The following is a 204,145-nucleotide window of genomic DNA, read 5'->3' as shown; positions in this document are numbered from 1 at the left end:
TTAAAAGGTTACAATATCTTTTATTCGTTTGATAACACCATCATCATCTATTATTTCTGATAATTTTTCGATATTCAAAACAGGTCTCGACATAAAAATTTTTGTCGCTCTTTTTCTTCCGCACCCTGGGAGAGCTTCCAATGCCTTTATGGAACATTCATTTACATTCAAAGGAAATTCAACTGCAGTTATACTTCTATATCCCCAATCTACAATTGACACATCAACAAATCTGTTAAGCTCTGTTTTATATGGAATACAAATCAAGATGGGATATGATCCTATCTGTCTGCCAAATGTGAAATTTCCATCATGTATTTCCATATAGACATCTTTCAAAATGCGCCCTTCAGGAAACATTTTTTTCAACATAGGCTGATCTATGTTTTCTCTCACTGTTTCTTTAAATTTAACGAATGAATGTTTATCTGATTTTTTATACTCTTTTCTAAGCGGTATAACCTGACGTAAATTAATTCTTCTTAATAATAAATCATCGTTCAATATCTTATTTAATAAATTGATATTTAATTCATTAGTATTTTTATTCTCACCGTCCAGACCGCTTATAAAATTAAGGCCAGGAAGAATTTTTGAAACCCCATTATTTCCTATTTTAGATCCTTCTTCGTTTATAATTTTTACAGCTTCTAATGTCTGTTCTGCTGAAGAATTGAGATTATTGGCAGTCTTTACCTGCGGATCTGAACTTTCTAAACCAAGCGCTAAAACATTTCCTGGTGTGCAATAAGCTGCTAAAGTTCTGATGATTTTTCTCGATTCTTCAGGATATGTTGATATGACAGCTGGATTAGCATTGTCAACATGCAGCACTTTTGGATTCAATTTACTAAGTCCAGAAAATAGTTCTTCTACAGCATCTGGATTCGGCCGCGGAGGATCACCGCTGCTGATATCAGCCATGTATGAAATTATACAACTCTGACCGCCTATCCTGAAATTATGAACTCCGTATTCTGTTAATTTAGCACATTCTTCTATTATATCAGACGGCTGTCTGAATAACGGTTCTCCTTTCAGCGGTTCAATGCAAAATGAGCAGCCACCTGACTTGTATCTGATGCATCCTCTGTAAGATTCTACTTCAGCTATCAGAGGATCAGGAAAATCAGGATGATCTTTTACAATATGCGCTCCTTTGATCTGCCACTCATTCCACTCTTCTAAATTTCTTAATCTCTGAGAAACTTCCTTTCCCTTCAAAATTTCATATAGTGAAACTGCAGGATCATTTTTTGATGAGTAGTCAAAAGAAGAACACATTTCTGAATCCAATGCTGCAGGTCCTCCGATTATTGATACTCCAGGAATATGACAGCTTATTTCCAGCACCTCTTTTTTTGAAGCGGGCATAGCTCTCAGGTATTTTCCTGGAACAGCATTTCCAGACATGAATAATGTAACATCTGAATTTAATTCAGCATTATTTTTCCTGATTTTATCTATTGTAATATATTCGACTTCAGCACCCGCAGATATAGCGGCGCCTGCGGCTGCTCTGACTTGAGGTGAAATAAATGGTGGAACTCCGAGACATGCAGGTTCATCAATGTATCCGTCTAATATAGTTACTTTCATGAAGGTCCTCACTATTATTGTCTACGAGATTCGTAGCATCAGCTACGAAGCTCTTATATAATGTTTTGTGGTCTTAGGCCTAAATTTAAACCCGGTGACAGGGTTTGCCTAACTAAATTAACATTTTAGGAGACTGTTGTTATGGTCGATAAAAAGGATCAAGAAGAAATGCTGAAAAAAGCATATGAACCGGCAAAACTTGCCATGAAGTATCATCCGTATTATGAAGGTAAGATTGAGGTAACTGCAAAGTGCCCTGTTCACAGTTTTAGCGATTTTGCAGTTTGGTATACTCCTGGTGTTGCAGAGCCTTGTAAAGATATCCATGCAAATCCTGATAAGGTCTATGAACACACTTCAAAAGGCAATATGATTGCCATCGTGTCTGATGGTACAAGAGTTTTAGGATTAGGAAACATCGGACCTAAAGCAGCTCTTCCAGTTATGGAAGGCAAGGCATTATTGTTTAAATATCTGGGAGGAGTCGATGCTGTTCCTATCTGCTTAGATACAACAGATACTGAAGAGATAATCAGGACCGTAAAGGCTCTGGGGCCTTCATTCGGTGGAATTAACTTAGAGGATATTGAAAATCCTAAGTGCTTCGAGATCCTTGACAGATTAAGAAATGAAATGGATATTCCTGTATGGCATGATGATCAGCAGGGAACAGCTACCATTGTTACAGCAGGCGCTATTAATGCTCACAAAGTAGTTGGAAAAAAGATTTCTGAATCAAAAGTTGCAATGGTCGGTGCAGGAGCTGCCAACATCGCAATTGCCCGTATAATGGTTAAAGCAGGATTCAACATCAAAAATATTGTAATGGTAGACAGCAAGGGAACTCTCCACAAAGGTAGGGAAGATATCAAAAACTCTCATGCAGAAAAATGGTTTATGTGTGAAAACTCCAACGCTGAAAATGTTGTTGGAGATATAGAAGCTGCAATGAAGGGCGCAGATATCGTAGTAGCTGCTTCTAAACCTGGACCAGGTGTCATTAAGAAAGAGTGGGTCCAGAACATGGCAGATGATGCTATCGTATTCGCTACAGCAAACCCTATTCCAGAAATATGGCCTTGGGAAGCTGAGGAAGGCGGAGCAAGAGTAATAGCAACAGGACGTTCTGACTTCCCTAACCAGGTTAACAACTCTCTTGGATTCCCAGGTATTTTCAGAGGAGCTCTTGATGTCAGGGCTAAGACAATCACAGACGATATGTGCATTGCTGCAGCTCTGGAGATTGCCAAGACTGCCGAAGACAAAGGCCTCAGTGAATCATACATCGTTCCGTCAATGGATGATTGGGAAGTATTCACCAGGGAAGCAGTTGCTGTCGGTATGAAAGCAATTGAAACGGGAATCGCAAGAATCAACATCAGCAAAGATGAGCTCACTCACCGTGCGGAAGAACTCATTTCCAGAGCCAGAAATGAAACAAAGCTGCTGATGGACAAAGAATTCATCAAGCCTTTCCCACAGTAAGCATAAACAATCTTTTCAATGCGGGACACCCCGCATAATCATAATTTTTTTAAGGAGGGATCATTCTGAAGTATTCAGAAGCTGGTATCGGCAGAGTTTTCGTTGTAAAATTAGAAGACGGCGAGATCGTTCATAAATATCTGGAAGAGTTTGCTGTTCAACATAATATAAAATCCGCAGCAGTTCTGGCAGTAGGAGCTCTAAATGAAAACAGCAGAATGACTGTAGGACCTGAAGATGGAGATGCCAGGCCTGTAACTCCTCTATATCATACGCTTCATGCGCCTCATGAAACTGCTGGGGTCGGAACAATTTTCGAGGGTGAAGACGGGCTTCCAAGACTTCATATGCATGTTTCATGCGGCAGAGATGGAGAAGGCCTTACAGGATGCATCAGAGTAGGCTCAGTTGTGTGGCAGATTCTGGAAGTAATCATAATCGAGCTTACAGACTGCAGCGCTAAAAAAATAAAAGATGAATCTACTGGATTCGAAATATTAGAACCTTAAAATTATTTGATCTCTGCAGAAATCTGCAGAGTAAGTATTTCTTATTCACACAAGAGTGATTGTGTCTGCTTCTACGCCCTGTATATTTGGTACGGTTCTTAGAGCGTCTTCAAATTTTTCAATGAGACCTTCAGCATCATTCATCATGGATGTAACTTCAATGATGTTGAGACCAAAAGCGAATGGTTTTACAACCATGCTGCTGATGACAACTCCTTCAGGAACATATTTTGGAATATCTGCTATGATCTGATCGGTTGATACTTCTGGACTCTCTGGAATAAGCTTGTGAACTGCTGCTACTTTTCCCATGAGATCCACCTTAAGGTCCTGTGAACCCGCATTTGGGGCAAGTGTATGTAACACTCTGGTCTCTGCACTGTGGGCAGCGTCCAATTTCGGCTTCGCCACATTCTGGACACTGGAAGAACGTCATTCCATCGTTCTTTCCGAGTCTGAGTCCACATGAACTGCAAATCTTTTCGTTTTCCATGTTAAATCACCGGAATTGAGCGATACAGTCAAATTTAGATATTTAAGATTATTCGCTTTTATTTTTTGTGAAAATCCTCTGAGTTGGCTCTGAAAATTATGAGTATTCTCAAAGACAGTGCACAATCAGAAAACTTAAAATGTCAAAAACATGGTGATATGTCTACCTTGCTTGAGAGCTTTTATGATTCTTTTGTAGATTTTCAAGGCTCTATGCTCTCTTCGGCATGATAATCTGATATTTTGATGAAAAATATTATATAGGGGCAGTCTTTACCTAACCCTCTGCATGCTAAACAAGCTTGCATTGGGCTCGTAGCTCAGCTAGGTAGGACTGTGGAGTAAAATCCTCAGTACCCTAGAAAGAGCATCTGACTTTTAATCAGGTGGTCCGGGGTTCGAAAAGTATGCGGCCTTCCCGTATACTCCGAAAATCCCCGCGAGCCCGCTCTTAGCGAGGTAGAAGAACGATGGAAGGGGTAACGTTCGGTCCGCATTCGAAGGGATATTTTCTAACTGTAATTTATGGCGGAACCCCATGCCCGATTTTAACGTCTAGCAGGTGAATTAGGTGGTCGAATCCAATTTTAACGTTTTAGAGCATAATCTCGTACCGGAGCACTATTTGTTGTCTCCAGAGGATGCTGAAAAAGTACTGGCAGAGTTGAATATCACAAAAGACCAGCTTCCTAAAATTCGACGAGGAGATGCATGTGTGAAGCTTCTGGAAAATATATATGGTCCAATTCCAGAAGGAAGTATTATTAAGATCATTCGTAAGAGTGCAACTGCAGAGGCTTTCGTCACTTATCGCCTAGTGATTAAGGAAGTAAAGGGGTGAAGAGAAGTGCGTGATTTAGTAGAACTCTATTTTAAAGACAGAAGTATTGTTAACCACCATATATCGAGCTTTAATGATTTTCTCTCCACTCTTGACAACCCGAACAGCAGAATGCAGAAGATTGTGGATAATCTGAGAGTATCCGCGGATGATATGGACCGCGGACTGATACGTCTTGATCCTGAGAGAACTGAAGGACGTATCATCGAAATAAGAGTAGGACGCAAGAGGGATGAAAAAACCGGTCTCATCGACTCTCAGTCAAGACCTACAATGCATGTGCAGCTGCCGATTGTAAGAGAAGCGAACGGTGCCACACATCCTTTGACTCCTATGGAATCCAGACTCAGAAACCTCAACTACCTTGCTCCGATTTATCTTGATTTTACAATTATTGAAGACGGTATTGAAAAAGAACCGGAGACCGTCCACATCGGCGATCTGCCTGTAATGCTCCGCTCAAAGCGCTGCAATCTCTATAAAGAGAACATCGAAGTCGACAAAGAGCTTACAGACGAAGAATACAAACTAAAGCTCATGGAGGCTGGTGAAGATCCATCAGATCCAGGCGGATATTTCCTTATCGGCGGAACAGAGAGAGTTCTGATTTCGTTGGAAGACTTAGCTCCTAACCGTGTAATGGTGGAGTATAATGAAAGATACGGAACCCAGCTGGAAGTTGCTAAAGTATTCTCGCAGAGGGAAGGATACCGTGCTCTTACTCTTGTTGAAAAGAAGAAAGACGGAATTCTGACAGTCACAGTTCCGGCAGCTACAGGACAGATACCGCTGGTAGCTTTGATGAAAGCTTTGGGAATGGAGAATGATAAGGATATCTACGATGCAATAGTCTCTGTTCCAGAGATGGCAAATATTGTTTATGCAAACATTGAAGAATGCCATGACAAAAAACTCTACCCTCCAAACGGTATCTACACCACCGAAGATGCCATCACCTACTTGGAACGTAAATTTGCTACAGGACAGGCAAAAGAATACAGAGAAAAGAAAGTAGAATCAATTATCGATCGTTCACTGCTTCCTCATCTCGGAGATACCAAAGAAGACAGACTTAAGAAAGCTCACTTCCTTGGCAGAATTGCTCGTTCAGTTCTTGAATTAAGCATCGGCATGAGAAAGGAAGACGACAAAGACCACTATGCCAACAAGCGTCTGAAGCTTTCCGGAGATCTTATGGAAGATCTGTTCAGAGTTGCATTTACAAACTTGATGAAGGATCTTAAGTATCAGATGGAACGCAATTTCTCACGTAAAAAAGAGAATCTGCGCATTGGTTCATCAATCCGTCCGGATCTTATGACTCATCGTCTCCTGCATGCTTTAGCCACAGGAAACTGGGTAGGCGGAAGAGCTGGTGTATCTCAGCTTTTAGACCGTACTTCTAACATGAGTACTTTGTCTCACCTCAGAAGAGTCACATCTTCACTTACACGTTCACAGCCTCACTTCGAAGCCCGTGATCTTCACCCTACTCAATGGGGAAGACTATGCCCCAATGAAACTCCTGAAGGTCAGAACTGCGGTCTGGTGAAGAACGCATCATTGATCATTGATGTATCAGAAGGATTCAGAGAAGAAGACGTACATTGGCTTCTGCGCGACCGCGGAGTTACTGAAGTCAGAAGCGGCGAACTTCGTACTGGTGCAAAAGTATACGTCAACGGGGATCTGGTAGGAAATACAGAGAACCCCAAGGGACTGGTTGCAGACATAAGAGCTGGAAGACGCCAGGGTCTGTTATCCAGTGATATCAACATCCGTTTCGATGAAGAAATGGGTGAAGTAATCATCAACTGTGATGAAGGACGTCTCAGACGTCCGCTGCTGGTAGTAAGTGATGGCAAACTGTCTCTTACCCGCAGGCATATTGAAGAGATCAGGGACGACCACCTGAAATGGACAGACCTTATCAGAGAAGGAGTAATCGAATGGATCGATGCAGAAGAGGAAGAGGACGCTTACATCGCTGTAGTTCCTTACAATCCTCCAGAACGCTGCAGTGAGTGCGGCAGAGCTCTTTCACCAACTGATCTGGACTGGATGAATCCCGGCACAAATGATTCTCATGCCATTCTCAAATGCAAATACTGCCACGGTGACAATTCTGCTCCGATACTGCTCAACAGTGAACATACCCATATGGAAATAGATCCAATGATCATCCTTGGTGTAGCCGCAAGCGTTGTTCCCTATCCTGAACACGACTCTTCTCCAAGAGTTACTATGGGATCCGGTATGGCAAAGCAGTCTCTTGGTTTGAGCTGTACCAACTATCGTAAGCGTCCAGATACCCGCGGGCATCTTCTGCACTATCCGCAGAAGCCGATGGTCCAGACAAAACCGATGGATTTCATCGCATTCAATGACCGTCCGGCTGGACAAAACTTCGTTGTGGCAATTTTGTCTTACAACGGTTACAATATTCAGGATGCTTTAATCCTAAACAAGGCGTCTGTCGACAGAGGTCTGGGACGTTCAACCTTTATGAGGACATACCGTGCAGAAGAGCGCAGATATCCTGGAGGACAGGAAGATCACTTTGAGATTCCTGATCCAGACGTGCGCGGTGCCCGTGCAGATCTGGCATATGCAACTCTCGGTGAAGATGGTCTTATCTGCCCTGAGACAGAAGTCAGCGGCGGTGATGTATTAGTTGGAAAAACTTCTCCTCCGCGTTTCCTTGAAGAGGAAACAGACTTCCTGACTCCTCAGAAAAGGAGAGAAACATCAGTCACTATCCGTTCAGGAGAGAGGGGCTGGGTCGACTCTGTAATGCTTACTGAGTCTGAGAATGGTTCCAGGCTTGTAAAAGTGAAAGTGAGGGATGAAAGAATTCCTGAACTGGGAGATAAATTCGCTTCCAGACATGGACAGAAAGGAGTTGTAGGACTTCTTGTTCCTCAGGAAGACATGCCTTTCACATGCGATGGTGTGACGCCTGATTTAGTCATCAACCCGCACGCTATTCCATCTCGTATGACTATCGCCCACGTTCTGGAAATGATCGGAGGCAAGGTCGGTTCAATGGAAGCAAGAGCTATTGACGCAACAGCGTTCTCTGGAGAAAAGGAACAGGCTCTCAGAGAAGAACTAGTGCGCAATGGATTCAAGCACACTGGTAAAGAAGTGATGTATGACGGTGTTACCGGAAAAATGTTTGAAGCTAACATGTTCACAGGTGTGATTTACTATCAGAAACTGCACCACATGGTGTCTGGAAAAATGCATGTCCGTTCCCGCGGACCTGTGCAGATACTTACAAGGCAGCCTACTGAAGGAAGATCACGTCAGGGCGGTCTGAGATTCGGTGAAATGGAAAGAGACTGTCTTATCGGACACGGTGCAGCAATGGTTATCAAAGATCGTCTTCTGGATGAATCCGATGGTACTGCTTTGTATATCTGCGGAAATCCTAACTGCGGACACATCTCTATGATGGACCGCAGAGGTGTAGTACGCTGCCCTGTGTGCAACAATAATACCAACGTACATCTTGTTCAGACGAGCTATGCTTTCAAACTCCTGTTGGATGAGCTGCTGTCGCTTGGTGTCGTCATGAGACTTCAACTGGAGGATTTAAGATGATGCGTGGTGTCTCGAAAAGGATAGGATCAATTAAATTCTCAATCTTATCCCCGGAAGAGATTAGAAAGATGTCAGCTACCAAAGTTATCACTGCTGACACATATGATGATGACGGTTTCCCGATTGACATGGGTCTTATGGACCCCCATCTGGGTGTCATTGAACCAGGTCTTAGATGTAAGACCTGCGGCAACAAGGTAGACGAATGTCCAGGACACTTTGGACACATTGATCTGGCAATGCCGGTAATCCATGTAGGACTTGTAAAAGAAATCAAGAAGCTTTTACAGTCTACCTGCAAGTCCTGCGGTCATCTCCTTATGACTCAGGAAGAAGCTGCTGAGAAGACAAAACAGATGGAAATGGTAGAAGAGCTTGGCGGAGATGCTATCGATTATCGTATCCTCGCTAAAGATCTAGCCAAGGATGCATCAAAAAATGCAGTCTGTCCTCACTGCGGTGAAATACAGGGAAAAATAACTCTTGACAAACCTACCACATTCCGCGAAGACGGTCATAAGCTCACTCCTAAGGAGGTAAGAGAGCGTCTGGAGAGAATACCTGATGATGATCTCCTTCCGCTCGGTATTGATCCCGCTTCATGCCGTCCAGAATGGATGGTTTTGACTGCTCTGGCCGTTCCTCCTGTAACTGTCAGGCCTTCAATTACTCTGGAATCTGGAGACAGATCCGAAGATGATCTGACCCATAAACTGGTGGATGTTCTGAGGATCAATCAGAGACTCAGGGAAAACCGTGACGCAGGAGCTCCGCAGCTTATCGTTGAAGATTTGTGGGAGCTTTTACAATACCACGTTACCACATATTATGACAATCAGACTTCCGGTATCCCGCCTGCAAGGCACAGATCCGGAAGGCCTCTAAAGACTCTCGTACAGAGATTGAAAGGTAAGGAAGGCAGATTTAGATCAAACTTGTCTGGTAAGCGTGTCAACTTCTCAGCTCGTACTGTCATTTCTCCTGATCCAGCTTTGTCAATTAACGAAGTTGGTGTGCCTTACTCTGCAGCCAGAGAGCTTACTGTACCGGTTCGTGCAACCAGATCAAATATAGAAGCCCTCAGAGAAATGGTCAAGAGGGGAAACAATCCCGCTATTGAAAATGGAAAGTATCTGCCAGGTGTAAACTATGTCATTCGTCCAGATGGACGAAGGATGAAAGTCACAGAGCGCAACGCCGAAACAATCGCCGAGGGACTTGAATTAGAATATGTCATTGAAAGACATCTGATGGACAAGGACGTTGTGCTTTTCAACAGGCAGCCGTCCCTGCACAGGATGTCGATGATGGCTCACACTGTGCGTGTAATGCCTTGGAAGACATTCAGATTCAACCTCTGTGTCTGTCCTCCGTATAACGCCGACTTTGACGGAGATGAAATGAATCTGCATGTTCTGCAGAGCGATGAAGCTCGTGCAGAAGCTCTTATTCTCATGAGAGTGCAGGAACACATTCTTTCTCCGAGATTCGGCGGACCAATCATCGGAGCTATCCACGACCACATTACTGGAGCTTTCCTGCTGACTCATAAGAATCCTCATTTTGATGTTCAGGATACAATCAACATCCTCAGCAAAGTTAAATTTGACGAGATGCCCGAGCCAAACTTTGACGAAAACGGGAACAAGTATTGGACCGGCTATCAGATGTTCAGCATGATTCTTCCGGACGATTTCAGAATTACATTCAAATCATCCATCTGCCGTCACTGCCAGACTTGTCTGAAAGAGAACTGTGATATGGATGCTTATGTAAAAATCAGAGATGGACAGCACCTGTGCGGAACTATTGATGAAAATGCAATCGGTGCATTCAAAGGAAAAATACTCAATAAAATCGCACATGATTATGGTTCCACTGCCGCCAAGGATTTCCTAAATAATGTTACCAAACTGGCTATCGGAGCTATCATGGCAAGAGGTTTCACAACTGGTATCGATGATGAAGATATCCCTGCTGAAGCTACCCGCCAGATAGAAGAAATGCTTGCTGATTCAGTAACTAAAGTCTCAGAACTGGTCGAAGCATACCGTGAAGGTATCTTAGAACAGCTTCCAGGACGTTCTCTCGATGAAACTTTGGAAGTAGAAGTAATGAAACTTCTGGGACGTGCCAGAGATGAAGCAGGTCAGATTGCAGGACGCCATCTGGGTATGGAAAACCCTGCAGTTATTATGGCCCGTTCCGGTGCAAGAGCGTCTATGCTTAACCTGTCACAGATGGCAGGTTGTATCGGGCAGCAGGCTGTGAGAGGAGAACGTTTATCCAGAGGTTACTGGAACAGAACACTTCCTCACTTCAAGAAAGGAGATCTTGGTGCAGAAGCGAAAGGATTCGTACAGAATTCATACAAGAGCGGTCTCACCCCTACAGAATTCTTCTTCCACTCCATGGGAGGCAGGGAAGGTCTTGTGGATACTGCGGTCAGAACATCTCGTTCTGGTTACATGCAGCGCCGTTTGATCAACGCTCTGGAAGATCTCAAATTAAAGCAGGACGGTACTGTCCGTAACACTGCAGATATGGTCATTCAGCTGAAATACGGTGAAGACGGAGTAGATCCTACCCGTTCTGCCAGCGGTGAGGCTGTAGATATTGACGATATTCTTACAGAAGTTCTCGGTGATGAGGCTGAAATAATCTCTCAGATCGAGGAGAAGAAACAGACAGGTTATGCGACCATGGAACAGGATCTTATGGAAGCTGTTGCTGAAGATGATCTTGAAATGGAAGAGCCTGAATATGATCTCGGTGGCGGAGGTGAGGACTGATGGCACGTAAAGATACACAAAATGCACTCCGCAGGAGAGGCGTTAGCGATGCAGTAATCGAAAAACTTCTCTCCAGCTATTCAACTATTGGAGATGTTTCAGCTGCTTCAGTTGAAGAACTGATAAATGCTGGACTTACAAGCGAAGAGGCCGCAGATGTTTCTGCTAAGGTAGGAAAAACCACTACCAAGCGTGAAACAAAAAAATCCTCAAGCAAAAAACAGCAGGAAGCTCCAGCAGAAAAGATTCACTACAATCTTGTAGATAAATCAAGAGCACACACCGAACTGGAAGAAAAGCTGCTCACAATGCTGGAGGAAAACGACATGACTCTTCCGATGCGTGTGATTTCAAACATCGCTTCCCGCATTGAAGGAATCATCATCCCAGAAGAAAAAATCCTTGAGGTTCTGAAAAAGTCATATGACCGTTATCGTGAACATCAGATGGATGCAAATGAGTCGGCAGGTATTCTGGCAGCTCAGTCAATCGGTGAACCTGGTACTCAGATGACCATGCGTACTTTCCACTACGCTGGTGTAGCTGAAATCAACGTTACATTAGGTCTGCCTCGTCTCATTGAAATTGTGGATGCAAGGCGTGTTCCGTCAACTCCAATGATGGAAGTACATATCGAACCAGCTTACATGGGAGATGTCGACATTGTGCGTAAGGTAGCCTCAAAGATCGAAAAGACTACCTTGCTGGACATAGCAGACATCGAAACAGATATCGCCAACATGAAAGTAGTCGTACATCTGGATCCTGTAAAGCTTGAACAAAAAGACATAACTATTCAACAAATCCAGGAGAAGCTGTCCAAGGACCGCCGTCTCCGCGGATTGGTAACTGTTGAAGACGGTCAGGTTGTAATATCTTCAGACGAACCTTCATTTAAGAAGCTTCAGGCAATTGTCCAGGCAAGCCGCGATGCGGTTATCCAAGGTCTTGACGGTATTGAAAGAGCCATTCTGCGTAAGCAGGGCAATGAATACGTCATATATACTGCAGGATCCAACCTGCGTGAAGTCCTCAATGAAGATAAAGTCGATAAGACACGTACAACCACAAACTCTATTCAGGAAATCTATGATGTCCTGGGAGTTGAAGCCGCTCGTAACTCGATCATAAATGAAGCTTCCAGAACACTGGAAGAACAGGGTTTGAGCGTTGACATAAGACATATTATGCTGGTCGCAGACCTTATGACTAATGATGGAGACGTCAAAGCCATAGGAAGACACGGCATATCAGGTAGGAAATCTAGTGTACTAGCTAGAGCAGCATTTGAAATAACAGCCACCCATCTTCTGCATGCTGCCCTTACTGGTGAAGTAGACTACCTGGACGGGGTGGCTGAGAACATTATAGTGGGACAACCAGTGACGCTCGGAACAGGAGCTGTGAATCTGATATACTCCCCGAAACGGCCTAAGGAGGCACAAGAATGATAGATTTAGGAAGAGCAATTAAGGCCGCTGCTACCACCGGTAAAGTGGTCTACGGCGTGCAGCAGGCAGAGAAGGCAATTAACAGTGGAGATGCAAAAATTGTAATCATCTCGGCTAATTGCCCGAGTGAGTTCCTCCAATCTGGAAACCACAACACAAAGGTTTACAAGTATGAGGGAACCAACATGGATCTAGGCGCATTATGCGGAAAACCATTCTCGGTATCTGCCCTAGCTGTCATAGACAAGGGTACCTCAAATATTCTCTCGCTGTGATGAAATATGCCAACGGAAATAACATTTACCGAGGATACTCTTCGTTACATAAACCTCTTTGAACAGGTAACAAAAACGAGAGTGAAAGACTGCATGGAAGCAGAGGACAAGCTGGTGTTCGTTGTTGAACCCGGCCAGGCCAACCGTGCTGTGGGAAAAGGCGGGGAAAACGTCATTCGTCTGAAAAATCAGACTGGAAGAAACATTCAGGTTGTTGAGTACTCTGATGATCCAGAAACATTCATCAAGAATGTATTTTACAACTACAATGTCCAGAAAGTAGAGATCGAGTCCCGTGGTAATGTTCTGCATGCCACAGTGACTGTCGATCCTAAAGTGAAAGGACGCGCCATCGGTAAAAATGGACGCAATCTTAAACTCGCCAGAGATATCGTTAATAGACACCACAATGTTCAGAGCATCAGTGTCGCTTAAGCGGTTCTCTTTCAACCTCTAATCGGTCCGCTGTAGGATATTCTTCTACGATGAAGGAATCATATGGGAGATCCTCAAAGATCTCTTCCAGAATCCACGGCGCGACTTCGATTCTTTCTTTTTCTTTATCAAAATGCATCAGTTCTTCAGGTACCTCGAATTCATTTTTCAGAGTTTCAATAATTTTATCAGGGTCGCCTTCAACAACTCCTTTCAGCAGCGTTCCGTCTTCAGTTATTATGTCTGAAGGTAGAGAAGTCTTCAATGCTCTTCTTTTAAGTCTCTGTCTCAGCTGCACGGCGTCTTTGAAACTTGATGAGCAGTAGTGAACCGGCATCTTTGCAGTTTTTATTATTTCATAAGCAAGCTCTTCGCTTCCCCCTACTGCACTAGATATCTCATCTTTGGCAGAGAATCCTCTTTTTTCCAGTTCATCCCAGTTGCCTTCAGAGAATTCCAGCTCATTTAAATTGATAAAGTCAAGTCCTGCCTTTTCTCCAAATTTGACAAGATCCCGAATTTCTTTTTCTTTTCCAGGAATGGCAGGAATTTCAAAACCGATGCTCATCTTTGTATTTTTTATGAAATCTTCCAGTTCCGGCAGTTCTCCCCATCTTTCAACAGGCGGGTGTATCCTGAGTTCATCCAGACCAGCTTTTTCTAATCTGCTGTAAGCATCTGTATCAAGTGATGCTGTATAGAGATGAATATGATGTTTTTTTCCGAAATGATTTTTTAATAATTCTATGTAATAAATTGTCCTATCCAGTGATTTAACAGGATCTCCGCCGGTGATGCCAGTACCCTCAGCATCGATTGATTCCGCTTCGAAAATTATATCTTCATCGGATGATGCTAGTTTTTCATCTGCATAAATGACATCTTTTCCTTTCTTCTTGGAGGAAAGAGGACAGTAAAAACATCCAGAATCGCAGCGTCCTGATACCAGCAGCACTAGCTTAGCGCCCTTTCTGCACATTACACAGCCTTTTGGAAGATGGCCTGTATAGATGGAATCGGCCTCCATCTTCTCAGTTTTCATGCTCCCGAAGTTACCTATTATGTATATATCATCACACGTCCGGCAGGGATCAGGTCAAATATACTAACTGTAATTACATCCTGATCAAATGAAAATGGATTCCCGTCTTATCTTAGCTTTGGATGAAACTGATGTGCCCAAAGCGCTGCACGTTCTGGATGAAGTGTGCGGCATTATTGATGCGGTTAAAATAAACTGGCCGCTGATCCTCTCAGCCGGCCCTGAGATAATTACTACACTTTCTCAAAAGGCTGATGTAATCTGTGATTTCAAGATCGCAGACATTCCTAATACTGACAGGCTGATTATCGAGCAGTCAGTAAAACGCGGAGCATCAGGCGTAATAGTCCATGCCTTTACCGGCACAGACTCACTGAAAGAATGTGTGAGCGCAGCAGGCGGCAGGGATGTATTCGTTGTTACTGAAATGTCTCATCCTGGAGGACAGGAGTTCACTGCCAAACACGCAGAAGAATTTGCGGCTATGGCCGCTGAATGCGGAGCATCTGGATTGATCGCCCCGGCTACCAGGCCTGAAAGAATAAAGAAGATTAAAGAATCAGCTCCAGGTCTTTTGATTCTCTCGCCGGGAGTAGGTGCCCAGGGAGGTTCAGCATCCAATGCTGTCTTAAACGGTGCAGACTATGTAATCGTGGGCCGTTCAATCTATGGAAGCAGTGATCCAAAGGATGCCGCTCAGAAGCTGGCTGATGAGATTAAGGCTCTGCGTTTCTAAGATTACTCGGGAGAAACCATTTTCTATTTACTTTTCTAGCTGTAGCGAGAGCATAGATTATAAATAGCTCTCCAAGGATGAGTGGAAGATTCTACCTAGGAGACCTTATAAATGGAATCAGACGAAGGTAAGCCGGCAGAGCGGCTTAGATGGGATTTGAAGAGGCCTAATCGAGGCAATACTTCCAGTTCACACGGCTTTAAAGATTGGTTGCGTGGACGCTGGAGTGCTGTTTTGATCTTAGTTGCTATCATTTTTTTAGCACTGTTTGTGCGTAGCTACTTTGGCTATTCCACTTCTGTGGATGGAGGCTTTTTGATTGCTGGTGGTTATGACGCTTATTTACATCAACACATTATTGAATATATCAACAGCCAACATTCTCATCTTCTCTGGGACGGGGCCTTCAATTATCCAATCGGAATGGACAACCCGATACCACCATTGTATGACTGGTCAGTGGCCATAACCGGACAGGTTATTTCAGCTATTACCGGCATGGCCGTAAATGATGCATCAGCATATGCTCTGCTATTTTCCTCTGCAATCTGGGGAGCATTAGCCTGTATTCCAATATACCTTATCGGAAAAACATTATTGGACAGGAAAGTCGGTCTGATGGCTGCTTTCCTTTACGCTATAATGTCTGGAAGCATCATTAAAACAGTATTCTCTGAAGCTGACTATTTCGGTATGGCTCTATTCTTTGCAACATTCGCGCTTTACTTTATGATCCGTTCGTTGCAGAGCTCAAAGGCCTCAAATGTGGTAGGTTCCTGGAAATCCGGATTTAAAGAACATCTGAACAATAAGAGATCACTTATCTTTGCAGTCATGGCCGGTACATGTTTAGCGGCTGTTGCCTTCATGTGGACTGGATATACGTATCTAGTATCCATCATCCTGATCTACTTCCTTGTTCAGGCATTTATTAACAGATTCAAAAATACCGACCTTACTGGAGAGTTTATCTCCATGGTGGTTATGCTTGGAGTTACATTCCTGTTTATTGCTCCTCTATACTACCAGCTCGGCTTTATGAGCACATTTACACCTGCTTTCTTACTGTTCTTAGGAACAATCGTAATCGGATTAATTGCAATATTCTCCAAGGAGCTGCCTTGGATTCTTTCAATACCGGTTATGCTCGTTGTCCTTGTAGTCGGACTTGTAGCAGTACACTTTGTCTGGCCTGGACTGCTGAGTTCAGTACTGTTCGGTGTAGATTATTCAATATTCAATACAATCTCATTATCAAATGAATCCTTCTCGAAGTACGTATTGTCCTTCGGTGCAGTTACCTTCTGGCTTGCCTTGATCGGAGCTGCCTGGGCAATACTGAAGATCCGCAAGAGCGCTTCATCTGTTCTGGTGTTCTCTGCAGTTGCAGCCGTGTTAAGCATGTACCTTGCAACAGTATCTTCAGGATTCATCTACCTTGCAACACCAGTCTTTGCTATCGCATCAGCCTGGGTGCTTGGATACATAATTAATAAATTACATTTCGAGGAAATCTCCAGAAACATCGTAGGCTTCTGGTCAAATCCTCTTCACAACCTCAGAAAAGTTTTCAACTTGAAGCATGTCGTAGGAGTGCTTTTCATAGTTGTAATGATCCTCGTGCCGAACGCATGGGGCGCAGTCGATGCAGCCATACCATATTCTGACAAAGCAGAATATGACGAAGGCGTGTTCGATGCTATGCCTGACTTCCTGCATCCAAGCGGCATAGATTCCTATGACGATCTCAGCAGCCTGTGGTACTTAGGTGCATTCTCCTATTACCTGACGCTTTCAGATTCATATCTGGCACAAGCGCTTGACTGGCTGGCGGGACAAGATATAGAAATTGTGAATATAGGCGATAAACCGGCTGTAATGGTATGGAATGGATACGGACCGCAGGTTGTACAGAATGGTTCACATCCAGTCTTATCTTCACAGATGTACACTGATGCAGAGTTTACAAGCGCTTTCCTCACTGCAAAGAGCGAAGATGAGGGAATTGCACTTCTGGTAATTCGTGCCTTAGAGTATGATTACTCAGAACACAATGGATTCTCCAGCGAGATCAGAAACATCTTGGGCGAGGATCTTGCCAATAAACTCACAGACATCTTTGAGCACCCCTCCAACTACATTCAGACAGTTCTCGATGACCCTGACACATACGGACACCGCACAAACGATCTGTCTGCCATCAATGCAAAATATGCAGTAGCCGCTCACGAACTGGCTTCATCTGACGATCTGATTCAGATCTACAGCGATATCAAAAACGCTACCAATCTGGACTTTGGATACTTCATGTTTGATTCCAGCATATTCCCGCTTGGCTATCAGTCTCAGGGTGTCCTTTACGTAGCAGCTTCACTGTCTGATTATGTGCTTGACTCCTATACCGGAGCTCCAACAGACTTCTATACAATCTCTGCCTACGTTTACAATCCAAGCACATCATCAATCTCAATTGTAGATGTAAATGACATACCATCAGGATACACTGTACTTTCATACGTCCTGTCTTACACAGACACATTCTACAACTCAATACTTTACAAATCATACATGGGATCTTCAGGTGCAAGTGGAAACCCAGGAATGGGTCTGGCACACTTCAAACAGGTCTATCACACAGCCTATTACAACCCGTACGTCTTAGCTGACGATGCTGACGATGCTGCCGAGGCTGAGTTCAACAAACACTGGAAAGTGATCTCTCTTGAAGAAGCTAAGAACATTCAGGAGAAGATCGATGCCGGTGAATGGAAAGATCCTGAAACAGGAGAAACCGGAACCGTGGATCTCACCAGGTATACAAACTCCGGCGGAGCTGTAATCCTGGATTACTATAACGGCGCAGTTCTGAAAGGCACAGTAACATCTGAAATCGATGGCCTGCCTCTTGAGGGCGTGCATGTTTCTGCAGTCGATGATATGGGCATAGTCCATCAGACTGTAGAGACCGATGAAAACGGTGAATACACCCTGTATCTCCCGTACGGTGACTCAGATGACGACTGGAACGGTGTAGAAGTTGTTTACTCCATCGGTTCAATCGATTCTAAGACCGGGCTTGGTTCACAAGAACTCGACCGCATTGCATACAGAGTCACATACAAACAGGCAATGTGGGAAGAAGAATTCGAAGCAGACGGTGACAATCAGGTTTACGCTTCTCCAGTAACTGGAAAGCTGTTCTGGGATCTGGACGGCAACGGACGCTTTGACGGAAACGATGAAGTCATAGCCGATCATGATGTAACACTCTCACAGTCTGACTCTTCTGACAGCTCAAAGACTGTTTTCACTTCAACTGTTAAAACAGATGAAAATGGAAACTACTCATTCGTAGCTGCTCCAGGAAGCGATTATGCGCTCATATCAACAGTCGACGGCCATGAATATTCATACAGCTCTAGTTTCAATGTTAAACTGGGAGCAAACTATGATCTGGACATTGCTGTAAAAGCTCTAAGCGTATCTGGTACAGTCAAACTGGACAATGGTTCATCAGCTCAGAATCTGGAGCTGGCACTGCTCAACACCTCAACTGGTAAGATCTACAGTGCCCACACAGACAACAACGGTGTCTTCACCTTCGAGAAAGTGCCTGTCGGTACTTACAAGCTGATTGCTGAAGGAATGGATATCGGAACACAGGTGGTCGAAGTTAATTCACAGCCGGTATCTGGTCTGGAACTAACTGTCAAAGATTACACAACAGTCTCCGGCAGCATCACCGGTGGAGAATCCGAGAAGACACTCTGGATCGAATCAAAAGACGGAGTTTACTCTGCTGAAATCCAGACAACCGGATCATTCACCCTGACCCTGCCTAAGGATACAGAATACAGCGTCTACGCATACTCTGGAGACAAAGCATACTTCGGTACACTCTCCACCAAAGACTTCTCCGGCAGCTACAACATTGATCTGAGAGATGCCACGGTCCATGAGGGAGTTGTAAAGAACAACGGCTCAATCCAGGAAGATGCAACCCTCTTGGTGATGGGTTCCAACGGCGCATATCACAAACTGACGACTGATAAAGACGGCAAGTTCAGTGTACTGCTTCCAAACGGCAGCTACAAGGTCTATGCATCATCTGGCTCAAGCTTCTACTGGGGCAGTCTGAATGATGAGATTAACCTCAAAGCCGACGGAATCAGCCTGACCGGAACCGTAAAGGACGGAAGCACAGCAATTCCTGGTGCAACAGTCAGCGTTTCCAAAGACGGTCATACACTCTTTACCACCACTGACGGAGACGGCAAGTTTACACTTCCAGTTCCATCTGGTGATTATAAAGTTACAATCAAAGCATACGGTTACTCCGATTACACCAAAGATGTGAAATCAAGCAGCCCTTCAATGAGCACAATCTCGATGACATCTGAGAAAGTGACAGTAACCGGACATGTCACAGGAGTTCCAGCTGATACATCAATCAACTTCAAACCTTCATCTGGAAGTTCTGAAACTGTTAAAGTCCAGACTGGTGGAAGCTACTCTGTAGACCTCAGTCCAGGAACTTACACAGTCACAATTGAAAGCAACATCACTGAAAACGAATCAAAGTACTATTACTCTGATTCACTGACAGTAGGCGCAGGTGCGTATACTGTTTACGACATTGATGTGCCAATCGTTTACAACACAACTGTAGAACTTACTGGTGTAGGAGAAATCAAATCCGGATCTATCAAGTTCTTTGGAACTGAAAACAAATCCGTAAGCACCGGGTCTTCACTGACCTCCTCTGTCTACCTTGCACCTGGAAGCTACACAGTATATGCCTCTGTAAAAGATGATGACAACAAACAGTATGCAGCAATTGCAACAATGAATGTCAGCAGCTCAGGCAGGCAGACACTGGCACTATCAGAAGCAACTGAGATCACTGGATCTCTGAAAGACAGCTCACAGACTGTAACTGCTTACATAACAGACAGCGCAGGACACAGGATTGAAACTTCAATCGAGAAAGGAAGCCTGACTACGCTTTACCTTCCAACAGGCAATTACAGACTCTCGCTTGAGTACCACAGCTTAGACAGCGACTCTGGAAAGTACATTTCATACTCTGCAGACCAGAACTTTACTGTGGGAACATCAAAAGTCACTCTAGAGATCAACCTCTCCAAGTCTGACTACCTTGCACACGTCTCAGGTACCACAAACCTCAACTGGACAAACTACCAGATCATCGCTTTGTCCGACTCAGCTACTGAGAGGGACAGCTACAATGTGGAGTTCAGCAACGGCAGGTACTCTGTAGATCTTGCTCCTGGTCTTTACAGCCTCTATGCTGTAAACAACGGCTCTGTCTACATGGGAACTTTCGAAGTTTCCGCCGATGGCGACACAACAATGAATGTTGTGCTCGAAACAGGCAAGACCGTAACACTCAGGCTGAACAACGCTCCAAGCGGTGTTACTCTGACAGTGTCTGATGGTGCAAAATACATCTTCAGAAATGCATCTGCATCAAACACCCTGGTTCTTCCAAACGGTGAATATCTTGTAGAAGCCACAGCTCAGACGACCAGCGGAGGAATAACCAATGTTTACTCTGCATACACCGGCTTTAGTGTAGGCGATGACGGATCAAGCACTGTTGATGTCAACATGCAGCTTCAGAAACGCGGCAGTTACACTGTCAACACTGGAGCTTCACAGACCATATCTGCAGGCAGCACTGCAACATTCAATGTATCAATCACAAACACCGGCAACGTTGATGATGAGTACAAACTCACTTCTACAGCAGGTGAAGACTGGAAAGTAACAATCGACAGAGAAACAATCTCCATTGCAGCCGGTCAGACTGGTACATTCAGAGTAACAGTTGAGACGCCTGAAGGCGCTCTGGTCGATCATGACCCGGTAATGTTAAACATAAAATCACTGGGTAAAGTCGGTGCCGGAGAGTCCAGCGTTGAACTCGAAGTAAAGATCAACCCGACCTACAATGCACCTAAGATTACCGTGGAACAGGTAACATCTGACGGTTCAACCGTGAAGTTCAACTTCAAAGTTGAAAACGCTGGCAACACCACTGACAGCTACAAAGTCGAGCTCTTGAACAAGAGTGAGATCGAGAGCGCAGGATGGACTGTAAAGCTCGGTTCAGAAACAATATCTGATCTCGAAGCCGGCAAAGTCAAGACTGTCGAAGTTACTCTGGAGCGCGGAGAAAATGCAAGAAATGATGTATCTGTCAATCTGAGGGTTACATCTGAAAACGATAGTTCAAAGGTTGCAAACGAATCAGCTAAGATGTCTACCGCGGACCTTACAGTTGATGGAGACACCATAAACGAAGGTTCAGGAGCTTCTGATTCCGCACCTGCTATGCCGAACTCAATGTGGATCGTTATAGCGCTTATAGTGCTGCTTCTGGTGGCTATTGTAATCGTTAACGTAAACAAGGGGGTGTTTGGACGCAGAAGAAAGAGGTAATCGCATCCGCAGCAGTGTTCGCACTGCTGCTAACTTTTTGTCTTATAGCGCTGCCGGTGACAAATGCTGCACTGGGAGCCGAAGACAAAGACTACAAGGTAACATTTGATGGAATGGATTTCGTAGCCCCCGAAGGAGACGAAACAATCAAAGTGACAGTAGACAACCTTCAGAGCTACAGTTACGATGTAAAAGCCAGCAGCGGTAAAATAAATGGGAGTTCCTCCAATGCTACAGGAAGCACCACAGACGGAACATTCTCATTCAAATATACCGCATCAAAAAATCTTGGAAACGATACGATAACTGTCAAGATAACTTCCTCTGAAATCACTGGCGGAGAACTTACAAGGACCTACACAATGAACGTAATCAATGTCTACCAGGTCTCTGTAAATGTCAAGAATACAGGAGGAATGAGTGTAGAAGTGCCTGTCAATCTCTACATTGACGGCAAACTGTATCGTACCGACATGCTTGAGATAAAAGCATCTGATGAAGCAACTAAGCTGACATTGGATGTAAATGCAGGAGCACTCAAAGGAGGTCAGCACAACTATGAAATCGTCATTGACGAGAAATACAGCGGACTTATCAGCTTTGGTGATTCTGAACAGCTGTCTGCCAAGGGCACATTCTATACTGGTGACGGTGGCTGGGGAATAATTTCCATAGTGCTGTCTATTCTGGTCGTTGTACTGGTGATACTCTTTATCTACCTGTATTTCAACCGCGGAAAGAAGAAAAAGCACAAAAAGTAACCTTAAACCCTTTCCTTTTTCCCTTTTATTTATTGTCCGCTAGACTCAGGGACTAACGGTATATACTGTTTGATCTTTATTGTAGATCAATGTCTGAAAATGCAATTGAAATTTCACAAGATAACTTTGAAAAGATCACCAAAGAAAATTCTAAATTAATTGTCGACTGCTGGGCACCATGGTGCGGACCCTGCAGAATGATGGGACCGATAATCGACAACCTTGCAGTTAAACATGCAGGAAATGTGGTCTTTGGGAAATTAAATGTTGATGACAACCCCGTCATTTCAGCAAAATACGGCATCTCTGCCATCCCTACCTTACTGTTATTTAAAGACGGGGAGTTTGTAACCCAGAGTGTAGGACTCATGCCTGAAAATGAGATTGAGTCCTGGATGAAAAATTATTTCTAATGCAGATTCTGGGACAGGCTGTCAATCTTTTTCTGCAGTCTTGCAGAATTGATTGCAACAGCAACATCCCCTCTTGTTTTTTCCAGCAGCGACCTTGCTATGTCCTGTTTGCGTCTTATTGAGATCAAAGCGTCAGGATAATCGAACATCATTATCATCTGGAAAATTTCTTCCATGATGTCTAGATATTTAGCCGATTCTTCAGGTCTGCCTTCTCTTAATTTTTCCAGAGCGAAGCGTCTCAACTCTCCGACAGTGTCTGCCAAACCAAGAAGGTAAGCGTTTACTGGAATTCCCATATCATCAGGATCCGGGATGTCTCTGTCATCGAGGAGTGCGATCAGAATCACAGCCTCAGCGAGTTCCTGCAGTGCACCTTCTACCAATCCTGAATGCCAAAGTTCAGGGTAGGCATCCAAAAGAGATCTGAGGCGGTGAGTTTCATCAATAGCCTCATGCATCATCAGCGAAGTTTCGCCGCCGCTGTGAATGGCATGCACAATGCTTCCTGAAAGACGTGTAATTACTCTAGCAGATTTGATTGCTACCTCTCTAACTTGATATTTTTCTTCAAGTCTAGCTTCAATGGTATTTGCCACGTCATCCAAGTTTTTCATATGCTGATATAGAGAGATATGAGAGTATTAATTCATTTGTATAATTTTTCAATCCATGATTTGTAAAAAGAGAGGCTGACACACCAATTGCGGTGTGTTCAGCAGTTCTAAGCTTATCCTCTGACTTGTTTCATATGGTCTATTCTTTTCTGCACCAATTCTGCTTTGCCGATGTCATGACGTACGAACAGGGCGCTTCCCTTAACGTGTGTGAGAGCCTTTTCGCAGACCTTCTCAGCTTCTTCCAGAGTATCAGCGATTCCCACTACTCCGGCAGAACGGGATGTGGTGGTGTACACTTTGTCTCCTTTCTTGTCCACCATTGCATAGTATACCATCGCTCCTTCGTTTTCTATTGATTTTTCATCAATGGTAATCTCTTTTCCTGCCTTTGGTTCAGTTCCGTATCCCTCTGGGACTACGTATTTGCATACTGTAGCTTTATTGTAGAATGAAACGCGGTCGGCATTCAGCCTTCCAGATGCTATTCCTGAGCATATATCTGTGAAGGATGAAGACAAGATTGACAGTACATTCATTGCCTCCGGGTCTCCGAATCTTGCATTGAACTCAATGACACGCGGACCGTCTCTGGTCAGCATGAACTGGCCGTAAAGTATTCCTTTATACGGGCAGCCTTCATCTTTCATTGCCGCAACAGTCTTTTTCATGATGTCTAAAGCTGCTTCGTAGTCCTGAGGCCTCACGAACGGCATGCCGTGGTCTTCCAGAGTGTAGGATCCCATGCCGCCGGTGTTGGGGCCGATGTCGCCATCGTAAGCACGCTTGTGATCCTGAACCAGCGGAGTGGGGACTACATTTCTGCCGTCACAAAATGCCTGGAGGGTAAACTCCTCGCCTACGGCCTTTTCTTCCAGAATTACTCCGGCTCCGCCTATGTTGTTTTTGAAAATTTCCTCAATGTAGCCGAGAGCTTCCTTCTTTGTTTTAAGATGCTCTCCCATTACTTTGACGCCTTTGCCGCCGGTGAGTCCTATTGGCTTGATGACAAGCTCCTTGTTTGTTTCTTTAATATATGCTTTAGCTCTGCTGAATTCATCAAATGCAGCGAAATCGAGATTGCCTGGAATCTTGTGCCGGCGCATTATTGTTCTTGCAAATGATTTGGAGGTCTCAAGACGGGCGGCAGCCTTGGTAGGACCGACGCAGCCTATGCCCTCATCTTCCAAAACGTCCACTAATCCAGCTTCCAGTGGGGATTCCGGCCCGATTACTGCGAGGTCGATGGAGTGCTTTAATGCAAACTGCGCAACTTTGTCTATGTCTGTTTCAGGAATTATCTCATACTCTACAGACATTTTTGCTATTCCTGGATTGTTGTTTTTCATAACAGAATAGACTTCTGTTCCGCTTCTGTTCAGAGCCGCAGCGATAGCATTTTCACGCCCGCCGCCACCTACTACTAAAGCTTTCATGGTGAATCCTATCAGCCACAATAGTAACTAAGTAAAAAAAGATGCTCAAGGGGGAAGTTCAAAAAGGATGAGAGACATGCGCCGTAATGGTCTAATGAGTTACTCACCTTTCATTTCCGAACTTATCAAAAAGTTAGATGCCAAAGAAGGAGACACTCTGTCCGTCAGAAACGGCGAACGCGAGTATGTCGGTACGTTAATGCCTCATCATGAATTTAGTCTGGAGGACATTATTATTCTTAAACTATCAAATGGCTATAACATAGGAATCAGGATTTCTGAATCATCCTCTGTAACATTGATCTCCAAGGGAGCAGCCAAAGAGAAAAAGCCCAGGCCGGAACAGCACTCCAGCGGGAAGACTGTATCCGTTCTGGGGACTGGCGGAACTATCGCCAGCTATGTGGATTACCGCACAGGTGCGGTACATCCCGCTCTGTCTGCAGGCGATTTGGTGGCCGCTGTTCCGGAAATCAAGGATATCTGTGATGTAAAGGCAGAGGTGCTGTTCTCTATCTTTTCTGAAAATATGAACGTAGAGAACTGGCAGACCATCGCAGAGGAAGCTGCAGACCGCATCAATGCCGGTGCGGAGGGCTGCATAATTCCTCATGGAACCGACACAATGGGATACACATCCGCAGCTCTGGCATTTATGCTCGGTGATCTGCCGAAACCAGTTGTTCTCGTAGGAGCCCAGAGATCTTCAGACAGGCCGTCTTCCGATGCATATACGAATCTGGTGTCGGCAGCTAGGTTTATTGTGAATACAGATGCTTCTGAAGTCTTCGTTCTTATGCATGCTTCATCTTCTGACTCCTCTGCTGCAGTTCACAGGGGAACAAAAGTCAGGAAGATGCATACCTCCAGGAGAGACGCATTCAAAAGCGTAAATTCTCCAGTCGTTGCTACTGTAGACTTTGAGGGCGGCATTGATTTTCATGCAGATTATAGAAAGAAAAGCAGCAGCAAAGTCTGTGCGCAGACTGAGATGGAGACAAACGTTGCCTTGCTGCAGTATTTCCCAGGCATGAGCCCTTCAGTTTTCAGCAGGATTCTTCATGAAAGTTCCGGAGTCGTAATCTCCGGAACCGGTCTGGGGCACGTATCTTCAGATATGGCAGAGGAAATAAAATCGGCAGTACAAGGCGGTACATCGGTAGTTATGACCTCTCAGTGTCTTTACGGCCGCACCAATCTTAATGTATACAATACCGGAAGAGATCTGATCTCTGCGGGAGTAATTCCCGGAGAAGATATGCTTCCAGAAACTGCATATGTCAAGCTGATGTGGGTTTTGGCTCAGACTTCAGATGCAGATAAGATTTCCGAGATGATGAGAACAAACCTTCGCGGTGAAATCTCAGACAGGAGGGATATTAGTGAGTGATGAGATAGTATGCGGAATTGAAATCCATCAGCAGCTTGACACCAAAAAGCTGTTCTGTGACTGCTCCACAGCGCTTGTAGATGAGGAGGGACAGAAATTCTTCCGCAGGCTCAGGCCTACCCAGTCTGAACTGGGTGAGATCGACCGTGCTGCACTTATGCAGGCAGAAAAGAAGCTCAGGTTTGTATATCAGGCTCCTGAAGGAGTGTCATGTCTGGTAGATGCGGACGAGGAACCTCCCCACAGTGCTAACAAAGATGCTCTCGGTATTGTTCTCACAGTCGCTGCACTTCTCAATGCCCAGCCTGTTGACGAAGTTCACTTTATGCGTAAGATTGTGGTGGACGGAAGCAACACTTCCGGGTTCCAGCGTACTGCCATGATTGCAATGAATGGATATATTGAGATAAATGGTAAAAAAATCTCAATACCCACATTCTGTCTTGAAGAGGATGCTGCCAGGAAGGTAGAGACGAAAGCCGGGGAAATCACATACAGACTCGACCGTCTCGGAATTCCTCTGATTGAGATAGCCACCGGTCCTGATATGCGCTCTGCAGAGGAAGTCAAGGAAGTTGCATTTGCGTTAGGCTCGATCATGCGCGCCACCCGCAGGGTAAAGCGCGGCATTGGAACCATACGCGAGGATCTCAACATCTCTATTCCTGGAGGAGCCAGGGTAGAAATAAAAGGTGTTCAGGAACTCCGCATGCTTCCCATTTATGTGCAAAACGAAGCAAACAGACAAAAGTCTTTATTGAGAATTAAAGAAATACTTTTGGAAAGGGGAACAAAACCAGCATCAGAGGAATACATGGATCTCACCGAAGACTTCAAGTCCTGTGAGTCTAAAATAATCGCTTCTGCAATCAAGAAGAAAGGCAAAGTCTTCGCTGTTGCTCTGCCTGGCTTTGCAGGTGTCATGAAATCCGCTGATTCAACTTTGAGGCTTGGTGCAGAGATGGCTGGCTATGCAAAAACCAAGGGTGTAGCCGGGATCTTCCATTCTGATGAGCTTCCAAACTATGGGATCACACAGGAATACATCGACCTCGTGAGAAAGAAACTCAGTCTTTCTGATGAAGATGCATTTGCACTCTGTGCCGATGATGAGAAAAAAGCTTCTGCAGCCATCGTTGCTGCCGTCAGGCGTGCCAACGTGGCATTGGAAGGTGTGCCGGAGGAGACAAGGGATCCCAAACCCGATGGAACGAGTGTCTATTCCAGGCCTCTGCCCGGTGCAGCCAGAATGTATCCGGAGACTGATGTTCCGCCGATTGCGATCAAAGACTCCATGATGTCTGAAATCTTCGCCAATCTTCCCGAGCTGCCGAAAGAGAAAGCTGAGCGCATTGCTGCACAGTATGCTATCCATATTCAGCAGTCTACCCAGCTGGTAAGGGACGGAAAGGATGAGATCTTTGAGAAAGTATCAGTGACTTCTGAAATTGCATCTGTTGCTGCCAGAACACTGCTTTCCACTCTTCCGGAGCTTGAAAGGGACGGCAGCGACATATCCTGCATAACCGACGATGTGATCCATACAGTCTTTGAGGGCTTGAGCGGCAGCATGTTTGCCAAGGATGCAGTTCCAGATATCCTGAAGGCCGTAATTGCCGGAAAGACAGTGGAATGCGCCGTTGAAGAAGCAGGCAGATCTCTTATGAATGCGGATGATGCCGCAGAGATTGTTTCAAGACTTGTGCAGGAACGCGCTGATTTCGTGAAATCTAAAGGTCTTGGAGCCGTCGGCCCGCTGATGGGCCCGCTGATGGCAGAAATGAGAGGAAAAATTGATGGTAAACAGGCCAGCGAGCTTCTTAAGAAGGAAATTGAAAAATTCTTAAGATAACCGTTTAAACATCACCTAATTCTTTTCTCCATCGTCCTTGCTTCATTAATCAGGTGGATAGAGAAAAGAATACACTTCCCGCAGCCGCCGCTTTTTCAGGCGGTCTGCTGATCCTGTTTCAGGGATTGATTATGACTTTAATCCCGTTGCTGTCAGACTTCAGTTCTCAAGCTACATTCTTTTATGGTCTTTTTGTGACTGCTCTAGGCATCATTTCAATATGCCTCAGCTATTTTATTTACAAATCCTACAGTTTTCCCAAATCAGCTCTGCTGCTGTCTGTTGCAGTGGTTTCGATGATCTTTGCCGGAGGAGGATTCCTGATCGGGGCAATCCTTACTTCCATAGGAGGAAGCCTGTCTATGCTTTCATCATAAACTCAATTCTTCAACCCACAGCTCTTCAAAGAAGCATCTGCGTGTTTTTAATTTATTACGTTTAAAATTAGAAAGAAGATTATTTAGTGCATCTGAATTCATTTCTGATGAGAGCAGCACAATTATCCGGCCGTTTGGCAGCAGATGGTCCCCGCTCTGTTTAAGGAACTCTGCCAGAATTTCAGTTCCGCTGGGGCCTCCCGCCCATGCCTTTTCAATTATTCCGCAGCCTTCTTCCTCCGCAGACAAATATGGAGGATTAAAAACAATCAAATCAAACATTTCATTTATATTTTGGAATAAATCACTAACAATCGTACTGCCTTTAAGTTTGTTGTTTCTTAAGTTGCTGCCTGTGCAGCATACTGCTTTGGGATTAATGTCTGCAGCTGTAAGATCTGCGCCGCTGTATGCAAGGTGGCAGCTTATAAGTCCGGTTCCGCAGCCCATCTCCAGAACCTTGAGTCCTGCTGGCTCTTCAAGGCTGTCCAGCAGCAGGAAAGTGTCCTCTGCCGGAGGGTATACTTCTGCGCATTCCGTGATGTCTATCTCTCGATTATATTCCATGCGGTCTTTGTTATCGCCATCCCTGTATTTTTCAGCATCCCTATCGCAACACATTCATACTTCGTTTGATATCGATGCAGCATGTATGTGGCTGTCGATGATACCGATTCCTCCACTTGGATGTGCACCACTTTCCTGGCAACGGAACTGATACGCACTCTGGATGATCTGGATCTCATCGGGTTTCCAAGACTTGTACGTTTGAATCCTGCCGTGCCGTGGAAGACTAGAGGCAACGGTGCCCTCTGCATCAGGGTGGGAAAGGGCTGCGGAGACCGCCAGTATATTGGAAGCATCGCCGGCCGTAAAATTTTCTGTTATAGTGATCTTGAAAGCGAACCGGATATTGATGATGTATTCAGCCGCTGTATCGATCTGGTTAAAGAATGGTCGCAGACCGATCATGCTGATCCTGGGCTTGTGGTGTGCAGAGATGATGTAGATGCTTCGCTTTATGACAAGGCAGTCCACAGAATAATCTCCAAGGAGGAGGCGCTCTCCTATCTGGAAGGAAAGGACCACAGAGTCTTTCAGATAAACAAAGGGCGGGGTGTCATCGGGGCTTCTGCATCGATTTCCTGGAAACCCGGCGATTACACTTACGAAGTGCTTGCATACAGAGAACGCAGCAAATGGGGAACCCCCAGACATGTTAATGCTGAAGACGTCAGACAGCTGGATGAGTTATTTCCTTCCACCTTTAACAACTATGACGAGGGGCTGTCTAAACCGGCCATCGTGCCAAACACCTCCTGCCCTATCTTATACGGTGTGAGAGGCGACTCCTTTGAAGATCTTTTGAAGGCAAGGGAATTCATAAGATCTGAAGAAGTTGAACGCTGGCTCATCTACCTGAGCAACCAGGGTACGGATGACCACATCATTGAAGACTATCATTCTCTGGAGCCTAATTCATCGTATGCGGTTGAAGGAACAGTAGCTTCCATCCCGGTTACAGTTGCAGGCGGCCATGTAATTCTCACAATCGATGCTGGAGAGAAGCTTGAATGTGCAGCGTACGAGCCTTCCAAGGGCTTCCGCAATGTCATCCGTGCTCTGAGACCCGGAGACCTTGTAAAAGTCTTTGGAGAACTGAGAGAAGAGCCCAGGACACTCAATATCGAAAAGCTGCAGGTGGTCTCTCTTTCGTCATTTAAAATCAAAGTTGCAAACCCGAAATGCAGCGTATGCGGCAGGATAATGAAATCTGTCGGGGCAGGGCAGGGATACAGGTGCAGAGACTGCGGTACTAAGTCAAATGACGTATTAATGGCTGAAGAACCTAGAACAATCTCTATAGGATGGTATGAACCGCCCGTCTGCTCCCGGAGACATCTTTCAAAACCATTGAAGCGGTGCAATTTTGAAGATTGAGATGTCTGGTATCTCCGTCTCAACCGCTTTATAATTTCAAATATTGCATAAAGTTAATTTTGTAAACTCATATCTTCGTTTATTGACGAACGGCATCACCGACAGTTATTTAAGATATTATTGCGTGAAGCATTTGGAACCGTTAATCAAACTTTGAAAGGGATCTAATGAACGAAGCAGTAATCGTTGGTGCAACTCGAACCGCAGTGGGAAAGTTAGGCGGGGCTTTGAAAAGTTTCACAGCTCCCCAGCTTGGAGCTAAAGTAATAAGCGAAGCTGTACAGAGATCCAAATTAGAACCGGCCGACATTCAGGAATGCATTATGGGAATAGTATTGTCTGCAGGAACCGGACAGAATCCAGCCAGACAGGCCGCTTTGAATGCGGGGCTGCCGGTTGAAATCGGTTCTCTGAATGTTAATAAGATCTGCGGTTCAGGTCTAAAATCTGTTATGCTGGCTGCAAACTCTGTCCGTGTGGGAGAGCACGAAGCAATCGTGGCCGGCGGAATGGAAAGCATGAGTTCTGCTCCCTATCTTCTCATGGATGGAAGGTTCGGATACAGGCTCGGCGACAACAAGATTGTCGATCATCTCGTTCATGATGGACTGTGGGATGCTCCGACTGATGCCCATATGGGTATGACTGCTGAGATCGTAGCAGAACGTTTTAATGTTACCAGGGAACAGGCGGATGAGCTTTCATTCCAGAGTCATGTAAAATCAAACAATGCTACTAAAAACGGATATTTCTCAAAAGAGATACTCCCTCTAACCGTAAAATCTAAGAAAACAGAGTTTGAGTTCAAGGAAGATGAAGGCATAAGACCTGATATCTCCATGGAAGCACTTTCCAAACTCAGGCCTGCATTTAAAAAAGATGGAATCGTCACAGCCGGGAATTCTTCGCAGATCAGCGATGGTGCGGCTGCTCTTGTAATTACTTCTAGAAAATATGCGGAAGAGAAGAGTCTTAATATCTTAGCATCTATACGGGATTATAATACTGGTGGAACTAAGCCCGAGTGGATAATGGAGGCTCCGATTTCTACAACTCAGACGCTGCTGAAAAGGAACGATATGACTATAGACGATATCGATCTTTTCGAGCACAACGAAGCCTTCGCAACCGCTTCTGTGGCAGTTAAGAAAACGCTTGAAGTTCCCGATGAAAAGTTCAATGTTAATGGAGGCGCAGTAGCCATAGGACATCCGATAGGATGTTCTGGTGCTAGGGTGCTAGTTTCATTAATCTACGAATTACAGAGAGCCCAGAAGCACAGAGGTTTGCTCACCCTGTGTCTCGGCGGCGGTAACGCAGTCTCAATGATAATTGAGAGAGAATAAGGCTTTTCTGTACAATCACCATCCGGCAAACGCTAGGCGGCCGTGAAAACACGGCCGCAAATTAAACCTCTTTATGAAAGTTTTATCATTAACATCTCTATTGTGAAAATCCCCGATGACGAATTTTCCGCGCTGATCAGTGATGAGTGATGGGCGAGCCGAGGGGGCATTTATTCTTTATTATTTATTATTTTCAATCCACCAGACCCATCCGCCGCGTTCTGTTGAGACTTCGCCGCAGATCATTCCTTTTCTTTTTAAAACATTCAGGGTCCTGGCCAGATCATCAGGGCATTGAGTGCCTTGATCTGCCATAGCAGCCTCTAGTTCGAGAGTCGTGTATCGGTTTTCACCCAACACGCCCGATACAATTTTGTATTTTTCTTCGAGACTGATATTCATTGCAGCCTTCATCGATACTCTGGTTAAAAACTTTCCACATCGGGTGCTGATGTCAGCTTACCAGAATTTTCTTGATTGTGTATGTTTAGGGCTGCTTTCTAAAATTAGATATGTGTGGATATAAAAAATGCCTAATATGCCGAGTGCATAACCTCTGGTATGGAACCTGTCCTACAAGTGGCTCTTGATTTTATGCATAAAAAAAGAGCCCTTGAAATTGCTGCGGAGGCGGTGAAAGGCGGTGCAGACTGGATTGAAGCCGGTACGCCTTTAATTAAGTCCGAGGGATCAGACGTCATACGGGAACTGAAGAAAAATTTCCCTGGACACACGATAATTGCTGACATGAAGACTATGGATGTAGGTGCTACAGAAGTTGAGATAGCTTCTAAAGCCGGTGCAGACATTGTTTCAATTCTCGGTTTAGCTGACGACAGCACTATTGAAGAGGCAGTTACTTCCGCAATGCAGTACGGGTCCAAGATCATGATCGACCTCATAGGGGTCAGTGACAGAGTGGAACGCTCTAAAACTGCAGAGAAACTTGGAGTTTCATACATCTGCCTTCATATAGGCATAGATCAGCAGATGAAAGGGGAGAGTTCTCCAATTGACATTTTAAAACAAATAGTCTCAGAAGTATCGATACCTGTCGCTGTAGCAGGGGGAATCACACAGATTACCGCACCTGAACTTCTAGACGCCGGTGCTTCCATTATCATTGCCGGCGGCAGTATCATCAAAGCCAAGGATGTGTGCAGTGCCACAGAGAATATGAAAACTGCAATGGCTACACATAAGGCTGTGGCATCCAACGTTGCGAAAAAGTACGGTTCTGATGAATTGTATGAGGCTTTTTCTCTTGCATCAACAGCGAATATTTCTGATGCCATGCATAGAACCGGAGTTCTTTCCGGTATCATCCCGAGAAATAAACCCGGCACCAAAATGATCGGCCGCGCGCTTACAGTACAGACAGTCAATGGAGACTGGGCAAAACCTGTAGAGGCTATTGATCAGGCCGAGAAAGGAGATGTACTGGTCATTGATGTCGGAGGCGGAGATATCGCAGTATTCGGTGCTCTGGCTGCCTGGAGCTGCATTTCTAAGGGTATAAAAGGAGTAGTAATCGATGGAGCCATCAGGGATATGGATGAAATTTATGAAATGGGATTTCCTGCATTCTCAAGGTATTCAGTTCCAAATGCCAGTGAGCCCAAGGGATACGGCGGCATCGGCCACAATATTCTCTGCGGAGGGCTGACAATAAAGCCCGGTGACTGGATAATCGGCGATGACTGCGGCGTGGTAGTAGTTCCTCAGGAGAAAGCCACTGAAATTGCCAACCGCTCAGTCGATGTGGCTGAAAGGGAAAACAGGATCCGCGAAGAGATAAAAAAGGGCAGCACATTATCAAAAGTTCTTGAATTAGAAAAGTGGGAACAGGTTCATTAAAAATTATTTTCACCTCACCTCAACGGTGAGGCTTTTTTTGATATTTTCAGTAGCGCATTCCGCCGGCCAGATTCTCAAGCCTTTTGATCCTCTCATCCATGGGAGGATGTGTTGAGAATAGTGATGCCAGTCCCTTTCCGGAAAATGGATTCACTATGAACAGTGATGAAGACGAGGGATTGCCGAAATCCATTGGCTTAGCTTTGTTTCCAGCTTCCAGTTTTCTGAGAGCGTTTGCAAGCGCCATCGGACGGCCTATCATCATTGCGCCTTCATAGTCTGCTTTATATTCCCTGCTTCTTGAAACAGCCAGCTGAAGCAGCATTGCTGCAATTGGGGCTGTAATTGCCACTATCAATGCAATTATGATATTGCCTTCTCTGTTGTTTCCACCGCTGAACAGTGTTCCCCAGTAGAATGTTCTGGATGCAAATGATATTGCTCCGGCCAGTGTAGATGCGACAGACATGACCATGATATCCTTATCTTTCACGTGTGCCATTTCATGGGCTAGAACTCCTGTAAGTTCATCATCTGTCAGATAGTCCAATATGCCCTGTGTTGCTGCTACTACCGCATGTTTCTTATTGCGGCCTGTAGCAAATGCATTAGGCGTGTTTGACGGTACAATTGCGATTTTAGGCATTGGAAGTCCAGACAGCTGTGAAAGATTGCGGACTATACGGTGGAGTCTCGGCGCTTCTTCTTCAGTGACAATCTTTGCTCTGTATGTGGCGAGCACAATCTTGTCTGAGAAGAAATATGACACCAAATTCATGATAATTGCTAACGCTAAGAAAATGGATACACCGAGTACCCAGTTCCCTCCCATTGCGAATTCTCCAAGCAGCCAGCCTATGGCTGCAAATATCAAGGACATCACTATGAACAATAATAGGGTCCTTAAGGTAGCAGAAGCTCCCATTTGTTTATTCACCTATAATCTCAACCTACGATGTCTGTATATTTAAGCATTAAGTATGCAAAAATGAAAAGATATTTTGTTACAAAAATCCAGAATTTATGTATTTGATTTTTTCCTAAATTAGAGAGAAAATAATTAAGTACCCTTTGAGTTAAGGACTGTATGGCAAGCAGTAAAAAAAAGTGGTTTGGCTACCTCGTCACGGCAGCTCTGTCTCTAATCCTCATACTTGCACTGCTTGTTTCAGCCGATGTTAATGAAGTTTCTGAAGAACTGGCTCATTCCAGCCTCTTGCTTATTGTCATCGCGGCCCTGCTTTATCTGGCAATGGTATTTGTCAGGACTGTAAGATGGTATATTCTGCTGAAAGGCGCCGGTCAGACACTTCCCTTCAAATCATGTCTTCCTCATTATGCAGTAGGACAGGCGCTTAATGATGTTACACCAGGAAGGGTTCTGGGAGATGCCGTAAGGGCCGCAGGAATAAGTGAAGAAGAAGAGGGAGTCGCCATTGGAGCTTCTCTTTCAACCCTTGTCTATGAGAGAGTCATGGACATGCTTTTTACGACAATTGCTTTAGTAGCTTCCTTTGCATCAGTGTATATCTTTGGGATCTATGAGGGAGCCTGGGATGCACTGGCTTTTTTAATGGTTATAATAGTTTTAGGGAATCTACTGGTAATTGGAATAATCTCTCATCCGGCAATAGCTGCTAAGTTAGGCGCCTTCGGCATATGGGTATCCAAGGCTCTGAAAAATGAAAAAGACCGGGAGAGGTTTGCCAACTGGGTCAACAAGACTGTGGCATCGTTCAACGAAGGCCGGTCAATGTCTTGGAAGAAGAATAAAAAACACATCATTACTTCGATGTTCCTCACAATACTGATCTGGTGTATGGAGTTTACCAGGATGGTAATCATCTTCGATTCCATCGGGGCTACTGTTTTCTTATCTGTAATTGTACTGTCATCCATCATCAGTTTTACAGCTCAGCTGATTTTCCCTGCAGGAGGCGGGAACATGATGGTGGTTTCAGAGTTCTTCCAGGCCGCTGGTCTTACATCTGCGGTTTCTGCCACAGCCGGGCTGCTTTCGATAATTACCAGCATCTGGCTCATTGTACCGATTGCACTGTGCACATTCATTCTGAAAAAGGGCAGATACGGGACCCACCGGGGAAAAACCGGTCAGCAGACGACTGTGAATGAATAAACTAATTTACAGGCAGTGTATTCTTGGTTCTACAATGGCATCTGACAAAGAGTTCATGATGGAGCGATTTAGAAGATATTATTCTAAAAATCATCCATACATTCCTACAATGTTCAAAAACCGTGAATTCGGTTTTATGTTCTTTGACAGGAGCTTTGTACAGAGGCATATGGCTTTTACGTCTGATGATGCGCTTTACTCTTTTTTACAGACTCAGGTGCCTTCTCATTCATATCACTCCACGGCATATTATCAGTATCCAGGTGCTGCCACGATGGAAGACAAACAGTGGATCGGTGCAGATCTGATTTTTGATCTGGATGCCGATCACATCCCTGGAGCAGAACTCATGAGCTATGACGAAATGCTTGCAAGGATCAAGATTGAGGTTCTGAGACTGGTGGATGATTTTCTTCTTGGAGATCTAGGATTCGATGAATCACACTTACGAATCGTTTTCTCAGGCGGCAGAGGCTACCACATTCATGTAAGCGATGAAAGAGTGGCACGTCTGAAAAGTCATGAAAGGCGAGAAATTGTAGATTACATCGCAGGCAACAATCTCAATATGGACTGGGTCTTTCCTACCAAGACCGTCAACATTACTGAAATCAAAGGGCGTGTTCAGGAGAGCAGAGTGAGATGCATTCCCCCCGGAGGCTCCGGGGGATGGAAAGGAAAGATGAGGATCGGAATTGCATGGCTGATTGAAGAAATGAGATCTCTGGATGTCAAAGATCTGCGTACCAGGCTTCCATATCTGAATACCTACTCCGAGACTCTGGTGAATGGAATGTTGAAGGATCTCTACGAAAAGAGGGGAGAGAGATCAGGAAGCGACATGCTTCTGGAAAAGAACATCTTCGACTGCTTCACCAGCAAACGGCATGAAGATATTTTCCTCGGGCTGCTTGAAAATGAAGTTATTCCAAGGTTTAGATGTGAAATTGATGAGCCGGTTACAGCTGATATCAAAAGGCTCATCAGGCTTCCCGGCAGCCTCCACGGCAAGAGCGGATTGAGAGTTGTGCCGATGGAAAGAGAAGACCTTGATGATTTCAATCCTCTGCTGGATGCTGTTCCAGATACATATACGGATCGTGAAATCGAAATATTCCTGAAACACAAGGTTGACATTACAATCCGCGGGAAGCGCATAACCGGCGAGGGCATATGCAGAGTTCCAGAGTATGCCGCCATGTTTTTAATAGGACGCAGGGAAGCGACTCTGGAATTTGTTGAAAGCCTAGAATAATGCACAGCATTCGCTCTTTTCTATAACTGTCCATCCCCTTTCTTTCAAAATCTCCAGTGTCTTATGGTTCGGCGCAGCCATTGCCGAGGCTCCTGCTTCTACGCAGCTGATCTCCAGCGGTACATTTCCTCTTGGCCTCATGCAGCCGATCGTGACCGGTCTGCCTGTCTTAACCGCTTCTGAGACGAAAGAAATCATTCTTTCGCTGCATTCACTGTCTCTGGCGGGAATCAGCCCCAGCACTGCGATGGATGACACCTCAAACTTTGATATCAGTTCCAGGGATTTTTGCTCCCCTTCTGCAGACTGCAGTCCTGTGCATACGTGAGGAACAATTTTCGCCGATCCTTCCAGTGCTTCCAGCGTTTCTTCATATTTATGCGGAGAAACATCAAGATTGAGGCATTTTTTGATAACTTCCCTGTCTTGAACGATGTCTATTGAAAAGCAGTCAATTCCAGCTGATATGAGCTCCAAAGCTTCAGGTCTGCTCAGAAATCCAGTGTGTATATTGATTTTAAGATTTGTTTCAGCCTTTATTTTCTTGATTGCATTCAGAAACGGCATGACCGGGACTCTGCCGTGCTCATCACATCCGCCGCTGAGCAGGAATCCCTCTGCACCTTGATTGTAATATTTTTCAGCTGTTGAAACCAGATCTTCTGGAGTTACTGGGATCATGCCTTTCAGAAATCTGCCCCTGCAGTGGCTGCATCGCTGCCTGCAGTTTCTTCCCGTTACTGAAAATGCAGGAAATTTTCTGTCTGGATAATATGCTGTTAAAACTTTCATGATCCCTTTCCAATTGTTGGTGCTGTTTTCTTAAATGTCATCTCAGCTCATAAAATACGCTGTAGTATGCCTTTTTAGAAAGCCATAGATACCAAAAGATTATATTACTAGGTTATTGTTGCGAGTTGAAAGAGGTTTATCAATGAACGCTTATCGTGCCGTTGGTGCATTAAAAACTGGAAAGTTCAGCTGGCAGAAATTCAGCCTTGAATTAGCCGCTGATGATGAAGCTCAGGTTACAGAGCAGGTATACTCCAATCTGGGCAGCCGCCACAAACTGAAGAGACAGCAGATCAGAATCGATGAAATTACACTTCTTGATAAAGACAGCATCACAGACATTACAGTCCAGTACCTCGTTGGAGGGGCGCAATGAACGAAGACGAGCTGCGTCAGGCAATGTCCACCCTGGAGCTTTACCGCAATCAGCTGGCCAGCATTGCAGAAAATCAGCAGCTCATTCAAGTGTCTGTCGAAGAACTGGCAAGGGCACGCGAGACATTCGTTCAATATAAAAATGCAGAACCTGGTTCTGAACTTCTCATCCCTATCGGGGGAAGCTCCTTTGTGTTTGCCAAGGTTGAGGTCAACGACAAAGCAATTGTCGGAGTAGGAACCGGAATCTCTATGGAAAAGCCGATTGATGAAGCCATTGTACTGATGGAAGACAGGGCCAAAGAGCTCATGACTTCCCTTGAGACTTTAGTCAACCGCCGCATGGAAATAGAGGCTAAAGCTGAAGAGCTAACCTATCTGGTTCAGCAAGAGATTTCTGCATTGAATGGGCAGTGATAGGTGGAAGAAGTGTTCGATTCGCTTAAGAAGAAACTCTCAGCTCTAAAGAGCAAGGAATCAGAGCGGATCGATGAACTTGAGGAATCTGAAGAACCAGATACTTCCATTCCAGAGGAGCCTGTGGAAGAACCTAAGAAAAAGGCTCCCAAAACAACTGCCAAGTCCAAATCGGACGATGACGATCTTTTAGATGATGATTTTTGGGATGACGAAGCATTCTGGAAGAACGACAAGTTTTTTGAAGACGCTCCAGAAGACGAAGATGATTTTGAAGAAGATATTATACCTGAAAAACCAGCTCCGAAACCAGCTCCCAAACAGCCAGTGAAGAAAGAGAGTCCTCTGCCTGAAGAAAAACCGGCAGCTGAGAAGCCTGCACTCGAGGAGCCGAAACGTGCCAGGGCATCTATCTTTGAAAGACGCTCAAAGCAGGAAGCTCCAAAACAGAAGGAAGCAGCACCTCAAGAGACAAAAGAAGTCAGGCCTGAACCAGTAAAACAGGTTGAAGTCCAGCCTGAACCGGTAAAGCCTGAACCTGCACCGGTTGTAAAGCAGACCGAAGAAGTCAAGCCTGCACCAGTAAAGAATGTTGAAGTCCAGCCGCCTGCAGAACCAGAGGCAAGATCTGTTGACGAATCCAAAAAGGGCTTTTTCTCCAAACGCGGAGAGAAAAAACACGAAGCGCCGGTTGCTGCTTCAGTGTCTAAGAATGCAAAATCAATAGACAAAGACGATATTGAAAGCATTCTCTGGGATCTGGAAATAGGTTTACTGGAATCTGATGTGGCTCTGCCTGTGATTGATGCAATCAAGGAAGGTGTCCAGCAGGTTCTGTCTGAAAGAAAGGTTGAGCGCGGAGAAAACCTCGGTGATATTGTTGAAGAGGCCTTGAAAAGCGCTATCGGAAGCGTTCTTCAGTCCAATGAATTTGACTTTGACAAGTTTATTGATGACAGCGACAAACCGGCTGTGGTAATGTTCGTAGGCATCAACGGGACAGGAAAAACCACTTCCATCGCGAAACTGGCAAATCGTCTGCAGAAATCAGGCAGGACTGTTGTTTTAGCAGCCTCTGATACATTCCGTGCAGGTGCGATCGAACAGCTTACAATCCATTCTGACAATCTCGGCGTCAAGATAATCAAGCATCAGTCAGGAGCCGATCCTGCAGCTGTAGCTTATGATGCTGTTGAGCATGCCAAGTCAAAACACAAAGATGTGGTTCTTGTCGATACGGCAGGCAGAATGCAGACAAACTCCAACCTTATGGATGAAATGAAGAAAATCAAACGTGTTGTCAAACCGAATCTTGTTATATTCGTGGGAGACGCGTTAGCCGGCAACGATGCAGTAGAGCAGGCCAAGGCATTCAACGATGCCATCGGACTCGATGCCATTATTCTCACAAAGATTGACGCCGATGCTAAAGGCGGAGCCGCTTTGTCAATAGCTCATTCAATCGGAAAACCGATTGCCTTCATGAGCATGGGGCAGGAGTACGAAGACATAATCAAGTTTGACAGCGAATGGATGCTGGAGAGGCTGTTTTCAGATTAAGCCGCTCTGAAACATAACTCATATATTGTCAGTACAAACACTGCAGAGTCGTTTACAATATTCTCTATTTTTGAATATTCATTTGTCTGATGTGCCAGACCTTCAACCGTTTGCCATGCATATGCGCTGTATCCTGCTTTTCTGAACCAGTTGGCGCACGTCTGACCGCCTATGCCTATTGCTTTTGCATCTACGTTGATGACTTCGCGTATTGAATCTTTTAAGACTGAGAATTCTCTGTTTTCTGTTGTGGAAGGAGGTCCTGCAGGATCTACGCGGACATTCTCAACTGCTGCATTTATGTTATTTTTCTTAGAGTATTCAGCAGCAAACTCTTCTGCAAATGATACACATTCTTCGATGGAATATTCAGGAAGAAGCCTGATGTCAAAGAATACATTCTCTACTTCTGGAATGATATTTATGCTGCCCTCTTCATTTTCTCTCTTAGTAGGTTCAAACGTGGAAATTTCATAATTGTATGCTGAATCGCTCAGATTGAAATGAGCGTACAGCGCGTCTCTGAGGGCAAGAATGAATTTTGATCCCTCGACCAGTGCATTTGTTCCTCTGTTGGGAACCGATGCATGGACTTGTTTGCCTTTGACAGAGGCTTTCAGCCAGATTATCGATTTTTCCATCATCTCTATGCTTGAACCAGTCGCTTCGCCGAAGTCTGGAACAAAAAATACATCTTCTTTTCTAAAACAGCCCTGTTCTATCAGCGGCCTTATGCCGTAAAGCGAGCCGGCTTCTTCATCTGCAACCAGAACAACTCCGTATGACTGCTCTGGTGCTTCTTCAAGCTCTGAGAGAATTTTTAAGGCGAATATTGATGAGATTACAGACTGCCCATTATCTTCAGAGCCTCTGCCGTAGACCTTTCCGTTTTTTACTACAGGCTCAAACGGATCACTGTCCCAGGAATTCAGATTTCCAGGGGATACAGTATCCATGTGGGCTACCAGCCATATCGTCCTTTCTTCTTTTCCTTTTATTCTGCTGAGAAGATTCGGTCTTGTTCCTAGCCTTTCGTCTTCAATCTCTATTCTTTCTACAGGCAGGTTCCATGATTTTAGCAGATTCTCCAGGTGGTCTGCGCGTCTGCCTTCCCCGTCTCCGCCGTTTTCCGGTCCCATGGCTGGGATTCTCAGCATTGCAGTCAGTTCGTCTACCATCTGTTTTTGACAATTCTGTGCGGTTTCAATAAGTTCTTTTTTAGACTGCATCAACTTCGTTATTGTTTTGATATGACTTATTCTTGTCGAGCATTCTAGATATATATGTCTGAATAATGATACAGGCAGCATAACGCATGTTTTATGAAAAACGATTTAGGTGATTACCAATTGAGCGTTAATAACAAGGAGTGTAGAGCGTGATTGTAAATCTGTACGTTTATGACGAGCATCAGTGCGATCCCAAAAAGTGTACTGGCAGAAAACTGATGAAATTTAATTTAGCTCAGGAAATCGCATCTCTGAGAAGAATACCGCACGGTGCAGTAGTACTCACCCCTTATGCTGAAAAGGCGATCTCCCGTGAAGATACCAAGACTGCGCTTGCACACGGCTTGGTGGTTATGGACATGTCCTGGAACCAGATCAATGACTTTCCAAAACTGAGGAGTGATCTGCAGCAGCGTGCGCTTCCTTATCTTCTGGCTGCTAATCCTGTTAACTGGGGAAAGCCTCTGAAACTCTCAAGCGTGGAGGCTTTAGCGGCTTCATTATATATTATGGGAATAAAGGAACAGGCTGTTCAGATACTCTCAAAATTCAGCTGGGGAGAACAGTTTATCAAATTGAACCAGGAGCCTCTGGACTGCTATGCCGATGCAAGAACAAGCGCGGAAGTAGTCAAGGTGCAGATGGAGTTTGTACCTCCTGAACGATCTGAATAATGAGAAAGATAAGAAGAAATATATGTGAAGTGTACATGAAAAATCAGGTGAGATTTTGACTAGCGATGAGTTTGAAAATTCCAATGAAGAAATGGTCTCAAACGAGACCTCATATGAGGGGGGATCAATAAAAGAGTTGGATCCCAACACAATTGCCAAATGGGAGGCGTTTTTTCTTGGAACGGAATATATCCAGCAGATGCGTGAAATCGCTGACGGATATCCTGATAAAAGAAGCGTGCTGGTCAATTTTGCCGATCTCGATATGTTCGATACGGATCTGGCCGCCCAGTTTCTTGAACATCCTGATTTGACGCTTATCTCAGGCAAGAGGGCAATGAAGAACCTCATGCATCAGGAGATGCGCGAGGCTGACATTAACCTGAGAGTAAACAATCTTCCCCGCGATGCCCATGTGGAAATCAGGGATCTCAGGGCAAAGCATGTCGGCAAGGTAATCTCTGTAGAGGGTTTAGTCAGAAAGGCTACTGAAGTGAGGCCTAAAATCACAGATGCTCTGTTCCAGTGTAAAAGATGCGGTCGGATTATCAAGGAAGAGCAGAGCGGGCTTCTGTTCAAAGAACCGATGGAATGCTACAAAGAACAGGACGGCTGCGGAAGAAGCGCCGGTGCTACAAAATTTGTACTTTTGACTGAGGAGAGCCGCTTTGTAGACACACAGAAGGTCGAAATCCAGGAGAGCCCTGAAGGTTTGAGGGGAGGAGCCCAGCCGGAACGTCTGACAGGATATCTGGAAGACGATGCTGCGGGAATGGTGGCTCCAGGCGACAGGGTAACTCTCAACGGCATTCTCCGTTCAGTTCAGAAAATGCAGCAGAACAAATCAACGATTTTTGATATCTCCCTGGATGTAATTTCTGTAGAGTCGCAGCGTCATGAATATGAAGAACTCGACATCACGAATGAGGATATTGAAGCTATAGAAGAGGCTGCAAAATCACCTCAGCTGTTTGAGAATATAGTGGCTTCCATTTCTCCGACTATCTTTGGATATGATGTTGAAAAGGAATGTCTTGCTCTCCAGCTTTTCGGCGGAGTCCCCAAAACTCTGGATGACGGGACTAAAATCAGAGGGGATATCCACATCCTGCTGATCGGAGACCCTGGTGTAGCTAAATGTGTCACTGGTGATACTTTAGTAACTCTGGCTGACAATACATGCAGGCCGATTAAGGAGATTGTCGATGAGGCCATTGCTAATGGAAATGTGGAAAAGATCGATGACGGATTTTCTGCCCCTATCGATCTGGATGTGATTACCTTCTCTGCACACGGCAGAATGGAAAAAGGAAAGGCCATACGGGTCTGGAAGCGCACTGCTCCTGAAAAGTTAGTTAAAATCACAACTGAAAGCGGGAGACAGCTGACCGTCACTCCCACACACCCTTTGTTTACGCAGTATGCTGTCCGTATCAGAGCGGTACCTGTATCTAACATTCCTGTCGGTACCCCTGTCGGAGCTTACACAGGTTCAATGATCCCCCGTGAAGATCAATACCCCTGGGAAGCAGGTTTCTGTTATGATGTCATAACCAACAAAGAAGAGATTCCTGCTGAAGAGGAATGGGTATATGATCTTGAAATTGAAGAAAGCCACAATTTCATTACCAATGGTTTAATCTCTCACAACAGCCAGATGCTGAGATATATGTCCAGGCTGGCTCCGAGAGGCATATATGCTTCAGGAAAGTCATCATCCGCAGCAGGTCTCTGTATTGCGCCTGACAGCACTATAACTGTAAACGAATCTCAGATTAAGATCGGGGAATTTGTTGAAACACATATGCACTGTCCAGTGGAAATCAAAGATGGGCAGTGGATAGAAAAAATCCCTGAAAACTATTACATTGATGCCGTTATTGACGGAAAAAAAGTCCATCAGAAATTGGAGGCCATATGGAAAATTAAGACCCCTTCATTTCTTGTGGAACTTGAAGAATCTGACGGATATAAAATTCGTCTGACGGCAGAAACCAAGATCATGGTCTGCGGCGAGGACAATTGGTGCTGCGCGGCAGACGTTAAAGCGGGAATGAATGCTCCCTTCGTAGATCCGGAAAGCGGCAGGATTTTCGAGTCTCCCATCGTTTCAGTCAACAAGGTCTGGGACGATCTTCCTGAGTATGTGTATGATCTTACTGTGCAGGACAGCCATACTTTCATAGCAAACGGGTTTTCTGTGCACAATACCGCTGCTGCGGTGAAAGATGACTTCGGAGAGGGAAGATGGACTCTTGAAGCCGGTGCTCTGGTTCTTGCTGATTTAGGGCAGGCCTGCATTGATGAATTGGATAAGATGACCGATCAGGATAGGTCGTCTATGCACGAAGCCATGGAAAGCCAGACTATATCAGTGGCTAAAGCCGGAATTACTGCAACTCTGCAGTGCCGCTGTTCTCTGCTTGGTGCCGCCAATCCTAAATACGGCAGATTTGAGGAGCATCAGTACATCGCAGATCAGATCAACATGCCGCCTGCACTTCTGTCCAGATTTGATTTGATATTTGCTCTGACTGACAAGCCTTCAGCAGAGAAGGACAAGAACATTACTAATCATATTCTGAAAGCCCACCGCCGCGGTCAGGTTAGAAAGTATAACGATGATATTCCGTTTATTGAAGGCGTTGATACAGAAAAGATTCTCAGCGACACTTCGACCATGAAGCCTATCTTTGAAAGAGACTTTTTCAGAAAATATGTTGCATATTCTAAAAGAATCAATCCGATCATGAGCGATGAGGCCATGAAGACAATTTCTGATTATTATCTCAGGATCAGAAAACAGGGTGAAGCTGAAGGCGCCTCCGTGCCGATCACCGCCAGGCAGCTCGAAGCCTTTGTCCGTCTGTCTGAGGCAAGCGCCAGGGCCAGGCTTTCCACGCTTGTTACCGTGGAGGATGCCCAGAGAGCTGTCAACGCTGTTGAATATTATCTGCATAAAATTGCCGGTGAAGGAGAGACGCTGGACTTTGATATCGTAGCTACCGGCATAAGCCACTCTCAGAGGGAACAGCAGACCATTCTTAAGGATATAATCAAGAAAGCGGTGGCAGACGCAGACCCGAGAAAAGGTGTAAGCCAGGAAGACATTATTAAATTGGCTGCAGGCAGCAATATTGACGATACCAGAGTTAAAAATCTGCTCAAACGCATGACGCAGGGAGGAGAGCTTTATTCTCCTACTCCTGGATATTTCAAGATAGTATGAGGGTAAACATGATCACTTTACGCATGCACACGTCCGGAAGCGAGGTTCTGCTGGCTGCAGCAGACAAAGACCTTTTAGATATGAAATTCTCAGAAGGCAGGATGAGGCTTGAAGTCTACAGGGAGTTCTATGAGGGAGAAGACGCCTCTGAAGAGCTTCTGCTCAACAGGCTGTCCATGTGCTCTTCTGCAAATCTTGTCGGCAGGGAAGTAATCGCTCTGGCTGTAAAGCACAATTACATTGACGAAGACTGCATAATCATGATCGGCGGAGTCCCGCATGCCCAGCTGGCAAAAATGTAACTGCAGGATAATTTAAAGTTGCATTTCGTATTTAATTATCTGGATTGCGGCACATTATGTAAATAATTCGTGAACCAAGCTTTAATATCTCAATAACACATCCAATGGACTGCAACTATGTTCTGCGTAAAGTGCGGCAAGGAAGGGAAGACATACGATTCCCTGTGTTCTGAGTGTTATCTCAAAAGCAATAAGTTTACAAATTGTCCTGAAGTTTCTGATCTGGTTTACTGTGCCCACTGCAAAGATTTCCAAATCGGAAAAGGCTGGGTTCATTACGATTCTGAGGAAGAGGCCGTAAAAGAATTTGCCATCGGCAACATCATGCTGAGACAGGACGCAGTTCTGGATGCAGTGGAATGCTCTGCAGAGCGTCTCGATGAAAAACACTACCTGGTTAAAATTCTCGTTTATCTGCTGTATGATGACCTGGAAGTGGTGGAAGACTGTACAACTACCGTCAGGGTAAGACGCAATGTCTGCGACCGCTGCAATAAGATTCAGGGCAGCTATTTTGAATCAATTGTGCAGGTAAGACCTTCTGCCAGGCATTTTTCAGACAAGGAAGAAGAAGAGATTCTATCTCGTGTGATGAAATATGCAGAGGGAGTTTCTAAAAACAACAGGGATGCTTTCATCTCCAAAGTTGTTGAAGTCCACGGCGGCTACGATTTTTATGCCAGCACTCTTGCCTTTGGAAAAATGATTGCCAGAGATCTGATCTCCACCTATGGGGCAGAAACCAAGGAATCATCTTCTATCCAGGGACAGAAAGACGGTCGCAACATCTACCGCGTAACATACCTGGTGCGTCTGCCTCCGTATCGTGTTAGGGATATTATAGAAATTAAAGGTAAACTGTACATTGTATCGAGTACTGGACCTCAGACTGCCAAGCTCCGCAATATCAAAAATCATGAGCCTAAAACGGTATCAAACGTGGATCTCAGGGAAGTCAGGGTCGTAGGGACAAAAGATGACTTCATGGATGCAGTTGTTCTTACAGAAACAGACCGCGAGTTTCAGATAATGCATCCATCGTCTTACAAAACTGTAGAAATAAAGAAACCGCGCGGTTTCAAAAGAACCGGCGATACAATTAAAATTTTCAGTTATGAAGGAGAATTGTATTTTATAGGGAATTAATACAATTCTCAAATTCTTTCCTGGCCAGCATTACATTTTCCTTCTTTCCCTTGATGACTACTTTGTTTCCTATCTTTTTGTAGTCTAAGCTGGGCAGCGATGCTACTCTGACATTATATTTTTCTGATATCTGTCTCATATATGGATCCACATCAGATTCATTTATGAATATTGTAAGTTCTTCTGAAATCTCGTCATTTCCTGAGATTACCGGAAGTATGCTTTCATAGAACATTGGTATCATTTCATTGGGGAATCCGGGGAGACAGAATACCGTCATATTTTTTATTTGAGCCTTTATTCCGCAGGCTGCCCCGCAGACATTATGCACAGCCTCAGCGCCCCTGGGGACTCTGGCCATGCGTTTTGAAATCTCTTCCAGTTCTTTTTCTGGATGTATTCTCTTCATAAACCGTTCCAGTTCATCCAGTGATTTTTCGTCTATCTCCAGTTCTGTACCCATATACTCGGCGACTGCCTCTCTGGTAAGGTCATCCAGAGTGGGACCCAGTCCGCCCGTGACTATCAATATGTCTACATCTGCATTCTGTGAATACGCCAGCGCCTTCACAATAACATCAATGTCATCTGTAATGACCTGTATGAATGCCACGTCTGCTCCTTTAGATCTTACCGCTTCAATCATTTCAGCAGGGTATGGATCCTTTTTTCCAGTCAGAAGCTCATCGCCGATGTTGATTATCCCGACATTCATAATTTACTGCAAGTAATGTGAGAACTATATATCCATCGGTAACCTGTCAATTTATATCTGTGCACTTTAGTGCAGTTGCTCTGCCGCACGGGGTGAGATCATTAGAACTGATATTATCGAAGACACTGTCGTATCTCTGCTGAAGGAGGCCGTTACTTCTCTGCCGGAGGACGTCCTCTCTGCTTTGAAGAAAGCTGAAAAGAATGAACGCAGCGAGATTGCCAGAACCCAGCTGCGCACGATTTTGAATAACATTGATGCAGCAGACAGCATGGCGGTTCCAATGTGCCAGGATACAGGCATTCATGTGTTTTTCGTCAGCGGCAGGATTACCCCCGGCATTGAAGATAAGATCCGTGCCGGTACGCTGAGAGCAACCAATGAGATTCCGCTTCGTCCGAATGCGGTCCATCCGCTTACCAGAGAAAACCCTGGGACAAACGTAGCTGAAGGTCTTCCTTACGTGGTCTTCCATCCGTCTTCAGCAGATTATACGGAAATCACTGTAATGCCGAAAGGGGCAGGCTCTGAAAACATGACTGCCTTAGCTATGTTGACTCCTTCTCAGGGAATCAAGGGCATTAAAAAATTCATTCTTGATACTGTGGTCAATGCAGCAGGAAAGCCGTGCCCCCCGATTATTCTGGGAATCGGCATAGGCGGGACGGCTGATGAAGCCACAGCACTGTCCAAAAAAGCTCTTCTGAGGTCTCTGGATCAGAGGAATGCAGACCAGAGCGTTGCAGAACTCGAATCCGATCTGTATGAAGCTCTGAATATGACAGGCATTGGCCCCATGGGCTTAGGCGGCGACACAACTACGCTGGGAGTAAACATTGAAATCGCATACTGCCACACAGCCAGTCTTCCGGTGGCGGTGAATCTCCAGTGCTGGGCGGGCCGCCGTGCAACTGCCAGGATCTATGCAGACGGCACAGTGGAATACCTGACGCGGGGTGGTTCTGAATGAACACTCCCCTGTCTGAAGATGATATAAAAAATCTCAAGGTCGGTGAGACCGTCTATCTGTCTGGAACGATCTTTATCGCCAGAGATGAAGCTCATCTGCGGGCGCTTGAATTCTATGAATCTTCTAAAGAGCTTCCTGTTGACTTCAAGGGCGGTGTTATATTTCACTGCGGGCCGATTGTAAGGAAGGAAGACCGGAAAATCCTGGCTGCCGGACCGACAACCTCTGCCAGAATGAATTCCATGGAGCCGAAGTTCATTGAACTGTCGGGAATCAGAGCCATAATCGGCAAGGGCGGAATGTCAAAAGATACAGTGGACGCAATGAAAAAATTCGGCTGCGTCTACTTTGCTTTCACAGGCGGAGCAGCAGTGCTGGCAGCAAAAGGTCTTGAGAATGTTAAAGATGTATTCTGGCTTGACCTGGGTATGCCGGAAGCCCTCTGGGTTGTTGAAGCAAATAATTTCGGCCCTCTTGTTGTTGCTATTGATGCTTCTGGAAACTCTCTGTATGATGAAGTTTCAAGAAATGTCAGTAAAAATCTGGCCGATTCAAAAAAGATATTAGGATTGGAGTGAATTATTCTTCACTCTTCTCCTTTACATCGTCATTTAGGATCATGTTTGGATTTCTTGTGAGGTAGTATCTCACAGCCAGCGATATCGCGATCATTACGATCATGCCCACCAGGCCTACAACCATCATGGAATGCTGAAAATCATATTCCAGAATGAATCCGTTGATGCCGGGCAGACCGGTTCTCATCATTGATGTATTGAAATAAGGCTGCACAATTATGTCAATGATCTGTCTTTCATCGGCAAAGCCGTCTTTCTGAAACAGCAGCTCATAAACTCCGCCTGTCAGACCGTTGAACTGATAATGTCCATCGCTGTCTGTCTGAGTAACGTTCTTGGTATTTTCTCCGATAGGAGTTAAGGACACATTTACTCCGCTCAGTTTCATGCCGGAATAGCTTACATTGCCATGGAATGAATATGAGTTTACAAATTGAAAGTCAATGCCGCTGTTCCACTGGCCTTCTGTTATTTTAATCGTAGTTGGATATGTGACAACTTCTTTAGATGTGGAGATTGCCTTTGCACTATACTGTCCAGGGCTTAGCTGGACTGCATATTCGCCGCTCGTGCTGGTTATCTCCTTTGTATATTTCAATCCAGTCAGGGACATTTCATTTTCTTCGTTGAATTCTACTTCTTCAAATGTTATTGTGTAGTCTTCAACAGGTGAATTTCTCATCATTACTTTTCCTTCGACTCCGCCTTTTCCTTTAGCCAGATCATGTGAATCTGATCCAGAATTCGCGCTCGAAGATGCACCCAGGATGGGCGATGATGAATCTTGTGCCGTCAATGCACACGGCATCAGCACTGATGCTAAGAGTACTGCTAACAATGCAAATGCGGCGACAGCTGCTTTCTTCACGCCCTGCGCATCGCTGTGAGCCTAAAAATACTTAACTAATTAACTAGCGAAGTCTACCAATCTTAATTTTATAAGAAAAGCTTCAAATGAGAATACAGATACAGAGTCTCATGGCAAATGAGACTAAACACATGACATATGCAGACGCCGGGGTCAATATCGATGACAAATCAAATGCAATAAGTGCATTAGTCAGCAAACTTAACTTCAGGCGTACTGATGGTGCAAAGTCTCTCGATCTTCCAGGCCAGTTTGCTGGCTTGATTGATATCGGCACATCACTTTTAACATTGTGTACTGATGGCGTAGGCACTAAGCTGCTTATAGCCAAGCAGATGGAAAAATGGGATACAATCGGCATAGACTGTGTAGCCATGAATACAAACGATGCGATCTGTGTCGGTGCAGAGCCTATTGCCTTTGTTGATTATATGGCAGTAGATGTCCCTGATGCAGAAATACTGTCTCAGATAGCTATTGGTCTCAACAAGGGCTGTGAACTCTCCAACTGCGACTTAATCGGCGGAGAGGTGGCAGTGCTTCCTGAACTGGTAAGAGAAATTGATGTCTCCGGTTCCTGCCTGGGAATTGTTGCCAAAGACAAGCTGATTGACGGCTCTAAAGTTGCAGCAGGGGATCTTGTAATCGGCCTTCCAAGCACTGGTCTCCACTCCAATGGATATACCCTTGCCAGAAAGATCCTTGAAAAACTTGAGATCTCTCTTGATGAGAAAATTGCAGGATTGAACGATCAAATCGGAAATGTTCTGCTGACTCCTACAGAAGTCTATGTACGGAAAGTTCTGGATATCGTAAGAAACTATGATGTCCACGGCATGGTCAACATCACCGGCGGAGGACTCCGTAATTTCCTCAGGCTCAAAAAGGGAATTTCCACAGTCATAACTGATCCTCTTGCGCCAAACCCGATATTCAATGTCCTGAACAATCTGGGAAACGTTGAGCTTCTTGAAGCATATCAGACTTTCAACATGGGTATGGGATTCAGTATGATTGTGCCGGCTGACTCTGCCGCTGAAATCGTCAAAAAATGTCCAGGCTCTAAAATCGTTGGTGAAATCCGCGATGGTTATGGGGTGTCAGTGCCCTCGCTTGACTTAAAGTACGAAAAATACTGATTCTAAAATCAGTGCTTAAGAAGGTAAGCCATCGCACCTGCGGTGGCGCCCATTGCCGTACAAGTTTCCAGAGAATAACCGCCTGGTGTTATGTCCAGATGATATTTTGTCATCTTGAATACCTCTTTAGGGGCTCCCTTTGGACCAAGTCCGAAAACAAGCATCACACTCTGTCCTCTTTTTACCATTTCTGCTACTTCTTCAGCAGTTATCTTCTTTTTTTCATCTGGTTTTCTGGTTGTGAGTACAATTTCTCCCAGCTGCGGAGGGAATCCCTTGTCTGGATACGGAAAAGTCTGGAATCTGCCTTTGGCAGTCAGTTCTTTGAGGAATCCTCCATGTTCTCCTATCGAAGTAGTTGTGGCGACCCATTCTGAGATCTCAGTCGGTGTCTGCAGTTCCTGCGGAAAGGGAAATCCAAACACTGCCAGATTGTAATCAAATGCCAATGCCAGCGGTCCGGCGCGTGCCAATGCCCTTCTGTGAGCTTCCCTGAAACTTCTGGGGTCATATGAATTGTAGAGCGCTAAGGTGATACGGCCTGTATGCATTTTCAACACCATTATTCAGTTTTGGAGCGAGGCCTGCTGCATATGGATTTTGTATCTCCATCAAAAAATACATCTAAATCAGGGTTTTCAGCCTGAATCTCTTCAAGCTTATCCATAACTTCTCGAAGCGTAAGATTGTCTGCATCGACTTTGAGGTGGACTCGCTTTTCCATATTTGACCCTGCGGTAGTTTCGTGATCAGATGAGTATGTTCCTATATATCGTTTGTTGAATGAGATTGTGCCTGTTTTTGTCAATCTATTCTGTATGGAAAGGTGCAGCGCTTCATTTGTATTTATGAAGTTTTAAATAGAGTCTCTTCTTTCGACCTTAATACATTCTCGTAAACCGATGAATGATGAGGATGCTCAGCATCCGAATGAGGTGAAATAATGAGTAAAGCAATGTTTGTGCGTTTCGAAATGCCAAAAGAGCTTTCGGACAAAGCATATGAAATAGTTGAAGCTGCAAGAGACACTGGAAAAGTAAGAAGAGGAACCAACGAAGTTACAAAGCTCGTTGAAAGGGGCGATGCCCAGCTTGTGATTCTTGCAGAAGATGTACAGCCTCCAGAAATTTTAGCACACATGCCACTTCTCTGCGAAGAGCGCGGCGTTATGTACGCATACGTTCCTTCAAAAGCAGAACTGGGAAACGCTGTAGGATTAGAAAAACCAACAGCTTCCGTTGCAATTCTTGATGCTGGAAAGGCTAAGCCTGCACTCGAAAGCTTTGCTGAACAGATAAAACAGCTGAAGCAGTAAGCGGGTGATTTAGATGGCTGATATGGATGAAAGCAGTATTCCTGCAGAAGTTGTGGAATTAATCGGTCGTACTGGTATGACTGGTGAAGCCACTCAGGTCAAGGTCCGTGTATTAGAGGGCCGTGACAAAGGCAGGATTATTACTCGTAACATCATGGGCCCAGTGCGCATGGGTGACATACTGATGCTTAGAGAGACCTCAAGAGAGGCTCGTAAACTTTCAATAAGGTAAGGCGAAGACCATGGTAGAGAGAAGAGTCTGTTCCTTCTGTGGAGCAGAAATGGAACCTGGTACTGGCAAACTCTTTGTTAAAAAAGACGGCACAGTACTTACATTTGACACCAACAAGTGCTATAAGAACATGGTCGAGTTGGGAAGGATCCCGCGCAGGACAGCCTGGACAAGGGCTGCAAAGCGTGAGAAAGAGATCGCCATCGCTGCCGCTTTAGCCAAAGAAGGCGTTGTCGAAGAGAAAGACACTGAAGTCAGGAAAGTAAAGGCTAAGAAAGTCAAAAAGGGAGCCAAAGCTCCTAAAAAGAAGGTTCAGGTCACAGAGTACGACGGTCCTGCTGAAGAGCCGGCTGCCGCTGCAGAAGAACCCGTTGAACAGCCTGAAGAGCCTGTAGCTTCAGAAGAACCTGTTGAGAATAAAGAGTGAACCGCATGATGGAACGCACGTTCATAATGCTCAAACCTGACGCTATCCAGCGTGGACTCATGAGCGACATACTCAAAAGGATTGAATCCAAGGGCTACAAGCTCTTGGCCATGAAATTCCTGCGTATTCCCCGTGAGCAGGCTGAGCGTCATTATGCAGAACACAAGGGTAAGCCTTTCTTCGAGGGACTCATTGAGTATATGACTTCCGGACCTGTGCTTATGATGGTATGGGAAGGAGAGAACATCATTGCTTCTATGAGAACCATGATGGGCAAGACAAACCCTAACGAAGCCGCTCCCGGAACTATCCGCGGCGACTATGCTCAACAGACTGGCAGAAACATAATCCATGGTTCTGACAGCCCAGAATCTGCAAAGCGTGAAATTGAACTATTCTTCAATGATTACGAAATTCAGAGCTGGGAACCTTCAGTCAGCAAATGGCTGTGCGAGTAAATCTCTTAACCAAACCTCTTTTTTTTACATTTTTTTTAGATTGTGATTTTTCTATTACCTCTGAACTACTCTATTGGGTCTAGTTCAGACTTATCGTAATAGTGGCTAATGTCTATTTTTATTCTATTTTACATTAATTCATTCATCTTGAAGTTCTCTTTTTCATCATTAAATTAAAAATATAAACAAATAAAGGTAAATCAATACATTGAAGATATTAGACATGAGATTATATTCTCAGATTAGTATAAGCACATAAAAACTTCAACGATCTTCAATGTAAAACCCTTAAACATTTCTGAAGGCTCTCAAGCCTTCTCTTATTTTTCTATTCTCTAGGAAACTAGATTATCTAAATCGTATATTGACCTTTCATGGTCTATCAAATTCCTTCGGAAGGGATTTTATCTGTTGCCATTGCCGAGGTTCTTCGTCAATATGATGTAGTCTCTTCTCAATCAAAATTGGCAGACCTGACGCGGAAAAAACTCAGGGAGATAAACCCTGAATATTCAGTAACTGAAGAAAGAGTAAGGAAAGTTGCAATACAGACCGGTGTAGCCTCTGTAGAAATAAAATCCCGCGAAATACCATCGCAGAAGCCCACTTCTGAATGTCCTGTATGCGGTTCCAAGATGCGCAGAATAAAGAATAAAACTCTTTATGGCAAAGCAATAACTCTGAGATACAAATGCCCAAAATGTAAATTTTCTACTGGCATCACCAGAAGCATTCCTGTTAGATATGTATTCAAATACGCTCTGGCTAAAGAAAAAACAGACAATTCAAACTCAAATATTATGCTGTTTTAATCCCGCAAAAATTCGGCTACAAGATAATATATCTTCTCTTTTCTATCGTTAATCGGAGGTAATACCTTGGAAGAGCAAAGAATGCCGTTAATAGGTGACGATGCACCATCGTTTAAAGCTGTGACAACACAAGGACCAATAAGTTTCCCGGAGGATTATAAGGGGAAATGGGTCATTTTATTCTCACACCCTGCAGATTTCACACCAGTGTGCACTACAGAGTTCATAACGTTTGCAAGCATCATGGATGAGCTTAAAGAGATGAATACTGAACTGATCGGACTTTCAGTCGATTCGTTATATTCGCACATTGCATGGCTGAGAAAGATTCAGGAGCTTGATTATAAAGGAATGAAGAATGTAGAGGTCAAATTCCCTCTGATTGAAGATATCAGAATGGAAGTAGCCAACAAATTTGGAATGATTCAGCCGAATGCATCAAACACTCAGGCTGTAAGAGCAGTATTCTTCATTGATCCCAAGGCTAAAATCCGCTGCATCCTTTACTATCCGCTATCTCTGGGAAGGAACTTTGATGAAATTAAGCGTATCATCAAGGGACTTCAGAAAGCAGACAGCGATGGAGTGGCCACTCCTGCAGACTGGCGCCCGGGCGATGATGTAATCGTTCCTACTGCTGGATCATGCGGTGTTGCTAAGGAGCGCATGGAATCCAAAGACGATAACATGTACTGCTTAGACTGGTTCCTCTGCTTTAAGAAGGAAAAAAAGTAAATCTCTCAAAACGGCGGACCTGAAGGTTCCGCCTCTTTTTTTACAATATATTCTATGATTTTCAGAAATCCATTGTTATTTTTGCCGTCAGTTTTATCATCAGGACATATATTCTATTTTAGGGACATATAATGCGACACTGGCAACTCGGAAGAATTGATAATGGTAAAATTCACATCGGTAAGATTGGAGAATATCTAGGACTTGTAGACGGAAGTCAGATTTTCAGCGTTCTATTCAGATATGACGATGGAGAATCCAGATCTTATGAGCTAGTTCTTTCGAACTTCGGGCCAGAGAATTACAAACAGATCTGCCAGCTGACTTTTTACATCAAAGATCAGCCAGGGGCATGCGCTCAGGTTTCAAAGTTCCTGTCAGACCGCGATGTCGACATTCTCAATTCAAGTTCTTTGACTACCATTCCTCATAAAGCAATGGTCTGGAGGATGCTGGCTGATATCTCTTATTTCGGTGAACCAAGCGAACTGATTGAAGAGTTTGCCTCACTGAAAAGAATGGGTTCTGCCAAAATCGATAAGCTGAATTCAATGGAACTTGAAACATCTAAAATTTCAGAGCGTTACACTACTGGATCAGCCGGCAAAGGCAGCAATGTAATTGCAAAGACGATAAAGCAGAGGGAAAAATCCCCTTCACCAATGAAAGACGGCATGTTTGAGATTCCAAAGGAATTTCTGGAAGAAATGGGCGGAATTAAAAACGGCCAGCCGGTTCTTCTGGTGGATGACCCGGACAATTATGCACTTTCCGTGACATTTCTGCCTCTGGACATTAAGCCGGTAGGTTTCAAGTTTATTGTTCCTGACAGACCAGGCGCTGTAGGAATCATAGTTGATACACTGGCTGCTCATAACTTAAACATCATCTCGATTTCGTCAGATGTGATGATTTACAACGACTCAATGTCATTGGATATCGTTGCAGATGCCAGATATTCAGAGAATGTTGATGTTATCAGGTCTGATCTGGAATCAGCCTTTGCTTCTGCAAAGGGTAGATTTGAGCTAATCAAGATGGAAAACATCTCCATCTGATCTTTTTACACTTTTTACTTTGAAAGGGGATTATTAATTAACCCCCATTCTCCATATATCTTAAGCACATCGCATCCGGTGCAGGAGGCTACCAATGATTTCAGGGGGAAAAATCACAAATAAAGATCTTTTCAGCGCAGCTGTCAGAGGCTCAAAGGAATTAAGATCATTGGCTATGCATGAACTGGAGCGCATAGGCAATCCTGACCAGGCGGTGGAGTATCCTGAGACATGCTATGAGCTTCCAACAGTCTATGCATGGCTCGGAAGCAGCGCCAAAACAGTTCAGGATCTTCGAGATGTTCTGGACTCTTTGACAATTCCTTCCGATGAGCCGACTTTGGAAAATGCTGTTCTGGCTGGAAAGCTGGCAATGATCTCATCTGAGATTCTGGAAGCTCTCAAGTATGTACAGTTTACTGAGCCTTATGAGGATACACCGTACTGCGGATTCATTCCGGATAAGACCTTAAGAGAATTCGGCGTGGCATTTGTAGATGATACTATTCCGGGGGCGGCAGTTCTTACAGGCACTGCTTCAGACATAGACGAACTGATAAAAATCGTCAGGGATCTGCAGTCTAAAGGTATTCTGATCTTTGCTGCGGGAAACATTGCAGACCAGCTGAGGGATAAAAACGTGCAGATGGGTGCAAAACTGATGTTGTTTCCCACAGGTCCAGGCACTCAAATAATCCATGCGATAAATTTTGCGATAAGAGCCGCCCTTTCTTTTGGTGCAATAGGCAGGGGATGTGAAGAAGAGCTTGTGGATTATCTGTCAAAAAGACCCAAGGTCTTTGTACTTTCATTTGGAGAGATCGATGAGATCGCTGCCGCCGCGGCAATGGCTGCAGTAATCAACAAAGCCGCTGTAATTACTGATCAGGACGTTGATGAGATACCAGGCGTTCTTGCACAGTCAAACTCTTCCAAAATGGTGCAGGCGGCAATAGAGTTGAGAGATATAATCGTCAATCTTGCTCCCGTGGATATTCCTGTGGCATACGGGCCTGCTTTTGAAGGGGAGAGCATCAGAAAGCCTGATACATATCTGGAAGCCGGAGGATCCTCCAAGACTGCAGTATTTGAACTGCTGAGGATGCGCGGCGAGGCTGAGGTGGAAGACGGCAGGATCACTCTGATCGGAAAGGATGTCAGCGAGTTTGAGGAAGGTTCTGCAACTTCTCTGGCGATACTTGTCGATGTTTACGGCAAGAAAATGCAGGAAGATTTCGAGTCGGTTCTTGAACGAAGAATCCATTTATTTCTTAATTTTGCACAGGGGATCTGGCACACGGGCCAGCGCAATCTCAACTGGATCAGGCTGAGCAAAGATGCTGTGAGTTCAGGCGTGAGCCTCAGGCATTTTGGAAATATTCTCATTACTAAGCTGAAGGAAGAGTTCAGTTCGATTGTCAGCAGGGTGCAGGTTACCATAATTACTGATGAAGAGGAAGTCAGGAGGAGACTTCCCGAGGCTTTGGAAAGATACGCCGCCAGAGATGCCAGGCTTGCTGGTCTTACTGATGAGAGTGTAGACAGATTCTTCACATGCGGCCTGTGCAGCTCTTTCGCCCCTGGACACATCTGTATAATTATGCCTGAGAGGCTCGGTCTCTGCGGTGCCATTAACTGGCTTGATGCCAAAGCCGCACAGGAAATCGATCCCCACGGCCCCAATCAGATAATTCTCAAGAATGAAGTCATTGACTCTGAAAAGGGACAGTGGTCAGGCGTAAACGATGCAGTGTATGAAGGTTCGAACCATAAGCTGGAGAGAGTCAATACCTACAGCATGATGGAGGATCCTATGACCTCATGCGGATGCTTTGAGGTCATCATCGGCATGACCAGCGACATGCAGGCCGTTTTTGCTGTGAACAGAGAATACGGCGGAATGACTCCTGTAGGCATGAAATTCTCTACATTGGCCGGCTCAGTGGGGGGAGGAAAACAGACTCCCGGTTTCATGGGCATCGGCAGAAAATATCTTGTCAGCAGGAAATTTATTCCTGCAGACGGAGGATTCCTCAGAATCGCCTGGATGCCCAAAGATCTGAAAGAATCTATGAGAGAACAGCTTCAGGAGAGGGCTGAAGAGCTGGGAGTCCCAGATTTCGTTGATAAAATTGCAGATGAAACAATTACTACAGATACAGAGGGTTTGATAAACTGGATGACTGAAGTCAATCATCCGGCATTATCCATGCTGCCCTTATTACAGTAAAACATTGAAGGTTAATCTATGTCCGAAGTACCGATTCCTAAAGAAAAGTGGTCTGGAAAAATAACTGAAGTTCCATTATCATCCGGCATTGCTGTCGGCGGGGAGCGCGGGATGCCGTTCCTTTCTTACGAGGGGTTAGGCAGGCGCCAGCTGGTGGCAGGTGAAGTTATTGACGATCCAGAGGTAGTTGCATTCTGCAGCGGAACTCCTGTTGATCAGGCAAAGGCCTGGGTCAGCGAGTGTGGTGCAGATATGATATGTCTCAAGCTTCTGTCTGCTGATCCAGAGAGTAAAAACATCTCACCTGAAGATGCCGCTAAGATTGTTCAGGAAGTCCTCGATGCCGTTGATGTGCCTGTAATAGTCTACGGCTGCGGAAACGAGGAAAAGGATCCTAAAGTCTTGGAGGCTGTAAGCAATTTATGCTCCTCTAAAAGACTGATAATCGGCCAGTCCAATGAGAATACCTACAAGAGCATATCTGCTGCAGCAATGGCAAACGGACATGGAATCGTAGCGTTTTCTAATTTAGATATAAACCTTGCAAAGCAGATGAATATCCTGCTTAATGACTTCGGAGTGAAACTCGACAATGTGGTCATGGATCCTCTTATGGCCGGTCTGGGAATGGGACTGGAATACTCCTATTCAGTCAATGAAAGAATCCGTATTGCTGCGTTAATGAATGACCGCATGCTGCAGCCTCCGATGATCTGTGACTCTACCGGCGCCTGGGATGCCAGAGAAGCAACAGATGACAATCCCCTGTGGGGTGACGCGGATGAACGCGGAATGTGGTGGGAAGTGGCAACTGCTCTCGCGGCTTTAATGTCCGGTGCTGATATAGTTATTGTTAGGAATAAAAACTCTGCAAAGATCATAGCAGATGCCATCAGCGATCTGAGGGGTGAGTAAAGATGCCTACCGCCATTGAAATCTTTAAATTCCTTCCAAAATCAAACTGTGGAAAATGTGGATTTCCTACATGCCTGGCATTTGCTATGCAGCTTGCCAATCAGAAGGTAAAGCTTTCTGCCTGCCCCTTTGTATCTGATGAAGCAAAATCTGCGCTGGAATCTTCCTCTGCTCCGCCGATTCGTCTTGTGTCTGTAGGCACAGGAGACAAAAAAATTGAGCTTGGTGAAGAAACCGAACTGTATCGTCATGAGAAGAAATTCTTCCATCCTACATGTTATGCAGTTACAATTCAGGACACTCTTTCTGAGGCTGAGATAGACAGCAGGCTGAACAACCTGTCCAAACTGGAGTTTGAACGTGTTGGTCAGATTCTCCGTCTTGATATGATTGCAGTTGAGAATAAATCAGAAAACAGTGAAACTTTCTCATCTGTATGCAGTTACATTGCTTCCAAGACGGACTTTCCATTGATTCTCATCTCTTCTGACGATCAATCTATGAAAGCAGCCGCCTCTGCGGTATCCTCAAAGAAACCTCTGCTGTATGCTGCTGATAAAAACAATATTGACAGTATGATTAATGTCGCTAAAGAAACAAAATGTCCTTTAGTGCTGAAAGAGTCAGATCTGTCTGAACTTGCATCAATGGCTGAAAAAGCCAAATCTGCCGGTGTCGAAGATTTAATGCTTGATATGGAAACATCCTCACTCCAGCAGGTGGTGGAAAAGAATACAATTGTCCGAAAGAATGCAGTAAAGAAAACGTTCCGCGGACTGGGATATCCGATAGTTACTGATGCACGCAGCGTTAAGAATCCCATCCAGACTGCGATGGTTTCTACCATGAAATACGGCGGAATTGTTCTTTTAGAGAATTTAAAACCTTCACAGGCTCTGCCGTTATTTGTTCTCCGCCAGAATATATTCACTGATCCGCAGGTGCCGATACAGGTGAAGGCGGGCATCTACCCAGTCAATAATCCTGCAGAAGGTTCTCCGCTGCTGTTTACTACAAACTTCTCTCTGACATACTTTACTGTCCTGGGAGACATCGAGAAATCAAAGATTCCCGCCTGGCTGCTGGTGGTAGATACAGAAGGTTTGTCGGTCATGACTGCTTTCTCTGCCGGAAAGCTCACTCCTGAAAAGGTTGCCAAGTCTCTGGAGGATGTAGATGCCAAGACAAAATGCGGCGGCAGCCCGGTAATCATGCCGGGAATGCTTTCAAGAATGTCTGGCAAGCTTCAGGAGTTAAGTGGAATGAAAGTTGTGGTAGGCCCCAGAGAATCTTCTGGAATTCCGAAGATCCTGAAAAACCTTTAATTCTTTACATAAACAGGCTGAACATCCAGGAGCATGGCCAGATCAATATCAGACAGGGCAGAAGATTTACTGCGTTGATCTGTTTGATCTGTGCTATGCTAATTCCCAAGACTAATGTCAGCAGGCCGCCTACTGCTACAAAGTCATTCAGCATCTCTGGTGTTGTCAGAGGCATAATGAATTGTGCAGAGTAAAAAAATACACATAATATCAAAAACTGCGGAATGACAATTAAATTCATTGCCCGTCCGAGAGTAGCTGCAAAGATTGTGGCGGCAAAAATATCCATTACTGCCTTTGAGAGCAGTATTGTGTAATCACCTGACATTCCTTCGTATATTGCTCCGAAGATATTGGTCCCGCTGGCACAGAACGTTACTGCGACCAGCAGATAAAAACGCATATATGTGTCTTGATTCCCTTGAATTTTGAAATTGAACTTTGCAAGTACTTTTTGAACTGCTGTTTTTACCTTGCCGTCTAAATCAATCAGCTCTCCTATCAACGCTCCCAAAATCAATGCAAGTATGACAGCCGGCAGAGAATTCAGCTTTATTATTGATACAATGCCGATCGCAATCGCAGCAATGCCGAAAATGACATTCATCGGCTGTTTAATCTTCTCAGGCACATGAGTGCTGATCGCGCTGCCTAGATTTGTTCCAAACAGAACACAACCACAATCAATCAGCACTCCTATGGGCAGCATGCATTCTCACTCACATTAATTTCACAGGATAGTTCATTTGCAGAAGAGTCTGATGAAATATCATACCAGACCTGCTAATCTGAACGATGATGACCATACTGAATTTTTATTAATATCTTTTGCTATTTTCCAAAAAATTCTTTATTTTCCCTTGCAGCGCATCAGCAGATCATCTGCCATTTCTTTTACTGCCATATATGCCGGGTTGCTGCTCTCCAGTTCCAGAGTTTTTCCTTCCATTGCTAATCTGCTAATTGTTTCATCACATGGAATATAATATACTGCAGAAAAACCTTCAGGAATATTCTCTGCTTTCATTCCTTCTGGAATTCTGTTGACTACCAGAGCTGTTGTCTTGATGTTTATATCCAGGCTGAGTGCAAGCTCCAATATTCTTTTTGCTGTTTTCAATCCTACTGCTGTAGCATCTGCAACAATTATCAACGCATCCATATTTTTACAGGTAAGTCTTGACAGATGCTCCATTCCAGCTTCATTATCGATCACAACGCTGGAATATTTTCCTATTGCTTCATCCAGATAATCTCTCAATATTGAATTAATGTAACAATAGCATCCTTTGCCTTCAGGCCTGCCCATGGTGATCAAATCAAAGTCATGGCCTTCTTGCGTGGATGTCTGCAGGTAGTAAGCCACCTTTTCCTGCTTGCTGACTTCTGAAGTCTCATCAGCCGACTTCTGAAACTCTTCTCTGATGTCGCCTATTGTTTTCTGTACATCTATGCCCATTCTGTCTCCGAGATTATAATTGGGATCTGCATCAACACCGAGAACTATTTTCCCGGTTCTTTTTGCTAAATATGATATGAATAATGCAGAGATGGTTGTCTTTCCAACTCCGCCTTTGCCGGCTATTGCAAACACGCGGCCCATGCTCATCCCAGAGAATATTTTTCCTGTATGACTTTAGACACGCTGACCAGAAGATCCATCGCCCCTTCGCTGGCTTCTTCGCTCAGTCCGCTCAGTCCGCACTGAGGCGTAAGAATCGAATTTCTGAGAAGAAGTTCCCTGTCAACTCCTTTTGATTCCAGATCAGAAACTATCTTTTCAAAGTGGGCTATGATCGAATCGCAGTTTGTGTCTTTCAGAGTTTCTTCATTATTGGGTATTATTCCCCAGGACAGACATCCTCCCCTTTCAATGAATGCAGACACCTCTTCCGGGTACAGAGCTATCGTATATCCGTAATCATACGCATCGAATGACAATACATCGATGTTCATGCTCATTACCAGCGGCCAATCGGTATTGGCGCAGCAGTGTATGCCCTTCATATCTTCCAATCCTGAAACAACTTCATTGATCCAAGAAACTGCATCTGAAGGGGATATGCTTGCAAAAGGAGTTCCGATTATACTCAGATAAGGCTCATCTATGAAGATAATGGTCCTTGCGCATTTCTTTTTTAATTCTTTCTCTTGCCACATGGCTGTAAACTGCAGATTTTTCCTCAGAATTTCTGCATATGTCGGATCATATATTGCAGGTTTGTCATCCTGATCAGTCATCTGCAGCCCCAGAGAAATCGGGCCGGTAACCTGTCCCTTTATTGCTTTGTAGTCTGAAAGCTCTCTTGATATGAACTCGTAAAATCCTGAGAAATTCTCTGCAGGAAGAGGAAACATCTCCGGATCCTCGGAAATAATCTTCATGTAAATTTCTTCAGGGTCGTAGTCAAGAAGATTCACGCTGACACGCTTGTTCTCCTCGTCAATTTTGATCCCCGGTAAATTTTGTGAAAACTGGATATACATATTCTCTCTGAATCCAGTCATAGGCAGCTGCGGCCAGGACGGGATCTCATTCAGATATTTGATTATGAAGTCTACTGCTTTGGCGGGGTCCGAATGCGGCAGAGACCCTATGCAACTGGGCGAGCAATTCCATTCCACAATTATTGAGATAACAGCATCTGATATATAGTTCCCGATCAGGAGCTCATTTTCCTGCTGTGTAAAACCTTTCTTCGTTTGTGTGAGGCAGGAATAACGCCGAGGAATACTGATCAAAGAACGAGTTTGATGATGACAGATCAATGTATGTCATAGAATGAGCAATGTCCTCTGCTTTTTGTCTTTCAACTTTGGAAAGAAGGCATGACTTTGCACCGCTGAGCGAGGCGTTTCCAAGCAGTTTGAACTTTTCATACGGTATCGGAGGCAGAAGGCCAATTACCTGCGCATTGCGAATATCCAGATAATTTCCGAATCCTCCTGCAATGTAGACTTTTTCAAGATCATTAAAGTCTAAACTGACTGCATCGAGCAGAACGCAGCAGCCGGCGAATATTGCCGCCTTTGTTCGGATTACATTCTCTATATCACTTTCGTTGATGGAGATTTTTTCAGTAAGGCTGAATACGCCGTCCTTTATGCGGCCCTTCTTGTCTACTTTCTGATCAAGAAAAAGCTGTGCAACGGTATCGATTATGCCGGAGCCGCAGATGCCTTTCGGCTCCGCATTTCCTATCACGCTGTACTCCGCCCTGCCGTCTTTGATTTTTACGCAGTCTATCGCTCCTTCAATGCCTCTCATGCCGCAGGAGATATCTCCGCCCTCAAACGATGGTCCTGCAGATGTTGAACAGGTGAGAAGCCAGTCGCGGCAGCCGAGTGCTATCTCTCCGTTTGTTCCCACATCTATGAGAAGGGACGGATGCTCTGACTGCTGCATCTTTGATGCCAGAACTCCTGCGGTGATGTCCCCTCCGACATAACCTGCACAGCTTGGGATAATATACACCGGAGCATCCTGGAATGCTTTTATTCCGATATCTGACGCTCTCCAGACAGGCGGGAAGTTGGTTACGGGAACATACGGCTCAAAGCGGATATTCTTAGTTTCCAGTCCTAAGAGCATATGGATCATTGTTGTATTGCCGCCGATGCACAACGCATGAATCTCTTCTTCAAATGGTTCAATAAGACCGTTGATGGTGTCAAGAATAAGTTCTGTCAGTCTTTCTTGTCCGTTTTCTTCTTCATACATCATACGTGAGACAACATCCTCTCCGCAGACTATCTGATGATTGTAATCAGACGCCGCCTCAATTGTTTTTCCAGTCTGCAGATCTATGATTTCTAAAGCGACTGTTGTAGTTCCTATGTCTACAGCCAGACCGTAAATTGATTTATTTTTTGGAATGATGTCTATTAAGGAACTGCCGCTCACTGCAGCTTTAACATTCCACTCTTCAGCTCTGAGTGTTCCAGACAGCTTTCTGAGAGCTGCCGGCAGACTCTGCAGATTATCAGCTCCAAGGGCTCTTCTTAATCTTTCAAAATCAGCCTCTGAATTTTCCATGCTGGGTCTTTGAACTTCTGCTTCTTTTATGAAAGTCAGGGGAGAAAAGTCAGAAATCTCTGCTTCATCATAAAACGAAGCAATTTTTTTACTCCCGCTGCTTACTGATGTAAGAACTGTAAGATCTCCGCATACTTCTGTTATGCAGCTTAATCTGTAACCCTGTGCGTACTCTTCATCAGAGATATGCGGATTTTTTCCACAGGTGCAGTTTCCTTCTATGATGACTTTACATCTTCCGCAGGATCCAGTTCCGCCGCAGTTCCCGCCAGTCTCTATACCGGCCTCTACGGCTGCTTTGAAGACTGTAGTCCCGTCTTCAACCTCAACTGTTTTGTTTCCCGGGAAAAATGTAACTGTGTGTTTCACACTATAGAAATCTGGGCTATGATATTAATCTGCTTCCCTTCCCATGTATATCTTAGCTCAATATGAGCTCAACTCGACGGAGGCGTAATAATGAGAGTTACAAGCAGCGGTATTATTGATGGAATGATTGAAGACAAATATGGATGCAAGGGTGCGCATTTCAATAAAAACGGGATGCCGACATATTCCCTTCCTTTTGAGATTCGTGACAAACCGGAAAACACGAAGTCTTTTGCATTAATTCTCGAGGATAAAGATGCATTTCCTGTCACCAAGGGCTTTTCATGGATTCACTGGACAGCTGCAAATATCCAGCGTACTGAATTGAAAGAAAATGAGAGTCAGACTGCTGAAGATTTCATTCAGGGTGTAAACAGCTGGATGAGCGTCCAGGGTGGAAATCAGAGTGCTGAGGAATCAAGTTTCTACGGCGGAATGGATCCTCCCAACGGCATGCACACCTATGAACTGCATGTGTTTGCGTTAGACACGCTTTTAGACATAAAGCCCGGCTTCATGCTGAATGAGTTATGGTGGAAAATGGAAGGTCATATACTAGCCAATTATACACTCAAAGGGAAGTACTCAAACAGATGAAAATTGATGTCTATCAATGCTGGCCATCTTTTCTGCATTCTACCTAGCTAGATGGTCAAAATCCCCTTTAAATATCTAAGTAGGATTATACCATCAACTCAAATTTCTTAGAGGTATAACGATGGAGAAAAAATGCATAGCAGGTATCATCGTTGTTTTGGTAGTAGTTATTGCAGCATTTGGTGCATATCTACTTCTTAGCGACGATTCCAAAGCAGAAGATAATCCATATTACTTCTTTATCCAGACTGAAGAAGGGTATGATTCCGAAGGATTGCCTTATGAATCTAGCGTGATGCAGGAAGGATTCTGGGTAAAAGGCAATGGTGACAATGCAAGCGATGCCCTTCAAAATGTTTGTAAGAGCAATAACTGGAACATTGTAATCAGTGAAATGCCAAACAGCGGTGGAGACTCTATGAACGCTCTCTTCAGCTTAGAAATGACTGAGGTAGAAGGAGTCTATCATTACTGGGTGATATATAGCTGGGATGATGGGCTGGATTCATTTGGATTCTCTTCAGTTACATTAGACAGGATAGTCGCATCCGAGGGTCCACAATATATCTCTTTGGTTTACAAAGCAGACACATCATCTAGTGTATTACCATCTGTCACACCGGATGATATTCCGAAAGACGTACTCTAAACTCACAATGCGGCAATCTGCCGCATCACTAACTTTTTTTAATCCAGATGCACTGTAGTGATTGATGGAAGTTTTACACTTCGCTAAATATCCATTTATCAAAGATGCTGTTGAATACATAGAGGAGCGCGAAGTATCATTAGATGATGTTTTAACTCACGAATTGTACATTCCGGCGAGAGCGCGGGCCAAAAGCAGAGTCATTGATGCTCTGGAATATGGAGAAGTATTTTTTCGTTCAATGAGCAACGATGAAGAGTGTCTGGAAGAAATTTTATCTTATGCTGTTGCAAGAATTCTGGTATCCTGTGTTGGAGACAAATTCCTCATCAAGAGATATGCACTTGCTGAAGGAGTCACTCTCGCGGAGAGGCTTGAACACGAAGAGATTGAAGTCGTAGAAGATGTAGCATATCAGCTGGGAATCTCTACACATATGCCGGATGAAGACAAGCTTTCCCTTCATTTTTCAGACTATCTGCGCTTAGCATCGCGGATGAGAAGCAAAGAATGGAAACTGATCAATATTGAAATTGAAAATGGGGAAGTAGCACTGAATCAGATCAAATTTGCAAGACTGATGCAGCAGGCGCTTCAGGATAAAATAGAACAGGAACTTCCGCTGAATGTACCAGATTCTGTAAGAAAAGCACTTTCTGCAGACATTTCTGATCTGAAGGGACGTACGGACATTAGACGAAGCCAGATGACTGCTCAAAACTTTGGAAAAGTGACAGTTGAGAATTTCCCGCCCTGCATGAAGCACCTGATCGCCATGGCGCAGGCCGGTGAAAATCTGCCCCACTCTGGGAGATTTGCCTTGACAACATTCCTTCATCACATAGGACTTTCAGTCGATGAGATCCTGTCTCTCTTCGGCACATCTCCAGATTTTGACATTTCCAAATCAAAATATCAGATAGAACACATTACAGGAGAGATTTCCGGTACTGAGTACATCCCTCCTGAATGCTCTACCATGAAAAGTTACGGCGTTTGTTTCGAACCGGATAAGCTTTGCAATAATCCCAAGGCCAAGATTGTCCATCCTTTGAGTTATTACAGGATGAAGAACAACCCTAGGCCTAAGAAGCCGGTTACTCCAGCATCTTCCAGATCTTGATTGCACGCTGTACTGCAGTCAGGTTTCCTATGATTGCAAACCAGAGCATGACAATTCCGAAGATTGTTATCGAGTAATCTCCTATTGTAATCCATGCGCTGTCTGTAACTGCCATATAGATAACCTGAATGATCGGAGCCAGTGTTAAGAGCACTACACGGTCTGCTCTTCCGAGAAGCCCGCTGTAAAGCCTTCCTGCACCTATGGCCTGACACTGTGTTCCCATGTAGCTTGTGAGCAGTACTCCGATTATTGCCAGAATGCCGATGTAAGGACTGCACCATGCGCTTACCGCTACAGAACCTATCATGATCACATCTGCATATCTGTCCAATACGTGATCCAGAAGGTCTCCGCGTTTTGATGATTTAAAAGTCATCCTTGCAACTTTTCCATCGATTGCATCAAAAAATCCGCTTAAGATTACAACGACTGCCGCTAAAGGCAGCAGAATATACCAATAGTCGCCGTAGCTGAAGTAGATAAGCAGTCCTGCTACGATAGCTAATATAAAGGCTATCCAGGACAGTGTGTTCGGATGAAACCTCGACAATGCTTTTGAAAGGGGGTCCAGTATAAATTCAACGCTGTCCCTTTTAGAATCTAATACCATTTTAATACCTCTTCGCTCCAGTCAATGCTGCCGGGGGCATAATTGCTGGTGTCTCCGGATTTAATTCTCAAAACAGCATCGCACACTTCTTCAGCCGACATCTCGGTTGTATTGATCTCCGAAACTTCAGTCTCGGTCTCGGTGGCTTCAATCAGGATAACATCCAAAGCTTCAGCTTCCACATTTTCTCTTACCTTGGATTCTTTCCATCCCCTTGACTTTAAACGATCTGCCAAAACCTCAGGACTGCATCTTAGAACAATTATCCTGTCGCAGGATACGAAGTGTGCCAGATGTCCGATGAGTACGCAGTCTTCCGTAATGTTCATTGCAGAAACTGCGTCATCCAACACGTCTGGATCAACGTCATAGCTGCCTCTTTCGGAGTCAAATGAGTCATACAGCTTCTTCTCTTTTACAAGGTCTCCAAGCTCTATGGTTCTGATCCCCCTTTGCTGCAGTAATTTTCCAACCGTGGTTTTACCAGTGCCGGGTGTGCCTGTGAGTGAGATTATCACAATTGCCCAATGCAACTCACTTAGTTATATGTTCCCGATTTAACAGAGAATCTAAAAACTCCATGCGGCACAAAACATCGTCCCGGCAGGCATTCAGTTTTTTCACCAGAGGTTCTGGATTTTCTTTCTGAAACTCAAAATCATAGATTACATCCATGAGAATGAGAGGTTCCGGGGGAGCGAGTCCGAATGTCTTGTCTTCCCCTTCCAGTGCCTTTTTGACATCTTCTATGTCTGTATGTCTGAGGGAAACATCATCTATCGCAGCAACCATCCTTCTGATCATATTTCTGAGAAACTCTCTGGAATGAATGTCGATGATATATGCTCCGTTTCTGTGCTCAACATCGATTCTTTTTATTGTTTTGACTGCATCCTTTCCATCTGGTCTGCAGAACCTTGTGAAGTCGTGTGTTCCCTCAAACAGACTGGCGCAGGCTCTCAGCAGTTCCTCGTCTTTATTGCGTTCTGGAAGAACATACCTGTACCAGCGCTCCTTTGCGTACCGCGGATAAAACGTATCTGGAACTTCAGCCACGGCATAGTAATATATGTTTTCTGATGCTGCATTCAGCGCCTGCAGGAGGCATTCTCTGCGGAACTCAGTGTCGAATGCCACTACATTTCCGAGAGCGCTCACACCCTTGTCGGTGCGGCTTGCGAACCCGAATCTGGATTCATCGATGGTGGAGATAGCGCCTATCTGTGTAAGTGCAGAAATAACCTCAGATTCCACAGTCGGCAGGTCTGGCTGCCTCTGCGATCCCATGAATTTCCTGCCGTCATATGCAATCTTTACTGCGGCTCTCCAATGCATATAACTTAAGTATCGACCCAGTATTAATGCCCCCCGTTATTATGGCTGCATATCGTGTCGTTCTGGTCTCTCCGCTCTATGATGGAAATGTTGGAGCAATCGCACGTGCTATGGCAAATTTTGGGCTTTCTGAACTTGTCATGGTAAATCCCTGCGAGCTCACAGATGAAGCTTTCAGACGAGCCAAGCATGCCCAGTATATCTTGGAGAATGCCAGCATCGTTTCTGATTTTGAGACAGCGGTTTCCGGCTGCGATCTTGTTGTCGGGACTTCCGGAATCGTCACCAGCGGTCAGAAAAATTTCACGAGGATTCCTGAAAGCGCCAGAGGCTTTGCTGATAAAATGAAGAGTTATACTGGAAAAGTGGCTCTGGTCTTCGGTCCTGAGGACGATGGGCTTTCCCAGCATGATCTGGAGCACTGTGATATTCTGGTGCACATTCCGTCAAGCGATAGCTACCCCGTTCTGAATCTTTCTCATGCAGTTTCCATCATTACCTATGAAGTGTTTTTAGCAGGCAACTTCGAGCATAATCTGTCTGAAGCTACCGATGAAGACAAGGAACGTCTCTTTGAATTTTTCAACTGCCTGCTTGATTCAGTGAATTATCCAGAATTTAGAAAAGAGAACACATCAACAATGTTCCGCAGAATAATCGGCAGAGCCGTCTTAACAAAATGGGAGTTCTGCACTCTGGTGGGAGTAATTGCTGATGCTCATAGAATAATCGAGGGGAAGAAGCCTCTTCCTCCCTGATCAATTTAAAGCTGATCTTCCATTGCCTTAGGAATGCGTTTTCTGGTGTATTCTCTGACTGCATTTCTGATGGCATCATCAATTGAAACAGAGTCACCGTCTTTGACAAGGCATTCAAGCTCTACCACATTTCCCTTGGGAAGATCGATGGTGATGCGTTCTATATATTCAGGAGTAAAATTCGCATCTACGAACTCATCGACAGCTGTCCTGATCGCATCAGACACTGTAGGAAACCTACCCATTTCCACAAGTTTTTCCAGCGCTTTAGCTCTGTCATTCTGGAGTCTCACGGTGATTCTTTCAGTGTCCGCCATACTTACTACCTCGTCTTTATTGTCAGACAAAACATGCATTAATGTCAGACATATGTCATATATGGCATTGGGTATATAATCATTAGTGTCTGCTCAAAATTTGTTTAAACCCTGTTAAACACGATTTTATTTGGCTTTTTTGCAACATGAGTATTTAAGTAAAATGCTGGTTTTTTGCCTCTTTCAAGCACAAATGCTTTATAAAGGTATATAAATTCCATTGATTGGTGACCTAATTGGCCAGAATAAAAATTGAGAATGTAGTAGCTTCCACTTCTCTTGGTGAGGAGCTTGATCTGCAAGCGATTGCTCTTGCATTGGAAGGTGCGGAATATGAGCCAGAACAGTTTCCGGGACTTATCTATAGGCTTAAGGAACCTAAAACAGCTACTCTTTTGTTCCGCAGCGGAAAAGTTGTATGTACTGGAGCAAAAAGTCTTGAGAATGTCAAGGTAGCTATCACAAAGGTCGCCAAACAGATTGAGAAAGCCGGCATCAAAGTACAGATCGAACCTGATGTTGTAGTTCAGAATATTGTCGCTTCTTCAGACTTGTGCCAGGAGATCAATCTGAATGCAATTGCCATTTCTCTTGGACTTGAAAGAGTAGAATACGAACCAGAGCAGTTTCCGGGTCTTGTATACAGGCTCGATGAACCTAAGGTAGTAGTTCTTCTCTTTGGATCCGGAAAACTCGTATGCACCGGTGCCAGACAGCCTTCTGATGTAGAAGAGGCTGTATGTAAGATCACTGAGGAATTACGTTCAGCGGGGCTTCTGCGCTGATACCTATTTTTGACAACCACATGCACCTCCAGCCTGCAGGAAAAGGCGTGGAGGCGGTCAACATTTTTCATAAGTACGGCGGCACACATGCAATTCTGTGCCACATGCCTTATTCTGAAGTTCAGATTACATCAGGCAGCAGTTTTCTTGAATCTTACAACATCACACTCAGAATGGCTGAAAAATGCAACTCTGAGACTCCAGTTAAGCTCTTTACCGCTGTAGGACCTTACCCAGTTCTTCTTATCGGACTCGCTGAGAAATACGGCATGAGCAGGGCTGTAGAGATCATGAAAGAAGGAATGGAATCTGCTCAGAAACTGGTATTGGAGCGCAAGGCCGTAGCTATCGGAGAAATCGGGCGGCCTCATTTTGAAGTCAGTCCTGAAATTCTTGAAGCCTCCAATGAAATCATGGCTTATGGGATGTCTCTTGCTAAAGAAGCAGGCTGTCCCGTCATCCTTCATACTGAAAGCGGAACTTCTGAATGCATGGCGGATCTGGCTAGAATTGCGGATAGTGCAGGCCTTCCAAGATCGCGCGTTGTCAAACATTATTCTCCTCCATTGGTGCTGGAAGAAGAAAATTTTGGTCTGTTTCCTTCAGTTCTCGCAACCCGTCCTGCAGTTTCTGAAGCTCTGGAAAAAGGAACCAGATTTGTGATGGAAACTGATTACATGGATGAACCTTCGAGACCCGGGGCAGTTTTGGATATAAAAACAGTTCCTAAGCGCACCATGGGTTACATAAATTCTAAAAGGATGACTGAAGAACAGGCCTGGAAGATCCACAAGGATAATCCAGAAGAGCTTTACGGGTTTAGTCTGAACTTTTAATTTTAGACTGCATTTTCTGTCTTTCTACCCATTCTTGTCCTCTGGGAGACTTATGCCAAGAAGATAGTATTGAGGACAGATATTCATCGCCGTTCACCGCTGCAGTAATATTTTCTTCTATGATGTCGGGTTCAGTGTATGTGTCTAAGACTTCTTGTGTTCCGTGTACAAGATCCCATCTTTCTTCGATTGCAGGGGAAATCTCTTTGTTGGTATTCTTCAGTGTTTTTATTGTAAATTTTATCCCTGAGCGGTCTGAGAGCTTTTTCATCATGTAGTGAATGGCTGGAACTGAGTATACTGATAATTCCCCTTTTTCCTGATGAATGAATAAGTAATCAGGAACCTCAACATTCTCGTTCACTCTTTTTGCCCAGCTGATTTCGGTATTTCTGACGATTTCATACTTTTCCAATTCTTTTTTGGTATCTGGATGGAAGATCACAGTTCTCAGACTCGTACCGTACTTGTCTTTTCTCATGACGCATACATGATCTTGATAGATGTCATTCACGCACAGGCTGAGCATTTCTCTGTAACGCAGATTCAGCTGAAGTCCCATGTGAAATATCAAACGCTCAACGCCTTCTGCTTCATTCAGTACCAGCTGGACCTCTTCATTTGTAAGTTTATCCTCTTCGTTCGGTTTGCTAGGGTGTTCAGTTATCTTCATTATTTCAAAAATCTTATTTTTGTTAAATGACGCATATCTTGAGGCAGTGGCATAGTACTCTTTGTTTATACTGGCTGGAGATCCTCTGAGCAGAACATCCCTTATAAAATTAACAACGTCTCCATCCCATTCCTGAGGCGAAGCGCTCATTCCGTTTTCCACCAACTTTGTGCAGATCCATGAGAGTATACATTTCCGCTTATAAACAACCAGTTCAGAGAGTCCGCTGTTCGCTAAATGCTATATGTAATTATTGAATGTAATTTCAGGATTCCACTCCTTCTCTGTACCGTTATTTTCTTCAGTTGAGTATTGGGTAATGTCACTCATTTGATCCGAATATTGATATTACATCTGATATTAATTATTGTCTAATCTATTATTTAAGTCCCAGACTGCTGAATATTATTATAATTTATAGTATTATCCATATATTTCATTGATCTGCGGTTGCATTTGAAGAATATAGATTTTGAAAACTGGTACAAAACGTTATAATACACAAAACGAAAATGGGCCACGATTCGTGTCTCATTGGAGCTAGTATATGAAAAGTAAAACAGTCAAACGTTATTCTAAAAAGCAGATCCTGTCCATGTTGGATCCTCTGATTGCAGAGTGGTTTACCAACAGGTTTGAAGATTTTACAGAGCCGCAGTCTTACGCTGTGCCTTTAATACACCAGCGTAAAAATGTTTTAGTGTCTTCACCGACAGGGTCCGGCAAGACTCTTACAGCTTTCACGTCAATTATCAATGAGCTTTTTAAATACTCCAAAGAAGGGAAGCTGGAAGACAGGGTTTATGCGGTTTACATCTCTCCGTTAAAGGCTCTGGCAAATGATATTGACAAAAATCTTGAAGAACCCTTGAGAGAGATGAGGGAAACGGCTGAAAGACTCGGAACTGAGTTTCCCAACATCCGTGTAGGGGTGAGGACTGGAGACACATCTCAGTCCGAAAGACAGAAAATGCTGCGGAAGCCTCCGCATATTCTGATAACTACTCCTGAAAGTCTTGCTTTGATACTGGCTGCTCCAAAGTTCAGGGAGAAGCTCTCCGGTGTAGAATATGTAATCCTGGATGAGATTCACGAAGTATGTGATTCTAAGCGCGGGGTCTTTTTATCTCTCACCTTGGAACGGCTTCAGGACATCTGCAGCAAACCGTTTGTGAGAGTCGGATTGTCTGCAACACTGGCACCGATCAATGAGGTGGCTGAATATCTGTGCGGTTATGAAAACGGAGCTCCCAGAGACTTCAACATTGTGGAAATTATGAGACAGAGGGATCTGGATATACAGGTCATATGCCCAACGGAGGACATGACAGCTCTGCCTTATGAGGTGGTCAATGCCAAGATGTATGACCGCCTGAGCGAGATGATAAATGAGCACAGAACCACAATTGTCTTTACAAACACTCGTTCCGGTACTGAAAATATCGTCTACAAACTGAGGGAGCGCGGACTGGAGAGCGTTGAGGCGCATCATGGTTCATTAGCCAAAGAGACCAGGCTTGACGTTGAAGAACGTCTGAAGAACGGGGAGCTGAAGTGTGTTGTTTCTTCAACATCTCTGGAACTTGGGATTGACATAGGGTTTGTTGATCTGGTGGTGCAGATTGGTTCTCCCAAGTCAGTTGCCAAAGGCTTACAGCGTATTGGCAGGAGCGGTCACGGCCACGGGCTTACTTCCAAAGGCAGAATACTTGTCTTTGAGAAGGACGATCTTGTGGAATGCGCGGTTCTCTGCCGTGCTGCCCATGATAAGCATATTGACAGAGTCTCAATCTCTGAAAACTGTCTGGATGTACTTTCTCAAAGCGTTGTCGGAATGTCTCTTGAGAAAAGATGGGAAGTCGATGAGGCTTTGGAACTGGTCCGCAGGTCATATTGTTTCAGAAATCTCAAAAAGGAAACTTTTCTGGAAGTGCTTCGTTACCTCGGCAGCAAAGATGCCTTTGAAGGCGTTTATCCTAAAATTTGGTATGATGAGGAAGAAAACATCTTCGGCAGAAGATCAGGTTCCAGGATGATTTACTTCCTGAATTTAGGAACGATTCCTGAGGAAGCAAATTACAAGGTGTTTACTGAAAAAGGCGGCATGATTGGGGACCTTTCGGAAAAGTTCGTAGAGAGGCTTTCGTCCGGTGATGTTTTCGTTCTCGGCGGAAAACCGTATGAATATGTGCGTTCAAAGGGAATGAAAGTCTTTGTCAGGGATGCCGGAGGCCGCAAACCCACCGTCCCGTCTTGGAGTGGAGAGATGCTTCCCCGTTCATTCGATCTTTCAATGGGGGTTGCTAAATTCCGCAGGGAAATGGCTGAACGCATTGACAGAGATGACAATATGGAATGGCTGATGTCGTTCGGTGTAGATGCCGGGTCAGCTCAGTCTATTATTTCATACTTTAATGAACAAAAAGGCAGCTGCGGATATATTCCGGATGATAAAGATTTGATCATTGAAGGTTACGTTGATCCTTCTGGAAAATACAGCATGGTCTTCCACTTTCCTTTCGGAAGAAGAGTCAACGATGCTCTTTCTAGAGCGTATGCATTCGTCATAACCAGAGAAATGAACTGCAACGTCTCAGTATCTGTTACTGACGATACATTTATGATCTCTTCTCCGGAAAGAATCAATCTTGCAGTAGTGAAAGATCTGCTGAAAGAGAGCGCTCTGGAAGACACCCTTATGCGTGCCATCAAAGATTCTGAGCTGTTTAAGCAGAGATTCAGGCATACAGCATCCCGCAGTTTCATGATTCTTCGTAATTATAAAGGAAAAGAAGTATCCGTGGGAAGGCAGCAGATACGTTCTTCTTATCTTTTAGATGCTCTGCGCAGCATTGACGGCGTTCCGGTAATTGATGAAACTTACAGAGAAATCATGGAAGATGTTATGGACATAAACAATGCAAAACTGATTCTCCATAACATTGAAAGCGGAGAGATGAAGGTTCATACTATTGACTATAATTCTTCTCCGTCTCCGTTTGCACACAACGCTGTCCTGGCAGGAATTTCAGACATGGTTCTGATGGAGGACCGCGGAGCTCTCCTGAGGGAACTGCACCGTAAAGTTCTGACCAAAGTGCTTGGAGTGGATATATCAGAATTCGAGTTCAAGGAAGATCAGGTAGTACCTTACTTCCGTCAGAAAACAGGCACTGCCTCAACCAAGCAGGAACTGTTCAGTCTCATATCCAGAATTCAGCCCGTAAGGGTATTCAAGGAAAAAGGAAGAAATGTGTATCCTTTCTGTCTTGCCAACCGGGAAGACATAGATGAATGGACCAGGGAGCTGCTGGAAGACGGAAAGATCTCCACTATTTTCCTTGATGATGTTTATTTCGTAACTTCTAAAGATCTTCCTGTATACCTGTCTGCGTTGTCCTCGCAAAGAACGCTGAACGAGCTTGACAACAAAGTCCTTGAGTCTCTCGATGAAGAGCATATGATTCCTGAGCTGGTATCATCGCTGGAAGTTCCTAGAGAGAAGATTGCGCAGTCTCTGAGAAAGCTTGAAGTATGCGGCTTGGTGAAGCGTACAGCATATCAGAATGGGAAGTGGACCTATCTCAAGCAGGAAGAGCTTTCTCTGCCGTCAAGAGAAGAGTCCATTGATACAGCAATCCTGAATTATCTGAACTGCTACGCTCCTGCGGATGTAGAGGATATTGCATTTGCATTAAGCCTCTCTTCTAAGGAGGTGCAGACTGCCTTGAAAGGCATGATGCACAGAGAACTGGTGAGAGAAGGTAAATATTTAGTTTCTGAAAATAATCAATATATGCTTAAGAAAGATTATCTGAGATTGAAGACGGATAACCTGCAGGCATATGATTATTCAAACGTGGAGGCACACCGCAGAAATAAGCAGGACGGGCCTTTTGATACGATTGAGGAATTATTCAAAGCGAATGTTACACTCGGCTCACCGTTAGATGCATTTTACCGTGTAAACAACTTCAGCATGAAAGACTGGGAAGAATTGAGAAAGTCTGGAAAAATTCTTCTGGGCAGGTTTATGCGGGGGCGTGTAAGGTATATACTTTCAGAAGATGCTCCTCCTTATGTATCAGCATACCGCAGAGATAAACTGAATGCACTGGATACCAGAGTTTTGGAAATAATCTCCTCTGCTATGGGTGATGGAGCGTCACTGAGGCAGATCTCTGCGATTATGCCTGACAGAAGCAAAGATGAGATCAAGGAATCCATCGACCACCTTGACCGCAATATGTATGTTGTACGCAGGTTTGAGGAAAGAGAAGAGCGTGCATCCGAGAACACATACATCAGGTATGACGCACCGGAATTCGATGGCGATCCTGTCAGAGATATCGTTGAGCAGTACATCCGGTCCTATGGTCCCATTTCTGTCTATATGATTTCAACTGCAACGCAGTTTACAAACGAACAGATCATGAATGTCATTAAAGATCTGGACGTGGAATCAGTCTCAGTCGGGGAAGGGCGGGAAGAAATGTTTGTCTTCCGCGATGAACTCGAGAATCTTGGAAAAGCAAGTACCCAGCCGCAGGGATGCAAAGTCGTGTCTCTCTATGATCCAAGTGTTCAATCAATCTGGGCTGCAGTTGCTTCCAGGTTCGGAGACAGATGGATTTACCCGATTATCCGCGATGGAACCCTGATCGGCGGGGCAGAAAAATGGAATATGAGCGGTGTCATCGAAATCCGTGAGCTGGATGTAGATACTGTTGAAAACATTCCCTCTGTTCTTGATGCGTTAGATGTTCTCATGCAGTATCATAAGATGGAAGGATATGATGTCATCAGAATGAGAGAAGTTATGGGAAATACCCCTTCCAACTCTCCGCAGGAGGTACGGGACATCTTTTCATCAAAAGGATGGATTGAAGTCGGCGACATGTTTGCAAAAGGGAATTTGGTCCCTACCCGCTGTTCCTTCGATTCAGCCCTTTCCTTAGTGTTCACAAAGCAGGGATTAGGCAAACGCTTCCAGAATGTAGCAGATGCCATCAAGGTTCAGGGAGGTCTGCGTTCTGATGCTTCAACTTCAATCAGATGCCGCAACAGGATTCCTTTGAAAAGCATGTTTGACATGGGTTTTGTAGTCAAGGTTCAGGCGATTCCTGATTACATTACGTACACATCTCTGGAATTTGCCAGTCTCTGCAGGGCTGCAAAGAACCGTGAGATTACTCCTGATATGAAACTAATTCTGAAGATGATTGAAAGCGGAAAACCAATGTTTAAAGGTACGATCTTAAACAATTCTCCGCTAAGCAAAGATGCCACCCAGGAGGCGCTGAAATCTCTGACTTCTGGAGCAATCATCTATACTGATCAGAATAAGCGTTTCAGAATTATCCCAGATTCAGGCATGGATGTTCATGACGCAAGAAAATCAATAATCATCCACTTCTTTGAGAACTACGGCCTGTTTAGCGCAGAAAACCTCTCTCGTTTCCTGAGATTCCGCATGCCGATGAGAGACATCCGGCAGATCCTTGCAGAACTGGAGGATGAAGATTTCCTTGTGAAAGGATTCTTAGTAGATGGTACAGACACGATGTACTGGATCATGAAGTCTGAACTGGAGAGCTATGGAGCTGCAAATTTCAAAGGCGAGGTGGTCATAACACCGGACGACAATCTGCATACATATCTCTCAGATTGGATTAAAAAACTGAGAGGAGGAGCTACTTACTCCGTTATAATGGACGGCTCTAGACTGGCAGGATCTTTCCGCGGCAGAGTCAACTCCAAAGATGAAATGTCTGTCGAAGACTTTCTCGGCTCTCGGGAAGCAGAACTCATCTTGGAAAGATATGCCCGGTCTAACGGGATCGTGTGCAAGCGCACCACCGATTCCGAAGATGACTGGGACATTCTTTCATTCTATGAGAAAACAAATCCAGGAACTGTATAAAGTATACATTTGTACGAAACGTTTAATATCGCCCAATCAGCTTCAGGGTCATGAAGATTCCATGTGAACTAATTGTTTGGTATGTGCTTCCTGCCATACGAAGAGAATTAGCTCGAGAATTGGTTGACAAACATGGCATGATTCAGGCAGAAGTAGCCCGTAAGTTTGGTGTTACTGATGCAGCTGTTTCACAGTATCTAAAATCAAAAAGAGGCAGCAACAAAGAGCTTGAGGCCAGCGGCAGATATGATGAATTCAAAAATGAAATTACCATATCCGCTCAGAGAATCGTTGATGGTTCAGACATAGTTACCGAAACATGCAGGATCTGCGAAATAATCAAAAAAAGCGGAATGCTAGTATCGATCTATGAAGTGCATACAGGTCTGAAAGCGCCAGACTGCGTATGTCCAGACTGCTGCCATATCGATGATTAAATCTTATATTCAGGGCTCATGCCGATATAGAAGTATTCCTGAGCATAGCCGGCATACGGTCCGAAGTGATCTCTTGCATAGGAGCCGACCTTTGCGTAGCTTCCTTTGATACCATATTTATCTTCCATGACATGACTTATTCTTGCGTCAATAGGGCAGGCCTGCAGATGTCCCAATGAGAATAAAGCAACACAGTCTGCGACCTTTGGACCTATTCCATACACAGTCATCAGTTTCTGGACAGAATCTTCATAGTTCATATTTTTCAGTTCTTCCAGATCAAACTCTCCTGAATAAACACTCTCAGCGTATTTTTTCAGTCTTTCAGCCCTGAAACCGAGTCCGCATTTTGACAGATCCTGTGAAGCAATCTCTTCAGGTAGAGGAAATGCAAATAAATCCTCTTCAAGTTCCTGTCCGCATTTGCGGCATACTGTTTCGATCATGGATTTTATTCTCGGCACTGTGGCGTTTGTAGCAAGCATGTATGATGCAGAGCACTCCCACAAGTCCTGTCTCAAAATCCGCATGCCTCTGAATCTTTCTACAGCAGCTGCCACCTGATCGTCTTTGCATATGCTGTCATAGATTTTGTCTAAGTCGTCATCAAGCCTCAGATAGTTGCAGATAAATTCTTCTGGTGCTCCTCTGAATGAGATCTCATCATCTTTCTGGCAGATGTAAATTATTTTGTCCCGACACACTCCCCTCCATTCCTCTCCTACCTTTTTCCATCGAAAGGCCTGACCATTGTTGAGTGTGTATTCTACATTCACATCTGCTTTCATGAACCTAAATTATTTTGCAAGTATTAATCATAAGTGGCTGTTTTTATAAGAGATATTCTATGCGAATGTATAATGTCTTCAGATCTTTGAATTGCAGTCACTCTGCTGCATTAATTGGTTTTAGCTCTGAGATGTTGACTCTTATGCTGGTCGTTAACTTATTATTAAATGACGCACATTCAAGATTAAAAACCATGACTTAAGTTGGAGGAATGCGAGAATGAAAAATGAAATTGTTGAGATGACAATCAAAGAAGCAATCAAAGAACGACACATGGTACGAAAATATACTGACAAAGCGATTCCTTCAGATTTAGTTCAGCTTTTAGACGCAAGATTAGAAGAAACCAACAAGGCAAATGACCTTAATATAAAACTTATAACAGGAAAATCTGACGGTCTTTCTAGCATCGCAAAACTGCTTCTAGCAAAAGGCGTAAACAACTACATCGTTCTTGCAGGACCTGACCGTGCAGACCTTGACGAGAAGCTTGGCTATTATGGTGCAGATATCATGTTGTATGCTCAAACACTGGGGCTTAATAGTTGGTGGGTTGGCGGTATGTTCAACCCAAACGGTGCGAAAAGCAATCTTGAAAATAAGTCTGTTAGAATAAACGGCATTATCGCCATTGGTTATGGCCAAACTAACGGAGTTCAGCACAAGATGAAAACTGCCGATCAAATTAGTAGTTACGAAGGTGAAACTCCTAGGTGGTTTGCTGAGGGTGTTGAAGCGTTGCTATATGCCCCTACCGCACTGAACAAGATGGCATTTACAGTTAAGGGCAGCGGGAACAAGGTCTCCATAACTTGTGACAGCGGACATTTTTCGGGAATCGACTTGGGCATTGGAAAATATCATTTTGAGGTTGGTGCTGGAAGAGATAATTTTGAATGGATTTAACAAATTAATAATCAAAACTTTTCTTTTATCGGGTTGATTTAGTACGCATTATTAGGTGTAGTGCATACTTGCTAACTTCAAGTTTGCTTGTGCTTTCTCTAAGTTTGGGTGGTTGTTAGCTTTTGTAATTGTTTTCAATTTGAGACCAATTATGACAGGACCTTGGAGGCATGAAAACGTTGTAATTTTGCGTTTTTTGTGATACTAACTAAAGGAATTATCAGCACGAATGATTGCTGACTTCGGAAAGGGGTTTGATGAAACCAATCTTAGAAAAATGCGACAATTTTACCTTACATTTCCAAATCGAGACGCACTGTGTCGCGAATTAAGCTGGTCTCATTATCGTTTGCTTATGCGTGTTGAAAATGAATCTGCAAGGCAGTTCTATATTGATGAATGTGTAAAATCAAATTGGAGCACTCGTCAGTTGGAGAGGCAGATTAACACATTTTCGTATGAAAGATTGCTTGCAAGCCATGGCAACAGGGCTGGACTGACCGACACTGAAAAGCGTGAACCTAAAAAAACGCCGGAAGATATAATCCGAGATCCGTATGTGCTTGAATTTCTCGGTTTAGAGCAAGCTGCAAGTTTTTATGAGTCGGATATTGAGCAGGCCCTTATTGACCATATGCAAAAATTCCTTCTTGAACTTGGACGCGGTTTTTCTTTTGTCGCGCGACAGAAACATATCAACTTTGATGGTAGACATTTTCACATAGACTTAGTTTTTTATAATTATGTTCTAAAATGTTTTGTTTTAATAGATTTAAAAACTGGAGACTTGACGCATCAGGATATTGGACAAATGCAGATGTATGTCAACTATTACACACGCGAACTGATGAATGAAGGTGACAATCCACCTATTGGAATTGTACTTTGTTCAGATAAAAGTGACGCGGTGGTAAAATACACTTTACCGGAAGGCAATACACAGATTTTCACGTCTAAGTATAAACTCTACCTTCCTACAGAAGAGGAATTGAAACAAGAGATTGAGGCAGAGCACAGGGCACTTGATGTTAGAGTTACTGAATAAATGCAGCTTTGATACAATCATCTGCCGTATAATTCATTCAGATGCGCTCTTTCACATTATATGCTCAGGATGAATGGAACGCGTATTAAGCATAGATCGCCTTGCATCTTTCTTATCAAAATTGGGACGCGATGATTGTCCAGGGTATGCAAAATATCATAATCTGTGTCCACCACTCAAAACAATGTAAATGGCTATACCAAAAACATATAAACCAATGGAGCCTTGCCTTATTTCAGTGCCACTGTAGCTCAGCGGTAGTCTTTTAAAAAAAGACCGTTAAGGAGCGGCGGTTTCGTAAACCGCAGGCCGAGGGTTCGAACCCCTCCAGTGGCTCTTTTTTTGTCTTTACTTTTTGAATATGGATCGTGTCTTCTCTGAAGCTTATTATAGTTGGTTCATGATACATCATCAATGATCCAGCTGGACAATCTGGTACTTCTTCTCATCGTTTTTATCGGAGGAGGCATAGGTGCAGTTTTAAGATGGTCCATTTCTACAGCGGTCTTAAAGAAAACCAATCACATATTCCCGATTGGAACATTTATCATAAACATATCTGGATCATTTCTCATAGGTGTCATTTCTACTTTAGTATTATATAATAATTATCAATTATTAAATTTATTTTTGATAACAGGCCTTCTTGGAGGATATACTACATTCAGCACGTATGAATTGGAAACAGCCCAGTTGTTTAAAAAGAATAAGTCTGCAGCAATAATTTACTGGCTTGGTTCAGTTGCTGCCGGCATCATAGCAGCATGTATCGGAGTATTTTCAGCAGGGGGATTTGCTTGAAGTACGACATTCTTCTGGTTTTTCTGGGAGGCGGATTCGGTGCAGTGATACGGGAACTGCTGGTTATGCTCATTCCTTCTGAAAGCCTTCTGTCCCTGCCTGTTTTTATTGCCAATATGACCGCTTCCTTTTTCGTTGGAATTCTAGCCGGCTTGATCTCTAAAAGTAAAATCACTGGCAGCCAAAGTGCATTTTTATCAGTTGGTTTAATGGGCGGGCTTTCTACATTTAGTACGTTTATTTATGAAATAGTTCTGCAGATAAAGACAATAGACGCAGTGCTCGTTGTGTATGTGTTTTTAACACTGGCTATTGGTCTTATGTTTGTTATGGCTGGACTCAAAATCGGATCTTATAAATCAAGATCTGTTCTTTAAGTACTCATTTACAATTTTTATTGCGCAGACATCCCCGCACATGGAGCATCCCTCATCCTCGTTAGTGATTCCTCTGGAACGGTATGCCCTTGCTTTTTCTTCGTCTATTGCCTCTTCGTACATAGCTCCCCAATTGAGATCTTTTCTTGCCTGCGACATTCTAAGGTCGCGGTCTCCTCCTCTGCCTAACGCCAAATCTGCTGCATGGGCGGCTATTTTGCTTGCTATCAGGCCTTCCTTCACATCTTCAGGGGTAGGAAGGGACAGATGTTCTGCAGGTGTTACATAACATAGGAAGTCTGCTCCTTTCCAGGCAGCATATGCGCCTCCGATCGCTCCTACAATATGATCATACCCAGGTGCAATATCCGTCACTAATGGTCCCAGTACATAGAATGGAGCGTGGTCACAAATCCTCTTTTCAAGCCTGACATTAGCTTCAATCTGGTTCATTGGAACATGTCCCGGCCCCTCAACCATTGCCTGTACGCCGGCGTCTCTGCAGCGGTGAACCAGCTCTCCAAGGTTTATCAGTTCATTGATCTGGGGGCCGTCAGTAGCATCATTTGTCGATCCAGGCCTGATCCCGTCTCCCAGTGATAATGTGAATTCATACTCCTTCGCCAGTTCCAGGAGGTAGTCGAAGTTTTTGTAGAGAGGATTTTCCATCTCATTGTGAAGTATCCAGGCAACTAAGAATGATCCCCCTCTGGAAACTACGCCTGTGACCCTCGGGGACCGTTTAAGGCGGTCCACAAGCTCTTTGGTTATCCCGCAGTGGACGGTCATAAAATCCACTCCGTCCTTTGCATGCTGGATTATCCCGTTGAAGATGTCGTCTTCAGTCATGTCAACGACAGCTCCTTTCCTTGCCAGTCTGATTCCCGTCTGATATATGGGAACAGTCCCTACAGGAATAGTGCATTCAGACAGTATTCTTTTTCTTATGCTGTCTATGTCGCCGCCTGTACTGAGATCCATCAAAGCATCGGCTCCGTATTTTAGTGAGATCTGGACCTTTTCCATCTCTTCTTCTACCTCAACGCGGTCTCTGGAGGTGCCTACATTGACGTTGACCTTTACTGAAAGTCCTTCTCCGATTCCGCAGGCTTTTGGTGAATGGATTGGATTGCGTGGGATTACTATCCTGCCGGCCTCTACGCCGCGTGCTACAAACTCTTCCGTAACGCCTTCGGTCTGTGCTACATTTTTTATCTCGGGTTCAAGCCTATTTTTCAGTCCAACCATGGAGCCCATAGTAATCTAAATTGCACTCAGATAAATGAGGTTTTGGTATAATCAGAAAAAGGCCTCGATTTTCGAGTATAATACACCTTAAAATGCCATATCCAGCATATAATATTGAGATACGTATTAGTATTAGGAAGCCATTAGGGAAGAGGTCAGAATAGCGGCAGGGATGCATAATTCTGCTAAGTTGCTGGCGAACGAATCGATGTTCGACGCGTCAGAGGTTTAATCATGGTTGAAAATGATTACGGTGCGGACCAAATCCAGGTTTTGGAAGGTTTACAAGCAGTTCGAAAACGACCCGGTATGTATATCGGATCCACAGATATCCGAGGACTACATCATCTGATTTATGAGGTTGTTGACAACAGTATTGATGAAGCAATGGCAGGTTTCTGTACAGACATCAGTATTACAATAAATGCAGACAGCAGCGTAACTGTGTCTGATAACGGCAGAGGTATTCCTACCGGAATCAATCACAAGTACGGAAAGTCGGCGGTAGAGCTGGTTGCAACAGTATTGCATGCGGGAGGTAAATTCGACCGCAAGAGCTACAAAGTATCAGGAGGGCTTCACGGTGTAGGTCTGTCAGTGGTTAACGCTCTTTCTGAGTACCTTGAAACGACTGTTAAGAGGGAAGGACACATTCATGTTATGAAATGTGAGCGCGGAGAGGTAGTTCTCCCGTTGAAAGTGATAGGAGAAACTTCTGAGACTGGTACCCAGCAGCATTTCAGGCCCGATCCCGATATTTTTGATACACTTGATTTTGACAGTGAGATTTTAGCCAACCATTTTCAGGATTTAGCGTACCTGAACCGCGGAGTTAAGATCACATTTAAAGATCTGAGGGAGGAACATCAGAGAGATAATGTGTTTTATGCTGAAGGCGGAATTGTTGAATTCGTCAAGCATTTAAACAGAGGCAAAACTCCGATGCATGACAATCCGATCTATCTGTCTTGTGAAAAGGACGATATGATACTGGAAATCGCCATGCAGTATACTGATGCGTATTCTGAGAGTGTTTATTCATATGTCAATAACATCAACACGATCGAAGGCGGAACCCACCTGATGGGATTCCGCACTGCACTTACCAGATCCTTGAACGACTATGCAAGAAAGAACAAGCTGGTCAAGGATAATGAGAGCAACCTTTCTGGAGAAGATGTCAGGGAAGGTTTGACCGCGATCATCAGCGTTAAGATTCCAGAACCACAGTTTGAAGGACAGACCAAGACTAAACTGGGAAACAGCGAAGTAAGGGGACTTGTGGATTCCTGTGTCTATTCAACTCTGGCAACATTTCTTGAAGAGAACCCGAAAGTGGCCGAGGCCTGCGTGAAGCGTTCTATCTTAGCCTTCCAGGCGAGAGAGGCAGCCAGAAAGGCAAGGGAACTTACCAGAAGAAAAGGAATTCTGGACGGGGGCGGACTGCCCGGTAAACTGGCGGATTGTTCTGAAAAAGATCCCTCGAAGTGCGAACTGTTCATTGTGGAAGGAGATTCTGCAGGAGGCAGCGCCAAGCAGGGAAGGGATCGTAAGTTCCAGGCGATTCTGCCTTTGAAAGGTAAAATCCTCAATGTGGAAAAATCAAGAATCGACAAGATTCTGAAAAATATAGAAATCAGAAGCCTGATCACTGCCATCGGTGTCGGTGTCGGTCAGGAGTTTGATCTGGAAAAGATACGATACGGAAAAGTCATCATCATGACCGATGCCGATGTAGACGGCGCTCACATCAGTACGCTTCTCTTAACTCTGTTTTACAGATACATGAAGCCGCTGATCGATGACGGCCACGTCTATCTGGCTATGCCGCCTTTGTATAAAGTTTCCAAGGGCAACAAGATCTCGTATGCGTATAATGAGAAAGAGCTGGAAAAGCTTATGGAAGAATTTGGAAAGGGTTTCGCTGTCCAGAGATACAAGGGTCTCGGAGAGATGAATCCCGCACAGCTTTGGGAAACGACAATGGATCCAAGTGTTAGATTGTTGAAAAAGGTCAGTATTGAAGATGCCGTGAGAGCAGACGAGCTCTTTACGATTTTAATGGGAGACCAGGTAGAACCCCGCAGAGAGTTTATCATGTCTCATGCAACCGAGGTTGCGAATCTGGATATCTGAGGAGGTCTGTGAATGTCTGATGAAATAGAAAACAACGCTGCAGAAAATACTTCCAAAGAATTCAAATGTCCCATTGAAGCAGAGATGAAAAAGTCCTACATCGACTACGCAATGAGTGTCATTGTAGGAAGAGCTCTTCCTGATGCCAGAGATGGTCTGAAACCTGTACACAGAAGAATCATCTATTCCATGCATGATCTTGGTGTATTCTCCAACAAACCTCACAAAAAATGCGCCAGGATTGTGGGAGACTGTCTGGGTAAGTACCATCCGCATGGAGATTTAGCCGTGTATGATGCCCTGGTGCGTATGGCGCAGGACTTCTCTCTCAGATACCCGATGATTGAAGGTCATGGTAACTTCGGCAGCATTGACGGAGACTCCGCGGCTGCTATGCGTTACACCGAATGCCGTCTCAATAAGATTGCAGAAGAGATGCTTCACGATATTGACAAAGACACAGTTGATTTTGTTGATAATTTCGATGCATCTCTAAAAGAACCTGCAGTACTGCCTTCCAAGATCCCCAGTCTTCTGGTTAACGGATCTTCCGGTATTGCTGTGGGAATGGCCACCAATATTCCGCCTCATAATCTGAAGGAAGTTTGCGATGCCCTGGTACATTTGATTGATGATCCGTCCGCAGACACGATTGACTTGATGACATATATCCCAGGTCCTGATTTTCCTACAGGCGGAACAGTCTATGGTACAAACGGAATCATCGAAGCATATTCCACTGGAAAAGGCCGCATCAAAGTCAGAGCAAACACCTCTATCGAAGAAATGGAAGGCGGAAAGAAGCGTATCATCGTTTCAGAGATCCCCTACCAGGTCAACAAGTCCAATCTGATCGAGAACATTGCAGATCTTGTAAAAGATAAAAAAATCGAGGGAATAACAGATCTGAGGGATGAGAGCGACAGGGACGGAATGCGTATTGTAATTGAGCTGAGAAAAGACGTAATGGAAGAAGTAATTCTCAATCAGTTATTTACACATACACAGATGGAAGTGACATTCGGAATTATTAATTTAGCATTAGTAAACAATGAACCGAAAATCCTGACTTTGAAAGATATGCTCTCTGTGTATCTCGAACACCGCAAGGAGATAGTCACAAAGAGAACTCAGTATGATTTAAAACAGGCACTGGCCAGGGATCACATTCTGCAGGCTTTAATCAAGGCTGTGGATGCAATTGATGATGCCATCGCAATCATCAGGGAAGCAGAGGATGGAGAAAGTGCAAAGCAGGGCCTTATGGCACGCTTCGAAATTGATGAAATTCAGGCCAAAGCTATCCTGGATATGAGACTGAGATCCCTTACGGGTCTGGAAATCGATGATCTGAGAGCCGAATTCGATGCCCTTCAGATTAAAATACAGAACCTTCAGGCCATTCTCGGCGATGAACATAAGGTTTTTGATATAATTAAATCCGAAATCCTTGAGATGAAGGAAGAATACGGGGACGAGCGTAAAACCCAGATCGTGATTGACAACGGAGACCTTGACATCGAAGATCTGATTCCAAATGAGGAAGTAGTCATCATGATCTCTAATGACGGCTACATAAAGAGACTGCCTCTGAGTACATACAAGCAGCAGCACCGCGGCGGACAGGGCCTTATGGGTATGGAGACCAAAGAGGAAGATGCCGTTGTAGACCTGTTTGTGACAATGACTCACAGCTACATTCTGTTCTTTACAGACAGAGGCAGAGTTTACGTCCTCAAGGCTCACCGCATCCCGATTGCAGGAAGACATTCAAAAGGAAAGGCTATAGTCAATCTCCTGCCGAAACTTGAAGAAGGAGAAAAAATCGAGGATAACCTTCCGCTTGACAATTTCGATGACGATTACGACCTCATCTTTGCTACAAAGAAAGGTCTCATCAAGAGAACCAAGCTTGAGAACTACCGCAATATCAGGTCCAATGGTATCATTGCCATCAGTCTTGAAGAGGGAGACTCTCTTGTCGATACAAAACTGGGCAAACAGGGGTCGGAGATTATTCTGGCCACTCGTGACGGCCAGGCTTCAAGATTCGATATCTCTGAAGTAAGAACTGTCGGAAGACAGGCAATAGGCGTCAAGGGAATCACACTAAATCCCGGTGATGAAGTTGTCAGCATGGCCGTGGTAACTCCTACAGACAAGCTGCTCAGCATCACAGAGAACGGGTTCGGAAAGATCTCCATGGTCAGAGACTATCGTAAAACCCACCGCGGCAGCAAAGGAGTCGTCACGATAAAAATGACAGACCGCAACGGGCACGTTGTTTCTGCAAAGCCCATCTCAGACGATAACCAGCTGATCATCACGACACAGCAGGGTATGGTCATACGCGTACCGGCTTCAGAAATCCGTACCATGGGCCGCTCTACTCAGGGAGTGAAAATCATGAATCTGAGTGAGGATGACAAGGTCACTGCAGCTGCCAGGCTGATAGGAACTGAAGACGAGGCTATGGTGGCAGAGCTTGAATCCCATGAGGATCTGAGCTTTATGCCCGTAGACAACTCTGATGAAGAATGAGCTTCCATGAGGTAAATTGATGGCTGGCAATCCAAAATATCAGGGCGAGAAAATAATCAAGGATTACGGCAAGTTGTCATTTGATTACGTTCCTGAGGTTCTAGTCCACAGAGAGGCTCAGCTGCAGCGTCTGCAGACAATCTTTAAGCCTGTACTGCACGGGGTCAGAAGAACCGCGCTGCTTCTCGGCAGCGTTGGTACAGGCAAGACTGTAACTGCCAAACGCTTCTGCCAGAATATTACAAGCGAAGGCACTCTCGCCGGCATCAACATAACTTCCCTTTTGATAAACTGCAGGGAGAAACGCAGCGAACATGCTGTTCTCCATGCCATAAATTCTTTTTTCAATCCCGGCTGTCCAGACAGAGGGCTGGCTCCTGAAGAATTCCTGCGCTCCATCCGAAGAAGCCTGGAAGAGAGAAAACTGCACATGATCATCGTGCTTGATGAAGCAGATGAGATTCTGCGCAGAGGTGCAGACGATTTAATTTATGTCCTTACAAGATTCAATGAGGAGTTCTGCCAGGATTATTCATTGTCATTAATTTTGATCTCTCAGAGATATCTTCTTGATCAGCTGGATAAATCTGCATTGTCTACGTTTTGTAAAGCAAACATTGTAAGTTTTGAGCGATACGATGCAGCAGAGCTGCGTGACATTGTGCTTTCAAGAATTGATCTGGCATTTTACCCGGGAACAGTGGAAGAGGAATGCATCGATCTGATCGCAGAATCTTCTGCAGACTGGGGTGATGCCAGATTTGCAATGGAACTTTTAGAAACCTCAGCGCTCATTGCTGAAGAGAGGAGATTATCTGGAGTTACTCCCGAGTGCGTCCGCGAAGCTAAGAATATGACCTGCAGCGATGGAAGCTACGAAACAAAACTTTCTAAAATGGATTATAATCATAAATTGGTGCTGCTTTCAATCTGCAGATCAATAGGCAGGAGTGCTTACACTACTTCCATTGCCACAGAAAATGCTTACAAAATCGCATCGGAAGAATGTAAAACTGCAGCTAAGGGAACCACCACTTTCTGGAAATACCTCAAGGATCTGGCCAAGGACGGCTGGATAGAGCAGAAGGTGATTACTGATCCAAACGGTTCCGGGGGACGGACGACATGCATATACATTTCTGATTTCCCGATCGGCGAATTGAGGTATATTATTGAAAAAGAATTCAATCTAACCATCTGAAGAAAAACTCCTTTATTGATTGATTACTTTTTTATTTTGATATCCTGCATTCTAAATGTATTGTCTTTCATATAATTAAAAAACTGAAAGAAAATATAATTGGAATACGATGCACTCAGTATTCCCGATTGTTCTCATCCTTTACTATCTTGGAAAGATATTTCCCGGTTAAGCTTTGAGGATCATTGGCAATTTCGCTTGGCGTGCCAACGGCCACTATCTGACCGCCTGCTTCCCCTCCGCCGGGTCCCATATCTAAAACGTAGTCAGCGTTAGCGATCATGTCCAGATCATGTTCGATTACAATGACTGTTGCCCCGTTTTCAATCAGCCGCTGGAATACGCCGATCAGCACCTGCACATCCAGCGGGTGAAGCCCTATTGTCGGTTCATCAAACACAAAAACCGCATCGTTCTGAGCCTTTCCCATTTCAGCAGCAAGCTTGAGTCTCTGAGCCTCGCCTCCAGACAAAGCAGGAGTGGACTCTCCCAGAGTGAGGTAACCAAGACCTAAGTCGGCCAGCACCTGCAGCCGGTCTCTTATTTTTTTCACATCCTTTAGAAATTCCAATGCCTGTTCAACAGTCATCCCCATCAGCTCTGGAAGAGAAACTCCGGGGGAATCCTGCGCCGCCTTGGGAGAACGATAGCATATTTTCTCTGCTTCCTTCATATATCGGGAACCGCCGCAGTCTGGACATATAATATTCACATCAGGAAGAAATTGCACATCCATTGTAATCTGTCCGGTTCCATCGCATCCAGGGCAGCGCAGGGAGCCGGTATTGTATGAAAAATCACTTACCTTGTACCCATTGGCTTTTGCTTCCGGTACAGCAGCGTAAAGCCGCCGCAGATCATCCAATATGCCGCTATAGGTAGCCACAGTGGAACGGACGTTGACTCCTATCGGTGTGGCGTCAATGAGATTCACTCTCCCAATCTCCGGAGCTTCTACAGACCTTACATGAGCGGGCAGCGGTTTTTCATCAATCTGTGCTTTTAACGCCGGCAGCAGGCTTTCCAGAATAAGAGTGGTTTTACCTGAGCCCGATACGCCTGTAACGGCTGTCAGCCGTCCCTTAGGAAGATCCAGTCTGAGTGCACGAACAGTATGCAGAGGATCGGTATTAAGTTTGATATGTCCATGCTCAAACATTGCCTTGGGATCTATGCGTTTCCGGATGACGGTATCTTCATCATCAGTTAGAAATCTTGCAATTAGAGAGTTGGGAGATTTTGACACATCTTCCACGGTGCCTTGGGACAGCACCCGCCCTCCGTGTTCTCCTGCTCCAGGTCCCATCTCAATAAGCCAGTGGGATGCTTTCAATACTCGTACATCGTGATCTATCAGCACAACAGAATTGCCGTGGGCAATGAGATCGTCTACGACTCCCAGCAGACCATCTACATTGGAAGGATGCAGGCCTATCGAAGGCTCATCTAACACATATAGAACGCCGGTTGTGCGGTTCCTTACCGCTCTGGCAAGCTGTACCCGCTGGCGTTCACCTGTGGACAGAGTATATCCAGCCCTGTCAAGGGAAAGATATCCCAGTCCCAGATCTGTGAGCCTTTTGGCAGTGTGAATGAACTGGTTTTTAATGCTTTCAGCCACATCCCGCAGCTCTTCCGGCATGGCTGCAGGAACTGCCTTCACCCATGGTATGAGTGCATCCAGCGTCATGGCCGTTGTCTCAGCAAGATTTTTGCCGCAGAGTAATGTAGAGCGAGCCTGTTCACACAACCGTGTACCGCCGCAGTCCGGGCAGACATCCTGCTTCAGGAATTTTTCCACCCGTTTCATACCTTTTTCGTCTTTGACTTTTTCCAGAGCGTTCTCTACAGTATAAACTGCGTTGAAATAAGTAAAATCCAGTTCGCCTGCCTGATTAGTCTTCTTTGCTTTGTATAGAATATGCTTCTTTTCTGCCGGGCCGTGAAAGACAATCTCCCGTTCCCGCTCAGTCAGTTCTGAAAACGGCACATCTGTGCGAACCCCCATTTCCCGGCATACATCCGTCATCAATGACCACATCAGCGAGTTCCAGGGTGCTACCGCTCCTTCGTCAATCGAAAGAGTTTCATCAGGTACCAGCGTGGTTTCATCAACTGCTCTCACAACACCTGTACCGCTGCACGTTCTGCAGGCGCCTTGACTGTTGAATGAAAAGCTTTCTGCACTAGGGCCGTCAAAACGAACACCGCATGTCGGGCATTGAAGCGGTCTTTCAGCTGCAACATTTAGTGATGGCGGCAGCATGTGTCCATTGGGACAGCGGTGGCTGCCCAGTCTGGAAAACATAAGCCTGAGCGGATTCAAAAGTTCAGTGGATGTTCCGAAAGTGCTCCGAACCCCTGAAACTGCCGGTCGCTGATGAAGGGCCAGAGCAGCAGGGATATACTCGATGCTGTCTATTTTAGCTTCAGCGGCCTGAGTCATGCGTCTTCTTGTGTACGCAGACAGAGCTTCTAGATAGCGCCTCGAGCCCTCTGCATACAGAACGCCCAGCGCCAGGGAGGATTTTCCTGATCCAGATACGCCAGCCACTCCTACGAGCTTACCAAGCGGGATATCCAGGTCGATATTTTTTAGGTTATGAACCCGGGCACCCCGTATTTCGATATGATCTGGTGCATTATTGCCATTGGAAGAACTGTTCATTGACTCCGCTCCCTGATTAGTGGATACTGCATATTAATCATGACTCTGACCACTCGTTACAAGATGCCTCATGAACTAAAGTGCAAATCTATTTTAATTTTGTTCTTACTTTTTATTTATTAATAGGTCTCAGCAGTGAATGCCGGGGCTGCTTGGAGACATGTCACTTTAAAATTATAGTCTCTTTAAATACCTTAGCTTGGCACCTGAAAAACCTCTGAGGTATAGTTATGATTGAAGTGCTAGCCACGATCATCCTGGTATTTTTAGGCGGGGGCATAGGCTCTTCGCTCAGATGGGGTGTAGGCAAAGCAGTCGGAAAAAGATATCACGGCAGTTTTCCCTGGGGCAATTTTGCAGTCAACATAACCGGTTCATTTCTGATAGGATTCCTTGCAACTCTGTTTCTGATTGACTGGGATAACAGGTATGGAACTTTCATGATCGCTCTGGTTATCACTGGACTTCTGGGTGGGTATACAACATTCAGCAGTTATGAGCTTGATACTGCAAAATTGATTGGAAAGAAGAAAACAGGCATAGCCGCGACATATTGGATAGGATCTGTCGTAGCCGGTCTGATTGCCGCGTTGGCAGGTATATTCCTTGCAGGGGTGATCCGGTGAAGCATGATGTGTGGCTTGTATTCGCCGGAGGCGGAATTGGAGCAGTCGTGAGAGAAGCATTGATGCTGTCGGTGCAGACTGTCGGCGGATTTCCATTCTCGATATTCTTTGCCAATGTGATTGCAGCATTCTTGATAGGTTTAGCTACAGGACTTGTTACAAGGGGCAGTTTAGGTGCAAGCGGAAATTTATTTTTCTCCACAGGTGTCATGGGAGGAATGTCAACTTTCAGTACTTTTATGCATGGTACCGATCAACTGTTGTTGGAATCTGTCGATTTTACAGCTTTGATCTATCTGGTCATCTCAATGATTGTCGGTTTAATTCTTGCTCTGGGAGGCATTAAACTCGGCAGCGGAAGAAAGGCTGCAAACTAAATTTATTTCTTTCTAATTTTTTATTTTTTTCGTTGCAATGTCGGAGAACGGTTAAATACACTCATCTCAAGTAGAATTCTATCAAGCAACGTGCTTGAAATGTCAGAGGTGAATGGATGAGGTTATCGCCAAGAGACGTAGATAAATTGCAAGTTTTTACCGTAGCCAGAATAGCGGAAAGACGTAAAAATGATGGTGTAAAGTTAAATTATCCAGAATCAGTAGCTTTGATAGCTGATTTTGCATTTGAAAGAATCCGTCGCGGAGACTCCGTTGCAAAGATCATGGAAGAAGGAAGACATGTTCTGACAACAGAGGATGTTATGCCCGGCGTTCCAGAAATGATTCCGGTAGTAGCAGTGGAGGGAACATTTCCGGATGGAACTAAATTAGTAAGCATTCACAACCCGATTCAACCTGCAAATGGAGGGATGAAATGACCACGACAACTATGCAGGAAAGCGTACAGAAAAACAGCTTAAAGCAGGGAACATCGAACAAAGAGATAACTGTGGGAGCTCTTATTCCTGGAGAAGGAAGCATTGAGTTATTTCCCAACAGGAAACATATCACTCTTAAAGTCACAAATACTGGCGACAGGCCGATACAGGTAGGTTCTCACTTTCACTTCTTTGAAGCAAACAGAGCCTTAGAGTTTGACAGGGAAGCAGCCTTCGGAATGAAGCTCGACATTGCTGCTGGATTGTCTGTAAGATTTGAACCAGGACAGAGCAGAGATGTAGGTCTGGTAGAGATCGGCGGCAAGAGGTATGTCCACGGATTCAACATGCTCACAAATGGAAGTACAAGAGCGCAGGATACCAAGACAATGGCAATGGCAAAGGCCAAATTATTAGGATTCAAGGGGGCATGAACTTGCAGATTTCGAAGAAACAGTATGCAGATTTATTTGGACCCACTGTAAATGATAAACTGCAGCTCGGAGACACCAACTTATTCGTTGAAGTTGAACATGATTATGCAGCATACGGAGATGAACTCTGTTACGGCGGCGGTAAGACTGTCAGACAGGGAATGGGAATGAGTCCGGGAGCTACACAGGCCGATGGAGCTCTTGACCATGTGATTACCAACGTAGTGGTTATGGATCCTGTTTTAGGAATCGTAAAGGGAGATGTAGGATTCCGAAACGGAAAAGTAGCAGGCGTAGGCAAAGCTGGTAATCCCGGAGTCATGGACAATGTGGATGAGAATCTGGTTGTAAGCGCCGCCACTGAAGTATCTTCAGGAGAAGGTTGCATACTTACACCTGGATTCCTGGACTGCCACATTCACATGATCTGTCCTCAGCAGGCTTATGAGGCATTAGGAAACGGAACTACAACATTCATAGGCGGCGGAGCAGGTCCGGCAGAAGGTACTGCAGGAGTTACAGCTACTTCAGGTCCGTTAAACATGCGCAGAATGCTGGAAGCATCTGAGGAGATTCCAATCAACTGGTGTTTCAGCGGAAAGGCCAACGACAGCAAGCCTGAGACTTTGGTGGAGCAGCTGGAAGCAGGTGCCGGCGGATTCAAGCTACACGAAGATTTCGGTGCTACGGCAGCCGCGTTGGACAATGCACTTAATGTCTGCGATGAGTATGATGTACAGCTTGCCATTCACACAGATACACTGAATGAAGGTCTGTATGTGGATGACTCAATCAGTGCCATCAACGGGCGTACTGTACACACATATCACACAGAGGGTGCAGGCGGAGGACATGCTCCAGATCTGATGAAAATTGCAGGAGAGCCTAATGTTCTGCCGTCTTCAACCAATCCTACAAGGCCTTTCACAGTCAATACCATCGATGAAACATTCGATATGATCATGACAACCCACCACCTGAATTCTCAGATTCCTGAGGATGTGGCATTTGCAGAGTCAAGGATTCGTGCAGAAACCATCGCTGCCGAGGATGTATTCCATGATCTAGGACTGCTGTCAATGATAGGTGCAGACAGCCAGGCTATGGGAAGAGTGGGAGAAACAGCTGCAAGGTGTTTCCAGAATGCTCATAAGGGGAAAGAAGTTCGCGGAAAGCTGCCTGAAGACTCTCCAGATAATGATAACTTCCGTGTGAAGAGATATCTGGCAAAGATCTCAATCAACACAGCCATTACATGCGGTATTGCTGATTATGTCGGATCTTTGGAAGATGGAAAGATGGCCGATGCAGTTCTCTGGGATCCGCAGTTCTTTGCAACCAAGCCTAAGCGTGTGTATAAGGCAGGATTCATCGCATATTCAGCAATGGGTGACCCGAATGCATCTATTCCAACACCAGAGCCGGTTTACTGGAGGCCAATGTTCGGAAGTTTCGGAGCAGCAATGACAAACTCATCTGCGATCTTCGTTTCCAAGGCTGCAATGGATGTAAACATCAGGGATAAGTACGGATTGAAAACAATGCTCAAACCAGTCAAGAAAACAAGGTATCTTGGAAAGCAGCAGATGCTTTACAATGACAGGATGGGCGATATTAAAATCGATCCAGAAACACACAAAGTGTATCTTGACGGGGAACTTATCACTACAGAGCCGTCAAAAGAGCTTCCTCTCACACAGAGATACTATCTCTTCTGAGTTGGAGTTTTCAACCACCCCCCAAACTTTAAAAAAAGGTGGGGAATATGGAAAAATTTGAATCAAAATCTGAATTTAGTGGAGATGCTGAAGTCTTAAAGATAAACAGATCCGATGCGTCAAAGGGAAGAGTAAGAGAAGGAGACATTGCTATCGATCTTCCGCGCGGAGAGGAGATCAAACACGGGGATGTTTTCGGACCTTCGTCTGACGGTAAATATTACAGAATTGAAATCAACCCTGAAGATGTTCTGAAAATAAGCCTTATCGGAGACTCAAAAGATCTGGGAAGCGCACTGCGCCTTGGGTACATGATGGGCGGGAGACACATGGAGGTTTTGATTGACGGAGATGAAGCCTACATACCTCTGGATCTTCCGAGAACTAAACTAGAACATTTCATTGAGCACACTGGTCTGAATGTTGAGACTCAGATAATTCAGAAGTCAATAACCTCAGGTTCAGGATACTTTAGAGGAGAAGAACATGAACATTCGCACTGATTCCCTGATGAATCTGATGCGTATATCAGACTCATTCTTTCCAATAGGGTCATTCACAACTTCTCAGGGAATAGAGCAGTTTGTTGCTGATAAGCTTGTCAACAGTAAAAATTTAGTGCCTGTTCTTGAAGCCTATGTCAACAATGTATGGTCATCTCTAGAGGTGCCTGTATTCAGAGAAGCTCTGGAAGCTGTTGAGGCTGATGATCTAGAAAGACTGATAAATGCTGATCATGTATGTTATGCATCTAAACTCGCTGAGGAAAGCAGAGACTCTTCTGTGAAAATAGGAAACAATCTGCTGAAGATGACAGGCAGCTCTGAGCTGGGATCCAAATTCCGCAACTATGTTGATGATCATAAGTCTCCCGGAACATATCCTGCAGTGCTGGCGGTTTTATCTCATGAATTGGAGATAGGCTCATCCGGTGAGGTTTCATTATTGTATGTGAATTTAATGGAAATAGCTGCCGCAATGGTCAGAATGGGTGAGATCGACTATCTGGCAGCGCAGGAAGCAGTTCAGCATGTCATTGACAGCGTGCCGACACCGCCTCCGTTTGGTGAAGAATATCAGTCATTTCCTCTGGCTGACATAGAGTCTATGAGGCATGAGTACAGCAATAACAGGATGTTTATGAGTTAGGTGAAAATTAATGTCTAGAACGCTTAGAGTGGGAATCGGGGGTCCGATCGGGTGCGGGAAAACAGAACTTATTGAGAAACTGACACCCAGGCTTAAAAATGAAGGCTTAAATGTTGGAATCGTAACAAACGATATTTATTCAAAGGAAGACGCCAGGCGCATGTCCATAAAGCTCGATGGCGTCATCTCCCCGGATGAAATTATCGGGATTGAAACCGGTCTCTGTCCTCATACGGCTGTAAGAGACGATCCCTCCATGAATCTGGAAGCAGTGAACAGGCTGGAGAGCGAGAATGGAAATCTGGACATCATACTCATAGAATCAGGCGGAGACAATGTAACTCTGACATTCAGCAACAAACTGGCTGACATGTTCATTTACATGATTGATGTGGCAAGCGGAGACAAGACAGTAAGAAAAGGCGGTCTGGGAATTTTAAAATCTGATCTTCTTTTGATCAATAAGATTGACTTGTCTCCGTATGTTGAAACAACAATTCCTGAGTCAGAAACAAGTACTGCAAATCTGCAGATCATGAAAGAAGATGCTGCCAAGATCAGACCTGACAAGCCGACAGTTTTCATTTCGCTGAAAGAAGACAATGGAATTGATGAGATTGTTTCATATATTAAAGAAAAGGGGTTGTACCTTTGAACGATCTTCCGCAGTGCTTTGATTCATACGCTCTTGAAGAATGCGTACTTCCTGTAGGTTCTGCCGGCAAAAATGCCGTAGCAGATCTCTGTTTTACCAAAAGCGGTGAAAAAACCTACCTGTCCAGAAATTACAATGTAACTCCGGCAAAGGTTCTTCATGCACTGTATTACGATGAGCTGCGTCCGGGAATGCCTTACGTGATATTTGTCAATCCCACAGCAGGTATAATCGAAGGAGACAGGTACACATACGACATCAGGCTGGATGAGGGTGCTGAAGCGTTCATTACTGATAATGCGGCAACCAAGATTTACAGGATGGACAGCAACTATGGCAGCAGGATCACCAACGTTTCATTAGGTGCCGGAAGCCGTCTGGAATACATTCCTAAAGAGAATATTGCATTTGCCAGGTCAAGATGGCATCAGGACGTGACATTTAATCTGGAAGGCGATGCAGCGTTGTTTTATTCTGAGATATTCTGCCCCGGGAGGATTGCCAGAGGAGAATCATGGGATTTTGATGCATATTCTTCCCGTACCAAGATCATACAGGATGGAAAAACTATAGCTATTGACAATCTCCTGTGGACTTCTGAAGATAAAGAACGTTCTGAAACTTTATTCGGCGGCATGAATTACTATCTTACTGCATATATGATTTCAACATCAATGCTGTCTTCTAAAGACAATCTGGATTGCTGCTGCGTGCACGGAGGCATCAGCGAACTTCCATATGAATGCGGATTGGTTGCCAAGGCTCTCTCTAATGACATTGATGATCTGAAGGATTTCCAGCTGAGTCTGTGGAATGCATTTAGAAAAGCTGAAACTGGCCAGGAGACTCCGAACTTAAGAATGCAGTATGGCAGGTTTGGATTTTAAGGTATACAACAATTTGAATGATTTTTATGGTCAATATGTTATCAACTTATTGACTTATATAATTTTTAAAATTTGCATGATAAAAAGATCTTTGATTAAAACAGCATCACGAATGCACCAGCTATTGCAAATATCATGTATGTAATTGTTATAACTATCAATATTATTATTGACGTTCTGTACGTTTTCTTTGATTTTTCGTCATATTGTGCACTGTTTCCACTATATGCTTCTATATGAAATGGAGTATCATCTGGAGATATTTCAGACCATATGTATAGTTGAGTATCTTTTACGACATCAATATATTTTTCTGTTTTCATATATCATTGTTCTGACAATTTTTGGAATGGTCTTATCACTGTTTAATAAGATTTAATCGATGAGATTACTCTTTACAATCTTTGTAAGCAGTTATTGTAATTTTAAGGCTGTCTTCGTATATTGAATATTATTGCGGCAAACACGCTGGAAAATGCTCCATACATTGTCATTACTGCTGCTGATGTAGTTAAGTCTGGTACTGATACAAATGCCGAGGAATGTTCTTCAACAGCATTGCTTATGGCGTCAACAGAATAGTACAAGCTGTACCACGGTTCTCCAAATTCTCTAGCACTCTCAACAATTACCATTCCCAATACAAAAAATATCAATAGGCCTGCTGCTATAGATACTAACCCTTTATTACTTATTGAGCTGAATAACATGCAAACTCCTACTGCTGCAAATATATATAGCATCGTTAGCAAAAACGAAATCCACAGATTTTCTGATACGTAACCTAACTTGTATGATGCAGCTGTAATTATTATTGCATAGCATATTATTGACATCATAAATGTACACAAATATGCGGAAATAAATTTTCCAATAAACACTTGATTTCTGCTTACTGGCTTTGTGAACAGAACTAAACCACTTCCAGTTTCAAATTCTGAAACTAATGAATCCGATGCGAGTATTATTGATGAAAATGATATCCCCATTGTGGCAGCTCTGATAAGTCTTCCTACATAATCGCGGTCTCCAAAGGCGGATGATATAACAAAATCTACCTTTATTAATGAAATACCCATTATTAAAATTATTACAGCCAACGCCAATAGCAGTTTTCTATCGAACAGTGATCTTTTAATCTCAAAGCGAGATACGGATGCGATTCTCTCAATGTATACTTTGTAATTAATGTCAATCACCCCTTGTTGCTTCAATAAACACATCTTCCAATGAATCAAGAGATTCCATGCCGTATACAGGTATATCCATTTTAATCAGAGCTGCTAATAGCAGTTGCTGGTCTGTGATGGATCCATTTAAACTGATTTGTATTCCATCACTTGTCTTTAGGGCAGAAGTTACATTTGGCAATGCCTTTACTTTGAGCAAATCATCTTCTGATGGAATATCGACAGTTCTTACCAGCAAGTTTTTGATACCGTTTTTTGATAATAATCTTGAGGGTGCACCTTCTTTGACAATTTTTCCATGATCCAATATGAGTACTCTATCACATAGCATGCTTACTGAATGCAAAACATGAGAGCTTAGGAGTATTGCGGTACCAGCACTGTTTAAATCCTTTAACAATAAGGATATATCATTCATACCTATCGGATCCAATCCCGAAGTGGGTTCGTCAAGGATGAGCATCTTGGGGTCATTCATAAGTGCTTGTGCAATGACAATCCTTTGTTTCATCCCTTTTGAAAATGTTCTAGTTTTTTTATCCTTCCATTCTGTCATGCTTACTTTTTCTAGAACTTCATCTACTTTTGAATCGAGCTTTGATTTTTGGATATTAAATATTCTGCCTACATAATTTAAGATATCTGATGGCGTGGCATTATGATATAATTCTGGAGTACCTATTACGCAGCCCACACAATTTAGTGCATCGCTTGGATTTTGAGTCACATCAATTCCATTAAGTGTTACTGTGCCATTTGATGGGAGCATCAGCCCAGAGAGGATTTTAAGTGTAGTTGTTTTTCCTGATCCATTTGGGCCAACTATTCCTACAAACTCACCCTCCTCTACTTTGAATGTAATATTGTCAATGGCCTTGAATCCTTTATACCCGGCAGTAAGATTTTTTATATAGGCGACTTCGCTCATGGAGCTCCCCATCCATAGTTTGCAGATTGGGTGACTTCTGAAGTGATGTTGCCATTATTGTCATAAGTCACTTCAGTTAGTGCATATTTAACTTGGATTGATAATATCTCAGTATTGAAAGGGTCTTCAGATTCTGTTTCCATCAGTATTGTAATATTTCCAAACTCGTATCGATTGTTTGCACATGTGTTACCTATCTTCTCATCAAAAATTCGATATAATCTACCATTGATGTTTGTAAAATCTGTATCCATTACCCCAGATGGATAGAATCTTGCATAAGTTGAGACTATGACACTGCCCCCATCGTTTATGAGCGATACTCGACAGTATTTACTTACGTCTTTATCTAGCAGTAGATAATCTCCATCTGCAATCCTTGCTGATGAAACACAGTCAATTTTTAAAGTTGATTTTAATTCTTCGTTCTGTAAATCCTTTAGACTATACTCCCATGGTCCAACGGCTTTACCTTCTATTGGGATGCCACTTTGTGGATATGTTATAACACTTAGTCTAATATTAAACTGCCCTATTTTATCACCTAAAGTTTCATTTAATAAGAGACTATTATATCTGCAAAATATATTCATGATCCGCATATCTGGCTCATAGATATGGAATTCGAATTCTGCACCATTTTCTTCAAAAATGTACATTGAGTAATCAGGATTAATTATGTCTTCTGGGCCTCCTAGGATTGTATTCTCAATTCTTTTAGATCCAATCGGGGCGCTATTATATTTATTGAGATGAAGATCATGCATGTCACACGATTCCGAATTTCCAAGAACAACATTTAGATGTAATTTTGAAATAATCTCATCCCTGTCTGTATATATGCACTCTAGGCTTGCATTAGAATTCCGTAAGTCTACATATTGTTCATCATCATCTACGGTTATACTGCCACTAATATTGTAACTCACATTGTATGGGGGAGTAAGAGCATCACGTGGGTGTACTGATGAATGGTATTCTGAGAGCACTGTAATTGATGCGATTAGTATTATGATTGTAATTGCAAATGCAATCATTGCTTTTTTCATTTTTTTCATCATGTTCTGCTCCCTCCATTAGATGATAAATAGTATCATATTAAAAAAATACGTGTCTAAACATTGGACACATTGATATAGTATTATGCATCATTGCAACAGCCAATATTATTTTTTCATGAATCATACCTCCATCTTTGGATTGATTGAGGGCTGCACATAATCTTTGGGCTTCAATCGCATTAATTAATACTACTATTCAATTATAAATGTTACATATAATTTCTCATTTTATAGATTATTTAATATTTGTTAGTAAGATGCTGATGTATAATACTGGTTTTATGCAAATCATTACTGGATAATCTAACACTATTTATAGAATCTATAGTATTTCATGTTACTGAAAGATTTATCAAAATTTTTACATCTCAACATTCATTGTTCATTTTATGACAAAATATATATATATATATATATATAAATACCTATATAATATTATATGGTGTGAGATCGCTCTGTATATCTATATGATTACAGAATAAGCACACATCTTACATAAGAAGAATCTAAATCTGTTTCAATCTCTATTTGTTATTATTCTTCCAACATCACTGAGACTGTTTGATGCTGTAGATTTCATAAGTTAGATTGTTGTAACTTAATCTTGTATCTGTTAGTTTTTACTATTCTACAAGCAATACTTAATTTAATCATGTGAATCAAAAGCATAGCCATAAGCACTGAACTACGATATAGTATATCGTAATATACTAAACTGAGGACAGATATGTTTATAGGTAGAGAGCAGGAACTGAAAAAACTAAACAAAATGTACCAAAGCAGCAAGCTGGAAGTAGCAGTAATCTACGGCCGCCGCCGAGTTGGAAAAACAACACTAATCAATGAATTCTGTAAAGATAAAAAAACAATATTCTTCGCATCTTTGGAGAGCAGTGTAGAACAGAATTTAGAATCTCTTTCTAATGCAATTAATTATGCTGATACCGGAATTTCATCCAATGCCATATACAAAAGTTTCTCTGATGCCTTTGATAAAATCAAAGAAATGGCATCTTCAGAACGATTGATTTTTGTGATTGATGAATTCCAATATTTAGCTCAAGCAGAGCTCAGCATTTCTTCTCTTCTTCAAAACTATCTTGATCACCATTTCAAAAATACAAAGCTGTTTCTCATCATCTGCGGTTCTTCAATGCGTTTCATGGAGAATCAGGTACTGCGGTATCAAAGTCCTCTTTACGGTCGTTGCACCGCTCAGTTCAAAATTATGCCGTTTGATTACTTTGACACGGGAAAATGGTTTCCCAAGTATTCGTATGAAGACAAAGCAGTAATGTATGGCATTACTGGTGGCATACCCATGTACCTCGAGCAATTCTCACCTGAGAAGAATGTGAAAGAAAATTTACTGGACTGCATATTTGATAAAAATGCAATGCTCTTTGAGGAGCCGTCAAATCTTCTGAAACAAGAACTCAGAGAACCTGCCACATACAATGCAATAATCACTGCAATTGCATCTGGAAAAACAAAACTGTCTGAAATATCTTCGACAGTGGGGCTGGAAACCGGGTTATGTTCTAAATATATTACAAATTTAATATCACTCGGCATTCTGAAAAAAGAAACTCCTGTGACTGACCCGAACAGCAAGCGTCCCATATATCTGATTGAAGACTTTTTCTTCCGTTTCTGGTACACGTTTATTCCGAACAATATGGCTGCAATCCTGTCAGGCAGAATCAGGCAGGCTTACAAGGAATCAATAGAAAGCAGACTTTCTGACTATATGGGTCTGGTCTTTGAAAAAATGTGTAAGGATTTCATGCTGTTTCATGATGAGAATCTTCCATTCATCATAGGAGAGATAGGTCAATGGTGGGGAGCGGACTCTAAAACAAAAAAACAGGTGCAGATTGATATCGTAGCCGCTTCAATAAACAAGCAGGAAGGAGTAATTGGTTCCTGCAAATACTGCAATAAGCTAATCGGCGAAGATGATCTGAAACTAATACAGGCGTATGCTCAAACGATGAATCGATTTGACAGATGCTACTATTTCCTATTCTCGAAGTCAGGCTTTACTTCTTCTCTAAAGAAATGTCACCAGCCTGATGTGAGACTGATAACTCTTAGTGATCTGTACTCAAAATGATCACTCGTTATCATATGGTGCCTATCGCAATCAATATGCAGCTCAGATATTTCTTCATCTGATTGCTGGAGAGCGCTCAGACTGAGAAAGAGCTTCATCGTTTCTGCGTGCTCTCAAGCCGAACAGATACACTCATCCGTGTTGTATTCTGCAGCTTCGATACTGCATTTCAATCTCTTTTAGACTAAAATCAGGCGAGACAGAAGCTCATAGTTTTTTTTGATTATCTTGAGCAGTATAACCGCTTTGATCTCCGCTGTTTTTTTGGTATCATTCATCAGCAGCGCGGGAATCGACACATCAATTTTACTGCTCTCCGATGATTATGCAGATCATAAACAGAAATATTCATTTTCTGAAAAACTACAAATAGCTATAGAAAGTATCAACCAGTATGCCCACCAGACAGCCTATTGTAAGCGTTCTTGGTCATGTTGACCATGGCAAGACCACATTGTTGGACCAGATCAGAGGTACCGCTGTGGTTAAAAAAGAAGCCGGGGCTATCACTCAGCATATCGGTGCTACCGAGGTCCCGATAGAGCATATATACGCTGTCTGCAAGCAGATGATCGGCAGCAAGAAGTTTGACATGCCGGGTCTTCTTTTTATTGATACGCCGGGGCATCAGTCTTTCACATCTCTGCGGGCAAGAGGGGGCTCCCTGGCGGATTTGGCTGTACTGGTTATTGATATCAACGAGGGAATAATGCCCCAGACTCTCGAATCCATCTCGATTTTGAAACGTTTCAAGACTCCTTTCATCATTGCAGTCAATAAAGTCGATCTGATTGAAGACTGGACTGTTAACAAGGATGAGCCGTTTGCCTTGAATGTAAGAAAGCAGTCGGACAAAGCGGCTGCCAGTTTTGATGATAAGTTTTACAAAATAATCGGGGAGCTGTATGAGCACGGCTATACTGCAGACCGCTATGACAGAATCGAGGATTTCACCAAGTCGATAGCGATTGTGCCCATCTCAGCTAAAAACGGCATCGGGCTTCCAGACCTCCTGCTGATGCTGATAGGACTGGCCCAGAGGTTCCTGGAAGATACCTTGGAGAAGGAAGAGGGACCAGCCAAAGGTGTGATTCTTGAAGTAAAAGAGGAGCGCGGACTGGGGCAGACAGTCGATGTAATCATCTATGCAGGTACCCTGAAAAAAGGAGATACAGTCATTCTCGGTACCAAGGGCAAACCGCTGGTGACTAAGGTAAAAGCAATCCTCAAGCCGAAGCCTCTCGATGAGATCAGAGATCCCAAGGACCGTTTCGACTCTGTAAAAGAAGTCAGCGCCGCCATCGGCGTGAAGCTGATGTGCCAGAGCCTGGAGGGTGTGGTCTCCGGCGGTCCGCTGAGAGCCGCAGGCGCAAATCCAGATGAGGCCAGAGATGAGGTCTCCAATGAAACTAAAGTCAATATAGAACTCAAAGATGACGGCATTTACATCAAAGCCGATGCACTGGGATCATTGGAGGCTTTGGCATATGAATGCAACAAGGCCGGCATTCCGATCCGCAAGTATGATACAGGGCTCATCTCCAGAAAGGATCTGATTGATGCCTCCGCATACGGAGAGTCGGTTCACCGGGTCATCATGGGCTTTAACGTAGGTCTTCTGCCTGACGCCAAAGATGCCCAGCCTAGCTATCCCAACCTTAAAGTTTTCACCAGCGATGTCGTGTACCGCCTGATTGAAGAGTACACCGAGTGGATGGAAGAAGAAAAGAGGCGCCTGGATGAGGAAAAAAGGTCAGAGTTCGCCTTTCCGGGAAAAGTCCGTCTGCTGCCCAACTGCGTCTTCAGGGCTTCCAAGCCTGCCATTGTCGGGGTCAGGGTACTCGGGGGAAGAATCCGTCCCGGACAGTCTCTGATAGATATAGGCGGCAATACTGTAGGCAAGATCCGTTCCATCAGGGACGGGGAAGAAAGCATAAAGGAAGCTATCCAGGGTGATGAAAAGGCGGTTGCCATTGACGGTCCTACGGTCGGCAGGCAGATCAATGAAGAGGATATTCTTTACGTAGACCTCAGGGAAACATCCATCAAGGAAATGGAAAAGATGGATATCACTGAGGATGACCGTATGGTAATCGAAGAACTCAAAGAGATAAAAAGGAAGACTGACAAGTTCTGGGGAATGTAAACACCTTATGGATATTTATTTATCTGAAAGTGTATTCTAGGAACGAACACTATTTAAATGGTTTAATTAATGCGGGTTGGGTTTACTCAAACCCATGTGTTATACCACATATGTTACACCGTGGGGGAAAATGAATGACACTTTTTGTTGAGGACACCGGACTGCGGGGAGTCAAGGCTGCCACAACCAAGATCAGTAAAGTTGATGGACAAAACGGCATCCTGCTCTACCGAGGCTATCGCATAGAAGAACTGGCAAGAAAGTCTACGTTTGAAGAGACTGCATACCTACTTCTTTATGGGTATCTACCGAATAAAGAACAGCTTGAAGAATTCTCTGAAGCTGTAAGAGAGTACAGAAAACTTCCCGATGATTTAGGAAGTTCCCTGAAATCGTTGTCCCCCGCTACAGATCCGATGTGTGTGCTTCAGTCCAGCATACCAGCCCTTTCCGCCCATGCTCCCGCCAGCGGAGAAACAAAAGAGTGTAACATGAAAAAGGCGATTCACATAATTTCCTCAATGCCGGCAATCATTGCCGGATGGAAGAGGATAAAATGCGGAGAAGAGCCTCTGAAGCCTAAAGAGGAACTCTCGACCGCAGCTAATTTTCTTTATATGTTTAACGGCGAAGTCCCCGATGACAATCTTGCAAGGTTCATGGACATCGCCATGATTTTACACGCCGACCATACTTTTAATGCCTCTACGTTTGCAGCCAGGGTTGTAGCGTCTACAGGTGCCAATATGTATGCGGCTCTTTCTGCCGGCGTAGGCGCCCTTTCCGGGCCTCTGCACGGCGGTGCGAATGCCCAGGTCATGAGAAACCTCATTGACATGAATGATCCTGATAAAGTGGAAGAATGGGTTACCAAGCAGTTTGAGCGCGGCAAACGTGTAGCCGGAATCGGACACGCTGTTTACCGCACCACCGATCCGAGGGCGACAATCCTGCAGGAAATGGCATATGATCTGCTTAAAGACCATCCTGAGTTTCAGTGGTATGAAATGACTGAAAAGATGGCTGAGGTGACTCAGAAGCTGTTCTATGAGAAGAAAGGCAAGGCAATCTATCCCAATGTCGATCTCTACAGCGCTTCAATCTATCACGCAATGGGAATTCACCATGACTTTTTCCCGCCTGTTTTTGCCATGGCAAGAGCTGCCGGCTGGACTGCGCATGTGATTGAAGAGAAGTTTCCTGATCCTCCTGTCAAGCCTGTTCTGTACAGGCCTTCCAGCATTTATGTCGGAGAGGAGATCAGAGAATACACTGACATTTCTAAACGGTGAAGCCCCGGCATGCCTGCAGATTTCTTCGCGGCTCTGCGTTCAGCAGGCGGCAGTGCGACTGAGATAGACATAATGGTCACTCCCAACGCCAAAACTGCATCTGTCTGTACAGTCGATCAGTGGAGAAAGAGGCTCATCATCAAAGTTCAGGATCTTCCGCTTGAGGGAAGGGCAAACAATGCTGTTGAATCCCTGCTGAAAGATTTTTTTGGAGTTCCTGTTGAAATTATCAGAGGACATGCAGATAGACATAAGACTGTACTCGTCCATCAGGATATCGAGAGCGTAGCTGCGCTTTTGGTGGAAAATGAAAGACTTAACAGATGTTCTGGAAAGAGTTGAAAAGATTCTTTATGAGCTGAGGGTAAGACCTGAAAACGCTATTATCATAGTTGAGGGAAGGAAGGATGTAGAAGCCCTTCACAGTCTTGATATCGGAGGGGACATCCTCAAGATCCAAGACTCAAGGAAAAGTGTTTTTGCTGCTGTTGAAGACCTTGCAGCCCGCGGCAAAGAGGTTTACATCCTGACAGACTGGGACCGCAAAGGCGGACAGCTTGCTTCTTTACTCAGAAATGCTCTGAAAGCTAATGACATCCCGTATAACGACAGTGTGAGGACTGAGCTTTCAAAGCTCTGCAAATCTGAGATTAAGGATGTCGAGTCTCTGCCTTCATACATCGCCCTTCTGAAGTCTCGTATCTATGGGCAATAAATAACACCTAACCGATACCTCCTCAGATGAATTCTGCAGCAAAAGGGCGTTTTATCGTATTCGAAGGGATAGACGGTGCCGGCAAGAGCGAGCTGTCGCGCAGGCTCTCAGAATACCTTGCTTCTCTGGGAATCGATACAGTTTTGACGGCAGAGCCTTCAAACTCCTGGATCGGGGACGTCCTGAGAACTGAGTCCAAGACTACGGGGCCTGTTGCCAATACCCTGTTTTATGTTGCAGACCGTGCTGAACATACTTCGCAGATCAAGAAGTGGCTCAATTCCGGCAGATGGGTTCTCTGCGACAGGTATGTCGGCAGCACTCTTGCGTATCAAGGAGCTCTTCTTTCTGACAAAGTTGAAAACGCTTGGAACTGGCTGAAGGAGATAAACAGGCCTGCCGCCATCTCTCCAGATGTTACATTTCTGCTGAAAATCTCTCCTGAAGAAGCGATGAACCGTTTGAATCTCAGGGCAGGCATTCCCGGCAGGTTTGAAAAGTTCAATTTTCTGAAGAAAGTAAGCGATAATTACGATCTTGTCGCTTTTGAGGATTCTTCTTATGTGATTGTTGATGCTTCAATGAGCCGCGATGACGTTTTTTCGTATGTTCTCAGCAGGCTGCCTGAAATTTAGGCATTTATGATTCTATTTTGATTTTGTGATCATTGCAGACTTTGATCTGATCATGATCATTGGCACTTTTCAGCATGCTGCTGTAGACCTTATTTAATGAATTTTATAACCGGAGGAAGCTTGATTTCTTTGATTTTGATGTTTGTCTCGATCAGAACTCATCATTTTCGATGAACAATAATTTCTTTGTTTTTTTAGTCAAATGAATAATGAGCATGAGAGCAAGATAGTTTGATTTTTTGATTGATTTTACGAGTGTGTAGTGAAATCGCAGTCTTGAGAAATTGCGAGAGAATGCAGTCTGCTGTGTTGAGTGTCTGCATATGCTTTCTGATCGATCTAATGCTGCCTGCAATGCGTTTTAAGCCGTTTTCAAGCCGTTTTAGGCTTTTGTTGTTAACTCGATCAATGAGATGCGCTTCTGAGAGAGTCTGCAAAGCTTAGGAAGGCAGAGAAGCAATCAATCGCTTTGATCGTTACAATCGATTTAATGACGCGTTTAAGCTTTGCATATGTGATTTATCGCGTACGCGCGCAAAGCAGGCGGAGAAGGCGTTTATGAAGCGTTTTAAGTGTTTTTAGCAGGCAGATTACTGTCTGTTTTCTTCTTGAAATTCGAAAGGTTATACGCGTAATTTCTCATCAAAAAGCGTCGATTTTTTGAAAAATTTCGAAAAGCGAAAAGGGGGCAAACTTGACTTAAAAAGACGGGCAGGGGGCTATGCGTATGCGCACGCGCGCGCACATTATAAGCAACCTTTGCGAAAACGATCCCTGCAGGAAATTCATATTTAATGATTTTCCCGTTTAGATATTACACATTCAAAGGCTGGTACAAAGACGCAGCATTAGAAACAGAATGGGACTTCGATAAAGACGTAGTCACAGCAGACATAACCTTATACGCCAAGTGGGAAACAAAGGACCCTGACAGACCTACTTACTTCAAAGTAGAATACAATGCAAACGGAGGAGAAAGGGAAGTTCCGAAGTCGGAACTTCACTTCTCAGCGAATTTGTAACTGTCAAATCGTCAGAGCTGTCAAAGAATGGATACATCTTCAAGGGATGGTGCGACTCATTCACTCAGCAGACATACTTGCCTGATGAAGAATTCAGAATGCCTAACAGAAATGTCTGTCTGACAGCAGTATGGGAAGAAAGCAGTCCTCCTACTCCTGGAAAAGAAGTCACAGTCACATTCGTAGTAGACAACGCTTTCTACGGAGAATCAAAGACTCATATCAACACAGCATTAGGAGAATCAATGCAGCCTGATCCTGTCAAAGAGGGATATGACTTCGCAGGATGGTATACAGAAGACGATCAGGTCTTCACAGCAGATTCAATAGTAAGCAGTAACATGACAGTCTATGCAGACTTCAAATTAAACAAGGACTACGTCATAGTTACTTTCGTTATAGATAACGAAATTTACTTGGAGAAAGTCTGCAGGAAAGACAACATTCAGGAACCTAATATCCCTTACAGATTAGGAAAGGAACTGAATGCATGGTATTCAGACAAAGAGTTACAGAACAAATTCAGTTTTGATTCAGTAGTATCAGAGGATCACATAACACTCTATGCTGAATGGAAACAAGACGAGAATGTAATGATCTGGTTTATTTTCATACTCTTCGCAGCATTCATGGCAGCAGTGATAGCATCAGCAAAGAGAGTGTCATTCTTCATCAATGAGAATGACGAAGAGAAGTATGCATCAGTAATCATGTTCGGAAAGGGAACTCTGGGAGACAGACTTCCTCAGATTCCTGACAGTCAAAACTTCTCAGGCTGGTACTCAGAATCAGGAGAACTGATAACAGAAGAATCAGAGATCACTCAGAGCATGAAAGTCTATGCTCACTGGAATGAGTGATCTCAAACCTCTTTTCTTTATTTAGCAAAAAGGTTAAACAAGATAACTCAATGCAACAGTATGCATCCATCCAAGGGAATCCAATACACTAAAAGCAGGATTCTAGAAGGAAAGAAGATCATTCTCGGCGTAACAGGAAGCATTGCGGCAGTGCAGGCCTTTGAGTTATCCAGAGAGCTCATGCGGCACGGCGCAGATGTTCATGTAGCAATGACTCAGGATGCAGAGAAGTTCATAACGGCAGTCTCAATGCATTTTGCCACAGGCAATGAGGTTACGACAGAGATAGACGGCAGAACTCAGCACGTATCATTTTTAGGAGAATATGAAGGACAGGCAGATCTTCTGCTGATCTCGCCGTGCACTTCCAATACAATCTCGAAAGTTGCAGCGGGAATATGCGATACCTCAGTAACAACAATGGCCTGCGTGGCTCTGGGAACAAAGGTACCGTTAATGATCGTGCCGGCCATGAATCTTGCAATGTATGAGAACCCGGCAGTGCAGAGAAATGTTGAATTTTTAAAGGGTGCAGGAGTGACATTTGTCGGTCCAGACATCTCAGGCAAGAAAGCTAAGAATGCAGGTACGCAGGAAATTGTGGAAGCGGTCATAACCAAATTGGGAAAAAACAGACTGGCGGGAAAGAAGCTGCTCGTCATAGGCGGAGCTGCAAGAGAAATGATTGATGATGTCAGAGTGATCTCAAACATCTCATCAGGAGAAACGGCAGTGGAACTGGCATTGGCAGCCGCGAGGCAGGGAGCAGAGACAGAACTGTGGCATGCATCGATGTCGGTAAGCATCCCGGACTTCATAAAATCGAAAAAGTTCGAATCCGTAAATGACTTAATCAAGATGATTCCAGACGAGAACGAATACGACATCGTCCTCGTACCTGCAGCCTTGTCTGATTACTCACCTGTAAGGCAGAAGGGAAAGATCTCATCAGATGAGGAGCAGATCACTCTCACTCTGACAAAACTTCCCAAAGTCCTTCCTCAGCTGAGAAGAACAGCCAGGTTCCTTGCAGGCTTCAAAGCGGAAAGCACAGGCGGGGAAGAGCTGATCAAAAAAGCAAAAGCACGCATGGACGAAAACTCGCTGGATATGATAGTGGCCAACAACATTCTTGACGTCTCTGAAGGAAAAACAAAATCAAAGATAATTCTCAAAGACGGAACGATAGAAACTTTCGAAGGAAGCAAAGCAGAGCTGGCAGAAAGGATCATCGAAAGCATCGCGGAGCATATTGAATGAAAGCAACAGCTTTTTGCCCGGGACACATCACAGGTTTCTTCTCGCCGAAAAGGCACCGGGATCCTTTAAGATCAGGATCGCTGGGGGCAGGCATATGCATAGACCAGGGGGCTGTAACAACTCTCTCTGCAACTGAAGGAAACAGAAGCATCAAGGCAGCTGTGGATGGAAATGCAGCGCCTGTAACAGAAACAGCTTTAGACCTGCTGCTGGGAGACAGAGAATTACAGATCAGGTCGGAAACAGTCCTGCAGCTTCCCTGCGGTGCAGGCTTCGGGACAAGCGCAGCGGGCACGATTTCGGCAGCTGCTGCATTATGCTCAATTCTTTCATTGAGCAGAGAAGAAGCAGTAAGAGCAGCACACATAGCAGAAATAAAGCACAACACCGGCTTAGGGGATGTAGCAGCCATTTCCAGATGCGGAGTCACATACAGGCTGAAGGAAGGAGTGAAGCCTTACGGGAGAGTGGAAAGACTGGACTGCACACCGACAATCACCGCCTGCGTCTTCAAAAATCCCCTCAGCACAGCGGACATTTTAACAGATAAAGAAAAAAATAAAATAATTTCCAAGGCAGGGGAAAAATGCATTGCAGAGATGAGGCGCAGTCCCAGCCTGGATAACCTATTCGCATTGAGCAGAAGATTCACAGACGAAAGCATGTTGGCTTCAGAAGAGGTAACGGAAGCCCTCAGAGCCCTGGGAGACACTCAGGCTTCAATGATTATGCTGGGAAACTCAGTCTTCGCTCTCGGCAGCGGAGCAGAAGATATACTGAGCTCATTCGGAAAAACGTTCGTTCTGCATACAGATACAACAGGACCGAGAATTCTCACTCGTACAGAGTGAACAGGACAGTATCCCCCTCGACATCAAAGAGGCCTATTCTGGCGCCGCAGTCCAGCCACCCGTGGGCGTAGTTGACGCTGGCAAAGGCATTGACATAGTCGCCTGTTTCTTTGAAGTGCACGGCATCGCTGTAGTAGGAGCGGGCCATATTCTCAAAGTCTTCAGCCATTCGTCTTGCGAATGACTTTTCAGGAGCAGCAATTTTTATCTTGTCTAAGGCGCGCTTTGTTATGTCAAGATATTTAATGATTTTTTCATCAGTAATCACATTCATCAGGAATCACCGTAACGCTTTCTCCGCCATGCCTGCTTTCGCGGGGGCGGACTTCAACAATCAAAGGCATCTGGATACCGCCGCCGACACACATGGCGACACCGATGGGAAGACGCTGAATCTCATCAGCCATGCTGGCGGTGAGGCCTTCCACAGAGCCGGAAATGGCTTTGAGGTCATTGGGATTTGTAACTTTTAAAATGATCTGGGTATTGCACTGGCTTAAGACATTCTTGTCGATCTTGGCAGCTCTCTGGCTGATTATCGCCAGACCGAGACCGAACTTTCTTCCCTCAGCGGCGATGGTCCTGAAGATCTTCGAAGACGCGACAGTGCCCTGCTGCGGGCAGAAGTTGTGGGCTTCTTCGACAACAAGCATCATCGGCGGAACTGCATTGACTTTCCTCAGTTCAAACAAGGCAGTGCAGATTCTATTGACAATTAATTCTGAAAGCTCCGGCGGAGTGCCTTTGAGATTGACAATCGTTGTCATGTTCTTCTTGACAAGCTCGGAGATCTTTGTTCCCGAAGGCGCGAAGATCTTAGCATCGTCAAGATACTGCAGCTCGCAGATCAGAGCATAATTGTTCATGTCGTCCTCTCTTTCCAGCACGCTTATCACGTCTTTGAGGGAATAGTCCTGTTTTGAGTTTCTCAGCGCATCAATGGCTTTCTTGAGGAAGCTGAGATGCATCTTGCTGTTTTTTATGTTGGTCAGAGAAAGAATGTCGTTGGCCTCAAGATTGGAAAGGGTGAATTTAAGAGGCAGCGCATCAGGATTGGACACAGGGTCTGTGGCAAACTCAATTATCCTGTCTGCGTACCCGTGGGGCTCGACATGAAAATCCCTGGAGGTCTCAAGCACGCTGCCAGCCTCCTTCATCGAACCGTACTCGCCGTGCGGATCCAAAACCAGAACGGTAACGTTGTGCTTGATCAGCTCTTCAAGCAGATCGCCGCAAAGAAAGGATTTCCCGCCGCCGGTCTTGGCAAGAATGCTGACATGCTTCTGTACCAGAGAGTTGATGTCCAATTCCACCCTGATGTCATGCCCGTACAGCAGACCGATGTAAGCGCCTGTTTTCGTATGCTCCCTGAGTCCGAGGGACTTCTTGATAATCTCATCTTCAGCATGATACACATACTGCCCGGCCCTGAAGGGAGTGCGGGGAGTCTGGAGAAGTCCTCTTTCATCGCGGTAGCCGATGATCTCTATTTTGGCAGTGGTCTTCTCATGAATATCAACTTCCTGCCTCTGCCCGATCATCCTGGCTTTTTCCAGGGACAGGTCGGTCTTCCGCTGAATATCAGCAACCTGTCCGATCACCCAGCCGGCTTCCTCATGCTCAATCTGCACATACTCCAGCTTCTGCAGCTTGGAAAGAACGCTGATGTTAAGCACAGCGGTTCCGACATCGCCGTAGATGATACCGGCGGCTTCATCAGACAGACATTCAGAAAACATTTAGCGCATCCCGTCTGCTTAATCGAAATAGAAGATTTATAGCTAACGACTTGGAAGACCGCAGGCATTCCAGTTCTGACTGGAAAATTATAATACTTACATTCTTGTTGCCTTATCAATGATAGTCATCGGTGGTACATCCTCTAAGAAGCTGGCGCAGGATCTGGCTAAGGAATTAGATTCAAAATATGTTCAGGCACAAGTTTCAAGGTTTCCGGACGGAGAATGCTATGTCCGTATCGAGGAAGATGCTCTCGATGATGATGTTATAGTCGTCCAGAACACTCATCCCGACAACAATCTGGTGGAGATGCTCCTGATTCAGGATGCCGCTCTCGGCCTGGGAGCAAAAAGCGTCACCAGCGTTGTGCCTTATTTTGGATATTCAAGGCAGGATGAGCGCTTCAACAAGGGAGAGGCGCTGAGCGCCAAAGTCATGGTTGACATCATGGGTCTCACCTCGACAAGGCTGGCTTCAGTGGATGTCCACAAGCCTGTGGTTCTTGACTGGTTTGCCGGAAAGACCTACAACATCTCTGCAGCACACTGCATCGGGGAGTTCTTCAAAGACAGCGGCATCGATCTCGTGCTTGCTCCAGACGAGGGAGCTCTGGACCGCGCAGCGGCAGTCGCAGAGGCCATTCATGCAGAGTTCGACAATCTTGAGAAAACAAGACTGTCCGGCGAAGTGGTGCGCATGGCTCCCAAGAATGTTGATGCCAAAGACAAGAGCGTTCTGATCGTTGATGACATCATCTCCACCGGCGGTACGATTGAAGCAGCCGCCAACCAGCTGAAGGTGTTGGGCGCCAAGAGCGTCATCGCCGTCTGTACACACGGGCTGTTTGCCAAAGATGCGTTAGACAGGCTGCGCAAGTGCTGCAATGCTGTTTACTCAACCAATACAATTGAAAACGAAGTGTCTGTGATCTCTGTGGCTCCCGAGATTGCCAAAGTTTTGAGGGATTGAACTTGTCCAGCATTAAAAAGGATGAGAATTTCAGCGAATGGTACAATGAGATTGTGGAGGAAGCCGGGCTTACTGATAAGCGCTATCCCATCAAGGGCATGAATGTCTGGCCCGCTTACGGCTGGAAGATCATGAGATATGTGGACTCCTACATCCGCGAGGAACTCGATGCCACTCACCACGATGAGGTATGCTTTCCTCTTCTGATTCCGCAGACGGAGTTCCAGAAGGAAAAGGAGCATATCAAGGGCTTTGACGCCGAGGTATACTGGGTCACCAAAGCAGGCGATAACGAGCTGGATATTCCCTTGGTGCTGCGTCCTACTTCCGAGACGGCGATGTATCCCATGTTTTCTCTCTGGATACGTTCCCACTCTGATCTGCCGCTGAAAATCTACCAGCTGGTGAACACATTCAGGTATGAAACGAAACAGACAAGGGCGTTTATCCGCGTCAGGGAGATTCATTTCTTTGAGTCGCACACCTGCCACGTTGATGAGGAGGACGCACAGAAGCAGATCGAGGAAGACATTCAGATTCTTTCCAGGATCGCTAAGAAACTGTGCATGCCCTACATGCTTCTGAGAAGAACCGAATGGGACAAGTTCCCCGGAGCATACTATACTGTGGGAATCGACACCACTCTTATCAAGGGCCGCTCTCTGCAGCTGGGTTCAATACATCACTATCATGAGAACTTCTCCAAGCCCTTTGACATTAAATATGAAGATCTGAACGGGGACCTGAAATATGTCCATCAGACCACTTACGGAATGTCTGAACGTCTCTTAGGCGCTGTCATCGGCGTTCACGGAGACGACAAAGGTTTAGTGCTGCCTCCGGCCATTGCTCCGTTCCAGGTTGTTATCATTCCTATCCTGGCCAAAGGCAATGTGGAGGAAGTCGAGAAACAGGCCTGCATTCTGCGCGATGAGCTCAGAGCCGCAGGTATAAGAGTGGAACTGGATGACGGCGATGAGCGTCCCGGCAACAAGTTCTTCAAATGGGAGCTCAAGGGAGTTCCGCTGCGTCTCGAACTCGGAGAAAGAGACATCAAGAACGGCGTAGTGGCATTTGCCAGGCGCTTTGACGGTCAGAAAGGATCGTTCCAGCGGTCTGAGGTAACAAGCCTCGTCAAAGCTGAGCTGGATAAGATCGCTGAAGAAATGGACGCTAAAGCCTGGGCAAAAATGAAGGAGTCCATTATCTCCGTGGATGATCTGGAAAATCCTCCGGAAATGATCCTGCGCTTCGGCTGGTGCGGCGATGAAAACTGCGGCAAGGCCATTGAGGAGAAGACAGGACTCAAGATCCTCGGCACTCCGTACATTCACGAGGAGTTCCACGGCAAGTGCGCCGGCTGCGGCAAGGACACAGACATCGTGGTTTACTCTGCCAGGGCTATGTAAGCCCTTCAAAACCTCTTTTCTATGGAAATCAGAGGTAGTGATGTTTAATGACGTATGTAAATCTCATTGCGACTGAATTCCCTCTGCCGACCAAAGTTACTTTGGTCGATCCAGAGATCAACAACGGCGAACCGTTTGAATATCGCACAGATAACTCTAGATGCGGTTTCAATACATATTTGGTCGAAAAGGAAGAATGTTTAGAGTTCGGTGCTCTTTCCAATCTACCGCCGATTCTTCCTAAATACATCTATGCATTTGAGACATCTAGAGACCAATTTCATGAAAAATATGATTCCAAAGAACGAGTAGATGAAGCCAGACTGGAGCTGAAAAAACTCAGAGCATTCATAAGACATGTTGTTAACACTATGGGCGAAGTGTGCATCGTTTTTCAGTCTTTATCTGCTAAGTTACTCTGCGCTGAAAACATCGATTCTGTAACAATGTGTGTGGATGATTTAGACCTGGATGGAGAGTCGTTTAGCTTTAATCGCATAACTCTCCATCGTTTTGTCAGGCGTGAAGATGCGCCGGTACCGGTATTCAAAGGCAATATGAATAGAAAAAGCCGTGCCTGTTGCATAACGCTTTTAGCATGTTCTCAACGACTTCCCGAAGGATATGCAAAAGATCATGGCATAAGACAAGGGTCTTATTATGGTCAAACTGAACTGGATTTGACTAAAGAAAATTTTGGTTTAGATGATGGTATTGAACATTATGCCCCCGGCTTGTCTGATCTGGATAAGATTCTTCCACCACACATTTACATTTCAGGATTTAATCCCTCAATCTATCCATGGGGAGATCCGGAAAGCAGGCAGAGTCAGAGAAAGTCTGTAGAAAAACTGATAAACTATCTGCAGTCAATTGTTGATGACCAAGGAGAAGTCTGGTACATCAGACACTGGATGCCAGATAATCTTGCAAAAGCAGATTCAGTTGAAATAAGAACGATGAAAGTCAGTGATCTGGATCTCAGCGGTGAAGTGTTTGAGTTCGAACTCTGTGTGCTCTATCATTTTGTGAAATGAAGCACATGCATGAAAATAATAAACTCTTGGCTGCAGCAATCATCTCTTTGATATCATCTGCAGCATTTTTTAAGTTCTTCTGAATTATGTCATCAGTTATTTTTCCTAAGCAGTTAAAAAGATGTGAATCTAAAATAAAAAAAGAGTTATCCAGGCTCTAAAGCCGGATCGGATCATTCAGATTTTGATTTAGTCTTGGTTAATAAAAGACCACAAATTCCGAGCAGGATTAAAATGATCATTATTGAATAGATTGGAATGTACTCTGCACTGAATATATTCCAGCTTCCATAGGCAACTCCCCAGCCGATGTATATGGCCAGTGCCAATATTATCAGTATGAAGGAGAATATCCTTATGGCTTTGTGAGGAAAGTCCGAATCTGCCATCTTAACGTCCAATAACGCAGACCTATTAAACATTTATTATGCAGTTTTTGGAAAATCAGCATCTTAACAATGGCGGACTTTCAGTCTGCAGCCGTCATCTGATCATCTTCAGAATTTTCTCATTTATAGATTGTCAGCTCAGATGCTAGCGGATCAGCATCAAGTGTAGACTCTATGCAGGCTCCCGTAGCCATTTTAAATACTGTATTCTTATTCCGCAGTATGCTCCTTGAAGGGGATTTAATCTATCTGCTTGACTCGAAAGGATACCGCCACTGGCTGACTCTTGGAAACGGCATGGTCCGCGTCCAGGGGCTGGGAGTTGTAGACTCATCAAAAATCATCGGCCAGGAGGACGGATACGCTCTTTCGATTGCCGGCAAGACCTTTACAGCCCTCAAGCCGATGATCGGAGATCTTATGCAGTCATTAGAGAGGGGTCCGCAGATCATAACTCCCAAGGATGCAGCCACGATAGCTTTCCGTCTGGGTCTGAGAGCCGGAGAGACCGTGGTAGAGGCAGGCGTAGGCTCTGGAGCATTGACAATGGCTTTGATCAATTCAGTAATGCCGACTGGAAGGGTAATCTCCATGGAATTCAGGGAAGAGTTTGCCAGAGGCGCAGAGAAGAACATCAAAAGAGCCGGGCTTCATGAATTCTGGGAAGTCAAGATCGGAGACATCAGAAAAGACAACCCGGGAGTGATGGCAGACGCGGTCTCCCTGGACATGCCCGATCCCCAGCTGGCTCTGGACAATATCGAAGCATTCCTGAGGCCGGGAGGAAGAATCTCCGCGTATGTTCCCAATACAAATCAGCTTGCTGATGTAGTTCACGGGCTGGAAGACAGGAATTATATCGAGATTGACGCACTGGAGAATATTCAGAGAAGAATGGAAGTGCACCCAGGCGGAGTGAGGCCGTCTTTTGAGAATCTCGGGCACACAGGATACCTGATCTTTGCAAGAAAACCATCGAGAAATTAGAGCAACTTAAATTACATGGAGTGCGTTGCCTCCCACGGTACTAATCATGGTTAATGCAGAGATCAGAATCGAATTGAAAAAAGGAGTAGCCGATCCAGAGGGAGCCAACACCAAAAAAGCGTTAGAGCTTCTGGGATTCAAAGGCATTCTGGGAGTTAAAACGGTCAAAGTGTTCTCTATGGAGCTGGATATGAGTGCCGAAGAGGCCCTTGCAGCCTGTGAGGAGATGTCCAGAAAACTCCTTGCCAACCCTGTGATCCAGTCATATAAGATTGAGCTCAAATGAGGGATTTAATGCTCGATTTGAAATTGGCAAAGAAACGGGATGTTCCCTTCTCGCTTTATGATATTGATATTTTCTCAGCTTCAGACGAAGAACTCAAGGAGATATCCTCAAAACTGGGACTTAATCTTAGTCTGCAGGAAATGAAGGATGTCAGAGCATACTTCCAGTCTAAGCAGAGAATGCCGACAGATGTTGAAATCCAGTCGATTGCGCAGGCCTGGAGCGAACACTGCTGTTACAAGTCTTCTAAAGTATTTCTGCGCGAGAACATATTCAACACTCCTACCACTGATGTTCTTTCAAAAGGCGATGCGGGAGTAATGAATTTTGATGATGATTATGCCTACTGTCTGAGAATAGAGAGTCATAACCATCCGTCTGCAATTGAACCATACGGAGGCGCAGCCACAGGTATCGGAGGCATTGTCAGAGACGTTCTGGCTATGGGTGCCCAGCCGATTGCCCTCGTAGACCCGCTGTTCTTCGGAGAACCAGACTTAAAAGAGGTTCCGGCAGGGACAAAGCTTCCCAAGTATCTGATCAAGGGAGTCGTAGGAGGAATAAGAGACTACGGCAACAGGATCGGCATTCCTACAGTGGCAGGAGGAATGTTCTTCGATAAGTCATACACGGGCAACTGTCTTGTCAACGTAGGATGCATCGGCTTCCTGAGGAAAGACAAGCTGCTGAACAACTCCGTCAAAGGAGTCGGAGATGTATTGATCCTCGTAGGAGGAAAGACAGGCCGCGACGGCATTCACGGAGTCAACTTTGCTTCAGCAGAACTTCATGAAAGATCGGAAGACGAATCGAGAGGCGCAGTGCAGCTTGGAGACCCGATCATGAAAGAGCCCACAATCCATGCCTGCCTGGAAGCCAATGACAAAGGCCTGCTTTCAGGAATAAAGGATCTCGGCGGAGGAGGACTTTCCTGTGTGGTGGGAGAGATTGCCCTGGCAGGAGGCTGCGGAGCAGTGGTCCAAGTAGATGCAGTGCATCTTAAGGAAGAGGGATTGGCGCCCTGGGAAATCTGGGTTTCAGAATCGCAGGAACGCATGATGCTGGCAGCTCCCAAGGAAAACACGGAAGCCATTCTTGACATCTTCAAAATGTGGGACGTTCCGGCCGTGGTGATCGGCGAAGTAGTCGATGAGCAGAAAGTCACACTTTATTACAAAAATGAAATCATTTACGAATTGGACTTAGACTTCCTTACCAAGGGGCCGGAGTACTGCCGCCCCTGTGCGGAAGCGGAGGATATTCCGAAGACTGCAGTGAAGAAGCCGCAGATCCCGGGCGATCTGAGCAGCGTGCTTTTGTCTTTATTATCAGACCCGAACGTGGCATCCAAGGACTGGGTCATCAGACAGTATGATCACGAAGTGAGGGGAAACACTGTCATCAAGCCTCTGCAGGGAGATGTTTCTCATCCTGGACCGGCAGATGCTACAGTCATCAGGCCCCTGCCGGGAAGCTGCCGCGGTCTGGCAATCGCCATTGGAGTCAATCCGTGGTTTGCAGGACTTGACCCTCTGAAAGGAGGAAAGTCTGCCATTGATGAAACATGCCGCAACATCACGGCAGTCGGAGGAAAGCCGCATGCTCTCACAGACTGTCTCAATTTCGGAAACCCGGAGAAACCTGAAAAGCTCTATGAGTTCCGCGAAGCCTTGAAGGGTATCGGCGATATGGCAAAGGCTTTGAATCTGGCTGTTCCCTCGGGAAATGTTTCATTCTATAACGAAACAACTTACGGCTCTGTGCTGCCGGCACCGACAATTCTCGGAGTCGGCATTGTGGAAGATATCAGAAAATGCGTTACCACCGACTTCAAGGACGAAGGCAATCCTGTATATCTGGTAGGAAAAACGAAAGATGAGATGGGAGCCTCGCTGCTCTGGCGCAGGTTCGGAGGAGAAGGCGGAAACGTGCCGGACTCTGATCCTGAAGAGCTGTCAAAGAATTCTGACATCGTAAGGGAAGCAATCAGCTCAGGACTGGTAAAAAGCTGTCATGACTGTTCAGATGGGGGAGCCGCTGTTGCCGTGTCTGAAATGTGCATCGGCGGGAACGTAGGCTTTGAAGGAACACTGCCTGAAGACATGCCGGCTGAAGTCTTCCTCTTCTCTGAATCGAATTCAAGGTTCATTCTGGAAATCGATGCCGCCCAGGAATCAAAGTGGAAGGAGCTGGCGGGAGACAGGGCACAGAAGATAGGAGAGCTCAGGGGAGACAAGATTGCTTTCGGCAGCAAAGTAAGCATTTCCGTGCAGAGTGCCAGAGATGCCTGGTCTAAACCTTTGTGGAATATAATGGGGTGATTAAGATGGATACAAAAGACATAAAAGTCTGCGTACTGAGGATAGAAGGCACCAACTGCGAAGATGAAACGAATGAAGCCTTCAGAATGCTGGGTGCGTCTGTAGAAACAATCCACCTTAAGCAGCTCACATCTGATGTCTCTCCGGCATTGAGGCGCAGTCTGGAAGACTATCACATACTGGCATTTCCCGGAGGCTTCTCAGCTGGAGATTATGTCAGAGCCGGTGCGATCTTCGCAGCCAGAATGAAATCTGCTCTCGCAGGGGACCTGCAGAAGTTTGTGGAGTCAGGCAAACCTGTGCTGGGAATCTGCAACGGCTTTCAGATCTTAGTCGAACTGGGACTTCTGCCGGCCATGGGCAAGACAATGAGTGATTTTCCTCAGTCTGCCTTGTATACCAACGACTCTGCCAGATTCGAATGCCGCCCGACATTTCTGAGACATGACAACAGGGGCAGGTGCCTCTTTACATCTCAGATTCCGCAGGGAAAGGTGCTCATGATTCCCTCTGCTCATGCAGAAGGCAATCTGAAGTTCCCGTCAGACATGCAGAGCAAGTATCTGGAGAAGCTTGAAGAAAACGACCAGATCGTATTCAGATACGTCAATCCCAATGAGGATGAAGTCTCATACCCCTGGTGCCCGAACGGTTCGATCTCGCAGATCGCCGGTATCTGCAACGAAGGCGGAAATGTACTTGGTCTGATGCCTCATCCTGAAAGAGTCATGTTCAGATTCCAGCATCCTGACTGGACAAGATCAAAAGAATGTCCGGATGGAGCTGGAGACGGCAGGGCAGTCTTCCAGTCTGTACTGGACAGCGTAAAAAAATCTTTCTGAGAATTTTTATTCTACGCTGATGTGGATCTCCACCTGGTCTCCATCGGAGATCCCCAGCGTATGTCTCAGATTATATTTGCATAAAACTTCAAGTGTGTCTGTGTAGTGGGAACGTGAAGGAATCGTAACGGCGCATTCGAGGTTCTTGATCGTTGCCGGATAGCATCTTACGTCTCCAAAGGTTCTTTCTTCATGCTGGAACCCCTCAACGACAACGCTCCTGCTTCTGCGCATTATTTCTATCTTGGGAAGATCTTTCTGTCCCACTTTCAGATTCAGAGTTCCATCGAATGGTATGTAGCCTAATTTTTCTTCAAACTGGCTGCGGTAACCCGGCTGATTGACATAGTACTGGCCTTCACCCATGCCGGTTACGAGGGTTCCTGTAATCGTTATGCTGTTTTTAGAATCAAAAATCATCTGATATTCAGAGTATTCCTGTCTTAAGGCTTCTACTCCCAGCGGGGTAATCTTAATCCTCTGTTTTCTGGCTCCCAGATCTCTTTCGATAAGGTTTTCATCAAGCAGTTCCAAAATCCTCTTTGAAGCAGACTGCTGGCTTATTCCGAGATCTTTTCCGAATTCCCTGGAGGACATGGAAACATAATCAGTCATGCCGCCCATCACAGCTATTCGCCTAAGAGCAATTGAGAATTTCTCATTCATAAAAAGCCTCTGAACGATTTACAACACCATTTCATACAGATTATTTATAGATTCAGCTGTCAGTTTGGACGTTCATGAAATTAAAAGTATGTCAGATGCCTGAGCATCCGACTTTAAAAGGTTATTCTGCGTCTTCGCCGCCTTCAAAGTACTGCTGGACGGCATTGTAGATATCTTCCATGCCGGTCCCGTTCTCTGCTGAAACCGGAGTGAGTTCGCGGTACATTCCTATCGACTCCATGGCCTTCAGGAACTCAATGTTCATGACAGACTGAGAATCAATATTTCCGTCTGTGAGGGCATTATATAGAGCGTAGGGGTCTTTTGCCCAGCTTTCCATTTCTGCCAGCACATCGTCGCTGAGAATATCTGACTTTGAGAGTATGTTGAGAATTGGAATTGAAAATCTAAACTGAGTGATGGCGCAGAGCATCATATCAGATACAAACCCGTTGGGGCTTTTAGCCAGCATCGGGTCTGAAAGGAACAATAAAAATCCAGAGTCGCGTCCGAGCTCCTCTATTATGGCTGTAGATGACTGCCTGAAGGCAAAAAGCTCCATCTGGCCAGGGGTATCGACCAGAGCAAACCTTGCTCCCATTTCCTTAACTGTCGGACCCCATTCTTTGATGTTTACCGCCATCAGATCTGCCGCGGCAATCTGGGCGCCGTTGGGGCCGAGGGAATAATCTTCCATTACCTCGCTGAGGTTTACCCAGTCTCTTATGTCTACATCGGCATCATAAGGCAGGTAATCGGCGCCTGGATCCAGATTGACTATGATTGATTCAAGGCCTATGTTGTCCAGCCATTCCTGGTATGCCCGCACCAGTGAACTTTTCCCGCTGCCGGCTGTCCCTGTAAAATACAAATAATTCATGAGCAGAGCGCTAATGATTACGGGAGATCAAATATCTTTCTACAATTGTATTATCTCTGCGCATCTATGAAAATAATTCTGCTTTGAAATAAGCTTCGATAGAGTTTTTAATACTGCGCACTCATAATATGGTTATGACTAAAACAAACATAACTATAACACTCCCAGAACAGTTGATCTCTAGAATAGATGAAGAGGTAGCTAAGAACGGCTACAGCTCAAGAGAAGAATTAGTATTATTCGTTCTTCGTTATTATTTTGATAAAAATGGGAAAATCACAACACCTATGATTTAAATATTATAGACCTTCCTGGTTACTTACAAGTAACTCATTCAATATATTTCTTAAGTCGTATTCTATACCTATGACAGCACAAACGTCTAAGAAATATCCAGTAAAATCAAGCGTTTCCAAAGAGTTTCTGGACATGATCGACAAGGAAGTGGCTAAGAAGGGTTTTAACGGTCGCGGTGATTTTGCGCAATTCTGCATGAGATACTATTTTGCAGATCAGGATCATTATGACTGTATAAATAGCGAGATAATCTTATTAAACTCTAAGAAGCAACAAAAAAAGTAAAGTATAATTGGAGGCCGGTGCGGGTATAATTGTTTGACTGAACGTCTGGTCTTCATATATCTTTGCTGATTTTTCATATATTGGGATGCGAGTATCCTGCCATTGCTGTTTCTGATTGATTGATGTGTACATTTTTGTAACTTATAAGTAACGAAGATAGTAAGTTATGGATGATGTTAAAGGCATGAAGAAATGGCAACTGGATAATTTTTATCAAATGATGTCAATCCACCTTCACTCAAACATTCATCAACAAACGCATATGCCATTTCTTCGCACATTTAGCTGCATGAGAATTCATCACAGGTCTCTTTCAATCATGTTCATCAGGTGCCTTGCATGATTCGTATCATGAGGAAATGATATCCCATGTTCACATTTAGCACAAAAGTGTATATGCATAAAAAGCAGTATACTGTCTAAGGTGGAGGTGGAACATCTCCTGAAAAGGAGACGGGACATAAAGTCCAGAGTTTAATATCATAAGCTAGATGCTTACGATATTTCGATACTTATCGACAATTTGCCGATGCGTATCTCAACTTTGAATCCTCTGCGGACTCTAGTAATTCTGGCACAAGCCAGCATATCACCTCCCGCCCAGGAATCCAAGCCCGCGGAGCTGGGTCCAGCCACCTCCACGCGGCTTGGTTTTTCCCCAACGGGCACTTTTAGATGGACATTTTAATATTTAATTGGCTTGCAAAACGAAGAGTGGAAACTAAGGATTATCTTTGGATACATCAGACTCAACTATTGAACTCGTTCAAATGTGAATATATAAAATAGTGAGATGAAAATTAGGTCGTGGCACCCTCCAGATCTATCGGATGAATGCAGAATCTGTAAGAAAAGAACTCATCGGGAGCTCTTGCTATGCTGTTTATAAGACTGATAAAAATTCAGGTTTTCAAGCTCAGATACATTCATCAACACACGCATATGCCATTTCTTCGCACATTTAGCTGCATGAGAGCTCATTACAAGTCTCTTTCAATCATGTTCATCAGGTACCTTGCACGATAATCGCTGAAATTATGCACATTTACCAGATGTTTTATGACAATACTATCTGAAGAAAAATTTCTGTTGCACACAGGGCAGCGGTGCGGCAGGTGTTTATGATCCTTTATAGGTATTTTGCCATGCAGGTACAATGCTGATTCAGAAAGTGTTGCTGAATTTCTGCTTAATAGATTAATGCAGTCGTTTCTCTCTGCAGCTTTCCAATATCTTTCTGTCATGTGGGAATCTGTAGGTATCCCTCTCAACCAGCTAAGGATCTTTCTGAATTCTGTCTTTGTAAACTCATCTTTTCCATGCTCTTTGTAAAGCTCTATCATGAGTGCTGAAAGCATCTTGTTGAATCTGCATAGCTTGCAGCTGCAGCTCATCAAAACTCCCCCTGCTGAAGTTCTGTTTTGAAGTTTTTGGATTTGATGTTACAAATACGTTTTAATCCAAGTTCTATAAACATCCAAATTTGTGCTTGGGATTCAAATTGTATACTGCTCTCTGCATCTGGATTTAGAGATATATCGAAGAAGTTCATTCTTTCTTTAGCTCTGATTAGATAGTGGCGAGCATATCGTCTGCATCTTATTCCATTAGATCTTTCAGGAAGTAGACCTGCTAATGCTGGTTTTATTTTTATCAGTTCTTTTGACTTTTTGAGAAAGATTAGATATTGCAATACTGCAGAGCTACCGCTGTATTGTATGTATATTTCTAGCATTTTTTTCCTCCAAAAATTTTAAAAGATACTTAGCCTGAATTGATAAATTTCAAAACTTTGATTTTTCATATCTTCCTATGTATGCTGTGAAATGAGCCATTTTTGTACGCATGCAGCTTCTGACATACTTCTTTTGTTAACTCTGTGTGATTGCCAGAGGGCACCTTTTTAGTCACCAGTATTTCATTCATATTCTCTTCCATCCATTTCATATTGGTTTGTGAAAAATCTAATTACTTCAATGGAATATTAGTATATAGTTATATTGGTTAATGAAAAATGCAATTATCACTAACATGGCTTATGTTGATATTGCATATTGCCTTGTGTAATAACCAACATGGAACTAGATAAACACCAGCAGGCAATGATTAAACATCTCTTTAAAAACGGAAGAATGAAAAAGAGTGAGGTATACACAGTTGTCCCTACTGGTGGTAATAGAGCTAGAAAGCTAGATGAAATGAAATCATGGGGATTTGTTACATACGATCTCAGAAAATACGAAAATAATACAACTTTTGTAGAGTTGACTGAAAAAGGAAAAATGATAGCTCAAAGACTGATCGAAATCGATCAAATCTCAGAAGGAAAAGTTCCAGAAAATCAAGTTTTATGAATGCTATAGAAATCATTTAAATTTCTATTTAGAAGGGGAAAGCACAACAATCCCTGATAAATATCTGTTTTGAAGTTTTTGGTTTTAGTTTTACATTGTTTTTTGGCGTTTATTCGTGATCCATCACTACATTCAAAATTGTAGCTTATGAAGTTCACTAAATAATCTTAAATGTAATCTTTAATATCTTTATTGGTAATTCTCTGTTGAATATGTTACAATTGAAAACAGTCTTAGATATGAGCGGTGCAGTATCAATAATTACTTATCTTTTAGAATGTGATGATGAGCCATATATCTCCGACTTGCATTTTATCAATGATAACCACAAGTTTCTAGTTTCAGTTCTAGAACGCCTGCAGAACGATGGAGTCATAGTTCTCAAAGAACAAAAAGTACGGAGAAGTCGTAAGGTCTCCTTAACAGAAAAAGGAAAACAGGTAGCAGAGCTGCTTAAGCAGGCTGAGGATCTCATCAACGATTGATTTTATTTTTCTGCATTGATAAGCAACTTTTCAGACTTTATGCAAATTCTCATACATCATTGTTTATTCATCACTCATTGATACGAACATAAAGAGTCTCTATGTTAGATGATGATTACAGATGTATTCTGGTTATGTATGGAATATCGCTGATTTTGAAATATTCACTCAGCTATAACCTCTAAAATCTTTTTAAGTTCTTTTTCGAACATATCTCTGCACATTTCATATTTGTTGCTCCAGTGATATACTCTTTTACGCATGCCATTGCTGTATGTAAGACAGTAGTAATCAGGCAGTATTAATCGCTCTGATCGCGTTCTGATCTTTCTCAGAATATTAATGATTCTCTGTTCCGGCATGCCGGTTTTCTGTGCGATTGCCTGAATATTTTGATGCAGAACATTTCTGTAAAAAACAATCTGGAGTTCAATGGGATCAATACTCATTGCCGTCCCCCGTTTCATTCAAAAGTTTATTTGCCTGTTTCAGATGCTCAGCTATTTCTCTGCCTTTGTCTGTAAGATCTATATATCTTGTATAATGAGGTCTCATAACTTCTTCAATCACGACCAGACCTTCCTTCTCGAAAGCAGACAGCAGAGAATTTAATGTAGAATAATTTGTCACAAATTCATTCAGATCACTGAATTTGCAGCGTTCTTTAGATTCCAGCACCGTCACTAACACATCAGTTGAATAACGCATTGAAAGGATGTTGCGATGCTGACTTTTCATACAGCGTAAGGAATAAGCGGTCGGTTTTTATTAAATTGTTTTTTATCCGCTGTCCGGCGTATGAAATTCAAAACACTGCTGGCAGTAGAAATCTCATAAAACTGCTTTCATAATTTAGGACTCGACTAGGACTCTGCAATCCTGATTTTAAACCTGTAACTCTATGATTAATTATGAAAACATGCAGTCTAAAGAAAATGAATTACTGGATGATAAAAATTAAAGAATATTTTCAAATGATGATCTCTTAGCTGTAAAAAAGATAGACTGCTGAACTCTTCAATTCATATAATAAAAAAAGCGAGGCGGGCTCGGAGGGATCCGAAACTCATGTTTATATGGAATCATAATTTCATATTTCATCGCAATCATCAATTCCCTTTATTCTCATCATTGACATGCCGTCAATCATATCGTCCATGTCCAAACCAAGATACTTGACAGTCGTAGCAGTATCTTCATGTCCAAGAAGTTTAGAAATGGTCTGGATCTTAACATTTGATCTATGCAGAATACGGCCAAATGTGCGGCGCAAAGTATGATGACTGAAATCAAAGTAAACCAGATTAGAAATTCTTGCAAGTATGCCGTCTAATCCAGAACCTGATTCAATGTTATACTGAAACAGGCCTCTGCTGTCATTTGACCAAATCAGCAACTGCTCAGGAATATCACAGATTCCCCATCTGGCAAAATGAGTATCAATTAACCATCGACGGTATTGTAAAAATCTGTCAAGAACCTTCTGCGTATCATGGTGGAATGGAATGCGCCTGAACTTGCCTCCCATAGAACCTTTGCCGTGAACATCCAAATATCCGTTATGGATATCTGACACCTTCAGACGACCTACTTCAGACCTTCTCAGACCCATGCATAACTCAAGATGCAGAATCAATTCCTGTACTGGAGAAAGATCAAGACTCAGCAACTGAGCAGCCTGAGACTCAGTAAGCCAATTAGCAGCAGGACGAGCATCAACAGACCAGCGAAATGTAATATTATCAAAGATATTGTTATGATAAAATTTACAAATCTTCTTCAATCCAGTGATCAAATGCTTACAATACTTCACAGAATATCCACGAGCTACAATTTCTGAAACAAGATACTGAACATGGCTTCTGCAGACAGTATAAGGCAGTACATCAGGATCAAATGCCTGTATGATAGTTAATGCAAGATCTGCATGAGTCGTATAATATACAACAGTAGATGGACTGTACAGAGCAGGTTCAGACTCTAAATAATCTGAAAACTGCTCTATGCAGCCACTAAGAGTAGTTGAATAATCAGCCTCATTAAGATCAATATCGCTAACTAACAATACAGAATTATTGAAAGGCATAGCAATCAACACAGATCAAACTTAATTGTATATCCGCATTCATCGCAAACAATAGCAATCCAGGTATGATCTGAACTAACAAGTTCATAAAAAACCCTGCAATCACAAACAGGACAGCATTGACTCATAAAAGCACCTCATATGCATGTAAAAAGCCAGAACTTTCAAAATCCCTAAGCCAATTTTTAACAGAATTAGGATGCATTTTTACTCTGAAAAATTCCCAGTCTTTGATTACTTGATTATAGTAATAGACAAGGTATTTTCTCATGATCAATCACCAGAATAAATAGAATCAAGATCAACAATCACTTCGTCTTCATTGCCTGTCTGTGTATGCTTGCAGTATCCGCACCATCTTCCACGATTCAAAGAAGAATCAAAAGCCAAACAGTCCCTGGCACGGTCTACAGCAACATTACTTCCAATCCTATAACAGAACACTTTGCTTTTTGTCACTTTCACCACCTTTGATTTGTAAAAGGTTTAATGGGGGTCTAGCCCCCAATATTCTCGGGATAACTTTGGCTCCGGGCAGAGCCAACTTAGTTTCATCATTACCGTGAAACATATTTATATCTTTTCACTGAAAAGATGAAAGATAGAACGATTTAAACGATTAGTTCACACTCTTAGTTTTCATGAAAACAGGGAATCCTCTCTTGGTCTCTCACAATCTAGAAATTCTGACTATAATCAGAGACAACCCTGGCATCAAAAAATCAGATCTTTATAGTATGCTCGAAGGATCAAGAAATACAAGACAAGAAAGAACTGATGAATTAATAGATCTTGGATTAATTGAAGAAAAACAGCAAGGAAGGTACAATGTAAAAGCATTGTACATAACACAAAAAGGAATAGACGCTCTAAAAACAATGGAAGATTTAAACAAGATACTCTCTAATGAAACTAAACAAGAAGAATCTGAAAAAGACTTCGTGGAATCCCATAGAAGAAGTGTTCCGAATACCTTAGCTGATGAAAAACAAGATCAATCTTAAAAATTTTCAAAAAGATTAATCATATTGGATGTATTACCCAACTCTAAAAACTCAATTGGGATTCATGATCTTTCATTTTTGGCTATCAAAATATCCAAAAGTACTATTTAAATGAACATCTAATACTCAGTGATGAGCATATTCGATAAGTTTTCACGTAAAAAATCTGATTCTGAAAAATCTGAAGAAATAAAAGTTCAAGAAGAAAAAGTAGAAGAACTCTTAGAAGAAAAAACCGCAACTGAAAACGAATCAAATGAACAGAAAAAAGAAGGCAATTACAAAAAAGGAACAGATTTTGAGAACTATGCACTGTCATTATTTCCTGAAGATGCTTTTAGTATGGTTCAAAGAGCAATATCTTTTGATCCTCTTACAGGTAGGAGGATGGAAGGATGCTTGAATCCAGATTTCAAATTAAGAGATAAAAATACCGGTGCCATATTCTGGGTAGAATGCAAATATCGATCACATACAAATCCGGATAAATCTCTTACTTGGTGTACATATGAAAAAATGATGAAGTATAAAGACATTCGAGAAAAAACAAATCTAAATGTCTATATAATTATTGGACTAGGAGGATCTCCATCAGATCCAGCAGAATTATTCTGTTTTAATCTTGACGATATGAAATACAGCAAAATGTATCAGTCAGTTTACATGAAATATAACATTGACAAGAAAGCATTTTATTCTCTCGATAATCTAAATAAAAGAATAAATCACTGATTTTTCAACCAGTATAAGAATTAATGCAGCATATCAGACCAAAGCAAGACCGTGAGAATCTGACATAATATTATTGCGGTAAACCTCAAGCTGCTGCATGTTGTATTTTTCAATCCGCATATAGAATTCTGCATATTCCTGGATACTCGCAAACTTACGTGTACCAATATAATACCATTTTATATTTTTGAGTCTGCGGAGCTCCTCCTGGAGCTCTGCCTTTCTTTCATATAACGCTGTCAATTTTTCAGGAAGATCGCTTGTAAGATAACCAAAATGATCTTTCAGCTTCTCAATTCTCTTAATTTCTTTTATGGTACGTTTTAACTCAATCTCTGTCTTATCACGTCGGTTAAGTATCACGTCTAAATCTGATAAAAATTTAGAGCTGAAAATATCCCTGACTCCAAAGAATTTTTGGAGAGCATGAGTATTGACGGACTTGGGATTTGATGCGTCAACATCTTTTGTTACATATTTCAGAACATAAGACATAACAGACCGCTTAACTCCAGTATCTTTCTCAGTGATGCTTGCATCAACTATTGCCTGAACATCACAATAGGCTGACTGGCAGCCTACAGACTCAGCCCACATCTGTTTAATCGGCAGCACAACATCTTCATAAGGAAGACGCCAGGACTGTGATTTCTTGTGATAGTATGTATACACAGGCTCTGATAATATTAAGATCATGTGAACATGAGGATAACCTGACTCATGCGCTTCTTTCCTGGCATGACTGCTGTATGTTACAGGATTGTTAGATCTGCGGTACATATACCTTGTTTTACTCCTATTGCCTTTTACAGAAGAACTGAAAAACCTATTCAGTTTTGCTTTGAATAAATTGAGATCTGATCCCTTTCCTTTCAAACTTAACCAAGCATCCTGTAATGATATCTCATGAGGGTTATATTCTAAAGTAAGAAATATTGCTCTAGTGTACCTAGATGTGTACTGTCTTGCATCTTTAGATGCAGTATCAAACTTTCTTTCATACATCGCGCGAGTAACAGGTAAGATTTTCCTGCGCTGTTTCTTTGAATAAGCCCTGTTGCCTCTTTTAACCTGAAGAGCTGGTATGATTTCTCTTGTTTCTTTATTCTCCAAGATGCTGTATATATCTTCTTTTTCCCATTCAATATATGCTGCAGCAACATCTTCTAAAGGGAATACTTCTGATGTGATTGCTTTTTCCCATTCGTTAGGGTCTGAATATTTCCAAGACATAGTCTATACCTTCTACTTTTATTGATTAGTTTTTAAATTGAAATAAATCGAGAGCTTACACTAATTGGTTAGTGTCTAAGGCGGAGCCTCGTAAGCGTCTGGCTCCAGCTCAGACGCTTTACTGCGGCTCCTTATTGGATCCGCTGCCTGACGGCTGCGGATCATCAAATATGATAGGATCTGGTTTAGAGGGTTTGATTACTCTGACAGGCTCCGTGTCAATCATGGCACATATGCGATCAAGCGTAGCTGCTTTTGTCATAGCTATTGAAACAGCATCATCTCTAAGCAGCGACAGAAGCTTATCTGCAAGCAGGTCATTTTGCATTCCTAAAAGGCTGTAGTACTGTAAGGCCTGACGGAATGGCACAGATTCCCCAGCTAATGCAACATCAAGCTTCAATTTCAGCTTAGATGAGGCTATACTTGATAAAATGTAATTTGCCTCCGAATCCGGAGTGATCGTAACATTCATTCTGATTCCTCTTTCTTCTCTTTTCGTAACTTATAATATCTTAGTGCATGCGATTGATCATAACCGTACCAGGATGGAGGTTTGTCAAGTATCAAGACTTGATCAAAATCAGGTAAGTATGATACGTAATGATAAGGCACATTGTACTGAGCAGAGTACTGATCTATCAAAAGATTAGCACGCTGGCAGTTTACTTTGAATTCATCACGTTCATATGATATGGCTGTAGGATTCATTTTTTTATGTAACATAACTACATTTTGATCCCTGAAAAATGCCAGGTCTGTATTGCTTGTGTTCTGGACTGTGAGCATTACTAGAATATCTTTGTGAGAGATTATGCCCATCCATTCCTGCAGCTCAGATGTACGGGCTGAAGACCTCGAAGGGAAAACCCTGTTAGCGTCTTCAATTACGCAGATGCTGTCAGGATCAACATCATCGAAGTCATTAACAGTATATGATTTAAGGCTGGATGGGAATAAATTATCTACAGACGGAAATTTGTAAAACGCTTTACGTCTGGACATCAAACAAGGACAGTAATCAAAAAGTGAATACAAAGTACCAGATTTAAAAGTCTTACCAGATCCCAATATTGCTATGACGCCGTGAGGCATCTCATTAATTGCATTTATGCAGTCGATGGCCTCACTCATCTTTCACACCGTCCTCAAGCTCCTGCAGAGCCTTATCAGGATCGACTGTAACAACAGGATCAGATATACCCAGCACAGTGCTCATGATCTCATTGTTTTTGCGGACTACAGACAAACCAATCTTAGTACCTTCAAGCATTGGAATGCTTTCAAGCTGTACAACCCTTCTTGACTTATCTGCATAGTCTTCTAAAAGAGCGTTGTATGATTCCCTGGATGCGAAGACCTGGTCAGGAGCTACTGATGCGCTGTGGATCCATCCAAAATCAATAACTTTCTCTTCAGGATCATAGCTTTTACAGACATATTTGATACGGCCTGTTTTAGTAGCTATGGGGTTGCAGCATCCATTTTTCTTGGTTAAATGGTTAAAATATGTGTACGACAGCTTGTATTCAGCATCGCCCTGTGTAGCATTAGGAACAGATAGAATTATTGGCTGGTAAACATAATTCTTATAGACAAATCGGCCGGCGATGGCCCCAAACAAACCAGGAAGGATGTAAGGCTTGACAGAATCAATAAAACTATACAGAGTATCCATCCAGTCAGCTAGTTTTTCAGGGAATGCAAGATCCATAAAAAAATAAAAAGTGATGGCTGCAAGAGCCAAAAAGGAATATTTGTACTGGACTAAGACATCCCAGCCGGATCTGCCAATTAGAGGTGCTGCAGCTTCAGTAGGTTTGTTCAGCACGGCGGCCACCTCGCAGCATGTAATAGGCAAATGCGACTGCAAAGCCGAACAGCGTTGACAGCGTGGAATATAGAATGACAGTCATATCCATCATGCTATCATCCCCGCAATCCAATCCGCACCAAACAGACCTAACAGAAGCAGGATGACAGCAGGCAGAAGCAGCAGAAGATCATCCATTTTAAACAGCTCCCAAACCAAGAACCATATGGCAGCAGCTTCTATGAGAATCCATGCAATGTACGGCGATAAGTCAACAATCTTTGGAATGACAATCGGACTTGGACCAGGCGTTACTTCTATCTCGTTCCATTTTTCAACTTCCTGTACAGTAAGCGTTGCAGACGATACAAGAGATTGATTATGCATGATCTGAGCAGCATCAAAAGAATATCCAGCAGATACTGAAACGAGCTGAGGAGTATCTGAAGATGCAGACCAATTGCGAAGATCGTTAGACTTGCCCCAGACTGCTATGTATCCAGACTGGCTGAATGCATTTGATCCTTCTATAATATTCATGCCATCAAGCCATAAATACGGCGTAAACACAACTGAATCGTAGATCTTAGTACCGTTAGCATCATAGATGCTGCCTCTGATGTACAAATTAAGAGACTCAGAAGAGACATTAAATCCTGTTTTGGAAAGATTAGCATTAGTGCGTTCTTTATAATCTGCAATCTGAGCGAGATACAAAACAGTAAGGGTATAGAGCTCTCCAGATGTCACATCCATGCCAGCAGGAACTAAAGACGAAGGAGACAGCAGAATATTTGATTCCTGAGCGGCAGTATATACCTGCCATGCAGCCTGTGCAGCCACATGAGCTTTTGTAACAGACTCATACACTGCATTAAGCAGAGCGTCATGCATTGATAAGACTGTAAGAAGATTAACGCTGTCTGATGATGTGCCGTCTCCTGTGTCTGCGTATAATGTGAAATCGGTATAATTTGTACCGTCAATCAGTATCTGATTGTTATAATACTGACCAAACTTGAGATCGCTGCCTGATTCAACAACTATGCCAGTATGCACAGTCGCAGCATTCGTTGCAACGATTGGTACTATTGATCCTGTATATGTATGACCTGATGCAAAGCTGTATACGCCCTCAGGAATGTTCATTGCTGCAAGATTATTATATCCTGAATTGAGAGTATACCGAGTACCGTCTTCTGAAGTAATTACTGCATTGCCATTGCTGACCCAGAGTTCTCTTGCATCAATATATGCAACATTAGATGATGCTGAAGATACAGAGATTGTATTTCTGATCTTAATATCCATAGAATTATTAGACAGCGTATTGCTGCCATACTTGATGACAATGCTCATCTTATTGTAATCTGATGAACTTTGCCATGCAGCAAGTCTGTCATTGATAAGCTGAAATGTCTTATCAGGACCTTCTTCCACATTTTCAAAGAGCTGTGATAAATTACCAATCAGTCCAGACCTTTCTAATATATATGGAGCGTAGTACTGAGCATCTGCAGCCCATCTTTCTGCTGCTGCAACTTCTGCCTGTCTCATCCAATAGCTGTTTGTAAACTTCCAGATATCAGCATATCCAGATATGCTATTTTCAAGTAATTCTACATTTGAGTGTAGTATAGAATAAACTAATTCTGACTCATGAGCCCTTACTGTTTTTGCAAGCTCGTCAGGATCACCCGATCCGCTGCCTGATCCACTGTCATTTGAATAGTAATATTTGCTCAAATGCCAGCCGAGACCTACAACAGGGCAGAGCATAACTAGAACATCAGCAGAGGTTAGATCGTCCCAATAGCCTGACAACACTATCTCTTGGGCAGTAAGATCCTGAGCAGAAACAGTCTGCTGTTCAGCATACTCGGAATCTTCAAGGAAAAGAGGGGTAGCTATTGTGACAGCAAGCATACATAATGCAGCAATGAGAGCAGCAATTGTCAGAAGCCTTTTTCTGTCTCTCATTTTTTCACATCCTTTGCTATTGCAAATGCTGCAAACAGTACGACAACAAGAATGATAAGCATCATTGATGAACTGCCAGACGTCTTAGTTTCATCCCATTTTGCATATAATGTAGTATTTTCATTTATTTCTGTATTAAAATCAAACAGTACTGTAAGATCATTGTCAAGATACCAGCCGATAAAAGAATAGCCATCTTTAGCCGGGTCTGCAGGCTTCGTTATTTTCGTACCTATCTCTACCTGCAGATTATCTAGTTCAGACCCGCCGTTGCTGTTAAATGTGACTATAACACAGCTGCGATCTACCCAGCCAGCATAAATTACTGTATCTGCATGTATCTTTGTATTAAAATCATATTTAGAATTTAATAAATCATCTGTATACCAGCCCGTAAACCTATAACCTACTTTTGATGGCTGTACAGGTTCGATAACTGTTGCACCGTCTGCTATGACCTGATCTGCAATCGCAGTACCACCAGCAGTGTCAAATGATACTGTATATTGTGATACATCAGATCCACCAGCATTAGTGATTGTGACATCAGACTGAGCTGATACAGAATTAGCAAGATATGTTGACTGAACGACTATCGTATAATCTGCATCAGCAGTATATCTGTGTACAAGCTGATCACTTGATATATTATCAACAACAGACTGCTGACCGTCTCCCCAGTTTATTTTATGAGTAAAATATTTTGATGCTGAAGAATCAAACACTACAGTAACAACAGGGTCCGAGAATGTGAGCTTGAAATAATTTGTAAACACAGGTGTAATTGTAGCATCTGCAGACAGAGTATACTCAAAACCCAATGCATTGCCTGCAGCATCACGCCATCCGCTGTTTACCTGAATCCAAGCATCAGATAGCTTATACTCAAGCATAGGAAGAGTAACAACCGTACCGGCTGTAGCTGTAAATACGTTATCAATACAGTCTATTGATCCAGTTGCAGTGTCAACAGCACTTATGATCACATCGGTGTCAAGGGTAATCTGTAATGGTGCGAGCTCCCAGACTGCATAAAGAGTTTGATTAGACCTAATCAACTGCATAGATCCGCCAAGTGAATAGTTTGTACCTGTCCCGTCTGATTTAGTATTCCAGCCGGCAAGTATATGTCCTGTTTTTGTAAAACCTTCAGACGGCAGCAGCACATCAGATCCGTATGTGACAGACAGCGGCGAGATTGTACCAGTGCCGCCGTTGCTGTTAAAAATAATTGAATATGTTTCAGGAGCAGAAACCGTCACAAATACTCCGAGAGTCTGTGACTTCGTCTGCCCTTCAGGAGATGTAGCTGTAACAGACAGCAAATAGCTTGTTTCGCTGCTTATGCTAGGTGCTGTACCACTCAAACGCTTTAATGATGGATTGTAAGACAACCAGGATGCGTTGCTGAGATCAACGCTGAATGTTACACCAGATATGTTGGATGTGAATGTATGGCTGAATGACGACCCGGCTTCAACATATTTTGATGCTGATGAGGTGATGCGCAGAGTAGGTTCAGAACTTGCTTGGGTAATTGCAACAGATGTTGACTTGCTGCCTTGTGACTCAATGAAAGAACCGCCGTCTGCAGCATAAACTTCCAGGCTGACCGTAATCGTATAATTGCCTGTAGATGAATATGTATGCCCAACTGTCTTTGATGATCCATTTTCTGTTGTTGCAGCAGATGATTTGCCGTCTCCCCAGCTTATTGACCACTGCAGCAGCAGACAAGAATCACCCGATACTCTTACAGATGCAGAAGTATCAGAAACAGATATTGATGCGGTGCCTAATGGGTCTGATGATGGAAACTTTAGTACTGATGTACTTACTGATGATGATAGGGTATTATCATTTGTTTCAGTATCCGATGTGTCTGTGCCTGCAGATATGAGAAGATACCCGACAAGCAGCAATACAAGCAGGCTGATAAGCTTCTTAATCATGCTTTCTGCCTCCTGAAAATAAGCCTGCTGCAAGAGCAATTATTACCGCAATTGAAATCCAGAAAAGAAGCATATTATGATTTTGACTGTCTGTATTTTCTGTTGCAGCATCCCATTTTGCATAAAGTGTGATGTTGTCATCTATTTCTGAATTGAAATCATATTCAGACGTTAATTCCGCATCAGAGTACCATCCTGAAAATACATATCCTTCTTTAGTCGGATCTTCAGGTTTTATCACCTTACCTCCTGTTGCTACAGACTGATCATCTAATGCAGATCCACCAAGAGTAACAAATGAAACTGTGTGATTCAACGGCGTCCAGTCTGCATAGAATGTATGGCCGTCAAGCAGATCTATATCATATTCTGTGCCAGGATTCAGAGTACCATGTGGATTGCTGTATGATGCAAGAATGTATCCATCCCTGCTTATTGCTGCAGGGACTGTGAACTTAGTACCAGCGACTTGTGTTACTTCCCTGAGTTCTGAGCCATCGTCAAAAATACCGCCGTTGCTGTTAAATGTGACTGTATGGTACACAGTCTGTACAGCTTCCCATTTAGCGTATAATGTCAAACTGCTATAGACCGATGAATTGAAATTATATGAATTTTTGAAAAGCTGATCTGTATACCATCCTGAAAATACATATCCTTCTTTAGTCGGATCTTCAGGTTTTATCACGCTGCTGCCATATCCTATAAGCTGATTGGCTACTGAAGATCCACCGTTGCTGTTAAATGTTATATTATATTTGTTAGCCTCCCAGACGGCATAGAGGGTAGTATCTGCATATATGGGAGTGTTAAAGTCAAATGTTGCATTCCCGTCCTTTGACCATTTTACAAATGTATATCCGGATTTTGTAGGATCAACAGGCTTTATGATTTTTCCTCCTGAAAGCAGAGTCTGACCATTAACCTGCGATCCGCCTCTTGAATCAAACGTAATTGTATAATTAGGGGTAGAAGGTGATCCGCCGCCGACTGTAATATAAACAGAAACTCCAGAATTAAACTGAAGCTGCTTATACGCTAAATGTACTTCATAACGTCCTGATTCAGTAGTATGTCCAGACAGAGTTATTTCTGTAGCACTTGAATGATTATTATTGTTGTATGATGCGCTAATCCAAGACGGAGCTGAATAATGTATCTCTGATCCAAGCATCGGAGGAGCAAATTTAATTGAGATCCAATCTCCTGGATCTACATAATATTCATATGTGCTGCCATCAAACACGTATGATTGATTCGCAGATAACACAACTTCAGGAGCATCATCTATATCTGTTTCATCAATAATCATCGCAGAGACGGTAAAGCACAAAGAAAGTGTGAGGGCAACAGCCCCCAATTTCCATTTCTTCATAAAATCACTCTCAGTCTCTTTTCTTTGCCGGTGACTGATAGTAGTCTTTGCTCAGCTTAACGCGCAATTCTTCGTAAGCAGTATCTGCTTCATACGCCCCCTCACATTTTGTGAGATATATTGTATCTGTAGGTTTACCGTCTTCACCATACAATACAACATTTAGCTGGATTGAAGGATTGTCTCCTTCAAACATATTCAGATTTTCATAAGCTCTGGCCGTAATACGGGAACCTATGATTTTCCCGTTATCATCCTTTATATACTTCTTTCCAACGAATACTTCTTTTGAATTTGTTTTTAATACTGGGTCATTTGCCATAATTATACCTCTTTTGATTTTGTTAACTATCGTTCAAATGTGAATGCGAAAAATGGTGAGGTGGTGAAAATCAGATCATAGGCACCACCTCCGGCTCTGCAGAACGAATGCAGAAGAGGTAAAAAGAAAAGCAAAAGCTCATTGAGAGCCCTCGCTATGCTGTAAATCATCGGACTGAGAAAAATTCAGTTTTTCAAAGTCACTTATAAAGCTTTCTATTTCGCCGTCAAGCCAGATTTTAAAAAGATGAGGCGGGCTCGGAGGGATTCGAACCCTCGGCCCATCGGTTAAGAGCCGATTGCTCTACCTAGCTGAGCTACGAGCCCCGTGTAAGAGTGGCGAATAATATAGGCATACATAAGTCTTTCGAACAAGACAGCAGCTCTAAGCTGCCTGTATTGGCTTTATTCATTAACAGATTGTATATAATGACCGTTAGTTTTTTCTACAAACTTTACTCTGAAGGCATGAGGTTAGGCGTGAGTTTTGAAGTGCATGTTTTGGCCAGCGGCAGTGACGGTAATTGCACTGCAGTATGCTCGGAGGACATTACTATTCTGATCGATGCAGGCTTATCCGGGAAACAGCTGACCGGTCTGATAAAGTCTGCAGGAATAGACCCGAAACAGATCAATGCCCTTCTGCTGACTCATGAACATGTTGATCACGTCCGCGGGGCCGGAGTACTTTCCAGAAGATACGGCATTCCGATATGCTGCAACCCTTCCACTCTGGCAGCTTCAGAAATCGGAGAGATTGAAAGCAAGATTCTTTTCAACACGCTTGAGGAGTTCAACATTGGTCATCTGAAAATCAAGCCTCTTCCGATAAACCATCACGCTGTCGATCCCAATGCATTTTTTATTTCCACTGAAAAAAACAAATTCCTGCTGGCAACAGACTTGGGGAAAGTCAACAATGAGGTGTTTGAGTCTCTGGGTGCAGCGGATTTTGCAGTAATCGAAGCCAATCACGACTTGAGAATGCTGGATAACGGCCCCTACCCGATAATGCTGAAAAGGCTTATCCGGTCTGAGCGGGGACATCTTTCAAACATTGACTGCGCACATGCCCTCTGGGCTTCTGGATACGGAGACAAAAAAGTATTTCTCGCTCACCTGAGCAAAAATAATAACATCCCGGACTTGGCAATTCACACAGTGTCAAGCCTGCTGGGCTGCCGCGATGACAAAGTGGACTGCCTGCGGACGCCGGGCGATACCAGAACAATTACATTATAATTCTATATTGATCTTCAGAGCTGCATTCTGTTTAATTAGGATATTAGCTATCGGCAGCGGCAGCGTTACAATGTCTTCTTTTTTCAGTCTGAAGTTGCGGTCGCTGCCTGCGATCTCAGGAATATCTGCCAAAATTCTTACCAGCATGTATTCAGGCTCAGCCGGGGATTCAGCAGCACTCTCGTTTTCAACAGCGGGTTCAGAGATAGCAGAAGCCACCTTGGCAGGCTCTTCCTCATCCTCGGGAAACATTTCCTCGTCTTCGGGGGGAATAGCCCCCTCATCTTCTGGAACAATCTCCGGAGGCCCGATCTCTTCCGTTCTGGCAGGAACTTCCTGAACAACAGGCTCTCTCTTCACTGGAGCAACATAATTGTCGATCGTCCTAGTGGAGGTAAATTCTCCTCCGATCAGCATCGATTTTTTGCTGCTGATTATCTCAACTATCAGATTGAAGAATTCAAGTTCTTCAGGAGTAAGCTTTCTCAGATCCACTCTGTTTCCCAGAGCCGCTCTCAGCCCCATGGACTGAATCTTGGCGAATCTGAACTCAAAGACCTGCTGCGATTTTTCCTGGAACTTAATCAGCTGGTTGGATGCCAGTTTTGCCTTCAGGGAATACTGGTCTATGGAGAATTCCCGTTCTATCTCTTTTTTGAGCCTGTCCCTGCATTCTCTGACGACTAGATAAAAATCTGGACGTACCTCTACAGGATACTTTGACTTCTGTTCTCTCCTGCAGATTTCAGTGAGATCCTCGAATGTAAACGGCTCTTGATTTGAAGGCATCCAATCTACAACCACATACTCTTAAGCTTGTAAACCTTTTCTCTTGAACATCCCTGACAGCGGGATTATTTTTGAAGTTTCCACTGTAATAAGCTTTATATCTCTGTTGTCATTAAGTCCTCCATTCATAAGGTGTTTAGATGGTTGAGTTTAAAGCTGTCATTAACGATGTAAAGACCGGAAAATCCTATCAGATGGATGTGTCTGGTCATCATGCAAACTCTCTAATCGGTAAGAAAATTGGAGATGTTGTAGATGGGATCTTCGTTAGTCTTCCAGGATACAAATTGACAATTTCCGGAGGAAGTGACAAAGACGGAGTGCCCATGAGAAGCGATCTTCCAGGCGGAAAGAGAAAACCAATTCTCCTCTCAGACAGCAGCGGTTTCAATGCCCCGGATAAGGGAATGAGACGCCGTAAGATGGTAAGGGGAAATACAATTTCAACAGATACCACCCAGATCAACATGATTATCAGTGGAATTGGCTCCAAGCCAGTCGAAGAACTTCTGGGTCAGAAAGAGGAGAAGCAATGAAGAGCCCTCATCATCCTGAAATCAATATCGGGATGATTGGTCACGTAGACCATGGTAAGACCACGCTAACGAAAGCTCTCAGCGGGCAGTGGACAGACCGCCACTCTGAAGAGATTAAGCGTGGGATTTCTATACGTTTAGGATATGCTGACGCAGACTTTTATTACTGCGAGGAATGCGGCAAGTACTCTGCATACGAGAAATGTCCCGGATGCGGAGGGAAAGCCAAATTTTTAAGATCTATTTCATTAGTCGATGCACCGGGCCACGAGACTCTCATGGCTACCATGTTATCCGGTGCGGCTATGATGCAGGGAGCTCTTCTGCTGGTTGCTGCAAACGAGCACTGCCCGCAGCCTCAGACAAAAGAGCATTTGATGGCTTTGTCAATCATCGGTGTTGATAAGATCATTATTGTACAGAACAAGATCGATATAGTGACTAAGGAAGAAGCTTTAGAGAACTATATGGAGATCAAGAATTTTGTAAAGGGCACCATCGCTGAAGGTGCACCGATAATTCCTGTATCTGCACACCATGATGTCAACATTGACAAGCTCATAGAGACCATCGAAACTTACATTCCAACTCCAGCTATGGATATGGAGAAACCTCCGTTGATGTATGTGGCAAGGTCTTTTGACATTAACACACCTGGTTCCGCACCGGAAACTCTGAAAGGCGGTGTCATTGGAGGCTCATTGATTCAGGGAAGCCTGTCAATAGGCGATGACATTGAAGTAGCACCGGGCAGAAAAGTGGAACAGGGCGGCGGAAAGTCCGTTTGGGAAAGCATCACCACAACAGTAGAGACTCTCCACACTGGAAACTCTGAAGTGGAAACTGCTACTCAGGGCGGACTCATTGCCATCGGAACAAAGTTGGATCCTTCTCTGACAAAATCTGACGGTCTTACCGGCAGAGTAGTCGGCAAACCTGGAACTTTACCTCCAGTGCTGCATAAGTTTACCATGACAACCCATCTTCTTGAGAGGGTAGTCGGTACTGCGGATGATTTGGTTGTTGAAAACATCAAAACAAACGAACCGCTTATGCTCAGCATCGGAACAGCTACTACCGTAGGAGTTGTTACGAGTGCGCGCGGAGATGAGTCTGAAGTGACTCTGAAGATTCCAGTATGTGCGCAGACAGAGCAGCGTGTAGCTATCTCCAGGCGTATCTCAGGCAAATGGCGTCTGATCGGATACGGCATAATTCAATGAGATGGCTATGCAGAAAGTAGTGTTGGACACCAACGCTCTTCTTCTTCCTTTTGAACGCTCAGTCAATCTGGATTCTCAGATAAAGTCTCTTTTAGGAAACTGTGAAGTCTATGTACCGCTCCCGATCCTGGGAGAACTGAAGCGGTCAAAAAACAAGTTTGCTTCGGCAGCACTGAAACTGGCTTTAAATTATAATGTAGAAAAAACAGAAGAAGCCGGGGATTACGCAGTCATCGAACTAGCATCGCGCCTGGGTGCGTATGTTGTTACAAACGATGCATATCTTATCAAAAAATTAAGGGAGAAAAACATCCCTGTTATCAGATTCAAAAGCAACAGCCATTTGGATTTTGATTAAAAATTAAAGAAAGGGGTTTAGGCGAACATTACGCCTGATTCGACTATTTTTGCAGCCTCTGTATCAAGAATCTTGGAGATCGCATGGTCAAAGTCGGTGGAGATTACACAGTCTCTGCCTTCTCTGATTGCAAACATACCAGCTTCTGTGCAGATGGCTTTCAGTTCAGCACCTGTTGCCCCATCGGCTTTCATGGCAATTTCTGTAAGGGAGATGTTCTTGTCCATGTTCATTTTCTTGGTGTGGATCTTAAGGATCTCCAGTCTGCCTTCGTAGTTGGGTACGGGGACTTCGATGATACGGTCAAACCTTCCGGGTCTGAGAAGAGCATCATCCAGGATATCAGGCCTGTTTGTTGCACCGATGATTTTTACCTCGCCGATCGGATTGAATCCATCAAGCTCTGACAGCAGCTGCATAAGGGTTCTCTGAACTTCCCTGTCTCCAGATGTCGATACTTCCAGACGCTTTGCGCCTATGGAGTCGAGTTCATCAATGAATACAATGCTGGGGGCCTTCTCCTTTGCCAGTTCAAATAATTCCCTGACAAGTCTGGCACCCTCTCCGATGTATTTCTGAACAAGCTCTGAACCTACAAATCTGATGAATGTAGCATTTGTCTGGTGTGCTACAGCTTTAGCCAGCAGAGTCTTTCCTGTTCCAGGGGGACCTACGAGCAGCACTCCCTTAGGAGGCTCTATTCCTACTTTTTTGTAGAGTTCAGGACGCAGAAGAGGATCTTCAACGGCTTCCCTGACTTCCATTATCTGTTCTTCAAGACCGCCTATCTCTGAATATGTGAGTTCAGGCTTCTCGATGATCTCTGCTCCTGTGACCAGCGGGTCTAAGGAAGGCGGCAGAACGTTCATCACTGCTAATGTCTGTTTGTTCAGAGCAACTCTTGAACCTACAATGAGGTCTTCTGGAGGTACATATTCTGAAGTGGTAACAATAAAGTCTGGACCGGTAGAACTCTTTACAACAACCCTGCCATCGATCAGAACATCTTTGATCGATCCTATGATGAGGGGAGGAGATTTCATTCGTTCCAGTTCACTCTTCATCCTCTTGAGTTCCTTTTGTGTTCTGAACAATTCGCTCTCGATGTAGCGGCGCTCGCTCTCCACTTTTTGAAGGTCACTGATCACTTCGCTATTTTTCGTTTCAAGGACTTCGATCTTATCGTTCAGTTCCTTAACGACTTCTTCTAATTGCTCATCATTCATCATTTCCACCTCTGCATTTTGATTCTGAACTGGATATTCTCATCACGCTTTCACTATAATTAAGCATAGTGTTAGATATATAGCTTTCAGCTAAATTTTGCTAATTCATAATTACGTTGATTATAGATCCGTAATGTATCTAATCTTTACATATTCTTTAGCCCTTATAATAACATTGCAGGGGGAAGCTTCAAATCAGTGTTATTTAATAAAGAAGTGACCTGAAATGATATGTGAAATGTGCGGCAAAAAGTCCGAATGGATTAAAACTGTATTCATAGAAGGCACAGAGCTGAAAGTATGCAAGGAGTGTTCCAAGTTTGGAGAGAGTGCTGACGGAACAGGCAGCCACGCCAAAAAGAACGCTGCAAGCGCCCCTGTTAGCCGTGCAGTAGTCAACGAACGTCTCGAGGCAAGGGAGAGGCGTATGCGTACCAGGGATGTATACAAAGACATGGATACATCAGAGGATCTCATACCGGATTACGCTTCAGTGATCAAAGACGCCCGCAGGGCACGCAACATGAAACAAGAGGATCTGGCAGCTAAGCTCAACGAGAAGGCAACGATCATCGCGAAAGTTGAAAACGGTGACATGCTGCCAAGCGACAGTCTGGTTAAAAAACTGGAAAAGGAGCTGGGCATAAAACTGACGGAAAAAGTGTCTTCGATAGCTTCGTCTTCATCAGCGTCAGGCGGTAAAACCCTGACTCTCGGAGATCTGATCAAAAAAGGATGAAATTACTTTTCACAAACTTCTTTCCAAACCTCTTCAAAATACTGGTTTGGATCTAACCCGCTGTCTCTTGCCATCAGGAGCGCGGCTACTTCCACATCCACTCCTACTTTTTCCTGAATCTTGTTGATTCTTGCCACGACATCTCTTTTCTTCATTCCGCTGGAATTTGAGATGTCCCTCAGCAGTTTGCTGAATACTGAGATTTCTTCTTCCATTTCACTGCTGAGAATGCCTTTGCTGGGGCGGAACGACATCGGGATGTCCTGATCCTTGGGATCAAAAGCAGGCTTGAGAAAATCTTCAGATCTAATAATCAGTCCTTTTTTAATGGCTAAATCCAGCAGCTCCTGGGCCTCTTTCGGTGTGAACCATCTGTAATCTAAAGAAACTGCGAATACGAACTCTGTTTCTGTGACTACATTTTTGCCTTTGCGTTTGAATACTGCCGCTACACACGTTTCGAGGTCGTCCATCGCATCGTCATAGCATATTCAAAGTATCAAATTATCCCTGACAGACCTAAAACAGATTTTTATCCCATATATTGTTGAACTTTTTGACCGCCTGTTTAATCTTCTATGCTGGCTGCTCGTCTTTTTGTCGATTTTTCATAGTGATTTACCGATAAGATTATATAGAAGATTAAACATTGCTTTCATTCCTAGTCTATATTAAGACTATAACATTTACAATTGGAGGCAAAAAATCATGGGAATGGGTAACACACCTATACTGATCCTAAAAGAAGGCACCAAGAGAGACAAGGGAAAGGATGCTCAATACAACAACATCGCAGCTGCAAGAGCAATCGCAGACGCAGTACGCAGTACACTGGGCCCCCGCGGCATGGACAAGATGCTTGTGGACAGCTTGGGTGACGTTGTCATCACTAACGATGGCGTTACCATTCTGAAAGAAATCGATGTAGATCATCCTGCAGCCAAGATGCTTGTGGAAGTTGCAAAAACACAGGACGAAGAAGCCGGCGACGGTACAACCACAGCCGTAGTTCTTGCAGGTGAGCTGCTAAAGAAAGCAGTAGATCTGATCGAATCAAACATCCACCCGACAATCATTGCCGGAGGATACAGACTCGCATGCAACAAAGCACAAGAGATCCTTGACAAATGCGCTAAGCCAATTGATCCTAAGGATAAGAAAGCTCTAAAGATCATTGCAGAAACTTCCATGATCTCCAAATCCGTCAGCGGCTCCAGGGACTACCTGGCAGATCTTTGTGTTTCAGCTATCAGCGAGATCGCCGAGAAGATCGACAACGAATGGACTGTTGATATGGACAACATCCAGGTCGTAAAGAAGACCGGCGGATCTATGGATGACAGCGAACTTATCCAGGGTGTAATCATTGACAAAGAGCCAGTCCACCCAGGTATGCCTACCAAGATCGCTAAAGCAAAAATCGCACTTCTCGATGCAGCAATCGAAGTTCAGAAAACTGAAATCGATGCAAAGATCGAAATCACCGACCCATCCCAGATGCAGGCATTCCTCGATGAGGAAGAAAACATGCTCCGCAAGATGGTCAAGACCATCAAAGACTCTGGAGCAAACGTTGTATTCTGCCAGAAGGGCATTGATGACCTCGCACAGCACTTCCTGTCTAAAGAAGGAATCTTTGCTGTCCGCAGGGTAAAGAAATCTGATATGGAGAAACTTGCCAAAGCAACCGGTGCCAACGTTGTAACCAAGATCGATGAGCTTGGCGCAGACGAACTCGGAACTGCAGCAATGGTTGAAGTAAAGAAGATCCAGGAAGATGACATGACCTTTGTGACAGGCTGCAAGAACCCCAAGGCTGTTTCAATGCTTCTCAGAGGCGGTACAAACCACGTAATCGATGAAGTTGAGAGGTCTCTGGATGACGCAATGAGCGTTGTTGCTGTAGCAGTAGAAGACGGCAAGATGGTTACCGGCGGAGGAAGCACAGCTGTTGAAATAGCTATGAAACTCCGTGAATACGCAGCTTCAATCGGCGGCAGGGAGCAGATTGCAATCGATGCATATGCAAGTGCTCTGGAAGTTATTCCAACTGCATTAGCTGAGAACGCTGGTCTCGACCCGATCGACATCCTTATTAACCTTAGGAAGGCACACAAGGATAAGAAGATCCACGCTGGTCTGAATGTATACACCGGCAAAGTCGTTGACATGTCCAGTGAGAAGGTAGTCGAGCCTATCAGAGTAGGACGTCAGGCTATTAACTCCGCAACAGACGCTGCAATTCTCATTCTGAGGATTGATGATGTTATTGCATCAAGAGGCGGACCTGGCGGAGGCATGGGCATGGGACCCGGCGGCGCTCCTGATATGGGAATGGATGATTAAACACAAAACAGGGGCCTTCTGGCCCCCTTCTAATTTATTTAACGTTTCTGACAATGGTGATATGATGAATAGTCCAGATTCTGCAGAAAATGAGGCCTCTCCGGAGAAAGGAGAACAGACGGAGCTTGAAAAGCTCAAATCTGAACTAGAATTGGAAAAATTAGAAAGTAAGAAATTAATGGAACTGGCAGACGGTTACCTGGATTCAGCACGCCGTATCAAAGCAGAATTTGAAAATTATCAGAAACGGACCGCGAGAGAAAAGGAAGAGACAACGCTTTATGCGACTGGGAAAGTAGTCTCTGAGATGCTCCCGCTGCTTGACGATTTAGAACGTGCGCTTTCCGCGCAGTGTTCTCTTGAGGAGTTTAAAGAAGGAATATCAAAGATACACCAGAATATGCTGGCACTCTTCGAAGACTATGGTTTGAAAGAGATTCCGACAGAAACATTTGATCCAACGTATCATGAAGCGTTTTCTGTCGGCGAAGGCGAAGACGGAAAGATATTAGAAGTGTATCAAAAGGGCTATTCACTCGGAACAAAAGTTCTGAGGTGCTCTAAAGTAAAAGTAGCTAAAGAAACAGGTGAGAATAATGGCTAAGATCATCGGCATAGATTTGGGAACTAGCAATTCAGCAGCATCCGTCATGGAAGGCGGGAGACCTACAATGATCCCCAGCGCCGAAGGAACAAGCCTAGGCGGAAAGGCATTTCCTTCATATGTAGCATTTACTAAAGAAGGCGAACTTCTTGTGGGAGAGCCTGCAAGAAGGCAGGCAATTACAAATCCAGAGGGGACCATCGTTGCTGCCAAGCGTAAGATGGGTACTGATTACAAATTTAACATTTATGGGAAGGAATACACTCCGCAGCAGATTTCTGCCTTCATTCTCCAGAAGATAAAGAGAGATGCAGAGGCATTTCTGGGAGAAGAGGTAGTAAAGGCAGTAATCACCGTCCCTGCTTACTTCAACGATAATCAGAGGCAGGCTACAAAAGATGCCGGTGCAATCGCAGGGCTGGATGTAGTCAGGATTATCAATGAACCTACTTCAGCAGCGCTGGCATTCGGCCTTGACAATTCTAAAGATTCACAGAGAATCTTAGTCTTTGATCTTGGAGGCGGAACCCTTGATGTAACAATCATGGAGTTCAGCGATGGAGTGTTTGAAGTTCTGTCCACATCCGGTGATACACAGCTTGGTGGAACAGATATGGACCAGGCATTTGTGGACTTTGCCGTTAAACAGTTCCAGAAAGAAACAGGCATAGACCTCACTTCAGACAAAATGGCAATGTGGAGAGTGCGCGAAGCCTGTGAGAAGGCAAAGATCGAACTGTCATCCACTATGTCTACTGAAATCAACCTTCCATTCATCAGCGCAGATCAGAGCGGACCTAAGCACCTTACAATGACAGTTACAAGAGCCAAGCTCGAAGAACTGGTAACTTCAATTGTTGAAAGATGCAGGACCCCGATAATGAACGCTATTAAAGACGCCAAGCTCAGCACAAACGACATTGACAGTGTGATTCTGGTCGGAGGACCTACCAGGATGCCTATCGTGCAGAACTTTGTGGAAAGCGTGGTGGGAAAGAAAATCCAGCGCGGCATAGACCCGATGGAATGTGTTTCCATGGGTGCTGCAATTCAGGGTGCAGTGTTAGCCGGAGAAGTGAAGGATATTCTGCTTCTCGATGTTACGCCTCTGTCTCTCAGCGTTGAGACCCTCGGAGGAGTGGCTACAAAACTTATCGACAGGAACACAACGATCCCGACAAAGAAGTCACAGGTGTTCTCCACAGCAGCCGACAACCAGACAAGCGTGGAAGTCCACATTGTTCAGGGAGAGCGTGAAATGGCTGCAGACAATGTGTCTCTGGGAAGATTCCAGCTGTCAGGCATACCGCCGGCACCAAGGGGAATTCCTCAGATCGAAGTCACATATGATATTGACGCCAACGGTATTCTCAGCGTTTCTGCAAAGGACCTTGGTACCGGAAAGGAAGCCAAGATCACAATAAGCGCCTCCAACAAACTGTCAAAGGACGAAATCGATGATATGGTCGCTCAGGCAGAGAGGTTCTCCGAAGAAGATAAAAAACGCAAGGAGAAGATTGAGATCCTTAACCAGGCTGACACTCTGATTTATACAACTGAGAAGAGCTTAAATGATCTGGGAGAGAAAGTTACCTCAGAGGAACGCGCTAAGATCTCAGCTGCGGTGGACGATCTCAAAGCTGCAGTCAAAGAGGACAACGTTGACAATGTCAAGACAAAAATGGATGCCCTCATCAAAGAGATGGAGCCGATCACAACCCGCATCTATCAGGAAGCAGCGGCTGCCGCCCAGGCTGCTCAGCAGACCCAGGCCGGTAATCAGCAGCAGGCGCCTCCCAACTCTGGTGCAGGCAACGGCGGCAATGACGATGGCTTCACAGACGCAAACTATCGCATAGTTGATGACGAATAAACCGAGTGTCCTGCATGTCCTCAAAACGAGACTACTACGAGGTCTTGGGTGTAACCAAGACCGCCACACCCGATGAGATAAAGAAAGCCTACCGTAAACTCGCCAGGCAGTATCACCCTGATGTAACGCAGGAAGATCCTAAAGTGGCAGAGGAGAAATTCAAAGAAGTCTCCGAAGCCTATGAGGTGTTAGCTGACGAGAAAAAGAGGCAGCTGTACGATCAGTACGGCCACGCCGGTGTAGACTCTCAGTTCCAGAATGGAAACTTCACCTGGAACGATTTCAGCCACTATGGAGATATACGCGATATCTTTGGGGACTTTGGAAGCATATTCGATGCAATCTTCGGCGGAGGAGGGTCATCTTCCTCCAGACGGCAGCAGTCGCAGGCCGGCCGGGATATGCGGATGGATATTGAAATCTCTCTTGAAGAAGCATATTCAGGAGTGAAACGTAAGATTTCCGTGCCTAAGTTTGAAGCCTGTACCAGCTGCAATGGTACTGGCTCCAAAGGTGGGAAACAGGTAAACTGCCCGGACTGTAAAGGTACCGGACAGGCGAGAGTCGTTCAAAACAGCGGTTTCGGACAGTTCGTTTCAGTAGTTCCATGCCGCAAATGCCGTGGAACAGGAAGGGCTCCAGGTTCCGAATGTGAAGACTGCGATGGCAATGGAAGAACCCAGCATACTGCACATATTGAAATCGAAATCGCGCCAGGTGCCGATACCGGTACCAGGCTGAGAGTTCCCGGAGCAGGCGAAATGGGACATTCCGGTGCACGCAACGGTGATCTGTATGTCATTGTGCATGTCCGTGAGGATCCTGCATGGGGCAGAAACGGTGCAGATCTGTACAAGGACGTAGAGATCTCATTTGCAGAAGCCGCCTTAGGCTCAGAAATAGAGGTTCCGACTCTCGGCGGAGGCAAGGTAAGCATGAGCGTACCTGCCGGAACACAGCCTGACCAGACATTCCGTCTGCGGGGCTCCGGTATGCCGATTATGAACTATAACGGCAAAGGAGACCTTTATGTCAGAATAAAACTGAAGGTTCCACAGAGACTCTCTGCAGAGCAGAAGGATCTGCTTGTGAAATTTGCCGAGTTAGATGGTGATAAATCGCAATTCCTTAAATTCCCCAAAAAAGACAGGAAGCGCAAACGCTGACTGTCTTCTCTCTTTTTTCCATAATTTATTAAGCAGTACTGTTCAATATATCATTGTATAATCTTCTTCGTCAATTGGGATACGCAGAAGAATCGTACTTGTGATTCAGATGACCATTCGTACTTACAGTGAAATTAAAAGGAAACTATCAGCCGGCGAAGCGGTGGTGATGACCGCTCAGGAAATAAAAAACTGTACTGAAAAAGAAGCAGCGGAGGCTGATGTAGTAACCACAGGTACCAGGGGAGTGATGAGCGGTACATATGGAGTATTTACAATTCCTATCAAAAGTTCAAAGTTTTCGAAGGCAACATCGCTTTCCCTTAATGGAATATGTGCTTATCCAGGTCCCTGCCCTAATGAAAATCTAAATTTGATTGAAGCTGTTGTGTTCGGTACGGCATCTGCCGGGAACTACGGGGCCGGCATGCTTTTCAGAGATATGCTGGAGAATGAGCCTGTTCATGTAGAGGCAGTTTCTAAAGATGGTAAACAGATCTCGGAAGAGGTATTCTTTGAAGACATGCCTTATGCAAAATTAATGTCCACAAGAAATGCTTTCAGAAATTATTCTGCAATGACCAATCCTCTTGATCATGCGCTTACAACTATCTTTCATGCTTTAGATTTTCCTTCAAATTATAAAGAATTAACATTTTCAGGCTGCGGTTCTATAAATCCTATTCAGAATGATCCTTCTCTGGAGACCATAGGCATAGGAACAAAAGTACTTATGAACGGAGCAGAGGGTTTTGTCACAGGAACTGGAACAAGATCCACAGCGCAGTCGCCGAATCTCACTGCCTGTGCGGATATGAAAGAAATGAATCCTGATTATATGGGCGGGTTCATGACTTCAGAGGGTCCGGAATGCATAGTCTCCTGGGGAGTGCCGATACCGATACTCAACGACTCCCTGCTCAAAGACGTCAGAATACTGGATGAACAGATACAGCTGCCGCTTTTAGATGTTTCAGTGAGAAAACCTATCGCATACATTGATTATGGAAAACTCTGGAACGAAGTGTCTCTTTCTGTAAAAGTTCATGCGGATAAGTGCAGGAAATGTGAACTCTGCAGAGTTGTAAATTCATGTCCTATGTCTGCTGTATCAGATGCTCCGGACATTAACAGACACAGGTGCTTTAACTGCGGGCTGTGTTCTACGATCTGTCCTGATGTGTTTAGTGCTGACTTAGGAAGTGTGGATGTAAATATAGATGGGATTATGAGAAATATCCCTGTGGCCTGCAGACAGTCAGACCGCGCCAGAGCTTTGAAGATTTCCAGAGAGCTTAAATCACGGCTTTTGGATAAGACATTCGTGCTTACTGAACCGGTCGAGAAACTGCGGCCATGAAATTTTTCTTAATCTCTTCAGGGCTGTACGGCACCAGGGGAGCTTTAGAGTTTCCAGTTTCTATTTTTACTACAATTACTCCTTTTTTGATATTATTTAATGCGGCAGAGAGCTCTTCTTTTTCCTGAACTTCCAGTACACATGAGACTCCAGCTCCGATGGCTATCTTAGACAAGCTTCCATTTCTGCTGAGTGAGGTAGGCTGTGAACCGGTGGAGCCGTATGCGCCGTTGTCTAAGATAATCAAAACATAATTATCAAGATTCAATGAACCGATTGTTGCCAGAGAGCCGAGGTTCATCAGAATGGCGCCGTCTCCATCGATGGATATGACTTTTTTATGAGGTGCTGCCACAGCCACACCAAGACCGATGGATGATGACATTCCCATTGAACCCAGCATGTAGAATGTTTCGGGACGGTCGCCTACGCTGCAAAGCTCCCTGCAGGGAAATCCGATGTTGCAGATAATCAGAGCATCTCTGCATTTGGAAGCAATAATCTCCAGAGCGTCTATTCGTTTCATTCAGGCACCTTCCAGTAAGACGGTTTCACCAGAATGGCGCTGGGCTTCTGCAATGATTCAGCACGTTTCCATGCACTCAAAACAGCTTTCTTTCCGTCATCGCCTTCTTTAATTTCCAAATACGGAATGCCGAGATCTTCAAGAAGGGGAATTGTCAACTGTCCCATCGGAATCTGGGCGCATATGGATTCATTTTCTACTCCGCGGTGGCTCATGATCATAAGCAGCGGGATATGATACAACAGATCCAGCGATGCAAGTGCGTTAATGGAATTTCCCAGTCCTGAATTCTGCATTATCAGTGCAGCATTCATTCCGCCGAGATAGGCACCGGCGCAGATTCCCACACCCTCTTCTTCCCTGGATACTGCAATATGCTTTATTTCAGAGGAATCTATGCAGTCCAAGAGAGCTGAAAGATTGACGCAGGGGACGCTGGCGGCGAGTCCGATCCTGCAGGATTTTAATCCTTCCAGAATTTCTGCAGCTTTCGTCATTACCATACCTTAAGGTCAATGCCTTCAATCCTTATTTTTCTGCCTTCTATGCTGACTACAATGCCGGAATGGACTTTTCCCATCATGCAGTGGTCGGGAAGAAATCTCACAGTTTCGCATACTTTTGGAACTGTGCCTTTTCCCACAATGCCTTCAAACGCAGCTACCATGCATATTCCGATATCAAGCGGTTCAAAGCCGTCATCTCCTATGAGGTTCCTCGGACCGATCATATGGACGGTTAGAATGCCGTGAGATACATTTAGCACCTTTGCAAAATGAGTTATGGGGCATCCGAGCGGACGATACTTGATCACATCGTTTTCTGAAATTTCAATATCCCTGTCCATTGGGAACAGGTCCTCTCTGCAGGAAGGCTCTCCTGGAAGAGGAAGTATGGTGAACGAAGCTCTGACACCGTCAACAACGCCGCGTATCTCTTCTTCTGCATCAGGATTTTCAAGCAGGCTGATTATCTTTTCTCTGTTTTCTTTGAATCTGTCCTGAAGAAGAAACGGACATTTTTCAAAATCATGATTTAATTTCAAATAATCTGCAAAATCACTGCATGTCTTGAATCCGCATTTGCCGCAGTTATAGCCTGGAAGAAGTTCCTCTAACACATCATTCACCGCGGTAATCTGTAAATCCATCCATTCTCCGCAGCACGCCACGCTGGTGCTCTTTGCCTATTCTCGTCTCTCCAGCGCACAATGTGCATATGGAAAAAGGGGGATTATTTCTCAGTCTCATATCTGAAGACACATCTTTTGAACGGGAGACGATTTCTGCCAGCTCTGCAGACCCTTTGCCGGTAAGACCGTTGGCTTCAATCGGTGTGCATGTTGGATTAGCTTCCAGAACTCTTTCTCTGAAAACTTCTCTTTCAGCCTGCGAGACCATATCTCCTTTGGTCATCATCACAACATCGGCGGAAGTCATCAAAGGTCCTACTTTCAATGGATTGTTAGGGCCTGATGTGATGTCAATCACACATACTGCCAGGCAGTCATTTGGATAGGGAGCGCATCTCAGGCATAATCCTGCAGTTTCATTGAGAAGAATATCTGAACCGTTATCACGGGCCCAGGAAATCATGTCTTCCGTATTGTATATTGCAAAGTGGTCGGGACACATGTCTTTGGAGAGTGCAGCCTTGACAGGGACTCCCAGCCTGCTCAGTCTTTTATCATCTTCAGTCCACAGGCAGTCAACCTTTACAATGGAGGGATGCATTCCAAAACTGATCAGCGCATTTGTAAGGGAAGACAGCACGGAGGTCTTGCCGGATCCAGGAGTGCCGGCGATAACAGTAAATTTCAGATTAATTCCTCCACTGTTTCTCCGCGACGTATCGTTTCTCTGAGCATGATCATCTTCTCATCCAACTCGGCTAGTCTGCTGCACATCTCGCGTTCTCCGTCTGATCTTTCAATGATTTTTACCATTCCGCCGTTCTCCATGACTATGCGCTTTTCTGTCAGAAGGGCCAGCACTGGATCGTGAGTGACGACAATTACGATTTTTCCTTCTCCGGACAGCAGCTTAAGGGCTTCTTGTTTTCTTATTCCCGCGTTCTCTATTTCATCGATAAGCACAATGGGGGAATCGCTGATTCTGGCAATATCGGCAGTCATAAGCGCCCGGGATTGCCCGCCGCTCAATGCTGTCAAATGATTTTCAGGTCCCAGAGGCTCTCCGCAGAGTGTATTTGCAATTTCAATAACTTCATCAGAGATCGTTTCAGGCTTTCCGCGGCTTTTGGCGTGCATCTTTAGAAATTCATCAACTTTCATATCTGCGAGAAAATGCATGTTCTGGGACAGCTGCGCCACCAGTTTCTTTCGGGGATCGGAGCGAAGGCTGTTCTCAGGCACTGCATCGTCAATCAGGATATGTCTTTTAGACTGAGTATCTCCCTGTGCGAGTTGTTCAATATCGCTTATGAGTGTGCTTTTTCCCGATCCGGTAGGACCGACTACTCCTATAATTTCTCCTTTGCGTATTCTCACATTTTCTACAAGGTCGCAGTTGTCGTCCTTGTCATTCCCGCCCAGGATGGTAAGAAAATTTATCTCATGCATATATGCTGGCCTCCAGCTTATTTACGATCCTCTTGGAGATCTCATTGATATCCGCATCATCTGGTTTTACAGTGATATCTGGATTAAGATATTTTATTGATTTCTCTTTTTTATACAATGCCTCTCCGCCGCCAGTTATGTTAAGCAGAACAATGTCATTTTTGTTTATTTTTCCTGTTTCATAATTATTAATTAATGCTGCTACGGCGATAGCGGCCGCATTCATGATATCGACACCTTCAGCTTTGTAAAATATCTGTGATGCTTTTTCAGCTTGTTCATTAGTCATTCCGTCAATTGTGCCGCTGGTGGCAGCCAAAGCTTCAGCAACTCCGCCTGGAACACTGTAAGGAGGCTTTCTGTTAAACAAAACACCATCATACATTCCCCTGGGGCAGTCTTTGCTGTATGTCCCGCCGTGAACAGAATTAAACAGGGGAGCACAGGGAACATTCTGTGCCAATTTGAGCACCGGAAGTTTGTTTCCAAAGCGCCCGTCATTGATCAGCCTCATCGAAGCTTCCCAGGCAGATATTCCGCCGGTTCCGCTGCCGACTGCCTGGAAATAGTAATCTGGAATCCTCTTAATTTTAGATGCTGCATCCAGCATGACTGTGCCCATGCCGTCTCTTCTGGCAATATTCTTGGCACCGCCTTCCGGAACAAATTCACTTAATTCACAGATCCGGTCGCTCACCGATATGGCTTCACTGTAATCCCCGTCTACGCATAGAAGAAATATCTTGTCTTCGGGCACGTTTTCTGGAATCCAGAGTTTGGACAGGGAATTCTTAGGCACAACCAGCAGAAGGGGGAGGTCTGCCAGATGGCAGGTGTTGGCGAAAGCTCTGGCAGTGTTGCCTGCAGAAGCCACAGTCAGAATTCTTTTCTCTCTTTTTTCATGAAGCATTTCCACCGTAGGTCCAGCTTCAAGATCCTTAAAACTGCAGGTATCCAGATTTGCATTTATTTCCGGCCAGTATCCGTTAAATGCTATGTATAAATTATTCAGGCCCAGCTCTCTGGATAAACTGCTGCTTTTGTATGTTACACAGCCTCCGTCAAATCCGTTCAGAATGTTATCAACCGGCAGCCAGTCGATAAACTTCCAGATGCCGGGATATGAAGCAATGTTAATCTGAGCATTCTCGTACACTGTACGAGGTAATCCGTTATTCTCATTTGCGAGGCTATATTTTCCCATATGTGCTAGATTTCACCATTTAGTTTATATTTGTTTTATTGCAGTCTGATAAAATCTTCCTGATTGTAATAGAACAGCACTAATATTCTACTGCGGGCACATTTCAGCTGAAATCCACAATCTTGGCTTTGCCGGTTCCAAGATGAACAACTGGAAGTATGGCCGGGTCAGGGCTGAAATTATGCATCTTCTGGAACGATGTCTGGGATTGCCAGGTTGATGCGCAGATGGTAGTGACTCCTTTGTACATGCCAATGCCTGCTCCGTGGATATGGCCTGTAACGAATATGTCTGGAATTTCATCAATGACCAGATGATCCTCTTTTTCCGGGGCCAATGGTGTTTTTCCTCCATACAGGGGAGCCATATGCCTGCGTTTGAGCATCTCGTTCATTGTTTCCAGAGGATTTTCGTATGTCAGTCCTTGTACTGAACTTATCCAGTCATCTAAGCTGCGACCGTGGTATGTCAGAATTCTGCGGCCTTCCAGTTTCATGGTGCAGGGATTTCCGATGAGCATGCAGGACGAATCAAAAATCTCCGAGATGATCTTAGGGAACGTAGGCTGGGGTTCTGCAGGTCTGACCGCATCGTGGTTTCCAGGCTGAATAAGAATCTGAATGCTGTCCGGAACCTCTTTAAGAAGCTCTTCAAGAGTTCTGTACTGCTCAAAAACATCTTCGATCTCAAGCTCTTCTTCCTGACCCGGGAATACGCCGATGCCATCGACCACATCTCCAGGCAGTACAAGATACTGAATCTCGTCTTTACCTTCAGTTTTCAGCCAGTGCATCATATTGTTCCATTCAGTATGAAGGAATGTATTGGAGCCGACATGCACATCAGACATGAACGCCACTGAGGATGTAGAATCGCTCTGCTCCATAACGTTAGTTATCGGGATATCCGGCCTGATCAATTCCTTCAGGACAAGAAGGTCCCCTTTGCTTGTTGATTTTCCAACGATTCCTATCACTTCATCATTGACTATGCTCTCGTTGATGTATTCTGAATCTTTGTGGATGAGCACTGTACATTTTCCCTCATCATCTTCGAGCTCAATGATCTTATGGCCGTTCTTTGTGTTATGCCAGTCAGAGACCATCCCGATGGTTCTTACCTCTCTGTCATACTTTACTGCCTTGGCAACCGGCAGACTTCCAGCCAGCTCATGCCTTCTGGAAAGTATCTTCTTGATCTTCTTGAAGCGGTCGTTGAAACAGCGTGCGAAGTCGTTGACTGTACCTTCGCAGGTGGAATTTCCAGTAATGTCGTGTATGATCTCAATATCACTGCTTTTCGGCCTGGCCATGACTGAAGGTGATTTCCGCAGCTCTTCCAGAACTGGATTTACCTGTACTTTAGGAATGGCAGACGGATGAATGCTGGAATAGGCCCTGACATGATCTGCAGTAAGAACCAGCGGGTGCTGGGTCATAGATGCCAATATGGACCGTACATATGCGGCAGGATCAGCCTGGGCCAATACAAGTTCTGCGGCCTCGGGATCCAAGAGAATGCCTTCATTTAGTAATTCATCCAGCACACGGTCTCTCATATCCTCCGCATTCTTCTCTAAATACTTATATGCCTCGGCAGTTAGAGTGTATTATGATTGTTACCGCTGAATGTGAATGCCATCCCACCGAAGAAAAAGAAAAAGTATGTCAGGCAATGCACAACATCTTTCCAGAGGGAGAGATAACCGGTGATGAGCATCTCACACTGGTCTGTGAGTCTGGGGAAAAGCTTCGAAATCTTATCTGGGATACGCAGATCAGGGATTCTGCAAGGTCTGTGCTCCTCAGGGGAAGAACGGACGATTCAATCCATTTTACACTTAACAAACAGGCTGCATTCATGGGGAAGATCTCATTTCAGGATGAGCACTCTGCATTAGGCAATATTTCAGTTGTAATCAGAGATGACAACATTGATGAGGTAATTGATTACCTGGCTGAGAGTACTATTAAGGAGGAAGATGAATGATCGCCGTCTCTTCTCCATACTTTTCTCACTTTTCATTCCGCAGCATGCTGGAAAAGATCTCTTCAGAATTTTCATCCTGGGAAATCGTGGCGGAAGGAAGACACAGCCTCCCCGATATTGAAACTGATTTTTTGGAATACGCACCATCTTACGATCTTTCATTTTCTGTACATACCCCGATGAGCGACATCAACATCGGCTCTCTTAACAGAAACATGCTGGAAGCTTCCCTGAATGAGCTGATATCCTGTATGAGATCGTGCAATAAGCTGGGTATCGAAGTTGCCACTGTTCATCCTGGGTTCATGTCGCCTCTGGGAATGGTTGATAAGTCGAAGGTAATAGACATCACGAAAGCTTCTTTATTCAGACTGGAAGCTGAAGCCGCTGAGCTGGGTGTAAAAATAGCCTTTGAAAATATGCCGGCCTGTCCAATGTGCATGGGCACAGTGCCAGAAGATCTGCTCAGTCTGCTGGAAGGTACTGAACTGGGAATCTGCTTTGATATCGGTCATGCCAATACGACAGACACAGTACAAGAATTTCTGAGTCTGAAAGACAGGTTTGTAAATGTGCACATACATGACAATATGGGCGTTTCCGATGAGCATCTGCCTATTGGAAAGGGAACAGTTGATTTCCCGGCAGTATTAGAAGCCCTGGGATCCAGAAGATATGTAATAGAATCCCGCGGGTGGGATGATGCACTGGAGTCCAGAGATGTACTGAAGAAGCTGCTTAATTTTTAAATCTGCATCTTGTACACACCAGTTCTCCATTTTCAAACACTGCGGAATCGTTTCCGCAGTTTTTACACCTGAATCCAATTGTATTCGGTTCAGGCTCTGAATGCATTTCTTGAACGGGCTCTTCTTCCGGCAACGGGCACTCATCGGCAGCTAAAGGCTGAGCAACTCCCTTTGGTTTTTCTATGCTTTTTGATATCCACTTTGATACTTTGTATGCATAGTTAGCTAGGTATGGAATTCCGAACAGAACCATCAGCAGAGAAACTAGTCCTGCGATCAATAAGAATGCAGGGTTGTCGTTCATGCTTGTTGAAAATCCGATCAGGTTATTGATTGCATGGAATGATATGGATGCATATAGTCCGTATTTCAGGAACAGATAGCCCATTGCAAGTCCTGCAACTGTAGCAGGAATTATCTTGTAAACATCCCATCCGCCTAAATGGGCATAGCCGAACATAATTGATGAGATCAGCAGAAATAATATCTCTTTTGATCCGAAGCTGAAACCTCCTCCGAGAATATACCGTTTCAGAGGTTTCCTTTCGTATTTCTTGTTGACAGCATTCAGCACTAAGTCGACTACCAGCAGAGGAATTCCAATCAAAAGTACTCTGGAGATGAGCTCCTCCCATACAGGAGCTTCTGCTGCACTGAATAATATCTGCCATTTTGCATCATCGTCAACTGACGGGGAGTGTGAGGTTTGCCCGGTCAATGCTGGAATTACGACCTGGATAATTATCGAGACCAGAACTGAGACCATGATAAGGGTACATACTGTATACAGCGGACTGTGCTCTTTGACAGGTTTCATCGTCAGCTCCCTGACAAATGTGGTTTTGCTCCTCATTATCAGAACTGCAAAGCTTGCCAGTATCATCACGATGAAAAATATGTAAAAAATAAACAGAGAATTGTCAAGTGTAAACAGCGGTGTAACTCCATTGAGGATGATAAATATCGAAAAAGAGTGATTCCACGCTTCTGCCACTGTGGGAATTCCAAGATACAGTTCAAACAGCAGAACCGCTGCAAGGATGAACATTGCCAGAGAAACAAGCGTCCCCAAGGTGCTTCCGAATGACATTACTGACTGTGTAGTGCTCGGCCGCTGAATTACCGGCTGAGGCAGTACGGTACTTTGTGGAAGCCCACACTTTGTGCAGAAATTGGAATCATCAGGTATCTCATTTCCACAATGAATACAGAATCTCATGGTCCTCACAAACAATGCAGAACATTGCAATGTTCCAGTATGCTGTAAGAAGCAGTTAAATGTATTGGAAACTTGCATTAACTTCCTATTCTATCTTCATCCACATGTTGGAGATTGAAATAAAATCAGCCTGCGATGATCCAGAAGGCGTAGAGAAAATTTTAGAGGATCTAGGCGCTAGATTCAAAGATACGCTTTTTCAGAAAGATATTTACTTTGCACATCCTGCCAGAAACTTTGTGGAAACAGATGAAGCCTTGAGGCTCAGGAATGAAAACGGTTCATTCACTCTTCATTACAAAGGTCCTAAGCTGGATAAAGATACCAAAACCAGGGAAGAATTGGGGGTTCCAATTTCAGAACCGGAAATTCTCATTAAAATTCTAAACAATCTTGGATTCACACAAGCTGCCATAGTTGAGAAAAATAGAAAAACATACGATTTAGAGGGTATAGAAGTTGCAATAGATAATGTAACAAATTTAGGCAATTTTGTAGAATTGGAAATCCAGGACGAAGATCTTGAAGAAGCAAAAGCTAGATTGTTTGAATTGATGAATAAACTAAAATTAAGAAAAACAATTAGGAGTTCGTATCTGGAACTCCTTGAAAAAGGATTCAGATCGAACTAACCTGGTTTGCGATGAATTCTTTTATTTCAGTCTCATCAGGAATAGTTACAGACTTCTTATATCTCTCGGTTCCATCGCGGAGAGTGTAGCCACGGGATATAGAGATGAACTCTGATTCTTCTCCGTCTTTCGAGATCGCCTTCTTCCTAGCTATTTCTATGAAATTGCTCTTTCCAAAGGGGATCTTCTCCGATCTTACTGTCTCAAATTCGACGTTGCGTTCTGCACGTTCATCGGTCATTTTGTATAACCCTCCGATATTAGAAATAGACGTATAATGATGTAAAGATTTTGGTATGATTTCGTAAAAAAACTACATTGTAGTCGTATTTGTTCACTTTTTTAAAGTATTGTTTTTACAAATTTATCCAGCTGTGAAATATCTGTGATAAGGTATATAGCCTAAGAGCTGGTGTATATTTTGATGACCAAATATTGCACCTCTGCTAACGTTTTAAATTCAAGTGTAGGTCATAAGAAACTCATGCTGGCAAGACTGCAGTGTCAGAATGGCGCAGTTCTGTCTAACTGCAATTTCGGGAGGGGATTCTTTGAGGGATGACTTAGTAAAAACGCTTCAAGAACTCATATTGATTGAGAGCGACCTTCATTCGAACCTGCTGAATGTTGTTCAGTATGTTGCAGACAGGCTGTCTTCAGCCGGGATGGATGTTTCAATCCTGAATTCGGATACATTTCCAGTTCTGACAGCTTCATACGGTAAAGGCGGTATATTACTCTCAGGACATCTCGATACAGTTCCTATTGGATCCGGATGGAGTAGGGATCAAGCTGCAGTAGACGGCAATAGAGTTTACGGCCGTGGATCTGCAGACATGAAAGGAGGATGTGCAGTTATAATCGAATGTGCTGAGTACTTAGTCTCTAAAAAAATTCCAGTTTCAATCTGTTTTACAACTGATGAAGAAGAGCAGATGTACGGTGCGGCACTGCTGGCAGACTCAGAGCTGGTGAAAAACGCTCCTGCGATTATCATATGCGAGCCTACTTCTGTTAAGCTGGTTCATACCGAAAAAGGATTTTTCAGATTCAATATTGTAACCAATGGTACATCTGCGCATGCATCCCAGCCGTGGCTGGGCAGAGATGCCATATTGAAAATGCATTACTGCATAGACAGATTGCTCGATTTAGTAGAAGCGTCATCTCAAAAAAAGACAGGCATGTCGATGTGCATTACCACTATACATGGAGGAGACAAAAACAATGTCGTCACTGACATATGCACAGTGGTGATGGATGTAAGATATCAGCCTCCTACAACACATCACGATGTTCAGGACCTGATAGTCAACAGGCTGCGCGGAGAGTCATACGAACTGACAAGCGAGCTGATTCTGGATGCTTTTGAATCGGATCTGAGTGATCCTCTTGCTGAAGAACTTATCAAATTTCTTAATTCAGATGTCGTAGATATGCCGTATGTCACCGAAGCACCATACTTTGCAAATGTAAATCCGCATGTCTTTATCTGCGGGCCAGGAGACGCACAGCTAGCTCATGTAGTGGATGAATTTGTAGAAATAGAAGAACTTGAAGCAGCATACAACATGCTCATACACGCTGCAGAATTCACATCAAGACAAACAAAAGATAAAAAATAAATGCGCCGTCGAACGGGTTCGAACCGTTGACCTTATGATGACTGTTCCTCTTTCTAAGAGGATTAACAGTCATACGCTCTACCAGCTGAGCTACGACGGCCTGTAGCCTCTCAAATAATCATCAGGTATTTAAGATTTTATATGCTAAACCCCGGTGACATCAATAACTCATGCCGGGAACATGATTGAAGATGAACGATGTGAGTTAAATTGATATATTGAAAACTGGCAGAACTTCCAGCAAGTGGTACGGCAATAGCAGATACTGGACACCTGAGATTGTTCTCATGCTTGATTGTCACATTTCAGACTATTTATATGAATTAACATCAGCCAGTGAACCCGAATGCTGATTTAAAGTTCACTGGAATGCTATACATCTCCTCTTATTGTAACAGTCTTGATAGTTTTCTGTGCAGAATCTGCAAGATTCATGATAATCTCAGATTGATAAGGCTTCAGTTCAGAAAGTGCAGGATCCAAAGTATAATCCGGTCTAAATTGCTGCAGCGCATATTTCTTTGAGCCGGCTAATTCTGATATTATTGAGAGAACATCATCTTCAGACAAAAGTATGGGAACGATCGTAGTACGGAATTCATAGTCAATACCGGATGCTTCAATGAGATCAATGGAACGTTTTATGTTGTCTAATTTAACCTCCACACCAGCGATATCTGAATATTTTTGGTTAAGAGGCGCTTTGACATCCATTGCAATATAATCTACTAGATTTTCTGATATCAAACTCTCAAGCATATCTGGATTTGTTCCGTTCGTATCGAGTTTAACCTTCAAGCCGGTTCTCTTTATTTTTTTCAAAAGATCCGGCAGGTCTTCATGCATTGTAGGCTCTCCTCCGCTGACTACAATGCCATCGAGAAAGTCTTTGTTCTCAGAAATATAGGATTCAATATGCTCCAGCGGGACCTCATCAAACGAGTCTGGATTTAAAACAACATTCTTATTGTGGCAGTACGGACAGCGAAAATTACATCCCGGCAGATATATCGAGGCTACGATATGGCCGTCCCAGTCCAATAAAGACGTCTCAATGAATCCAATGATTTTCATGCAATCACTGTTTAGAAGATTCCTGCTGCATCATCTCTAACTTTCTCTTTTTATGTCCAGCAGGTCCTCCTCTTTCAGTCATTGCTTTTTCCATGCATTCATCACTCTCGCAGATGAAAGCTGCAAATTGAAAATACTTAGCGGGAGCACCGCAAAACTGACATTTTTCCTCTTCAATTTCCATACTATATTGATTGCGCATAAAGTATAGATAAATGATTGATGACTTTATCTGATCTGCTACCGTTGAAGATGCTGCTTCAGATGTGAACATCTCTTAACTCATCACAACGGAGGTCGTTCAAATCTGACATAGTAATCTAATTATGATGATATAGGCTAATTGTTACTAAACCAACCCAATCTAATACTAACAAACATCAGATACTGGTTTTAATCAAGATCAAATACATTCTAGCATGGTTAGACGTATTCCAGCTAAAAGCGCAGTCAGACTCATGCTACCTATAAATTAATCGCCAGACTGGATAAGGCAGTGGAAATAGGTGTCTTCAGCAGTCGCAATGAACTTCTCTTGTATCTCATGAGAAACCACTTAGATCATCTGGAAGATTTAGAAAAATCACAAATGGAATACAAGTATAAACTCTGGAGTCAGCAGAAAAGAAAAGAGTAAGCGCCCTTGATAATGTATAGAAAAACAACAATCAGAAAATACCCGAAAGGGGAGAAGTCAACCTTATGGAGGTGGATGACTCCCATCTCCTTAGGGTTGAATCCTCTGGGAGGAGTGATGTGCTGGCTACTTATGCCAGGATTACTAGAATCCCACGCGGATTCAGAATAGAGATACGTATCGGCAAATTGTCGATAAGTATCGAGATATCATAAGCCATATGACTTACGGTATCAAACTCTAGGCTTTATGCCTCGTCTCCTGAAAAGGAGACGTTACACCTCCATCTTAGTTCTCATATTGTTTTTTGAGCTTATACCTTTTTTGCTTAATGCTGTACTAATTTCTCATACGATTTATTTAAAAATCAAACAATGGTTTATCGTTTGATAATCAGATAGATTCATAAGAGTTGAAAAATAACATAGCAGACGTTAAATCGAAGAAAGAAATCATTATCATAGCCAGATTCATATTAATTTTATTCACTCTTCATTTTCATTATCTAATGAGGACTCTTTCAATCTTCTTTTCTTATCTGCTTCAAACATTTCATACTGTTTGCTGATTTTATCCCTTTCTTCTTTTTCATCCAGGTAGTTTCTGATTAGTCTAACTGTAAAGTCATTTCTCCCTGCATACTGCTCATCATGGATGATCTTGTCAATTTTTGGTACTAATTCAGCAGGCAGCATAACTCTGTACATAACTTTCGGCGGTGACCGTTTGGGCATTATGGTGCATTATCTAATGCTGTGGTATATCGTATGTAGGGCAAATATTTGGTATTGGTACGCAATTTACATTATTAACTATAGCAATACTCTATATATGTCTGAAAAAGAAGACTTCTACATTGAAATTGATGAAGACTTGTACCGTATATGTACCGAACATGCTAAAAAAGAAAATTTTCCATCTGTGGATGAGTTCATCCTGCATACTATGAGATTGATGCTATTGACACTCGAGATGAAAAGACAAGGTTATCAAGACCTCATTGAGTACTTTAAAAAAAATGGATTGACCGATCTGGAGTTGATGGTGTTTACAAAATATGAAAGTGGCAACGATCTTTTAGATATTGCAAAATCATTAAATTTAACAGATGAGGAAGCAGAAGATCTATTGATAGATGCGTATGATAAATTCCAGAAATGTTTTCAATTTGATATCAACGACTGATGAGTAAGTACGGTGAGACAGGTATGGTCAGCTTGTCTCTAATTCTGTATTTTTCCACAGATAATCATGGTTGATTAAGCATCAAAAATGCAATCAAAAAATGCCCAATTGGCGAAGCCAAGCTCAATGGAGGTAGCTTGGTATCCCTTCCATTGGGCTTGGATCCGTGTTGGGTAGGGGGTGAAAGTGCTGATTTCAGCAAAAGTAACTCGTTTCCCGCGTGGATTCAGAGTTAAAATAACTATCGGCAAATTGTCGATAGTTATCGACTGGATCTAATTATCCAGTCAAAGAGTGGTTCACTTTACGAACCCCGCCCTCTTACGAGGACAGCACCTCCACCTTAGTTCTTTTATCGCTTTCTATGCACATATAGCTTTTTTGCTTAACATTTACTACAGGTGTACTTGTTTTTTTAGAATTATATGCAATAACTTTTAATTTATTATTTCTCGGGTAGTCAGGCAGACCAGTTCAAATCTAAATAAATAACATTTTCAAAAAGCGAAAATATAATAAAAAAGGGACTCATTGGTCCCTTTTGCGGAAGGCTAAGCCAGACTCGGTAGGAGTAGTTTGGTCATATCCTACCGTGTCTGGATCTGATCGCAGGAGGTGATTCGCAATGAATTGTTTCCCCAGAGTCAGCATCTGGACTTGTATGGTAATCGATGATTGTACCGTTGCCATACTAGACTGGCACTAAGCTAGTCCGTGTGGTCACGTTACGAACCCCGTCCTCGCAAGAGGGCGGTAACTCCTACATCGCCCACTATCGTATTCTTGCCCTATATATTTTGTTAAAACAAATCATTCTTCTTTTGGTTTTGCTAAAAGAATCGCCCAAGTGCTAAACAAATTTAGTCTCTTCTTTATCTCACTTCACTCTTTATCAGATACTCAGGTTCAGGCACTCGTTTTGCAATGGCCCTATGATCTGTCTGGTCAACATATATTGTATTTTTACCAGAGTTATGAGTCGTTCCTGTTTAGAATACCAATAGTCTCCACTTCATCAAATTTTATTAAGCATGCTTGGAGTCTTAGGAATGGCATCATAGACTGTACTCTTCCATTCCTGAATATGTATAGAATAATCGACATCTTATGTTTGTCTTCTAAATTCTTTATGTCTGATTGGTTCTCTTTCATGTTTACTAATATCTGGTCATGCTCACTTTACTAACACACATCAAGAGAAAAGTGTATGGATCTTACAGAATGTGTTATCCATCCCAGCGAAATGATATCAGCGCATTCATCATACAGCTGTGCGGTTTCCGGCGTGATTGTTCCTGAAACTTCCACAATGATTTTTGAATTTAGTGATTTTATCAAGCTGTAGCATTTTGCAGCTTTCTCAGGAGACATATTGTCCAACAATATAATATCGGCTTCAGACTTCACTGCAGCCTCTGCATCCTCAATGGATTCAACCTCAACTTCTACCTTTTTGGCAAAGGAGAACTTTTTTGCTTTGATTACAGCCTCAGCCACTCCGCCTACAACTGCAATATGATTGTCTTTAATGAGGATCAGATCGTCCAAGCAGAAGCGGTGCGGATCGCCTCCGCCCAGTATAACTGCTTTTTTCTCAAATGACCTGAATCCAGGCGTAGTTTTTCTCGTTGCAGCAACCTTTGCATGAGACAGTTTGGATGAGATGCTGTGTGTAACTGTGGCAATTCCAGACATTCTCATCAGGAAATTAAGAGCAGTGCGCTCAGCAGAAAGGATGGATTTCAGAGAACCGCTCACTTCAAGGATTATATCTCCTTTTTCAACACTTTGACCGTCTGAAACCAAAGCGTTTGTTTTAATGTTGAAATATTGAAAAACAGCTTCTGCTTCGCATATACCGGCTACAACGCAGGGTTCGTTTGCAATGATTGCTGCAGTTCCTGTCAAACTATCATCAATCAGCGCATCTGAAGTTATGTCTCCAAACCCTAAGTCTTCCAGTATATACGATTCAATATTCATCAGAGTTCGAACTCCTCGTTGGTCTTTGGAAGTATTACGTTGAAGTTGCGGTCTCTCAGTTCTTTGGCAAATGGCTCGCGGTCATCCGAATGCATGATCACTACATTTTCCGGGTCGCAGCCTTCTACAAATTTAATCAGGTCATCCTGGCCTGCATGCGCGCTGAGATCAAATTTCTTCAGATTACACTTAACCTTAATCGTCTGCTCAGGCTGATCTCTGGCCAGCTGAATGTTCATAGTGCGGTTATTGAGAAGATTGTAGCCATTTGAAGTTTCTACTTGGAAACCGGTCAGTAGAATTGAACTGTGCGGGTCGTTTTTCACATCATTTATGTATGTCTGAACAGGGCCTCCGTCTAACATACCGCCTGTAGCCACAATGACCTGGGCCTCAGCTCTCGCCTGTTTCCTGTCTCTGGAATAGGTAACTTCTGAAAAACGACGTCTGGATTCTTTCAGATCATGTTCAGACCTGATATATCCGGGGAAAGTTTTGTAGATCTTGGAAATAGATTTTCCCATGCCGTCTACCCACATATTGTATTTAAGATTCTTAAGAATCATCATTACTTCCTGGGTTCTACCGACTGCAAAACAGGGAATTATAGCCTTTCCGCCGTTTTCTACGGTTTCTTTTACGCTTTCGATGAGTTCTCTTTCAGTCTTCTTTCTGTCAGGATGATTTCTGCCGGAGTAAGTACCTTCAATAATCAGATTATCGCACTTAACAGGCTTAGCTCCCTTTACCAGACGCATGTTGCATGTGTGAATGTCCCCGGTAAATACGGTGGTGGAGTCTCCATAAATCTCATACATCGCTGCACCAGGAATATGTCCTGCTGGATATGGTGAAACTTCCAGAGGTCCTATGTCCATGACCTCGGTATAACTCATCGTTGTAAAGTTATTCATCAATTCATCTATGTCATTTTCATTGTAGACTTCTGGATACCCTTCGGCTTTCGCAATCTTTATGGAATCACGCACAAGGAGTTCTGTAACCTTGACAGTCGGCGGTGTTGCTATTATTTCAGTTCCATAGTTCTTTGCGATCCAGGGAAGCATTCCGCAGTGGTCTAAATGGCTGTGTGTTAGGAACACCATATCTGGTTTCGGAGCTGGCAGTGGATAGGTAGGGGGTTTGTCTGCGGCCATGCCGTAGTCAAACAGGAGATTGACATTGTCCTCATGAAGGAGCATCCCCAATTTTCCTACTTCTTCTACGCCTCCAAGAAATTTAAGTTTCATATTTTTACCTCTGAATTACAGTGATTTTAGTTAGTGACCTTTAAAGTGAACGAGGTTACAACAATCATCATCTCTGCGAATTAAACACAGCTTTAGATGATATTCGTAGTTTATCCTCGAATCTTCTCATATCGAGATGAAAAGATTCACGATTTATTTTTATCCTCGCGCATTAAACGATATCAGTATTTTAAGTTGATGATATGATCCAATCTGCTTTCTTTTATTTTCAATCACAGTGTGTTGATGAATCAAAGCTATTCTCATATCTAAAAGTGTATATATATGATATGTTAAAGGTAAAAACGAAGAGAGAGGTCTCAAGCTGTGAAAATTCTGCAATGAAACAGGATTTTATAAAAACAAGCTTTAATACCTCTCTACATATCACCAACACCAGGCGAGATTATGTTCTGTAGTAAATGCGGATCATTGCTCTTCCCTACCCAGGCAGTAGACGGTTTTGTCACATGCAGATGTGGAAACAAAGAGCCTGTTCAAGGCGGGGAAAAGATTACGATACAAAAGAAAAAAACAGATGTGGAAGATTGCCCAGTAGTCGATGCTATCGAGGGCACCATGCCTAAAACAAACGTTCCATGTCCGAAATGTGGACATAATGAAGCTTATTGGTATCTTAGACAAACTAGAAAGTCTGACGAACCTGAAACCACCTTTCTTACATGTTGTAAATGTGGAAATAAGTGGAGACAATACTAAGAAGATTTAAAATTGAGAGAAAGTTAAGGTAATGTGGGGAGATTCAATGTTTCACGCTAAGATAAAATCTGAAACCCTTAAGGGAATTGTCGATGTTGTATCCACTCTTGTTGATGAAGCTAAATTCAATATTGATCCAGAGGGATTAGAGATTAAAGCAGTAGATCCAGCACATGTTGCTATGGTCGATATGCGAGTTGAAAAAACAGCTTTTGAAGAGTTTAGCGCAGACGATATGGAGCTGGGAATCGACCTGGATAAAATCAAAGAGGTTCTGAAACTCTCTCGTGGTGGAGACATTTTAGAGATCGACCAGAACGATGAGAAAAACAGATTGATTATCCGCGTTGGAAACATTGTGAGAAAAATGAATCTTGTTGATACAGCAGGAATGAGCGACCCCCGTGTGCCAAATGTTGCACTGCCTGCCAAGATAAGCCTTGGAGTAGATGAGCTTCAGAAAGGCATAAAGGCAGCAGAATCTGTATCAGATCATATTGCGCTTTCAGCTTCTCCAGATGATTTTGAAATGTATTCAGAAGGAGATACAGATAGCGTAAATCTTAAATTGGCTAAAGATCAGCTTATTTCACTTGACTGCCAGGAATCTGTAAAAAGCATGTTCCCGCTGGACTATTTCTCGAACATGGTCAGATCCATACCCGGGGGAACAGCTGCAGATATCAATCTCGGAACGAACTATCCTGTCCGTTTGGAGTTTGAGATTGCAGAAGGAAACGGCATGGTCAACTACCTGTTAGCACCCAGAATTGAAAACGAATGATCTTTTAGCGCAATTTTGTGATGATATTCAGAAAGTTGCGCCAAAGATTTAATTTACCCACGAGCATTGCCTCTTGAATTCTTTTCCCATGAGGTGCAATAATGACGCTATATGACGATCAGACCATCCAAGATTTGGAGGCTAAAGCTAAGACTATTAGGTGTCACGCTATTAAGATGATTTATGCAGCTAAGTCAGGACATCCTGGTGGATCTCTTTCTGCAGCTGATCTGATTACTGCATTATTTTTCAAAATCATGAAACATGACCCAAACAATCCTCACTGGGAAGAAAGGGACAAATTTGTGTTGTCTAAAGGGCATGCAGCTCCATCATACTATGCAGCACTGGCAGAATGTGGTTACTTTCCGATAGATGAACTGCTCACATTAAGAAAAGTTGACTCGAACCTTCAAGGACATCCATGCAGACAGAAAACTCGTGGAGTCGAAGTTTCAACAGGATCTCTTGGGCAGGGACTCAGCATGGCCAACGGACTCGCGCTGGCTGCAAAATTAGATCGATCTGGTTCCAGAATATACTGCATCTGCGGAGATGGAGAGCTTCAGGAAGGACAGAATTGGGAAGCGGCGATGCTGGCAGCTCAATACAAATTAGACAATCTCACTCTTTTTATAGACCGCAACAAACTCCAGATAGACGGTCCTACTGAACAGGTCATGTCACTTGAACCTCTGGCAGATAAATGGCTTGCATTCGGATGGAATCTCATAGAGATAAACGGACATGATATGAGGCAGATTCTGGAAGCCTGCGATAAAGCTAAAGAAACCACTGGAAAACCTACTGTAATCATTGCCAATACCATAAAAGGAAAGGGAGTATCTTTCATGGAAGGCGCAATTGGATTCCATGGCAAGGCTCCAAATGAAGATGAGTATAAAATCGCCCTCAAAGAACTGGGGGACTGCGCATGAAGTGGATGTATACTAGTCAGAGAAAAGAATATGCTAATGCATTGACAGAAGTGGGGAAAGAACGAACCGATGTTGTTGTTCTTGATGCCGATTTATCATCATCCACAAGAACTGCGGAGTTTGCAAAAAACTTCCCAGAAAGATTCTTTAACTGCGGCATTGCCGAGCAGAACATGATCGGCACGGCGGCTGGTCTGGCAGCTGCTGGGAAAACCGTATTTGCTTCAACGTTTGCAGCGTTTGCAACAGGCAGATGCTGGGATCAGATTAGACAGGCCGTTGCATATTCAAATCTGGATGTGAAAATTGTAGCAACACATGCAGGCATAACTGTAGGACCTGACGGAGCTACACATCAGGCTTTGGAAGATATTGCAATAATGAGGGTTCTGCCTAATATGACAGTCATTGTTCCAGCAGACGGTGCTGAAACATACAAAGCAATAAAGGCAATAGCAAACTACAAAGGACCTTGCTACGTGAGACTGGGAAGATCAGATGTGCCTCTGGTAACAAGTATGGAAACTCCATTTGAGGTAGGAAAAGCTTCCCTTCTGAAAGAAGGGTCTGACATTACATTGGCTGCCTGCGGACAAATGGTAGCTATCTGTTTGGAAGCTGCAGAAGAACTGGAATCAAGGGGAATCTCTGCAGAAGTTCTGAATGTTTCAACCATCAAACCGTTGGATAAAGATGCAATTGCAAAATCTGTAGAAAAAACAGGCTGCATCGTCACTGCTGAAGAACATTCTATCGAAGGGGGATTAGGCAGTGCTGTATGCGAATTCTTATGTGAAACCTATTCAGTTCCTCAGCAGAGGATCGGTACTCCTGCATGTTTTGGAGAGTCTGGAGAAAGTGATGCTTTAATGAAAAAGTACGGGCTGACAAAAGAACATGTGGTAGAAGCATCTGAAAAAGTGATCAGGAGGAAGAAACAATGAAGATTTTTATTGATACTGCTAACTTGGAAAAGATAAAAGAAGCAAACAGCTGGGGAATAGTTGATGGTGTAACTACAAATCCAAGCCTTGTCTCAAAAGAAAATACGGATTTCAAAACATTGGTTAAAGAAATCTGTAAAATTGTAAACGGTCCGATAAGCGCTGAAGTTATGGGATGCACAGCCGAAGACATGGTAAAAGAAGGCAGAGAATTATCAAAAATTCACAAAAATATTGTTATTAAGATCCCTATGACAAAAGAGGGAATGAAAGCTACAAAAGTTCTCTCCAGCGAAGGCATAAATGTAAATGTAACTCTGATATTTTCCGCATCCCAGGCACTTTTAGCATGCAAAGCCGGGGCACGTTACATATCTCCGTTTGTAGGAAGACTGGATGATGCTGGGCAGGACGGAATGAAACTGATTGCAGAGATCATGAACATCCTGGACTGCTATGATTTTGAAACAGAAGTGATCGTTGCTTCTGTCCGTCATCCGATTCATGTAGTAGAAGCCGCGCAGATGGGTGCAGATATTGCTACAATACCTTTCGATGTGCTTGACAAGATGTTTAACCATCCTTTGACTGACATCGGCATTAAAAAATTCCAGGATGACTGGGAAAAATGCGCATCTTCAAAGGCTCCTGCTAAACCAAAGCCTAAAACTAAATCAAAAAAATAAATGTGAACCAATGATGGGCAACCATCATTATACACAATTTATTATACCACAATATTCTACTAATGCTGTATGGACTCTCAGATCATAATTTCTGGCGGGGGGCCGATTGGCAGCTATCTAGCATCTAATTTAAAAGAATGCTCTGTACAGATAATGGAAGAGCACTCAGAGATAGGGAAACCTGTCCAGTGTACAGGTCTTGTACATCCGAGAGTTGTAGAATTAGCAAATGCTGAAGAGTCTGTTTTGAATGTAATTAAAGGTTTTAGACTATTTTTTCCTGATGGAAGAGTTCTAGAAGTAAAAACGGATGAAGCAAAGGCTGTCGTAATCGACAGATGCCGTTTTGATAACATCTGCTGTGACAGTGCTAGAAAATCAGGTGCAGTAATTAACACAGATTCAAGAATTATAGATTTTAAAAGAGAACATAACGGCCTCGCTGTAAGTTATATGACAGATAATAAAAATAATGAAATTAATACAAATCTTCTGATCGGAGCAGACGGTTATAAATCACATGTTGGGACATGTGCAGGTCTTGGCTGCGCAAAAGAGATTGTAAGGGGAATCCAAGCGGATCTGGAAGTAACAATGCCTGATCAGGATCTTGTTGAGGTTTACGTAGGGAAAGAGGTTGCACCCGGCTTTTTTGCATGGATCCTGCCGTGCGGAGAATTTACCAGGGTTGGTGTTGGAATCTCAAAAGGCAACGGTATCCCCAGTAAATACCTTGACAGTTTGATTGAAAAAAGAGGATTTGGTGAAGTTAACCGCACGCAGACTTATTCTGGTGTGATCCCGATAGGATATCCTAAATCAACATATGCAGACAACATCATGATTGTAGGTGATGCCGCTGCTCAGACAAAGCCTCTTTCTGGAGGAGGTCTGTACACTGGAATGCAATGTGCTAAATATGCTGCAGAAACCGCTTTGGATGCTGTCAATTCAAACAATTATAGTGCAGCATTTTTGTCAGCATATGAAGAAAAATGGAAATCAGAAATCGGAAAGGAATTGGACAGAGGAATGATCATCAGGAAAGTGTTCACTGGGATGAGTGATAAGAGGTTAGATGAAGCCGGCAAATTGTTAGATAAGCCGGAAGCGAGAGAGATAATCGCAACAGGTGACATCGACTATCCTTCAAAACTTGCCAGACCTCTGTTGAAGTCTGTTCCATCGCTTATGAAATTAGCTCCAGGAGCATTGAAAACTCTGTTGCTGGGGAGATAAAATCTAAAAGCTGAAATACGGCAACCCGTATTTTCTTTTATGATTCTTGCAAAGATTCCCAAAAATGATGGGGAGTACATCCGCAAGAAATTATTTAAGCTGGGGTTAGTCCGTAAAGATTATAAAATATTTGAAAATGAAGATTTTATATATCTGCCTCTCAGGGAACTGCCTGATGATGAGGTTATTTTGCAGTATGGATTTACAGTTGAAAATGGATCTGCAGAAGATCGATCATACAGAAAAACTCCTCAGGAACTCATTGCCGAAGATGTAGATATTGATGAAAAACTCAAAGCGTTCCTTCCGCAGAAATGGGAGAAACTGGGAAGCGTAGCAATTATAAAAATTCCAGAAGAACTGGAAGATCTGAGATTTAAAATCGCTCCATCATATGCAAAAATACTCGGTGCGGAATGCATTGTGAGAGAACGCAGCCACATAAGTGGAATACAGCGCATTCCCGATGTAGAAATATTATACGGCACAAATACAGAAACAGTTCATTTTGAAAATGGAATATATTACAAATTAGACGTGTCAAAACTTATGTTCTCATCAGGAAATATTGACGAAAAACTGAGAATGTCTTCTCTTGACTGCACTGGTGAAACCATTGTAGATATGTTTGCAGGAATTGGTTATTTTACGCTTCCTCTCGCTGTACATGCCAACGCTCATAAGATAATTGCATGTGAGATAAACCCAGTTTCATATAATTACCTTAATGAGAATATATTATTGAATAACGTACAGGATATCGTATACCCAATTTTAGGTGACAACAACAATCTGGAAGGCAGCAGGATTGCAGACAGGATAATTATGGGTTATGTGCACACTACACACCAGCATTTAAGAAAAGCATTTGATCTCATAAAAACAGGTGGAATTATCCATTATCACGATACATATCCTCTCGAGATCTTTCCCGAGGCTGCTCTGGAAAATATTAAAAAAGCTGCCGGCAGCAGGAAGTATTCCATATCGCACATCAGGGAGGTTAAATCATACTCGCCTGGTGTATCTCACATGGTGATGGATATCACTGTTGAACAGTGACTTTTTCCATAGCTCCAGATGCCTCCAGCAGTAGACTGAGTGCGTTTGCGTATTCTTTGCCTTCTGCAGACAATACTTTTTCAGCAAACGGAACGAGATATGTGCCGAAATCCATCTCTTCTCTTGTGAACTGCCAGGCTTTTGACTGTCCTTCTCCGGCGGCAGAAAGAAGCGCATAAGTCAGAGATCTCATGTTGTGATTGGAACCTTTGCTCTTCTCAAGTGCGCGCACAGCAGCAGTTTTTCCTTCTGTTTTGTATATTCTAGCTATATCATCGCAGAATGCCGCCATCGGACCCAGATTTATGAAGGCTGGAAGTCTGCTTTTAATTTTCATATAGCTCTCGAGTCTTGCTGCTTCTGCAACCATCTGAGATGGTGCAAGATCTGTACGGTCATTCAAAACTGTTGAAACAGTCTCTGGAGATGCTATTCCTGAAAGAAGTTCTTCATCGTAATCTTTCCACAGATCTGAGAGCAGATTTGGAATCTGATCATTTCTTGAGATTATGCAGCGCTTGCCGGAAGAGATAAATTTACTGATGGTCTCTTTCTCAGCGTCTGTTCCTCTCATAGCATTGAGAAACTTTTCTTTGTCTGATCCAAAACAGGATCCGTTTACAATGTACAGTTCATTTCCTGTAGCCTGAAGGGTTTTTGCCCAGTCTATGCGGTATTCATCCAGAAGAGCGCTGTCTGAAATCTGTCCGTGCAGATATTTTGCCAGTAGATCCGGTTTCAACTGTGTTTTTTCTTTGATCGGGCAGTTGTCGCATTCAGATAAGCATTGAATTCCGCGGTCAACACTGACAGTAAAATCATCTGCAGGATCTTTGGCAGCAATCCGGCTTGCTAGAATATGAACTGTGTTAGTATTCTCTTTTAAACATGAAGTACACACACTGATTGTTACATCTGCGCTGTTCCAACGAATATTCAGATGCTCTCCGCCTTTATGAGCACAGGCAAAATCATCGTCAAGGTCATAAGGCAGCAGCTCCACGATTTCGTTCACATATTCCTCAGGGGCCGCAGGACCATCTGGACAGCAGACTGCATTCTCTTCACACGAGTAGATATGAAGTCCATATTTCTCTGCAACTTTCCAAAACGCCATCAGTCTGAACTGAGGATGATCATAGTGCTGAAGTCCGATAAGAAGATCCCTGTCAGCGTTGCCCCTCATGGCGTATGATACTTCTCCCACTGGAGTTTTTGCAGTGGCTAGATATGGAATCTTGCCATCCATTGCCAATGAGATCGTGGCAGCGTATGCGCGTACAATGGGATCGCCTCTTAATGAAAAAGCCGCCAGTTTCTTTTCATTATCTCTTTTGTCGGAGACAACTTCCATTTTGCTAATCGCTTTTTTGATGACGCACTTTCTGCAGTCCTTTGTGCATTTAGGCATCATGATGTGTGGATTTTCGGCTAACGCCTTCGATTTCTCTAAAAGTCCCTTTTCCAAAGTTTTTGGTGTGGCTTTAGCACCTCTAAACCGTATTCGGCGTCCCATGATGCCACCTAACGAAATGAGAATGATTAATACTTTTTCTAGAGATTATGAATTCTCTTCAAAACCAAAGGGGGTAAAGGTGACAGAGCTTAGTACTGCCTATGCTCTGTAAAATATCCTGCCATGATTCGGCGCTGTCCTTTTCTTAGGATCTCAGAAAGAGTCGATGTAGATATGCCGAATATGTCCGCTAGCTCCTTTAGGTCTGTTTTGCGCGGGAAATCAAAGTAGCCCCTTTCAAATGCCATGCGTGTGATCTGTTCCTGGCGCATCGTGAGTTCATCTTCTGTTTTTATTTCAGTTATCTTAACTAACTGAGGATCTGCATTACATGCGGCCAGTTCAGCAATAAGATTCTGCAGGGCTTCTCTTTCGGTAACAAGCAGCGTCCAGCGTGTGCGGCCCTCTTTGGTGGTAGTAGAACCTGTTAAAAAGCAGTCTGATCCGGCTAAGAGCTTGCAGACTACACAGTGGCATGTAGAGAATGCGGCCAAAACCTTACTCTTATCCAGCGCGCTGATGTCCACATTGAAAATATTTGGATTGTTGCGGATCTGGTCGATTACTTTCTGAAGGTCCCCTTCATTTTCAACTTCGATTTGAACCAGATCCCTGACTTCTTGCGATGAGCCTGTTTTGGAATCTATAACTCTGATTACAGAAGGATACTTTTCAACTACGTCTGTAATCCAGTTTTCCGGCATCGCAATGGATATCACAGCTTCCATCATGTTCAGTTACCCCGCAGGGTTATCAGCTACGTACTAAAAATTGTTTGCTAAACTGTAGTTATTTGGGGTAGCTATTAAAAGTGAATGCGGCGATATGTTATTTATGAAACTCGATGAGACCGCCGAGTCCATACGGACGATGAATATAAGGGGTGCAGGACTGATAGCCCGCAGCGCTGCAGAAGCGTTAAAAGAGCTGGCTGAAGAGTATAATGGAGAGTCCCTCATAGAGTTCACGGAACTTCTCAACAAGGGTAGAGATACATTGGTAAATTCCAGGCCGACTGCTGTTTCTCTGTGGAATGCTGTTCAGGCAACTCTGAAGAATGTTAAAAATGCAGAAGATGTGACAAGTTTAAAAGAAATAGTCTCCAGAGATGCTGATATATTCATATCTAATTCTAAGAAAGCAGTTGAGACAATCGGCAGAATAGGTGCCAATAGAATCAAAGATGGAGATGTCGTACTTACACACTGCAACAGCAAGGCTGCTCTAAGTGTCATAAAAACAGCGTATGAGCAGGGCAAGAATATCTCAGTGTATGCTACTGAATCCAGACCCTGGAAGCAGGGACTGCTGACAGTAAAAGATCTGTCCGATGCAGGGATTCCCGTCACGATGATTGTGGATAGTGCAGTCAGGTGGATTATGAAAGAGATAGATATTGCAGTAGTAGGTGCTGATACAATATGTTCCAACGGCGCACTGATAAACAAAATTGGCACGTCACAGATAGGGCTGGCCGCTCATGAAGCCAGAGTTCCGATGATGGTTTGCGCTGAAAGTTATAAATTTTCACCTAAAACGATGGAAGGGGAGATTGTAGAGATAGAGGAAAGAGATACTTCCGAAGTCGCTGAAAATCTGCCTCCAAATGTAAGGATCAGAAATCCAGTTTTTGATTCCACACCTGCTGAATATATAGATTGTATTGCAACAGAAATCGGACTGATTTCTCCATATGCAGCTTACGAAGTTATAGTAAATAAACTAGGACACGAATGTCTTTTTGAGACGGAGGGATAAGAATGGAGTATTCTAATAAGTATCTTCATCTGGGTGAAGAAATAGATCCGGATGACTATGTAATATGTAAATACAAGATTGCCACGAATCTTGAGATGAGTAATGCAGCTGCAGCGATCGCAGCTGAACAGTCTACAGGAACTTGGACCGGAATATCTACACTAAATGAAGAAATCTTTGAGTTATACAGTGGAAGAGTGACTGCTGTGGAAGGGGATATTGCTACAATAGCATATCCAAAAGAAGATTTCAGTTTAGATATCGGTGGAATACCCCAGGTCCTGAGTGTAATCTCCGGAAATCTGTTTGGATTAGATGCTTTAAACGGAGTACGCTTAGAGGATGTCTTTTTCCCAAAATCAATGCTCAACGATTTTCTCGGACCCAGGTTTGGGGCAGAGGGATTAAGAGAAGTCCTCAAGAGGCCTGAAAAACCCCTTGTAGGTACCATCGTTAAGCCCAAGATCGGGCTGTCGCCGAAGGAAACTGCGAACTACATATATGAAGCTGGAATGGGCGGTCTGACCAATGGTAAAGATGATGAGACCCTTTCCAATCAGAAGTTCTGCCCTATTGAAGACAGAGTAGTTGCAGTGGCAGAAGCCATCGACCGCGTGAAGGATGAAAGCGGCCACATAATGGTTCATGCAATAAATGTGTCTACAAAAGGTCATGAAATTGTAGAAGTGGCTGAAAGAGTGCAGGAGTTAGGAGCCAGTGAGATCATGGTAGATGTAATTACATGCGGATTCGCTGCAGTCCAGGCACTCAGAGAGGATCCATCGATAAAAGTGCCGATTCATGTCCACCGTACAATGCACGGCGCTATAACCAAAAACAAAGACATGGGCGTATCCATGAATGTTTTTGCAAAGCTTGTCAGAATGTGCGGCGGAGATGCACTCCATATTGGAACATTCGGAGTAGGTAAAATGACTGGATCTACCACAGAAGATATTGCTAACCAGCAGGCATGCATCGGCAGAGATGTTCCGTACAAGGAAGTCCTTCCAGTATGCTCTGGAGGAATGCATCCGGGGCTTGTTGAGAAACTGGTGGAAATCGCTGGAACAAACATTCAGATACAGGCCGGCGGAGGAGTTGCAGGACATCCCGGCGGAGTCCGGAAAGGTGCTATGGCATTATCTCAGGCGGTTGATGCTGCATACGAAAAGATTCCTGCCAGTGAATATCGTAAAACTCACGTAGAACTCGATCAGGCATTAAGCAAATGGGGATCGGCATGAATTTAAAAGCCAGATATATTGATATGGAATCCGCTGAATACACCTGCGTACTCCATGACAATGATGCTATTGAACTTGGTGTAAGAGAGCAGGACAGGATCAGGATTAAGCATGAACGCAACTCAATCGTTGCCCTCCTGCAGACAACAGATACAGTAGTAAATCAGGGAGAAGTCGGGATACTAGGAAGAGCCTACGGAGTACTGGGACCTGAGCGTGATGAGATTGTAGATGTCGTTCCGACATCCAAGCCTGAATCTGTAAAATACATAAAGAAAAAGATGAGAGGCGAAGAGCTGACTACTGAAGAGATCAGAACAATCATCAATGATATTGTCCAGCACAATCTCAGCAATATTGAACTGACTGCGTACGTAGTAGCTCTGGAAATAAATGGAATGAATATCCGGGAAACTGCAGATCTTACCATGGCAATGGTTGAAACAGGAGACACCATCACATTTGACCGCGGTCCGATATTTGATTTCCACTCAGTAGGAGGATGTCCTGGCAATAAGATTACCCTGATTGTGGTTCCCATCGTAGCAGCCGCGGGACTCATCATACCCAAGACCTCGTCCAGAGCAATAAGTTCAGCTGCAGGAACCGCAGATATCATAGAGGTTTTTGCAGACGTGAACATGGATGCCCATAAACTGAGAACTGTAGCTGAAAAAGTAGGCGGTACACTGGCATGGGGAGGCTCTATGAGTCTTTCTCCTGCTGATGACACGATAATTAAAGTTGAATACCCTCTTGGAATCGATCCTCATGCCCAGCTTCTTGCATCCGTAATGTCTAAGAAGAAGGCAGCTGGTGCAAACTGTCTTGTGATTGATATTCCAACCGGTGCTGGAACTAAAGTTCCTACCATCGAAGAGGCGCAGGCATTTGCCAGGGACTTTATGGATCTGGGAGAAAAACTCGGAATCGAAGTAAGATGTGCAATAACATATGGGGAACAGCCTGTAGGTAGAGCCATCGGACCAGCGCTGGAAGCTAAGGAAGCCATCACAATTCTGGAAGGTTCAAAGCACCCCAGCAGCGTCTATGAGAAATCCATAGGCATGGCCGCAATGGTGCTGGAAATGGGAGGCATAAAAAACGGTGAAGCCAAGGCCAAAGAGATCCTTGAATCGGGTCAGGCACTGACTAAGTTCAGAGAGATTGTAGCTGCTCAGGGCGGCAATCCAAACATTTCGTCATCTGACATCACCGTTGGGATGTACAAGCATGATATCATTTCTGCAATGTCTGGGTATGTCAACTCTATAAAGAATAAACAACTGGTGCAGATTGCCAGAGCAGCCGGTTCTCCAAAGGACAAGGGTGCAGGAGTAGTACTCAATAAAAAACGCGGAAACAGGGTGCTGGAAGGAGAGACGTTATACACAATCTATGCAGACCATGAAGCCAAACTTGAGCAGGCAATAGAGCTGGCTAGAAAGCTGGATCCCATGGTTGTAGAAAATATGATCATCTCCAAACTGCCGAACTCCAGCAAATACACAGTTATTGAGGAAACTTCGTCAAACGTCCGCAGTGAACGCAATTAAGTGTATTCGGACTTCTCATAAGCATCTACGACGTCTCTGGGAAATTTGAAAAAGGATTCGGGACCCACTTCATAAGTGATCCCCAGCCTTAACAAATCTTTGGAGACGTCTGGATCAACATCCGAAAACACAACTTTAACATTTTTTTCTTTGAGATTATTTATTGACTCTATCAGAGCATCTCCTGCAGAAATGTCTATGCTTGGTACAGCAGACATATCCAGACACAGCCATTTCACATCATTGGATAGAGTTTCCAGATCTTCACGCAGCGTAGGTGCGTTTGCATAATACATTGAAGAATTAAATCTGTAGATTATTAAACCGGGAAGAGCCTGTTTTCTTGAAGATACAGGAAGTGTTGCAAGCTGTCCGTCTTTGAAGACTAAAAGTCTGTTCTTTGGTTTGTATCCTGATTTTACATGAAACAGCAGTGAAGCCACCATAGCAAAAACTATTCCTATTTCTACACCTAAAAACACAACAGCAAATATGCTGGCTACAGCGACAATCGCTTCTCCTTTACTTTTTTTGATTATGGATCTCAATCCCTTGACATCTACCATCTCCAGTCCGATTACAAAGACGATGGCGGAGAGTGCAGCCAGAGGCATGTTTGAAAGCGGAGCTGTCAGAAAGACAAGAACTACTATCACAATGATTGACATAACAATCTGTGTGAACTGGCCTTTTCCACCGGCATAATATGTTACTTCTGTTCTGCCGGAAGTCCCGCTGGATATGAAAGCACCTGTCAGTCCTGCTCCGATATTTGCTATGCCAAGTGAAATTAAATCTCTGTTTTCATCAAATGAATCATGTGATTTTGAAGAATAAACTCGTGACAGTGAAGCACTTTTAGCTACAGCCACTAAAAACAATGAAGCGATTGTGAGAGACATCTGGGGAAGCATTGAAAAGGAATCTGCCGTGGGAAATGTCAGAGAAGGGAGACCCTGAGAAACGTTTCCAATTGTATCAATTGTTGATTTTAAATTAAATATAATACTTATCAATATCGACCCGATCACAACGATAAGCATATCAGGAATTTTTCGTGAAATTTTTCTTGATAGAAATATAATAAGCAGAGATGCAGCTGCAATGATTATAGATATGAAAGAAACTAAATCTAAATGTGTGAAAACTGCAGATGCAATATTGATCACTCCATTTCCAAGATTGGAAATGCCCAGCATTCCAGGAATCTGTTCCACCATGATTACTATTCCGACACCGGTCAGGAAAGCAATCATGACAGTGTCTGAAAGGAAATCTGCGATAAAACCTAACTTAAGTATTCCAGAGACAATCAAAAGTATACCAACGACCAAGGTCACCATCAGTGCCAGTGAAATATAATCAGCTGAACCTCTGGCAGCCACAGCAGTCAGACCGCCTGCCAAGATTAGTGCTGTAGATGAATCTGCTCCGATTGACAAATGTCTTGATGATGCGAATACTGCAAAAATCAGAGAGGGAATCAACAGAGTGTATAACCCTGTAGCCAAAGGCATACCTGCGATATTGGCATAGCCTATTGCTTGAGGTATGGCTACGGTAGCAAGGGTTATACCTGCTATCAAGTCCCCTCTTATCTCTGTTTTCCCATTCGGCAATACTGAGGTAAATAATTTCATTTGCGATCTTCTGAATCAAACTTTTGTTCTATTCGTTCAAGGCGTTCTGACAAATCTTTGTATGCTTTATCAAATTCCTCTTTCGATTCTCCTTCCAGCCGGGTCAATATTGATACCTGTCCTCCCTTTCCAACTACTGCTTTAGCTTGATTTGATACGAGATATCTGTTGGCCAGATAACCGGTCAATGTAGCAAATATTCCTATTCCTGCAATCATCATCAATGAAGCTGTAAGCCTTCCACCGAGAGTAACTGGATAAAAGTCACCGTATCCCACTGTAGATATTGTAACAATGGCCCACCATAATGCGTCAGTAGGTTTCTGTATATTGGCACTTGGATCTGCTGATTCAAAACTATATGCTGCCATTGATCCAAATTCAATTATTAGTATTATAATAAATACTCCTAAAAATAATATTGCTTCTGCACCTTCATTTCTTATATTGGATTTTAATTTATGCCATCCCATATGCCAGAAGATCATTGAAGAACGGACACCTCTGAACAGCCAGGATATTTGGTAAAATGGAATGATGCATAATATGTCCAGCCATCCAAACTCATGCAGAATGTATTGTCTGGGAGATGTTGAAGTTAAAAATCTGTATATGAAATTGATTAAGAATAGTATAGCAAGTACGTAATTGATGATTTTTGCAATATCGCCAATGTGTGTGCCATCATAGATGATGGCTAACACACTGTTCAACACTGAAAGCGCTCCTATGAGCGCAATCATTGTTGCAAAGTTTGGGTTTCTGTCCGCAAACCACTTATTCATGGCCTACCCCATCCGAGCCCAAATGGAATGCTGAGAATGTATGGTGCTGCCCAGATGAAAAAGAACGCTGCAAAGTTAAATGGTCCCGTCAAACCTGGCAAACCCCAGCGTCCAAAGAAGTTTTTCACAGCAGGCACGATGATGATTGTACAGACAATTGTCGCGAAAAGTGCATAAACGAATGTTGTAAGATTCAGCGGCAGGAATGCTGTTAAAGCGATCATCAGCAGTGCTTGGTTAAAACCATGAAGACCAGAACGTATTTCTGAGTCTGGGAATTTTACCAGTTTTGCAAAAATTGCCCCGACCAGTGATCCTATAAATGCCATGGCACCTGCAAGGAACAATGGAGACAGCGGATCCCAATTGGCTGTGTATGCATTATTAAAGATTCCTCCGCTCACTAATGAAAATGAGAGAGTCAGACCGACTACCCAGAATACACCTGTTTTCCAATTATTAATAAATGTAATCTGTGCAACACCGGTAAATCCTGCTTTAATAAATTCCCATACTGTCCAATGAAAGTCCTCTGAATTGTCAGGGTTGCCGCTTCCAGGCAGTAACTTTGTTACACCCGAAGCGACTACATCATGGTAGCGTCCTTCTGCACTGATAGCACCTTCTGGGGCGGGAGATCTTGCAAATATGTCAACTCCAAAGTACCTTGCTGCAAGCAAGGTCATCCAGGTTGCCACACAGAATCCGAGTGTGAATGAGGGTATTCCATATCCTCCGCCGCCTACCTGGAACATATTTCCTAAAACGTTGTCAAGTGCAAGATAGATTATTACAGTCATTGCTGCATTAAAAAGAGAAAGTGCTAATGTTGCGCCATTAGTTTTTGTAAAAGGACCTGACCATAATGCCATAGCTGAAAGAACTGAGTTGTATCCAAGCAAACCGGCTGTTATAAGATGATATGGTACGCCTAGGAGTAGACCCATTCCTGCTCCTATTAAGCTACCAGCCACCATCATTGCGGCTGCCCGACGAGATGCAATCAGTACTCCAACTAGTATCAATGCTCCGCTTACAACGGAAGATACCAGAGGAACCTCTGATATTCCATTGAAGAGTATGAATATAAACTCTACCAATGGATTTCCCGTTTCAAACGTTGGAGTGATATACATTATCGTCCACCTATGTAAAATAAAATTTCCTAATGGTTGGTATTAGTAGTTATCGAGATTTTATAACGGCAATCTAGTTATTGTGGAAGCTGTAAAACATAATAGCATGGCTTCGGAGGAAACTAGACAAACAAAGCAATTTTCAGGCGATCTGAATGCTTTAGCTGGTAATGTCATGGCTGCTGTCGGAATGGCTGATGTTATTAGAACAACCATGGGACCAAGAGGTCTGGATAAGCTGCTTGTAGATCAGATGGGAAACAGGGTAATCACCAATGACGGATATACTGTATTAGTATCTTTGAAAACGGCACATCCTGTTTCAAGACTGCTCGTTGAAATCGCTGAAAGACAGGAGATGAACGTTGGTGACGGAACAACATCCACTGTGATCATGGCGGCAGAGATGCTTAAAGAAGGCTACAGGATGACGTCAGAATGCGGAATACACCCTTCACGAATACTGTCAGAGCTGGATGAAGGTGTAGACATCGTAGCTGAATATCTAAACAGTGTACAAATACAGATAGAATCGCTTAAAGATCCTAAAGTTAAAGATATACTAAAAACAGCTACCGCGTCTAAACTGGACGGCAGGCAGCTCTCGAATCACATCATGCTGGCTGCAGATCATCTAGGGCCTCAAAGCAGAACAGACTTAAGACATGGAATTCTTCTTCTGAGAAGACTGGGTGACGACGTGTTTGTAGATGGTATAGCTATTGAAGCTATGCCGCAGGAAACATCAGTAGTTAGTTACATATCAAATCCAAATGTATGTTTTATAAAAGGATCATTGGAGTTTCCTCTGCCAGGTACGCAGATTGAAGATAATGAACGTCATGATGCTGAAAGAAAAGCGCTCATCGATGCATTAGTTAAGAATGAGATAAATGTTGTTTTAACAAGCGCACCGAATATTGATAATGCATTTAAGATGGAGCTTCTGACCAGAAATATTGCATTGATACGTTTATCTATGGAAGAGCTTGTTTTATTCTCACGATCTCTCGAAACACCTGCAGTTTATGGGTCGCAGATAATATCTGGCAACATCCTGCCGTGCTTTAAAGCAGACAGCATTGAACTTGATGAAGACAAGAATCTGACAATTTTGAGAGCCCCTAAAAGCGGTGTAGCCGCTACATTGATCATCGGAGGAGCGACTACCGAGACATCTAAAGAAAGAATGCGTACGTGTATAGATGGGATATGCGGGCTTCACTATGCTTTGAAAGGAGGAGTCGTCCCCGGCGGAGGAATTGCTGAACTGAATGCTGCTAGATATCTTGAAAAAAAGATGCTTGACGGAAAATCTCAGAATATAGGCTGTGGTATTCTTGTAAAAGGGCTTGAATCAATATCTAGGCAGATACTTGATAATGCAGGATATAACGGCTATGAGATGATGGTAAGGCTCCGTTCTCAGCCTGATGGCATAGGTGTAGATGTTGCTACAGGCGAATTCATAAACATGGTGGACAGCGGAATCATCGATTCAAGAATTACCAAAATGCATGCTATTCAGATTGCAGTGCATATCGTAAAAACAGTCTTGAAAATAGATAGAAATCTTCTGAAGGATGATCCTAAAGAAGGGGTTAATTAAAGAACCAGCTTCGCAACATTGTCGTTCTTGATAACTCCTGCAGCTTTAGCAACCGGATTGCATTTGGCTCTGAATAAGTACAAGATGGGATTTATTGAAGAATCAGATAATGCTTCGAAGTTTCCCATTCCTTTAGAGATCACGAGGTCTGCAGAATTTATTTCCTCCGTCAATTCTTTTTTCATTTTTTCCACGGAGACTCCTACTGCAAACATCTGTGTGCTTATCGTTTTATCAAAAACTCTGCTTATTCCCGAACGATCCGCATCACTCATAGTTACGTCTGTCAAGATGGGTTCTCCTTTCACTACCCCGGTTACATATGTGCCGATTTTCTGCAGCTCTTTTACAAGCAAGATGTCCAGAACATCTTCGCCGCAGTTGTCTAAAAGATACAGAACTTTTCTCCCCTCTCCAATGAATTTTTCTGCTTTCTCCAGATCATTGACTGCTAGGGGCTGCGATACCAGACTGTCAAAATTTTTAGATAGATGTTCCGGATCTGTAAGCCCCTGGACCCCGAAATCCATCACGTTTCCGGCAATAGCTGCTCTTACTGCAGCTTCTAATCTGTTATCTGAAGAATCTATGAACTCTTCTGCTTCATTGATAATGGATGACGCTACATTGTAAGCCTGTATTTTCAAGTCTAGATATGGATCAGCCACGCCCATCTCGTCATATGCCGCTTTGTGCACTTTTGTAGCGATGCCAGCGGAGTTCTTTCCGGCAGTGAACTCAGAGGACAAAATTTCCAATGCTTTTTTCATGGAATTGTATGAGCTTTCGGGGTTGCAGAGGTTAGCTTGATAAAACACGCGTCCCAGAAGGCATGGAACACATTCAGGATCCATATTCATAATATTGAGTGTAGTCTGATGTTGTTTATATCTTTTCGGAAAGAGGGTTTTAAGTAGCAGATGTGCTACTAATTTTGATAAGTTGTTCTGATATTTGCATTAAATTAAAAAACAGTATATATGGTAAGTAATATGGCAGATGGGCATTTGATGAGGGATGGCTTTTTAAAAAAGTTGGATTCAGACAGTATCAGCGGTCCAGCGCTCATCTTGATAATTGCAACCATCGCAGGAGGCGGATGCAATTTTCTGTTTCAGATCATGATGCAGAATACGATCCCTAATCAAATCTCAGAATTAAACACTTTATTGTCTATATTGTACATAATATCAGTTCCAGCCGGTGCAGTTCAGAGCGTAGTTGTGAAGTTTGTATCAAAATATAAGGCAGAGAACAATGACGATGCTATTTCCTACATAATGCGCAGAACGTTCATTTTAGTGGCAGGTCTGGGTGCTGCAATTGGAATTGTAACTTCATTCATACTCTGCACAGATACAATCCGCGGCGCTTTGAAATTGACGTCCACCACTGCAATAGTTCTTATTGGCGCAGCAATATTCTTTTCACTCTTGCAGCCAGTAGGATCAGGTGCGCTGCAGGGCTTTCAGAAATTCACGAAATATGGTACACAGAGCATGCTGAACTATGCTCTGAAACTGATTGTAGGATTTGGAGCAGTTCTCGCAGGATATGGTGTTGCCGGTGCTATAGGTGGAGTCATTACCGGAATCGCATTTGCATCAATTCTCTCTTTATTTTTGGTCAAGGATCACTTGTTGAACAAAGGCACTCCTGTAAAAACTAACGAGATCTGGAGGAGCACCGTACCATCTATGGTTGGAATGCTGTGTTACACAATTCTTACGAATGTAGACATTATTTTTGGTGCAATTTTGTTTGACAAGGATCCGGCTAATTATTATACTTCGGCTTCAACATTAGCAAAAGTAGCACTTTTCCTCCCGACAGCAGTCGTAGGAGCAATGTACCCAAAGATCGCCAGAGCATATGAAGAAGGCAGAGATTCCAGTCCGATTCTAAAGCGATCCCTGGCTATGATGCTTGTGTTGTCTCTGTCTGTATGTGCAGTATATGTCATAGCTCCGGAGTTTATCTTGAATGTGCTAGTCCGCGGTGTATATCCGCTTGAAGAAACTGCACCATTGATGAGGACTCTTGCTATAGCGATGCTGTTTATTGGCCTTGGCAACATTTTCATGTATTATGGTCTGGCTGTTAATGCGCACTCTCACATCATGATTATGGGACTCTCTGTTGCAGTGTTAATCGGAGCAATCGCATTTTTAAGCATAGCAGGAATTGCAATTACGCCATATATGCTGTCAATTATCATGATTATTGTAGGTGCGTTAAATGCATCATTATGCGTCATTGCACTGAAATTATCAAACAGAAAAATGCGTCCGATGTCGCTACGTTAATATCAGATATGCTGATTAGTAGTGGGGCTCACAAAAATGCCTGAAAGCATTACGTTACGTGTTGAGAGTGCACAGCATCAGTCCGAAGTAGGTTTGGGCAGAGCAAGAATAGACAGTTTTTCCAGGAGTAAACTCGGTGTAGATATGGGTGATTTTATAGAAATCACCGGGAAGAGAAAAACTGCAGCCAAGGTATTCCGTGCATCTCCTGATGATGAAGGAAAAGGAACGATCTCAATAGACGGCATGGTAAGATCCAATGCTGGCATATCTATCGGTGATAAAGTTACAGTCTCCAAAGCAAACGTGCAGCCGGCAGCAAAAATTATCGTAGCCCCGAAAATACCTGCTGGAAAAAGAGTTAAGTTTGGTCAGGGGGTCGAAGAACTTTTTAAAAAAGGTCTTCTCAGCAGGCCTCTGGTAAAGGGAGATTCCATAGTCATTCCCAACATTGCACTCATGGGGGGATTTCTTCCATTTATTATATTAAGTACACAGCCAGGCGGAGTGGTAATTGTAGACAACAATACTGATATTGTCATCAAAACAGAATCTGTTGATGTCGAGGACAGCAACGGGATGTCCATAACCTATGATGACATCGGCGGACTGGAAGGAGAGCTGAAACGTGTCAGGGAGATTATTGAACTTCCACTGAAACATCCTGAACTCTTTGACAGGCTTGGAATTGATCCGCCTAAGGGAGTATTGCTGTACGGCCCTCCCGGAACCGGCAAAACATTGATCGCAAAGGCTGTAGCCAATGAATCAGGAGCTAACTTTTACACGATAAACGGCCCGGAGATCATGTCTAAATTCTACGGAGAAAGTGAAGAAAAACTCCGTGAAAAATTTGAAGAGGCTGAAAAGAACGCTCCGTCAATCGTTTTCATCGATGAAATTGATTCGATCGCACCTAAACGAGAAGCTGTATCTGGAGAGACTGAACATAGAATCGTAGCACAGATGCTGACATTAATGGACGGCCTTGGAGAAAGGGGTCAGGTAATAGTCATCGGGGCCACCAACCGGGAGACTGCTCTCGATCCAGCACTCAGACGTCCAGGCAGATTTGACAGAGAGATTGAAATCGGCATACCCACATTGAAAGGCAGAAGAGAGATCCTGCAGATTCATACAAGAGGTATGCCCCTGTCTGATGATGTGGATATAGGCCACCTGTCTGCTATAACTCATGGGTTTGTAGGTGCGGATATAGCCTCACTTGCGAGAGAAGCGGCAATGAAATGCTTAGGCCGGTATCTTCCAGAATTTGACTTAGACCGCCCCGTTCCATCATCAATCCTCGCGGATATGAGAGTTACAAGTGATGATTTTAAAGAAGCTCTCAGGGATGTTGAGCCGTCAGCAATGAGAGAAGTTTCAGTCGAAATACCTGAAGTAAGTTGGGATGATATCGGCGGACTGGAAAAAGTCAAGGAGACGCTTAAGGAACTGATCGAACTCCCGCTTCAGAACCCAGACTGTTACAAGAATGTTGGAATTACTCCGGCAAGAGGAGTTTTACTTTACGGCCCTCCCGGAACCGGCAAAACATTGATCGCAAAGGCTGTAGCTAATGAATGCAAAGTTAACTTCCTTTCAATCAAAGGCCCTGAAATTATGTCTAAATGGATGGGTGACTCTGAGAAGGCGGTTCGTCAGATTTTCAAAAAAGCAAAGCAGATCGCTCCATCGATCATATTCTTAGATGAGATCGATGCCATAGCTCCGAAGAGGGGCCACCTCAATGACTCCGGAACAACTGAAAGAGTTGTTAACCAGCTGCTGACATCAATGGATGGCTTTGAAGACATGGAAAAGGTTATGGTGGTTGGTGCTACAAACAGACCAGACATTATCGATCCAGCTCTTTTACGCCCCGGGCGGTTTGATTCTTTAACACTGGTACCTCTTCCGGATATCAAAGACCGGGAAGCTATAATCCGCGTAAATACCAAAAATATGCAGTTGGATAATGTAGACTTTAAGCTCCTCGCTGCAAAAACAGAATGGTTTTCAGGTGCCGATATCACCGCATTATGCCGTGAAAGCGGACTCAATGCAATAAGAAACGGAAGATCTGTCGTAGTTCAGTCTGATTTTGAAAAAGCCTTGAAAAATGTTTATCCATCCTGTGATAAAAGCATAATAAAATGGTACGAGGACTTCTCAAAAAAGATAGAAAGAATATCTCCTGAATGGAAAGATGCCGGAGCATATAGGTAATCGATCGAGTTATATAGGCACAAATTAATAAGGGTGCCAGCTAAAGCTCTAAATGAGGGGAATATTGGGATGAAAAAATTCATTAGCGAACTAAAAGGAAAAACAGTTATGACTAACGATGGTCAGATACTGGGCATGATTGAAAACTTCCTGGTGGACACTGTAAGCGGAGACATCAAGAATGTATTGGTAGTGCCGTCTGAAGATATCGATGCAAAGATTCACAAAACTGATGCCAAGGGGCGCTTGATCCTTCCATTCAGCGAGATGAGATCTGCGCGCGATGTTGTTGTAATGTCTACAATGTAATTTTTATAAAAAATATTGCTGCGTTTACCGCAGCAATTTAACCATATACATTTCTCTCAGTTCATAACCAAGCGATTCATAGTATTTTCTTACGCCGACTCCCGATGTCACGCGTGTGAATGAGCATCCTTCCAGCAGTGCTTTTTCTTCTGCAGTGTGCATTAATTCTTTACCGGCACCGCGGTGCTGCCATTTTCCAGAGGAGCCGATTGGCGCCAGCTTTCCGAAAACTTTCAATTCGCGTATGCTTGCAATATCTCCATCTCCAGTACGGAGACGCACATACCCTGCCAGAGCATCAATTTCAGGAATTCTCAGTGCAATGAAATGCTCCGTTCCACCTGATGCTTCGTATGAAGTTGTTGTGAGCTCTAGATTTTCATATTGATCTTCAGTCACTCCCATATGTCCGACTTCATGACATCTTATGCATTTACATGAAGTACCGTTTTCCCTCATCTCTGCTTTAACAAGCTCTCTGAGATGACCTTTCATAACGCCCGCTTCAATCAACGGGACGGGAATGTCTCTCTGGATTCTTTGAATTCTTACCCAGGGAGGCACAAATTCTTTCATTTTGGCGATGACTTTTACAGCTTCTTCTGTAGAATACGGAGCATATTCTCCATTTATCCACATGTCGTAGAGTTTAGTTCCTTTTACAACTAAAGTAGGATATATTTTCAGCATGTCAGGACGGAAATCTGGATCTTCGAAGATCCTGCGGAAACACTCTACATCTTTTTCAGGAGATGATCCAGGCAGGCCAGGCATTACATGATAGCATACTTTTAATCCGCTGCGTTTTGCTGCCAGAGTCGCATCGATTATTTCTTGAAGGCCATGTCCGCGGTTAACCGCTCTCAGGATTTCATCATCGAGAATCTGGACGCCCATTTCAACGCGGGTCATTCCCAAAGCCATTGCATTTTCGATGTTTGAGTAATTCATTGCATCCGGGCGCGTTTCAATCGTAAGACCTATACAGCGATGCGGTGCAGTTTCATTAGCATTCTGAGCCTCAATGAGAGTGTCTGAGTCAAAACCGTTCATGGCATCAAAACAGCGTTTTATGAACCAGTCTTGGTATTCCTGAGGTCTGGATGTGAATGTTCCACCCATGATGATAAGATCTATTTTTTCAGTAGAATGGCCGATCACTTCCAACTGCTCCATTCTTCCAATTACCTGATCAAATGGATCAAAATTGTAGAATTCTCCTCTTCTGGCCGCCGGTTCCTTACCTGTATATGATTGAGGAGAGTTATTTTCCACGCCTCCGGGACAATAGATGCATTTTCCATGCGGACAGGGGGCAGGGGATGTCATCACTGCAACAGCAACCACCCCTGACAGTGTTCTGACAGGCTTTCTGATCAATATTGCTTCTACAAGGGGGCGTTCTTCATCAGTAACTTCAGATAATATTTCTGAATTTCTAGGAACTCCAGGCAAACTATATTTTTTACTAATTTTAATCTTGTAATTCTGCAGTTGATCTTTATTAGTTATTTCACCATCTAATATTTTCTGAACTATCTCTCTGCAATATTCAGCCAATTTACACACCGACTTTAATCAGTATTGTCGTTCGCCATCAGATCGCAGAAGTGCTCTACAGTTTTTCTGTAATTCTGCATAGCCATCTGAACATTGGCTTCTACAAAGCTCCATGCTTTCCGCAGGTCTCCAAATCTGATCTTATATCCTTTCTTAATCTTGCCATCGGACTGCTCTGCGGATGCTTCTTCTAAAAGATCTAAAGATTTGAGTTTGTTTATATGCCGGTATACGGTAGCTTTTGTAGTTTTTAATTCATATGCAAGTTCATCAGCAGTCCATGCTTTATGAGGATGCTTCATAAAACAATCCATGAATAAAACATAAGGAATACTGTTACTGGTGTCCTCAGCATCACTTCTGGGTGTGTATCCTTTGGAAAGATATCCTATATGAGTTAAAAATTCTATAGCGATATCATTTACATTATCTAATGGTGTCAGCGGAGTGTTGCTTTCTACAGTGATTGAGAACATGTGAATCAGTGGTTGAAAAGACATTAATGATATTAGCTTTTCTTATATCGTCATAATGTTTAAAATTAAACAGCATAATCCTTACAATATGCAAAACATATCCAATATTACTATACATGTGTAAAATGTATCCAGTTATTTTATACAACTAGGAAACATATTTCACAAGTAGAGTAAAAAAGTATATATTATACATTGGATCGAACAAATATGGACAAGAGAGCAGTTCTTGCTGTGGTGGTAGTCATTGCAGTTGTAATTGTTGGAGTTGCTGGATATGTCTTCACTAGAGGAGACAATTCAGGGGCCATACAATACACTGACGTGGCGCCTGGAAAGCAATTGGATGCGATCAGGGAAGGAAAAATAGATGCCGGTGTTTTGTGGGAGCCTTATGCAACTGCAGCAGAGATGAGCGGAGATGCTGAGGTTGTTGTGTGGTCTGAGGAGTTCTGGAGTGGGCATCCATGTTGTGTGATCGCTGTAGATAATAAGTTTGCAGAGAAAAATCCAGATGCAGTTATAGCCTTTTTAGCAGCTCAAATCAAAGCATTGAATTGGATCAATGAAGCAATGGACACAAACAGTCCAAACCATCAGGCACTGATTGAGATTACGAAAGGACACACTGGTCTGAAGAATGATGCAGATATTATAGCATCATTGGAGCATATGGAATTAACATATGAAATGAATAATGATGTTGCAAACGGAGAGAAAGGATTCAACGACTGGCTTGAATATTATGTAGAGGAGTTCATAAATCAAGACATCATCTATGAAAAGGATCTCAAAGCACGAGGATGCAACTCTTCTAAAGAATTCATAGATAAAGTTGTAAACGGTGAATACTTATCAGATGCTAAAAATCTCAGTGATGATTATGCTGGGCTGTCAACAGAAGTTACAATGAGGGTAGGGCAGCTCAATGGTGATCTGCATCAGCTGGCATTGGTAGTGGCAATGAGTCCGCTTGCCGGAGAAAATGGAGAAAGTATGCTGGAACAACTGAACATTAATGCCGTGAGCACTACCAAATATGCGGCTGGAGGAAACATTATGAGTGCATTCATCGGTGGAGAATTAGACATTGCATATGTAGGATCACCGCCTGTTATCCAGTACTCGGCTAAACATTCCGAACTTGACGTATCAATAATTGCATGTGCGAACACAAATGGTTCTGCTGTAATTGCGAAGACAGGAATGTTTGATGAGAATATGTCTCTGGAAGAGAAGATCAAGGGCTTAGAAGGCAAGGTAGTCGGCATACCCTTAGGATCTATTCAATATCTGATGCTTCTGTACCTTGGAAAGACATATGGTGTAAATGTATTAGCCTGGAGTTAAACACTAAAACAACATGAGCTGCATTGAGCAGCTCATCTTCCAATTTTATAACGTAAATCAGCTGAATACCAAAAATCAGCCTAATCATAATATGCAGAACACATGGATATAAAGAGATAATCGGTGAATCAGTTATATATAGTGTTGATAGAATCATAACGAAATAAATCTGTTTACATATGTCACGGTGTAGAATATGGCTCAAGAATATTTGACTACCCCAATTAATAAAATACAAAAGGAGAAAAGAAAAGGATATGCCGTAAAACTCGGATATATTGCCATATCTATTGCCGCACTAATATTAACATGGTGGGCACTTGCTGTAGTTTTTGATAAATCCTATTTTCCGACACCGCCAGAAGTGTTCGAGGCATTGATTCAGTCATTTGATAATGTTCCGGGAATTGGTTTATCAATGTCCACACAGCTATTCTCAAGTCTTGAAAGATTTGTATTTGGTTTCCTTCTCGCACTCGTCACTGCAGTGCCTGTTGGATTATTGCTGGGTCACTCAAAACGTGCAGAGATGCTGTTTACTCCAGCAATAGAAATCATAAGACCCATTCCACCTATGGCATGGGTACCGCTGTTCTTCTTAGCTTTTGGAGTGTTTCTGGGGCCAGTGCTGACTATATTCATCGGTGCATTTTTCCCGATACTGTCTAATGTAGTATTTGGAGTGAAAAGTGTTGACAAAAACTTGATCGACGCATCCAAAACATTTGGAGCCAGCAAACTGCAAACTTTTTCAAAAGTGATCTTTCCTTCAACGATACCCCATATGATGACTGGAATATCTGTAGGACTGGGAATCGGGTGGATGTGTATTGTTTCTGCGGAAATGATCGGCGCTAAGGGCGGCGGATTAGGATTCATAATTCAGTCATGTTATAACCTGGGTCTCTATGACTTCATGTTTGCAGGAATGGTAATGATTGGAATCCTGGGAATTCTTACAGCGCTGCTTGGGAAATTCATAGAAAATGAGGTGGCAAGATGGATGGGAATGAAGTAATCCTAAGCATGAAAAACATCTACAAGGAATATCCCAAAGATGATGAGATCCTGCAGGTTCTTGAAGATATAACCTTTGATGTCAAGGAAGGAGAACTCGTCTGTGTTCTTGGTCCATCTGGATGTGGAAAAACCACTCTGCTTCGAATCATAGCAGGTCTTGTGGATAAAACATCAGGGAGCATCGTTGTAGATGGTGAGGAAGTTACCGGGCCTGGACCAAACCGCGGAATGGTATTCCAGGACTTTGCATTATTTCCTTGGAGAACTGTACAGAAAAATGTGGAGTTTGGATTGGAAATTAAAAAAATCCCTCCTGAAGAGAGGACAAAAATCGCCTCTCAATTCATACATCTAGTCGGTCTTGATGGATTTGAAAAATCTCATCCTTCTGAATTATCCGGAGGTATGAAACAGAGAGTTGGAATTGCCAGAGCACTTGCCAACAATCCACACATACTTTTAATGGACGAACCGTTTGGTGCTTTAGACTCTCAGACAAGGAACCAGATGCAGACTGAGCTGCTGAGAATTCAGGATGAAACTGAAAAAACGATAGTATTCATCACTCATTCAGTGGACGAATCTGTATTCCTTGCAGACCGTATTTTGATATTAAGTGCAAGACCTGGTCACATTGTAAAAGAATACAATATCGACCTGCCGAGGCCAAGGGATAGAGGGGACCCAAAATTCATTGAGATAAGAAAATCAATTTTAGCAGATTTAGAACAGCAGCGGAAAGACTCTCTTTAAAGAGTCTCATTCGCTGCTCTTCCAATCGCTTTCAGTATGCTTTCCCTCGGGATTACGATTGATACTGGTATTGTAAGAATCTTCTCAATTGTTGGGGCTACAATTGGAGCGCAGACTATTGCAAGAGCTCCGTCCCGTTCAGCCATAACTGCGGAGATGATCGCATCTTCCATACTGTTTGCCGGGTACTCTTTAACAAGAATCTCACGGCCTTCTATCTTGATTATCCGCTCTTCTATTTTATTCAGAACAGGCCTTGCAGCAATCACTGCAATAAAATTTCCATACGGCTTATTCTCAATTCTGCGTATTGCTCTGATAATCTCTCTGACTGTACGCAGATTTGGTTCTCTGGATTCGCTCATCAGCTTGTATATTGTAGATGTGGATAAGCCTGTTTTAGAACAGAATTCATTGACGCTCATCTGAAGATCTTCTTCCAAAATCTTTTTCAGAGAGTTTCTAAAGCCGCCTTCTTCTCTTACGATTCCTGCCATCAGTTCGCTTTCGAGAGACATAACTCACCTCATTGCAAACTTAGCAGCATTGTCTCCAGCGATGCAGCCTTGACCTACTGCCCTGGCTACCTGATACGGCTTACCGGTTACATCTCCACAGGCGTAGACTCCATCCAGCGAGGTCTTGCAATCCGCATCAACCGGTATTCTTCCATCTATATCCGGCATGATGTCCAGATCAAGAGCCAGCTCCATTGAGCCTTTGGCGCCCAGTGCTATAAAAACACCGTCCATGTTTATACCAGCGCCGTTATCCAATTTAACTCCTGCAACTCTATTTTCACCAATGATTTCTATCACATCTGCATCGATCAGATTAATTGAAGCTTGGTTCACTTTGTCTAACATATATTGAGATACAGATCTGCCAGATGAGATCCAGTAGACATTTGAAGCATATTTGGATAATAAGACTGCAGACTCTCCCGCTTCACTTCCATCTCCTACTACTCCGACTATTTTATTCTTATAAAATCCAGCATCACAAGAAGCGCAGTATGAAACACCTTTGCCAAAGAACTCTTTCTCTCCTGGAACTCCCAGCTTCTTGCGGGATACTCCGACAGCTAAGACAACTGACTTTGAAAGAATTGATTTTCCATTGTCTGTGTTTACTACAAAGCCGGTATCTTTTTTCTCAAGAGATGTGACTTCTTCCTCTAGAAACACGGTACCAAAACTTTTTGCCTGTTCTAAACTGATGTTTAGAAGATCTTCTCCAGTTGCAGATTGTATGCCGAAATAGTTCTCAATATCTGCTTTCCAAAGGGCAGATTCCGTTAGTTTACCGATAAGAATGACATTTGCTTTTCTGCGTGAAGCGTGAATGGCTGCCTGAAGTCCGGCAGGACCTGATCCAATGATCGTTACATCTGATGTAAAATCCATTAAAATATGAAAAGATAAGTGTATATTATACACTTGTCCTTGATTTTTTACAAATAGGTCAATTTTTATCGATTAATGGACGCAGATAGGCAATAATCTCTTCCTTTGGTCTCAGCCCTATTAATCTGTTGACTAGCTTGCCGCTTTTGTATACCAGAAGAGTAGGGATGGATTCTATCTCAAATCTCATGGCAGTGCGCTGGTTCTGATCTGTATCCAGTTTGCCGAATGCAACCTTTCCTTTCAATGTTTCAACAAGCTCATCAATTATCGGCCCCATTGCCCTGCATGGCTTGCACCATGGAGCCCAGCAGTCGATAACTACAACATCATACTTGTTTACGACATCCAGAAAATTGGCATCTGTTGTCTTAATAGGAGCTGTTGGCCATTCTGCCTCGTTCATAAGTTCTTTAAGCTTTCTTTCACGGATAGCCTCTAACTCATCCATATATGCAGTATAGTCTCCTGTAATAAATGGTTTTTTTATGTACCAGGGCGATAGTTTAAGATAGTGAAAGCAATATTGTGCTGGGATGGCGCATGCTTGAGGAAGCCTCAGAATTAATGGGATTGCAGGTTTATACATCTGCAGGAATCTATCTAGGAAATGTCACAAATCTGGTTATAGATATTGATAAGAAAAAAGTAGAAGGGTTGTTTATAAATGAAACCAATCCGCTTCTTGTCGAAGAATCTAAAGCGGTGAGTGTTCCTTTCAGGTGGATACAGTCAATCGGGGACATTATTATCCTTAGATACTTCCCAAAGAGAGTCAGCAGCAAGAAACCAGCTGCAAAAATCTAAATCAATTAATTTTCTAATAGCATATCGATGTCTATGCCACATAGACTCGATAATTCCTTATGCATATCCGCTATGCGGCCTGCAGTGCTTTCATGCCCCTTTGATAATTCTATATTTATCTTATCCTTTGATTTGACAATGTTTGTGCCTGATACCAGATTATCTGCATGGCATACAATCTTTTCTTCCAGAGTTGAAGGCATGTAATCTGCATCAGGGAGATTAAGTTCCCGTGCTTCATCTGAAGTAAAACCAGCACCTGTATGCTTACGTACCACGGCTACAATAGGTTCGGGTATGCCTTGGCCGCTCAGCAGGTCCGCACCATATGATGCATGAAACAATCCATGCGTTTTTGAGCGGCCTATGTCATGCAGTAATGCGCCTGCAGTTATGAGCGGTATATCTGCATTGCATTTTCCTGCGATTTTTAGTGCCACGCTGAGTACTTTGTATGAATGATCAATAACATTCTGAGGAACTTTGTAAGAGTGTAAGAGTTGTATGCAATCTCCCTCACTCGGAATCTTTGATAACAACGTTCTTCCCTCTTTCGCATGGAATGACAGTTGTGTTGCCTTCAAAATCTTTCTGAAGCGCCTGTCTGTCCTGATATCTGTCTAAAAATACTGCGAGCGCTGCAACTTCAGAATGAGGCTGATTTCCTACACCGATGTTATAATCGGCCCATTGATAAACTTCTGGAGGCACTTTTTCAGCCCCAACCACAATCAGCATCTTATTTCGGACATCTGCTTTTACTTTTGGAATCCCATCATCAATATGGGTGCCATACATTGTCAGATGCACTTTGATACCATCGAATTTACGCATAAAGTCTCTCCACTTTGTGCCTGTTTCAATAGTAAAATCCCCGCCAAAGCGATCGACTACGGAACGAATGCTGTTTTCTAAAACTTCATCTTTTGTCGATACAAAGATACCTTTAGCCCCAAAGGCTCTAGCAGTAAGCGCAACATGTGTTGTGATTCGTTTATCGCGCTCGGGACGATGCCCAAGACGCAGGATATATATTTCCTGCATCTTAAGACTCACTCCTTCAAACGTTCAATCCTGTGTCCGCGATAGTCAAGACGTACAGAACGCTTAACCAAGCTTCTCAGCATTGTTGAGGTTATACCCATTTTTTCAGCGATATCTCCAGCAAAACGCCCTTCTGGTCCGACCTCATCATAAAGCTCTTTTTCAAGTTTCTCAAAATCTGCTTCAGACATCATCGCTACTGCCAATACATCTGAGATCTCATAAACTGGCCAAGACGCGTTGATGTGGAAAGAAGTATAGTATGTATGATAAGCTTTTTCAGGGAACGATCCGCTTGTCGATTGCCATCTCGTTTCTACCAGCTTCATCTTCTCAAAGAATTTGAGGGCCTCAGCACCGTCTTCGCCAAATTTCTCCTCAATATCTTTAACAGTACGCCATTCAAGTGTTACCTCTTTCAATACGTCCCGTTTTATGCTGGTATCTACGGCCCGCAACATTGGAACAAGCTCCGAGGGCTCGTTGATTACCTTAATTCTGTTCATAGCCACCACCATTATGCTATCTGAATATATATTGTTGACGACAGTTATAGAATGTTGAAACAAGCATGGCATATAATGGTGAATAAAAAAATACATTGCGGAAGATACCTTTTTTAAATAAAATATGAACAAGTCATATATCTCATGAGTGCATACAATAATGGATTTTTGCTGCTGCCACACAAAAGCATTCATCGCTACCCTTATATCTTACTTTACATTATCCCCACACAATGAAGAAAGCCAAACCAAAGAAGGTAAAATATCAGTGCATATGGGATGGTAGACTCTTTAACTCAGAAGAAGAAGCCTTGAACAAAAGTTTTGGTCCGATGCAGCCTTTCCAAGAAGGTCACGACAAATATCCGCCAAAAGGATTCTTTGGAACAGTCGTATGGCGCAAAGGGGACCGTAACGTCCATAAGTAAACCATATTCAGGCGTTCTGCAATTCAGATTTCTATCAATTCTAATCGTAGATTTTTTTCTACGTTTAGGATTTATCATGATCAAAATGACTTAGGCGTAGTGCACGGCAAGAAAATATGCACTAAGTCTAATATATTGCCAAAGTATTCTACTATTGCCAGGTAAAATCTCATGACAGACACTAATACCATCACAAAAAGGCTGGAAAATGAAGTTAGCCTTCTAGAACGTCATGTCAAAATGCTGAAAACAATTAAAGAAAACGAGCCAATTGGAATCATCAGACTGGCAGAACTGCTAGGTCACCCCCAGCATAAAGTAAGATACTCATTAAGAATTTTAGAACAGGAAGGGCTCATTGTTCCATCACCTGATGGTGCAGTCACTACAGAAAAATTTGATGAATTTATGAAAGATATCGACAGACTGCTGGAAGATATGGAAAAGGCGGTTAATAGATTGAAAATTGAGCTAAAATCTCCTTAATCACAATACATGTAATCTGGAGACAACTCGCTAAATTGAGCATCATTTATTACCTGCAGCTTCATCATTGGACTTGTAACACTCTATTATTTTTCACTTATCTTCTTGATGTAAGTTGATAGTGTGTATGATGCCTAGCAAAAAAGTATTTATTAGGGCGCTCTCTTAACCTCTTCTAGTAATGGGTGCGTAGCTTAGTCTGGTGGAGCGTCAGGCTCATAACCCGATGGTCGCCGGTTCAAATCCGGTCGTGCCCACTTTTTCCATCCAACTGAATGCACTGGATACGGAAAAGTACTTAATCAAATAAACGCTGAATTAAGGATAACTAATGAACCGCCTTCATCATCTGTTTTTAGTTTGCAAGGCCAAAAACCGATGAAGGCGGTCCTATCTTACTTCTCAATTTTTCAAAACAGTTTTATATTTTCTAAGCCTTGGGGCTTTCATCCTAACACAGTTAGGAGGCCTTGCAAAATGAGAAGAACAATTGGATCAGCTCTAGCTTTAGCTCTAGAGCTGAATAATGAATTAGCGACAGCTTTAGAGTTGTTAAATAATAATTGTTTACTACTAAACTATGAATATGTGGGGGTGAGAGCTTGAGTTTACCAAGCCTGCTAACCCCGATATGTCAAGCGAATAAGGCTCTGACTATCGAAGAATTCAACCGCTCACTTGACAAGCTTGAGCTTGCGTTAATCGCGGTGGAAGAAGATCAGAAAAAGAGGCAGATCGGGGCATTGTTATTCATCAGGAAGGGATCCTGATGGATGTTTCTTTTCTTTATTTCATGTCTGCTTTAGATCTCTATTCGCAGACCTGCCTCGATGTACCTTACAATGATGGGTGATGGGTAAGAAATGGCTGCTGTGAATTCTGTTCACACAACGACATTTCTACATACTGCAAGCATAACAAGTTTCGCTGCACTGCAGACTGGATATGCTGTAGAACGTGCCCGAGATGACCATATTTTAAGGAGACTGAAGGGACAGAGCGTGAAAACTACTCCATTTCCGCTCCCTCAAATAAGAATTAAATTGTTCTGCTCAATACAACCTGAAAGCATAATCATACTGCAAAGGATGTTATAAAAATTATTATGCTATGGGAACGACAGTTTAACAAGCCTGTCGAGTCCCCTTCA

Annotated in this window: 205 protein-coding genes, 5 tRNA genes and 1 pseudogene; 127 read left to right on the top strand and 84 right to left on the bottom strand. The window is 43.6% G+C overall.

Features of this window, described 5'->3' with window-relative positions; all coding sequences use genetic code 11:
- Window positions 1–1,599: a radical SAM protein gene (locus H729_RS09335; protein ID WP_020449763.1), complete on the bottom strand. Its 1,599-nt coding sequence runs from the start codon at window positions 1,597–1,599 to the stop codon at window positions 1–3.
- Window positions 1,600–1,740: 141 nt separating this feature from the next.
- On the opposite strand from H729_RS09335, the gene H729_RS09330 reads away from it, so the two are divergent.
- Window positions 1,741–3,084, top strand: coding sequence for an NAD(P)-dependent malic enzyme (locus H729_RS09330; RefSeq protein ID WP_020449762.1), 1,344 nt, complete (start codon window positions 1,741–1,743; stop codon window positions 3,082–3,084).
- 59 nt (window positions 3,085–3,143) lie between these two features.
- Entirely contained in the window at window positions 3,144–3,593 is a 450-nt protein-coding gene (locus H729_RS09325) for a PPC domain-containing DNA-binding protein (protein WP_335324213.1), read from the top strand.
- Window positions 3,594–3,638: 45 nt separating this feature from the next.
- Here the strand turns inward: H729_RS09325 and H729_RS09320 are convergent, their stop codons facing one another.
- Window positions 3,639–3,905 (bottom strand): elongation factor 1-beta, encoded by a 267-nt coding sequence (locus H729_RS09320; RefSeq protein WP_020449760.1) that lies wholly within the window; start codon window positions 3,903–3,905, stop codon window positions 3,639–3,641.
- A gap of 10 nt (window positions 3,906–3,915) precedes the next feature.
- On the bottom strand, window positions 3,916–4,086 hold the full coding sequence (locus H729_RS09840) for a zinc finger domain-containing protein (protein WP_020449759.1): 171 nt from the start codon (window positions 4,084–4,086) through the stop codon (window positions 3,916–3,918).
- A 308-nt stretch (window positions 4,087–4,394) separates the two neighbouring features.
- Here H729_RS09840 and H729_RS09920 point away from each other — a divergent pair.
- The 7 genes from H729_RS09920 (at window position 4,395) to H729_RS09285 (ending at window position 13,485) form a co-directional block, all read left to right on the top strand.
- Window positions 4,395–4,533 (top strand) — tRNA-Lys (locus tag H729_RS09920).
- Window positions 4,534–4,656: 123 nt separating this feature from the next.
- Window positions 4,657–4,926, top strand: coding sequence for a DNA-directed RNA polymerase subunit H (locus tag H729_RS09310; RefSeq protein ID WP_020449758.1), 270 nt, complete (start codon window positions 4,657–4,659; stop codon window positions 4,924–4,926).
- Between the two features lie 6 nt (window positions 4,927–4,932).
- Window positions 4,933–8,532, top strand: a complete 3,600-nt coding sequence (locus H729_RS09305; RefSeq protein ID WP_020449757.1) for a DNA-directed RNA polymerase subunit B — start codon at window positions 4,933–4,935, stop codon at window positions 8,530–8,532.
- Entirely contained in the window at window positions 8,532–11,324 is a 2,793-nt protein-coding gene (locus tag H729_RS09300; protein ID WP_102030423.1) for a DNA-directed RNA polymerase subunit A', read from the top strand. The genes H729_RS09305 and H729_RS09300 overlap by 1 nt, the downstream gene beginning before the upstream one ends.
- Window positions 11,324–12,775 carry a DNA-directed RNA polymerase subunit A'' gene (gene rpoA2, locus H729_RS09295; protein ID WP_020449755.1) on the top strand — a complete coding sequence of 484 codons (1,452 nt, stop codon included), beginning with the start codon at window positions 11,324–11,326 and terminating at the stop codon, window positions 12,773–12,775. Before H729_RS09300 ends, rpoA2 begins: the two co-directional genes overlap by 1 nt.
- Window positions 12,772–13,050, top strand: a complete 279-nt coding sequence (locus H729_RS09290; protein ID WP_020449754.1) for a 50S ribosomal protein L30e — start codon at window positions 12,772–12,774, stop codon at window positions 13,048–13,050. Before rpoA2 ends, H729_RS09290 begins: the two co-directional genes overlap by 4 nt.
- 6 nt (window positions 13,051–13,056) lie before the next feature.
- Complete coding sequence (locus H729_RS09285) at window positions 13,057–13,485, top strand: NusA-like transcription termination signal-binding factor (protein ID WP_020449753.1); 429 nt, start codon at window positions 13,057–13,059, stop codon at window positions 13,483–13,485.
- On the opposite strand, the gene H729_RS09280 is transcribed toward H729_RS09285, so the two are convergent.
- A complete protein-coding gene (locus tag H729_RS09280; protein ID WP_020449752.1) occupies window positions 13,472–14,527 on the bottom strand; it encodes a radical SAM protein in 1,056 nt (351 codons plus the stop codon). The two genes, H729_RS09285 and H729_RS09280, sit on opposite strands and share 14 nt — an antisense overlap.
- An 88-nt stretch (window positions 14,528–14,615) precedes the next feature.
- On the opposite strand from H729_RS09280, the gene pyrF reads away from it, so the two are divergent.
- From pyrF to trxA (H729_RS09260), 4 genes are all read left to right on the top strand, one after another.
- Entirely contained in the window at window positions 14,616–15,263 is a 648-nt protein-coding gene (pyrF, locus tag H729_RS09275; RefSeq protein ID WP_020449751.1) for an orotidine-5'-phosphate decarboxylase, read from the top strand.
- Window positions 15,264–15,374: 111 nt separating this feature from the next.
- Entirely contained in the window at window positions 15,375–21,728 is a 6,354-nt protein-coding gene (locus H729_RS09270) for a carboxypeptidase regulatory-like domain-containing protein (RefSeq protein WP_020449750.1), read from the top strand.
- Between the two features lie 56 nt (window positions 21,729–21,784).
- Complete coding sequence (locus H729_RS09265; RefSeq protein ID WP_020449749.1) at window positions 21,785–22,489, top strand: hypothetical protein; 705 nt, start codon at window positions 21,785–21,787, stop codon at window positions 22,487–22,489.
- 89 nt (window positions 22,490–22,578) lie between these two features.
- A complete protein-coding gene (trxA, locus tag H729_RS09260; protein ID WP_020449748.1) occupies window positions 22,579–22,902 on the top strand; it encodes a thioredoxin in 324 nt (107 codons plus the stop codon).
- Here the strand turns inward: trxA (H729_RS09260) and H729_RS09255 are convergent.
- Window positions 22,899–23,519: a translin family protein gene (locus H729_RS09255; RefSeq protein ID WP_048134133.1), complete on the bottom strand. Its 621-nt coding sequence runs from the start codon at window positions 23,517–23,519 to the stop codon at window positions 22,899–22,901. The two genes, trxA (H729_RS09260) and H729_RS09255, sit on opposite strands and share 4 nt — an antisense overlap.
- Before the next feature lie 113 nt (window positions 23,520–23,632).
- Window positions 23,633–24,955: a phosphoribosylamine--glycine ligase gene (gene purD, locus H729_RS09250; RefSeq protein WP_020449746.1), complete on the bottom strand. Its 1,323-nt coding sequence runs from the start codon at window positions 24,953–24,955 to the stop codon at window positions 23,633–23,635.
- 76 nt (window positions 24,956–25,031) lie between these two features.
- On the opposite strand from purD, the gene gatD reads away from it, so the two are divergent.
- The 3 genes from gatD to H729_RS09235 are packed head-to-tail and all read left to right on the top strand — an operon-like array spanning window position 25,032 to window position 28,574.
- Window positions 25,032–26,345 carry a Glu-tRNA(Gln) amidotransferase subunit GatD gene (gatD, locus tag H729_RS09245; RefSeq protein ID WP_394295674.1) on the top strand — a complete coding sequence of 438 codons (1,314 nt, stop codon included), beginning with the start codon at window positions 25,032–25,034 and terminating at the stop codon, window positions 26,343–26,345.
- Window positions 26,338–28,197 carry a Glu-tRNA(Gln) amidotransferase subunit GatE gene (gatE, locus tag H729_RS09240; RefSeq protein WP_020449744.1) on the top strand — a complete coding sequence of 620 codons (1,860 nt, stop codon included), beginning with the start codon at window positions 26,338–26,340 and terminating at the stop codon, window positions 28,195–28,197. The genes gatD and gatE overlap by 8 nt, the downstream gene beginning before the upstream one ends.
- Before the next feature lie 53 nt (window positions 28,198–28,250).
- The gene (locus H729_RS09235; RefSeq protein WP_020449743.1) at window positions 28,251–28,574 is read left to right on the top strand and encodes a hypothetical protein; all 324 of its coding nucleotides are present in this window, start codon (window positions 28,251–28,253) and stop codon (window positions 28,572–28,574) included.
- On the opposite strand, the gene H729_RS09230 is transcribed toward H729_RS09235, so the two are convergent.
- Window positions 28,569–29,195, bottom strand: a complete 627-nt coding sequence (locus H729_RS09230) for a HemK2/MTQ2 family protein methyltransferase (RefSeq protein ID WP_020449742.1) — start codon at window positions 29,193–29,195, stop codon at window positions 28,569–28,571. The genes H729_RS09235 and H729_RS09230 overlap by 6 nt on opposite strands.
- A gap of 33 nt (window positions 29,196–29,228) precedes the next feature.
- Between H729_RS09230 and H729_RS09225 the strand changes: the two genes are divergently transcribed.
- Together H729_RS09225 and H729_RS09220 are read left to right on the top strand one after the other, a co-directional pair.
- Window positions 29,229–30,515 carry a tRNA(Ile)(2)-agmatinylcytidine synthase gene (locus H729_RS09225; protein ID WP_187289320.1) on the top strand — a complete coding sequence of 429 codons (1,287 nt, stop codon included), beginning with the start codon at window positions 29,229–29,231 and terminating at the stop codon, window positions 30,513–30,515.
- A 167-nt stretch (window positions 30,516–30,682) separates the two neighbouring features.
- Window positions 30,683–31,861 carry a thiolase family protein gene (locus H729_RS09220; protein WP_020449740.1) on the top strand — a complete coding sequence of 393 codons (1,179 nt, stop codon included), beginning with the start codon at window positions 30,683–30,685 and terminating at the stop codon, window positions 31,859–31,861.
- Between the two features lie 180 nt (window positions 31,862–32,041).
- On the opposite strand, the gene H729_RS09215 is transcribed toward H729_RS09220, so the two are convergent.
- Window positions 32,042–32,263 carry a hypothetical protein gene (locus H729_RS09215; protein WP_020449739.1) on the bottom strand — a complete coding sequence of 74 codons (222 nt, stop codon included), beginning with the start codon at window positions 32,261–32,263 and terminating at the stop codon, window positions 32,042–32,044.
- Window positions 32,264–32,422: 159 nt separating this feature from the next.
- Here H729_RS09215 and hxlA point away from each other — a divergent pair, with 159 nt between their 5' ends.
- On the top strand, window positions 32,423–33,718 hold the full coding sequence (gene hxlA / locus H729_RS09210) for a 3-hexulose-6-phosphate synthase (RefSeq protein ID WP_020449738.1): 1,296 nt from the start codon (window positions 32,423–32,425) through the stop codon (window positions 33,716–33,718).
- Between the two features lie 46 nt (window positions 33,719–33,764).
- On the opposite strand, the gene H729_RS09205 is transcribed toward hxlA, so the two are convergent.
- Complete coding sequence (locus tag H729_RS09205) at window positions 33,765–34,655, bottom strand: zinc metalloprotease HtpX (protein ID WP_236608639.1); 891 nt, start codon at window positions 34,653–34,655, stop codon at window positions 33,765–33,767.
- A 150-nt stretch (window positions 34,656–34,805) separates the two neighbouring features.
- Between H729_RS09205 and H729_RS09200 the strand changes: the two genes are divergently transcribed.
- Window positions 34,806–35,855, top strand: a complete 1,050-nt coding sequence (locus H729_RS09200; RefSeq protein ID WP_020449736.1) for a lysylphosphatidylglycerol synthase transmembrane domain-containing protein — start codon at window positions 34,806–34,808, stop codon at window positions 35,853–35,855.
- On the top strand, window positions 35,848–37,110 hold the full coding sequence (locus H729_RS09195; RefSeq protein WP_020449735.1) for a DNA primase small subunit domain-containing protein: 1,263 nt from the start codon (window positions 35,848–35,850) through the stop codon (window positions 37,108–37,110). Before H729_RS09200 ends, H729_RS09195 begins: the two co-directional genes overlap by 8 nt.
- On the opposite strand, the gene H729_RS09190 is transcribed toward H729_RS09195, so the two are convergent.
- Window positions 37,102–37,902, bottom strand: a complete 801-nt coding sequence (locus H729_RS09190; protein ID WP_020449734.1) for a radical SAM protein — start codon at window positions 37,900–37,902, stop codon at window positions 37,102–37,104. The two genes, H729_RS09195 and H729_RS09190, sit on opposite strands and share 9 nt — an antisense overlap.
- Before the next feature lie 142 nt (window positions 37,903–38,044).
- Between H729_RS09190 and rpl18a the strand changes: the two genes are divergently transcribed.
- Genes rpl18a through ftsY form a run of 3 tightly spaced genes read left to right on the top strand, consistent with a single transcriptional unit; the run spans window position 38,045 to window position 40,254 of the window.
- Window positions 38,045–38,278: a 50S ribosomal protein L18Ae gene (gene rpl18a / locus H729_RS09185; RefSeq protein WP_020449733.1), complete on the top strand. Its 234-nt coding sequence runs from the start codon at window positions 38,045–38,047 to the stop codon at window positions 38,276–38,278.
- Window positions 38,275–38,694 carry a prefoldin subunit alpha gene (pfdA, locus tag H729_RS09180; protein ID WP_020449732.1) on the top strand — a complete coding sequence of 140 codons (420 nt, stop codon included), beginning with the start codon at window positions 38,275–38,277 and terminating at the stop codon, window positions 38,692–38,694. Before rpl18a ends, pfdA begins: the two co-directional genes overlap by 4 nt.
- A 12-nt stretch (window positions 38,695–38,706) precedes the next feature.
- A complete protein-coding gene (ftsY, locus tag H729_RS09175; protein ID WP_020449731.1) occupies window positions 38,707–40,254 on the top strand; it encodes a signal recognition particle-docking protein FtsY in 1,548 nt (515 codons plus the stop codon).
- Here ftsY and H729_RS09170 read toward each other — a convergent pair.
- Entirely contained in the window at window positions 40,251–41,483 is a 1,233-nt protein-coding gene (locus tag H729_RS09170) for a M20 family metallo-hydrolase (protein ID WP_020449730.1), read from the bottom strand. The two genes, ftsY and H729_RS09170, sit on opposite strands and share 4 nt — an antisense overlap.
- Before the next feature lie 149 nt (window positions 41,484–41,632).
- Here H729_RS09170 and H729_RS09165 point away from each other — a divergent pair, with 149 nt between their 5' ends.
- The 4 genes from H729_RS09165 (at window position 41,633) to H729_RS09150 (ending at window position 46,834) form a co-directional block, all read left to right on the top strand.
- On the top strand, window positions 41,633–42,157 hold the full coding sequence (locus H729_RS09165; RefSeq protein ID WP_020449729.1) for a DUF367 family protein: 525 nt from the start codon (window positions 41,633–41,635) through the stop codon (window positions 42,155–42,157).
- Between the two features lie 55 nt (window positions 42,158–42,212).
- On the top strand, window positions 42,213–45,386 hold the full coding sequence (locus H729_RS09160; RefSeq protein WP_020449728.1) for an ATP-binding protein: 3,174 nt from the start codon (window positions 42,213–42,215) through the stop codon (window positions 45,384–45,386).
- An 8-nt stretch (window positions 45,387–45,394) separates the two neighbouring features.
- The gene (locus H729_RS09155; protein WP_048134667.1) at window positions 45,395–45,688 is read left to right on the top strand and encodes a DUF424 domain-containing protein; all 294 of its coding nucleotides are present in this window, start codon (window positions 45,395–45,397) and stop codon (window positions 45,686–45,688) included.
- A 117-nt stretch (window positions 45,689–45,805) separates the two neighbouring features.
- On the top strand, window positions 45,806–46,834 hold the full coding sequence (locus H729_RS09150; protein ID WP_020449726.1) for a 60S ribosomal export protein NMD3: 1,029 nt from the start codon (window positions 45,806–45,808) through the stop codon (window positions 46,832–46,834).
- Here the strand turns inward: H729_RS09150 and H729_RS09145 are convergent.
- Window positions 46,821–47,549, bottom strand: coding sequence for a competence/damage-inducible protein A (locus H729_RS09145; protein WP_020449725.1), 729 nt, complete (start codon window positions 47,547–47,549; stop codon window positions 46,821–46,823). The two genes, H729_RS09150 and H729_RS09145, sit on opposite strands and share 14 nt — an antisense overlap.
- 97 nt (window positions 47,550–47,646) lie before the next feature.
- On the opposite strand from H729_RS09145, the gene H729_RS09140 reads away from it, so the two are divergent.
- Together H729_RS09140 and H729_RS09135 are read left to right on the top strand one after the other, a co-directional pair.
- The gene (locus tag H729_RS09140) at window positions 47,647–48,519 is read left to right on the top strand and encodes a fumarate hydratase (protein WP_048134127.1); all 873 of its coding nucleotides are present in this window, start codon (window positions 47,647–47,649) and stop codon (window positions 48,517–48,519) included.
- Window positions 48,516–49,097, top strand: a complete 582-nt coding sequence (locus H729_RS09135) for a FumA C-terminus/TtdB family hydratase beta subunit (protein WP_020449723.1) — start codon at window positions 48,516–48,518, stop codon at window positions 49,095–49,097. Before H729_RS09140 ends, H729_RS09135 begins: the two co-directional genes overlap by 4 nt.
- A gap of 1 nt (window position 49,098) precedes the next feature.
- Here H729_RS09135 and H729_RS09130 read toward each other — a convergent pair whose 3' ends face one another.
- Window positions 49,099–49,965, bottom strand: a complete 867-nt coding sequence (locus H729_RS09130; protein WP_020449722.1) for a carboxypeptidase-like regulatory domain-containing protein — start codon at window positions 49,963–49,965, stop codon at window positions 49,099–49,101.
- Between the two features lie 110 nt (window positions 49,966–50,075).
- Here H729_RS09130 and purM point away from each other — a divergent pair, with 110 nt between their 5' ends.
- Complete coding sequence (gene purM, locus H729_RS09125; RefSeq protein ID WP_236608638.1) at window positions 50,076–51,104, top strand: phosphoribosylformylglycinamidine cyclo-ligase; 1,029 nt, start codon at window positions 50,076–50,078, stop codon at window positions 51,102–51,104.
- Window positions 51,105–51,112: 8 nt separating this feature from the next.
- Here purM and H729_RS09120 read toward each other — a convergent pair whose 3' ends face one another.
- Both H729_RS09120 and H729_RS10085 read right to left on the bottom strand, forming a co-directional pair.
- A complete protein-coding gene (locus tag H729_RS09120; RefSeq protein ID WP_172618699.1) occupies window positions 51,113–51,655 on the bottom strand; it encodes a DUF531 domain-containing protein in 543 nt (180 codons plus the stop codon).
- A gap of 11 nt (window positions 51,656–51,666) precedes the next feature.
- A complete protein-coding gene (locus H729_RS10085; protein WP_172618698.1) occupies window positions 51,667–51,828 on the bottom strand; it encodes a hypothetical protein in 162 nt (53 codons plus the stop codon).
- A gap of 219 nt (window positions 51,829–52,047) precedes the next feature.
- Here H729_RS10085 and rpl7ae point away from each other — a divergent pair, with 219 nt between their 5' ends.
- The 10 genes from rpl7ae (at window position 52,048) to acsC (ending at window position 60,611) form a co-directional block, all read left to right on the top strand.
- Window positions 52,048–52,419, top strand: a complete 372-nt coding sequence (gene rpl7ae / locus H729_RS09110) for a 50S ribosomal protein L7Ae (RefSeq protein ID WP_020449718.1) — start codon at window positions 52,048–52,050, stop codon at window positions 52,417–52,419.
- Between the two features lie 22 nt (window positions 52,420–52,441).
- Window positions 52,442–52,651: a 30S ribosomal protein S28e gene (locus H729_RS09105; protein WP_020449717.1), complete on the top strand. Its 210-nt coding sequence runs from the start codon at window positions 52,442–52,444 to the stop codon at window positions 52,649–52,651.
- A 10-nt stretch (window positions 52,652–52,661) separates the two neighbouring features.
- On the top strand, window positions 52,662–53,078 hold the full coding sequence (locus tag H729_RS09835) for a 50S ribosomal protein L24e (RefSeq protein ID WP_020449716.1): 417 nt from the start codon (window positions 52,662–52,664) through the stop codon (window positions 53,076–53,078).
- Window positions 53,079–53,083: 5 nt separating this feature from the next.
- Complete coding sequence (ndk, locus tag H729_RS09095; protein ID WP_236608637.1) at window positions 53,084–53,536, top strand: nucleoside-diphosphate kinase; 453 nt, start codon at window positions 53,084–53,086, stop codon at window positions 53,534–53,536.
- Between the two features lie 374 nt (window positions 53,537–53,910).
- Window positions 53,911–54,348, top strand: a complete 438-nt coding sequence (locus H729_RS09090) for a hypothetical protein (RefSeq protein WP_020449714.1) — start codon at window positions 53,911–53,913, stop codon at window positions 54,346–54,348.
- 81 nt (window positions 54,349–54,429) lie between these two features.
- Window positions 54,430–55,083 carry a peroxiredoxin gene (locus tag H729_RS09085; RefSeq protein WP_102030422.1) on the top strand — a complete coding sequence of 218 codons (654 nt, stop codon included), beginning with the start codon at window positions 54,430–54,432 and terminating at the stop codon, window positions 55,081–55,083.
- Window positions 55,084–55,214: 131 nt separating this feature from the next.
- Complete coding sequence (locus H729_RS09080; RefSeq protein ID WP_020449712.1) at window positions 55,215–56,141, top strand: hypothetical protein; 927 nt, start codon at window positions 55,215–55,217, stop codon at window positions 56,139–56,141.
- Between the two features lie 94 nt (window positions 56,142–56,235).
- The gene (acsB, locus tag H729_RS09075; RefSeq protein ID WP_020449711.1) at window positions 56,236–58,371 is read left to right on the top strand and encodes an acetyl-CoA decarbonylase/synthase complex subunit alpha/beta; all 2,136 of its coding nucleotides are present in this window, start codon (window positions 56,236–56,238) and stop codon (window positions 58,369–58,371) included.
- Window positions 58,372–58,389: 18 nt separating this feature from the next.
- Window positions 58,390–59,286, top strand: a complete 897-nt coding sequence (locus H729_RS09070; protein WP_020449710.1) for an acetyl-CoA decarbonylase/synthase complex subunit delta — start codon at window positions 58,390–58,392, stop codon at window positions 59,284–59,286.
- 2 nt (window positions 59,287–59,288) lie between these two features.
- Window positions 59,289–60,611, top strand: coding sequence for an acetyl-CoA decarbonylase/synthase complex subunit gamma (gene acsC, locus H729_RS09065; RefSeq protein ID WP_020449709.1), 1,323 nt, complete (start codon window positions 59,289–59,291; stop codon window positions 60,609–60,611).
- A gap of 4 nt (window positions 60,612–60,615) precedes the next feature.
- Here acsC and H729_RS09060 read toward each other — a convergent pair whose 3' ends face one another.
- The 4 genes from H729_RS09060 to H729_RS09045 all read right to left on the bottom strand — a co-directional run bounded on the left by H729_RS09060 (window position 60,616) and on the right by H729_RS09045 (window position 65,016).
- Window positions 60,616–61,320, bottom strand: a complete 705-nt coding sequence (locus H729_RS09060) for a DUF554 domain-containing protein (protein WP_020449708.1) — start codon at window positions 61,318–61,320, stop codon at window positions 60,616–60,618.
- Between the two features lie 141 nt (window positions 61,321–61,461).
- The gene (locus tag H729_RS09055; protein ID WP_048134657.1) at window positions 61,462–62,214 is read right to left on the bottom strand and encodes an ATP-binding protein; all 753 of its coding nucleotides are present in this window, start codon (window positions 62,212–62,214) and stop codon (window positions 61,462–61,464) included.
- 2 nt (window positions 62,215–62,216) lie between these two features.
- Complete coding sequence (locus H729_RS09050; RefSeq protein ID WP_020449706.1) at window positions 62,217–63,236, bottom strand: uroporphyrinogen decarboxylase/cobalamine-independent methonine synthase family protein; 1,020 nt, start codon at window positions 63,234–63,236, stop codon at window positions 62,217–62,219.
- 46 nt (window positions 63,237–63,282) lie between these two features.
- Window positions 63,283–65,016, bottom strand: coding sequence for an ASKHA domain-containing protein (locus tag H729_RS09045; protein WP_020449705.1), 1,734 nt, complete (start codon window positions 65,014–65,016; stop codon window positions 63,283–63,285).
- A 90-nt stretch (window positions 65,017–65,106) separates the two neighbouring features.
- On the opposite strand from H729_RS09045, the gene H729_RS09040 reads away from it, so the two are divergent.
- The 3 genes from H729_RS09040 to H729_RS09030 all read left to right on the top strand — a co-directional run bounded on the left by H729_RS09040 (window position 65,107) and on the right by H729_RS09030 (window position 67,385).
- Window positions 65,107–65,613, top strand: a complete 507-nt coding sequence (locus H729_RS09040; protein ID WP_020449704.1) for a YbhB/YbcL family Raf kinase inhibitor-like protein — start codon at window positions 65,107–65,109, stop codon at window positions 65,611–65,613.
- A 121-nt stretch (window positions 65,614–65,734) separates the two neighbouring features.
- Window positions 65,735–66,262, top strand: a complete 528-nt coding sequence (locus H729_RS09035) for a hypothetical protein (RefSeq protein WP_020449703.1) — start codon at window positions 65,735–65,737, stop codon at window positions 66,260–66,262.
- A gap of 64 nt (window positions 66,263–66,326) precedes the next feature.
- On the top strand, window positions 66,327–67,385 hold the full coding sequence (locus H729_RS09030; protein WP_020449702.1) for a DNA primase large subunit PriL: 1,059 nt from the start codon (window positions 66,327–66,329) through the stop codon (window positions 67,383–67,385).
- Here the strand turns inward: H729_RS09030 and H729_RS09025 are convergent.
- Genes H729_RS09025 through truA form a run of 3 tightly spaced genes read right to left on the bottom strand, consistent with a single transcriptional unit; the run spans window position 67,360 to window position 69,333 of the window.
- On the bottom strand, window positions 67,360–67,998 hold the full coding sequence (locus H729_RS09025) for a CDP-alcohol phosphatidyltransferase family protein (protein ID WP_020449701.1): 639 nt from the start codon (window positions 67,996–67,998) through the stop codon (window positions 67,360–67,362). The two genes, H729_RS09030 and H729_RS09025, sit on opposite strands and share 26 nt — an antisense overlap.
- Window positions 67,989–68,516 carry an adenylate kinase family protein gene (locus H729_RS09020; protein WP_020449700.1) on the bottom strand — a complete coding sequence of 176 codons (528 nt, stop codon included), beginning with the start codon at window positions 68,514–68,516 and terminating at the stop codon, window positions 67,989–67,991. The genes H729_RS09025 and H729_RS09020 overlap by 10 nt, the downstream gene beginning before the upstream one ends.
- Before the next feature lie 16 nt (window positions 68,517–68,532).
- Entirely contained in the window at window positions 68,533–69,333 is an 801-nt protein-coding gene (gene truA / locus H729_RS09015; RefSeq protein ID WP_020449699.1) for a tRNA pseudouridine(38-40) synthase TruA, read from the bottom strand.
- 41 nt (window positions 69,334–69,374) lie between these two features.
- Between truA and H729_RS09010 the strand changes: the two genes are divergently transcribed.
- Complete coding sequence (locus H729_RS09010; protein WP_020449698.1) at window positions 69,375–70,091, top strand: RNA methyltransferase; 717 nt, start codon at window positions 69,375–69,377, stop codon at window positions 70,089–70,091.
- A 5-nt stretch (window positions 70,092–70,096) separates the two neighbouring features.
- Here H729_RS09010 and H729_RS09005 read toward each other — a convergent pair whose 3' ends face one another.
- Complete coding sequence (locus tag H729_RS09005; RefSeq protein ID WP_236608636.1) at window positions 70,097–70,438, bottom strand: ribbon-helix-helix protein, CopG family; 342 nt, start codon at window positions 70,436–70,438, stop codon at window positions 70,097–70,099.
- Between the two features lie 206 nt (window positions 70,439–70,644).
- Here H729_RS09005 and H729_RS09000 point away from each other — a divergent pair, with 206 nt between their 5' ends.
- Window positions 70,645–71,193, top strand: coding sequence for a TATA-box-binding protein (locus H729_RS09000; protein ID WP_020449696.1), 549 nt, complete (start codon window positions 70,645–70,647; stop codon window positions 71,191–71,193).
- A 20-nt stretch (window positions 71,194–71,213) separates the two neighbouring features.
- On the top strand, window positions 71,214–72,029 hold the full coding sequence (locus H729_RS08995; RefSeq protein ID WP_020449695.1) for a TatD family hydrolase: 816 nt from the start codon (window positions 71,214–71,216) through the stop codon (window positions 72,027–72,029).
- On the opposite strand, the gene H729_RS08990 is transcribed toward H729_RS08995, so the two are convergent.
- Window positions 72,013–72,852 (bottom strand): site-specific integrase, encoded by an 840-nt coding sequence (locus H729_RS08990; protein ID WP_020449694.1) that lies wholly within the window; start codon window positions 72,850–72,852, stop codon window positions 72,013–72,015. The genes H729_RS08995 and H729_RS08990 overlap by 17 nt on opposite strands.
- Window positions 72,853–73,249: 397 nt before the next feature.
- Between H729_RS08990 and H729_RS08985 the strand changes: the two genes are divergently transcribed.
- Complete coding sequence (locus H729_RS08985) at window positions 73,250–78,625, top strand: ATP-dependent helicase (RefSeq protein ID WP_020449693.1); 5,376 nt, start codon at window positions 73,250–73,252, stop codon at window positions 78,623–78,625.
- Window positions 78,626–78,675: 50 nt separating this feature from the next.
- A complete protein-coding gene (locus tag H729_RS08980) occupies window positions 78,676–79,062 on the top strand; it encodes a transcriptional regulator (RefSeq protein WP_020449692.1) in 387 nt (128 codons plus the stop codon).
- Here the strand turns inward: H729_RS08980 and H729_RS08975 are convergent.
- A complete protein-coding gene (locus H729_RS08975) occupies window positions 79,059–79,850 on the bottom strand; it encodes a DNA-3-methyladenine glycosylase family protein (protein ID WP_020449691.1) in 792 nt (263 codons plus the stop codon). The two genes, H729_RS08980 and H729_RS08975, sit on opposite strands and share 4 nt — an antisense overlap.
- A 220-nt stretch (window positions 79,851–80,070) precedes the next feature.
- On the opposite strand from H729_RS08975, the gene H729_RS08970 reads away from it, so the two are divergent.
- The 5 genes and pseudogenes from H729_RS08970 to H729_RS08950 all read left to right on the top strand — a co-directional run bounded on the left by H729_RS08970 (window position 80,071) and on the right by H729_RS08950 (window position 82,980).
- Window positions 80,071–80,757: a nitroreductase family protein gene (locus H729_RS08970; RefSeq protein WP_020449690.1), complete on the top strand. Its 687-nt coding sequence runs from the start codon at window positions 80,071–80,073 to the stop codon at window positions 80,755–80,757.
- A gap of 208 nt (window positions 80,758–80,965) precedes the next feature.
- Window positions 80,966–81,802 (top strand): annotated as a pseudogene (locus H729_RS08965) (PDDEXK nuclease domain-containing protein); the annotation flags it as partial.
- 240 nt (window positions 81,803–82,042) lie between these two features.
- Window positions 82,043–82,138: transfer RNA gene (locus H729_RS08960), tRNA-Thr, on the top strand.
- Window positions 82,139–82,216: 78 nt separating this feature from the next.
- Window positions 82,217–82,603, top strand: a complete 387-nt coding sequence (gene crcB, locus H729_RS08955; protein ID WP_048134117.1) for a fluoride efflux transporter CrcB — start codon at window positions 82,217–82,219, stop codon at window positions 82,601–82,603.
- Window positions 82,600–82,980 (top strand): fluoride efflux transporter FluC, encoded by a 381-nt coding sequence (locus tag H729_RS08950; protein WP_020449687.1) that lies wholly within the window; start codon window positions 82,600–82,602, stop codon window positions 82,978–82,980. The genes crcB (H729_RS08955) and H729_RS08950 overlap by 4 nt, the downstream gene beginning before the upstream one ends.
- Here the strand turns inward: H729_RS08950 and thiC are convergent.
- Entirely contained in the window at window positions 82,963–84,237 is a 1,275-nt protein-coding gene (gene thiC / locus H729_RS08945) for a phosphomethylpyrimidine synthase ThiC (protein WP_020449686.1), read from the bottom strand. The two genes, H729_RS08950 and thiC, sit on opposite strands and share 18 nt — an antisense overlap.
- A gap of 225 nt (window positions 84,238–84,462) precedes the next feature.
- Here thiC and gyrB point away from each other — a divergent pair, with 225 nt between their 5' ends.
- The 3 genes from gyrB to H729_RS08930 are packed head-to-tail and all read left to right on the top strand — an operon-like array spanning window position 84,463 to window position 90,106.
- Window positions 84,463–86,364, top strand: coding sequence for a DNA topoisomerase (ATP-hydrolyzing) subunit B (gyrB, locus tag H729_RS08940; RefSeq protein ID WP_048134113.1), 1,902 nt, complete (start codon window positions 84,463–84,465; stop codon window positions 86,362–86,364).
- 12 nt (window positions 86,365–86,376) lie between these two features.
- Complete coding sequence (gene gyrA, locus H729_RS08935) at window positions 86,377–88,905, top strand: DNA gyrase subunit A (RefSeq protein ID WP_020449684.1); 2,529 nt, start codon at window positions 86,377–86,379, stop codon at window positions 88,903–88,905.
- 19 nt (window positions 88,906–88,924) lie between these two features.
- Window positions 88,925–90,106, top strand: coding sequence for a Cdc6/Cdc18 family protein (locus H729_RS08930; protein ID WP_020449683.1), 1,182 nt, complete (start codon window positions 88,925–88,927; stop codon window positions 90,104–90,106).
- 115 nt (window positions 90,107–90,221) lie between these two features.
- Here the strand turns inward: H729_RS08930 and H729_RS08925 are convergent, their stop codons facing one another.
- Window positions 90,222–92,774: an excinuclease ABC subunit UvrA gene (locus H729_RS08925; RefSeq protein WP_020449682.1), complete on the bottom strand. Its 2,553-nt coding sequence runs from the start codon at window positions 92,772–92,774 to the stop codon at window positions 90,222–90,224.
- A gap of 230 nt (window positions 92,775–93,004) precedes the next feature.
- Here H729_RS08925 and crcB (H729_RS08920) point away from each other — a divergent pair, with 230 nt between their 5' ends.
- The 9 genes from crcB (H729_RS08920) to H729_RS08880 all read left to right on the top strand — a co-directional run bounded on the left by crcB (H729_RS08920) (window position 93,005) and on the right by H729_RS08880 (window position 99,060).
- Window positions 93,005–93,400 (top strand): fluoride efflux transporter CrcB, encoded by a 396-nt coding sequence (gene crcB / locus H729_RS08920; protein WP_020449681.1) that lies wholly within the window; start codon window positions 93,005–93,007, stop codon window positions 93,398–93,400.
- Window positions 93,397–93,777 (top strand): fluoride efflux transporter FluC, encoded by a 381-nt coding sequence (locus H729_RS08915; RefSeq protein WP_020449680.1) that lies wholly within the window; start codon window positions 93,397–93,399, stop codon window positions 93,775–93,777. The genes crcB (H729_RS08920) and H729_RS08915 overlap by 4 nt, the downstream gene beginning before the upstream one ends.
- A gap of 116 nt (window positions 93,778–93,893) precedes the next feature.
- Window positions 93,894–94,217 carry an urease subunit gamma gene (locus tag H729_RS10180; RefSeq protein ID WP_020449679.1) on the top strand — a complete coding sequence of 108 codons (324 nt, stop codon included), beginning with the start codon at window positions 93,894–93,896 and terminating at the stop codon, window positions 94,215–94,217.
- The gene (locus tag H729_RS10175; protein ID WP_020449678.1) at window positions 94,214–94,651 is read left to right on the top strand and encodes an urease subunit beta; all 438 of its coding nucleotides are present in this window, start codon (window positions 94,214–94,216) and stop codon (window positions 94,649–94,651) included. Before H729_RS10180 ends, H729_RS10175 begins: the two co-directional genes overlap by 4 nt.
- Window positions 94,648–96,369 carry an urease subunit alpha gene (ureC, locus tag H729_RS08900; RefSeq protein ID WP_020449677.1) on the top strand — a complete coding sequence of 574 codons (1,722 nt, stop codon included), beginning with the start codon at window positions 94,648–94,650 and terminating at the stop codon, window positions 96,367–96,369. Before H729_RS10175 ends, ureC begins: the two co-directional genes overlap by 4 nt.
- 47 nt (window positions 96,370–96,416) lie before the next feature.
- The gene (locus H729_RS08895; RefSeq protein ID WP_020449676.1) at window positions 96,417–96,872 is read left to right on the top strand and encodes an urease accessory protein UreE; all 456 of its coding nucleotides are present in this window, start codon (window positions 96,417–96,419) and stop codon (window positions 96,870–96,872) included.
- Complete coding sequence (locus tag H729_RS08890; RefSeq protein WP_020449675.1) at window positions 96,856–97,518, top strand: urease accessory protein UreF; 663 nt, start codon at window positions 96,856–96,858, stop codon at window positions 97,516–97,518. The genes H729_RS08895 and H729_RS08890 overlap by 17 nt, the downstream gene beginning before the upstream one ends.
- A gap of 10 nt (window positions 97,519–97,528) precedes the next feature.
- Window positions 97,529–98,173, top strand: coding sequence for an urease accessory protein UreG (gene ureG / locus H729_RS08885; RefSeq protein ID WP_020449674.1), 645 nt, complete (start codon window positions 97,529–97,531; stop codon window positions 98,171–98,173).
- Window positions 98,170–99,060, top strand: a complete 891-nt coding sequence (locus tag H729_RS08880; RefSeq protein WP_020449673.1) for an urease accessory protein UreD — start codon at window positions 98,170–98,172, stop codon at window positions 99,058–99,060. The genes ureG and H729_RS08880 overlap by 4 nt, the downstream gene beginning before the upstream one ends.
- A 95-nt stretch (window positions 99,061–99,155) precedes the next feature.
- Here H729_RS08880 and H729_RS08875 read toward each other — a convergent pair whose 3' ends face one another.
- The 4 genes from H729_RS08875 to H729_RS08860 form a co-directional block, all read right to left on the bottom strand.
- The gene (locus tag H729_RS08875) at window positions 99,156–99,383 is read right to left on the bottom strand and encodes a hypothetical protein (protein WP_020449672.1); all 228 of its coding nucleotides are present in this window, start codon (window positions 99,381–99,383) and stop codon (window positions 99,156–99,158) included.
- Between the two features lie 102 nt (window positions 99,384–99,485).
- Entirely contained in the window at window positions 99,486–100,259 is a 774-nt protein-coding gene (locus H729_RS08870; RefSeq protein WP_020449671.1) for an ABC transporter permease, read from the bottom strand.
- On the bottom strand, window positions 100,252–101,178 hold the full coding sequence (locus H729_RS08865; protein WP_020449670.1) for an ABC transporter ATP-binding protein: 927 nt from the start codon (window positions 101,176–101,178) through the stop codon (window positions 100,252–100,254). The genes H729_RS08870 and H729_RS08865 overlap by 8 nt, the downstream gene beginning before the upstream one ends.
- Window positions 101,175–102,239 carry a hypothetical protein gene (locus H729_RS08860; RefSeq protein ID WP_020449669.1) on the bottom strand — a complete coding sequence of 355 codons (1,065 nt, stop codon included), beginning with the start codon at window positions 102,237–102,239 and terminating at the stop codon, window positions 101,175–101,177. The genes H729_RS08865 and H729_RS08860 overlap by 4 nt, the downstream gene beginning before the upstream one ends.
- 727 nt (window positions 102,240–102,966) lie before the next feature.
- Here H729_RS08860 and H729_RS08855 point away from each other — a divergent pair.
- From H729_RS08855 to H729_RS08810, 10 genes are all read left to right on the top strand, one after another.
- Window positions 102,967–104,355 (top strand): ATP-binding protein, encoded by a 1,389-nt coding sequence (locus tag H729_RS08855; RefSeq protein WP_020449668.1) that lies wholly within the window; start codon window positions 102,967–102,969, stop codon window positions 104,353–104,355.
- A 394-nt stretch (window positions 104,356–104,749) separates the two neighbouring features.
- Window positions 104,750–106,501: a translation initiation factor IF-2 gene (gene infB / locus H729_RS08850; RefSeq protein ID WP_020449667.1), complete on the top strand. Its 1,752-nt coding sequence runs from the start codon at window positions 104,750–104,752 to the stop codon at window positions 106,499–106,501.
- Between the two features lie 134 nt (window positions 106,502–106,635).
- Window positions 106,636–107,793, top strand: coding sequence for a citrate/2-methylcitrate synthase (locus H729_RS08845; protein WP_020449666.1), 1,158 nt, complete (start codon window positions 106,636–106,638; stop codon window positions 107,791–107,793).
- A 9-nt stretch (window positions 107,794–107,802) separates the two neighbouring features.
- Window positions 107,803–108,135, top strand: a complete 333-nt coding sequence (locus tag H729_RS08840) for a DUF167 domain-containing protein (protein WP_020449665.1) — start codon at window positions 107,803–107,805, stop codon at window positions 108,133–108,135.
- Window positions 108,101–108,508, top strand: a complete 408-nt coding sequence (locus tag H729_RS08835; protein ID WP_020449664.1) for a toprim domain-containing protein — start codon at window positions 108,101–108,103, stop codon at window positions 108,506–108,508. Before H729_RS08840 ends, H729_RS08835 begins: the two co-directional genes overlap by 35 nt.
- Before the next feature lie 26 nt (window positions 108,509–108,534).
- Window positions 108,535–109,143 (top strand): dTMP kinase, encoded by a 609-nt coding sequence (gene tmk, locus H729_RS08830; RefSeq protein ID WP_020449663.1) that lies wholly within the window; start codon window positions 108,535–108,537, stop codon window positions 109,141–109,143.
- Between the two features lie 794 nt (window positions 109,144–109,937).
- Complete coding sequence (locus H729_RS08825) at window positions 109,938–110,165, top strand: InlB B-repeat-containing protein (RefSeq protein WP_020449662.1); 228 nt, start codon at window positions 109,938–109,940, stop codon at window positions 110,163–110,165.
- The gene (locus H729_RS08820; RefSeq protein ID WP_335324212.1) at window positions 110,099–111,025 is read left to right on the top strand and encodes an InlB B-repeat-containing protein; all 927 of its coding nucleotides are present in this window, start codon (window positions 110,099–110,101) and stop codon (window positions 111,023–111,025) included. Before H729_RS08825 ends, H729_RS08820 begins: the two co-directional genes overlap by 67 nt.
- Before the next feature lie 60 nt (window positions 111,026–111,085).
- On the top strand, window positions 111,086–112,285 hold the full coding sequence (gene coaBC / locus H729_RS08815) for a bifunctional phosphopantothenoylcysteine decarboxylase/phosphopantothenate--cysteine ligase CoaBC (RefSeq protein WP_020449660.1): 1,200 nt from the start codon (window positions 111,086–111,088) through the stop codon (window positions 112,283–112,285).
- Window positions 112,282–113,136, top strand: a complete 855-nt coding sequence (locus H729_RS08810) for a pantoate kinase (RefSeq protein ID WP_020449659.1) — start codon at window positions 112,282–112,284, stop codon at window positions 113,134–113,136. Before coaBC ends, H729_RS08810 begins: the two co-directional genes overlap by 4 nt.
- On the opposite strand, the gene H729_RS08805 is transcribed toward H729_RS08810, so the two are convergent.
- Together H729_RS08805 and H729_RS08800 are read right to left on the bottom strand one after the other, a co-directional pair.
- Window positions 113,120–113,410: a DUF357 domain-containing protein gene (locus tag H729_RS08805; RefSeq protein WP_020449658.1), complete on the bottom strand. Its 291-nt coding sequence runs from the start codon at window positions 113,408–113,410 to the stop codon at window positions 113,120–113,122. The genes H729_RS08810 and H729_RS08805 overlap by 17 nt on opposite strands.
- Window positions 113,394–114,875, bottom strand: coding sequence for an ATP-binding protein (locus H729_RS08800; RefSeq protein WP_020449657.1), 1,482 nt, complete (start codon window positions 114,873–114,875; stop codon window positions 113,394–113,396). Before H729_RS08800 ends, H729_RS08805 begins: the two co-directional genes overlap by 17 nt.
- Window positions 114,876–114,993: 118 nt before the next feature.
- Between H729_RS08800 and H729_RS08795 the strand changes: the two genes are divergently transcribed.
- Genes H729_RS08795 through H729_RS08785 form a run of 3 tightly spaced genes read left to right on the top strand, consistent with a single transcriptional unit; the run spans window position 114,994 to window position 118,291 of the window.
- The gene (locus tag H729_RS08795) at window positions 114,994–115,845 is read left to right on the top strand and encodes a ribose-phosphate diphosphokinase (RefSeq protein WP_020449656.1); all 852 of its coding nucleotides are present in this window, start codon (window positions 114,994–114,996) and stop codon (window positions 115,843–115,845) included.
- A gap of 11 nt (window positions 115,846–115,856) precedes the next feature.
- A complete protein-coding gene (gene proS, locus H729_RS08790) occupies window positions 115,857–117,254 on the top strand; it encodes a proline--tRNA ligase (protein ID WP_048134639.1) in 1,398 nt (465 codons plus the stop codon).
- 47 nt (window positions 117,255–117,301) lie between these two features.
- Window positions 117,302–118,291, top strand: a complete 990-nt coding sequence (locus H729_RS08785) for a hypothetical protein (RefSeq protein WP_020449654.1) — start codon at window positions 117,302–117,304, stop codon at window positions 118,289–118,291.
- A 173-nt stretch (window positions 118,292–118,464) separates the two neighbouring features.
- Here the strand turns inward: H729_RS08785 and H729_RS08780 are convergent, their stop codons facing one another.
- Complete coding sequence (locus tag H729_RS08780) at window positions 118,465–118,680, bottom strand: hypothetical protein (RefSeq protein ID WP_020449653.1); 216 nt, start codon at window positions 118,678–118,680, stop codon at window positions 118,465–118,467.
- Between the two features lie 174 nt (window positions 118,681–118,854).
- Here H729_RS08780 and H729_RS08775 point away from each other — a divergent pair, with 174 nt between their 5' ends.
- Genes H729_RS08775 through purQ form a run of 4 tightly spaced genes read left to right on the top strand, consistent with a single transcriptional unit; the run spans window position 118,855 to window position 123,116 of the window.
- Window positions 118,855–119,667 (top strand): tRNA (adenine-N1)-methyltransferase, encoded by an 813-nt coding sequence (locus H729_RS08775; RefSeq protein WP_020449652.1) that lies wholly within the window; start codon window positions 118,855–118,857, stop codon window positions 119,665–119,667.
- Between the two features lie 46 nt (window positions 119,668–119,713).
- The gene (purS, locus tag H729_RS08770) at window positions 119,714–119,953 is read left to right on the top strand and encodes a phosphoribosylformylglycinamidine synthase subunit PurS (RefSeq protein ID WP_048134109.1); all 240 of its coding nucleotides are present in this window, start codon (window positions 119,714–119,716) and stop codon (window positions 119,951–119,953) included.
- An 8-nt stretch (window positions 119,954–119,961) separates the two neighbouring features.
- Complete coding sequence (gene purL / locus H729_RS08765; protein WP_048134634.1) at window positions 119,962–122,274, top strand: phosphoribosylformylglycinamidine synthase subunit PurL; 2,313 nt, start codon at window positions 119,962–119,964, stop codon at window positions 122,272–122,274.
- A gap of 5 nt (window positions 122,275–122,279) precedes the next feature.
- Window positions 122,280–123,116, top strand: coding sequence for a phosphoribosylformylglycinamidine synthase subunit PurQ (purQ, locus tag H729_RS08760; protein ID WP_020449649.1), 837 nt, complete (start codon window positions 122,280–122,282; stop codon window positions 123,114–123,116).
- Between the two features lie 6 nt (window positions 123,117–123,122).
- Here the strand turns inward: purQ and H729_RS08755 are convergent, their stop codons facing one another.
- Both H729_RS08755 and H729_RS08750 read right to left on the bottom strand, forming a co-directional pair.
- On the bottom strand, window positions 123,123–123,782 hold the full coding sequence (locus H729_RS08755; protein ID WP_020449648.1) for a DUF120 domain-containing protein: 660 nt from the start codon (window positions 123,780–123,782) through the stop codon (window positions 123,123–123,125).
- Window positions 123,783–123,903: 121 nt separating this feature from the next.
- The gene (locus H729_RS08750; RefSeq protein ID WP_048134107.1) at window positions 123,904–124,662 is read right to left on the bottom strand and encodes an ATP/GTP-binding protein; all 759 of its coding nucleotides are present in this window, start codon (window positions 124,660–124,662) and stop codon (window positions 123,904–123,906) included.
- Between the two features lie 134 nt (window positions 124,663–124,796).
- Here H729_RS08750 and H729_RS09830 point away from each other — a divergent pair, with 134 nt between their 5' ends.
- Both H729_RS09830 and H729_RS08745 read left to right on the top strand, forming a co-directional pair.
- A complete protein-coding gene (locus tag H729_RS09830; RefSeq protein WP_172618697.1) occupies window positions 124,797–124,958 on the top strand; it encodes a ribbon-helix-helix domain-containing protein in 162 nt (53 codons plus the stop codon).
- 70 nt (window positions 124,959–125,028) lie between these two features.
- Window positions 125,029–125,244, top strand: coding sequence for a ribbon-helix-helix domain-containing protein (locus H729_RS08745; protein ID WP_020449645.1), 216 nt, complete (start codon window positions 125,029–125,031; stop codon window positions 125,242–125,244).
- A 980-nt stretch (window positions 125,245–126,224) separates the two neighbouring features.
- Here H729_RS08745 and H729_RS08740 read toward each other — a convergent pair.
- Together H729_RS08740 and H729_RS08735 are read right to left on the bottom strand one after the other, a co-directional pair.
- Complete coding sequence (locus H729_RS08740) at window positions 126,225–126,638, bottom strand: hypothetical protein (RefSeq protein ID WP_020449644.1); 414 nt, start codon at window positions 126,636–126,638, stop codon at window positions 126,225–126,227.
- Window positions 126,638–126,979: a hypothetical protein gene (locus H729_RS08735; protein ID WP_020449643.1), complete on the bottom strand. Its 342-nt coding sequence runs from the start codon at window positions 126,977–126,979 to the stop codon at window positions 126,638–126,640. The genes H729_RS08740 and H729_RS08735 overlap by 1 nt, the downstream gene beginning before the upstream one ends.
- Window positions 126,980–127,319: 340 nt before the next feature.
- Between H729_RS08735 and H729_RS08730 the strand changes: the two genes are divergently transcribed.
- Window positions 127,320–127,598: a hypothetical protein gene (locus tag H729_RS08730; RefSeq protein ID WP_020449642.1), complete on the top strand. Its 279-nt coding sequence runs from the start codon at window positions 127,320–127,322 to the stop codon at window positions 127,596–127,598.
- Window positions 127,599–127,810: 212 nt separating this feature from the next.
- The gene (locus H729_RS08725; RefSeq protein WP_147554430.1) at window positions 127,811–128,083 is read left to right on the top strand and encodes a hypothetical protein; all 273 of its coding nucleotides are present in this window, start codon (window positions 127,811–127,813) and stop codon (window positions 128,081–128,083) included.
- A gap of 164 nt (window positions 128,084–128,247) precedes the next feature.
- On the opposite strand, the gene H729_RS08720 is transcribed toward H729_RS08725, so the two are convergent.
- The 5 genes from H729_RS08720 to H729_RS08705 form a co-directional block, all read right to left on the bottom strand.
- Window positions 128,248–128,532 (bottom strand): hypothetical protein, encoded by a 285-nt coding sequence (locus tag H729_RS08720; RefSeq protein WP_020449640.1) that lies wholly within the window; start codon window positions 128,530–128,532, stop codon window positions 128,248–128,250.
- Entirely contained in the window at window positions 128,522–128,821 is a 300-nt protein-coding gene (locus H729_RS08715; protein WP_147554429.1) for a hypothetical protein, read from the bottom strand. Before H729_RS08715 ends, H729_RS08720 begins: the two co-directional genes overlap by 11 nt.
- Window positions 128,822–129,173: 352 nt before the next feature.
- Entirely contained in the window at window positions 129,174–130,169 is a 996-nt protein-coding gene (locus tag H729_RS08710) for a tyrosine-type recombinase/integrase (RefSeq protein ID WP_020449638.1), read from the bottom strand.
- Between the two features lie 124 nt (window positions 130,170–130,293).
- On the bottom strand, window positions 130,294–130,440 hold the full coding sequence (locus tag H729_RS10080) for a hypothetical protein (protein ID WP_172618696.1): 147 nt from the start codon (window positions 130,438–130,440) through the stop codon (window positions 130,294–130,296).
- A gap of 2 nt (window positions 130,441–130,442) precedes the next feature.
- Window positions 130,443–130,628, bottom strand: a complete 186-nt coding sequence (locus H729_RS08705; RefSeq protein WP_020449637.1) for a hypothetical protein — start codon at window positions 130,626–130,628, stop codon at window positions 130,443–130,445.
- A 182-nt stretch (window positions 130,629–130,810) separates the two neighbouring features.
- Here H729_RS08705 and H729_RS08700 point away from each other — a divergent pair, with 182 nt between their 5' ends.
- Complete coding sequence (locus tag H729_RS08700) at window positions 130,811–131,173, top strand: hypothetical protein (protein WP_020449636.1); 363 nt, start codon at window positions 130,811–130,813, stop codon at window positions 131,171–131,173.
- Window positions 131,174–131,305: 132 nt separating this feature from the next.
- Window positions 131,306–131,905 carry a hypothetical protein gene (locus tag H729_RS08695; RefSeq protein ID WP_020449635.1) on the top strand — a complete coding sequence of 200 codons (600 nt, stop codon included), beginning with the start codon at window positions 131,306–131,308 and terminating at the stop codon, window positions 131,903–131,905.
- A 33-nt stretch (window positions 131,906–131,938) separates the two neighbouring features.
- On the opposite strand, the gene H729_RS08690 is transcribed toward H729_RS08695, so the two are convergent.
- From H729_RS08690 to H729_RS08650, 9 genes are all read right to left on the bottom strand, one after another.
- A complete protein-coding gene (locus H729_RS08690; protein ID WP_020449634.1) occupies window positions 131,939–133,138 on the bottom strand; it encodes a hypothetical protein in 1,200 nt (399 codons plus the stop codon).
- A 118-nt stretch (window positions 133,139–133,256) separates the two neighbouring features.
- A complete protein-coding gene (locus H729_RS08685; RefSeq protein ID WP_020449633.1) occupies window positions 133,257–133,613 on the bottom strand; it encodes a hypothetical protein in 357 nt (118 codons plus the stop codon).
- Window positions 133,610–134,272 (bottom strand): hypothetical protein, encoded by a 663-nt coding sequence (locus tag H729_RS08680; RefSeq protein WP_020449632.1) that lies wholly within the window; start codon window positions 134,270–134,272, stop codon window positions 133,610–133,612. Before H729_RS08680 ends, H729_RS08685 begins: the two co-directional genes overlap by 4 nt.
- The gene (locus tag H729_RS08675) at window positions 134,265–134,969 is read right to left on the bottom strand and encodes a hypothetical protein (protein WP_020449631.1); all 705 of its coding nucleotides are present in this window, start codon (window positions 134,967–134,969) and stop codon (window positions 134,265–134,267) included. Before H729_RS08675 ends, H729_RS08680 begins: the two co-directional genes overlap by 8 nt.
- 90 nt (window positions 134,970–135,059) lie before the next feature.
- Window positions 135,060–136,931 (bottom strand): hypothetical protein, encoded by a 1,872-nt coding sequence (locus H729_RS08670; protein WP_020449630.1) that lies wholly within the window; start codon window positions 136,929–136,931, stop codon window positions 135,060–135,062.
- Window positions 136,928–138,883 (bottom strand): InlB B-repeat-containing protein, encoded by a 1,956-nt coding sequence (locus H729_RS08665; protein ID WP_020449629.1) that lies wholly within the window; start codon window positions 138,881–138,883, stop codon window positions 136,928–136,930. Before H729_RS08665 ends, H729_RS08670 begins: the two co-directional genes overlap by 4 nt.
- Entirely contained in the window at window positions 138,876–140,258 is a 1,383-nt protein-coding gene (locus H729_RS08660; protein WP_020449628.1) for an InlB B-repeat-containing protein, read from the bottom strand. The genes H729_RS08665 and H729_RS08660 overlap by 8 nt, the downstream gene beginning before the upstream one ends.
- 10 nt (window positions 140,259–140,268) lie before the next feature.
- Window positions 140,269–140,580 carry a hypothetical protein gene (locus H729_RS08655; RefSeq protein ID WP_020449627.1) on the bottom strand — a complete coding sequence of 104 codons (312 nt, stop codon included), beginning with the start codon at window positions 140,578–140,580 and terminating at the stop codon, window positions 140,269–140,271.
- A 252-nt stretch (window positions 140,581–140,832) separates the two neighbouring features.
- Window positions 140,833–140,906, bottom strand: a tRNA-Lys gene (locus H729_RS08650).
- A 153-nt stretch (window positions 140,907–141,059) separates the two neighbouring features.
- Between H729_RS08650 and H729_RS09825 the strand changes: the two genes are divergently transcribed.
- On the top strand, window positions 141,060–141,821 hold the full coding sequence (locus H729_RS09825) for an MBL fold metallo-hydrolase (protein WP_172618695.1): 762 nt from the start codon (window positions 141,060–141,062) through the stop codon (window positions 141,819–141,821).
- Here H729_RS09825 and H729_RS08640 read toward each other — a convergent pair.
- Complete coding sequence (locus tag H729_RS08640) at window positions 141,816–142,625, bottom strand: hypothetical protein (protein WP_148285446.1); 810 nt, start codon at window positions 142,623–142,625, stop codon at window positions 141,816–141,818. The genes H729_RS09825 and H729_RS08640 overlap by 6 nt on opposite strands.
- Before the next feature lie 125 nt (window positions 142,626–142,750).
- Between H729_RS08640 and H729_RS08635 the strand changes: the two genes are divergently transcribed.
- The 3 genes from H729_RS08635 to H729_RS08625 are packed head-to-tail and all read left to right on the top strand — an operon-like array spanning window position 142,751 to window position 144,727.
- Window positions 142,751–143,146: a 30S ribosomal protein S6e gene (locus tag H729_RS08635; RefSeq protein WP_020449624.1), complete on the top strand. Its 396-nt coding sequence runs from the start codon at window positions 142,751–142,753 to the stop codon at window positions 143,144–143,146.
- Window positions 143,143–144,369, top strand: a complete 1,227-nt coding sequence (locus tag H729_RS08630; protein ID WP_020449623.1) for a translation initiation factor IF-2 subunit gamma — start codon at window positions 143,143–143,145, stop codon at window positions 144,367–144,369. Before H729_RS08635 ends, H729_RS08630 begins: the two co-directional genes overlap by 4 nt.
- Window positions 144,370–144,376: 7 nt before the next feature.
- Window positions 144,377–144,727, top strand: a complete 351-nt coding sequence (locus H729_RS08625) for a type II toxin-antitoxin system VapC family toxin (RefSeq protein WP_020449622.1) — start codon at window positions 144,377–144,379, stop codon at window positions 144,725–144,727.
- A 17-nt stretch (window positions 144,728–144,744) separates the two neighbouring features.
- On the opposite strand, the gene H729_RS08620 is transcribed toward H729_RS08625, so the two are convergent.
- On the bottom strand, window positions 144,745–145,953 hold the full coding sequence (locus tag H729_RS08620; protein WP_020449621.1) for a proteasome-activating nucleotidase: 1,209 nt from the start codon (window positions 145,951–145,953) through the stop codon (window positions 144,745–144,747).
- Window positions 145,954–146,179: 226 nt separating this feature from the next.
- Between H729_RS08620 and H729_RS08615 the strand changes: the two genes are divergently transcribed.
- Complete coding sequence (locus H729_RS08615; RefSeq protein ID WP_020449620.1) at window positions 146,180–146,692, top strand: multiprotein bridging factor aMBF1; 513 nt, start codon at window positions 146,180–146,182, stop codon at window positions 146,690–146,692.
- A gap of 2 nt (window positions 146,693–146,694) precedes the next feature.
- Here H729_RS08615 and H729_RS08610 read toward each other — a convergent pair whose 3' ends face one another.
- Window positions 146,695–147,165 (bottom strand): DUF2240 family protein, encoded by a 471-nt coding sequence (locus H729_RS08610; protein WP_020449619.1) that lies wholly within the window; start codon window positions 147,163–147,165, stop codon window positions 146,695–146,697.
- A gap of 241 nt (window positions 147,166–147,406) precedes the next feature.
- Here H729_RS08610 and thsB point away from each other — a divergent pair, with 241 nt between their 5' ends.
- The 5 genes from thsB to H729_RS08585 all read left to right on the top strand — a co-directional run bounded on the left by thsB (window position 147,407) and on the right by H729_RS08585 (window position 154,041).
- On the top strand, window positions 147,407–149,038 hold the full coding sequence (thsB, locus tag H729_RS08605) for a thermosome subunit beta (RefSeq protein ID WP_172618706.1): 1,632 nt from the start codon (window positions 147,407–147,409) through the stop codon (window positions 149,036–149,038).
- A 64-nt stretch (window positions 149,039–149,102) separates the two neighbouring features.
- The gene (locus H729_RS08600; RefSeq protein ID WP_172618694.1) at window positions 149,103–149,642 is read left to right on the top strand and encodes a nucleotide exchange factor GrpE; all 540 of its coding nucleotides are present in this window, start codon (window positions 149,103–149,105) and stop codon (window positions 149,640–149,642) included.
- Window positions 149,635–151,515 (top strand): molecular chaperone DnaK, encoded by a 1,881-nt coding sequence (gene dnaK / locus H729_RS08595; RefSeq protein WP_020449616.1) that lies wholly within the window; start codon window positions 149,635–149,637, stop codon window positions 151,513–151,515. The genes H729_RS08600 and dnaK overlap by 8 nt, the downstream gene beginning before the upstream one ends.
- 14 nt (window positions 151,516–151,529) lie before the next feature.
- Complete coding sequence (dnaJ, locus tag H729_RS08590) at window positions 151,530–152,681, top strand: molecular chaperone DnaJ (RefSeq protein ID WP_020449615.1); 1,152 nt, start codon at window positions 151,530–151,532, stop codon at window positions 152,679–152,681.
- Between the two features lie 109 nt (window positions 152,682–152,790).
- Complete coding sequence (locus H729_RS08585; protein WP_020449614.1) at window positions 152,791–154,041, top strand: methanogenesis marker 16 metalloprotein; 1,251 nt, start codon at window positions 152,791–152,793, stop codon at window positions 154,039–154,041.
- Here the strand turns inward: H729_RS08585 and H729_RS08580 are convergent.
- From H729_RS08580 to H729_RS08550, 7 genes are all read right to left on the bottom strand, one after another.
- Complete coding sequence (locus tag H729_RS08580; RefSeq protein ID WP_020449613.1) at window positions 154,010–154,567, bottom strand: thiamine pyrophosphate-dependent enzyme; 558 nt, start codon at window positions 154,565–154,567, stop codon at window positions 154,010–154,012. The two genes, H729_RS08585 and H729_RS08580, sit on opposite strands and share 32 nt — an antisense overlap.
- Window positions 154,564–155,070, bottom strand: coding sequence for a sulfopyruvate decarboxylase subunit alpha (comD, locus tag H729_RS08575; protein WP_020449612.1), 507 nt, complete (start codon window positions 155,068–155,070; stop codon window positions 154,564–154,566). The genes H729_RS08580 and comD overlap by 4 nt, the downstream gene beginning before the upstream one ends.
- Window positions 155,064–155,717, bottom strand: a complete 654-nt coding sequence (locus H729_RS08570) for a (Fe-S)-binding protein (protein WP_048134100.1) — start codon at window positions 155,715–155,717, stop codon at window positions 155,064–155,066. The genes comD and H729_RS08570 overlap by 7 nt, the downstream gene beginning before the upstream one ends.
- Window positions 155,689–156,387, bottom strand: coding sequence for a GTP-binding protein (locus H729_RS08565; protein WP_048134623.1), 699 nt, complete (start codon window positions 156,385–156,387; stop codon window positions 155,689–155,691). The genes H729_RS08570 and H729_RS08565 overlap by 29 nt, the downstream gene beginning before the upstream one ends.
- Window positions 156,384–157,148, bottom strand: a complete 765-nt coding sequence (locus H729_RS08560; RefSeq protein ID WP_020449609.1) for an ATP-binding cassette domain-containing protein — start codon at window positions 157,146–157,148, stop codon at window positions 156,384–156,386. Before H729_RS08560 ends, H729_RS08565 begins: the two co-directional genes overlap by 4 nt.
- Entirely contained in the window at window positions 157,141–158,352 is a 1,212-nt protein-coding gene (locus H729_RS08555) for a cysteate synthase (RefSeq protein ID WP_020449608.1), read from the bottom strand. Before H729_RS08555 ends, H729_RS08560 begins: the two co-directional genes overlap by 8 nt.
- Window positions 158,353–158,455: 103 nt before the next feature.
- Window positions 158,456–159,910, bottom strand: coding sequence for a DNA-directed DNA polymerase II small subunit (locus H729_RS08550; RefSeq protein WP_020449607.1), 1,455 nt, complete (start codon window positions 159,908–159,910; stop codon window positions 158,456–158,458).
- A 53-nt stretch (window positions 159,911–159,963) separates the two neighbouring features.
- On the opposite strand from H729_RS08550, the gene H729_RS08545 reads away from it, so the two are divergent.
- Window positions 159,964–160,341: an RNA-binding domain-containing protein gene (locus H729_RS08545; RefSeq protein WP_020449606.1), complete on the top strand. Its 378-nt coding sequence runs from the start codon at window positions 159,964–159,966 to the stop codon at window positions 160,339–160,341.
- Window positions 160,338–161,090, top strand: a complete 753-nt coding sequence (locus H729_RS08540; protein WP_020449605.1) for a sugar phosphate isomerase/epimerase family protein — start codon at window positions 160,338–160,340, stop codon at window positions 161,088–161,090. The genes H729_RS08545 and H729_RS08540 overlap by 4 nt, the downstream gene beginning before the upstream one ends.
- Here the strand turns inward: H729_RS08540 and H729_RS08535 are convergent.
- Complete coding sequence (locus H729_RS08535; RefSeq protein WP_020449604.1) at window positions 161,080–162,309, bottom strand: CPBP family glutamic-type intramembrane protease; 1,230 nt, start codon at window positions 162,307–162,309, stop codon at window positions 161,080–161,082. The two genes, H729_RS08540 and H729_RS08535, sit on opposite strands and share 11 nt — an antisense overlap.
- A 59-nt stretch (window positions 162,310–162,368) precedes the next feature.
- Here H729_RS08535 and cyaB point away from each other — a divergent pair, with 59 nt between their 5' ends.
- Window positions 162,369–162,941 (top strand): class IV adenylate cyclase, encoded by a 573-nt coding sequence (cyaB, locus tag H729_RS08530; protein WP_020449603.1) that lies wholly within the window; start codon window positions 162,369–162,371, stop codon window positions 162,939–162,941.
- Here cyaB and H729_RS08525 read toward each other — a convergent pair.
- On the bottom strand, window positions 162,928–163,182 hold the full coding sequence (locus tag H729_RS08525; RefSeq protein ID WP_020449602.1) for a hypothetical protein: 255 nt from the start codon (window positions 163,180–163,182) through the stop codon (window positions 162,928–162,930). The genes cyaB and H729_RS08525 overlap by 14 nt on opposite strands.
- Window positions 163,183–163,365: 183 nt before the next feature.
- Here H729_RS08525 and H729_RS10075 point away from each other — a divergent pair, with 183 nt between their 5' ends.
- Window positions 163,366–163,503: a hypothetical protein gene (locus H729_RS10075; protein ID WP_172618693.1), complete on the top strand. Its 138-nt coding sequence runs from the start codon at window positions 163,366–163,368 to the stop codon at window positions 163,501–163,503.
- The gene (locus H729_RS08520; RefSeq protein WP_172618692.1) at window positions 163,493–164,566 is read left to right on the top strand and encodes a M20 family metallopeptidase; all 1,074 of its coding nucleotides are present in this window, start codon (window positions 163,493–163,495) and stop codon (window positions 164,564–164,566) included. Before H729_RS10075 ends, H729_RS08520 begins: the two co-directional genes overlap by 11 nt.
- Before the next feature lie 3 nt (window positions 164,567–164,569).
- On the opposite strand, the gene H729_RS08515 is transcribed toward H729_RS08520, so the two are convergent.
- The 4 genes from H729_RS08515 to H729_RS08500 all read right to left on the bottom strand — a co-directional run bounded on the left by H729_RS08515 (window position 164,570) and on the right by H729_RS08500 (window position 167,011).
- Window positions 164,570–164,666, bottom strand: a tRNA-Asn gene (locus tag H729_RS08515).
- Between the two features lie 272 nt (window positions 164,667–164,938).
- Window positions 164,939–165,640, bottom strand: a complete 702-nt coding sequence (locus tag H729_RS08510; RefSeq protein ID WP_020449600.1) for an anaerobic ribonucleoside-triphosphate reductase activating protein — start codon at window positions 165,638–165,640, stop codon at window positions 164,939–164,941.
- Window positions 165,641–165,644: 4 nt separating this feature from the next.
- Window positions 165,645–165,914, bottom strand: a complete 270-nt coding sequence (locus H729_RS08505) for a hypothetical protein (protein ID WP_020449599.1) — start codon at window positions 165,912–165,914, stop codon at window positions 165,645–165,647.
- A gap of 848 nt (window positions 165,915–166,762) precedes the next feature.
- Window positions 166,763–167,011, bottom strand: coding sequence for a hypothetical protein (locus tag H729_RS08500; RefSeq protein ID WP_147554426.1), 249 nt, complete (start codon window positions 167,009–167,011; stop codon window positions 166,763–166,765).
- Between the two features lie 97 nt (window positions 167,012–167,108).
- Here H729_RS08500 and H729_RS08495 point away from each other — a divergent pair, with 97 nt between their 5' ends.
- Window positions 167,109–167,462 carry a hypothetical protein gene (locus H729_RS08495; protein ID WP_147554425.1) on the top strand — a complete coding sequence of 118 codons (354 nt, stop codon included), beginning with the start codon at window positions 167,109–167,111 and terminating at the stop codon, window positions 167,460–167,462.
- A gap of 1,182 nt (window positions 167,463–168,644) precedes the next feature.
- On the opposite strand, the gene nadC is transcribed toward H729_RS08495, so the two are convergent.
- Window positions 168,645–169,445, bottom strand: coding sequence for a carboxylating nicotinate-nucleotide diphosphorylase (gene nadC, locus H729_RS08485; RefSeq protein WP_020449596.1), 801 nt, complete (start codon window positions 169,443–169,445; stop codon window positions 168,645–168,647).
- Complete coding sequence (locus tag H729_RS08480; RefSeq protein WP_020449595.1) at window positions 169,445–170,695, bottom strand: MBL fold metallo-hydrolase; 1,251 nt, start codon at window positions 170,693–170,695, stop codon at window positions 169,445–169,447. The genes nadC and H729_RS08480 overlap by 1 nt, the downstream gene beginning before the upstream one ends.
- Before the next feature lie 408 nt (window positions 170,696–171,103).
- Here H729_RS08480 and H729_RS08475 point away from each other — a divergent pair, with 408 nt between their 5' ends.
- From H729_RS08475 to H729_RS08445, 7 genes are all read left to right on the top strand, one after another.
- On the top strand, window positions 171,104–171,415 hold the full coding sequence (locus tag H729_RS08475) for a transcription factor S (RefSeq protein WP_048134094.1): 312 nt from the start codon (window positions 171,104–171,106) through the stop codon (window positions 171,413–171,415).
- Between the two features lie 46 nt (window positions 171,416–171,461).
- Window positions 171,462–172,199, top strand: coding sequence for a proliferating cell nuclear antigen (pcna) (pcn, locus tag H729_RS08470; protein ID WP_020449593.1), 738 nt, complete (start codon window positions 171,462–171,464; stop codon window positions 172,197–172,199).
- Window positions 172,200–172,300: 101 nt separating this feature from the next.
- A complete protein-coding gene (locus H729_RS08465) occupies window positions 172,301–173,137 on the top strand; it encodes a transketolase (RefSeq protein ID WP_048134093.1) in 837 nt (278 codons plus the stop codon).
- On the top strand, window positions 173,134–174,081 hold the full coding sequence (locus H729_RS08460; RefSeq protein ID WP_020449591.1) for a transketolase family protein: 948 nt from the start codon (window positions 173,134–173,136) through the stop codon (window positions 174,079–174,081). The genes H729_RS08465 and H729_RS08460 overlap by 4 nt, the downstream gene beginning before the upstream one ends.
- Window positions 174,078–174,767, top strand: a complete 690-nt coding sequence (fsa, locus tag H729_RS08455) for a fructose-6-phosphate aldolase (protein WP_020449590.1) — start codon at window positions 174,078–174,080, stop codon at window positions 174,765–174,767. Before H729_RS08460 ends, fsa begins: the two co-directional genes overlap by 4 nt.
- A gap of 69 nt (window positions 174,768–174,836) precedes the next feature.
- Window positions 174,837–176,006, top strand: coding sequence for a geranylgeranyl reductase family protein (locus H729_RS08450; RefSeq protein ID WP_020449589.1), 1,170 nt, complete (start codon window positions 174,837–174,839; stop codon window positions 176,004–176,006).
- A gap of 39 nt (window positions 176,007–176,045) precedes the next feature.
- Window positions 176,046–177,068 carry a class I SAM-dependent methyltransferase gene (locus H729_RS08445; protein ID WP_020449588.1) on the top strand — a complete coding sequence of 341 codons (1,023 nt, stop codon included), beginning with the start codon at window positions 176,046–176,048 and terminating at the stop codon, window positions 177,066–177,068.
- On the opposite strand, the gene H729_RS08440 is transcribed toward H729_RS08445, so the two are convergent.
- Together H729_RS08440 and H729_RS09585 are read right to left on the bottom strand one after the other, a co-directional pair.
- A complete protein-coding gene (locus H729_RS08440; RefSeq protein ID WP_020449587.1) occupies window positions 177,052–178,584 on the bottom strand; it encodes a hypothetical protein in 1,533 nt (510 codons plus the stop codon). The genes H729_RS08445 and H729_RS08440 overlap by 17 nt on opposite strands.
- An 89-nt stretch (window positions 178,585–178,673) precedes the next feature.
- Entirely contained in the window at window positions 178,674–179,315 is a 642-nt protein-coding gene (locus H729_RS09585) for a helix-turn-helix domain-containing protein (RefSeq protein WP_020449586.1), read from the bottom strand.
- Between the two features lie 103 nt (window positions 179,316–179,418).
- Between H729_RS09585 and H729_RS08430 the strand changes: the two genes are divergently transcribed.
- The 3 genes from H729_RS08430 to H729_RS08420 are packed head-to-tail and all read left to right on the top strand — an operon-like array spanning window position 179,419 to window position 183,145.
- Window positions 179,419–180,342, top strand: a complete 924-nt coding sequence (locus tag H729_RS08430) for a ribose 1,5-bisphosphate isomerase (protein WP_081633149.1) — start codon at window positions 179,419–179,421, stop codon at window positions 180,340–180,342.
- A 2-nt stretch (window positions 180,343–180,344) separates the two neighbouring features.
- A complete protein-coding gene (locus tag H729_RS08425; protein ID WP_020449584.1) occupies window positions 180,345–181,589 on the top strand; it encodes a RuBisCO large subunit C-terminal-like domain-containing protein in 1,245 nt (414 codons plus the stop codon).
- Window positions 181,586–183,145: an AMP phosphorylase gene (locus H729_RS08420; RefSeq protein ID WP_020449583.1), complete on the top strand. Its 1,560-nt coding sequence runs from the start codon at window positions 181,586–181,588 to the stop codon at window positions 183,143–183,145. Before H729_RS08425 ends, H729_RS08420 begins: the two co-directional genes overlap by 4 nt.
- Here the strand turns inward: H729_RS08420 and H729_RS08415 are convergent.
- The 3 genes from H729_RS08415 to H729_RS08405 are packed head-to-tail and all read right to left on the bottom strand — an operon-like array spanning window position 183,142 to window position 186,706.
- The gene (locus H729_RS08415; protein ID WP_020449582.1) at window positions 183,142–184,785 is read right to left on the bottom strand and encodes a SulP family inorganic anion transporter; all 1,644 of its coding nucleotides are present in this window, start codon (window positions 184,783–184,785) and stop codon (window positions 183,142–183,144) included. The genes H729_RS08420 and H729_RS08415 overlap by 4 nt on opposite strands.
- On the bottom strand, window positions 184,782–185,570 hold the full coding sequence (locus H729_RS08410; RefSeq protein WP_020449581.1) for a potassium channel family protein: 789 nt from the start codon (window positions 185,568–185,570) through the stop codon (window positions 184,782–184,784). Before H729_RS08410 ends, H729_RS08415 begins: the two co-directional genes overlap by 4 nt.
- The gene (locus H729_RS08405; protein ID WP_020449580.1) at window positions 185,567–186,706 is read right to left on the bottom strand and encodes an urea transporter; all 1,140 of its coding nucleotides are present in this window, start codon (window positions 186,704–186,706) and stop codon (window positions 185,567–185,569) included. Before H729_RS08405 ends, H729_RS08410 begins: the two co-directional genes overlap by 4 nt.
- 106 nt (window positions 186,707–186,812) lie before the next feature.
- Between H729_RS08405 and H729_RS08400 the strand changes: the two genes are divergently transcribed.
- Window positions 186,813–188,315: a TCP-1/cpn60 chaperonin family protein gene (locus H729_RS08400; RefSeq protein WP_020449579.1), complete on the top strand. Its 1,503-nt coding sequence runs from the start codon at window positions 186,813–186,815 to the stop codon at window positions 188,313–188,315.
- On the opposite strand, the gene H729_RS08395 is transcribed toward H729_RS08400, so the two are convergent.
- Window positions 188,312–189,175, bottom strand: a complete 864-nt coding sequence (locus H729_RS08395) for a damage-control phosphatase ARMT1 family protein (protein ID WP_020449578.1) — start codon at window positions 189,173–189,175, stop codon at window positions 188,312–188,314. The genes H729_RS08400 and H729_RS08395 overlap by 4 nt on opposite strands.
- Window positions 189,176–189,325: 150 nt before the next feature.
- Between H729_RS08395 and H729_RS08390 the strand changes: the two genes are divergently transcribed.
- From H729_RS08390 to H729_RS08380, 3 genes are all read left to right on the top strand, one after another.
- Window positions 189,326–190,621 (top strand): oligosaccharide flippase family protein, encoded by a 1,296-nt coding sequence (locus tag H729_RS08390; RefSeq protein WP_172618691.1) that lies wholly within the window; start codon window positions 189,326–189,328, stop codon window positions 190,619–190,621.
- A 36-nt stretch (window positions 190,622–190,657) separates the two neighbouring features.
- Window positions 190,658–192,850, top strand: coding sequence for a CDC48 family AAA ATPase (locus tag H729_RS08385; RefSeq protein ID WP_048134615.1), 2,193 nt, complete (start codon window positions 190,658–190,660; stop codon window positions 192,848–192,850).
- A 69-nt stretch (window positions 192,851–192,919) separates the two neighbouring features.
- A complete protein-coding gene (locus H729_RS08380; protein ID WP_020449575.1) occupies window positions 192,920–193,159 on the top strand; it encodes a PRC-barrel domain-containing protein in 240 nt (79 codons plus the stop codon).
- Window positions 193,160–193,183: 24 nt separating this feature from the next.
- On the opposite strand, the gene H729_RS08375 is transcribed toward H729_RS08380, so the two are convergent.
- Both H729_RS08375 and H729_RS08370 read right to left on the bottom strand, forming a co-directional pair.
- Window positions 193,184–194,719, bottom strand: a complete 1,536-nt coding sequence (locus H729_RS08375) for a tRNA uridine(34) 5-carboxymethylaminomethyl modification radical SAM/GNAT enzyme Elp3 (protein ID WP_020449574.1) — start codon at window positions 194,717–194,719, stop codon at window positions 193,184–193,186.
- A gap of 14 nt (window positions 194,720–194,733) precedes the next feature.
- The gene (locus tag H729_RS08370; RefSeq protein WP_020449573.1) at window positions 194,734–195,219 is read right to left on the bottom strand and encodes a winged helix-turn-helix domain-containing protein; all 486 of its coding nucleotides are present in this window, start codon (window positions 195,217–195,219) and stop codon (window positions 194,734–194,736) included.
- A 186-nt stretch (window positions 195,220–195,405) separates the two neighbouring features.
- Between H729_RS08370 and H729_RS08365 the strand changes: the two genes are divergently transcribed.
- The 3 genes from H729_RS08365 (at window position 195,406) to H729_RS08355 (ending at window position 198,318) form a co-directional block, all read left to right on the top strand.
- Window positions 195,406–196,545, top strand: a complete 1,140-nt coding sequence (locus H729_RS08365) for an ABC transporter substrate-binding protein (RefSeq protein ID WP_020449572.1) — start codon at window positions 195,406–195,408, stop codon at window positions 196,543–196,545.
- A 196-nt stretch (window positions 196,546–196,741) separates the two neighbouring features.
- Window positions 196,742–197,563: an ABC transporter permease gene (locus H729_RS08360; protein ID WP_020449571.1), complete on the top strand. Its 822-nt coding sequence runs from the start codon at window positions 196,742–196,744 to the stop codon at window positions 197,561–197,563.
- Window positions 197,545–198,318 (top strand): ABC transporter ATP-binding protein, encoded by a 774-nt coding sequence (locus H729_RS08355; RefSeq protein WP_020449570.1) that lies wholly within the window; start codon window positions 197,545–197,547, stop codon window positions 198,316–198,318. The genes H729_RS08360 and H729_RS08355 overlap by 19 nt, the downstream gene beginning before the upstream one ends.
- Here the strand turns inward: H729_RS08355 and H729_RS08350 are convergent.
- Genes H729_RS08350 through trxA (H729_RS08340) form a run of 3 tightly spaced genes read right to left on the bottom strand, consistent with a single transcriptional unit; the run spans window position 198,315 to window position 200,175 of the window.
- On the bottom strand, window positions 198,315–198,836 hold the full coding sequence (locus H729_RS08350; RefSeq protein WP_020449569.1) for a helix-turn-helix domain-containing protein: 522 nt from the start codon (window positions 198,834–198,836) through the stop codon (window positions 198,315–198,317). The genes H729_RS08355 and H729_RS08350 overlap by 4 nt on opposite strands.
- Before the next feature lie 3 nt (window positions 198,837–198,839).
- The gene (locus tag H729_RS08345; protein ID WP_020449568.1) at window positions 198,840–199,724 is read right to left on the bottom strand and encodes an NAD(P)/FAD-dependent oxidoreductase; all 885 of its coding nucleotides are present in this window, start codon (window positions 199,722–199,724) and stop codon (window positions 198,840–198,842) included.
- A gap of 58 nt (window positions 199,725–199,782) precedes the next feature.
- Complete coding sequence (trxA, locus tag H729_RS08340) at window positions 199,783–200,175, bottom strand: thioredoxin (RefSeq protein WP_020449567.1); 393 nt, start codon at window positions 200,173–200,175, stop codon at window positions 199,783–199,785.
- A 92-nt stretch (window positions 200,176–200,267) separates the two neighbouring features.
- Here trxA (H729_RS08340) and H729_RS08335 point away from each other — a divergent pair, with 92 nt between their 5' ends.
- The gene (locus H729_RS08335; protein WP_020449566.1) at window positions 200,268–200,531 is read left to right on the top strand and encodes a PRC-barrel domain-containing protein; all 264 of its coding nucleotides are present in this window, start codon (window positions 200,268–200,270) and stop codon (window positions 200,529–200,531) included.
- Between the two features lie 5 nt (window positions 200,532–200,536).
- Here the strand turns inward: H729_RS08335 and H729_RS08330 are convergent, their stop codons facing one another.
- From H729_RS08330 to H729_RS08320, 3 genes are all read right to left on the bottom strand, one after another.
- Window positions 200,537–200,971 carry an HD domain-containing protein gene (locus H729_RS08330; RefSeq protein ID WP_172618689.1) on the bottom strand — a complete coding sequence of 145 codons (435 nt, stop codon included), beginning with the start codon at window positions 200,969–200,971 and terminating at the stop codon, window positions 200,537–200,539.
- 76 nt (window positions 200,972–201,047) lie between these two features.
- Complete coding sequence (locus H729_RS08325; protein ID WP_020449564.1) at window positions 201,048–201,575, bottom strand: tRNA (cytidine(56)-2'-O)-methyltransferase; 528 nt, start codon at window positions 201,573–201,575, stop codon at window positions 201,048–201,050.
- Window positions 201,576–201,583: 8 nt separating this feature from the next.
- Window positions 201,584–202,081 (bottom strand): ArsR family transcriptional regulator, encoded by a 498-nt coding sequence (locus H729_RS08320; RefSeq protein ID WP_020449563.1) that lies wholly within the window; start codon window positions 202,079–202,081, stop codon window positions 201,584–201,586.
- A gap of 233 nt (window positions 202,082–202,314) precedes the next feature.
- Here H729_RS08320 and H729_RS08315 point away from each other — a divergent pair, with 233 nt between their 5' ends.
- The 4 genes from H729_RS08315 to H729_RS10070 all read left to right on the top strand — a co-directional run bounded on the left by H729_RS08315 (window position 202,315) and on the right by H729_RS10070 (window position 203,765).
- Window positions 202,315–202,509 (top strand): hypothetical protein, encoded by a 195-nt coding sequence (locus H729_RS08315; protein WP_020449562.1) that lies wholly within the window; start codon window positions 202,315–202,317, stop codon window positions 202,507–202,509.
- 189 nt (window positions 202,510–202,698) lie between these two features.
- Window positions 202,699–202,995: a winged helix-turn-helix transcriptional regulator gene (locus H729_RS08310; protein ID WP_102030421.1), complete on the top strand. Its 297-nt coding sequence runs from the start codon at window positions 202,699–202,701 to the stop codon at window positions 202,993–202,995.
- A gap of 183 nt (window positions 202,996–203,178) precedes the next feature.
- Window positions 203,179–203,252, top strand: a tRNA-Ile gene (locus H729_RS08305).
- 345 nt (window positions 203,253–203,597) lie between these two features.
- Window positions 203,598–203,765 carry a hypothetical protein gene (locus H729_RS10070; RefSeq protein WP_172618688.1) on the top strand — a complete coding sequence of 56 codons (168 nt, stop codon included), beginning with the start codon at window positions 203,598–203,600 and terminating at the stop codon, window positions 203,763–203,765.
- Window positions 203,766–204,145: the final 380 nt, after the last annotated feature.

Origin of the sequence: Candidatus Methanomassiliicoccus intestinalis Issoire-Mx1 (assembly GCF_000404225.1) — an archaeon.
Lineage (GTDB): Archaea > Thermoplasmatota > Thermoplasmata > Methanomassiliicoccales > Methanomassiliicoccaceae > Methanomassiliicoccus_A > Methanomassiliicoccus_A intestinalis.
This window is presented reverse-complemented; position numbering and strand designations above follow the sequence as displayed.

What these genes read in the sequence shown, in the direction of transcription:
- H729_RS08985 (WP_020449693.1), top strand. Translation starts at nt 73,250, where the DNA reads ATGAAAAGTAAAACAGTCAAACGTTATTCTAAAAAGCAGATCCTGTCC.
- H729_RS09195 (WP_020449735.1), top strand. Translation starts at nt 35,848, where the DNA reads ATGAATAAACTAATTTACAGGCAGTGTATTCTTGGTTCTACAATGGCA.
- H729_RS08355 (WP_020449570.1), top strand. Translation starts at nt 197,545, where the DNA reads ATGGATGGGAATGAAGTAATCCTAAGCATGAAAAACATCTACAAGGAA.
- H729_RS08730 (WP_020449642.1), top strand. Translation starts at nt 127,320, where the DNA reads ATGGAACTAGATAAACACCAGCAGGCAATGATTAAACATCTCTTTAAA.
- H729_RS08890 (WP_020449675.1), top strand. Translation starts at nt 96,856, where the DNA reads ATGAACATTCGCACTGATTCCCTGATGAATCTGATGCGTATATCAGAC.
- acsB (WP_020449711.1), top strand. Translation starts at nt 56,236, where the DNA reads ATGATTTCAGGGGGAAAAATCACAAATAAAGATCTTTTCAGCGCAGCT.
- H729_RS08625 (WP_020449622.1), top strand. Translation starts at nt 144,377, where the DNA reads ATGCAGAAAGTAGTGTTGGACACCAACGCTCTTCTTCTTCCTTTTGAA.
- H729_RS09155 (WP_048134667.1), top strand. Translation starts at nt 45,395, where the DNA reads ATGATCACTTTACGCATGCACACGTCCGGAAGCGAGGTTCTGCTGGCT.
- acsC (WP_020449709.1), top strand. Translation starts at nt 59,289, where the DNA reads ATGCCTACCGCCATTGAAATCTTTAAATTCCTTCCAAAATCAAACTGT.
- trxA (WP_020449748.1), top strand. Translation starts at nt 22,579, where the DNA reads ATGTCTGAAAATGCAATTGAAATTTCACAAGATAACTTTGAAAAGATC.
- H729_RS08780 (WP_020449653.1), bottom strand. Translation starts at nt 118,680, where the DNA reads ATGGCAGATTCGGACTTTCCTCACAAAGCCATAAGGATATTCTCCTTC.
- H729_RS08505 (WP_020449599.1), bottom strand. Translation starts at nt 165,914, where the DNA reads ATGTTCACATCTGAAGCAGCATCTTCAACGGTAGCAGATCAGATAAAG.
- H729_RS08755 (WP_020449648.1), bottom strand. Translation starts at nt 123,782, where the DNA reads ATGAATGAGAAATTCTCAATTGCTCTTAGGCGAATAGCTGTGATGGGC.
- H729_RS09190 (WP_020449734.1), bottom strand. Translation starts at nt 37,902, where the DNA reads ATGAAAGTTTTAACAGCATATTATCCAGACAGAAAATTTCCTGCATTT.
- H729_RS08970 (WP_020449690.1), top strand. Translation starts at nt 80,071, where the DNA reads ATGAAAAATGAAATTGTTGAGATGACAATCAAAGAAGCAATCAAAGAA.
- H729_RS08450 (WP_020449589.1), top strand. Translation starts at nt 174,837, where the DNA reads ATGGACTCTCAGATCATAATTTCTGGCGGGGGGCCGATTGGCAGCTAT.
- H729_RS08370 (WP_020449573.1), bottom strand. Translation starts at nt 195,219, where the DNA reads ATGTCTTTTCAACCACTGATTCACATGTTCTCAATCACTGTAGAAAGC.
- H729_RS09135 (WP_020449723.1), top strand. Translation starts at nt 48,516, where the DNA reads ATGAACACTCCCCTGTCTGAAGATGATATAAAAAATCTCAAGGTCGGT.
- H729_RS09070 (WP_020449710.1), top strand. Translation starts at nt 58,390, where the DNA reads ATGTCCGAAGTACCGATTCCTAAAGAAAAGTGGTCTGGAAAAATAACT.
- H729_RS09835 (WP_020449716.1), top strand. Translation starts at nt 52,662, where the DNA reads ATGGTAGAGAGAAGAGTCTGTTCCTTCTGTGGAGCAGAAATGGAACCT.
- purL (WP_048134634.1), top strand. Translation starts at nt 119,962, where the DNA reads ATGCTCGATTTGAAATTGGCAAAGAAACGGGATGTTCCCTTCTCGCTT.
- H729_RS09290 (WP_020449754.1), top strand. Translation starts at nt 12,772, where the DNA reads ATGATAGATTTAGGAAGAGCAATTAAGGCCGCTGCTACCACCGGTAAA.
- pfdA (WP_020449732.1), top strand. Translation starts at nt 38,275, where the DNA reads ATGAACGAAGACGAGCTGCGTCAGGCAATGTCCACCCTGGAGCTTTAC.
- H729_RS10085 (WP_172618698.1), bottom strand. Translation starts at nt 51,828, where the DNA reads ATGGAAAAGCGAGTCCACCTCAAAGTCGATGCAGACAATCTTACGCTT.
- H729_RS08835 (WP_020449664.1), top strand. Translation starts at nt 108,101, where the DNA reads ATGAAAGACTTAACAGATGTTCTGGAAAGAGTTGAAAAGATTCTTTAT.
- H729_RS08510 (WP_020449600.1), bottom strand. Translation starts at nt 165,640, where the DNA reads ATGAAAATCATTGGATTCATTGAGACGTCTTTATTGGACTGGGACGGC.
- H729_RS08560 (WP_020449609.1), bottom strand. Translation starts at nt 157,148, where the DNA reads ATGCATGAGATAAATTTTCTTACCATCCTGGGCGGGAATGACAAGGAC.
- hxlA (WP_020449738.1), top strand. Translation starts at nt 32,423, where the DNA reads ATGGAACCTGTCCTACAAGTGGCTCTTGATTTTATGCATAAAAAAAGA.
- H729_RS08975 (WP_020449691.1), bottom strand. Translation starts at nt 79,850, where the DNA reads ATGAAAGCAGATGTGAATGTAGAATACACACTCAACAATGGTCAGGCC.
- purQ (WP_020449649.1), top strand. Translation starts at nt 122,280, where the DNA reads ATGGATACAAAAGACATAAAAGTCTGCGTACTGAGGATAGAAGGCACC.
- H729_RS08440 (WP_020449587.1), bottom strand. Translation starts at nt 178,584, where the DNA reads ATGGGACGCCGAATACGGTTTAGAGGTGCTAAAGCCACACCAAAAACT.
- H729_RS08600 (WP_172618694.1), top strand. Translation starts at nt 149,103, where the DNA reads ATGAATAGTCCAGATTCTGCAGAAAATGAGGCCTCTCCGGAGAAAGGA.
- crcB (WP_020449681.1), top strand. Translation starts at nt 93,005, where the DNA reads ATGATTGAAGTGCTAGCCACGATCATCCTGGTATTTTTAGGCGGGGGC.
- H729_RS08570 (WP_048134100.1), bottom strand. Translation starts at nt 155,717, where the DNA reads ATGGATTTACAGATTACCGCGGTGAATGATGTGTTAGAGGAACTTCTT.
- H729_RS09330 (WP_020449762.1), top strand. Translation starts at nt 1,741, where the DNA reads ATGGTCGATAAAAAGGATCAAGAAGAAATGCTGAAAAAAGCATATGAA.
- H729_RS08845 (WP_020449666.1), top strand. Translation starts at nt 106,636, where the DNA reads ATGACACTTTTTGTTGAGGACACCGGACTGCGGGGAGTCAAGGCTGCC.
- H729_RS08725 (WP_147554430.1), top strand. Translation starts at nt 127,811, where the DNA reads ATGTTACAATTGAAAACAGTCTTAGATATGAGCGGTGCAGTATCAATA.
- ureC (WP_020449677.1), top strand. Translation starts at nt 94,648, where the DNA reads ATGAACTTGCAGATTTCGAAGAAACAGTATGCAGATTTATTTGGACCC.
- cyaB (WP_020449603.1), top strand. Translation starts at nt 162,369, where the DNA reads ATGTATTGGAAACTTGCATTAACTTCCTATTCTATCTTCATCCACATG.
- H729_RS08500 (WP_147554426.1), bottom strand. Translation starts at nt 167,011, where the DNA reads ATGCCCAAACGGTCACCGCCGAAAGTTATGTACAGAGTTATGCTGCCT.
- pcn (WP_020449593.1), top strand. Translation starts at nt 171,462, where the DNA reads ATGTTTCACGCTAAGATAAAATCTGAAACCCTTAAGGGAATTGTCGAT.
- H729_RS08550 (WP_020449607.1), bottom strand. Translation starts at nt 159,910, where the DNA reads ATGAGAGACCGTGTGCTGGATGAATTACTAAATGAAGGCATTCTCTTG.
- H729_RS08695 (WP_020449635.1), top strand. Translation starts at nt 131,306, where the DNA reads ATGAGCATATTCGATAAGTTTTCACGTAAAAAATCTGATTCTGAAAAA.
- H729_RS08745 (WP_020449645.1), top strand. Translation starts at nt 125,029, where the DNA reads ATGACAGCACAAACGTCTAAGAAATATCCAGTAAAATCAAGCGTTTCC.
- H729_RS08710 (WP_020449638.1), bottom strand. Translation starts at nt 130,169, where the DNA reads ATGCCTTTCAATAATTCTGTATTGTTAGTTAGCGATATTGATCTTAAT.
- H729_RS08580 (WP_020449613.1), bottom strand. Translation starts at nt 154,567, where the DNA reads ATGAAACGAATAGACGCTCTGGAGATTATTGCTTCCAAATGCAGAGAT.
- comD (WP_020449612.1), bottom strand. Translation starts at nt 155,070, where the DNA reads ATGGTAATGACGAAAGCTGCAGAAATTCTGGAAGGATTAAAATCCTGC.
- H729_RS08980 (WP_020449692.1), top strand. Translation starts at nt 78,676, where the DNA reads ATGAAGATTCCATGTGAACTAATTGTTTGGTATGTGCTTCCTGCCATA.
- H729_RS09270 (WP_020449750.1), top strand. Translation starts at nt 15,375, where the DNA reads ATGGAATCAGACGAAGGTAAGCCGGCAGAGCGGCTTAGATGGGATTTG.
- H729_RS08875 (WP_020449672.1), bottom strand. Translation starts at nt 99,383, where the DNA reads ATGAAAACAGAAAAATATATTGATGTCGTAAAAGATACTCAACTATAC.
- tmk (WP_020449663.1), top strand. Translation starts at nt 108,535, where the DNA reads ATGAATTCTGCAGCAAAAGGGCGTTTTATCGTATTCGAAGGGATAGAC.
- H729_RS08320 (WP_020449563.1), bottom strand. Translation starts at nt 202,081, where the DNA reads ATGAACAGAATTAAGGTAATCAACGAGCCCTCGGAGCTTGTTCCAATG.
- H729_RS08425 (WP_020449584.1), top strand. Translation starts at nt 180,345, where the DNA reads ATGGAGTATTCTAATAAGTATCTTCATCTGGGTGAAGAAATAGATCCG.
- H729_RS08380 (WP_020449575.1), top strand. Translation starts at nt 192,920, where the DNA reads ATGAAAAAATTCATTAGCGAACTAAAAGGAAAAACAGTTATGACTAAC.
- H729_RS09090 (WP_020449714.1), top strand. Translation starts at nt 53,911, where the DNA reads ATGGTCTATCAAATTCCTTCGGAAGGGATTTTATCTGTTGCCATTGCC.
- H729_RS08635 (WP_020449624.1), top strand. Translation starts at nt 142,751, where the DNA reads ATGGTTGAGTTTAAAGCTGTCATTAACGATGTAAAGACCGGAAAATCC.
- H729_RS08740 (WP_020449644.1), bottom strand. Translation starts at nt 126,638, where the DNA reads ATGAGCTGCAGCTGCAAGCTATGCAGATTCAACAAGATGCTTTCAGCA.
- thsB (WP_172618706.1), top strand. Translation starts at nt 147,407, where the DNA reads ATGGGTAACACACCTATACTGATCCTAAAAGAAGGCACCAAGAGAGAC.
- H729_RS08860 (WP_020449669.1), bottom strand. Translation starts at nt 102,239, where the DNA reads ATGATGAAAAAAATGAAAAAAGCAATGATTGCATTTGCAATTACAATC.
- H729_RS08385 (WP_048134615.1), top strand. Translation starts at nt 190,658, where the DNA reads ATGCCTGAAAGCATTACGTTACGTGTTGAGAGTGCACAGCATCAGTCC.
- H729_RS08930 (WP_020449683.1), top strand. Translation starts at nt 88,925, where the DNA reads ATGGCTGGCAATCCAAAATATCAGGGCGAGAAAATAATCAAGGATTAC.
- H729_RS08720 (WP_020449640.1), bottom strand. Translation starts at nt 128,532, where the DNA reads ATGAGTATTGATCCCATTGAACTCCAGATTGTTTTTTACAGAAATGTT.
- H729_RS10175 (WP_020449678.1), top strand. Translation starts at nt 94,214, where the DNA reads ATGACCACGACAACTATGCAGGAAAGCGTACAGAAAAACAGCTTAAAG.
- H729_RS08465 (WP_048134093.1), top strand. Translation starts at nt 172,301, where the DNA reads ATGACGCTATATGACGATCAGACCATCCAAGATTTGGAGGCTAAAGCT.
- H729_RS09840 (WP_020449759.1), bottom strand. Translation starts at nt 4,086, where the DNA reads ATGGAAAACGAAAAGATTTGCAGTTCATGTGGACTCAGACTCGGAAAG.
- purS (WP_048134109.1), top strand. Translation starts at nt 119,714, where the DNA reads ATGGTTAATGCAGAGATCAGAATCGAATTGAAAAAAGGAGTAGCCGAT.
- H729_RS09335 (WP_020449763.1), bottom strand. Translation starts at nt 1,599, where the DNA reads ATGAAAGTAACTATATTAGACGGATACATTGATGAACCTGCATGTCTC.
- H729_RS09215 (WP_020449739.1), bottom strand. Translation starts at nt 32,263, where the DNA reads ATGAATATCAGTCTCGAAGAAAAATACAAAATTGTATCGGGCGTGTTG.
- H729_RS08535 (WP_020449604.1), bottom strand. Translation starts at nt 162,309, where the DNA reads ATGAGATTCTGTATTCATTGTGGAAATGAGATACCTGATGATTCCAAT.
- H729_RS08680 (WP_020449632.1), bottom strand. Translation starts at nt 134,272, where the DNA reads ATGAGTGAGGCCATCGACTGCATAAATGCAATTAATGAGATGCCTCAC.
- H729_RS08800 (WP_020449657.1), bottom strand. Translation starts at nt 114,875, where the DNA reads ATGTTTTCTGAATGTCTGTCTGATGAAGCCGCCGGTATCATCTACGGC.
- purD (WP_020449746.1), bottom strand. Translation starts at nt 24,955, where the DNA reads ATGAAAGCTTTAGTAGTAGGTGGCGGCGGGCGTGAAAATGCTATCGCT.
- H729_RS09060 (WP_020449708.1), bottom strand. Translation starts at nt 61,320, where the DNA reads ATGCTGCCCATAGGAGTGCTGATTGATTGTGGTTGTGTTCTGTTTGGA.
- H729_RS09120 (WP_172618699.1), bottom strand. Translation starts at nt 51,655, where the DNA reads ATGCATACAGGCCGTATCACCTTAGCGCTCTACAATTCATATGACCCC.
- H729_RS09040 (WP_020449704.1), top strand. Translation starts at nt 65,107, where the DNA reads ATGAGAGTTACAAGCAGCGGTATTATTGATGGAATGATTGAAGACAAA.
- coaBC (WP_020449660.1), top strand. Translation starts at nt 111,086, where the DNA reads ATGCATCCATCCAAGGGAATCCAATACACTAAAAGCAGGATTCTAGAA.
- infB (WP_020449667.1), top strand. Translation starts at nt 104,750, where the DNA reads ATGCCCACCAGACAGCCTATTGTAAGCGTTCTTGGTCATGTTGACCAT.
- H729_RS08990 (WP_020449694.1), bottom strand. Translation starts at nt 72,852, where the DNA reads ATGAGCGCTTCGCCTCAGGAATGGGATGGAGACGTTGTTAATTTTATA.
- H729_RS08685 (WP_020449633.1), bottom strand. Translation starts at nt 133,613, where the DNA reads ATGAATGTTACGATCACTCCGGATTCGGAGGCAAATTACATTTTATCA.
- H729_RS08995 (WP_020449695.1), top strand. Translation starts at nt 71,214, where the DNA reads ATGCACCTCCAGCCTGCAGGAAAAGGCGTGGAGGCGGTCAACATTTTT.
- rpl18a (WP_020449733.1), top strand. Translation starts at nt 38,045, where the DNA reads ATGAACGCTTATCGTGCCGTTGGTGCATTAAAAACTGGAAAGTTCAGC.
- H729_RS09280 (WP_020449752.1), bottom strand. Translation starts at nt 14,527, where the DNA reads ATGAAAACTGAGAAGATGGAGGCCGATTCCATCTATACAGGCCATCTT.
- dnaJ (WP_020449615.1), top strand. Translation starts at nt 151,530, where the DNA reads ATGTCCTCAAAACGAGACTACTACGAGGTCTTGGGTGTAACCAAGACC.
- H729_RS10075 (WP_172618693.1), top strand. Translation starts at nt 163,366, where the DNA reads ATGACCAAATATTGCACCTCTGCTAACGTTTTAAATTCAAGTGTAGGT.
- H729_RS08585 (WP_020449614.1), top strand. Translation starts at nt 152,791, where the DNA reads ATGACCATTCGTACTTACAGTGAAATTAAAAGGAAACTATCAGCCGGC.
- dnaK (WP_020449616.1), top strand. Translation starts at nt 149,635, where the DNA reads ATGGCTAAGATCATCGGCATAGATTTGGGAACTAGCAATTCAGCAGCA.
- rpoA2 (WP_020449755.1), top strand. Translation starts at nt 11,324, where the DNA reads ATGGCACGTAAAGATACACAAAATGCACTCCGCAGGAGAGGCGTTAGC.
- crcB (WP_048134117.1), top strand. Translation starts at nt 82,217, where the DNA reads ATGATCCAGCTGGACAATCTGGTACTTCTTCTCATCGTTTTTATCGGA.
- H729_RS08895 (WP_020449676.1), top strand. Translation starts at nt 96,417, where the DNA reads ATGGAAAAATTTGAATCAAAATCTGAATTTAGTGGAGATGCTGAAGTC.
- H729_RS08415 (WP_020449582.1), bottom strand. Translation starts at nt 184,785, where the DNA reads ATGAAATTATTTACCTCAGTATTGCCGAATGGGAAAACAGAGATAAGA.
- H729_RS08405 (WP_020449580.1), bottom strand. Translation starts at nt 186,706, where the DNA reads ATGTATATCACTCCAACGTTTGAAACGGGAAATCCATTGGTAGAGTTT.
- H729_RS10180 (WP_020449679.1), top strand. Translation starts at nt 93,894, where the DNA reads ATGAGGTTATCGCCAAGAGACGTAGATAAATTGCAAGTTTTTACCGTA.
- H729_RS08350 (WP_020449569.1), bottom strand. Translation starts at nt 198,836, where the DNA reads ATGTCTCTCGAAAGCGAACTGATGGCAGGAATCGTAAGAGAAGAAGGC.
- H729_RS09200 (WP_020449736.1), top strand. Translation starts at nt 34,806, where the DNA reads ATGGCAAGCAGTAAAAAAAAGTGGTTTGGCTACCTCGTCACGGCAGCT.
- H729_RS08345 (WP_020449568.1), bottom strand. Translation starts at nt 199,724, where the DNA reads ATGGATTTTACATCAGATGTAACGATCATTGGATCAGGTCCTGCCGGA.
- H729_RS08700 (WP_020449636.1), top strand. Translation starts at nt 130,811, where the DNA reads ATGAAAACAGGGAATCCTCTCTTGGTCTCTCACAATCTAGAAATTCTG.
- H729_RS08615 (WP_020449620.1), top strand. Translation starts at nt 146,180, where the DNA reads ATGATATGTGAAATGTGCGGCAAAAAGTCCGAATGGATTAAAACTGTA.
- H729_RS08735 (WP_020449643.1), bottom strand. Translation starts at nt 126,979, where the DNA reads ATGCTAGAAATATACATACAATACAGCGGTAGCTCTGCAGTATTGCAA.
- H729_RS08360 (WP_020449571.1), top strand. Translation starts at nt 196,742, where the DNA reads ATGGCTCAAGAATATTTGACTACCCCAATTAATAAAATACAAAAGGAG.
- H729_RS09830 (WP_172618697.1), top strand. Translation starts at nt 124,797, where the DNA reads ATGACTAAAACAAACATAACTATAACACTCCCAGAACAGTTGATCTCT.
- H729_RS09585 (WP_020449586.1), bottom strand. Translation starts at nt 179,315, where the DNA reads ATGATGGAAGCTGTGATATCCATTGCGATGCCGGAAAACTGGATTACA.
- thiC (WP_020449686.1), bottom strand. Translation starts at nt 84,237, where the DNA reads ATGGGCTCCATGGTTGGACTGAAAAATAGGCTTGAACCCGAGATAAAA.
- H729_RS09080 (WP_020449712.1), top strand. Translation starts at nt 55,215, where the DNA reads ATGCGACACTGGCAACTCGGAAGAATTGATAATGGTAAAATTCACATC.
- gyrA (WP_020449684.1), top strand. Translation starts at nt 86,377, where the DNA reads ATGTCTGATGAAATAGAAAACAACGCTGCAGAAAATACTTCCAAAGAA.
- H729_RS08660 (WP_020449628.1), bottom strand. Translation starts at nt 140,258, where the DNA reads ATGAAGAAATGGAAATTGGGGGCTGTTGCCCTCACACTTTCTTTGTGC.
- H729_RS08805 (WP_020449658.1), bottom strand. Translation starts at nt 113,410, where the DNA reads ATGAATGTGATTACTGATGAAAAAATCATTAAATATCTTGACATAACA.
- ureG (WP_020449674.1), top strand. Translation starts at nt 97,529, where the DNA reads ATGTCTAGAACGCTTAGAGTGGGAATCGGGGGTCCGATCGGGTGCGGG.
- H729_RS08865 (WP_020449670.1), bottom strand. Translation starts at nt 101,178, where the DNA reads ATGAGCGAAGTCGCCTATATAAAAAATCTTACTGCCGGGTATAAAGGA.
- H729_RS08495 (WP_147554425.1), top strand. Translation starts at nt 167,109, where the DNA reads ATGTCTGAAAAAGAAGACTTCTACATTGAAATTGATGAAGACTTGTAC.
- H729_RS08315 (WP_020449562.1), top strand. Translation starts at nt 202,315, where the DNA reads ATGAAGAAAGCCAAACCAAAGAAGGTAAAATATCAGTGCATATGGGAT.
- H729_RS09170 (WP_020449730.1), bottom strand. Translation starts at nt 41,483, where the DNA reads ATGCAGTCTAAAAAAGAACTTATTGAAACCGCACAGAATTGTCAAAAA.
- H729_RS09230 (WP_020449742.1), bottom strand. Translation starts at nt 29,195, where the DNA reads ATGTGTTGCGATAGGGATGCTGAAAAATACAGGGATGGCGATAACAAA.
- H729_RS09030 (WP_020449702.1), top strand. Translation starts at nt 66,327, where the DNA reads ATGGAAGTTTTACACTTCGCTAAATATCCATTTATCAAAGATGCTGTT.
- H729_RS09085 (WP_102030422.1), top strand. Translation starts at nt 54,430, where the DNA reads ATGCCGTTAATAGGTGACGATGCACCATCGTTTAAAGCTGTGACAACA.
- H729_RS09255 (WP_048134133.1), bottom strand. Translation starts at nt 23,519, where the DNA reads ATGAAAAACTTGGATGACGTGGCAAATACCATTGAAGCTAGACTTGAA.
- H729_RS09220 (WP_020449740.1), top strand. Translation starts at nt 30,683, where the DNA reads ATGAACGAAGCAGTAATCGTTGGTGCAACTCGAACCGCAGTGGGAAAG.
- H729_RS08670 (WP_020449630.1), bottom strand. Translation starts at nt 136,931, where the DNA reads ATGAGAGACAGAAAAAGGCTTCTGACAATTGCTGCTCTCATTGCTGCA.
- H729_RS08555 (WP_020449608.1), bottom strand. Translation starts at nt 158,352, where the DNA reads ATGGGAAAATATAGCCTCGCAAATGAGAATAACGGATTACCTCGTACA.
- H729_RS08365 (WP_020449572.1), top strand. Translation starts at nt 195,406, where the DNA reads ATGGACAAGAGAGCAGTTCTTGCTGTGGTGGTAGTCATTGCAGTTGTA.
- H729_RS08445 (WP_020449588.1), top strand. Translation starts at nt 176,046, where the DNA reads ATGATTCTTGCAAAGATTCCCAAAAATGATGGGGAGTACATCCGCAAG.
- truA (WP_020449699.1), bottom strand. Translation starts at nt 69,333, where the DNA reads ATGCATTGGAGAGCCGCAGTAAAGATTGCATATGACGGCAGGAAATTC.
- H729_RS08420 (WP_020449583.1), top strand. Translation starts at nt 181,586, where the DNA reads ATGAATTTAAAAGCCAGATATATTGATATGGAATCCGCTGAATACACC.
- H729_RS09035 (WP_020449703.1), top strand. Translation starts at nt 65,735, where the DNA reads ATGGAGAAAAAATGCATAGCAGGTATCATCGTTGTTTTGGTAGTAGTT.
- H729_RS08410 (WP_020449581.1), bottom strand. Translation starts at nt 185,570, where the DNA reads ATGAATAAGTGGTTTGCGGACAGAAACCCAAACTTTGCAACAATGATT.
- H729_RS08480 (WP_020449595.1), bottom strand. Translation starts at nt 170,695, where the DNA reads ATGAAACTTAAATTTCTTGGAGGCGTAGAAGAAGTAGGAAAATTGGGG.
- H729_RS08620 (WP_020449621.1), bottom strand. Translation starts at nt 145,953, where the DNA reads ATGAATGATGAGCAATTAGAAGAAGTCGTTAAGGAACTGAACGATAAG.
- gyrB (WP_048134113.1), top strand. Translation starts at nt 84,463, where the DNA reads ATGGTTGAAAATGATTACGGTGCGGACCAAATCCAGGTTTTGGAAGGT.
- nadC (WP_020449596.1), bottom strand. Translation starts at nt 169,445, where the DNA reads ATGAATATTGAATCGTATATACTGGAAGACTTAGGGTTTGGAGACATA.
- H729_RS08525 (WP_020449602.1), bottom strand. Translation starts at nt 163,182, where the DNA reads ATGACCGATGAACGTGCAGAACGCAACGTCGAATTTGAGACAGTAAGA.
- H729_RS09150 (WP_020449726.1), top strand. Translation starts at nt 45,806, where the DNA reads ATGTTCTGCGTAAAGTGCGGCAAGGAAGGGAAGACATACGATTCCCTG.
- H729_RS08690 (WP_020449634.1), bottom strand. Translation starts at nt 133,138, where the DNA reads ATGTCTTGGAAATATTCAGACCCTAACGAATGGGAAAAAGCAATCACA.
- H729_RS08810 (WP_020449659.1), top strand. Translation starts at nt 112,282, where the DNA reads ATGAAAGCAACAGCTTTTTGCCCGGGACACATCACAGGTTTCTTCTCG.
- H729_RS09320 (WP_020449760.1), bottom strand. Translation starts at nt 3,905, where the DNA reads ATGGGAAAAGTAGCAGCAGTTCACAAGCTTATTCCAGAGAGTCCAGAA.
- gatD (WP_394295674.1), top strand. Translation starts at nt 25,032, where the DNA reads ATGCGCCGTAATGGTCTAATGAGTTACTCACCTTTCATTTCCGAACTT.
- H729_RS08825 (WP_020449662.1), top strand. Translation starts at nt 109,938, where the DNA reads ATGATTTTCCCGTTTAGATATTACACATTCAAAGGCTGGTACAAAGAC.
- H729_RS08630 (WP_020449623.1), top strand. Translation starts at nt 143,143, where the DNA reads ATGAAGAGCCCTCATCATCCTGAAATCAATATCGGGATGATTGGTCAC.
- H729_RS08335 (WP_020449566.1), top strand. Translation starts at nt 200,268, where the DNA reads ATGCTTGAGGAAGCCTCAGAATTAATGGGATTGCAGGTTTATACATCT.
- trxA (WP_020449567.1), bottom strand. Translation starts at nt 200,175, where the DNA reads ATGGATGAGTTAGAGGCTATCCGTGAAAGAAAGCTTAAAGAACTTATG.
- H729_RS09025 (WP_020449701.1), bottom strand. Translation starts at nt 67,998, where the DNA reads ATGGTATTAGATTCTAAAAGGGACAGCGTTGAATTTATACTGGACCCC.
- H729_RS09010 (WP_020449698.1), top strand. Translation starts at nt 69,375, where the DNA reads ATGGCTGCATATCGTGTCGTTCTGGTCTCTCCGCTCTATGATGGAAAT.
- H729_RS08750 (WP_048134107.1), bottom strand. Translation starts at nt 124,662, where the DNA reads ATGAATTATTTGTATTTTACAGGGACAGCCGGCAGCGGGAAAAGTTCA.
- ndk (WP_236608637.1), top strand. Translation starts at nt 53,084, where the DNA reads ATGATGGAACGCACGTTCATAATGCTCAAACCTGACGCTATCCAGCGT.
- H729_RS09300 (WP_102030423.1), top strand. Translation starts at nt 8,532, where the DNA reads ATGCGTGGTGTCTCGAAAAGGATAGGATCAATTAAATTCTCAATCTTA.
- H729_RS08715 (WP_147554429.1), bottom strand. Translation starts at nt 128,821, where the DNA reads ATGAAAAGTCAGCATCGCAACATCCTTTCAATGCGTTATTCAACTGAT.
- fsa (WP_020449590.1), top strand. Translation starts at nt 174,078, where the DNA reads ATGAAGATTTTTATTGATACTGCTAACTTGGAAAAGATAAAAGAAGCA.
- H729_RS09055 (WP_048134657.1), bottom strand. Translation starts at nt 62,214, where the DNA reads ATGGGCCGCGTGTTTGCAATAGCCGGCAAAGGCGGAGTTGGAAAGACA.
- rpl7ae (WP_020449718.1), top strand. Translation starts at nt 52,048, where the DNA reads ATGAGTAAAGCAATGTTTGTGCGTTTCGAAATGCCAAAAGAGCTTTCG.
- H729_RS08430 (WP_081633149.1), top strand. Translation starts at nt 179,419, where the DNA reads ATGAAACTCGATGAGACCGCCGAGTCCATACGGACGATGAATATAAGG.
- H729_RS08925 (WP_020449682.1), bottom strand. Translation starts at nt 92,774, where the DNA reads ATGAACAGTTCTTCCAATGGCAATAATGCACCAGATCATATCGAAATA.
- H729_RS10080 (WP_172618696.1), bottom strand. Translation starts at nt 130,440, where the DNA reads ATGAGAAAATACCTTGTCTATTACTATAATCAAGTAATCAAAGACTGG.
- H729_RS08655 (WP_020449627.1), bottom strand. Translation starts at nt 140,580, where the DNA reads ATGGCAAATGACCCAGTATTAAAAACAAATTCAAAAGAAGTATTCGTT.
- H729_RS08855 (WP_020449668.1), top strand. Translation starts at nt 102,967, where the DNA reads ATGTTTATAGGTAGAGAGCAGGAACTGAAAAAACTAAACAAAATGTAC.
- H729_RS08785 (WP_020449654.1), top strand. Translation starts at nt 117,302, where the DNA reads ATGACGTATGTAAATCTCATTGCGACTGAATTCCCTCTGCCGACCAAA.
- H729_RS08540 (WP_020449605.1), top strand. Translation starts at nt 160,338, where the DNA reads ATGATCGCCGTCTCTTCTCCATACTTTTCTCACTTTTCATTCCGCAGC.
- H729_RS08325 (WP_020449564.1), bottom strand. Translation starts at nt 201,575, where the DNA reads ATGCAGGAAATATATATCCTGCGTCTTGGGCATCGTCCCGAGCGCGAT.
- H729_RS08610 (WP_020449619.1), bottom strand. Translation starts at nt 147,165, where the DNA reads ATGGACGACCTCGAAACGTGTGTAGCGGCAGTATTCAAACGCAAAGGC.
- pyrF (WP_020449751.1), top strand. Translation starts at nt 14,616, where the DNA reads ATGAAAATGGATTCCCGTCTTATCTTAGCTTTGGATGAAACTGATGTG.
- H729_RS08775 (WP_020449652.1), top strand. Translation starts at nt 118,855, where the DNA reads ATGCAGGCTCCCGTAGCCATTTTAAATACTGTATTCTTATTCCGCAGT.
- H729_RS09105 (WP_020449717.1), top strand. Translation starts at nt 52,442, where the DNA reads ATGGATGAAAGCAGTATTCCTGCAGAAGTTGTGGAATTAATCGGTCGT.
- purM (WP_236608638.1), top strand. Translation starts at nt 50,076, where the DNA reads ATGGCAAATGAGACTAAACACATGACATATGCAGACGCCGGGGTCAAT.
- H729_RS08395 (WP_020449578.1), bottom strand. Translation starts at nt 189,175, where the DNA reads ATGAATATGGATCCTGAATGTGTTCCATGCCTTCTGGGACGCGTGTTT.
- H729_RS08475 (WP_048134094.1), top strand. Translation starts at nt 171,104, where the DNA reads ATGTTCTGTAGTAAATGCGGATCATTGCTCTTCCCTACCCAGGCAGTA.
- H729_RS08545 (WP_020449606.1), top strand. Translation starts at nt 159,964, where the DNA reads ATGATTGTTACCGCTGAATGTGAATGCCATCCCACCGAAGAAAAAGAA.
- H729_RS09285 (WP_020449753.1), top strand. Translation starts at nt 13,057, where the DNA reads ATGCCAACGGAAATAACATTTACCGAGGATACTCTTCGTTACATAAAC.
- H729_RS08840 (WP_020449665.1), top strand. Translation starts at nt 107,803, where the DNA reads ATGCCTGCAGATTTCTTCGCGGCTCTGCGTTCAGCAGGCGGCAGTGCG.
- H729_RS09145 (WP_020449725.1), bottom strand. Translation starts at nt 47,549, where the DNA reads ATGAATGTCGGGATAATCAACATCGGCGATGAGCTTCTGACTGGAAAA.
- H729_RS08460 (WP_020449591.1), top strand. Translation starts at nt 173,134, where the DNA reads ATGAAGTGGATGTATACTAGTCAGAGAAAAGAATATGCTAATGCATTG.
- H729_RS08665 (WP_020449629.1), bottom strand. Translation starts at nt 138,883, where the DNA reads ATGATTAAGAAGCTTATCAGCCTGCTTGTATTGCTGCTTGTCGGGTAT.
- H729_RS08390 (WP_172618691.1), top strand. Translation starts at nt 189,326, where the DNA reads ATGAGGGATGGCTTTTTAAAAAAGTTGGATTCAGACAGTATCAGCGGT.
- H729_RS08795 (WP_020449656.1), top strand. Translation starts at nt 114,994, where the DNA reads ATGATAGTCATCGGTGGTACATCCTCTAAGAAGCTGGCGCAGGATCTG.
- H729_RS08400 (WP_020449579.1), top strand. Translation starts at nt 186,813, where the DNA reads ATGGCTTCGGAGGAAACTAGACAAACAAAGCAATTTTCAGGCGATCTG.